Source organism: Parvularcula sp. IMCC14364 (assembly GCF_030758415.1).
GTDB lineage: Bacteria > Pseudomonadota > Alphaproteobacteria > Caulobacterales > Parvularculaceae > Aquisalinus.
Genome location: NZ_CP132334.1, coordinates 1493439 through 1724124, shown reverse-complemented (window position 1 = coordinate 1724124; position 230686 = coordinate 1493439). Strand labels below are relative to the sequence as shown.

General features: G+C 52.8%; 209 protein-coding genes, 3 tRNA genes and 2 pseudogenes (2 of these 214 only partly in view). 106 read left to right on the top strand and 108 right to left on the bottom strand.

Translation table 11 applies throughout. The features are described 5' to 3' along the window. On the top strand, positions 1-607 hold the 3' portion of the coding sequence (locus RAL90_RS08260) for a PepSY domain-containing protein (protein ID WP_306249511.1). The gene continues 104 nt to the left of window position 1, outside the view; 607 of the gene's 711 nt are visible here — the last part of the coding sequence; its start codon lies beyond the left edge, outside the window; the stop codon is at positions 605-607. A 94-nt stretch (positions 608-701) separates the two neighbouring features. After that, positions 702-4193 carry a transcription-repair coupling factor gene (mfd, locus tag RAL90_RS08255; RefSeq protein WP_306249509.1) on the top strand — a complete coding sequence of 1164 codons (3492 nt, stop codon included), beginning with the start codon at positions 702-704 and terminating at the stop codon, positions 4191-4193. Positions 4194-4201: 8 nt separating this feature from the next. Here mfd and RAL90_RS08250 read toward each other — a convergent pair whose 3' ends face one another. Both RAL90_RS08250 and RAL90_RS16340 read right to left on the bottom strand, forming a co-directional pair. After that, positions 4202-5572 carry a hypothetical protein gene (locus RAL90_RS08250; protein WP_306249507.1) on the bottom strand — a complete coding sequence of 457 codons (1371 nt, stop codon included), beginning with the start codon at positions 5570-5572 and terminating at the stop codon, positions 4202-4204. 59 nt (positions 5573-5631) lie between these two features. Further along, positions 5632-7365 (bottom strand): D-alanyl-D-alanine carboxypeptidase family protein, encoded by a 1734-nt coding sequence (locus tag RAL90_RS16340; RefSeq protein WP_372340377.1) that lies wholly within the window; start codon positions 7363-7365, stop codon positions 5632-5634. Between the two features lie 180 nt (positions 7366-7545). Between RAL90_RS16340 and RAL90_RS08235 the strand changes: the two genes are divergently transcribed. After that, a complete protein-coding gene (locus RAL90_RS08235; RefSeq protein ID WP_306249506.1) occupies positions 7546-8286 on the top strand; it encodes a histidine phosphatase family protein in 741 nt (246 codons plus the stop codon). Positions 8287-8369: 83 nt separating this feature from the next. Beyond that, complete coding sequence (locus tag RAL90_RS08230) at positions 8370-9218, top strand: hypothetical protein (RefSeq protein ID WP_306249504.1); 849 nt, start codon at positions 8370-8372, stop codon at positions 9216-9218. 45 nt (positions 9219-9263) lie between these two features. On the opposite strand, the gene RAL90_RS08225 is transcribed toward RAL90_RS08230, so the two are convergent. From RAL90_RS08225 to RAL90_RS08210, 4 genes are read right to left on the bottom strand one after another with little or no spacing between them, the layout of a single operon-like run. Then, positions 9264-10580: a TCR/Tet family MFS transporter gene (locus RAL90_RS08225; protein WP_306249502.1), complete on the bottom strand. Its 1317-nt coding sequence runs from the start codon at positions 10578-10580 to the stop codon at positions 9264-9266. Between the two features lie 15 nt (positions 10581-10595). Next, positions 10596-11867 (bottom strand): HlyC/CorC family transporter, encoded by a 1272-nt coding sequence (locus tag RAL90_RS08220; RefSeq protein WP_306249500.1) that lies wholly within the window; start codon positions 11865-11867, stop codon positions 10596-10598. 18 nt (positions 11868-11885) lie between these two features. Beyond that, positions 11886-13001, bottom strand: a complete 1116-nt coding sequence (aroB, locus tag RAL90_RS08215) for a 3-dehydroquinate synthase (RefSeq protein ID WP_306249497.1) — start codon at positions 12999-13001, stop codon at positions 11886-11888. A gap of 6 nt (positions 13002-13007) precedes the next feature. After that, the gene (locus RAL90_RS08210) at positions 13008-13565 is read right to left on the bottom strand and encodes a shikimate kinase (RefSeq protein ID WP_306249495.1); all 558 of its coding nucleotides are present in this window, start codon (positions 13563-13565) and stop codon (positions 13008-13010) included. Between the two features lie 130 nt (positions 13566-13695). Between RAL90_RS08210 and RAL90_RS08205 the strand changes: the two genes are divergently transcribed. The 3 genes from RAL90_RS08205 to RAL90_RS08195 are packed head-to-tail and all read left to right on the top strand — an operon-like array spanning position 13696 to position 16472. Then, positions 13696-13821 (top strand): hypothetical protein, encoded by a 126-nt coding sequence (locus RAL90_RS08205; protein ID WP_306249493.1) that lies wholly within the window; start codon positions 13696-13698, stop codon positions 13819-13821. Further along, the gene (locus tag RAL90_RS08200; protein ID WP_306254035.1) at positions 13808-15517 is read left to right on the top strand and encodes a hypothetical protein; all 1710 of its coding nucleotides are present in this window, start codon (positions 13808-13810) and stop codon (positions 15515-15517) included. The genes RAL90_RS08205 and RAL90_RS08200 overlap by 14 nt, the downstream gene beginning before the upstream one ends. Next, entirely contained in the window at positions 15510-16472 is a 963-nt protein-coding gene (locus RAL90_RS08195; RefSeq protein ID WP_306254033.1) for a site-specific tyrosine recombinase XerD, read from the top strand. Before RAL90_RS08200 ends, RAL90_RS08195 begins: the two co-directional genes overlap by 8 nt. A gap of 5 nt (positions 16473-16477) precedes the next feature. On the opposite strand, the gene RAL90_RS08190 is transcribed toward RAL90_RS08195, so the two are convergent. The 3 genes and pseudogenes from RAL90_RS08190 to RAL90_RS08180 form a co-directional block, all read right to left on the bottom strand. After that, positions 16478-16711: a hypothetical protein gene (locus RAL90_RS08190; RefSeq protein WP_306254032.1), complete on the bottom strand. Its 234-nt coding sequence runs from the start codon at positions 16709-16711 to the stop codon at positions 16478-16480. 27 nt (positions 16712-16738) lie between these two features. Beyond that, positions 16739-17119 (bottom strand): annotated as a pseudogene (locus RAL90_RS08185) (calcium-binding protein); the annotation flags it as partial. Beyond that, the gene (locus tag RAL90_RS08180; protein ID WP_306254030.1) at positions 17116-17604 is read right to left on the bottom strand and encodes a calcium-binding protein; all 489 of its coding nucleotides are present in this window, start codon (positions 17602-17604) and stop codon (positions 17116-17118) included. The pseudogene RAL90_RS08185 and the gene RAL90_RS08180, both read right to left, overlap by 4 nt. Positions 17605-17805: 201 nt before the next feature. Between RAL90_RS08180 and RAL90_RS08175 the strand changes: the two genes are divergently transcribed. The 8 genes from RAL90_RS08175 to gmk all read left to right on the top strand — a co-directional run bounded on the left by RAL90_RS08175 (position 17806) and on the right by gmk (position 25036). Beyond that, a complete protein-coding gene (locus tag RAL90_RS08175) occupies positions 17806-18777 on the top strand; it encodes an acetyl-CoA carboxylase carboxyltransferase subunit alpha (RefSeq protein ID WP_306254029.1) in 972 nt (323 codons plus the stop codon). A 112-nt stretch (positions 18778-18889) separates the two neighbouring features. Beyond that, positions 18890-19816, top strand: a complete 927-nt coding sequence (fabD, locus tag RAL90_RS08170) for an ACP S-malonyltransferase (protein ID WP_306254028.1) — start codon at positions 18890-18892, stop codon at positions 19814-19816. 26 nt (positions 19817-19842) lie between these two features. Continuing rightward, positions 19843-20580 (top strand): 3-oxoacyl-[acyl-carrier-protein] reductase, encoded by a 738-nt coding sequence (fabG, locus tag RAL90_RS08165; protein ID WP_306254027.1) that lies wholly within the window; start codon positions 19843-19845, stop codon positions 20578-20580. Positions 20581-20730: 150 nt separating this feature from the next. Continuing rightward, a complete protein-coding gene (locus RAL90_RS08160) occupies positions 20731-20967 on the top strand; it encodes an acyl carrier protein (protein WP_306254026.1) in 237 nt (78 codons plus the stop codon). Positions 20968-21128: 161 nt separating this feature from the next. Beyond that, positions 21129-22427 carry a beta-ketoacyl-ACP synthase II gene (fabF, locus tag RAL90_RS08155; protein ID WP_306254025.1) on the top strand — a complete coding sequence of 433 codons (1299 nt, stop codon included), beginning with the start codon at positions 21129-21131 and terminating at the stop codon, positions 22425-22427. Between the two features lie 19 nt (positions 22428-22446). Further along, the gene (mltG, locus tag RAL90_RS08150) at positions 22447-23475 is read left to right on the top strand and encodes an endolytic transglycosylase MltG (protein WP_306254024.1); all 1029 of its coding nucleotides are present in this window, start codon (positions 22447-22449) and stop codon (positions 23473-23475) included. Beyond that, positions 23476-24390 (top strand): YicC/YloC family endoribonuclease, encoded by a 915-nt coding sequence (locus tag RAL90_RS08145; protein WP_306254023.1) that lies wholly within the window; start codon positions 23476-23478, stop codon positions 24388-24390. It abuts the gene before it with no gap. Then, the gene (gene gmk, locus RAL90_RS08140) at positions 24380-25036 is read left to right on the top strand and encodes a guanylate kinase (protein WP_306254022.1); all 657 of its coding nucleotides are present in this window, start codon (positions 24380-24382) and stop codon (positions 25034-25036) included. The genes RAL90_RS08145 and gmk overlap by 11 nt, the downstream gene beginning before the upstream one ends. On the opposite strand, the gene rsmA is transcribed toward gmk, so the two are convergent. The 6 genes from rsmA to RAL90_RS08110 form a co-directional block, all read right to left on the bottom strand. Further along, entirely contained in the window at positions 25023-25874 is an 852-nt protein-coding gene (gene rsmA, locus RAL90_RS08135; RefSeq protein ID WP_306254021.1) for a 16S rRNA (adenine(1518)-N(6)/adenine(1519)-N(6))-dimethyltransferase RsmA, read from the bottom strand. The genes gmk and rsmA overlap by 14 nt on opposite strands. 2 nt (positions 25875-25876) lie before the next feature. Next, a complete protein-coding gene (gene pdxA, locus RAL90_RS08130) occupies positions 25877-26965 on the bottom strand; it encodes a 4-hydroxythreonine-4-phosphate dehydrogenase PdxA (RefSeq protein ID WP_306254020.1) in 1089 nt (362 codons plus the stop codon). An 11-nt stretch (positions 26966-26976) separates the two neighbouring features. Beyond that, on the bottom strand, positions 26977-28269 hold the full coding sequence (locus RAL90_RS08125; RefSeq protein WP_306254018.1) for a peptidylprolyl isomerase: 1293 nt from the start codon (positions 28267-28269) through the stop codon (positions 26977-26979). A 144-nt stretch (positions 28270-28413) separates the two neighbouring features. After that, positions 28414-30858, bottom strand: coding sequence for an LPS-assembly protein LptD (locus RAL90_RS08120; protein ID WP_306254017.1), 2445 nt, complete (start codon positions 30856-30858; stop codon positions 28414-28416). A gap of 4 nt (positions 30859-30862) precedes the next feature. Further along, positions 30863-31960 (bottom strand): LPS export ABC transporter permease LptG, encoded by a 1098-nt coding sequence (gene lptG / locus RAL90_RS08115; protein WP_306254016.1) that lies wholly within the window; start codon positions 31958-31960, stop codon positions 30863-30865. After that, positions 31957-33090: an LptF/LptG family permease gene (locus tag RAL90_RS08110; RefSeq protein WP_306254015.1), complete on the bottom strand. Its 1134-nt coding sequence runs from the start codon at positions 33088-33090 to the stop codon at positions 31957-31959. Before RAL90_RS08110 ends, lptG begins: the two co-directional genes overlap by 4 nt. A gap of 161 nt (positions 33091-33251) precedes the next feature. On the opposite strand from RAL90_RS08110, the gene RAL90_RS08105 reads away from it, so the two are divergent. The 3 genes from RAL90_RS08105 to RAL90_RS08095 are packed head-to-tail and all read left to right on the top strand — an operon-like array spanning position 33252 to position 35538. Continuing rightward, complete coding sequence (locus tag RAL90_RS08105) at positions 33252-34742, top strand: leucyl aminopeptidase (protein ID WP_306254014.1); 1491 nt, start codon at positions 33252-33254, stop codon at positions 34740-34742. A gap of 14 nt (positions 34743-34756) precedes the next feature. Next, positions 34757-35206, top strand: coding sequence for a DNA polymerase III subunit chi (locus tag RAL90_RS08100; protein ID WP_306254013.1), 450 nt, complete (start codon positions 34757-34759; stop codon positions 35204-35206). Continuing rightward, on the top strand, positions 35206-35538 hold the full coding sequence (locus RAL90_RS08095; protein ID WP_306254012.1) for a TraR/DksA C4-type zinc finger protein: 333 nt from the start codon (positions 35206-35208) through the stop codon (positions 35536-35538). Before RAL90_RS08100 ends, RAL90_RS08095 begins: the two co-directional genes overlap by 1 nt. Here the strand turns inward: RAL90_RS08095 and RAL90_RS08090 are convergent. From RAL90_RS08090 to RAL90_RS08060, 7 genes are all read right to left on the bottom strand, one after another. After that, positions 35515-35727 carry an acyl-CoA thioesterase domain-containing protein gene (locus RAL90_RS08090; protein ID WP_372340457.1) on the bottom strand — a complete coding sequence of 71 codons (213 nt, stop codon included), beginning with the start codon at positions 35725-35727 and terminating at the stop codon, positions 35515-35517. The two genes, RAL90_RS08095 and RAL90_RS08090, sit on opposite strands and share 24 nt — an antisense overlap. 36 nt (positions 35728-35763) lie before the next feature. After that, a complete protein-coding gene (locus RAL90_RS08085; RefSeq protein WP_306254010.1) occupies positions 35764-35985 on the bottom strand; it encodes a hypothetical protein in 222 nt (73 codons plus the stop codon). Continuing rightward, positions 35982-36446 carry a PaaI family thioesterase gene (locus RAL90_RS08080; RefSeq protein ID WP_306254009.1) on the bottom strand — a complete coding sequence of 155 codons (465 nt, stop codon included), beginning with the start codon at positions 36444-36446 and terminating at the stop codon, positions 35982-35984. Before RAL90_RS08080 ends, RAL90_RS08085 begins: the two co-directional genes overlap by 4 nt. Beyond that, complete coding sequence (locus tag RAL90_RS08075; protein WP_306254008.1) at positions 36443-36745, bottom strand: chorismate mutase; 303 nt, start codon at positions 36743-36745, stop codon at positions 36443-36445. Before RAL90_RS08075 ends, RAL90_RS08080 begins: the two co-directional genes overlap by 4 nt. Next, positions 36726-37994 (bottom strand): bifunctional alpha/beta hydrolase/OsmC family protein, encoded by a 1269-nt coding sequence (locus RAL90_RS08070; RefSeq protein ID WP_306254007.1) that lies wholly within the window; start codon positions 37992-37994, stop codon positions 36726-36728. Before RAL90_RS08070 ends, RAL90_RS08075 begins: the two co-directional genes overlap by 20 nt. Before the next feature lie 290 nt (positions 37995-38284). Next, on the bottom strand, positions 38285-38707 hold the full coding sequence (locus RAL90_RS08065) for a DUF1801 domain-containing protein (RefSeq protein WP_306254006.1): 423 nt from the start codon (positions 38705-38707) through the stop codon (positions 38285-38287). Between the two features lie 12 nt (positions 38708-38719). Beyond that, on the bottom strand, positions 38720-39322 hold the full coding sequence (locus tag RAL90_RS08060; protein ID WP_306254005.1) for a superoxide dismutase family protein: 603 nt from the start codon (positions 39320-39322) through the stop codon (positions 38720-38722). Positions 39323-39547: 225 nt separating this feature from the next. Between RAL90_RS08060 and gyrA the strand changes: the two genes are divergently transcribed. The 6 genes from gyrA to tgt all read left to right on the top strand — a co-directional run bounded on the left by gyrA (position 39548) and on the right by tgt (position 46468). Further along, complete coding sequence (gyrA, locus tag RAL90_RS08055) at positions 39548-42229, top strand: DNA gyrase subunit A (RefSeq protein WP_372340456.1); 2682 nt, start codon at positions 39548-39550, stop codon at positions 42227-42229. Continuing rightward, entirely contained in the window at positions 42222-42722 is a 501-nt protein-coding gene (coaD, locus tag RAL90_RS08050; RefSeq protein ID WP_372340455.1) for a pantetheine-phosphate adenylyltransferase, read from the top strand. Before gyrA ends, coaD begins: the two co-directional genes overlap by 8 nt. A 92-nt stretch (positions 42723-42814) precedes the next feature. Beyond that, positions 42815-43711, top strand: a complete 897-nt coding sequence (locus RAL90_RS08045) for a peptidylprolyl isomerase (RefSeq protein WP_306254002.1) — start codon at positions 42815-42817, stop codon at positions 43709-43711. Then, complete coding sequence (locus RAL90_RS08040) at positions 43708-44157, top strand: peptidylprolyl isomerase (RefSeq protein WP_306254001.1); 450 nt, start codon at positions 43708-43710, stop codon at positions 44155-44157. The genes RAL90_RS08045 and RAL90_RS08040 overlap by 4 nt, the downstream gene beginning before the upstream one ends. A 129-nt stretch (positions 44158-44286) precedes the next feature. Continuing rightward, complete coding sequence (gene queA / locus RAL90_RS08035; protein ID WP_306254000.1) at positions 44287-45351, top strand: tRNA preQ1(34) S-adenosylmethionine ribosyltransferase-isomerase QueA; 1065 nt, start codon at positions 44287-44289, stop codon at positions 45349-45351. Then, positions 45341-46468, top strand: a complete 1128-nt coding sequence (gene tgt, locus RAL90_RS08030) for a tRNA guanosine(34) transglycosylase Tgt (RefSeq protein WP_306253999.1) — start codon at positions 45341-45343, stop codon at positions 46466-46468. Before queA ends, tgt begins: the two co-directional genes overlap by 11 nt. A 10-nt stretch (positions 46469-46478) precedes the next feature. On the opposite strand, the gene RAL90_RS08025 is transcribed toward tgt, so the two are convergent. Beyond that, complete coding sequence (locus tag RAL90_RS08025) at positions 46479-48422, bottom strand: PAS domain-containing sensor histidine kinase (protein WP_306253998.1); 1944 nt, start codon at positions 48420-48422, stop codon at positions 46479-46481. Positions 48423-48576: 154 nt separating this feature from the next. Between RAL90_RS08025 and RAL90_RS08020 the strand changes: the two genes are divergently transcribed. The 7 genes from RAL90_RS08020 (at position 48577) to der (ending at position 55108) form a co-directional block, all read left to right on the top strand. Then, positions 48577-48957, top strand: coding sequence for a response regulator (locus RAL90_RS08020; protein ID WP_306253997.1), 381 nt, complete (start codon positions 48577-48579; stop codon positions 48955-48957). 94 nt (positions 48958-49051) lie between these two features. Beyond that, complete coding sequence (locus RAL90_RS08015; protein ID WP_306253996.1) at positions 49052-50143, top strand: DUF2855 family protein; 1092 nt, start codon at positions 49052-49054, stop codon at positions 50141-50143. A 7-nt stretch (positions 50144-50150) separates the two neighbouring features. Continuing rightward, entirely contained in the window at positions 50151-50786 is a 636-nt protein-coding gene (locus RAL90_RS08010) for a glutathione S-transferase family protein (protein ID WP_306253995.1), read from the top strand. After that, positions 50783-51316: an adenine phosphoribosyltransferase gene (locus RAL90_RS08005; protein WP_306253994.1), complete on the top strand. Its 534-nt coding sequence runs from the start codon at positions 50783-50785 to the stop codon at positions 51314-51316. The genes RAL90_RS08010 and RAL90_RS08005 overlap by 4 nt, the downstream gene beginning before the upstream one ends. Positions 51317-51388: 72 nt before the next feature. Further along, entirely contained in the window at positions 51389-52183 is a 795-nt protein-coding gene (locus tag RAL90_RS08000; protein WP_306253993.1) for a tetratricopeptide repeat protein, read from the top strand. Positions 52184-52203: 20 nt separating this feature from the next. After that, positions 52204-53670 (top strand): PQQ-binding-like beta-propeller repeat protein, encoded by a 1467-nt coding sequence (locus RAL90_RS07995; protein WP_306253992.1) that lies wholly within the window; start codon positions 52204-52206, stop codon positions 53668-53670. Positions 53671-53737: 67 nt separating this feature from the next. Beyond that, on the top strand, positions 53738-55108 hold the full coding sequence (der, locus tag RAL90_RS07990) for a ribosome biogenesis GTPase Der (RefSeq protein WP_306253991.1): 1371 nt from the start codon (positions 53738-53740) through the stop codon (positions 55106-55108). Here der and RAL90_RS07985 read toward each other — a convergent pair. The 8 genes from RAL90_RS07985 to RAL90_RS07950 form a co-directional block, all read right to left on the bottom strand. Further along, positions 55090-56352, bottom strand: coding sequence for an RNA polymerase sigma factor (locus RAL90_RS07985; protein WP_306253990.1), 1263 nt, complete (start codon positions 56350-56352; stop codon positions 55090-55092). The two genes, der and RAL90_RS07985, sit on opposite strands and share 19 nt — an antisense overlap. 5 nt (positions 56353-56357) lie before the next feature. Then, positions 56358-56711, bottom strand: a complete 354-nt coding sequence (locus tag RAL90_RS07980) for a YciI family protein (protein ID WP_306253989.1) — start codon at positions 56709-56711, stop codon at positions 56358-56360. A 3-nt stretch (positions 56712-56714) separates the two neighbouring features. Further along, the gene (locus RAL90_RS07975) at positions 56715-57083 is read right to left on the bottom strand and encodes a YciI family protein (RefSeq protein WP_306253988.1); all 369 of its coding nucleotides are present in this window, start codon (positions 57081-57083) and stop codon (positions 56715-56717) included. A 99-nt stretch (positions 57084-57182) separates the two neighbouring features. Beyond that, complete coding sequence (gene lipB, locus RAL90_RS07970) at positions 57183-57896, bottom strand: lipoyl(octanoyl) transferase LipB (protein ID WP_306253987.1); 714 nt, start codon at positions 57894-57896, stop codon at positions 57183-57185. Positions 57897-57953: 57 nt separating this feature from the next. Continuing rightward, positions 57954-59480 (bottom strand): hypothetical protein, encoded by a 1527-nt coding sequence (locus RAL90_RS07965; RefSeq protein ID WP_306253986.1) that lies wholly within the window; start codon positions 59478-59480, stop codon positions 57954-57956. A 16-nt stretch (positions 59481-59496) separates the two neighbouring features. Beyond that, on the bottom strand, positions 59497-61590 hold the full coding sequence (locus tag RAL90_RS07960) for a hypothetical protein (protein WP_306253985.1): 2094 nt from the start codon (positions 61588-61590) through the stop codon (positions 59497-59499). 763 nt (positions 61591-62353) lie between these two features. Further along, a tRNA-Leu gene (locus tag RAL90_RS07955) sits at positions 62354-62440 on the bottom strand. Between the two features lie 91 nt (positions 62441-62531). Further along, entirely contained in the window at positions 62532-63305 is a 774-nt protein-coding gene (locus RAL90_RS07950) for an enoyl-CoA hydratase (protein ID WP_306253984.1), read from the bottom strand. A 129-nt stretch (positions 63306-63434) separates the two neighbouring features. Here RAL90_RS07950 and RAL90_RS07945 point away from each other — a divergent pair, with 129 nt between their 5' ends. After that, positions 63435-64097 (top strand): glutathione S-transferase family protein, encoded by a 663-nt coding sequence (locus RAL90_RS07945; RefSeq protein ID WP_306253983.1) that lies wholly within the window; start codon positions 63435-63437, stop codon positions 64095-64097. Positions 64098-64101: 4 nt separating this feature from the next. On the opposite strand, the gene RAL90_RS07940 is transcribed toward RAL90_RS07945, so the two are convergent. Further along, entirely contained in the window at positions 64102-64548 is a 447-nt protein-coding gene (locus tag RAL90_RS07940) for a Fur family transcriptional regulator (protein WP_306253982.1), read from the bottom strand. A gap of 96 nt (positions 64549-64644) precedes the next feature. Next, positions 64645-65604, bottom strand: a complete 960-nt coding sequence (locus RAL90_RS07935; RefSeq protein WP_306253981.1) for a LysR family transcriptional regulator — start codon at positions 65602-65604, stop codon at positions 64645-64647. A gap of 42 nt (positions 65605-65646) precedes the next feature. Between RAL90_RS07935 and RAL90_RS07930 the strand changes: the two genes are divergently transcribed. The 3 genes from RAL90_RS07930 (at position 65647) to RAL90_RS07920 (ending at position 70091) form a co-directional block, all read left to right on the top strand. Continuing rightward, the gene (locus RAL90_RS07930) at positions 65647-66015 is read left to right on the top strand and encodes a hypothetical protein (protein WP_306253980.1); all 369 of its coding nucleotides are present in this window, start codon (positions 65647-65649) and stop codon (positions 66013-66015) included. Positions 66016-66113: 98 nt separating this feature from the next. Then, positions 66114-66776 carry a DsbA family protein gene (locus tag RAL90_RS07925; RefSeq protein WP_306253979.1) on the top strand — a complete coding sequence of 221 codons (663 nt, stop codon included), beginning with the start codon at positions 66114-66116 and terminating at the stop codon, positions 66774-66776. 69 nt (positions 66777-66845) lie between these two features. After that, the gene (locus tag RAL90_RS07920) at positions 66846-70091 is read left to right on the top strand and encodes a nitrous oxide reductase family maturation protein NosD (RefSeq protein WP_306253978.1); all 3246 of its coding nucleotides are present in this window, start codon (positions 66846-66848) and stop codon (positions 70089-70091) included. Positions 70092-70099: 8 nt separating this feature from the next. On the opposite strand, the gene RAL90_RS07915 is transcribed toward RAL90_RS07920, so the two are convergent. Both RAL90_RS07915 and RAL90_RS07910 read right to left on the bottom strand, forming a co-directional pair. After that, a complete protein-coding gene (locus tag RAL90_RS07915) occupies positions 70100-70684 on the bottom strand; it encodes a TetR/AcrR family transcriptional regulator (protein ID WP_306253977.1) in 585 nt (194 codons plus the stop codon). Then, entirely contained in the window at positions 70685-71854 is a 1170-nt protein-coding gene (locus tag RAL90_RS07910) for an acyl-CoA dehydrogenase family protein (protein WP_306253976.1), read from the bottom strand. It lies immediately after the preceding gene. Positions 71855-72017: 163 nt separating this feature from the next. Between RAL90_RS07910 and RAL90_RS07905 the strand changes: the two genes are divergently transcribed. Together RAL90_RS07905 and RAL90_RS07900 are read left to right on the top strand one after the other, a co-directional pair. Further along, positions 72018-73604, top strand: a complete 1587-nt coding sequence (locus RAL90_RS07905) for an acyl-CoA carboxylase subunit beta (RefSeq protein WP_306253975.1) — start codon at positions 72018-72020, stop codon at positions 73602-73604. A gap of 12 nt (positions 73605-73616) precedes the next feature. Then, positions 73617-75590, top strand: coding sequence for a biotin carboxylase N-terminal domain-containing protein (locus RAL90_RS07900; RefSeq protein WP_306253974.1), 1974 nt, complete (start codon positions 73617-73619; stop codon positions 75588-75590). A gap of 46 nt (positions 75591-75636) precedes the next feature. Here the strand turns inward: RAL90_RS07900 and bla are convergent, their stop codons facing one another. The 4 genes from bla to RAL90_RS07880 all read right to left on the bottom strand — a co-directional run bounded on the left by bla (position 75637) and on the right by RAL90_RS07880 (position 79021). Continuing rightward, on the bottom strand, positions 75637-76554 hold the full coding sequence (bla, locus tag RAL90_RS07895) for a subclass B3 metallo-beta-lactamase (RefSeq protein ID WP_306253973.1): 918 nt from the start codon (positions 76552-76554) through the stop codon (positions 75637-75639). A 95-nt stretch (positions 76555-76649) separates the two neighbouring features. Beyond that, positions 76650-76726: transfer RNA gene (locus RAL90_RS07890), tRNA-Ile, on the bottom strand. A 177-nt stretch (positions 76727-76903) separates the two neighbouring features. After that, positions 76904-77809 carry a DUF2853 family protein gene (locus RAL90_RS07885; protein WP_306253972.1) on the bottom strand — a complete coding sequence of 302 codons (906 nt, stop codon included), beginning with the start codon at positions 77807-77809 and terminating at the stop codon, positions 76904-76906. 21 nt (positions 77810-77830) lie between these two features. Continuing rightward, on the bottom strand, positions 77831-79021 hold the full coding sequence (locus tag RAL90_RS07880) for an OmpA family protein (protein ID WP_306253971.1): 1191 nt from the start codon (positions 79019-79021) through the stop codon (positions 77831-77833). 322 nt (positions 79022-79343) lie between these two features. Here RAL90_RS07880 and RAL90_RS07875 point away from each other — a divergent pair, with 322 nt between their 5' ends. The 4 genes from RAL90_RS07875 to RAL90_RS07860 all read left to right on the top strand — a co-directional run bounded on the left by RAL90_RS07875 (position 79344) and on the right by RAL90_RS07860 (position 85529). Continuing rightward, positions 79344-80555, top strand: a complete 1212-nt coding sequence (locus RAL90_RS07875) for an acetyl-CoA C-acetyltransferase (protein WP_306253970.1) — start codon at positions 79344-79346, stop codon at positions 80553-80555. Between the two features lie 27 nt (positions 80556-80582). After that, entirely contained in the window at positions 80583-82778 is a 2196-nt protein-coding gene (locus RAL90_RS07870) for a 3-hydroxyacyl-CoA dehydrogenase NAD-binding domain-containing protein (RefSeq protein ID WP_306253969.1), read from the top strand. A 325-nt stretch (positions 82779-83103) separates the two neighbouring features. Continuing rightward, on the top strand, positions 83104-84906 hold the full coding sequence (locus tag RAL90_RS07865) for a DUF885 family protein (RefSeq protein WP_372340454.1): 1803 nt from the start codon (positions 83104-83106) through the stop codon (positions 84904-84906). Positions 84907-84908: 2 nt separating this feature from the next. Further along, on the top strand, positions 84909-85529 hold the full coding sequence (locus RAL90_RS07860) for a class I SAM-dependent methyltransferase (protein ID WP_306253967.1): 621 nt from the start codon (positions 84909-84911) through the stop codon (positions 85527-85529). On the opposite strand, the gene RAL90_RS07855 is transcribed toward RAL90_RS07860, so the two are convergent. The 4 genes from RAL90_RS07855 to RAL90_RS07840 all read right to left on the bottom strand — a co-directional run bounded on the left by RAL90_RS07855 (position 85530) and on the right by RAL90_RS07840 (position 87895). After that, the gene (locus RAL90_RS07855) at positions 85530-85649 is read right to left on the bottom strand and encodes a hypothetical protein (RefSeq protein WP_306253966.1); all 120 of its coding nucleotides are present in this window, start codon (positions 85647-85649) and stop codon (positions 85530-85532) included. Positions 85650-85666: 17 nt separating this feature from the next. Then, the gene (locus tag RAL90_RS07850; protein ID WP_306253965.1) at positions 85667-85996 is read right to left on the bottom strand and encodes a dienelactone hydrolase family protein; all 330 of its coding nucleotides are present in this window, start codon (positions 85994-85996) and stop codon (positions 85667-85669) included. Between the two features lie 22 nt (positions 85997-86018). Continuing rightward, positions 86019-87002: a nitronate monooxygenase family protein gene (locus tag RAL90_RS07845; protein WP_306253964.1), complete on the bottom strand. Its 984-nt coding sequence runs from the start codon at positions 87000-87002 to the stop codon at positions 86019-86021. 77 nt (positions 87003-87079) lie between these two features. Continuing rightward, positions 87080-87895: an A24 family peptidase gene (locus tag RAL90_RS07840; protein ID WP_306253963.1), complete on the bottom strand. Its 816-nt coding sequence runs from the start codon at positions 87893-87895 to the stop codon at positions 87080-87082. 276 nt (positions 87896-88171) lie between these two features. On the opposite strand from RAL90_RS07840, the gene RAL90_RS07835 reads away from it, so the two are divergent. The 16 genes from RAL90_RS07835 to RAL90_RS07760 all read left to right on the top strand — a co-directional run bounded on the left by RAL90_RS07835 (position 88172) and on the right by RAL90_RS07760 (position 106842). Then, positions 88172-90985, top strand: coding sequence for a hypothetical protein (locus RAL90_RS07835; RefSeq protein ID WP_306253962.1), 2814 nt, complete (start codon positions 88172-88174; stop codon positions 90983-90985). An 89-nt stretch (positions 90986-91074) separates the two neighbouring features. Beyond that, the gene (locus RAL90_RS07830; protein WP_306253961.1) at positions 91075-93726 is read left to right on the top strand and encodes a TonB-dependent receptor domain-containing protein; all 2652 of its coding nucleotides are present in this window, start codon (positions 91075-91077) and stop codon (positions 93724-93726) included. A 177-nt stretch (positions 93727-93903) separates the two neighbouring features. Next, positions 93904-94803: a type II secretion system protein N gene (locus RAL90_RS07825; RefSeq protein WP_306253960.1), complete on the top strand. Its 900-nt coding sequence runs from the start codon at positions 93904-93906 to the stop codon at positions 94801-94803. Next, on the top strand, positions 94803-96845 hold the full coding sequence (locus RAL90_RS07820; protein ID WP_306253959.1) for a secretin N-terminal domain-containing protein: 2043 nt from the start codon (positions 94803-94805) through the stop codon (positions 96843-96845). The genes RAL90_RS07825 and RAL90_RS07820 overlap by 1 nt, the downstream gene beginning before the upstream one ends. Before the next feature lie 16 nt (positions 96846-96861). Continuing rightward, on the top strand, positions 96862-98415 hold the full coding sequence (gene gspE, locus RAL90_RS07815; RefSeq protein ID WP_306253958.1) for a type II secretion system ATPase GspE: 1554 nt from the start codon (positions 96862-96864) through the stop codon (positions 98413-98415). Further along, complete coding sequence (gene gspF, locus RAL90_RS07810) at positions 98412-99620, top strand: type II secretion system inner membrane protein GspF (protein ID WP_306253957.1); 1209 nt, start codon at positions 98412-98414, stop codon at positions 99618-99620. The genes gspE and gspF overlap by 4 nt, the downstream gene beginning before the upstream one ends. Before the next feature lie 20 nt (positions 99621-99640). Then, positions 99641-100093 carry a type II secretion system major pseudopilin GspG gene (gspG, locus tag RAL90_RS07805; RefSeq protein WP_372340453.1) on the top strand — a complete coding sequence of 151 codons (453 nt, stop codon included), beginning with the start codon at positions 99641-99643 and terminating at the stop codon, positions 100091-100093. Further along, entirely contained in the window at positions 100053-100679 is a 627-nt protein-coding gene (locus RAL90_RS07800) for a prepilin-type N-terminal cleavage/methylation domain-containing protein (protein ID WP_306253955.1), read from the top strand. Before gspG ends, RAL90_RS07800 begins: the two co-directional genes overlap by 41 nt. After that, on the top strand, positions 100672-101055 hold the full coding sequence (gene gspI / locus RAL90_RS07795) for a type II secretion system minor pseudopilin GspI (protein ID WP_306253954.1): 384 nt from the start codon (positions 100672-100674) through the stop codon (positions 101053-101055). The genes RAL90_RS07800 and gspI overlap by 8 nt, the downstream gene beginning before the upstream one ends. After that, entirely contained in the window at positions 101052-101693 is a 642-nt protein-coding gene (gene gspJ / locus RAL90_RS07790; RefSeq protein ID WP_306253953.1) for a type II secretion system minor pseudopilin GspJ, read from the top strand. The genes gspI and gspJ overlap by 4 nt, the downstream gene beginning before the upstream one ends. Beyond that, a complete protein-coding gene (gene gspK, locus RAL90_RS07785; RefSeq protein WP_306253952.1) occupies positions 101693-102706 on the top strand; it encodes a type II secretion system minor pseudopilin GspK in 1014 nt (337 codons plus the stop codon). The genes gspJ and gspK overlap by 1 nt, the downstream gene beginning before the upstream one ends. Beyond that, positions 102706-103905 (top strand): type II secretion system protein GspL, encoded by a 1200-nt coding sequence (gene gspL / locus RAL90_RS07780; protein WP_306253951.1) that lies wholly within the window; start codon positions 102706-102708, stop codon positions 103903-103905. The genes gspK and gspL overlap by 1 nt, the downstream gene beginning before the upstream one ends. Next, the gene (locus tag RAL90_RS07775; RefSeq protein WP_306253950.1) at positions 103902-104372 is read left to right on the top strand and encodes a type II secretion system protein M; all 471 of its coding nucleotides are present in this window, start codon (positions 103902-103904) and stop codon (positions 104370-104372) included. Before gspL ends, RAL90_RS07775 begins: the two co-directional genes overlap by 4 nt. A 5-nt stretch (positions 104373-104377) precedes the next feature. After that, on the top strand, positions 104378-105130 hold the full coding sequence (gene gspN, locus RAL90_RS07770; RefSeq protein ID WP_306253949.1) for a type II secretion system protein N: 753 nt from the start codon (positions 104378-104380) through the stop codon (positions 105128-105130). A 17-nt stretch (positions 105131-105147) separates the two neighbouring features. Continuing rightward, positions 105148-105675 (top strand): hypothetical protein, encoded by a 528-nt coding sequence (locus RAL90_RS07765; protein ID WP_306253948.1) that lies wholly within the window; start codon positions 105148-105150, stop codon positions 105673-105675. Between the two features lie 168 nt (positions 105676-105843). After that, complete coding sequence (locus RAL90_RS07760) at positions 105844-106842, top strand: cation diffusion facilitator family transporter (RefSeq protein ID WP_306253947.1); 999 nt, start codon at positions 105844-105846, stop codon at positions 106840-106842. A gap of 18 nt (positions 106843-106860) precedes the next feature. Here RAL90_RS07760 and RAL90_RS07755 read toward each other — a convergent pair whose 3' ends face one another. Both RAL90_RS07755 and uvrA read right to left on the bottom strand, forming a co-directional pair. After that, positions 106861-108189, bottom strand: a complete 1329-nt coding sequence (locus tag RAL90_RS07755) for a putative O-glycosylation ligase, exosortase A system-associated (RefSeq protein ID WP_306253946.1) — start codon at positions 108187-108189, stop codon at positions 106861-106863. A gap of 79 nt (positions 108190-108268) precedes the next feature. Beyond that, entirely contained in the window at positions 108269-111187 is a 2919-nt protein-coding gene (gene uvrA, locus RAL90_RS07750; protein ID WP_306253945.1) for an excinuclease ABC subunit UvrA, read from the bottom strand. 186 nt (positions 111188-111373) lie between these two features. On the opposite strand from uvrA, the gene ssb reads away from it, so the two are divergent. From ssb to RAL90_RS07720, 6 genes are all read left to right on the top strand, one after another. Next, positions 111374-111856: a single-stranded DNA-binding protein gene (gene ssb / locus RAL90_RS07745; RefSeq protein WP_306253944.1), complete on the top strand. Its 483-nt coding sequence runs from the start codon at positions 111374-111376 to the stop codon at positions 111854-111856. 123 nt (positions 111857-111979) lie between these two features. Then, entirely contained in the window at positions 111980-112378 is a 399-nt protein-coding gene (locus tag RAL90_RS07740) for a VOC family protein (protein WP_372340452.1), read from the top strand. Positions 112379-112380: 2 nt separating this feature from the next. Beyond that, positions 112381-112833 carry a DUF6265 family protein gene (locus tag RAL90_RS07735; RefSeq protein WP_306253942.1) on the top strand — a complete coding sequence of 151 codons (453 nt, stop codon included), beginning with the start codon at positions 112381-112383 and terminating at the stop codon, positions 112831-112833. Positions 112834-112928: 95 nt separating this feature from the next. Continuing rightward, positions 112929-113717, top strand: coding sequence for an SDR family NAD(P)-dependent oxidoreductase (locus RAL90_RS07730; protein WP_372340451.1), 789 nt, complete (start codon positions 112929-112931; stop codon positions 113715-113717). Next, complete coding sequence (locus RAL90_RS07725) at positions 113710-115803, top strand: hydantoinase/oxoprolinase family protein (RefSeq protein WP_306253940.1); 2094 nt, start codon at positions 113710-113712, stop codon at positions 115801-115803. Before RAL90_RS07730 ends, RAL90_RS07725 begins: the two co-directional genes overlap by 8 nt. Next, complete coding sequence (locus RAL90_RS07720) at positions 115793-117481, top strand: hydantoinase B/oxoprolinase family protein (RefSeq protein WP_306253939.1); 1689 nt, start codon at positions 115793-115795, stop codon at positions 117479-117481. Before RAL90_RS07725 ends, RAL90_RS07720 begins: the two co-directional genes overlap by 11 nt. Here the strand turns inward: RAL90_RS07720 and RAL90_RS07715 are convergent. The 13 genes from RAL90_RS07715 to RAL90_RS07660 form a co-directional block, all read right to left on the bottom strand. Next, positions 117434-118435: a YeiH family protein gene (locus RAL90_RS07715; RefSeq protein WP_306253938.1), complete on the bottom strand. Its 1002-nt coding sequence runs from the start codon at positions 118433-118435 to the stop codon at positions 117434-117436. The two genes, RAL90_RS07720 and RAL90_RS07715, sit on opposite strands and share 48 nt — an antisense overlap. Beyond that, a complete protein-coding gene (gene glp / locus RAL90_RS07710; protein ID WP_306253937.1) occupies positions 118435-119637 on the bottom strand; it encodes a gephyrin-like molybdotransferase Glp in 1203 nt (400 codons plus the stop codon). The genes RAL90_RS07715 and glp overlap by 1 nt, the downstream gene beginning before the upstream one ends. Next, complete coding sequence (moaC, locus tag RAL90_RS07705; protein ID WP_306253936.1) at positions 119634-120125, bottom strand: cyclic pyranopterin monophosphate synthase MoaC; 492 nt, start codon at positions 120123-120125, stop codon at positions 119634-119636. Before moaC ends, glp begins: the two co-directional genes overlap by 4 nt. Positions 120126-120129: 4 nt before the next feature. After that, positions 120130-120660, bottom strand: a complete 531-nt coding sequence (gene moaB, locus RAL90_RS07700; protein WP_306253935.1) for a molybdenum cofactor biosynthesis protein B — start codon at positions 120658-120660, stop codon at positions 120130-120132. Then, positions 120647-121108, bottom strand: a complete 462-nt coding sequence (locus RAL90_RS07695) for a molybdenum cofactor biosynthesis protein MoaE (RefSeq protein ID WP_306253934.1) — start codon at positions 121106-121108, stop codon at positions 120647-120649. The genes moaB and RAL90_RS07695 overlap by 14 nt, the downstream gene beginning before the upstream one ends. Before the next feature lie 2 nt (positions 121109-121110). After that, the gene (moaD, locus tag RAL90_RS16335) at positions 121111-121356 is read right to left on the bottom strand and encodes a molybdopterin converting factor subunit 1 (protein ID WP_372340416.1); all 246 of its coding nucleotides are present in this window, start codon (positions 121354-121356) and stop codon (positions 121111-121113) included. Between the two features lie 4 nt (positions 121357-121360). Beyond that, positions 121361-122401 carry a GTP 3',8-cyclase MoaA gene (gene moaA / locus RAL90_RS07690; RefSeq protein ID WP_306253933.1) on the bottom strand — a complete coding sequence of 347 codons (1041 nt, stop codon included), beginning with the start codon at positions 122399-122401 and terminating at the stop codon, positions 121361-121363. 154 nt (positions 122402-122555) lie between these two features. Continuing rightward, positions 122556-123263: a histidine phosphatase family protein gene (locus RAL90_RS07685; protein ID WP_306253932.1), complete on the bottom strand. Its 708-nt coding sequence runs from the start codon at positions 123261-123263 to the stop codon at positions 122556-122558. Positions 123264-123282: 19 nt separating this feature from the next. Beyond that, positions 123283-124098 (bottom strand): TIGR03084 family metal-binding protein, encoded by an 816-nt coding sequence (locus tag RAL90_RS07680; RefSeq protein WP_306253931.1) that lies wholly within the window; start codon positions 124096-124098, stop codon positions 123283-123285. 3 nt (positions 124099-124101) lie between these two features. Continuing rightward, positions 124102-126123, bottom strand: a complete 2022-nt coding sequence (locus RAL90_RS07675; protein ID WP_306253930.1) for an acetyl-CoA carboxylase biotin carboxylase subunit — start codon at positions 126121-126123, stop codon at positions 124102-124104. Further along, on the bottom strand, positions 126120-126938 hold the full coding sequence (locus tag RAL90_RS07670; protein WP_306253929.1) for an enoyl-CoA hydratase/isomerase family protein: 819 nt from the start codon (positions 126936-126938) through the stop codon (positions 126120-126122). Before RAL90_RS07670 ends, RAL90_RS07675 begins: the two co-directional genes overlap by 4 nt. 10 nt (positions 126939-126948) lie before the next feature. Then, a complete protein-coding gene (locus RAL90_RS07665) occupies positions 126949-128571 on the bottom strand; it encodes an acyl-CoA carboxylase subunit beta (RefSeq protein ID WP_306253928.1) in 1623 nt (540 codons plus the stop codon). Further along, positions 128572-130380, bottom strand: coding sequence for an acyclic terpene utilization AtuA family protein (locus tag RAL90_RS07660; protein WP_306253927.1), 1809 nt, complete (start codon positions 130378-130380; stop codon positions 128572-128574). Between the two features lie 124 nt (positions 130381-130504). Here RAL90_RS07660 and RAL90_RS07655 point away from each other — a divergent pair, with 124 nt between their 5' ends. From RAL90_RS07655 to RAL90_RS07645, 3 genes are read left to right on the top strand one after another with little or no spacing between them, the layout of a single operon-like run. Beyond that, positions 130505-131272 (top strand): TetR/AcrR family transcriptional regulator, encoded by a 768-nt coding sequence (locus tag RAL90_RS07655; RefSeq protein ID WP_306253926.1) that lies wholly within the window; start codon positions 130505-130507, stop codon positions 131270-131272. Positions 131273-131318: 46 nt separating this feature from the next. After that, on the top strand, positions 131319-132236 hold the full coding sequence (locus RAL90_RS07650) for an SDR family NAD(P)-dependent oxidoreductase (protein WP_306253925.1): 918 nt from the start codon (positions 131319-131321) through the stop codon (positions 132234-132236). Between the two features lie 23 nt (positions 132237-132259). Beyond that, positions 132260-133417 (top strand): acyl-CoA dehydrogenase family protein, encoded by a 1158-nt coding sequence (locus RAL90_RS07645; RefSeq protein WP_306253924.1) that lies wholly within the window; start codon positions 132260-132262, stop codon positions 133415-133417. Between the two features lie 23 nt (positions 133418-133440). On the opposite strand, the gene RAL90_RS07640 is transcribed toward RAL90_RS07645, so the two are convergent. The 6 genes from RAL90_RS07640 to aroQ form a co-directional block, all read right to left on the bottom strand. Beyond that, entirely contained in the window at positions 133441-134232 is a 792-nt protein-coding gene (locus tag RAL90_RS07640) for an acyl-CoA thioesterase II (protein ID WP_306253923.1), read from the bottom strand. Between the two features lie 4 nt (positions 134233-134236). Then, the gene (locus RAL90_RS07635) at positions 134237-134839 is read right to left on the bottom strand and encodes a 2-hydroxychromene-2-carboxylate isomerase (protein ID WP_306253922.1); all 603 of its coding nucleotides are present in this window, start codon (positions 134837-134839) and stop codon (positions 134237-134239) included. A gap of 11 nt (positions 134840-134850) precedes the next feature. Then, on the bottom strand, positions 134851-135585 hold the full coding sequence (locus RAL90_RS07630; protein ID WP_306253921.1) for an SDR family oxidoreductase: 735 nt from the start codon (positions 135583-135585) through the stop codon (positions 134851-134853). 75 nt (positions 135586-135660) lie between these two features. Beyond that, complete coding sequence (gene accC / locus RAL90_RS07625) at positions 135661-137007, bottom strand: acetyl-CoA carboxylase biotin carboxylase subunit (RefSeq protein WP_306253920.1); 1347 nt, start codon at positions 137005-137007, stop codon at positions 135661-135663. Between the two features lie 43 nt (positions 137008-137050). After that, positions 137051-137530, bottom strand: coding sequence for an acetyl-CoA carboxylase biotin carboxyl carrier protein (accB, locus tag RAL90_RS07620; protein WP_306253919.1), 480 nt, complete (start codon positions 137528-137530; stop codon positions 137051-137053). An 11-nt stretch (positions 137531-137541) separates the two neighbouring features. Further along, positions 137542-138000, bottom strand: coding sequence for a type II 3-dehydroquinate dehydratase (aroQ, locus tag RAL90_RS07615; protein ID WP_306253918.1), 459 nt, complete (start codon positions 137998-138000; stop codon positions 137542-137544). A gap of 114 nt (positions 138001-138114) precedes the next feature. Here aroQ and thiS point away from each other — a divergent pair, with 114 nt between their 5' ends. Together thiS and RAL90_RS07605 are read left to right on the top strand one after the other, a co-directional pair. Beyond that, on the top strand, positions 138115-138324 hold the full coding sequence (thiS, locus tag RAL90_RS07610; protein ID WP_306253917.1) for a sulfur carrier protein ThiS: 210 nt from the start codon (positions 138115-138117) through the stop codon (positions 138322-138324). Positions 138325-138327: 3 nt separating this feature from the next. Then, a complete protein-coding gene (locus RAL90_RS07605) occupies positions 138328-139098 on the top strand; it encodes a thiazole synthase (RefSeq protein WP_306253916.1) in 771 nt (256 codons plus the stop codon). Between the two features lie 101 nt (positions 139099-139199). On the opposite strand, the gene RAL90_RS07600 is transcribed toward RAL90_RS07605, so the two are convergent. The 5 genes from RAL90_RS07600 to RAL90_RS07580 form a co-directional block, all read right to left on the bottom strand. After that, entirely contained in the window at positions 139200-142346 is a 3147-nt protein-coding gene (locus RAL90_RS07600; RefSeq protein WP_306253915.1) for a TonB-dependent receptor domain-containing protein, read from the bottom strand. Between the two features lie 201 nt (positions 142347-142547). Continuing rightward, positions 142548-142973, bottom strand: a complete 426-nt coding sequence (locus RAL90_RS07595) for a VOC family protein (RefSeq protein WP_306253914.1) — start codon at positions 142971-142973, stop codon at positions 142548-142550. Beyond that, the gene (locus RAL90_RS07590) at positions 142973-143758 is read right to left on the bottom strand and encodes a DsbA family protein (RefSeq protein ID WP_306253913.1); all 786 of its coding nucleotides are present in this window, start codon (positions 143756-143758) and stop codon (positions 142973-142975) included. The genes RAL90_RS07595 and RAL90_RS07590 overlap by 1 nt, the downstream gene beginning before the upstream one ends. Positions 143759-143858: 100 nt before the next feature. Next, a complete protein-coding gene (locus RAL90_RS07585) occupies positions 143859-145241 on the bottom strand; it encodes a M48 family metalloprotease (protein ID WP_306253912.1) in 1383 nt (460 codons plus the stop codon). Positions 145242-145369: 128 nt separating this feature from the next. Further along, positions 145370-148060: an Rne/Rng family ribonuclease gene (locus tag RAL90_RS07580; RefSeq protein WP_306253911.1), complete on the bottom strand. Its 2691-nt coding sequence runs from the start codon at positions 148058-148060 to the stop codon at positions 145370-145372. 526 nt (positions 148061-148586) lie between these two features. Here RAL90_RS07580 and RAL90_RS07575 point away from each other — a divergent pair. The 3 genes from RAL90_RS07575 to prfB all read left to right on the top strand — a co-directional run bounded on the left by RAL90_RS07575 (position 148587) and on the right by prfB (position 154093). Beyond that, a complete protein-coding gene (locus RAL90_RS07575; RefSeq protein WP_306253910.1) occupies positions 148587-149966 on the top strand; it encodes an N-acetylmuramoyl-L-alanine amidase in 1380 nt (459 codons plus the stop codon). A gap of 172 nt (positions 149967-150138) precedes the next feature. Next, positions 150139-152946 carry a penicillin-binding protein 1A gene (locus RAL90_RS07570; protein ID WP_306253909.1) on the top strand — a complete coding sequence of 936 codons (2808 nt, stop codon included), beginning with the start codon at positions 150139-150141 and terminating at the stop codon, positions 152944-152946. A 36-nt stretch (positions 152947-152982) separates the two neighbouring features. Beyond that, a protein-coding gene (prfB, locus tag RAL90_RS07565; protein WP_306253908.1) for a peptide chain release factor 2 occupies positions 152983-154093 on the top strand; the annotation gives its coding sequence in 2 pieces (ribosomal slippage) (positions 152983-153051 and positions 153053-154093; 1110 coding nt in all). A gap of 69 nt (positions 154094-154162) precedes the next feature. Here prfB and RAL90_RS07560 read toward each other — a convergent pair. The 4 genes from RAL90_RS07560 to bcp form a co-directional block, all read right to left on the bottom strand. Beyond that, complete coding sequence (locus RAL90_RS07560; RefSeq protein ID WP_306253907.1) at positions 154163-154945, bottom strand: polymer-forming cytoskeletal protein; 783 nt, start codon at positions 154943-154945, stop codon at positions 154163-154165. Continuing rightward, positions 154929-156260 carry a M23 family metallopeptidase gene (locus RAL90_RS07555; RefSeq protein ID WP_306253906.1) on the bottom strand — a complete coding sequence of 444 codons (1332 nt, stop codon included), beginning with the start codon at positions 156258-156260 and terminating at the stop codon, positions 154929-154931. Before RAL90_RS07555 ends, RAL90_RS07560 begins: the two co-directional genes overlap by 17 nt. A 187-nt stretch (positions 156261-156447) precedes the next feature. Further along, the gene (locus tag RAL90_RS07550; protein WP_306253905.1) at positions 156448-157260 is read right to left on the bottom strand and encodes a ferritin-like domain-containing protein; all 813 of its coding nucleotides are present in this window, start codon (positions 157258-157260) and stop codon (positions 156448-156450) included. A 2-nt stretch (positions 157261-157262) separates the two neighbouring features. Further along, positions 157263-157730 (bottom strand): thioredoxin-dependent thiol peroxidase, encoded by a 468-nt coding sequence (bcp, locus tag RAL90_RS07545; RefSeq protein WP_306253904.1) that lies wholly within the window; start codon positions 157728-157730, stop codon positions 157263-157265. A gap of 164 nt (positions 157731-157894) precedes the next feature. Between bcp and RAL90_RS07540 the strand changes: the two genes are divergently transcribed. Beyond that, positions 157895-161389, top strand: coding sequence for an AsmA-like C-terminal domain-containing protein (locus tag RAL90_RS07540; RefSeq protein ID WP_306253903.1), 3495 nt, complete (start codon positions 157895-157897; stop codon positions 161387-161389). Positions 161390-161404: 15 nt separating this feature from the next. Here the strand turns inward: RAL90_RS07540 and tyrS are convergent, their stop codons facing one another. After that, on the bottom strand, positions 161405-162685 hold the full coding sequence (gene tyrS / locus RAL90_RS07535) for a tyrosine--tRNA ligase (protein ID WP_372340450.1): 1281 nt from the start codon (positions 162683-162685) through the stop codon (positions 161405-161407). 229 nt (positions 162686-162914) lie between these two features. Here tyrS and RAL90_RS07530 point away from each other — a divergent pair, with 229 nt between their 5' ends. Both RAL90_RS07530 and RAL90_RS07525 read left to right on the top strand, forming a co-directional pair. Then, positions 162915-164066, top strand: coding sequence for an anhydro-N-acetylmuramic acid kinase (locus tag RAL90_RS07530; protein ID WP_306253901.1), 1152 nt, complete (start codon positions 162915-162917; stop codon positions 164064-164066). Between the two features lie 142 nt (positions 164067-164208). Then, positions 164209-164559 (top strand): DUF3088 family protein, encoded by a 351-nt coding sequence (locus tag RAL90_RS07525; protein WP_306253899.1) that lies wholly within the window; start codon positions 164209-164211, stop codon positions 164557-164559. Between the two features lie 20 nt (positions 164560-164579). Here RAL90_RS07525 and RAL90_RS07520 read toward each other — a convergent pair whose 3' ends face one another. Next, on the bottom strand, positions 164580-165167 hold the full coding sequence (locus RAL90_RS07520) for a DUF6151 family protein (RefSeq protein ID WP_306253898.1): 588 nt from the start codon (positions 165165-165167) through the stop codon (positions 164580-164582). A gap of 454 nt (positions 165168-165621) precedes the next feature. Here RAL90_RS07520 and RAL90_RS07515 point away from each other — a divergent pair, with 454 nt between their 5' ends. Further along, a complete protein-coding gene (locus tag RAL90_RS07515; RefSeq protein ID WP_306253896.1) occupies positions 165622-165879 on the top strand; it encodes a hypothetical protein in 258 nt (85 codons plus the stop codon). 471 nt (positions 165880-166350) lie between these two features. Next, positions 166351-167913 carry a terminase large subunit domain-containing protein gene (locus RAL90_RS07510; RefSeq protein WP_306253895.1) on the top strand — a complete coding sequence of 521 codons (1563 nt, stop codon included), beginning with the start codon at positions 166351-166353 and terminating at the stop codon, positions 167911-167913. 4 nt (positions 167914-167917) lie between these two features. On the opposite strand, the gene RAL90_RS07505 is transcribed toward RAL90_RS07510, so the two are convergent. Next, on the bottom strand, positions 167918-168508 hold the full coding sequence (locus tag RAL90_RS07505) for a type VI secretion system-associated protein TagO (RefSeq protein ID WP_306253894.1): 591 nt from the start codon (positions 168506-168508) through the stop codon (positions 167918-167920). Between the two features lie 67 nt (positions 168509-168575). Here RAL90_RS07505 and RAL90_RS16330 point away from each other — a divergent pair, with 67 nt between their 5' ends. The 5 genes from RAL90_RS16330 to RAL90_RS07485 all read left to right on the top strand — a co-directional run bounded on the left by RAL90_RS16330 (position 168576) and on the right by RAL90_RS07485 (position 172389). Next, positions 168576-168881, top strand: coding sequence for an HNH endonuclease (locus tag RAL90_RS16330; protein WP_372340415.1), 306 nt, complete (start codon positions 168576-168578; stop codon positions 168879-168881). A 79-nt stretch (positions 168882-168960) separates the two neighbouring features. Beyond that, complete coding sequence (locus tag RAL90_RS07500) at positions 168961-170220, top strand: phage major capsid protein (protein WP_306253893.1); 1260 nt, start codon at positions 168961-168963, stop codon at positions 170218-170220. Between the two features lie 11 nt (positions 170221-170231). Continuing rightward, positions 170232-170741 (top strand): HK97 family phage prohead protease, encoded by a 510-nt coding sequence (locus tag RAL90_RS07495; RefSeq protein ID WP_306253892.1) that lies wholly within the window; start codon positions 170232-170234, stop codon positions 170739-170741. After that, positions 170738-171331, top strand: a complete 594-nt coding sequence (locus RAL90_RS07490) for a hypothetical protein (protein ID WP_306253891.1) — start codon at positions 170738-170740, stop codon at positions 171329-171331. The genes RAL90_RS07495 and RAL90_RS07490 overlap by 4 nt, the downstream gene beginning before the upstream one ends. Next, entirely contained in the window at positions 171322-172389 is a 1068-nt protein-coding gene (locus tag RAL90_RS07485; protein WP_306253890.1) for a phage portal protein, read from the top strand. The genes RAL90_RS07490 and RAL90_RS07485 overlap by 10 nt, the downstream gene beginning before the upstream one ends. Positions 172390-172772: 383 nt before the next feature. Here RAL90_RS07485 and RAL90_RS16325 read toward each other — a convergent pair whose 3' ends face one another. Beyond that, positions 172773-172985, bottom strand: a complete 213-nt coding sequence (locus RAL90_RS16325; RefSeq protein WP_372340414.1) for a helix-turn-helix domain-containing protein — start codon at positions 172983-172985, stop codon at positions 172773-172775. A 109-nt stretch (positions 172986-173094) separates the two neighbouring features. Here RAL90_RS16325 and RAL90_RS07480 point away from each other — a divergent pair, with 109 nt between their 5' ends. From RAL90_RS07480 to RAL90_RS07460, 5 genes are all read left to right on the top strand, one after another. After that, positions 173095-173415, top strand: a complete 321-nt coding sequence (locus tag RAL90_RS07480) for a hypothetical protein (RefSeq protein ID WP_306253889.1) — start codon at positions 173095-173097, stop codon at positions 173413-173415. Between the two features lie 11 nt (positions 173416-173426). Then, the gene (locus RAL90_RS07475) at positions 173427-173618 is read left to right on the top strand and encodes a hypothetical protein (protein WP_306253888.1); all 192 of its coding nucleotides are present in this window, start codon (positions 173427-173429) and stop codon (positions 173616-173618) included. Positions 173619-173791: 173 nt separating this feature from the next. Next, positions 173792-174391 (top strand): MerR family transcriptional regulator, encoded by a 600-nt coding sequence (locus RAL90_RS07470; RefSeq protein ID WP_306253887.1) that lies wholly within the window; start codon positions 173792-173794, stop codon positions 174389-174391. Positions 174392-174393: 2 nt separating this feature from the next. Continuing rightward, on the top strand, positions 174394-174603 hold the full coding sequence (locus tag RAL90_RS07465) for a hypothetical protein (RefSeq protein ID WP_306253886.1): 210 nt from the start codon (positions 174394-174396) through the stop codon (positions 174601-174603). Further along, positions 174587-175738 carry a hypothetical protein gene (locus RAL90_RS07460; RefSeq protein ID WP_306253885.1) on the top strand — a complete coding sequence of 384 codons (1152 nt, stop codon included), beginning with the start codon at positions 174587-174589 and terminating at the stop codon, positions 175736-175738. The genes RAL90_RS07465 and RAL90_RS07460 overlap by 17 nt, the downstream gene beginning before the upstream one ends. 46 nt (positions 175739-175784) lie before the next feature. Here RAL90_RS07460 and RAL90_RS07455 read toward each other — a convergent pair. Then, positions 175785-175874 (bottom strand) — tRNA-Ser (locus RAL90_RS07455). Positions 175875-176027: 153 nt separating this feature from the next. On the opposite strand from RAL90_RS07455, the gene RAL90_RS07450 reads away from it, so the two are divergent. From RAL90_RS07450 to RAL90_RS07410, 9 genes are all read left to right on the top strand, one after another. Next, positions 176028-177146 (top strand): septal ring lytic transglycosylase RlpA family protein, encoded by a 1119-nt coding sequence (locus RAL90_RS07450; RefSeq protein ID WP_306253884.1) that lies wholly within the window; start codon positions 176028-176030, stop codon positions 177144-177146. A gap of 44 nt (positions 177147-177190) precedes the next feature. Next, a complete protein-coding gene (locus tag RAL90_RS07445) occupies positions 177191-178390 on the top strand; it encodes a D-alanyl-D-alanine carboxypeptidase family protein (protein WP_306253883.1) in 1200 nt (399 codons plus the stop codon). Positions 178391-178392: 2 nt separating this feature from the next. Beyond that, positions 178393-179037 carry a dTMP kinase gene (gene tmk, locus RAL90_RS07440; protein ID WP_306253882.1) on the top strand — a complete coding sequence of 215 codons (645 nt, stop codon included), beginning with the start codon at positions 178393-178395 and terminating at the stop codon, positions 179035-179037. Then, on the top strand, positions 179030-180073 hold the full coding sequence (locus RAL90_RS07435) for a DNA polymerase III subunit delta' (protein WP_306253881.1): 1044 nt from the start codon (positions 179030-179032) through the stop codon (positions 180071-180073). The genes tmk and RAL90_RS07435 overlap by 8 nt, the downstream gene beginning before the upstream one ends. After that, positions 180073-180867 (top strand): TatD family hydrolase, encoded by a 795-nt coding sequence (locus RAL90_RS07430; RefSeq protein WP_306253880.1) that lies wholly within the window; start codon positions 180073-180075, stop codon positions 180865-180867. Before RAL90_RS07435 ends, RAL90_RS07430 begins: the two co-directional genes overlap by 1 nt. Next, positions 180864-181712, top strand: coding sequence for an MBL fold metallo-hydrolase (locus RAL90_RS07425; RefSeq protein ID WP_306253879.1), 849 nt, complete (start codon positions 180864-180866; stop codon positions 181710-181712). The genes RAL90_RS07430 and RAL90_RS07425 overlap by 4 nt, the downstream gene beginning before the upstream one ends. 56 nt (positions 181713-181768) lie before the next feature. After that, positions 181769-182497, top strand: a complete 729-nt coding sequence (locus RAL90_RS07420) for a triacylglycerol lipase (protein WP_306253878.1) — start codon at positions 181769-181771, stop codon at positions 182495-182497. A gap of 46 nt (positions 182498-182543) precedes the next feature. Beyond that, the gene (locus tag RAL90_RS07415) at positions 182544-182723 is read left to right on the top strand and encodes a hypothetical protein (RefSeq protein ID WP_306253877.1); all 180 of its coding nucleotides are present in this window, start codon (positions 182544-182546) and stop codon (positions 182721-182723) included. 229 nt (positions 182724-182952) lie between these two features. After that, a complete protein-coding gene (locus RAL90_RS07410; protein ID WP_306253876.1) occupies positions 182953-183549 on the top strand; it encodes a hypothetical protein in 597 nt (198 codons plus the stop codon). 1014 nt (positions 183550-184563) lie between these two features. Here the strand turns inward: RAL90_RS07410 and eno are convergent. The 3 genes from eno to rpmF all read right to left on the bottom strand — a co-directional run bounded on the left by eno (position 184564) and on the right by rpmF (position 187036). Continuing rightward, positions 184564-185844: a phosphopyruvate hydratase gene (gene eno, locus RAL90_RS07405; RefSeq protein ID WP_306253875.1), complete on the bottom strand. Its 1281-nt coding sequence runs from the start codon at positions 185842-185844 to the stop codon at positions 184564-184566. Between the two features lie 125 nt (positions 185845-185969). After that, a complete protein-coding gene (locus RAL90_RS07400) occupies positions 185970-186677 on the bottom strand; it encodes a hypothetical protein (protein ID WP_306253874.1) in 708 nt (235 codons plus the stop codon). A gap of 179 nt (positions 186678-186856) precedes the next feature. Beyond that, entirely contained in the window at positions 186857-187036 is a 180-nt protein-coding gene (gene rpmF / locus RAL90_RS07395) for a 50S ribosomal protein L32 (RefSeq protein ID WP_306253873.1), read from the bottom strand. 202 nt (positions 187037-187238) lie between these two features. On the opposite strand from rpmF, the gene RAL90_RS07390 reads away from it, so the two are divergent. Next, on the top strand, positions 187239-187712 hold the full coding sequence (locus RAL90_RS07390; RefSeq protein ID WP_306253872.1) for a hypothetical protein: 474 nt from the start codon (positions 187239-187241) through the stop codon (positions 187710-187712). A gap of 10 nt (positions 187713-187722) precedes the next feature. Here the strand turns inward: RAL90_RS07390 and RAL90_RS07385 are convergent, their stop codons facing one another. From RAL90_RS07385 to tpiA, 4 genes are all read right to left on the bottom strand, one after another. After that, complete coding sequence (locus RAL90_RS07385; RefSeq protein WP_306253871.1) at positions 187723-189354, bottom strand: CTP synthase; 1632 nt, start codon at positions 189352-189354, stop codon at positions 187723-187725. Between the two features lie 63 nt (positions 189355-189417). Then, entirely contained in the window at positions 189418-189894 is a 477-nt protein-coding gene (secG, locus tag RAL90_RS07380; protein WP_306253870.1) for a preprotein translocase subunit SecG, read from the bottom strand. Positions 189895-189976: 82 nt separating this feature from the next. Continuing rightward, complete coding sequence (locus RAL90_RS07375; protein WP_306253869.1) at positions 189977-190918, bottom strand: alpha/beta fold hydrolase; 942 nt, start codon at positions 190916-190918, stop codon at positions 189977-189979. 29 nt (positions 190919-190947) lie between these two features. After that, positions 190948-191658, bottom strand: coding sequence for a triose-phosphate isomerase (gene tpiA, locus RAL90_RS07370; protein WP_306253868.1), 711 nt, complete (start codon positions 191656-191658; stop codon positions 190948-190950). Between the two features lie 137 nt (positions 191659-191795). Between tpiA and RAL90_RS07365 the strand changes: the two genes are divergently transcribed. Both RAL90_RS07365 and trpE read left to right on the top strand, forming a co-directional pair. Continuing rightward, positions 191796-193688, top strand: coding sequence for a SurA N-terminal domain-containing protein (locus RAL90_RS07365; protein ID WP_306253867.1), 1893 nt, complete (start codon positions 191796-191798; stop codon positions 193686-193688). Further along, a complete protein-coding gene (gene trpE / locus RAL90_RS07360; protein WP_306253866.1) occupies positions 193688-195211 on the top strand; it encodes an anthranilate synthase component I in 1524 nt (507 codons plus the stop codon). The genes RAL90_RS07365 and trpE overlap by 1 nt, the downstream gene beginning before the upstream one ends. A gap of 18 nt (positions 195212-195229) precedes the next feature. On the opposite strand, the gene RAL90_RS07355 is transcribed toward trpE, so the two are convergent. Then, positions 195230-196225 (bottom strand): divergent polysaccharide deacetylase family protein, encoded by a 996-nt coding sequence (locus tag RAL90_RS07355; RefSeq protein WP_306253865.1) that lies wholly within the window; start codon positions 196223-196225, stop codon positions 195230-195232. Positions 196226-196272: 47 nt separating this feature from the next. On the opposite strand from RAL90_RS07355, the gene RAL90_RS07350 reads away from it, so the two are divergent. The 4 genes from RAL90_RS07350 (at position 196273) to lexA (ending at position 199508) form a co-directional block, all read left to right on the top strand. Next, the gene (locus tag RAL90_RS07350) at positions 196273-196848 is read left to right on the top strand and encodes an aminodeoxychorismate/anthranilate synthase component II (RefSeq protein ID WP_306253864.1); all 576 of its coding nucleotides are present in this window, start codon (positions 196273-196275) and stop codon (positions 196846-196848) included. Next, the gene (trpD, locus tag RAL90_RS07345) at positions 196848-197873 is read left to right on the top strand and encodes an anthranilate phosphoribosyltransferase (protein ID WP_306253863.1); all 1026 of its coding nucleotides are present in this window, start codon (positions 196848-196850) and stop codon (positions 197871-197873) included. The genes RAL90_RS07350 and trpD overlap by 1 nt, the downstream gene beginning before the upstream one ends. Further along, positions 197870-198652 carry an indole-3-glycerol phosphate synthase TrpC gene (gene trpC / locus RAL90_RS07340; protein ID WP_306253862.1) on the top strand — a complete coding sequence of 261 codons (783 nt, stop codon included), beginning with the start codon at positions 197870-197872 and terminating at the stop codon, positions 198650-198652. The genes trpD and trpC overlap by 4 nt, the downstream gene beginning before the upstream one ends. 133 nt (positions 198653-198785) lie before the next feature. Then, a complete protein-coding gene (lexA, locus tag RAL90_RS07335; protein WP_306253861.1) occupies positions 198786-199508 on the top strand; it encodes a transcriptional repressor LexA in 723 nt (240 codons plus the stop codon). A 19-nt stretch (positions 199509-199527) separates the two neighbouring features. On the opposite strand, the gene RAL90_RS07330 is transcribed toward lexA, so the two are convergent. Further along, complete coding sequence (locus RAL90_RS07330; protein WP_306253860.1) at positions 199528-199845, bottom strand: hypothetical protein; 318 nt, start codon at positions 199843-199845, stop codon at positions 199528-199530. Positions 199846-199976: 131 nt separating this feature from the next. Between RAL90_RS07330 and RAL90_RS07325 the strand changes: the two are divergent. Both RAL90_RS07325 and RAL90_RS07320 read left to right on the top strand, forming a co-directional pair. Beyond that, positions 199977-201115, top strand: a pseudogene (locus tag RAL90_RS07325) (IS3 family transposase). Positions 201116-201143: 28 nt separating this feature from the next. Continuing rightward, positions 201144-202243 (top strand): IS3 family transposase gene (locus tag RAL90_RS07320; protein ID WP_306249654.1). Its coding sequence is split into 2 segments (ribosomal slippage): positions 201144-201405 and positions 201405-202243, totalling 1101 coding nucleotides; the frame shifts between segments, so codons are not numbered across the junction. On the opposite strand, the gene RAL90_RS07315 is transcribed toward RAL90_RS07320, so the two are convergent. Beyond that, the gene (locus RAL90_RS07315) at positions 202156-204033 is read right to left on the bottom strand and encodes a ComEC/Rec2 family competence protein (protein WP_306253859.1); all 1878 of its coding nucleotides are present in this window, start codon (positions 204031-204033) and stop codon (positions 202156-202158) included. The two genes, RAL90_RS07320 and RAL90_RS07315, sit on opposite strands and share 88 nt — an antisense overlap. Positions 204034-204212: 179 nt before the next feature. On the opposite strand from RAL90_RS07315, the gene gltX reads away from it, so the two are divergent. After that, complete coding sequence (gene gltX / locus RAL90_RS07310; RefSeq protein WP_306253858.1) at positions 204213-205616, top strand: glutamate--tRNA ligase; 1404 nt, start codon at positions 204213-204215, stop codon at positions 205614-205616. Between the two features lie 127 nt (positions 205617-205743). Then, the gene (gene gltA, locus RAL90_RS07305; protein WP_372340449.1) at positions 205744-207048 is read left to right on the top strand and encodes a citrate synthase; all 1305 of its coding nucleotides are present in this window, start codon (positions 205744-205746) and stop codon (positions 207046-207048) included. Position 207049: 1 nt separating this feature from the next. Here the strand turns inward: gltA and RAL90_RS07300 are convergent, their stop codons facing one another. The 20 genes from RAL90_RS07300 to proS form a co-directional block, all read right to left on the bottom strand. After that, complete coding sequence (locus RAL90_RS07300; RefSeq protein ID WP_306253856.1) at positions 207050-208213, bottom strand: lipid-A-disaccharide synthase; 1164 nt, start codon at positions 208211-208213, stop codon at positions 207050-207052. Between the two features lie 11 nt (positions 208214-208224). Beyond that, complete coding sequence (locus RAL90_RS07295) at positions 208225-209091, bottom strand: LpxI family protein (protein WP_306253855.1); 867 nt, start codon at positions 209089-209091, stop codon at positions 208225-208227. Positions 209092-209094: 3 nt separating this feature from the next. Next, positions 209095-209889 carry an acyl-ACP--UDP-N-acetylglucosamine O-acyltransferase gene (gene lpxA / locus RAL90_RS07290; protein ID WP_306253854.1) on the bottom strand — a complete coding sequence of 265 codons (795 nt, stop codon included), beginning with the start codon at positions 209887-209889 and terminating at the stop codon, positions 209095-209097. A gap of 2 nt (positions 209890-209891) precedes the next feature. Further along, a complete protein-coding gene (gene fabZ, locus RAL90_RS07285) occupies positions 209892-210368 on the bottom strand; it encodes a 3-hydroxyacyl-ACP dehydratase FabZ (RefSeq protein ID WP_372340448.1) in 477 nt (158 codons plus the stop codon). A 16-nt stretch (positions 210369-210384) separates the two neighbouring features. After that, on the bottom strand, positions 210385-211410 hold the full coding sequence (lpxD, locus tag RAL90_RS07280) for a UDP-3-O-(3-hydroxymyristoyl)glucosamine N-acyltransferase (RefSeq protein WP_306253852.1): 1026 nt from the start codon (positions 211408-211410) through the stop codon (positions 210385-210387). A 111-nt stretch (positions 211411-211521) separates the two neighbouring features. Beyond that, positions 211522-212073 (bottom strand): OmpH family outer membrane protein, encoded by a 552-nt coding sequence (locus tag RAL90_RS07275; RefSeq protein WP_306253851.1) that lies wholly within the window; start codon positions 212071-212073, stop codon positions 211522-211524. Positions 212074-212210: 137 nt separating this feature from the next. Continuing rightward, on the bottom strand, positions 212211-214751 hold the full coding sequence (gene bamA, locus RAL90_RS07270; protein WP_306253850.1) for an outer membrane protein assembly factor BamA: 2541 nt from the start codon (positions 214749-214751) through the stop codon (positions 212211-212213). 64 nt (positions 214752-214815) lie between these two features. Beyond that, a complete protein-coding gene (locus RAL90_RS07265; RefSeq protein WP_306253849.1) occupies positions 214816-216087 on the bottom strand; it encodes an RIP metalloprotease in 1272 nt (423 codons plus the stop codon). A 45-nt stretch (positions 216088-216132) separates the two neighbouring features. Next, a complete protein-coding gene (gene dxr / locus RAL90_RS07260; protein ID WP_306253848.1) occupies positions 216133-217371 on the bottom strand; it encodes a 1-deoxy-D-xylulose-5-phosphate reductoisomerase in 1239 nt (412 codons plus the stop codon). Between the two features lie 12 nt (positions 217372-217383). Continuing rightward, a complete protein-coding gene (locus RAL90_RS07255; protein WP_306253847.1) occupies positions 217384-218220 on the bottom strand; it encodes a phosphatidate cytidylyltransferase in 837 nt (278 codons plus the stop codon). Between the two features lie 8 nt (positions 218221-218228). Continuing rightward, a complete protein-coding gene (locus RAL90_RS07250; RefSeq protein WP_372340447.1) occupies positions 218229-218969 on the bottom strand; it encodes an isoprenyl transferase in 741 nt (246 codons plus the stop codon). Between the two features lie 165 nt (positions 218970-219134). After that, positions 219135-219695, bottom strand: a complete 561-nt coding sequence (gene frr, locus RAL90_RS07245) for a ribosome recycling factor (RefSeq protein ID WP_306253845.1) — start codon at positions 219693-219695, stop codon at positions 219135-219137. 24 nt (positions 219696-219719) lie between these two features. Beyond that, positions 219720-220475, bottom strand: a complete 756-nt coding sequence (pyrH, locus tag RAL90_RS07240) for a UMP kinase (protein WP_306253844.1) — start codon at positions 220473-220475, stop codon at positions 219720-219722. Between the two features lie 214 nt (positions 220476-220689). After that, positions 220690-221619 (bottom strand): translation elongation factor Ts, encoded by a 930-nt coding sequence (gene tsf / locus RAL90_RS07235; RefSeq protein ID WP_306253843.1) that lies wholly within the window; start codon positions 221617-221619, stop codon positions 220690-220692. A 135-nt stretch (positions 221620-221754) separates the two neighbouring features. Beyond that, on the bottom strand, positions 221755-222609 hold the full coding sequence (gene rpsB, locus RAL90_RS07230; protein ID WP_372340413.1) for a 30S ribosomal protein S2: 855 nt from the start codon (positions 222607-222609) through the stop codon (positions 221755-221757). A gap of 143 nt (positions 222610-222752) precedes the next feature. Beyond that, on the bottom strand, positions 222753-226202 hold the full coding sequence (gene dnaE / locus RAL90_RS07225; RefSeq protein WP_306253842.1) for a DNA polymerase III subunit alpha: 3450 nt from the start codon (positions 226200-226202) through the stop codon (positions 222753-222755). 276 nt (positions 226203-226478) lie between these two features. Beyond that, positions 226479-227330, bottom strand: coding sequence for a formyltetrahydrofolate deformylase (gene purU, locus RAL90_RS07220; RefSeq protein WP_306253841.1), 852 nt, complete (start codon positions 227328-227330; stop codon positions 226479-226481). A 42-nt stretch (positions 227331-227372) separates the two neighbouring features. Continuing rightward, entirely contained in the window at positions 227373-228116 is a 744-nt protein-coding gene (locus RAL90_RS07215; protein WP_306253840.1) for an ABC transporter ATP-binding protein, read from the bottom strand. Further along, positions 228116-229450, bottom strand: a complete 1335-nt coding sequence (locus RAL90_RS07210; RefSeq protein ID WP_306253839.1) for a lipoprotein-releasing ABC transporter permease subunit — start codon at positions 229448-229450, stop codon at positions 228116-228118. The genes RAL90_RS07215 and RAL90_RS07210 overlap by 1 nt, the downstream gene beginning before the upstream one ends. A gap of 159 nt (positions 229451-229609) precedes the next feature. Beyond that, on the bottom strand, positions 229610-230686 hold the 3' portion of the coding sequence (proS, locus tag RAL90_RS07205; RefSeq protein WP_306253838.1) for a proline--tRNA ligase. 267 nt of this gene lie beyond the right edge of the window; only the last 1077 of its 1344 coding nucleotides appear in the window; its start codon lies beyond the right edge, outside the window; it ends in the stop codon at positions 229610-229612.

Genomic DNA, 230686 nt, shown 5'->3' with positions numbered 1-230686 from the left:
GACCTGGTTTCCGATTGAAAATGTCAGGGGGGAACATTTGCGCGCCAGTGCGCCAACGCCCGAGATTGTATGGTCTCACTATAATGTTGCCCTTGCAGATGTGGTCACACTGGCGGCTAAACCAGTTGAGCAGGCAACGGCAACGGTGCTGAATGGCAAACCGGTCTGGCGTGTCGAGACAGATAGCGGGACAGTGCTGATTGACGCTATTGCGGGTGAGGTTATTTCCCCACTGAATGAGTCAACTGCACGCAGCATTGCGTTTTCGTCTTATGCAGGGGCAGGGCAGATTATCTCTGCGGAATTTCTACAGGTGCCGCCGCAGGAATATGGTCGCGCTGGTCCGGTCTGGCAAATCAGTTTCAGCGCACCGGACAAGGCGACGTTCTACGTCGATCCGCAGACGGGTGAGGTAAAGGCTGTGAGAACCATGCTTTGGCGTACATTCGATTTCATGTGGGGACTGCACATTATGGACTGGTCCAGCCGCGAGAATTTCAATTCCTGGTGGATCAGGATGACGGCATCGCTCGCGGTGGTGTTCTTCCTCGCGGGATTGGGGCTCGCGTTGTTGCGCATAACCAACATGCTGGCGCGACGAAACTGACCCCCTGCTCTTGAAAGAGCACGACACACAGGCTACGTGACGCGGCCCGCGTGAGTTCAGACAGGACCTCGCGCTTTTTGTGCGTGGAACAGTCATGACAGAAATCTCGCTGACATCGCGAATATCCTCAAAACAGGCCTGGCTGGATGATGGCAGTCTGACTGTCTATGGCGCGCCGGAAGGCGCTGATGCGCTGGCCATTGTGGAAGCTGCGCGCGCGCGTCAGAACCTCGTAGTGCATATTGCGCGTGACGCCGCGCGGGCGGCAGCAACAGCTTCAGCAATTTCCGTTTTTGCCAGCGATATACCGGTGATGACTTTTCCGGCCTGGGACTGCCTGCCGTATGATCGCGTGTCCCCATCCAGTGATGTCTCAGCGCAGCGCATGGCTGTTCTCTCGGCGCTGCTGACGCGCAAGACAGAAGCACCAATGATTGTTGTCACATCTGTCAACGCCGTCACGATGAGCACACCACCGGCGGAGATCATCACCAAGGCCGCATTCTCTGCCCGGCCAGGTGGTAGCGTTGATGGGGATGATCTTGTGACGCATTTGCTGGCGAACGGCTATGCCCGTACAAGCACGGTGCGTGAGCCGGGTGAATTTGCCGTGCGTGGCGGGCTGGTTGATATATTTCCGCCAGGAACAGCTGAGCCGCTGCGCCTCGACTTTTTCGGGGATACACTGGAAAGCATCAGGGCGTTTGATGCCGAAACACAGCGCACGACAGCCCAGCGGCAGGCTATCAACCTGACGGCTGCATCAGAAATTCTGTTAACTGACGACAGTATCCGCCAGTTCAGGCAGAAATTCAGAATGTCTTTTGGGGTGGTGACCGATAACCCGCTTTATGAGGCTGTTGCTGCCGGGCGAAAGCATGCGGGCATGGAGCACTGGCTGTCGTTCTTTTACGAAACGCCGGGCAGCTTCTTCGACTTTGCGCCTGATGGGTTGTTTTTCCTCGATCATCTGGCCGCAGAAGCTGCTGATGAGCGCTATGCGCAGGTCACGGATTATCACGCAGCACGCCTTGAAGACAGCGCGGACAAAAAGTCATCCTTCACCACAGAGCCCTATTACCCTGTCGCCCCGGAGACCATGTATCTGTCACGCAGCAGACTGGAAGAAAAGCTGTCGGCCCATCCTTTTCGTCAGTTAACGCCCTTTGCGCCGCCAGAACAGACGCGGGCCTTTGATTTTGGTGCGCGGCAGGGGCGTAGTTTCGCTGCGGAAAGAAGTGCCGGTAACGTCAACGTCTTCGATGCGCTCAATCAGCATATCAAGATGCTTCAAGGGGCTGGCAAGAAAGTGATTGTGGCAGGCTGGAGCGAAGGCTCCGCTGACAGAATGGGCACAGTCATGCGCGATCACGCCGTCAGCGTTACCAGCAATGTCATGAACTGGCGTCAGGCGCAGGAACAGGCGACTGATACAGCTGTGCTGGTCGCCCTTGGTGTGGAACACGGTTTCGAAACAGAAAAACTGGCAGTTATTGCAGAGCAGGATATTCTTGGCGACCGTCTTGTCAGGCGGCGTACGAAAAAGCGCGCTGATAACTTTCTGACCGAAGCAGCTTCTCTCTCCATCGGCGATCTGGTCGTACATGTGGACCATGGCATTGCACGGTATGAAGGTCTTCATACTGTCGATGTTGGTGGTGCGCCCCATGACTGCCTCAATCTTGTTTATGCCGGTGGTGACAAGTTGTACCTGCCTGTTGAAAACATTGAATTGCTGTCCCGGTTCGGGTCCGATGACCCCAATGCGCAACTGGACAGATTGGGCGGGGCAGGCTGGCAGAATCGCAAAGCCCGCCTGAAAGACCGCATCAAGATGATGGCCGCCGAACTCATCAAGATTGCGGCGAAAAGGGAAACAAAAAAAGCCGAAAGTCTGGATCCGCCAGCAGGTGCATATGATGAATTTTGCGCACGTTTTCCGTATGCTGAAACAGAAGATCAGGAGAACGCCATACAGGACGTTCTGGATGATCTGGCCATGGGCAGGCCGATGGATCGACTTATTTGTGGTGATGTCGGTTTCGGCAAGACAGAAGTTGCGCTGCGTGCAGCGTTCATTACAGCCATGAATGGTCAGCAAGTTGCCATTATCGCGCCGACGACACTGCTCGTGCGGCAGCATTTCAGGAACTTCATGGAGCGCTTTGCCGGTTTTCCGTTACAGGTCAAACAACTCTCCCGCATGGTCTCCACCAAGGAAGCGGGAGAGACCCGCAAGGGCATTACCGATGGAACAGTCGATATCGTGATCGGCACGCACGCGCTGCTTTCCAAGAACACGAAGTTTGATAGTCTCGGTCTAGTCATTGTTGATGAGGAGCAACATTTCGGGGTGAAGCACAAGGAACGGTTGAAAGAATTCAGGGCCGATACGCATGTGCTGACACTGACGGCGACACCTATTCCGCGTACGCTTCAATTATCCATGAGTGGTATTCGAGACCTGTCGCTTATAGCGACACCGCCGGTGGATCGACTGGCGGTCAGAACCAGTATTGGGCCTTTTGATTCCGTTGTGGCGCGCGAAACTTTATTGCGTGAGCATTACAGGGGCGGACAGAGCTTTTTTGTTGCACCGCGTATAGCCGACCTGAACTTCATCGCCGAGTTTTTGACAGAGCAAGTGCCGGAAGTGAAATTCAAGGTTGCTCATGGTCAGATGGCAGCGAGTGAACTGGAAGACATCATGAACGCATTTTATGATGGCAAGTTTGATGTACTTGTGGCGACAACAATCATTGAATCCGGCATTGATGTGCCAAGTGCAAATACACTGATTGTGCACAGAGCCGATATGTTCGGACTGGCGCAGCTTTATCAGATAAGGGGTCGGGTAGGGCGCTCCAAAGCAAGAGCCTACGCGTATCTCACGACATCCGCGCGAAAGAAAATGACAGCCGGGGCCGAACGCCGGTTGAAAGTGTTGCAGTCCCTGGACACGCTTGGGGCGGGCTTTACCCTGGCCTCGCACGATCTTGATATTCGCGGCGCTGGTAATCTTCTTGGTGAGGAGCAGTCTGGTAATATCAAGGAAGTTGGTGTCGAACTGTATCAGCACATGCTCGAAGAAGCGGTCGCTTCATTCCGCGAGGGTGGCGCCCTCGAGGAAACCTGGTCACCGCAGATCAACATCGGCGCAGCTGTCCTCATTCCTGATACTTATATTGAGGATCTCGATCTGAGAATGTCCCTGTACAGACGCCTTTCCAATCTGACAGAGCAGGATGAGCTTGATGCGTTCGGTGCAGAACTTATTGACCGCTTTGGCGCATTGCCTGCAGAGGTGGAGCATCTGCTGGAGATTGTTGCGATCAAGTCTCTGTGTCGTCAGGCAGGTGTTGCCAAGATTGACGCAGGTCCTAAAGGTGCTGTGGTCAGCTTCCGCAACAATGAATTTGCAAACCCGGCCGGTCTGGTCGAATTTATTGCGGCTTCACCTTATGATGTGAAATTACGCCCTGATCAAACCCTCGTCTTCAAACAGGCCTGGCCAGGAGAGAAGCAGCGCCTCAAGGGATGTCGTAAAATCCTGATGTTGCTTCTTGATATTGCCAGGAATGACTGATCCCGTTGCTAGTTGACGACAGTTAGCGTGACCGGTCCCTGTTCAGGGGCAGGGCGTTGGGATTTTTCAAGAGTATTCAGTGCACGGGCAATCATATCCTCAGGTGTTTCGCTTTCACCATAACTGACGGTGCTGGAATCGACATAGAGGTCTTCATAGGCTTGTCCGGCAAAGCTGCTCTGAAATCTTATCTCATGAAGCAAATTCACGATCTTCTGTCTCGTCTGTCTTGCGTCAACCAGAGAAGTGGCAGGTTGGGACAACAGGATCAGGTCATCGCTGATGACTGTAATGAGATCAGTATCGTTTATTACCATATCCATATAGGAGACGGCCTGTTTGCAGGTTTGCCGCGCAGGCTGTCTATCGCCTGCTGACCGGAGGCGAAAAGCTGAGAGGCAAAGGCTGCGTGTCGTGTTCCGACTGTTGGCGCATTGGCGTGCGAGATGGTTTTCGAAAAAGTCCGTTTCACAGATCAGCTGTTTTGGCCGCGTTTCACTCTGCACAGATTGCCGCAGGAACTGGCGCATACTTTTGGTCAACCTGTTACGTCGCGCGAAAGCCTGCACTTCAGGTAAAGCTGACTTCTCAATGTCACTTTCTGGCAGAACCGTATCAGCGCCCTGTTTGAGATAGTGATATGCTGGCTGACCGGAGCCATGCAGGTTGATGCCGGAGAAGACGATAATGGGCAAAGTACGGGTACGGTCATTGCGCCTCAGCAACTTGATCAATGATGCGTACACCTTTCCCTTGCCGCCAGGCACGATGACGAGTGCATCAAAAGCGCAGGTCTCAAGATAGCGCGTGGTCTGGGGCACAGACATGGCCGCGGTAACCTCGAAACTCTCCTGCTCCAGAGAAGAAAAAACACGCAAGAGCACGGCTGAAGCAGGACCGGTTACCAACACGCGTACCGGCTTCGCCTCTGTATGCAGGGGGCTGTTCGCGCTCGAATATCTGTTGAGACTGGCGAGAGTTTTCAGTCTGTTGCCGCATTCATCAGCAAGGGAGAGGTTCTCAAGCAGCCGTTTTATCCGTGGAAGTAGTAACTCGGGTTTGTTTCCCGAGGCGCATAAAGTCCCGTGCTGCTTCAGTGCCTGCCTCAGTTCACTCCTCGTCTCCGGGGAGATGATGATCATCACAGCGCTTTTCGGGTGCTGCTCTTTCAACGACTGGAGTGCAGCAGTGCTTTCCTGCGCAAGGCTTGCAAGATGTCTGCCGTCAAGCAGCAGAATATCTGCATCTGTTTCAGCAGACAAATCTTTGGCAGTTAGGACTTTATAGAGGTTATCAGTTAACAGCTCGGCATATGTTTCATCACGCACAGCACCTGGAAGTGCTTCATACCTGACTACTGCCCTGAACGTGCTTTTCACGGTCCCCGTCCTGCTCACCCGGTGCGAGAAATGCTATACCCGCAGGAAGCTTGCCTGATCTAGTCAGACGGGACAACAGAATTATTATCGTAGTAAATGTTATCTCCCGTTTTGCTGCTATCGGATTCGGCAGCAGCGGAGACGTTAACGTTTATGCCCTCAAGACAGACGTCCTGTTCCTCGGCGATGGACCAGATGCCGGCCATGGCGCGCTCTTCATAGCAAGGCAGAGCAGCCAGGAATTCCTGCGGTTTGTTGATCGGACCTGCCTCACGATAGAGAAGTGCCGTGCGCTTGCCGACATAACGCCAGTGCCACGGTTCATATGTATCGTCTCCCGGCAGGTATTTGTTGCCGGGCGGGTAGGACAGGATGAAACCGTGCCGCCAGGCATTTTCCTCAAAGCACTGATAGGCGCGATCGGTCTGACGCATGAGGCGTCGGTTAACATCTATGTCCACCGCCAACCCAAGTTGGTGTTCTGACATGCCGGGCTTTGTGACAGTGCCCAGATGGCCAATGCGCCCGTAAAGATCTTTCTGGGTGGCAAAAGATCGATAGCCCGAGCGCAGCGACAAGGTTTCATCGTCCGATGTCTGGCAGGCTGTCATCAGGGCAGAAAGGGCAGCGGGAAGACCAATTTCGCCGTCTTCATCAAGTTCAGGTGCCAGTCTCACAGACATTTCTGCCAGGTCGGCATTCTTGCTCAAAGGTACATCGAAGCCGACAGCTTTGACAAGATCGTCAGGCTGGTAGTCTGTCGAAAGGGGAAAAGCGGCCGACACAGGGCGGTTTATGTCCATCCGGCGATCGCGCAACTTGTTAGTGACATATCTTCTTGCGCCAAAAGCGTCCTTGAACAGACGCTGGATATGCGTATTCAAGGCTTCGGCTTCCGTGAACCGGCCCTGTTTCTTGTAAACATCAGCCAGCAGACGGATATACAGGCTCAGGTCAGGATTATTCGAGCCACGTGCGCGTTCCTGCGCGTGAAAGGCAGAAAGGTATAATTCTTCCGCTTCGTTGTGGCGTTGGATGTCCTGATAGATTGGCCCCAACAACAGGGCAGTGTGCAACGTGTCTTTATGGGCCGGGCCGAGCAGGGTGATGCGGGTTCTGTAGGCAGCCGAAAGCAACCCTGCTGCGGCATAGTTGCCACCATCCTGCGCTGCGTAATAGCCACCCAGTTTGGCAAGGTTTGTTGCGGCCTGCAGCTTATCTGCTTCCGTGCCCTCGGTAATATCAGTTTCGTGCAGAGGGGGCAGGGCTTCCGCAAAGCTGTCCATGGCGCCTTGCACAAGCAGGACATAGGAAGCCTCCATCGAGCCGGGAAAACGCGGTGTGCGCCGAGCTGCTTCATCGCCTGCGATGTCAAGAAACTCTGCGTAGATACCCGCTGCTTCCACCGGTTGACCGAGGTTGAGTTCAAGGTCAGCAACATGCTTCTTGATAGAGCGCCGCTCCTCAAGGCTGAGTCTCGTGGCCAGTCTGGATGCAAGAACATCACGGTATAATTCTACCGCACGGTCAGGCTTGCCTTTCAGGCGATGGGCTTCGGCAAGGCTCAGTTTCACCTCGGCCAGATCATCGGCTGCAGCTCCTTGCTCAAGGCGCAAGGCAATCAGCTGTTCGCCATGGCCAATGGACCTGCCATAGGCATTCTCGCTGACAAGGATATCAAATCTGCTTTGCGCAGAGTCCGGGTCCACCGTCACCATCACCCAGAAGGCGGTAACGTAGGCCAGCACGGCAGCCACGAAAATAAAGGACAGTAATTTGGGCGGTTTGATCATTCGTAAGGTCCAGCTCCCCACCGGCGCTTTGAAAACACTAAATCATACTCAATTTACGCGCCAGCCAAAGGGTTATTCCTGCCCCTTTTTACCTCTTATGGCTGATTTAACGGATTCAGGCGCAGTGTTGCTGGAAATCAACGGTTGAGGCTGCGTGCGAAAACGATCATAGCAACGCCCATGTCAGGAATGATGGGCAGGCGCCGCCTTTATCTGATGCGCCACGGACACGTTGATTACTTCGCTGAAGATGTGACTGACTTTCGTCAGGTTCCACTGACCGAAACCGGTCGGCATCAGGCTGAAGCTGCCGGTAAGGCTCTGGCCGGAGTCAGGTTTGATGCGGTTTATCATTCCGGCCTTCCCAGAACGATGCAGACAGCAGAAATCGTCATGTCATGTAATGAAGCATCCGACGGTCTGACCCATATTAGCTCGCCCGGCATGGAAGAGTTGCGCGGCGGTGTCTACGTGACTGACAGCCGTGAAGAACTTGCTGCCAGGCTTGCTTTTTCATTCGAAATGGCGAGTGAGGAAGGCGCAGAATTTCTGCCTGGCGGAGAGAAATTTTCTGAGGCATATCAACGCATAACGGCAGCTTTTGAAGATATGATCTTAAGTCAAGAGTGGCGAACGGCGCTCCTTGTGGCTCATGAAGGCGTTAATCGCCTGCTGCTGAGTTACATCAGCAAGGCTGGCCTTGGCGGTATCGCTGCTTTTGAGCAGGATCTTGCCTGCATTAACGTCCTGGATGCAGATATTGTTCCGGATGAAAACGACACGCCCCGGATTCAACGCATCATCCTCAAGGCTATCAATGTGACGCCTTACGACGATGTGAAGCAGGCCCTGTACAAGACCAGCCTTGAGCATCTTTTCGACATAGATTTCAAAGGACGGCGTCTGGCACCGGAAATGTGATCCTTACCCGCGACTTCCTTATTGGCAGATGCGCTAGCTGTGCTAGCCTTACGCCCTCGGGAGAGTGATGGTGGAGTGATCTTATGGCGTATGGTGACAAGCGTGGCATGAAAGATCCCGGCGAATACGGCGTCGGTGATTATTTTCTCATGGGCAGTTCGGGGGCAATCGGGATCATGGCTGCAACGCTGGCTGACCTCAATCAGCGCGGTGAAGCCTCGGCCCTTTTTCAGATCAGTATTTTCACAACCAGGCTGACCGGCATTGAATTCATGCCCTTTTACGTCATCCTCCTGGCGCTGATGTCCCTCGGGGCGCTCTCGATATTCTTCTTTCAGCCGTTGAGTATGCGCGAGGCCTTTCTGCAGGGTTTTGGCGTGTTGGCCGGACTCATGACGATCCTGCCAGCCAATTACGTTAATGCAGCACCGCCGGAAATGCCGGAAGCAACGACAACTGAGCAGCAGGTCGAAGCAAAGATAATATCCGGCTTGGGTCAGCAGGAGACTGCGTTCCCTGAATCTGTTGCGCCTACAAACGTGGCCTTGCAGCAGTCTTCTGAAGCGATCGGCTACAGTCTTGTTATCCGGGTCGAGTTTCCCGAAGGACTGCGTGAAGACCTGAGTCAGATGATACGTCGTGGTGCCTTGCGCGGTCGTCTCTACAATGAACAGACCAAAACATCCTATGACCTGTTCCGCAATGGCGGTGCGGATGCTTCTTTCGCCGGGAATGTCCTGACAATCCGGACCACAATTCCGGGGCTCGATGCGCAGGCTAAGCTATGGACCAGGATCGAGGCCCGCGGATACGCGATTGCCCTTGAATCGTTTGAGGCATCAAAAGGAGGCAATGGGGCCTGGAGCATTTCTATGACCCCCAGCGATACGCCGATATTCCTTCAGCGCCTGACCAACCCCTACTGGTTCTAGGCTTTACGGGAATTAGCATCAACCAAACGGCTTGCTGTCTGACAGCTATTCTCTGGGTTCGGCAGATGGACCGTCAGCATCCAGACTTGCCACAGCTGCGCTGTCAGCGGCTGCGGCTTGCGTTTTCCTGTTACGCAGTTCCGCTTTGCTCAATGTCAGCCAGAACGGTACAAGCGCGCTCAGGAGAATGAGGCCGGAGATAAGGAAGGGCGCTCCGGGGAAGTAAACGGGTGCATCATCTGCGGTGTAGCGATCAAAAATCCAGGTCATGGAAAGGGGGCTGACAAGCATCGTGATGCTCATCACGCTTGCGATTGCCCCCTGTAACTCGCCTTGCGCATTTTCCGGTGTGGTGCGGGACATCAATCCTTGCATACCGGGCATCATGAAACCGCCGGCAGCACCGATCGTGATCCAGACATAAACCCAGCCACCTGTGGGGGTGAGAAAGGCATACCCCATGAACGAAATGGTCATGGCGATAAGACCGATATGCACAGCCGTTCTCTCGCCGATGACGGGGATGAGCTTGCGCGTCAGATAGCCCTGAACAAAGGCTGCGGTGATGCCCACATAGACAAGTGAAAAGCCGATATCTTTCGGGCTCCAGCCAAACTTGACGGTAGAGAAATAGGACCAGATGGCGGGCAGGGAGTTATGCGCGACCTGCATAAGAAAGTAGCTCAGCAGAACGCCCAGAACGATCGGATATGTACGCAGCTGAAGCAGACTGCCAAGAGGATTCGCGCGTTTCAGCTCAAACTTGCGGCGTTTTTCCGGCGCCAGCGACTCAGGCAGGACAAATATACCGTACACAAAATTGGCGAAGGCAATCGCGGCGGCAGCAAAGAACGGCAAGCGTGTATCTATTTCTCCAAGAACCCCGCCGAGCAACGGGCCGAGAATGAACCCTATGCCGAAGGCCGCACCCAGCAACCCGAAATTCCCGGCGCGTTTTTCCGGCGGGCTGACATCGGCGATAAATGCGTAGGAGGTAGCGTAGGTCGCAGCAAAGGCACCGGACATAACCCTGCCAAGGAACAACCAGGCATAAGTTGGCGCAAGGGCCATCAGGGTGAAATCAACGGCATAGCCGAGCAGGGAAAAAAGGATGACTGGCCGGCGACCATAGCGATCACTGATGCCACCCAGAATGGGGGACATGACGAATTGCGCACCGGCATAGGCAAACAGAAGATAGCCGCCGAGCAGGGCAACCTCATTCTCTGCACGTCCTGTCAGTTCGATCAACAGTTGTGGCAATACCGGGATGATGATGCCAAGACCAATGACATCAAGCAGGATGACGAGGAACAGGAAGCCAAGCGCGTGCTTCGTCAGTTTCGGCTGTGGCAACTTCATTCTTGGCCCCTGCGGTCAGTTTTCAAGCGGCGTGATTTTCAATACCGTAATCTGGTTGCGGCGCCTTTTCAGAATCTGAAAGCGGAAACCGTAAAAGGAAAAAACCTGCCCCACTTCGGGTATAGTCTGACCTTCATGGATAACAAGCCCTGCAATGGTCACGGCAGCTTCATCCGGCAATCGCCAGTCCAATGCCCGGTTGATGTCACGAATGGTTACATCGCCATCTGCGATAACCGTGCCGTCTGGTTGCGGGCGCACGCCTTGGATGGGCTCATCATACTCATCTTCTATTTCACCAACAATTTCCTCGAGAATATCCTCAAGGGTGACCAGACCCATCAGCGCCCCATATTCATCCACGATGAGACCAAAATGCTGCTGGTTGATCTTGAACGCGGTCAGCTGTTCCAGAAGGGTGGTCGTCTCCGGAACAAAATAAGGCTCCATGGAGAGGGTCTTGATGTCTATTTTGGACATATCATTCTGCACTTCCCAGAGCGCGCGCAAGACATCCTTGGCATGAAGTACACCTACAATATTATCCGGATCATTTTGCCATAAGGGTATGCGAGTATAGTTACTGGCCATCAGGGCAGAGACAATCTCTGATGGGGGCAGGTCTATATCCAGCATCTCGATTGACTTGCGGTGGATCATCACTTCCTCGATCCGGATATCATCCAGTTCAAGGGCGCCGCGAATGATGTCCCGCGCATCCTTGTCCACACGACCTTCTTCCAGATGCAGGTCCAGGGTGCCTTTTATTTCATCGGCTGGAGACAGAACATGCATCTGTTCAGACACATCAAATCCGAAAAGGCGCAGGACAAATCTGACAAAGACCTGCACCAGACTGACGACCGGCCCAAAGATTTTGACAATGAAGCTCATCGGCCAGGAGACAAACATCGCCACAGAATCGGGGCGTGAAATGGCAGCCGTCTTCGGCGTGATTTCAGCAAAAACCAGGACGAGGATGGTCATGACAATCGTTGCATAAACCACGCCTTCCCCGTTCGGGAAAAGCGCACTGAATACAGCTGTCGTCAAAGCGGTGGCAAAAATGTTCACCAGATTGTTGCCCAGCAGGATGGCGCCAATCAATCCCTCCATGTCATCAATCAGCGTGTTGACGCGCATGGCAGATTTTTTACCCTGATCTGCAAGACCGCGCATTCTTGCCTTTGACGTGGCCGTTAGGGCTGTTTCCGATCCTGAGAAAAAAGCAGAGACAAACAGCAGCGTAAATATGATCAGTACAGTGCCATATATATCAGTAGTCATTTCATTTCCTGACGGGTGTTAGGGGTCCAGTTTGGCGGAGAGAAAATTCCTGATCTCTGCTGGGGGCACATCGTTGGCAATGAATGCCTCTCCGATTCCCTTTGCGAGAATAAAGGTGAGTTGCCCCGAGGTCACTTTCTTGTCCTGAAAAATGTGATCCAGAAGCGCTTCAGCGGATGTATCCAGCCCGTCAATGTCTTTGGTATTCACGGGCAATCCGGTTGCGGCAAGATGCGCGCGAACCTTTGTAGCGTCTTCGTGTGCGCAGAAGCCTTTGGTTGCTGAATACTCGAAGGCCATAACCATTCCCAGCGCGACAGCTTCGCCATGCAGCAGCCTCTCGGAAAAGCCGGTTTCTGCCTCAAATGCGTGGCCAAAAGTATGCCCGAGATTCAGAAGCGCCCGGAGGCCATGCTCTTTTTCGTCCAGTTCAACAATTTTTGCCTTGGCTTTCACGGAATGCGTCACGGCCGCTGCCCTGAGACTGGCATCACCATTGAGCAGGTCAGCGCCATTTTCCTCAAGCCAGGCAAAAAATTCGGCATCGCCGAGCAAGCCATATTTTGCCACTTCGGCATATCCGGCCCGCAATTCCCGTTCCGGCAAAGATTGCAGCACATCTATATCCGCCAGCACCTGCACGGGTTGATGAAAGGCACCGATGAGATTTTTGCCGTGGCTGGCATTGATTGCTGTCTTGCCGCCGACGGAGCTGTCTACCTGTGCCAGCAGGGTCGTCGGGATTTGCAGAAATCGGCACCCGCGCCTCAGGATGGCGGCGGCAAACCCGGTGAGGTCTCCGATCACCCCGCCGCCCAGCGCGATAATCAGGTCGCTGCGCTCAACTTTGAGTGCGATCAACTGATTGCACAGCGTTTCAAGCTGCTCGAAACTTTTCGTTTTCTCGCCCGGGGGCAGCGTAATCGCCTCGACTGCAATCCCCGCTTCAGCAAGTGCACCCGACAGGGGCGACAGGTAAAGGCCGCCGACGGTTTCATCAGTCACAACCACAACCCTGTCCCGGTTCAGATGTGGCTGCAGAAACTCTCCGGCACGCGCAATCAGGCCCGTGCCCACATAAATATCGTAACTTTTCTCGCCGAGGCCGACGCGGATTTTTTCAGGGGTGCCCATGGTATTCTAGTGAACGAAGTTGTTCAGAGATTGAAGTATTTTTTCCGCTGTCCGCATATGTGGCCCTTCTTTGCAGGCGATATGAATATCAGCCTGCTCATAGAAAGGTGTCCGTTCCTCAAGTAGTCTCGTCAGCACTTCTGCAGGATTTTTGTCTTTCAACAGCGGGCGGGTGTCGCGCCTCGATGTGCGCTCAATCAGTACTTTCAGGTCAGCCTGCAACCAGACTGAAATCGCCTTTTTCTGTATCAGACTCCGGATCATTTCATCCGCAAAGGCACCGCCGCCGGTCGCCAGAACATGCGGGGCCTGGTCGAGCAGGCGGCTCATCACCCGGCGCTCTCCCTTGCGGAACTCTTTTTCACCATAGCGCTCGAAGAACTCCGCGACTGGCATGCCGGCTGCCAGCTCTATCTCTGCATCAGCGTCAAAGAAGGGCATCTTCAAAAGAGAGGCGAGGCGTCGCCCGACGGTTGTCTTGCCAACACCCATGATACCAACAAGGACAATCGTCTTGTCGTTCAGGGCTGCATCAGGGTGCAATTTGTCAGATGTTCTTGCCATCAAGCTGCTTTGGGTCGCGAAAACGTATATTTCGCCAGCTGCCGTGTTTGCGCAAGGGTTAAACGCTTGCCGCTTTTATGCCGCAGTGAAATGTCATATACGATGCCAAACACTTTTTGAGGGTATCGGTTTGCGTTTTTTTCTCTTTCTGTTTGTCTTGTTCGTACTGACAGTTATTGTTCTCTACGTTCTGGGGAGCGGACAGGAGCCTGAAACCCGTTTGATCGAACAGGAGATTGATCTTGAGTCACAGTAACAAGGTCTTGGTTACAGCGTTGATAAGTCTGTTCTGGTGGCAGACAGCTGTTGCCCAATATACCGGACCAGTCGCGGTTGAAACGACCTCCTTTGGTGAAGATACTTTCTCTATCGGACTTCTGACCCCGCAAGATGGCGCGTTGCCACGTGATCTGTGGCAGGGCGCGAATGCAGAAGATGTCGGCTTTCTGCTGGATAATATTCCAACCGGTTTTTCTGACCCTGTTGCAGCACAGATATTCCGCCGGGCCCTGTTATCGTCAGGCGATGGGCCGGCAAATGCTGATACGGCGCTGACCGCCAAAAAGCTGATGACCCTCGCACGAGCAGGATATTTTGAACAGGCTGCTTCGCTGGCAGAGCTGGCAGGGGGGCTCGACAGTCGGCCAGCTCTCGCGGAAAGCGTTGCCTATGCTGATATGATGCGTGGTGATGTTACAGCGGCATGTCGCCGCGGGGCGGGCTTGCAGTCCGGGCGCAATAGCGCGTTTTGGCTGAAGCTGCGCTTTTTCTGTTACACGGTCTCCGGCGAAAGTGCGGCAGCTGACCTGACTTACAATTTGTTGCGCGATCAGAATGTTCTGACACCAACGGATGAAACCCTGTTTACGGCCCTTGCCACAGGCGTGGCCCCGTCAGGCCAACTGGCGATCGAAACCGGTTTTCAATATGCAGCAGTTCGGCAACTGAAGTTGCCTTTCAATGTGGCTGATCTTGAGGGGGCCGAAGGGGCGGTCCTTGTTGCGCTCGCAACTGAGAAAGAAGCGCCGCAGAATGTTAGGGTCTTCGCAGCTGAGCGCGCTGCACATCTTGGGCTAATGACAGGGCAGGACCTGGCGGATATTTTCACAGATTTTCAGTTCCCGGTTGAGCGACTGGCGTCAGTCCGCAGCCTTCTGCAGGAACAACCTGACAATGTACTGGTGGATGCGCTGGTATATCAGTCCGTGCTGCAAATGAATGCCATTGAGTTTACAGATGACAAGGCTGGGCTTATCGCTGCATCTCTTGCAACAGCAGCCACGACCGAAAGAGCTCTTGCGCTCTCTGTGCTTTACGCACCAATGATCAGCCAGCTCAACACGACCTCTGCCTATGCGGATTACGCCAGGTATTTTGCTTTGGCGGGACTTCTCGCCAGAGATCAGAATCTGGCTGAACGCTGGCTTATCTCCATGATTACTGATCCCGGATTTGCCAATGGCACCGAGCATGGCGTTATCCTGCTGCAACTCATGTCGATCCGCAACGAAAGTCGCGCCCGGACAATCGGCAGTTATGCCGGACTGACCATCACGCGCCCTGAGACAACCGGTCGGCGCCTTGAGCTGACCTCCGGCAACAAATCGCAATCCCTGCTGCCGGAACTTGTCGGTGTCAGCGTCCCCAATAGCGGTGTCGTGTCCAAAGGCCAGGCAGCACTTGTCGCATTATTGGCGAGCCATATCTCCGCCACCGGTGACATGAACAGCATTCGGGAAGTGTTACAGACAAAAAACCTGTCACTTGCTGGCCTTGATGATGTTTACGCGGAAGGAGAATTTTACAAAAGGGTGCAGGAAATCGTCGAAAAATATCGGGCCTCTCCGATACGCGCCAATAATTCAACCAGTGGATCAGGTGCGGGTCCAGCACAGGCAGTCAATCCCGGCACTGACATTGTGCCACGGGTCAAGCCAGATATTGATGGATAAGGCTGACACCGAAATTCGCACACAAAATCTGGCGGACAAGGAATCATTCCTTGAAATGATGGCTGTAGAGAGAGGTGTCTCTCACAGGACGATCCGGAATTATGGCAGGGACATAGACCGTTTTGCGGCGTATCTGGGCAAACAGCCCAAAAACCTCAGGCAAACATCCCACGAAGATATTTCCGGCTATATCAGGTTGCTGAGCGACAATGAATGCGCACCAGCAACTCAGGCATTATGCGTTTCCGCGCTGAAGCAGTTTTATTCATATCTGTACGGGGAAAAAATTATTTCCCATAATCCTGCGCAGCATATCGAGCGACCGAAAGCAAGGCGCAACCTGCCAAAGGTTCTCGCAGTTCAGGAAGTTGATAATCTGCTGGAGGCGGCGGCCAGCCCGGAGGGGGCGTTAACAAAAAAGAACAAAGCCAAGGCGCATCGCCTGATATGTCTTCTGGAAATTCTGTATGCATCCGGTTTGCGGGTGTCGGAACTGGTGAGTCTGCCCAAGACGGCTGTTCATGAAAATCGCGACTATCTCAGTGTTATCGGGAAGGGTAACAAAGAGCGTATTATTCCGCTCTCAGAGAAAGCCAAGGAGGTGACGCTTGCCTATGTGCAGCAAAGCTGGCCGGTCCTGGTGCCGGAATATGCCCGTTGTCAGAAATGGCTCTTCCCCTCCGCCGGGAAGGCTGGCCATCTGACATCGGCACGGTTTGCTCAACTCTTGAAACAGTTGGCGGTCAGGGCGGAAATTGATCCAGACAGGGTGTCGCCGCATGTATTGCGTCACGCCTTTGCAACGCACCTGCTGGAAGGCGGGGCTGATCTCAGAATGGTGCAGCAAATGCTGGGACATGCCAGCATTACAACCACTGAAATCTACACACATTTGCAGCAGGAACGACTTAAAGAACTGATCACTACACATCATCCACTTACGGATGAATCCTGACCACGTCAGACAATCAGGATATCATCAATAAGCAGGTCAATTTCCCGCAGGCGTTGAATCACCAGAACGTCGTCACCAAAATCAAGAATGGTATCCCGTCCGGCGACAGACCCAAAAGTCGCTAGGACATCTGCTATCGTCAGGTCCGTATTGTTCCACAAATCACTATTGAGTTGTAGGCTGTCTGTATCGTTTTCGAAACGACTGACCGTGTCCTGGCCGGATCCTGCGGCAAACACGAACGTATCGGCACCATTTCCGCCATTCAGAAAATCATCGCCAAGGCCGCCGTTCAGAACATCGTCGCCCGCATGACCAAACAGGCTGTCATTCCCGTCTTCGCCGAAAAGCGTGTCATTGCCGCGCTGCCCGCGCAGCGCATCATCACCGGCACCGCCATTGAGTATATCATCCCCGCGACCGCCGCGTAGATCATCAATGCCATCCTCTCCGGAGAGGAGATCATTATCATTACCGCCGAAGAGCCGGTCATCGCCTGATCCGCCAATAACAATGTCGTTTCCGTCATTACCGCTGACAACGTCATTATCATCACCGCCATCAACGATATCATCACCGGCGCCGCCAATGACCCGGTCTGCGCCGGCCTTGCCGAACAGCTCGTCATTGTCATTCCCGCCATTCAGCAGATCATCGCCGCTCTCGCCGATGAGCCTGTCCTGGCCATTCCCGCCGCTCGACGATCATCACCGAGGCCGCCATTCAGCGTGTCATCACCATCCTGACCAGCAAGCCGGTCATTACCGCTTTCTCCGGAAAGAAAATCTGCGCCCAGCCCGCCATTCAATATGTCGTCGCCATCGCCGCCCAGCAGCTGGTCATTCCCATCACCGCCCGTCAGGCGATCATTGTCCGCGCCGCCATTGAGCAGGTCCTGACCGGTGCCACCATTTAGAATGTCCTCTCCGCTGCCGCCAAACAGCGAATCATCGCCGTCCTGTCCGAACAGACGGTCATTGCCGTTTGATCCAAGCAGGCGATCATTGCCGCCTTCGCCACGAATGATGTCATCACCGTCGGCACCGTTCAGAATATCGTCAAAATCCGTCCCGACGAGCGTTTCATCCTCGCTGGTACCGAAGATGAATATGCCTTGTGTATCGTCCGCCATAGCACTCCTCCATGTCGAAACAATGACATTGTAAGCACAGGCGATAATGATGGGTTAACAGGCCCGGTGATGGTTAATGGCGCGTTCCCGCGCCTGCTTGCACTTCCCGCTCTCTAGCCAGTTTTTGACAGCGGTTGGCTCACCCTTTATTTACCTGTAGGCGAAATGCTACAAAGCATTGTTATTTGAGAGGCTGTCTGCGTGCGAACATATCTTGATTTCGAAAAACCCATTGCGGAGCTTGAAGGGCGGATCAACGATCTGCGCCAGATGGATACCGCAGAAGATGTGAATGTTTCTGAAGAAATCAAGCGTCTTGAGGGACGTGCAGAGAAGCTGGTTTCTGACACCTACGCAAAACTGACCCGGTGGCAGAAAACCTCTGTTGCCCGTCATGCGGCACGTCCGCATTTTCGGGAATATGTCGCGGACCTGTTCGAGGACTTTACCCCTCTTTCGGGTGACCGGGCCTATGGCGAGGATCTGGCGATACTGGGTGGTCCGGCCCGGTTCCGGGGCAGGTCTGTGATGGTCCTCGGCCATGAAAAAGGTCATGATACGGATAGCCGCCTGAAGCATAATTTTGGCATGGCGCGCCCTGAGGGATATCGCAAGTCTATCAGGCTCATGGAAATGGCGGAGAGGTTCAACCTGCCGGTCATCACACTTGTTGATACACCAGGTGCCTATCCCGGCCTTGGCGCAGAGGAGCGCGGGCAGGCGGAAGCGATTGCGACCTGTACGGAAAAGTGCCTCGGGCTCGGTGCGCCTGTTATTTCGGTTATCGTCGGGGAGGGCGGTTCCGGCGGGGCGGTTGCGCTTGCAGGGGCAAACCGCGTGCTGATGTTTGAACATGCAGTTTATTCCGTGATTTCGCCAGAAGGCTGTGCCTCTATCCTCTGGAAAGATGCAGCCTCAAAGGGCGATAACAAAGCACCGGATGCGGCGGAAGCCATGCGTATCTCAGCACAGGATCTGCTTGAACTTAAAGTGATTGACGAGATTATTTCAGAACCGCTTGGCGGCGCGCATCGTGATCCCAAGACAGCGATTGAGCGCTTGGGCGATGCGGTCGAGCATAATATCCATGATCTCGAGAACATGAGCCCGGATGAATTGCGCCGACAGCGACGCGAGAAATTCCTCACCATAGGCCGAAACGGCCTAGCTTGATCTTTCCTGAACAGGATGCTGGCGTGAAGCTGCCAGCGTCAAGCTCTGGTGCATCCTCTTGCCTGATTGTCCGGCCAGCGATACAGCCATAGCGAAGAATGGAGGATGCGTGATGAGCACAGCATTGGTGTTCCCGGGGCAGGGAAGTCAGACAGTCGGCATGGGCAGGGACCTTGCGGAACAGTTCCCCGTCGCCAGAGCCGTTTTCGAAGAAGTCGATGCGGCGCTCTCCCAGAAACTCAGCGAAATCATGTGGTCCGGCCCTGAATCGGCATTGACCATGACCGCCAACACGCAGCCCGCGCTGATGGCGCATTCCATGGCTGCGTTCCGTGTTCTTCAGGCTGAAGCCGGCTTGTCACTGGAACAGGTTTCCTGTCTCGCGGGGCACTCTCTGGGCGAGTATTCCGCTTTGTGCGCTGCCGGGGCGATGGACCTTGCCACAACTGCACGTCTTTTGCGCATACGCGGTGATGCCATGCAGGCCGCTGTGCCTGCCGGACAGGGAGGCATGGCAGCCGTGCTCGGCCTGAGTATTGAAGAGGTCGAGCAGGCACTGACCAGTCTGAATGACTGTCAGGTCGCAAATGATAACTGTCCCGGTCAGGTGGTGATATCGGGCACCGCACAGGCGATTGAAGTAGCGTCACTGAGCCTTAAAGAGGCAGGCGCCAAACGTGTTGTCCCACTAGCAGTGTCTGCGCCCTTTCATTCCAGCCTGATGGCGCCTGCGGCTGAAAAAATGGCTACTGCCTTGGCTGACGCAAAGATCGGGGAACCGCAGGTTCCTGTTGTCGCGAATGTCACTGCGCAACCCGTGAAGGCCCCTGACGATATCCGAAAGTTACTTGTTGAACAGGTCACTGGCAGGGTGCGCTGGGTGGACTCAGTACGGTTCATGCGTGAAAATGGCACGTCCCGTTTTGTAGAAACAGGCTCAGGTAAAGTGTTGAGCGGTCTCATAAAAAAAATTGATCGCGAAGCGACGACACTATCAGTCTCGTCTCCGGATGACGTTTCTGCTTTCACAAGCCCATAATCAATCAACAACAGGGATAACGGCACATGTTCGACCTTACTGAAAAGACTGCACTGGTAACGGGCGCTTCCGGTGGTATCGGCGCCGCTGTTGCGAAGGCCTTGCACGCTCAGGGCGCCAGCGTCGCCCTTTCGGGCACGAATCTCGACAAGCTGACTGCACTGGCGTCAGAACTTGGCGAGCGGGCCTATGTCACGCCGTGTAACCTTTCTGATCTTGAGGCAGTAGATAAACTGCCCGCTCAGGCCGTTGAGGCAATGGGATCCCTTGATATCCTGGTGTCAAACGCCGGTGTTACGCGCGATCAGCTTTTCATGCGCATGAAGGAAGAGGATTGGGACACCGTGCTGAAAGTCAACCTCTCGGCATATTATCGTCTGGCAAAAGCAGCGCTGCGTAGCATGACAAAAAAACGCTTCGGCAGGATCATTGGAATCACGTCCGTGGTGGGGGTGACAGGAAACCCCGGCCAGGCCAATTATGCCGCTTCCAAGGCCGGTATGATCGGCATGTCCAAGTCACTCGCACAGGAAATAGCAACACGAGGTGTTACGGTGAATTGCGTTGCGCCCGGTTTCATAGGCACTGCCATGACAGAGGCGCTCACAGACCAGCAAAAAGAGATGATTGCACTAAAAATTCCTGCCGGCGCCATGGGAACGCCCGATGATATCGCGAGTGCTGTCGTCTATCTTGCTTCAGCTGAAGCTGGCTATATGACTGGCCAGACGCTGCATATCAACGGCGGGATGGCAATGATTTAACTGGCTCAAGACCTGATTAACTGGACAGTTGCGTTCGCTTGAAATTTGCCTTATCGCCCCCTACATGGACGGTTTCCGGATTGGGTAAGAATCAAAAAAGCCTATAACCAGGGAAAACGCCCAAAAGAGTTTACGAAAAGGAGCATGTGAATGTCTGATATCGCCGAGCGCGTAAAAAAGCTAACCGTTGAACACCTTGATGTCGATGCCGCCAAGGTAGTGCCAGAAGCCAGTTTTATTGATGACCTCGGTGCAGACAGCCTCGACATCGTCGAGCTTGTCATGGCTTTCGAAGAAGAATTTGATCTCGAAATCCCTGATGATGCAGCTGAGTCCATTCAAACTGTTCAGAACGCAATCACGTTCATTGAGCAGCACAAAGGCTAGTCGCCTGCCGAGCCTCCAGGGCTGGGGTTCAAGGCTAATCTAAAACAGACAAGCCACCGGTTTAGCCACAAGCTTCCGGTGGCTTTACTTTACAGTTGATCTTTTATTCTTCCTGCCAACCTGTGCTAGAACGATGGCAGATCAGATGAGGAGAGTTGCAGATGGCAAGACGCGCAGTCATTACAGGTCTTGGGCTCGTCACCCCTTTGGGCGCTGGTGTCAAAGGTAGGGGCATTGAAGGGGTCTGGCAGCGCCTCTTGAACGGCGACTCTGGCGCCAATCCGATTGAAAAATTTGATGTCAGTGATCTGCCCTGCAAAATTGCAGCGGAAGTTCCGCACAGTGACGGGCGTGCCGGTGGTGCAGCCGCAGGCGCATTAGCCTTCAATGCAGATGAGTGGGTTTCGCCCAAAGAGCAGCGTCGCCTGGATAATTTTATCGTCTACGGTCTCGCTGCTTCTGACATGGCTATCGAAGATGCGGGCATCACGGATCTGAGCGAAGCAGAAAAAGAGCGCGCAGGTGTCATGATTGGTTCCGGCATTGGCGGCCTGGAATCAATCGAGAAGACCACCATTGAGCTATATGAAAAAGGTCCGCGCAAAGTCTCGCCTTTCTTTATCCCGAGCGCCCTCATCAATCTCGTATCCGGCAATGTGTCGATCAAATATGGCCTTAAAGGGCCAAACCATTCCGCTGTGACAGCTTGCGCAACAGGCGTTCACGCTATTGGCGATGCAGCACGTCTCATCATGTATGGCGATGCGGACATCATGCTGGCGGGCGGTGCCGAAGCATCAGTCTGCCGTCTTGGTATATCCGGTTTTGCGGCCTGCAAGGCCCTGACGACAGGCTTCAACGAGACACCAGAAAAAGCCTCCCGGCCTTATGACAGCGATCGGGACGGTTTTCTGATGGGGGAGGGATCGGGCGTCGTGGTCATAGAAGAGTATGAGCGTGCAGTGGCCCGAGGTGCAAAAATTTATGGCGAGATTGTTGGCTACGGTATGTCTGGCGACGCTTACCACATTACGGCACCGGCTGAAGATGGTGATGGTGGTTACAGAGCAATGAGCGCAGCACTTAAGGCTGCGGGGATGACGCCAGACCAGATCGATTACATCAACGCGCATGGCACCTCGACACCAAAGGGTGACGAGATAGAACTGCGTGCTGTGGAGAGATTATTTGCCGGGGCCACGGACAACCTGGTCATGTCTTCGACCAAGTCATCGACCGGTCATTTGTTGGGCGCGGCAGGTGCCATTGAAGCGATCTTTTCCATCCTTGCCATGCGTGACAATGTCGCCCCGCCAACAATCAATCTCGACAATCCGTCTGTAGAGACAAAAATAAATCTGGCGGCAAACCGGAAAGTCGAAAAAAATATTTCTGCGGTGCTGTCAAATTCGTTCGGTTTTGGCGGGACGAATGCATCCATCATCATTCGTGAAGTCTGAACACGGGGAGCACAAGGTCATGGGGACTAGAGCGGGTATAAGAAATGCGCAGCATGGTGGGGTCATCAAGTCACTGCTCTTTTTTTTCCTGTTTTTGATTTTCATTGGCGGCGTTGTGGCTGCTGGTGCGGCCTATAAAATCCATGAAAAAATCACCCAGCCCGGACCGCTGGCAGAAGAAAAAATAATCTGGGTCAAGTCCGGTATGGGTGTGAACCGCATTGCGGACCTTTTGGTGAGTGAACAGGCGATAGAGTCGGATATTGCCTTCAAGATTGCTGTCAGGCTTCGGAAGGTCCAGTCCAGTCTTCAGGCCGGGGAATATCTGATCCCGGCTGGCGCCAGTATCGAAGAGATCATCGTTATTTTATCGGAAGGCAGCCCGTATTTGCGCCGCATTACCTTTCCCGAGGGCATTACCACGCAACAGGCTCTGCGCGTCCTGGAAAGCAACGATAAATTGAGCGGAGAGCTAACCCTGTCGCCCTATGAGGGAGCTTTATTGCCCGAGACATATGCTTTCGTCAGGGGGGATGAGCGTGATGAGATTGTCAGGCGGATGCAGACTGCACAACAGGATCTGCTTGATACCCTGTGGCAGGAAAGAGCTGCAGATCTCCCAATAGAGACTAAAGAGCAGGCTGTTATTCTCGCCTCGATTGTCGAGAAAGAGACCGGTGTTGACGGTGAACGTGGCAAAGTTGCCTCCGTATTTGTCAATCGTTTGCGCAGAGGCATGCGCCTGGAGTCTGACCCCACTGTCATCTATGGCATTACGGCTGGCGAGCCTCTGGGGCGCGGTTTGAGAGTGAGCGAACTACGCGGCGAGACGCCTTACAACACCTATGTCATTCGGGGCCTGCCGCCGACTCCAATCGCCAATCCGGGCGAAGATGCAATAGCAGCAGTCCTCAATCCAACAGACACAGATTACATATTTTTTGTGGCAGACGGGACTGGCGGCCACGCGTTTTCAAAAACGCTGGCTGAGCACAATGCCAATGTGCGCAAGTGGCGACAAATCGAGCGTGAAAGAAACAGCAACTAAATGTCTGTGATTGAACGACCCAACATACAGAGCATGACCGGCTTTTCCCGGACGATGGGAGAAGTTGAGGTTTATGAAAAATCTTTCTCGTTTGTCTGGGAACTCAGAAGCCTCAATAACAAGGGTCTGGATATCAGGTGTCGCCTGCCATCATGGTTGGAAAATCTGGAACACAATGTTCGATCAGAGATTAAGGCAAGCCTCTCAAGAGGTTCGATCACAGCCAATCTCTCTCTCAAGTCGGATGCCAGCGAGCAGCAGTTGGTCGTTGATCCCGATGGCCTGGAGCAGGCGCTGAAAGCAGCAGCATTGGTACAGGAAAAAATTCCCGGTTCGGCACCTGCCACCGTTGACGGTATCCTTGCCATGCGCGGTGTTCTGTCCGTGAAAGAATTCGAACTGCCGGAGAAAGAACGCGATGATCTGACGCGCAGTCTCTTGCAATCGTTTGGTGAGGCCCTGAATGCATTGACACAAGCCCGGTTCTCGGAAGGACGGGCAATTCAGGATGTGCTTGAAAGACAGCTTGAAGAGATTGCCGGGCTTCTTAAAAAAGCTGATGCTTGCGCTGATGCTGCGATCAAAACCCTGCAGACCAGATTAAATGAACAGGTCACGTCATTGCTGGGTGAGGCAATACCAAATGAGCGCATTGCGCAGGAAGTAACCCTGCTGGCCGTAAAAGCTGACATCAGGGAAGAACTCGACAGGTTAGAGGCGCACATCCAGTCCGCGCGTTCCTTGTTGCAGGACGACACCGCTGTAGGGCGCCGATTGGACTTCCTGATTCAGGAGTTTAACCGTGAAGCGAACACTTTGTGCTCAAAAGCCCATGATCTTGATCTTAAAAATATCGGTTTGAGCATGAAAGCCACAATCGACCAGATGCGTGAACAGGTACAGAATGTCGAATGACACGCCCTTTGTGACGGTAGATAAGATCAGGCGACGTGGGCTTTTGTTCGTCGTATCAAGCCCGTCTGGTGCCGGTAAGACGACACTTTGTAATCGCCTTCTGAAAACCGACCCCGACCTTACTCTCTCTGTATCTGCGACAACCAGACCCATGCGACCAAGTGAGAAAGATGGCCAGGATTACCATTTTGTTTCTGAGCAGACTTTTTTCGATATGCAGCAGCAAGGTCAGTTTCTCGAGTCCGCCAAGGTGTTCGGCAACTATTATGGTACGCCTCGCGCACCGGTTGAAGAGGCTTTGGCAAAAGGTCAGGATATTCTGTTTGATATTGACTGGCAGGGCGCGCAGCAGCTTGGTGAGACAGTCCCAACCGACCTCGTCAAGGTTTTCATTTTGCCGCCGTCACGTGATGAGCTTGAGCGGAGACTGAAAAGCCGTGCTCAGGATACAGATGATGTGGTGGCCATGCGAATGGCCAAGGCGGAAAGTGAAATATCGCACTGGGCAGAATATGACTATGCTGTTGTCAATTACGACATTGATGAAGCAGAGCAGCTTATGCGCTGCATTCTGGTAGCTGAACGATTGAAGCGTACGCGCCAGACCGGCCTGAGCGATGCAGTAAACAAGATCATTGCGCCGTGAAATATTCACTTAGCCGCGTTAGCTGCTGATAGTCCGTCACGGAAACCTGTTCAGCTCTCTGGGTCGGGCCAATATGCGCCGTCTCCAATGCCAGTTCTGTGTTATCTCCGAAGATAGCCTTGAGTGATGTGCGGAGCATTTTTCTCCTCTGCGAGAAGGCCGCAGCCGTAATCCGCTCAAGCACAGAAAGGTCGCATTCAAGCTCTTCCAGGGGGAAAAAAACCAGTACCGTTGAGTCTACTTTCGGCGGTGGCGTAAATGCCCGCGCCGGCAAGTCAAAACCTTTGGTTACGTCACAGACTGTTTGGCTGATAATTGAAAGCCGGCCATATGTCTTGTTCCCTGGAGCGGCGATAATCCTGTCTGCCACCTCCTTCTGGAACATCAACGCCATGCCGCGCCACCATCGCGGTGATGCTTTCAGCCACTTGATGAGCAGTTCTGTTGAAATGTTGTACGGCAGATTCGAAACGAGCCATGCCAGAGACTGGCCTGCGCCCATGCTGGTCAAACTCCGTTCGTCAATGCCAAGAGCATCTGCTTCCGTGATCGACAGATTTTCACCGTAATGTTGCTGGAGATCAGTCAGTGCTTCAATGCAGCGCCTGTCGCGTTCTACCACAGTCAGGCAGGCGCCAGCTTCCAGGAGCGCGCGCGTTAAGCCACCGGGGCCCGGACCAATCTCTATCGCGGTATCCCCGGGTTGAAGCGGCAACTGGCGTACAATTTTCCGTGTAATGTTCAAATCGAGCAGGAAATGCTGCCCCAGTGATTTCTTTGCGTTGAGCCCATAAGTATCTATCACGTCCCGTAACGGGGGAAGGGCAGGCGCGCTCATACTCAATTTTTCCCTGAGCGGGCGTTGTCAAATGCAGTTCGATTGTAATGGGTATAATAGGCGAGCTTGATGGCCTCGATGAGGCTTTGTGGGTTTGCGAGGCCTTTGCCGGCAATGTTGAGACCTGTTCCATGATCAGGTGACGTTCTGACGATGGGTAAGCCAAGGGTCACATTAACGGCGCCAAAAAAGTCTATCGTCTTGATCGGGATGAGTCCCTGGTCGTGATACATGGTAATTGCGGCATGATATTGCGCTCTTGCCTGTTCGTGAAACATTGTGTCTGCGGGCAGGGGCCCTGCCGCTTTCACGCCTGCTGCTTTCAGGGCTGTAATGGCTGGCAGAATAATTTCCTGTTCCTGTGAGCCGATGGTCCCGCCTTCTCCGGCATGTGGATTGACACCGGCAATGGCAAGGACGGGGTCTGCTACGGCAAAATCGCGCACCAACGACTCGGCAACAACTCTGCACACAGAAACGATTTTTTCTGTTGATAAGGCTGCGGCAACTTCTTCCAGAGGAATATGTATCGTTACGGGGGCTACCTTCAAACTTTGCCCGGCGAGCATCATGACCGGGCCGCGCGCCAGACCTGTTGGAATTTCAGTGTTTTCTGTCAGTGCACCCAGAAATTCCGTATGCCCGGCAAAGCCAAACCCTGACCTCGTGAGCATCTCTTTTTGTATCGGGTTCGTGACAATACCGGCAATGTCGCCCTTCAGGGCTAATTTTACGGCCTCCTCAATCGAGGCGATTACGCTACCGGCAGTCTCAGCTGACGGTACGCCGGGCGCAAAATCAGCAGGTTTACCTGTAACACCCTGTAGGGGCAGGACGGGTAAGCCTGTCGGGAATGCACTGATTGCCTCATGCGGTGCTGAAACCGTCACAACCGGGACATCAATCCCGAGTGCGCGCCGTGCCAGGGACACCCGTGCCGGGTCATCTACCAGAAAGAAGGGGATCCCTGACTCTGGTGCAAGGTCACGATAGAAACGATATGCCTTGAGCGTTATCTCCGTTCCGATCCCCGCAGGCTCTCCCATTGTGACCGCAACGGGCAGCGTGTTTTTGACGGACGGATTTGGCAACGATCAGAAACTTATGAATTGTCGTCTGTGGGTTCTGTCTGGCTGGTCAGGCGCATATCGACAGCTGAGTCACGCTTCAGGTCACGCAGATATCGGCGCGAAATCAACTCCAGCTGATCTGCAAAAAGCTTGTCCTCAATCGCTTCACGTGGCGGCAGGCCCAAGCCTTCGTCTTTCGCACATAACAGCAAGGCATGGTATCCGTTGGCTGTTGTGATAACGTCACTAACCTCACCTCTTTCAAGAGCGCCGACTGGCGCACGGAAAGGAAGTTCCATCGCATCTTCGGGCACATTGGATAGAAGTGTCACGCCAATATCAGACCCCAGGTCGATGCTGAGTTCGCCAGTACCGGCACAGACATTCGTCTGGTTCAGTTTAGCAAAGGCTTCGCGTGCGGTCTGTTCGCCAACATATAATGGCGCTCCCGCATAAGCGACTTCGTAGGTTTTCGTGCCGGCAACCTTTGGCTCGCGTTTGGAGCGCACCGCCATAATGTGCATCATACCATCATGCGGTGTTGGAATAGAAACACTGCCTTCATTGAGTTTTTCGACAACGGTTGCCAGCTCAGGCTCCATTTCTGCTAGGCTGGTCCAGCCTCGGTCACCACCATTTGCGGCTGATGTGCAATATGAGAACTGCCTCGCCAAGGCGTCAAAGGGCACGCCGTTGCGCATCTGCTCAATCATCTGCATGCCGGCATTGTAGATTTCCTGAGAACTGTCGTTGTCTTCAATTGGCAGGCAAATCTCTGAAATAAGATATTGTTCCTTACTCGTGTCTGCCATCAGGCGGTCCATGACTTCGTCAACTTCCTCGTCACTCACGCGCACTCTGTCGCGGTAGCGGGCAGCAACAAGACGCTGCCAGACAAGGCGAGAGCGCAACTGATCGCGCAGCGTAGAAGGGGCAATTTGTTGAGAGAGCAGCTGTTGCTCCAACTGAGGGATTGTGGCGCCAACCGAAGCGGCGATCCGCCCGAATTCTTCTTCAACCTGTTCAGGGCTGATCTGAAATTCCAGACGACCAGCTTCCTGCAGCTTCACTTTCTCATCCACAAGGTCTTGCAAGGCACGTTTTTGCAGTTGCGGATATGCCGACTCCGGTATCCGACCACCGGATGTGAGCAGCATGAGGCGCATGCGCTGCGACACGTCAAATGTCGAGATCATCTCATCATTGACAGTGGCAGCGACGGCCTCCGTGGCCTGTACTTCCTGTGCCTGCGCGGAGGTCGCACAGATTAAAGCCAACAGACCTGTAGCGGCAGAAGACAGAATGGACTTTGGAGCAAACACCATATTTGAGCGTACCTTGTCATTTCAGATTGTTCTGGAAAATACCGCATTAAGCATGATGTGCAAGCAGATGCAGCGTGAAAAAGCCGTAAATCTCAAATTGGCACGGTTGAGCAAAATGGGGAGTTTTCCAGCTAACCAACTGAATTAATTACCAAAACCTGTTAGTTCGAGATTGATTGTCAATGAGTCGCCAAATTCCAACCCACCTGCATTGGTATTATCGATGCGATAAGCGAGTAGCAGCCTGCTACATTCGTCGCGATATCCGAGAGAAATAACCTGCTGGGTCACGTTCCCTCTTGATATATTATTGCGTTGGCGCGCGCCAACCGTCCAGTTGTCGGTGAGATTGTAAGATACTCCGCTGACGAGAAACTCGTTATTTTTCTCTGTTTCGTCAACTTCAATTGTTTCAACTTTGACATAAGAGAGATTGGTTGCAAAGCGGCCAAATCGGCCAGTGAAATTGCTCTCGGCGCGCCGCAGACTGGCATCGTCCTTGTCGAACCTGAATCTGTTATCAAAGTTGAACAGACCACGCTTACTTAAACGGAACGAGCCGACAATATCCGATTCGGTCGCGCCGAGGCCTGGCGTCAGCCCATAGGCTTCATATATGGTTGTTTCCTGATCCCTGAACTGTTGGCCAATCGCGCCCTTCATCGAGAGACCATTGTCGAACACAGCGGAGGCGTTCAGGCCAATATTGGCTCTGTTACCATTCTCCCAAAGGTCGTACCCAGATGACTTGTTCCAATCGAAGAGGCTTGTTGTATCGAACTGGAAGAACTGGGAGTCCTCATTGACGATTTCAGGCAGCAGAAATCGGTCACCATCTATATCGAAGCGTTCACTGTTGAAGTCTTCATCGGTCGCCGTAATCAGTTGAATTTTTGGTTCGATGATAATGGTCGAATTCTCGTTGCGTCGAACCAGAGGATAAGACCATTCAAGTCCAGCCGTTGGCAGAAGTCTGCTTTTGGATGTAGACTCTTCCTGCCCCTGACCGGGGAATGTTTCAAGACAAGCTTCAAAATCAGTTTGCCCGGTTGCAGTATTTCTTGAATCGAAATCGTTACAGAGCTCGCTGCCTCTATCCAATCGGCTGTAACTATAGGCGTCGCCACGCAACTCCGCATACAGTTTGAAACGATGACCGCCACTGGAGGTGAATATCCTGTCCCACTGAGTCGCCATGGTTATACGCTGGCTTGAGACACCATCATTGCGCGCCAAGGCGACAAAGCTGGCATTGAAATTCGTCTGCCCACCAATTAACGGAGTGCCAAAAATATTTGCATTATACTGGATGCGGGGGAGGGCATGACCCACATTATCATTGTCTTCTGTTATCCGTAAGGACTCGAAACCGAGGAACTCGGCTGAGAAGAGTGTATTCTCCGTGCGCCGTTTCAGATAGACATTGTTGGTGAGTCGATCAGGGCGAAACACCCCACGCGCGCTGCGCAAATCGCCACGCGGCAGAACATCATATGTGAGAATGTAAAACTTGTCGGAGACATAATTCGCGTCAAATCCAGCACGCCATTCCCCAGGTAACCTGTACTCTGCTTCACCAAAGAAATGGAATCGCGTGCCCGGGACCGAACGACCATCTGGGTTCTGATCGCCAATTGAGTTCGCGCGTTCGAGTATTTCCTTTTCACGTGTGTCGATTATGCCGCCTTGCAGGACAGCTTCGCCACGCGCTGCCTTGGCACGGTATTCGCCTATATAAAGTACGCCCTGGCGCTCCATAACCTTGGTTGAAACGGTCGCGTCCTGGGAGTCGGAGATGGCAATATAATACGGCGTTTCAAGGTAAAAACCCTGTTGTGTTGTTGTGCCAAAATCCGGTGTCAGAAAGCCGGACTGTCTTTCCACGGAAGGTTCGGGAATTTGCATATAGGGCAGATAAAGTGCCGGGACACCAAGCACTTCGAGCCGTGCGTCCCTGAAACGAATGACTTCATCTTCCTTATCCTGCGTAACCCTGAGAGCCTTGACCTGCCATGTCGGTCGTTTTTCATTACCGCTTTCGGAACAGACCTCGCAGGAAGTATAAACAGCGCGGGAGAGTTCATTTTTCTCGTCACCGGTCTTGATGACCGTGTTGCCAGCCAGCTTGGAGTTGTTTTCCAGCATGGCGGAAAAATTGGTCGCTATCCCATCTGCTAGGTCACCGGTCAGTTCTACTTCATCGGCAAAATATGTGAGCCCATCCGTGTCCGTGATGGAAACATTACCAGCGGCGATAACAATGTCTGTGGCAGGATTGTAGATAACCTTGTCAGAAGTCAGGAATTGCTCCCCAAAATAGGCCTTTACATTCCCTTCTGCGATGATCGGACTTTCGGTACTCGATCGATTTACGACATCAGCCTCGAATAGAACAATCTCGTCGCGATTGGGGGCCAGTTGGGCATAGGCAATAGCTGACGCCGCCGTAACTGTCGCTGCGGCTACAGCAACAAGTTTACGCGGGAGCGGCTTCAAAAAGGCACAACGCAAGACCATACCTGTCAGGTAGAGTGACTCGCGCAAAACCTGGTGCGTAAATGAATGTGATTTTCGAAAAATCTGAGCCACCGGCCTATCCGTCTTCCGTGTAAAGGAGCATCGTAAGGGACAACAACACAGCGATGGCCGCTGGTGCCCAGGCCGCAAGCCAGACCGGGGCGACCTGTGCTTCGGCAGTTGCATTGGATAGCTCCGAGGTAATGAAAAGCAGAAAGCCTGCGGCGATCCCGGACAGGATAAGCGGCAGGGTTCCACCGCTTCGCAGAGGCCGCATGGAGAAGAGGGCTGCAATAAGTACCATTGCTACCAGCTTCACGGGTAGTGAAATGAGGTCATGATATCGGAGTTGATAGGCAACAACAGGCAGTCCTGCGTCTTCGATGACCTGCATGAAGTCCCTGAGTGTCCAGATTGACAGGCTGTCGGGCTTTGCAATGTCTTCTCGCAAATCTTCCAGATTGAAGGCCGAGGGTATTTTCTCGGACGCGACGAGAACAGGTGTGGTGTCACCTGGTCGACTGCGATAGGCGTCTGTCAGGACGAATTCCTTGTTTTCGAGCAATACTTTTTCAGCATCCCATCGCTCGATGAAAACCCCTTGCAGATCTCGCCTCCAGATAGAGACATCTGAAAGAGTGCGATTGGCGAGGTCATAACTCCCGGCGTGAAGAATAAGCGCAAGGTCATCGCTACGCTGCCTGACCCAGATATCCCCTTCCACGGTTGTCAGCAGTTGTGTGCTCTTGCCGCGGATGCTGTTTTTCTCAGCATCAGCTTGTGCTGACATTCTGGAAGCCAGAGGGTCCAGAAGCGTCAATACGATCACTCCAAGGCAGAAAGACAAAACGGCTACCGGGCTGATGATGGCCCATACCGACATACCGGCGGAGCGCATCACCGCAATCTCTGAGCGCCTGTTGAGCTGATAAAATGCCCACATGGCCCCAAACAGAAAAATGAATGGCGTCAGGGTCAGGGCCAGTTTCGGCGCTCTCAGGAGGGTAAGTTTCAGGGCGAAATCAAAACCGGCAGCCTCAATTTTTTCGACTTCCCGAAGGCTTTCGATTAGATCGATAAGCAGGATAAGCCCGGAAAGGATAAGGAACAGACCGACGATGCCGATCACCGCCTGCGTCGTAAGATAACGGTACATGGTCAGCGGCAGGGTCATGTCCCCCCCATCGCATGGACGCTGTTTTTATGGTGCCTCAGTCCCAGGCGTGGTTTGCCGATCAAAAGCCCCAGACAGGCACCAATGCCCAGAAATGGCGACAGATATTGCAGAATGTTGAGGCTTGCAGTGGCTGCTGCTGCATTTTGCAGGGCAAAACCTGTTACCCGGAAGAACAGGACCGCAGCAATAGCGATCAGAATACGGCGCCCATAGCCGAAGCGGTTGAAACCGCCTTTGAGGAGGGCGACCATGGCAATGAGAGCGAATAACAGATTATAAAACGGTGTGGCCAGTCTCGCATGACCTTCAGCGACAAGCACACCAGCCTGTTCCCGGTCATAGGCTTTGCTCATGTCCGGTGTGAGAAGCTCTGAGATGTATCGCTCCGTCTCCTCAAGATACGCTAGCTCAGCCGGCTTCTGGTACGGTCGCAGATCGACGGCTGTCTCATCAAATTTTACAATGTTCACGCCATTTACGTCAGCGGCTTCTCGCTGGATTGTGCCGCGTGCCAGATGAAGGCGCGGGCCTGTCTCGGTGTCACGATAGAGACCACTTTCGGCCATATAGGTGACAGGCTCATCGGCTTTGCGCCGGTCATGGATCAGAATGCCAAGATACTGGTTACCGGGCCTGACTTCTTCAGCATAAATCATCAGGCCGGAACTCACAGTCGTAAAGACACCGCTTTGCACCAGAGAATGTGCAATGTCGGTGCGTACCTCATAAACTGTTTGCTTCAGTTGCCGATAGCTTTTGGGCATCAGATCCAGATTCAGATAAAAGGTCAGGACAGTGCCTGCCAGCGCCAGCAAAAGGAGCGGTCTTGCGACCCTGAGTGTGCTTGCGCCGGTTGCCGACATGACTGGCAATTCGCTGTCTGTTTTGAGTCTGTTCAATGTGTAGATCGTTGCTGCAAATACGGTAAACGGCGTAATCACCGAGAGCAGATTGGGGATGATCAATATTGAGACGCGGGCAAAAGCGACGAAGCTGCCCCCATCTTCCACCATGATTTCTGATTTCTGTAATATCTGTGTCAGCCATACGATAGCTGTTACGCAGGCGGTCATGATGACGAGCGGCTTCAGACTCTGCGCGAAAATATATCTGTCCAGCTGGTTCACACAAACCTCTATACTTATCTGACGCAGAATGTCATGTCCCACACCCAGACTAGACCGCTGTTTGGCCTAACACAATCGGCGTTGTGCGCAAACAAATCGAACTGGCGTCTGAATGAAATTCAGGTAATTGCCTGACAAAATACGACAATGGAGAGAGCCTCATGATCACATTCTCAAAATCCTCACTGCCCAAGTCCGGCGCTGTTATCGTGCCGGTATATGCAAACGAGGATCGCAGCTCAGCTTTTACCGAACTGAATGACCAGACGGGCGGCGCTTTGATGCGCGCCGAAAAAGCCGCAGATTTTTCCGGCAAAGCTGGTCAGCAGGTCGAAGTGACCGGGCCGGATGGGATCAGCAATAGCGCCATTTTGTTGATCGGAGCCGGGAACAGAAAAGACATGACTTTGCTTGAAGCCCAAAACCTGGGGGGCAAGGCTGTGGCGCGGTATTTCCGCAGCGCTGAAAAGAGCCTGGTTTTTGCCCTTGACGGGTTCGACAACGATGCTGTGGATGCGAGCGACCTTCACGCTGCTGTGGCGTATGGAGCCCGCCTGCGTGCCTATTCTTTTGATGCCTACAGGACGACAGCAGAGAAATCAGAGCTGCCCAGCCTAACCAAAGTCACCGTCAGTTCTCCCGAGGCCACGGATGCCAAGAAAGCATATGCCGGACTTGATAAGGTTGCAGATGGCGTTTTCTGTGCGCGTGATCTGGTGTCGGAACCAGCAAATATCCTGCACCCGGAAACGTATGCAGCACGCTGTCAGGACCTGGAGTCTCTGGGACTTGAAGTGAGTGTGCTTGGCGAGAAGGAAATGAAAAAGCTTGGCATGGGCTCTCTGCTTGGCGTGGGTCAGGGCTCTGTTCGCGAAAGCAAGCTCGTTGTGATGAAATGGATGGGCGGCAAGAAAGGCCAGAAGCCGGTCTGCTTCGTCGGCAAGGGCGTTACCTTTGACACTGGTGGTATTTCTCTCAAGCCGCCTGTCGGCATGTGGGACATGAAATGGGACATGGGTGGTTCTGCTGCAGTCACTGGTGCGATGGTGGCGCTGGCAGGCAGGAAAGCGAAGGCCAATGTCATCGGCATTATCGGACTGGTAGAGAACATGCCGGATGGCAATGCCCAGCGTCCGGGTGATGTTGTCACGTCAATGTCCGGCCAGACAATCGAGGTGCTGAATACTGATGCCGAAGGTCGTCTGGTGCTGGCTGATGCGCTCACATATACACAGGAAAAGTTCAAGCCAGCGGCTATAGTTGATCTGGCGACCCTGACAGGAGCCATCATCATTTCTCTGGCACATGAATATGGTGGATGTTTCTCGCCCGATGATGAGCTTGTTACGGCACTGACTGATGCTGGCACTGCCACAGGGGAAGAGTTATGGCGGATGCCGCTTGGCAAAGCCCATGATGACATGATCAAGTCCGACATTGCGGATATGAAGAATATCGGCGGCCGGGAAGGTGGTTCCTCCAGTGCGGCGGCATTCCTCAAGCGGTTTGTCAGTGATGACATACCCTGGGCACATCTGGATATTGCCGGTATGGCTTGGCAGACCAAGGACAAGCCGACCTGCCCTAAAGGAGGTGCTGGTTATGGTGTGCGCCTGCTGGATGAATTCATCCGGGCCAATTACGAAAGCTGAGGCCTGCAAGGCTCATGGCGGAAGTGCTTTTTTACCATCTTGAACAGGCGAAGCTGGAAACGGTTTTGCCTGATCTGTTGGCAAAAACACTGGAAAGAGGCTGGCGGGCAACGGTCCGTGTTGGGGCTGATGACAAGCTGGAGCATCTCGAAAATCTCCTGTGGACGTATGCTGACGAGAGTTTTCTCCCGCATGGCTCTGCCGGGGACAGTACGGATCATCCGGTCTGGCTGACAACTGAAACTGACCTGGATGCGAACCGGGACCTTCTGTTTCTGGTCGAAGGCGCCGAGGTGGAACTGGCTGAAATCGAGCATTTGACACGGTGCATATCCATTTTTGATGGTGCTGATGAAAATGCCCTGAACAAGGCACGACAGTTTTGGAAAGACCTGAAAGGCAGCGAACATCAGCCAACATACTGGCGACAGTCAGTACAGGGCAGATGGGAAAAGCAGGGGTGATGCCCTCTGATCCCGAAAAATTCCGCGGCCTGCTGGAAGAGCGAAAGCGCGACCTGCTTGATCTATCGCGCCGCGCTTCAGATGCGCGCAAGCCTGTTGAACTTGACCAGCAGTCTGTTGGTCGCCTGTCGCGGCAGGATGCCTTGCAGCAGCAGGCCATGGCGAAGGCTCAGGAGAAATTGCGCCAACGTGACCTTGCCCGCATAGAGCGTGCCCTGAACCGCCTTGAGGGTGGCGATTATGGTCTGTGTCAGGAATGTGAGGAAGAAATAGCCGAGCAGAGACTATTGATTGATCCAGCTACAGAATTATGCCTTGCCTGCCGTGACTGATACTTCCTCCGGGCGCTTGATGCGGATGCCTGTTTCCGCTGTTGCCACGGGATTGTCTCTGTTTTCCTGCCAGCAGGTCGCCGCAAGAAATCCGAAACGACGCCCGAGCCGGTGAATGGAAACGCTGCCATGAACATTTGTCGGCGTTGTTGAGCGCAAAAAATTTGTGTGAACGCTGGTAACATTGATGTCGACATCCTCCGGCAGGCGGGCATATGTTTCATACTAGGATGCCGTTTCCAGAAATGTTGAAACCACACCGCCATGAATGGCGCGAATAACCGGATTACCGATATGCGCTTCATCGAACCCGAGATGATAAATCAGCGTGTCATCCTCCAGTGTTACAGACAGGTTGAGCCAGCCAGCCATTTCAGATGCGGCAATGCGGCTCTCCAGTCTGGTGATTACATTGTGCGGGAGTGTGGGGATCATACTGCGACTCATAATCGTGACCTGGATTTGCTGCGGGTGCCGACCATGAACGTGCCCGCAGCCATCGCCACTAGCTCGCCAGTTTTTGCGATCATGGCGCGCCCTGTACTATAGGCAACGTCATCACGAATACCCTCGCAGATGCCGCTGCAGATCAGTGGCGTATTCGGTGAAACCTTGGTGAAATAATCAGTTTTCAGATTGATCGTTGCGATGGGGACAAACCGGTCAAGCGAGGTCCAGACAGCATTGCCGAGAATTGTGTCCAGCATTATGGCCATGATGCCGCTGTGAACATGGTCACCGTCGCTATATTGCGGTGGAATCGTGAGACGGAAACTGATCTCTCCTTCAGAGATGCGCGTTGCTTTCAATCCGAGTTTGGTGAAAAGCGGATGCTCGCTCTCGATAAAAGCCTTCGCGGCCTGCTGAACAGGTGAAAGCGGTGAGGGGATATCGGGATGTTCTGTCACTTGTGCCGGTCACGCAGTTTTTCTTCTTCATACTGAATGCCCCAGCCTATCAACTGGCGCCAGAGAGCTTCCGCCAGGGAAGGGGGCAGGCCGCCCGCCTCCGCCCGGCTACGCACTTTGTCAATGACCTGCTGGATGCGCCAGGGCACTGTTGCTTCTGCCGGGCTTGTCTTCAATTGCCATGCACGGTCCACATAGTCCCAGCGCTCCGCCATCAGATCAATCAGCGCAGCGTCAATGCGATCTATTTCAACACGCACTTCGTCCATATTGTCGCAATCAGCTGCTGCCTTGGTCATCTGTCTCTCCTGCCTCGGTGACATCACGGGTGAGCACTTTTGCGCCCGTTTCGAGCGTCTTGTGTACGGGGCATTTATCCGCGATTTCAAGCAATCTTGCGCGGGTTTTATCATCAAAATCCCCCTCAAGCGCGATTTCCCGCTCGAAATGATCCAGTTTTGCCGCCGGCGCGTCCTTGTCTCCCGCTGCACTTTCGCTGTCCCGACCATGGGTCTTGAAGTGGCGCACCCTGATGGCGACACGATCAAGGGGGATTTTCTTGTGGTCAGCATACATGCGCAGGGTCATGTTTGTGCAGGCGCCCAGTGCGGTCGAAAGAAACTCGTAAGGCGAGGGGCCAGAGCCAAGCCCACCCATATCCAGCGGCTCATCTGCCAGCAGTTTATGGGGGCCGACACGCACCGTGTTCTGAAATTTACCAAGGCCGGTTTCGCTCAATTCCACGATACCGGTTTCTGTTTCTTCCTCCTCGGTACTTTCATCATCATCTATATAGTGACTGGCCCAGCCACCAATCACTGTGGCCGCATAAGTGGCATCTTTCCTGTTTGAGAGGAGATGGTCTGCCGTATCGAGGGATACAAAACTTTTCGGGTGCCTGGCACTGGTGAAAATGCCCGTGGCGTTCTCTATGCCGACAATTGTATCAGTGGGCGAGTGCATGACCAGCAGGGCATAGTGCTGCTGGCGACTGATATCGGCGAGGGAATGCTTTTCCAGGTCATCCAGGAACTGCCGCCGGATCGTGAAGGGGCGCTCCCCAAGCCTGATGGCAGCTTCTCCCTGCTTGCGTATGACATCAAGCTGCTCGGCGAACTGATGGGTCACATGCGCCGGGCTTTCTGGGCTGCCGATCGTCACCACTGCTTTAGCCTCCGGCACATCCGCTGCCATGCTGAGGATGGCGCGGCCACCAAGGGAATGGCCGATCAAAATCGCCGGTGCTTTATATGTGTCGCGCAGGAACGAAACCGCACTGGCCAGGTCGGCAAGATTTGTCGAGAAATTCGTCGAGGCAAAATCGCCACCTGAGTCACCCAGCCCGGTGAAGTCAAATCTCATGACCGCAATGCCCTGACGGGTCAGCGCTTCTGATATCTTGCGCGCACCAATGAGATCCTTGGAACATGTAAAACAGTGGGCAAACAGCGCATAGGCGCGGATATGCCCGGTCGGCAAATCCAGCCGCGCCGCAAGATCAGCACCAGATGCGCCGGGGAAACTCAGTTTGATGGGTCTAACGCTCATTGGTCGCACTCCTGTTATTGAAGTGCCTGACATGACACTTCTGGCAGCTCACAAAAAGACACCATGATGTGACAGCCACATTTGTTGGGCTTTTGATCTGCCTCACCCTCTCTAGAGTTGGTCTGCGAAGGACAATAGGCCATGACAGAGGGGGGCACATAAGTTTTTTGGGAAGTCTTTTGGGACCGCCTCAAAACCGTCGTGCCTTTGGTCATTTTGCTCAGGGAAACGGCTGTCAGTTTCTCATGTTGCGAATATACCTGGGGCAGGTCAGGCGCAGGCTTTGATGGTTAGTGATAATTGTCCACAATATACTGGTAAGCGTTGGTGCACATTTCTTCCAGTACGGACATATCGACCTTGTCGAGGTCCGTGATATAGAGGCAGCTCTTGCCCAGCTTATGCTTGCCGAGGCGCTCCAGTTGCGGGCCGAAATCCTGATAGCCGGGCATCAGGTAGAAAACCATGTTGGCTTTGCGCGGGCTGAAGCCGATCGCAAGGAAATCGCCCTCGCGACCGCTTTCATATTTGTAGTGATATTCATCGAAGCCTATGAGGCTTGGCCCCCACATTCTGGGCTCGTGACCGGTGACACGTTTGAGCATCTCAAGAGCACGAAAGCCGTCGCGCCTGCGTTTTTCCGGTTCGACGGCTTCAAGAAAGGCCGTAACATCTGCGTCGGTGGCGACGGTCTTGTTGTCTGACTTTCCCATGAGAAGCTCCCGTCAGTTGAATGCGGCGCAGGCGATGCGTGGTCCGGCCCCGCCAATGGGCTGACTTTGATGGTCATCAGCATTTTCATGCACAACCATGGCAAAACCGTTTGTGTCCAGAAGAACGGCGCCGAAGCCGACGGTTTCGGCAACATCTTCGCTGTTGTTGAGACGCACATAGGAATTGAAGAAGGCTGCTGTCGCGCGGCCATCTGCCCCGGCATATATGTTCGGCATATCAGCGCGTTCATAGCCGTCCGGGTTTAACAGGCCATGGGCATTACCGTCCGGGTTGATATGTCCGCCGGACGCCTTGAAGCCCTCCGAGCCGTCACCGCAGTCACCAATCTGGTGGAGATGGATGCCATGCCACCCTTGGGGAAGGTTTTTCAGGTCCACCCTGATCAGCACGCCGTTGGTACTGTCACTCATGGTGACGTTGCCGAGAAATTCACCATCAGGGGAAATGAACTTCGCACTCGCTGTTGCGCCTGCTGCGGGGGCCAGTGTTTCAAGAAGTGGGTCTGCTTCGCCGCGATATGTCTGTTGCTCAGGGGCACAGGCAACAACAGTCATGACCAGAGCCGCCGCCGTCACCATTCTTTTTTGCAGCATGTTTTTCATCATAACCTTCCGGGCAAATCTGCCAGATACGCACGTAATGTAAAAGTCTGTCGCATTGCTTGCGGCACCACCAACTAAAATGCTAAAATAATTGAGAAAAAACGCAATGATTCTAACGGACTTAATGTGAACGATAAAAACGACGATTCATCGCCGGAAAATCCTGGCGGACTCCCGCCCGGTGAAGATATCCAGCAGATTTCCATAGAAGACGAGATGCGCAAGTCCTATCTGGACTATGCCATGAGCGTCATCGTCTCGCGCGCCATTCCTGATGCGCGCGACGGCCTCAAGCCCGTGCACCGGCGTGTTCTCTGGTCCATGCAAACGAACGGACAGGTTTGGAACAAGCCATATTCCAAATCCGCCCGGATTGTTGGTGATGTGATTGGTAAATATCACCCTCATGGAGATCAGGCTGTCTATGATGCGCTTGTGCGTATGGCGCAGGACTTCTCCATGAGCCTGCCGCTTCTCGACGGTCAGGGGAATTTCGGCTCCATAGACAACGATCCGCCAGCCGCCATGCGGTACACAGAAGTGCGGATGGCCAAGCCCGCTGACTCGCTTCTCGCCGATATTGAGAAGGACACGGTCGATTACCAGGTCAATTATGATGGCAAGGAAAAAGAGCCGGTCGTACTGCCCGCCCGTTTTCCGAACCTGCTGGTCAACGGTGCCGGCGGGATCGCCGTGGGCATGGCGACCAATATCCCGCCGCATAATCTGGGGGAAATCATTGATGCGACGGTTGCCCTGATTGATAATCCTGATTTGCCTGATGCAGACCTTCTGGAGATTGTGCCTGGGCCTGATTTTCCGACGGGTGCGCAGATTCTTGGTCAGTCAGGTTCGCGTTCAGCGCTACTGACCGGGCGCGGCTCCATTATCATGCGAGCGCGCACCAGTATCGAGGAAATCCGCAAAGACCGGATGGCGATTATTGCGCATGACGTGCCGTATCAGGTGAACAAGGCGCAGATGATCGAGAAAATTTCTGCGCTCGTCCGTGAGAAGAAGATCGAAGGAATCGCTGATCTGCGCGATGAGTCCGATCGTACCGGTATCCGGGTTGTGATCGAACTGCGACGCGATGCCGTGCCGGATGTGGTGCTGAATAACCTTCACAAGCAGTCTCAGTTGCAGACCAGCTTCGGCGCGAACATTCTCGCCCTGAATGGGGGGCGCCCGGAGCAGATGAACCTGCGCTCCGTGCTGACATCATTTATCGGCTTCCGCGAAGAAGTTGTGACCCGTCGCACGAAGTTTGAACTGCGCAAGGCCCGTGACCGGGCCCATGTTCTGGTTGGCCTGGCGATCGCCGTGGCTAATATTGACGAAGTTGTCGCGCTTATTCGCCGGGCACCGGACCCCTCAACGGCTCGCGAGGAGTTAATGTCACGCAACTGGCCGGCCAAGGATTTTGCACCACTGGTGGCTCTTGTGGCCGATCCGCGCCACTCCCTGCAGGAGGATGGCACACTGAAACTGTCCGAGGAGCAGGCGCGGGCCATTCTCGATTTGCGTCTGCAACGTCTGACAGCGCTGGGCCGCGATGAGATTGGTGATGAGCTGAAGGGCCTGGCTGAGAAAATCAAGGACTATCTGGACATCCTGCGCAAGCGTTCTCGCGTCATGCAGATCATTCTCGATGAACTGGCGGAGGTGCGTGAGCAGTTTGCTGTGCCACGCCGTACCGAGATTATTGATGCCGGTTTCGAGATGGAGGATGAAGACCTGATCGCCCGTGAAGAAATGGTCGTGACGGTTACGCATGGGGGGTATGTCAAACGGACACCGCTCTCGACTTATCGTGCACAACGGCGCGGCGGGAAGGGACGGGCAGGCATGAAAATGAAGGACGAGGATTTCGTCTCTCAGCTTTTTGTCGGCAGTACCCACACGCCGCTGCTGTTCTTCACGTCATCAGGCATGGTGTACAAGATGAAGCTCTGGCGGTTGCCGGAAGGGGCGCCGTCAGCGCGTGGCAAGGCATTCGTCAATCTGCTGCCGCTGCAACAGGGTGAGCGTGTCACGACGATCCTGCCGCTGCCGGAAGATGAACGAGACTGGGCGCAGATGGACATTATGTTTGCCACGGGCTCTGGTGGTGTTCGGCGCAACAAGCTCTCTGATTTCACCCAGATCAACCGCAACGGCAAGATCGCCATGAAGCTGGATGAGGGCGACCAGATTGTCGGTGTGCAGCTGGCACGGGAGACAGACAATGTGCTGCTGACGACATCCAGCGGCAACTGCATCCGCTTCCCGGTTGACGCTGTACGTGTGTTTACCGGGCGTACATCAACGGGTGTGCGTGGCATCCGACTGGATGAAACATCTGCCCTCGGGGACGACAGGGTTATTTCAATGGCCATTCTGGATGGTGTTGAAATTACATCTGATGAAGCCAAAGCCTATCTCAAATATGCAACAGCCATGCGCCGGGCGATTGCCGGTGAGGCGAGCCATCCGGAAGAAGATGACGGTGATAGCGGCTCTCAGGAGGCGACGGATACAGTCCTTTCTGACGAGCGTATCGCCGCGTTGCAGGTGCGCGAGCAGTTTATTTTGACCGTCACTGAAAATGGTTTCGGTAAACGCTCCTCTTCTTACGAGTACCGGACTTCAGGTCGTGGCGGGAAGGGCATTATTGCGATTGCCACGAATGAGCGAAACGGTCGCGTGACGGCCTCTTTCCCGGTACAAGAAGCCGACGAGATCATGCTCGTCACCGATGGTGGGCAGCTTATCCGCACAAATGTAGAAGATATCCGTATCGCTGGGCGCAGCACGCAGGGTGTAACCATTCTGAAGACCAGAGACGATGAGAAAGTTGTCTCTGTCGAGCATGTGCCGGAAATCAGTGAGGAAGAGGGGGGCGAGGATGATGGTTAGCAGGACGGGTCTTTACCCTGGCACTTTTGACCCTCTTACAAATGGACACCTGGACATCATCAGTCGCGCACTCAAGCTGGTTGATACACTCTATATCGGCGTGGCGATAAACCGCGACAAGGGACCACTTTTTTCTCTCGAACAGCGGGTGGAAATGGTCGAGGCCGAAACAAAAGCTCTGAGTGATGGGAGCAATTCAGTCATCAAGGTCGTGCCCTTTGATACACTGCTCATGTCATTTGCAGAGGAACTGAAGGCCGACATTATCATTCGCGGGCTTCGGGCTGTTGCCGATTTTGAGTATGAATTTCAAATGGTTGGTATGAATTCTTTCCTCAATGATGAGATCGAGACGGTCTTCCTCATGGCTGACCCGCACCATCAGGCAATCGCATCCAAGCTGGTGAAGGAAATTGCCAGACTGAAAGGGGATATTACCAGTTTTGTGCCGGCAGACGTTGCCAGCAGGCTAAACGAAAAATTTGGTAATTAAGAGCTTCAAAGCAGCATCCACTCTAGCCGCTTGCGATAAGTTGGGTTAATTATGCCCATTGTTCTGGCGGGCATCGGAGGAGATTGACCCTAATGCGTTTCAAGAAAAAAATACTGGCTGCTGTTGCCGCACTTCCATTTCTGGCCCTTGCAGCACCCCTTGCTTCTGCCGCGACACCTGAGGAGATTGTTCAGGCCGCGCCTGAAAATGCCTGGCGCTATGTCGACCCGGATGACCTTTTGTTCATGGATCTGCCAAGCGGACGGATCATTATTGAGTTGCGCGAGGATTTTGCCCCGCTGCATGTGGAGCGTATCAAGACTCTGACACGCCAGGGTTTTTATGATGGGCTGTTGTTCCATCGCGTGATTGAAGGGTTCATGGCCCAAGGCGGCGATCCCACTGGCACAGGGACAGGCTCGTCTGATCTCCCCAACCTTCAAGCAGAGTTCATGCGTGACGCAACAGAAGCTGCAGCGACCGGCTTTTCTGCGATTGGTAGAGATGCCCGCTCACCACGGCTTGGGTTTATCGGGCCTATTCCAGTGGCAGCCCAGCCTGAAACCATGAAAGACTTTCTGGTTGAAGATAATATTGCGCTTTGGGGGATGCATTGTCGCGGCGTGATGTCCATGGCGCGTGCTGGCGACCCCAACAGCGCTAACAGTCAGTTCTTCCTGATGTTTGGCGATTCTCGAGGTTCGCTGGATCAGAAATATACCGTCTGGGGGCGCATTGTTGACGGATTTGAAAATGCTCGCCGTATCAACAGAGGCGAGCCGCCAGAGAGACCAACACCAATTGTACGTATGCGACTTGGTAGCGATGTGCCGGTTGAAGATCGTGACTATGTGGAAGTCCTGCGTACAGACGGTCAAGAATTCCGTAACTATCTTTCTGCTGGTGCCGAGATCACACAGGATGGGTATGTGAAAGATGTCTGTAACATTAGAATACCAACCAAAATCAATGGAGAAATAGAGCTTTGACCGAGAATAATCTGATACTTGAGACTGATGCAGGTAATATTGTCATAGAGACGTATCCGGATAAAGCGCCAAAGCATGTGGCGCAAATCACGCGTCTTGCGGAAGACGGTTTCTATGATGGCTTGAGTTTCCACCGGGTTATTGACGGTTTCATGGCGCAGGGCGGTTGTCCTAATGGCACCGGCATGGGCGGTGCAGACGAGAATATTCCGGCGGAGTTCAATGATGTGAGCCATGCGGAAGGTATCTGCTCCATGGCGCGCGCTCAGGACCCTGACTCTGCTTCCAGTCAGTTCTTTATCTGCCTAGATGATGCGTCTTTCCTTGATGGCCAATACACTGTCTGGGGTAAGGTGATTGAAGGCATTGAAAATGTACATGCCATCAATAAGGGCGAGCCGCCGGCGACCCCCACGAAGATCGTCAAGTTCCGCAAGGCTGCCTGAGCTGTTCTCTGAACAGGTCTCAGTCTAAAACTCGTGGGTTGTGGAGCGTTTCGGTTTTGACCGATGCGCACCCATTATGGTTCGGCTTCGCGTAGCGATGTTTCAGTTATTTAAGTGAGCCTGCCCAGAATGCGCGTGGATGACTTTGATTTCGATCTTCCAGAAGAGCTGATTGCACTGCGGCCTGCATCACCACGTTCTGCTTCGCGGTTGTTGCATGTTAGTGCCATGCTGGCTGATCTTCAGTTTGCAGATATAGTCGGCATCCTGAAGCCCGGTGACTTGCTGGTGCGCAACAACACCAAGGTCATCCCCGCCGCTCTTCAGGGCATACGCCTCGCTCGTGACGCAGCCGGGCAAGATATACAGGTCGAGATAAATCTTCATAAACTTGTGTCAGTTGACGATGATGCGTGTATCAACTGGCGCGCCTTTGCGCGTCCGGCAAAGCGCCTGAAGCAGGGTGACCGTCTAGTCTTCTCGCCATCGCTGGAGGCTACAGTCAGTAGCCGGACTGGTGCTGAAATAGAGCTGAGTTTCCGTATGAGCGCCGAGGTTTTTGACAGGGCGCTCCGGGACGCCGGACACATGCCCTTACCGCCTTATATCGGTCGCAAGCGGCAGGTCGATGAGCGGGACGAAGAAGACTATCAGACGGTATTTGCCAGTGAGCAGGGGTCAGTTGCTGCGCCCACAGCCGGGCTGCATTTCACGGAAGAAATATTTGCGCAACTTGCGGCCAGGAAGGTGCGCCTTGCCGACGTGACCTTGCATGTTGGGGCTGGGACTTTTTTGCCGGTGACAGCCGAAGATACAGAAGATCACAAGATGCATGCTGAATGGGGGGAAGTATCTGCTGAAACAGCCAGTCTTATCAATGAAACACGTGCGGCCGGAAACAGGGTTGTCAGTGTTGGTACAACATCATTGAGGTTGCTCGAAAGCGCCGCCACGGATGAGGGCGTTCAACCTTTCAGTGATGAAACAGATATATTCATCACACCCGGTTTCAGGTTTCGAGCAGTTGACGGCTTGCTGACAAATTTTCATCTGCCACGATCAACACTGTTTATGCTCGTTTCGGCTTTTTCCGGGCAGGCGCGGATGAAAGCAGCATATGAACACGCCATAGAAAACGCCTACCGTTTTTACTCTTATGGCGATGCCTGCTATCTGGAGCGTCATGACAACTGATAAGACGGATATTTTTTCATTCAGCGTACAGCACACAGACGGGCAGGCGCGCACTGGTGCCATAAAGACGCCGCGTGGTGAAATCCGCACGCCTGCCTTCATGCCGGTGGGTACAGCTGCGACCGTCAAGGCGATGCACCCCGAGCATGTGGCTGCAACTGGCGCTGATGTCATACTGGGCAACACTTACCACCTGATGCTGCGGCCAACGGCAGAGCGAATCCACAGGTTGGGAGGCTTGCATGAATTCATGCAATGGAAAGGGCCAATCCTCACGGATTCTGGGGGCTTTCAGGTCATGTCGCTGGCCTCGTTAAGAAAGATGACGGAGGAGGGGGTCACTTTCAGGTCCCATATTGATGGGTCTGCTCACGCTCTGTCGCCAGAGCGCAGTATAGAAATACAGTGTCTGCTTGGAGCTGATATCCAGATGCAGCTTGACGAATGTCCACCTTATCCGATTACAGAGGATGCGGCGGAAGCGTCCATGGAACTGTCCCTGCGCTGGGCGAAACGCTCGCAGGCGGCGTTTGCCGAAATGGCCCGGCCCGGACAGGCTTTGTTCGGTATTGTTCAGGGTTCTACATTCGAACATCTGCGTCGCCGCTCCCTGGAGGGGCTGATTGACCTTGATTTTCCTGGCTTCTCAATCGGCGGGTTGGCTGTTGGGGAGGGGCAGGAAGAAATGTTCCGGGTGCTGGATTTTACAACGCCGCACTTGCCAGGAGACAAGCCGCGCTACTTGATGGGGGTTGGCAAGCCTTCTGATCTGGTCGGTGCTGTGGCAAGGGGGGTGGATATGTTTGACTGCGTTTTGCCAACGCGATCCGGTCGTCATGGTCAGGCCTGGACGCCGGATGGCCCGCTCAATATCAAAAACGCCCGGTTTGCTGAGGACAATACACCGCTGGACCCGGATAGTGAGTGTCCTGCCTCGTCACAATATACCAAAGCCTATCTCAATCATCTGTTCAAAGCTGGGGAATATCTTGGGCCGATGCTACTTACCTGGCATAACCTGCATTATTATCAGCAACTCATGTCCGGGATGCGTGAGGCAATTGCGCGGGGGCAGTTTGAAAAATTTCAGCAGGATTTCATGGCGCGTCAGGGATAAACTTTGCGATCTATTCTGCTACTGGCAGCAGAAGACAGAATTCAGCGCCTTGATTGTCAGTATCATGCAAGGCGAGCGTGCCGCCCCATCTCTCAGCCAGGCCTTTTGATACCGGGAGCCCCAGCCCAGTGCCCATGCCGCCGGATTTAGGAGTAAAAAGCGGATCGAAAATTTTATCTGTCAGATTGTCCGGAATACCGGGGCCATAATCACGTACACAGATCTCTACATATTCACCCGGCTCAATACCTGCAAGTTCTGTTGAGGATGTTGTGACCGTGTGCGTTGCAGCACTGATTTTCACGTCGCCCCTGTCGCCTGTTGCTTCCATGGCGTTTCTGACGAGGTTGAGAAGTATCTGCACCAGTCCTGTTGTGTCGGCAACGGCTTTCACTCCGATTAGATCGCGGTTCAATTGCCAGTCGATATTACCGGAGCTGGACCGCAGGATCGCTCGGGCTTCTTCCAGAGCGATCAGGATTTCTATACTCTGAGTGCTGGCAGGAGAGTTCCGTACAAATTGCAGCGCCTTGCGGGTGATGTCTGTTGCCCTAGTGATGGCCTTCAGGGCTTGCGTCATGTGTTGCTCGGCGGTCTTGCTGTCCCCTTTGCTGGCGGCATTTTTGGCAAGCGTGCCGAAGCTGACCGCTGGCTGAAGCAGGTTGGACAATTCGTGGGCCATGCCGCCCGCAAAATAATTAAGGGATTCTGATTTCTGTGCTTCCTGCAATGCTGCTTCCAGCTTCTCACGCGTATATTGCGCCTCTATGCGCTCTGTGATGTCCTGCAGAAACCCCAGCACGGCTTTTACATTTCCGTTTTCATACTCAACCGTACAATCACTCTGTACAAAGATAACCCTGCCGTCAGTAGGGCGCTTGCCATGAAACGTATAGGAAAATGATTTTTCATGGCTGTTTATTGCCCGGCGTCCTTCCGCTTCAAATCTTTCTGCTTCTCCAGGCAATAGGGCAGGACGCAGCCTTTCAGTACCAAGCAGGTGCAGGTTGCGTTCTTTTATCCCGAAAATCTCATAGACGGTTTCAGACCAGAACAGGCTCCTGTTCACATAGTCATTATAAAAATGCCCGACGCGCCCCAGTTCCTGAGCTCTTGACGAGAGGCTCTGTTCATATCTCAGGCTTTGCTCAAGATGTTTCTGATCTGTTATGTCAGCCACAACACCGAAAAAACGCTGCACCTTTCCATCCGGCCCTTTTTCCGGATGGATTTCCACATTAAAGATACGCTTCTCACCTGTATCCACCCGGGGCAACTCTATTTCATATTTTATGTCCTTCCCGGTACTGAGCAGGTGTTCTCTTCTGGCAAGGCTTGTTTCGAGTGTCTGGCTATCAAATAACAGTTTTGCAGCAGCATCATAGGTCTTGGGCCCGGTAGCGCTATCAACGCCCAGAATGTCCCAGAGCATCTCTGAGCCAGTGACTGAATGATCGGACAGGTCATGAAAGAAGTGCCCGACGCGCGCGATGCGTTGTGCTCTTGCCAATGCCTCACGTTCATCTTTCAGACGTTGCTCAAGATGTCGTTGGCGTGTGACATCGGAAAAGATCAGGAAGAAGGATGTGACACTCTCAGCTTCGTCCAACTCGGGATGGAACTCCAGACGAAAGATGGCTGGTTCACCGGTACGGGCATTATGCGCATGAAGTTCATGGGATTGTGAAGAGCCGTTGCGAATGCAGGCGCTACGCATACGAATGATCTCTTCGTAGTATGGTCCAAGCAGCTTTTTCTCACGTCGACTTTCATACGTGACCGGTTTTTTCTGTGGTGGCAGGCCAAGCATTTCCCATAGCATGTCCGATGCCGTCCAGCATCCTTCGCGCACGTCATTCACCGCATGTGCCACCCGGGCCAGCCTCTGGGATTTCTCAAAGGCGCCTGGCTGATCCAGTGCTGAAGACAGGGAAGAGACCGGGGTGGCTTTCATATTTTTGATTACCATAAAGCCAATATTACAGTTATTGCGCACAGAAAAAAACATCTCATTGGGCGTAGAACTGCTTGGCGAGCTGGTCTTGCCGTCGCCTTGCTGCGCGGCGGGTTTGTGATAACCATCTGCCTGCGCTAAACGAGAAGCATATATGGCGACAATTCTGATTATAGATGATGACCAGCATGTCAGGGATGGCTTGCAGGCTGTGCTCGTGAGCGAGGGGCATATCGTTATGCAGGCGGACAGTGCCCGCGCTGGTCAGGCGCATCTTGAGCAGTACGATGGCCAGACCGATCTGATATTGCTGGATGTCTGGCTTGGGGAGGAAAACGGGCTGACGCTGCTGGGCGAAATACGGACAGATGGTTTTGAGGGGCCGGTCATTGTTATGTCTGGTGGTGGCCCGGGTCGGACACTTGAGCAGGCAATGGCAATCGCTGATGTGCGCGGCGCCAATCAGGTATTGATCAAGCCATTTACCAACGACGAAATCCTCGACGCTGTGCAGAGTGTGCTGAAAACGGATTGAGCAGCAAGGCTATTCATGGTCACCTGTTGATGCTGAGTCAGACGCTTGACCATGGGTTCGGCTGTCGCCAACCTGAGTGAAAAAGGAGATGGAGATGACCAGTATTACCCAGTTGCAGGTACAGAAATCCGACATCAACAAGACCCGCTGGGCTGATGCGAGTCTGCCGCCGCTTGAAGATGGTGATGTTCAACTCAAAGTCGACCACTTTGCCTTTACCGCCAACAATATCACTTATGGTGCTATCGGGGATCAATTCGGGTACTGGAAATTCTATCCGGTGCAGGAAGACGACTGGGGCATTATTCCTGTCTGGGGCTTTGCAGATGTGACAGAGAGCAGGCACCCCGAATTTGCCAAGGGTGAGCGCGTTTATGGCTATTTGCCCATGGGCACGGATTTCATCGTGAAACCAGGCAGTGTTCAGGAAAACCAGTTCCGGGATGCATCTGCGCACCGTAAGGATTTGCCCGCCATATATAATGTGATGATACGATTGAAAGCAGATCCGTTCTATAACCCTGATCTTGAAGAATACCGGGCACTCTGGTTCCCGCTTGCTGGTACATCATTTGGCCTTGCCGACTGGTTGAAAGAAACAGACTATCAGGGTGCGGAGACTATTCTGCTGGTGAGTGCCTCCAGTAAAACTTCCCTCGGCCTTGCTTATCTTCTTGGGCGTACAAACCTGCAAAGCAAGACAATCGCAGGCCTGACTTCGGCCAGCAACAAGGCGTCGGTGCAGGATACGGGATATTATGACAAGGTATTCTCCTATGATGAAGTAGGCGCGATGGATGCCGCGTCACCGACAGTTATTGTGGATTTCTCTGGTAACGGCGCAACCCTTTCAGAGCTTCACCGGCATCTCGCGGATAATATGCGGCATACAGTTATTGTAGGGGCGTCCCATTGGGATGAAGAGCGCAAAGGAGAGGGCTACATTCATGACCGCTCCCAGCTTTTCTTCATGCCAGCCTATGCGGCAGAACGGGCCAAGGCCACAGGCGGAAAATTTGTGACAGATCTTTACACGGCCAGTCAGGCAGTTGCCGAGGATGCGAGCAAATGGATGAAAATTGTCCCTGCTGCGTCAAAGCCGGAAATTGACAAGCTGTACACTGATGTCAAGGATGGTAACCTTGCCGCCAACGAAGGCGGTATCATGTCTTTTGCAAAACTCTGAGGGCAGTATGGCGATCAAATTCTACGATTATGCTCCGGCACCAAGTCCGCGCAAAGCCCGGATTGTGCTGGCGGAGAAGGGTATTGAACATGAGACTGTGCCCATTGACATGCGCAAAGGGGAACAGCTCTCGCCCGAATTTCGCAAGGTGAACCCGAATTGCACAATTCCGGCGCTCGTTCTCGAAGATGGCACGGCGTTGTTTGATAATCTTGGTATCGCCAGTTGGGCAGAAGCCGTCAAACCTGAACCAAGCCTGACAGGCAAGACAGCGACTGAAAAAGGTCTGGTGATGAGCTGGGTAGCGAAATGCGACATGCATGGCGGGATCGCCTTCATGGAGGCGTACCGTAACTCCCATCCGAAAATGGCCGGGCGTGCCATACCGGGTAAAGACAATTATGAGCAGATACCAGAACTGGCCGAGCGCGGCTTCGCCCGTCTTGCAGCCTTTCTGGACGACTTGAATGCGCATCTGGAAGGGCGTGAGTGGATTGCCGTTGAGCAGTTCTCACTGGCCGATATCTGGGCCTTCACCATTCTGGATGTGACCCCATGGATCAAGGCCGCGCCCGGTGAGCAGCACCCCAATATCCTGCGCTGGCAAGCCGCCATCAATGAAAGACCGAGCGCGAAATTATGAGTTTTGACCTGAAAACAGCTATTCGCACCATTCCGGACTTCCCCAAGGAAGGCATCATGTTCCGGGATGTGACCACGCTTATGGGCAACCCGGAAGCGTTTGTAGAATCTGTAAAGCAGTTATCCGCCCCTTTTCGGGATAGTGGTATCGACAAGGTGGCCGGGATTGAAGCAAGGGGGTTTATCTTCGGTTCAGTGGTTGCCGCCCAACTTGGCGCCGGCTTCATTCCGTTGCGCAAAAAAGGCAAGCTGCCTGCCGCAACTGTCAGTGAAACCTATGAACTGGAATATGGTTCTGATGAGCTCGAGATGCATGTTGATGCCTTGGAGCCGGGTGAAAAGGTTCTAATTATTGACGACTTGATTGCTACCGGTGGCACCGCAGAGGCGTCAATTCATCTGCTCACTAAAGCCGGAGCTGAAATTGTTGCCGCGGCGTTCGTTGTGGATCTGCCGGATTTGAACGGTATTGAGCGTATTCATGCACTGGGAATTGAGACCCACTGTCTCGTTGCCTATGACGGGCATTAGTACGAAGCGCATTGCGAACCCTGTCAAAGATCGTTAGGTAAGCGCCTGAAATAATTTGAGGATGTGTAAGACGTGGCTCTTGACGATGGTTCACAGGAAATCCGCGATGTTGATCGACAGATCAAGGAAGACCAGCAGGTTGAAGACCTGAAACGTAGTCTGCCCTGGTTTATCGGGGTGGCTCTGGTTGTGGTGCTTATCGTGGCGGGCAGACAGTTCTGGGAAGTGCGTCAGACAAATATGGCCGAGGCCACGGCTGTGGAATTCAACCAGGCGGTCACACTGATCGAAACAGATCAGGCGGCAGCGCTGATCGCGTTTGATGACATTATTGATAACGGGCCTGACGGATATGCCGCTATGGCTGCTTTGCGTGCGGGGGCGTTGGCAGAGCGTATGGGAGACAAGGATGCGGCCTTGCGTTATTTTCTGAAAATTGCAGAAAATGACGCGCAACCCAAAAGACTGCGCGATCTGGCGCGGGTGCGGGCAGGCTATCTGGCGCTGGATCAGGGACGGGACCGCACGATGGGGGTTCTGAACGGGCTGGAAGCAGAAGAGACTGCTTTTGGCATGCACGCCAAGGAAATTGCCGGGCTTGCGGCGTTGACGCTCGGGGATTACCAGACTGCTCTGACATATTTCGAGACGATTCAGGCGACGGCTGACCTTGCGCCGCGCATCGCGGGACGGGCAGAAGAATTTGCCGCCCTTGCGCATCTGGGGGCCGAGGGGAAGTCTCTTGAGCTTGTCACACAAACACAGCCTGACGGCCTATTGGACTTGATGGATGATGTGCTGGCGGCACCAGCCGGCCAGCCAACTAACGAAAACGAAACGCAAGAAGACGGGACAAGCGGAAATTAACCCTGTATAGTTCGCGTTCGATGTCAAAAACCGATGATTTTCATCGTCAACAGATCAAAAATAAAGTTGAGAGTGATACCATGAACCTGGCCCGGAATAGATCGCTGACCTGGATGATGATGGCAAGCCTGCTGGCAACGACCGCCGCCTGCAGCACCAGTCCACTCAATGTATTTTCCCGTGACAAAAGCGAGGAAGTTGAAGAGACTCCGGTAGCTGATGATGGCCGGGTGCCGGTTCTGGCTCTGGAGAACAGGCTCGAACCTGATCTTGAATTGGCTGCTGCGATCACGCTGCCACCACCTTATATCAACGCGTCATGGCCACAGCCGGGCGGCGATGCAGATCACACGATGCATCATCTCGACGCAGAGCTGACGCTTGATCGCCAGTGGTCAAAGAAAGTGACGAACAGCTCCGGTCGGCGCGCGCCTTTGCTGGCACCGCCAGTAGTTGCTGATAACCGCATCTTCGTGATCGATTCCAAGGCCCATGTATCTGCCTTCGAGACAGCAAGTGGCCGTGAAGTATGGTCAGCAGAACTAACGCCTGACCTGAGCGCACCAAACCGCAAATGGTATGAGGTAATGCAGCGGGAAAACCCGGCAGAGATCGGCTTTGGTGGCGGTGTCGCCTATGATTCCGGCCGAATTTTTGCGACTTCCGGTTTCGGTTTTGTCGCTGCCCTGGATGCTGAAACAGGGAACACCTTGTGGACTTATGAAACCGAAACGCCAGTTCGGACTGCCCCGACAGCAACGAACGGCCTCGTTTATGTTGTGACCAATTCCAATGAAATGCTGGCCCTGAATCAGGAAACGGGTGAAGTTGAATGGGATTATCAGTCTTTCGAGGAGACCGCACGTTTTCTCGCTGCGACAAGTCCTGCAGCCAATGCAGAAATTGTGATTGCGCCTTTTTCTTCTGGTGAGATTGCCGCCCTGCGGGCTGACAATGGTCAGGAGTTGTGGCGTGAAACTGTCTCACGCTCCAGCCGCATGACTGCGCTGTCCAATCTTAGTGATATTGCTGGTAGCCCTGTTATTGATCGTGGGACAGTGTTTGCAGTCAGCCATGCCGGGCAGATGAGCGCGATTGACCTGCGCTCGGGCCGGACAATCTGGGAAGCGCCCATCGCCGGGTTGCAGACACCGTGGGTTGCCGGTGATTTCATTTTTGTTCTCTCGGTCGAGAACGAACTCGTTTCCATGTCCCGCGAGGACGGGCGTGTTGCCTGGGTTCAGGAATTGCCGCGCTATAAAAATGAAAAGCGCAAGAGAGACCGTATTACCTGGACAGGCCCGATCATTGCTGGCGGGCAACTGGTGCTGACCTCTTCATCAGGGGAGGTGCTCTTACTGGATCCGAAAAGCGGGAACACATTAAGCCGCAGCAAGCTTGGCAATGGCTCAAAAATCTCGCCAGTGCTGGCAAATCAGCAGCTTTTCATCCTCACAGAGAATGGCAAGCTGACAGCATATCAATAAGCGCCCTTGACCTGACCTGCTTTCAGGCCCAGAACGCGGCCCCTTTAACGTGAAAGCAGGTCACCCTGTGCCTTTCAAGATAGCAATCATCGGCAGGCCCAATGTTGGCAAGTCCACCCTGTTCAACAGGCTGGCGGGCAAGAAGCTTGCGCTCGTTGATGACCAGCCGGGTGTTACCCGCGACCGTCGCGAGGCTGACGGAAAGCTGGCCGATCTCAAGTTCAAGATCATCGACACGGCGGGTCTCGAAGAGGCCCCCATCGATGCGCTGGAAACGCGCATGATGGCGCAGACGCGCGTTGCGATTGAGGAAGCAGATGTCTGCCTGTTCATGATTGATGCCCGTATCGGGATTACGCCCGAAGACGAGAAATTCGCGGCCATGGTGCGCGAAAGCAACAAGCCGATTGTATTGCTTGCCAATAAGGCTGAAGGCGGTGCGGGTACAGACGGTATTTATGAATCTTATGGTCTCGGCATTGGCGAGCCTGTGCCTATATCAGCAGAGCATAATGAAGGCATGGGCGATCTGTATGCAGCGCTTCAGGCTCTGGCAGACGCTTTGGGCGGCGCAGGCGCGGACGATGAGGCCTATGAATGGGATGATCCACTCAAGCCATTGCGCGTGGCGATCGTCGGGCGCCCTAATGCAGGCAAGTCCACGCTTATCAATCAGTTGATTGGGCAGGACAGGCTGTTGACCGGGCCGGAAGCAGGGATAACCCGCGACTCTATCAGTGTGGACTGGACATGGCAGGCGCAGGAGCGGGCATGGCCCGTGAAACTGTTTGATACAGCCGGTATGCGCAAGCGTGCCAAGGTACAGGAGAAACTTGAGAAACTATCCGTGTCTGACGGTATCCGTGCGGTGAAGTTTGCAGAAGTTGTGGTCGTTCTGTTTGATGCAGCCACGCCGCTGGAAAAGCAGGATCTGCAAATTGCTGACCTTGCGATCAGGGAAGGGCGGGCGCTCGTCATGGCTGCGAACAAGTGGGACAAGATCGAAGATCGCGACAAGGCAGCCAAGGATTTGCGCGAGATGGTCGGGCGACTGCTGCCACAGGCACCCGGTGTGCCGATCATTTTTCTGTCTGCCCTCACAGGACGCGCCATTGAAAAGCTGATGCCCGCAGTCACCAGTGTTTATGTTGACTGGAATGCCAAGGTCAAAACCAGTGACTTGAATGTATGGCTGCAGGATGCCGTTCAACGCCATCCACCGCCGGCGGTCAGTGGGCGTCGTATTCGTATCAAGTATATTGCCCAGACCAGGACACGCCCGCCAACATTTATTGCTCAATGCCAGCGTGCTGATGAATTGCCTGAAAGTTATCGTCGGTATCTGGTGAACGGTATTCGAGAGGCATTTGACCTGCCGGCGGTGCCGGTACGGTTGTATCTCAACAAGCAGAAAAACCCTTACGTTAAGGGTGATTGATCCTCACCAGTACAGATCTGGTCGCGCTGTTCGCCGAGCCACACTTTGACAGCATCGTCCGTCGCAAGAGAGATCGCCATGTCATAATCTGCGACGGCCTGTCTGTACTGGCCGCGCGTTTTTGCAATATGGGCGCGCGTCGCCCAATAAGGCTGGTAGGTCTCACATTTGCGCTCAATCTCTGCCAGAAGACGCGCGGCATCTGCGGGCCGCCCTGATAGTGCCACAGCGCTGGCTTGCGCTACCTTTGCGCCTGTTGAGGGCGCAATCTCGATCAGACGGGCATAAAGCTGAATGATGGCGGGCCAATTTGTGCTGTCATTCACCATACCGACAATACGGGCAGATTGTATTGCAGCTTCAATCTGAAAGCGCCCGGGCCTGTTCTGGCGCGAAGCAGCTAGCAGATGTTCTTCTGCTGCCGAGATGGCTGCATTATCCCAGAGTGTCTTGTCCTGATCTGCGAGCGGAACATATTTGCCATTCTTGTCCCGCCGGGTCTTGCTGCGCGCTTTTGCGTATAGCATGAGCGCCAGTAAACCCCTGGCTTCAGGCTCCTCTGGCAGTAATTGTGTGACGAGTTGTGCCAGCCAGATAGCTTCATCGGCCAGTCCCTCTGGTGATGTAGCGGCATGGAATTGTTCATCCCAGCCCGTACTGAACGCGACATAGATGGCATCAAGCACAGCCATGATCCGCGAGGGTAATTGCGCGCGGTCTGGTATGGCGAATGGAATATGAGCGGCCTTGATCTTCCGTTTTGCCCTGACCAGCCTTTGCCCCATGGCTGCGGGAGCAATCAGAAATGCTCTGGCGATATGCTTGGCCTCCAGTCCCATAACGGTCTGCAACATCAAGGCCGTGTGCATTGACGGATCGATCGCGGGGTGGGCGCAGACAAATAGAAGTTTCAACCGTTCATCCGGAAAGAGATCTTCCGAGACATCCCGCAGGCGATGTGCTTCTTCTGTCATCATGGTCAGGTCAGGCATTGCCTTTTCACGCACAGTATCGTGCCGTGCCCTGTCTATGAGTGCGCGTCGCGCCGCGGTGAGTAGCCATGCTTCGGGCGTTGCAGGCACGCCGGACTTGGGCCAGTGTTCCAGCGCTGACTGAAAGGCAGTAGCCAGAACATCTTCTGCAAGGGCGACGTCATGCGTGCGCGCTGCAAGAATGGCCACAAGCCTGCTGTAGGAGGAGCGGGCGGTTTCAGCCGCCAGGGTATAGCTTTCTTCCGCCCGCATGTGGCTCAGTCGCCTATGTTCCAGATGGGGCGTACTTCGACGGTGCCTGTCTGGGCGCAAGGGCATTTGGCGGCCCAGTCGAGGGCGGCATCAAGGTCTGGTACATCAATGAGGTAAAACCCGCCAAGATGTTCCTTAGTTTCAACAAAGGGGCCATCCTGTACGTTCATGTGACCGTTCTGGTTACGAATGATTGCGCCTGTTGCGCTGGGCTCAAGCGGTTCACCGGCAACGAAGGCACCAGCTTCTTTCATGGAATTTGTGTAGGCATGATATGCCCCGAATACTTCACCCATTTGAGCTTCGCTCAGGTTCAAGAATGCATTTTCATCTTCATACAGAGCTAACATATATTGCATGGCTTATTCCTCCTCTTCCAGAATCGCAACCTTACGCAGTTCTACAAGACCCGTTGAGGCAGCGGGGCATTTTGCAGCCCATTTCTGTGCTTCTTCCACTGATGGCACATCTATGATGAAGTAGCCGCCGAGCTGTTCCTTGCTATCAGCAAACGGGCCATCCTGCACCTCGCGCTTGCCGTTGCGCACCCGCACGCATGTTGCGGTATCAGGTGTCTCCAGCGCATTTCCGTCTACCGTTACGCCGGCTTCTCGCATCTCGGTCGAATATTTGAACCAGGGGCCCATATAGGCCTCAAAGGCGCCAGCCTCGGTTGATTTCCGGGCAGCCATATCCTCTTCGGATTCAGCCGCAACAATCATGTAAAGCATGTGATCTCTCCTGTTTCTGTTGGTTATATCACGAAGCGAGGTTGCCCGCGCTCATTGTCATGACGATCCGGGGAAGCCAGGTTCGACAGGGACAGGAAATTATCTGAAATCGGGCAGGTCAACGGGGGTGAGGGGGCCAAAAACCGGCTGAAAAGCCTCCACGAGAGCATCATCAGCTTCAGCCATGGTCACGGGCCTGCCAAGGTCCACCAGGCTTGTCACGCCCAGCCCATCGGCAGAGATACCGCAAGGCGTGATGCCGCTGAAATGAGACAGCTCAGGCTCTACATTCAGTGCAATTCCGTGGAACGTCACCCAGCGTTTGATGCGCACGCCAATGGCCGCAATCTTGTCTTCGCGCATCGGCCCGCCCGGCCTCGTCCGGTTAACCCACACACCGACCCGGCCATCCCGTATCTCACCGGTAATGTTGAAGCTGTCGAGGGTAGATATGATCCAGTGTTCCAGGTCTTGCACAAAGCGCCGGACATCCTTTGTGCGGCGCGCAAGATCAAGCATGACATAAACAACGCGCTGACCGGGACCATGATAGGTGTATTCTCCACCGCGTCGTGTTTTGTAGACAGGAAACCTGTCCGGCATCAGAAGATCTTCGGCCTTGGCACTTGTGCCGCCTGTATAAAGTGGTGGGTGCTCCAGAAACCAGACCAGTTCCTGCGCCTCACCGTGATGAATCGCTTTGGCCCGTGCTTCCATGAACGCGACCGCCGCTTCGTATTCAACGGGCTGTTTGGATACCGCGAATGCGATCTCGCTATTCAGCCAGTTTCTGTTTTCGTGGTCAGCAGGCATGGGCCCCGTCACTTCAAATGAATTGCACTCAATAAATATGATTCCGGTCTGGGCGGTCTAGGCGTCGGGCCCATGCTTCATCTCTTTGTACCAGCCCAGGACTTTGGTGTAATCCGGATCATTCTTGAGTTTTGCACTTGGCGTGACCAGACCTGATTCACACAATGATACAGCCACCAGCTTGATGAAATTATCAACATCGAAATACGCGGTGTGGATGAGTTCTTTCCATGAAAGCGTGTCGCTGATCTGGTCTGTTATAGGGTTATCGGAGGAGGCGATGTTGGAACCAATGAGCGCCCTGATTTTGCGAATGGCATCGATAGCGTATTGCTCAGTATAGTCTTCGATTTCTGAGGCCAACTCACCGGGAAGAACATAATCGTGTGTATATTCCGGGTTTGGTTTTGAGCTGATGACAGTCAACTCTTCTCCGTAAGCATCACCACCGACAGAAATGGCTCTAACTCGCGCTGAAAGTCCGCCATTAATCAATGCGATCAATGGCATGAGGACTATGGTGAAGATTCCGGATAAAACAAAATAACTGGCAATGATCAGCAGTATCATGGCTAGTGGATATACAAATGCATTTTCCATTGCGTTCGCGCCTACAGGCAGCAATGTCCAGAGCGGCTCCGTGATTCGAAATATTGCATCGTCTATCGCGATGATCGTTGTGTCAATAAATTTACAGGCCTGTATTTCGCCGCATAGCTCCTGTACGGAGTAAACATCGATACTAGCCTGATCGTTATATTGCTGTGCAGCGGTCAGGTTGAGGAAAAAGTAGTGTGCAGACCATATGAGAATGAGTGCATATGCTATATATGTTGAAATCGTTCGAGCGATCGGTAGCGCTTTAACAATACTTATTCGAACATTTTGAATATTTTTCAGACCCTCGATAGCTTCATCACTGTGGTGTCGGAATGATGACCATTTCTTCTGGTATTGTTCGGCAAAATTTTTCTTGTGATGACCGTTCTGGCGTTTTCGTGCCCTTGCAGTAAAAGAAATGGCAAAGAATGCAACGGATGCAAGGAGCAGGAAAGCAGCAAAAATAAGCCCTGCGCTTGCCCCCATAAAAGTGCCGTACATGAACCAACTGATAAAAGGTATGGAAATCAGGCCAAGGATTTGTATCACGGCAATGGCTATGCCGATTTGCCCGAACAGATTGAACCTTTTAAGGATAAAACTCGTTCGCTCGTTATCAATAAAGGGCGTGCCCACGGTCACCCATGACTTCATATTCGGCAGGCTGAGTTTCTTGGCGTAGGCTGAGAACAGCGCATGGGTCAATACCGATCCACCGTGACTGTGCCCGATGACCGAATAGGGCTCGCCTTCCTTTTCGAGCGCCAGCATCTCACGACGAAGATCATTGCCAGCATCCCGGCGTTTCAATTCGCTGTTTGGCCCAATACCCCAGTGAAACGGCTTGAACGTCAGACGGCCATCCGGGGCCTCAACGTATTCGCTCAGATTCTCCTGAAAGGCTGAGCCCTGCTGCCACCACTGCTCTCCGGCGTCGCTTTCATCGCCCGCATTGGTTCCGTGAACTGTTATGATTGTGGTCATTGTCTAGTATCCCCAATTAGACAGTGTACTTAAACGCCATTGCTTCTTTGTCGGATTTGAATTTTTCAGATGGTGTCAGGTCGAACTTCTCGATCATCTGTGCGGCGAGGTATTTGATGAACAGCGAGGAGTGGAAATAGGCGTTGTGGATCAGCTCTGATTTTTCGAACTTCATGGCAGTTTCCAGGGGATCATTGCCGATAGATTGATCAGAGCCCGCCTTTGCAAACAGTACCCTCATTCGTTCTAGGGCTGCAGTTGCGTCTTTAGCTGAGTTTTCTTGTAACTCATATTCCACTTTGTCCGGGAGTGGTGCTATAGTGTCGTTATGTTTGAGCGTGCCTGCTCCTACGTTTACCGGGCGCTCACCGTTCCGGTCATTCCCGAATACGAGCCGGCGAATTGCGCTTTTTACAATACCGTTGGACATCGGCACGATCAGGGCCGTGATAGCAAGAGAGCTCACAATTGCCAAAAAGAGAGAGACGGCAATCTCTCTTGGCAGGTCCCGATTCATAATCATGCGGTCTTCAACAAAAAGTATCCGCCTTCCAACTTTTTCCTTAAATTGTGCGTATGATCTCAATATGACACGTTGCCAGCTTGGGGGCTCCAGAAAGAACAAAAGACAGGAGGGGTGGACCCCGTTGGATGCAGGCTCGCCACATCCCGAAAAAAGATAACTGTCTATAAAGTTTTCATCTGACAATACGGCCGAGTTTGCTTCCAGAAAGCCCACTTGGATATTTGATCTAGTTATGTTTCCGGTCGGTTTGGCTAATTCAAATTCTTGTCCCTTAATAACGATAAGCGCTGGTACATACCTATCCTGAAAGATTGAATAGAAAAAAGTATCGATTGAAAAGCCGAAAGCAGCACCAGGGCCGGGGCGCAGGGCCGCAGTTGCAGCTTCTGAGACAAAAGCCGACCCGTCGTCACTACGCATCATAAATGAATACGGAAAGATATCGGTAGGCTCCTCTGCTGTGACAATTTGCTCGATGCCGCCAACGAAAGCTTCGATAAATGGGGCAATATCCTGATCTTGGACGAGAACCCCGCCAACGCCTGCGATCAGGCTATTGATCATGTCGCCACGAATAGGGGGTAATGGATCTGAAAGTAATTCGGTGACTTGGGAGTTCTCCCATAGTAATTCAGCAGGAAGATACACCATTTGGTCGCGGGTCAAAAGGCGAGGTGACCAGGGGCGTTTAAACTCGGTTGCCAGTGGAGAGCGTTCCAGAACAAGCCCCCCCGGAAAACCACCTGGCACAAACATTTGCCGTTGTGAATTATCAGTGAAGCGAGCAACTTGTGGTACTTGGGAAGCGGCATCCAGAAACAATAATATTATGGCCACAAAAGACAAAATTGATGCAAATACCTGTGTAATCGATACCTTTGGTGTTTTGGTTAAAAGTGCGCTCTTCAGCCCGTTTATGGCTTCATCATATTTGCTTTGGATAATGATTGTGGACTCATACAATTTCTGCGACCCGGCACTTCGAAACCGGAAGTTGCGTATGGACCTAATTATCTCGCGAATAACAAAAAACGAGATGATCACCCCCCCTGAAATTGTGGTAAACTCTTTTCCTACAGCCGCCGCGTAAAGGCGTAGGACATTGTCCATGGTTTCATCCGGATAACGTGTGCCAAAGTACCAGGAGGAGTGTGCTAGTGCACCATCCAGTATCAGAAGTAGTGCACTGATCAGTATGACTCTGTCGATGACGCCAAATCTCGCAATCGGGTTCCAGCTCCTAGCAAACCTGATCAATGGTGTGCCAATGACTGCCGCGCCGCGAACACCTAAGCCGCCAAGGCGATGGGCAAACGCCCAATAGATGACACTTCCGCCATGACTGTGCCCTATAACAAGTGGCTCAGACTCGTTTGCCTGTACCTTATTTGCGAGATGACGCCCCGCTTTTTCTCGTTCTTTTTCCGAATTCGTCCCAGACCAATGGAAAGGATCCACTTCCAATGGCTCCTCAACGTACTTCTGAAGTTCATTGAAAAACGGTGAGCCGCGCTGCCACCATTTGTCCCCTTCATCCGCTTCATCACCAGCGAATGTGCCATGAACTGTTATCAGTTTGACCATGCCCCTTAAGCCCCCACCTGTCGGGGGAACTGTATCACATCACCGAAGGGCCGCAATATCAGGATATATTATTCATCAACACAAATATCGAAGATATCTTATATCCTTTTCCATGATGGGTTCAGCTCACCTATCTTCAGAACATCGAGAGATCAAAACCCTTCTGGAGAGCACCAAAGACCAAAGTACTCGCAAACACTTTCCTGATTTCCGCTGTCATCGTTTCACTGCTTGCCGCCGCTCCTACTTACGCAGCTTTTATGCTGGCCTTATTCAACAAAGCCCCCAGATGACTCAGGATTCGCAGTAATCTCCTCGGCCACCTACACAGCCAACAACCCATTAAGCCTCTCACAGAGTCTCATAGAGCCTCCTATCCTTGCCAAAGTAATCTGTGGCAGCATCTATCGACATCTGAGAGGACTTATCTCAATTAGTGCGATGTGATTTGTAGTAGCAAAATATGTCTGAGAGCGTCGACTCTCCTTTTGCATCCACGATCTCAAATATCGTAGGTGCGATTATCACTCAACCGCTTTGATCCTTAGATGCTCATTATGAAGCTTTTTAAGGCTATGCTTAAACTCGTGATTACCCACGACTTTGCGTAAGTCCTATGGGACAACCTTGCGGTACAGTTGAGTTTGCGGATTCTAGTTTCTGACCATCACTAAGACTGGCATAATTACCTCGGTTTTGTACACGGATTTGTACCCCGTGCTAAGCTAAACGTAGTAATATCAAGGGCTTAAGTGATTTATAATGGTGCGGTCGAGAAGACTCGAACTTCCACGGGAGTTACCCCACAGCGACCTCAACGCTGCGCGTCTACCAATTCCGCCACGACCGCATTTTCAGTGGCTTGCTGCATCTTGTCGATGCGAGCGCGTTGCCTAGCAAAAGGCGTGGATTATGGGAAGCATTTTTTCAGCAACAGCCTGTCATCCAAACTTTGAGAAATCCGGCTTTCTTTTTTCGAGGAAAGCCATCACGGCTTCCTTCATTTCATCAGACTCTGCGCATTGGGCGAGAACCGTCATTTCGTATTCGATGCGCGCCATCAGGGCGGACGTATCGCCGCGCATCATCTGTTTGGTCAGGCGTACTGATTCCGGCGGTTTTGACGCAATGTTGAGACACGCGGCCATGGCGGTTTCTTCCAGGTCGGCCAGCGGAACGACCCTGTTCACCAGACCCATTTCACACGCCCGCTCGGCGCTGATCCAGTCACCCGTCAAGAGGATTTCTGCGGCGGCCTGCCAGCCGAGGAACTGCGGCATCAGCATGGTTGTGCCAGCTTCCGGCACGATGCCGAGGTTGACAAAGGGGGCGAGAAAGCGCGCCTCTTCGGCAGCATAGACAAGGTCAACGCTGGACAGCAGCGTGATGCCGATGCCAACGGCCGGCCCATTGACCGCAGCCACAACCGGCTTTTGGGCCAATGCTGCCAGCTTCATCAATGTCATGGAAGGGTTTTCCTGATTCTTGTCAGCATCCTTGATGGCCAGAAATGAAGACATGTCGTTGCCGGCGGTGAACATGTCGCCTTCGCCCTCCAGCAGCAGCACACGGACAGATTTTGTTTCCTCGGCCCGGCGGAATGCATCACACAGGGCAACATACATCTCCGGCAGGAGGGAGTTCTTTTTTTCCGGATGGTTTATTCTTACGCGCAGAATGCCGCGATCTTCGTGCACCACAATCTTGTCGGTCATGGGTTTCCTCGTTTTTCTCTGTTGTCTGAAATTGGCGCAGATTGCCGGGCGATTGCAAGGCCGGGGCACAGTTGCGCGCAGTGTTGCCAGCGGGCTATCAGTGGGTGATGAACCGGTCTGGAGAATAAGATGGCAGAAGACTTTACCCTCATCATTGGCAGCAAGAATCTATCCTCATGGTCCTTGCGGCCATGGCTGGTGATGAAAGCCTTTGATATTCCCTTCCGTGAGGTGCTGATTCGTCTGGATCAGCCGGAAAGTCGCGCTGCCCTGAAAGCGCATTCTCCGTCCGGGTTAGTGCCCTGCCTGCGCAAAGGGGACCTCACCATTTGGGATTCTCTGGCGATTTCGGAATATCTGGCAGAACTTTATCCTGAAAAACAGCTCTGGCCCGAGAACAGTGCGGCACGAGCAATGGCCAGGTCCATGTGTGCAGAAATGCATTCCGGTTTTTCCAATATCAGAGATACCTGGCCCATGGAGTTTACCCGGGAAGGGGCCAATGTCTGGGGTGGCCCGGGTGTTCGCAAGGATATTGGCAGGTTGCAGTTCCTGTGGAGCGAAGCATTGGAGCATTATGGTTCGGGCGAGGACGGATCTTTTCTGTTTGGCGACTTTTCGATCGCCGATGCCATGTTCGCCCCAGTTGTCTCGCGCTTGCGAACCTATGGACCGGTACGTGTCTCGACGCGCATCGCAGCATGGCTGGATACTCTCTGGACACATCCTGCCATGCAGGAATGGGGCGAGGGTGCCCGGCGCGAAGTTGATGCTGGCTGGTATAAAGGCTGAGCTTTTAGCCCGTTGCCAAGGCAGGTTCGGCACAGCGGGCGCAGACGCCTTTGATTTCCAGCCTGGCGGCTGACATCCTGAAGCCTTTCTCGATAACGACTGCCCGCACATTGGACTCTACAGAGGGAACGGCCTGCCCGACATTGGTTTCGATTTCCTGCACCTGCGAGCATTTGTCACAGACCAGAAATGTCTCCACTTCATGCGGCTGATCGTGATTACAGCGCACAAAAGCGTTGAGGGCATCCAGTTTGTGAACAAGACCTTTCTGCTCCAGGCCTTCCAACGCCCGGTAGATGGTCATCGGTGCTCTCACACCGCTGCTTTTAAGAACGTCCAGCAAATCATAGGCTTTCTGAGGTCTGTCTGTGAGTTTCATCGCCTCATAGACCATTGCCTCATTCTTAGTGAGATTTTTAGGTGTCTCATCATCGTGGTCGTCGTGTGCCATCGTCATCCCCATCATGTTATATCAATAACCATGTTGGTGCGCCAGCCAACAACGCCATAAAAGTGTGACTTTGCCATCACACCCCACAGAAGGTTGTCAGGCCGTCTGGCGAAGCGGTTCTTTTTCCATGGCAACGCGGAGTTCCTTGAAAAGTGTCTCGCGCACCCATTTATGGCGCTGGTCATGGGTCCAGTTCGGATGCCAGCCGGCGAAAGTTGTCAGATTGGGGGCCGGCGTTGGCGGCGGGAATGTATAAACATCATCTGCAAAGGTGCTGATGAATCCCTCCGGTGCGGTCAGGATACAATCGGATTCCATGACCAGAAAACGTGCTGAAAAGAAACTGTAGGTACGATATTTTATACGGCGGGACAGCCCTTGCTTTGCAAGTTCCTGATCCATCACTCCGGTGTCCTTGCCACCCGGATTGACCAGAATATGGTCAAGTCCGATATATTGCTTCAGTGACATTTTCCTGCCTGCGAGAGGATGGTCCTTGCGAATGGCGCATATATACCGTTCATCAAAAATCGGTTTCTGCACAAACTGGTCAAGGTCAAGCCCAGGTGGCACGTCAACAAAAGCAACATCTGGCATGAAGACCAGATCTATCTGTCCTGAAACCAGATCATTTGCTGCAGCAAAGGTCAGATCAGAGATATCAAGTTCAATGCCCGGTGCAAGCGGGCTAATCTTGCGCGCCCAGATGCTCGATATTACATAGTTTCGATATTCCTTGCAGGCAATTCGGACACGTCCTTTATGTGTACTCGGGTCGAACGTATCGGTAATGCGCAGAATATCACGCATTCGCTCGACAGCATGGGCAACAGCTGGCTGTAGCTTGTCAGCTTTGGGGGTCGGCAGCATGGTGCGGCCTGCCTTCACCAGAAGCGGGTCATTAAAGACATCGCGCAACCGGCTCAGCGTTCTGCTCATCGCCGGTTGTGACAGATCAAGCCTTGCTGCTGCTTCCGTCACATTCCGTTCTGTCAGCAACCAGTGCAGAGCCAGCAGCAGGTTCAGGTCGAGACTTTCCAGTGTTCTTTCAGTCATGCGAAATCATCATAAGTATCATTTATCAGATGCATTTGAATTATGACATATACGAACCCAAATGACAACCAGCCGGATAGAAATATCCGGTTCTGTAAACCCAACCTTGAGAGACCTGACATGCTGAAATCTTCCCTTGCTGCTATCGCCGTATCTTCTATCGCCGTTCTTTCTGCTGCGCCTGCTTTTGCCGGTACACAGGACGACGTTCGCGCCTGTCGCGCTGCACTGACTGAAGAAGGTCGTTTGAATATGGATAACTACCGCCTTGGTTTCGAGAACAAAAAAGGCACCCGTGTACGCACACTGACGCTTGAAGCAATTTCCTCTGACGATAGTCAGAATTACGAAGTGAAGTGCACAATCGAGCGCTCTGGCGTAACAAATCTTGAACTGACTGAACTGAACTAATCTGACGGTTCCGTGACACATTAGAAAATCTCTAGACAGCGATAGGATATTTCTATCGCTGTTTTACTTCTGACGCTGCTTCGCCTAGAGACATTCAGATGAGCGACGCAAAACCCCGCCTTGTGATTGATATGGTGGCAGACCCCGTCTGTCCCTGGTGCTATGTGGGCAAGCGGTCTCTTGACCGTGTGCTGATGGCCATGTCGTTCTCACATGAAGTCGTCGTGCGATACCGACCGTATCAGCTCGCGCCGGACACTCCGGAGGAGGGCGTGGACCGCAAAGCCTATATCGAAAAAAAATTTCCCGATAGCGCGCACAGGTCGGCTCTGGCAGATGCGTTGCGCGATGCGGCGACAGGTGCTGGTCTCGATTTGAATATTGCTGGGCCTACTAAACTGATAAATTCGCTGAACGCGCTTCGCGTTTTGCGCTGGTCGCATCTTGATGGCGTGCAAATTGAGTTTGTGGAAGCACTTTTCTCGGCCTATTGGCAACAAGGACGCGACATCAGCCAGACTGACGAGTTGAGCCGTATTGCCGCTGCTTCCGGCATGGACGGTGCTGATGTGCGTGCGCGCCTTGAAACCGATGAAGATTGTAATGACGTACGAGATGAAGTGGCGGCGTTCAGAAGCGGGGGGGTAGACGGCGTGCCGACATTCATCATCAATGAAAGTCTCGGTTTCGCTGGTGCTCTGCCACCAGACCAGCTTCTTGAGAATATCAGAAGCATTGCAACGGAAACTGGCCAAGCCTGACACGCTTTGCAATCTGCTTAATCGGCGCGTAACTTGCATCTGTTACATTCTGTGACTTGGAGACAGGTAATGCGTCGCGTAGCAGCAGTTCTGACAACCCTCATCGTATTCAGTGCGCTTTTGCTGTCGCCTTCAGCCGTAGCTCAATATGGGCCTGTCGTCAGTCGAACCGAGGGACCATATTATTCTCTGCGTAACGCAATCGCAGATGCGGGGCCGGGCGGGACAATCCGGATCAAGAATGGCCGCTATGCAGCCAGTGACCTGGAAATTCCCTACGATCTGACGATCATCGGAGAGGGGGAAGTCATCCTGACTTCAGTTCGCCCGGTCGCGAAGGGCTTGCTTGTTCCGTTGCGCGGTGTGTCGCTGGAAGTACGCGGTCTGATATTTGAAAATGCCACCTCACCGGACAAAAACGGCGCTGGTATCCGGGTTGAAGGCAATGAACTGATCGTGCGTGACAGCATTTTCCGGAATAATGAGAATGGCATACTTGCGACAGGCAGTGACGGCTCCGAGGTGACCATTTCGGGATCGCAGTTCATCAGCAATGGCTATGGTGATGGATACAGTCATGGGATCTATATTTCTTCTGCAACGCGTCTGGAAGTAACCGGCAGCCGTTTTGAGGGCAGCCGGATTGGCCATCATATCAAAAGCGTGGCCACACAGCAGACGATCGTACGTAATACGTTCTTCGATGATCGTGATGGTCAGCCCAGTTATATGATTGATGCTACAGCCGGTGGTATGCTGGTTGTAGACGGTAACGTCATGCACCGCCGCGCCTCCGCTGAGCAGGAATCCCTGATCAATTACGACACCAGCCGTGGTGGCCAGCGTGGAAATGTCATTATTCAGAATAACCAGGTTACAAATGAAAAACCCAATGCACGGTTATTGCGGAATACAGAAAAGGCGGCAGTCTTTCTCAGTCAGAACAGTTTTGACAACATCAATGGCGGCACGTTGGAGCTGCCAGTTTCAACGCCCGAACTTTATCAGGCTGCACCTGAAGGTGGGCTGCCCGTTGTCGAGCAGAAGACGATACGTGAACAGGCTAATCTTGATACGCTGACGCCAACGCAGAGGCGCGCTGTGGAGAGGATGCTTGAAGGTGGCCAGAAGCTCAGGGTGATAGAGCCCTCAGACCAGTTGGCACAGGAGCAGGTTCGCCGGGACGCTCAAGAGCGCGACGGGGTTGCCCGGCGGGAGCGTGAGGCGTCAACCGTAATAGATACACCTCCCGCGCGTACCGCGCAGCCGGATATAAATGGCGCAGTTGTACGCGGCATACTGATGGCGCCCGCATTTCAGCCGACAAGTCAGCAGGGCGATCTGGTCGCGGTGCGGTTGACGCGACTTCGTGATGCCAGAGCCACTTCCGGTATCATCACGTTCGGCCAGGCATTCAGGCGCGGTCAGTTAATGCCGTCGGACCCTCTGACAATGCGTGTGGGCGGGCGCAGATGGGTCATGCAAAAAGACATCAAGGCGCTCCACAGTGACGGCTCTGTGCGTCATGCGGTGATCACGCTTTTTGTACCACCAAATCAGCAGCAGCCTCTGATACAGGGCGTGCTGAGCAAAAGTGCATCCGTGCCGGCAGAGCCTGCGCTGGTGCCTGATCTCAACGGGTATAATCTGACTGTTGCGATCACTGGTGAGACAGCAGATGGCGCTGACTTTTCTGAGGAAGTAGCCCTTGCTGATATGATCCGCAGTGAGATTGAAGCAGGGACATTCTGGTTGCAGGGAGAGCTGGCGACGGAAGTTTCTGTTTACAGAGAAATCGGGCCGCTACTGGCTCTGCGGGCTGATGTTCGTTTCCTTGCTGATCGCACCGTGCGCACGAGACTGGTTTTTGAAAACCACAAAACCTTTACCGATGGCAATCGGGATCTGACTTACAATGTAAGCGTGCGAGACGGCGATGCGCGAGTCATGCAGCGTGATAATATCGAGCAGTATCGCGGGTCAAACTGGTCTGAAATTATCTGGAAAGGACGTCGACCAGCCTATGGTGTGCAACTGGACCCGGCTCATCTGATTTCTGCCAATACCATTGCGCCATTTGATCTGACCTTCGGTGTCAATGCAGCAGCCATTGCTGCTAATGCGGAAAAGCTGCGCAAAGAGACCGGCATTTTCTCAGCCGGCCTGATGATGAAATATATGCCAACAACCGGCAACCGGCAGGATATCGGCGTGTTGCCGGAATGGGATGTACAATGGTTGAAAACGCAAAACCGGCAGGCCTATGATATCATGATTGCGATGGCTGAACGGGCCGGGTCTGTGCCATGGCATTATATGGATGACAAAACGGGTCAGCCTGTGCGGGTTGATGAGCGCCCGAAATTCTGGGCGGAAGAGCGCGGTACTGATTACAGGCGTGAAACTGATCGTATTCCGGAAGCATATTTCTCCGGGAGTGATGGTGGCTGGACACCCGACAGTGCGCACAAGCCCCTTCTGTCCTACACGGCCTATCTGGTGACAGGGGATGCGTATTATAAAAGATCACTGGCGCATGAAGCAGCTTTTGCCATCTCGCAGATATGGCCTGATCTGCGCGAAGAGGCGGCAATCGTTACTGAGGCAATTCAAGTGCGCTCACGAGCGTGGGCTTTGCGCGACGTTGGGGCGGCTGCCTGGATTTTACCGGATGCGCACCCGTTGAAAGTCTATTTTGAAAAATCCCTGAGTGACAGTATCGGACATCTGTTCCGCCGTTACACTCTTGAAGGACGGATGGATGCAGCAGGTGAGACAGAAGGCTGGTTTGCGGAAGAGGTGAACGGAGAGCCTGCGCGGGTCTCGCCATGGCAGAATGATTACATGATGATGGTGCTCTCGCTGGAAGCAATGCGCGGCTCGCCGGTTGCGGGCGAAGTCATTGCCTGGGCTGCCAATTATCATACCGGGCGTTTTCTGGCTGATGGCGCAGATCCGGCGCTGGGGGCCGTCTACACCCACGCCCTGAAGGATGAACAAACGGAAGAACCCGTTGGCAGTTGGTCAGAGATGATCAGCCGCACTCAAAACTACGAAGGCGCCTCTGAGAGTTATCCAAATGATGCGGGTGGCTATGTATCATCAGCCTATGCTTCCCTTGCCAGCATATATGCTGTCACTGGCTCACAGGATGCAGTGAGGGCAATGCAGGCGCTTGCTGCAGTTCATCAGGGGACGACTCTTTTTGACCCTGCCAACAAATATAGTGTTTACAATACAGCCAATTACCTTCTTGCCCTTCGGGAGCCGGATGGAACTGTCAGAAGCATCTCAGATGTGCTGGAATCTGACTGAGAAATTATTCAGACCAGTATAAGTGAGGTCAATGTCTGCGCCAGGTGCGCGCGTTCAAGATCGCTTGCGCCCTGCCATTCAAGTGTCCAGTTCAGTGTGCCAAGAATAATCAGATGCAGGCTTTTGAGATCCGTGCCTGTGTGTATCGCTCCCTTGGCCTGAACAGTTTTCAGAATATCGAGCCAGTCGCTGTCAAAGGCCCGGCGCACTTCCACTGTTTGCTGGCGGATTTCTTCCGGAACCATGCTGAAGCACCGAATTGAAGCGCGTGTGTATGAAGAGTGCTCTGACAGTGCCTTCAGGTGGGCCATAACGGCCGCCCGCATGATCCTGGCTCCGTCGAGGTTTTTTGTGTCGTTGAGAGCATTCTGCACGGCGTGCGAAACCTGCCTGACACCTTCATTCAGCACTTCGACCGTAATCTGATCTTTCGAAGGAAAATGATAATATATTGACCCCGCTTTCAGGCCCGCAGTCTCTGCGATATTGCGCAGTGTTGTGGCCTTGTAGCCATTTTGGGCGAGCAGGAGGGCGGCGGCATCAAGAATACGCCGCCGCATATCAGTTTGCGGGAAAGAGGAAGCGTCTGGCATCTACATTCGTTTCGCGACTTCTTCCAGCATGACTTCCGTTGCCCCGCCGCCAATAGACTGTACCCTGACATCACGGAACATGCGATTGATCGGTGTTTCTTCGATATAGCCGGAGCCACCGTGGAACTGCACGCAGTCATAGAGAACTTCATTGACCAGCTCGCCGCACAGTGCTTTCAGCATGGACACATCTTTGACAGCATCTTGACCATTAGCGACTTTCCAGGCTGCGTGGTAGACAAGCTGACGACCCGCTTCGACCTTCGCCTGCTGCATGGCCAAGCGCTGGCGAATTGTCTGCTTGTCCCAGAGAACGCCGCCGAAAGCCTGGCGTTGCTTCACCCATTCAAGTGTAATGTCGATAGCGGCCTGTGCCTCGCCCATGGCCATGGCACCGATGACAATGCGTTCGTTCTGCAGATTCTGCATGGCTGCATAAAAGCCGCGACCGGGCTCGCCGATGACGTTTTCATCAGGCACGAAGCAATCCTCAAAAACGAGCTCCGCCGTATCTGAACAGCGCCAGCCTTGCTTGTTCAGCTTTTGCGCGACCGAGAAACCGTCAAACTCTTTTTCGATGATTAACATGGTAGCCGCCCGCGTTGGTTTTTCGTCGGCATCGCCGGTTTTGACCAGCGCGCAGACAAAATCGCCATAGACCCCGTTGGTAATGAAAATTTTGGAGCCATTGACGACCCAGCCGCCATCTACCTTTTTGGCTTTGGTGCCGATGCCCTTGAGGTCAGAGCCGGCGCGTGGCTCTGTCAGGCCAATGGCGCCAATGCGGTTGCCGGCGATGACATCCGGCAGGAAGCGTTCTTTCTGCTCCTGTGAACCGGCATTGAGAATGTGCACGGAGGACATGTCCGTGTGTACAAGCGGGGTGATTGCGAAACCGCCAAAGGTGGATTTTCCAAGCTCTTCCGCATATACAGCTGTTGCGATTGTATCCAGCTCAGAACCACCGAATTCTTCCGGGTAGTGAATGCCGAGAAAACCATTGTCCCCCATTTTTTTCAAAGTCTCACGGGGCACCTTGCCTTCCTGTTCCCATTTCTCACCATGGGGCTTGACTTCTTCATTGATGAAGCGCGCCAGCTGGTCCCGGAGCATTTCATGTTCAAGACGAAAGTAGGGGGAAGTTGTCACGTCTGATGAAGCGTCGGGCATGGGATGTTCTCCTTGAGGTTCAAGCTTGTGCAAATCTGCCTAACAAATGTTAGGCAGATTTGCAAGCATTGATCCTTACGGCGGGATACGTCAAAGCCATGACAGGAGAGTGCAACCCGCAAAACCGCATAAAGCGGTAGATCGCACGAGAGAGGAAACGCGAATGCCTGTATTGCAGACATCAGCTGTCCCGAATAACGAAGACTTTCAGAACCGTTTGGCCGGTTTCAGAAAGGCCCTTGAAAAGTTGCGCGAAAATCATGCGCAGGTGGCACAGGGCGGCGGCGAAAAAATGCGCGAGCGACATATAAGTCGGGGTAAAATTCCGGTGCGTGATCGCATAGATATGCTGCTTGATCCGGATGCACCGTTCCTGGAACTGTCCTCGCTTGCGGCCTGGGGCATGTATGACAATCGTGTGCCGGGGGCTGGTATTGTGACGGGCATTGGTATCGTATCAGGCGTGCCCTGCATGATTATTGCTCATGATGCCACGGTCTCCGGCGGCACTTATTTTGCCGAGACGGTGAAAAAACACTTCCGCGCGCAGGAGATTGCGGACGAACAGCGCCTGCCGGTCATCTATCTGGTAGACAGTGGCGGCGGCAATTTGCCTCAGCAGGACCTTATATTTCCGGATAAGGAGCATTTCGGCGGCTCATTCTATATGCAGAGCCGGATGTCAGCCAAGGGTATTCCGCAGCTCGCAGCCGTATTTGGCCCGTGCACCGCGGGCGGTGCCTATATTCCGGCTCTTTCTGATGAAGTAATCATGACCAAGGGACATGGTCATATTTTTCTTGGCGGCCCGCCATTGGTGAAAGCTGCGACCAAAGAAGAGATTGATGCAGACAGTCTCGGCGGCGCTGAACTCCATACTTATGAAACAGGGGTGTCAGATCATATCGCCCATTCAGAGGCAGAAGCACTTGGCAAGATGCGTGACATTGTTGCCAATCTGAACAGCCCGCGAAAACTGGCGACGGGTGAAGACGTTCTGCCACCACGTTACGACCCGGCTGAAATTGGCGGGATTATTGGTAATGACCTCAAGCGCCCCTATGATATTAGGGAAATTATTGCACGTATTGTTGACGACAGCGCATTTCAGCCATTCAAGCCTGACTTCGGGACGACACTGGTTTGTGGTTTTGCGAAAATACACGGCCACCCTGTTGGCATTATCGCCAATAATGGGGTGCTTTTTGCTGAATCAGCCATCAAAGGCGCACACTTCATCGAGCTTTGCGACCAACGCCAGATACCCCTGTTCTTTATGCAGAATATAACTGGTTTCATGGTTGGCCTTGAATCTGAGCGTGATGGCATTTCCAAACACTCTGCCAAGCTGGTCTATGCGGTCTCAAATGCCCGTGTGCCGAAAATCACTCTTCTTTGTGGCGGCTCATACGGGGCAGGGAACTATGGCATGTGCGGGCGTGCTTTCCGGCCAGATTTCCTTTTTACCTGGCCCACATCCCGGATCGCCATCATGGGCGGTGAGACGGCTGCCAGTGTCCTGACGGACCTGCAACGGGCGAAAAAAGCCGATGAAGAGAAGATAAAGGCACTGGAAAAGAAAACGATCGATCAGTTTGCTGAGCAGGAAGACCCGTATTACGCCACGGCACGTCTCTGGGATGATGGCATCATAGAGCCGGAGCAGACGCGCGATGTGCTTGGCATTTGCCTTGGCATAACAACTGATTTTGAAAAAGACACCGGCCCGCGTCCGGTTTACCGGATGTAGGGGAGACAGACCATGTTCAAATCCATCCTGGTTGCCAACCGTGGCGAGATTGCCTGTCGTATCATGCGCACGGCAAAGCGTATGGGCCTTCGCACCATTGCAGTTTATTCTGACGCGGACAAAAATGCCCTGCATGTGCGTGAAGCAGATGAGGCTGTACATATCGGCCCGCCGCCACCTTCTGAGAGTTATCTTCAGATAGACCGCATTATCGACGCGGCCCTCAAGAGCGGGGCGGAAGCCATTCATCCTGGTTACGGTTTCCTGTCAGAGAACACGAAATTCGCAGAAGAGCTGGCAAAAACTGGGATCACGTTTGTCGGCCCTGATGCATCCTGCATTGCTGCCATGGGGGACAAGATTGAATCCAAGCGACTGGCCGAGGAAGCGGGCGTGCCGGGTGTACCGGGCTATGCCGGTAACGACCAGTCGAATGAAACGCTTATTCAGGCCGCTGAGCGCATCGGTTTTCCCGTCATGGTGAAGGCATCTGCGGGCGGTGGCGGCAAGGGCATGCGCCGCGTATTTGAGCGCAAGGAACTGGAAGAGGCGATTGACCTTGCCCGGCGTGAAGGCAAGTCCTCCTTTGGTGATGACCGATTGCTAGTCGAAAAACTCATCACGCGCCCCCGGCATCTTGAGATTCAGATCGCAGGCGACAAGCATGGCAATGTCATTCATCTGCTGGAGCGTGATTGCTCTGTACAGCGCAATAATCAGAAAGTGCTGGAAGAGGCGCCCGCGCCAAATCTGTCAGATGCTGTCCGGCAGAAACTGTTTGACCGGGCTGTACAACTGGCCAAGGCAATAAATTATAACAGCCTGGGCACTGTCGAGTTTATCATGGATGCCGGTGACGACGAACCAGCATTTCTGGAAATGAATACGCGATTGCAGGTAGAACATCCGGTAACAGAATATATCACCGGCCTTGATCTGGTAGAATTGCAGATCCGCATTGCCGCAGGTGAACCTCTGCCATTGGTGCAGGGCGATGTTCAGGCCAAAGGTCATGCCATTGAAGCGCGGGTGACGGCGGAAAAACCGGCTCAGAACTTTCTGCCGGATATTGGTCACATCCATCATATCAAATGGCCGCGAGATATCCGGATTGACACCGGCGTGCAGGCAGGATCAGAAATTTCCCAGTTTTACGATTCTATGATCGCCAAGGTCATTGCTGAGGGTGACAACAGACAGCAGGCATGTGACCGACTGATCAGTGCCTTGCGCTCGACCGCGATTATGGGTGTAGAGAGCAATGTCGCCTTTCTGGCGGACTGTGCGGCGGCACCTGACTTCTATAATGGCGAGGCCACCACGTCCTTTCTGGGAGAAGTGTTCCCGCAGGGGTGGCAGGCTGATGAAAGTGAACGCGAAGAGGCACGCATATTTGCGGCCGTCATCTGGCAGTCATTGCAGGCGCAGAAAGTGCCTTTTCATGGCTTCCGGGCGTTACGCGGCGCAGGCTTGCCTGCACGCAGCTTCCTGACGGTCGAGAAAGAGGGCACTGATCCGGTTGATCTGGTTCTTGCAGCAACAGCGGATGGGTATTGCGTGACCGAAGAGGTGACTGACACTGATGTTCGTGTCATCGAGGTCTCAAGGAACGAAGCTGTCCTGATGCGTAACGGATACCGCCAAAAGCTCGTCTATGCGGTGACGGCTGAACATTTTTATCTCGGCCTGAACGGGCTTGTGCGCACTTACCGTATCATGCCGACGGTCGAATATGCCCGGGCACTGGCGTTGGGGGGGGCTGGCAGCGGAGAAGTGATCAGCGACATGCCTGGCTCAATCGCTGAGGTTAAAGTCAGTGAAGGCGATATGGTGGAAGCCGGCGCCCCATTGGTAGTGATGGAAAGCATGAAACTGCTTATCACCTTGAATGCGTCTGTCGCGGGCAAGGTGATCGCTGTAAATGTGACGCAGGGCGATCTCATCAATGCTGGTGATGTGCTCGTGGTCGTTGAGAGCGAGGAGTAAGCACTCCTTGCCGCCGACTTCAATGAAGTCTGATGCCGAAACTGCGTTAATCAGCGTCCGCTGATGTCATGCTGGATGTCTGCTTGGCCAGCGCCGCATCAAACCATTCTTCCATCCGTGCAATGAACGTCGAAAATTCTTCTTTATCCACAAAAGCCAACTGATCACCATCCTGCTGTTTTTCCCTTTTTGCCTTCATGGAGAAGAAATCAGGGTGGTTGGCCAGAAATACATCCGGCTGCCAGTCGCGGGTCTTCTCGAAGGTCTGGCGATAGTCTTGCACGATGCTTTCATATTGCGGCGGGCCGACCAATCGGTTCAGGGCCACCGTCGCGGAGCAAAAAATCAGTGCATCGAATTCCTGTTCCTCTTCCTGGACTGTCAATGTCCATGAGGTGCATCCGCGCGTATGTCCTGGCGTCAGATGCGCCGTCAGGGAAACGCCACCAAGAGTGACGATTTCTCCATCGCGGATCACTCTATCCACCTGAACAGGCGGTGCATTCAACCAGGGCACGTCTTCGTAACCGAGATAGGTCCCGCTTTCGAGGGAAGGGCGGTCGCCTGCGCTCGCGATAAGTTGCGCACCGCTCATTTCTTTCATGGCCGCAAGCCCACCTGAATGGTCAAAATGGGCGTGGGTATTGAGGAGAATCTTGATGTCAGCGGGATCATAGCCAAGTGTGCGAATATTTTCTGCTATCAGCGGCGCATTCTGTGGCATGCCACCATCAATGACGATATGCCTCTCCGCTGTCGGGATAAAAAAGATGGCAAGCCCCTTCACACCGACAAAATGGATGTCGCCGATGATGCGGAAGGGCTCGGCAGACTGAAACCAGGTCGGCTGCAATGACCGAAAATCAGGATTTTGCGCAATCAGGTCCTCATTTTGTGCCATGCTCGCAGTAGCAGAAACAAGAAAGAGAATCAGGCTGAGAAAGCAGAGATAAAATCGGGACATGATGTGTTCCTTCGGCAAGGTAAGACCCTGCAGTTGAGTAGTGTCAACCATGGTGCAATAAAATCGGAAAAGCACGAATTTTATCTGTCCAAAAATGGTGGGCCCGGAGGGACTCGAACCCCCGACCTAGCGGTTATGAGCCGCCAGCTCTAACCAACTGAGCTACAGGCCCGCACAGTGGAGAAGGTTCACTACCAGCATTTTTGATGGCATTGAAGTGAAAAATGAGGCTGATGGATGTCGGCGATCCCGAGCCGCCATTCGCACAAAGTGATCAGAGACAGGGAAATGCTTATCGTCGCCGTGGTTGTGAGGGGCCATATATGACACCTCAGCCTGTCGTTCTCCCCTAAATGCTGTCGAGCTTGCCTGCATTTTTTGCCAGCAGATAATAGAACGTCACGCGCTGCTTGTTACGATCTGCTTTCATGCTCTGGCAAACTTCTTCCACGGCGCGCTGTGCTGTCTCCGCGTCCATACCGAGTTTCTTGGCACAGAAGCCATTGGCAACCTGGTCACGCTCAGCCTTGTCTGAGCAGGCTACAAGAGAGGCATCCCGGCTTTGCAGCGCGATGCCAAGATGATTGACGATTCGGCGGATAATATCTTCTTCCGCATCAGGATCATACCGGTGCACATCAGCAATATACTTGCTGGCGCGGTCAACTGCGCCTGCATTTTCAGCGCTGCTGGCTTTCGTTGCACCTGCCGCCGCACCCGTTGATCCTATCAATGTATCAATCTGTGACCCCTGATAGGAAGAGGGTGTTTCGCCCTTGGCGTATCGGCTGGCAAAGTCAGTGTCGCCACCATCTGCCAGAATGGCGGCCTGTGCCTGCCATTTGTCCCGCTCGATACGACCCGGGAACTGTAGCTTGCTGTCAATCCAGGCAACTTCTGCTGGTGTCCAGTCGCGGATCTGGCGGAAATAATAGACACCCGTGTCGTTGAGCAGTCCTTCCAGCTTTGGGCCGATCCCGCTGATTTTCTTCAAATCATCAGCAGGCCCGTCTGAGGCCGTATCGTAAAGTCTCGGCCTTGTTTCCTGCATGGTTGGCACGTCTGCAAGGGCGACCGGCTCTGCAGCGATTTCCTGTTCAGGCAGAGCAGCTGCGGCCACAATCGTTTGTGGCTCTGACTGAACCTCGGTAACGGTCTCGCGCTCCCGGCGATACCAGATCCACCATCCAATCAGCAGGCCCAGCAAAAAGGCCAGCAACAACAAAATCCATTGATGTAAAATCAGCCAAACCATCTGATGACTCCTGCTCTAATCTCAGTTCTGTTGATCCCGGAGGATCGTGAATTCGATGCGTCTGTTTTGCGCCCGCCCGGCAGCGGTCTCGTTCGGGGCGACCGGTCGACTCTCGCCATAGCCCTGCGCTTCAATCCGCGACACTGGCACGCCATTATCGGCCATGTAGTTCCTGACAGCCTGCGCCCGTGAATCGCTCAGTTGCGCGTTGCCTGACGTTGAGCCTGTGGAATCAGTATGGCCGGCAATTTCGATCCGGAAGTTCTGACACCTTGCCAGCGTTTCCGCGACAGCGTCGAGCAACGGTCTGCTTTCCGGCAGGATCACGGCGCTGCCGGACTGGAACTGAACGGTGTTGTCGCGCATCATGTCATTCAGCGTCGCCTGACAAAGGTCAGCCGCATCATCTGTGGCGGCCAGTGGCTCACTCACCATTTCAGCTGGGGCTGGTTCAGGGATTGGCTCAAGTACCGGTTCGGGCGCAACAACCAGCGTGATTTCAGCATTGCTGTTGAACGCGTCGCCTGTCCGGTTCAGATCAGTTTCGGCCCGTGCCTTGAGGTCGCTGTCAGCAGCCATTCCGTTCAGGGTGAAGTCAGCGCCGGAAGCGCGCACATAGCCGCTCCGCAATTTTGACAGCCCGTCAAGATGTGCAAGGGCTGCCTGCGCCCAGTTACCCTCGGGTGCACCGCGGGCAATGACCAGTTCATCGGTTACACCGCCAGGAAACAGTTCCTGCGCCCTGGCCACAAGTTGCGTGCGTATCTCCTCGCTGGGGACGAAACCGCGCAACACAACCCCACCATTTCCATTGGCGTCTGCGACAAAAGTGAACGGCGTTGCTACAGGCAGCATCGGCTGCTCGGCTTGCGGAACAGCAACATCCGAGAAATTGCGCACATTACCGGTCTCAACAACTGTGATGCCACCCGCGCTGACGCCGCCAGCCCAGGTGGAGTGGCGCACAATATCTGCTGCACGATCAATTTCTTCGGCTGAAACCGCTGTACCACTCAGGATAGCCTTCTGGCCTTCCATGGTAACCGTCACCCAGTCTAGGCCAGCTTCGGCAAGGTCAGCCTCGGCGGCTTCCAGAAGGCGCGCTTCTGCTATTTCAGGTGTTGTTTGCGGAAAAAGGCCAAAATAAAAGCCAAAGCAGCCCAGAACTATAAGGCCGATGATTCCAATCAGAAATTTATGGATGGCGCGCATCGCATTCCCCTTAACGTCCTTGCGGCTAGAGTAGCGTGTCGCAAAGACATATCTGATATCCCACTTCACACGACTTTATTGGAAAAAGCCTTGAAATAGAATGGCTTTTTCAAAAAACATCCTTTGCCTGATTCTGGCATCAGCACGACCCGCGAGGGTTGCGGGGCCCTTGTTTGGTGCCGCGGCAGCAAATCCGCGCACATAACTGCGCTTGTGCGTTGAAAGTGACCCGCATCACGCTTACTTTCCGCGCCATATCCGGCAGTCAGGTGCTGTGCGCCCGGTTGTCATCCACAACAAGCCTCTCGAAAGGAAGCGACCCATGGCAGAAGCCTATATTTATGATGCCGTCAGAACACCGCGCGGCAAAGGTAAGTCCGACGGAACCCTGCACGAAATCACGCCTGTGCACCTCGCCACCCAAGTGCTGGAAGCTGTGCGCGACCGCAACAACCTCGATACGGAAAATGTTGACGATGTTGTCTTTGGCTGTGTCAGTCCCGTGGGTGAGCAGGGTGCCGATATTGCCCGGGTTGCTGTTCTTCAGGCTGGTTATGCCCAGTCAACAGCGGGTGTGCAGATCAACCGCTTCTGCGCTTCAGGTCTTGAAGCTACCAATATGGCGGCTGCAAAAGTCATGTCCGGTGAAGCTGACATGGCCATCGGTGGCGGCATTGAAAGCATGTCCCGTGTGCCGATGGGCTCCGATGGCGGGGCGATGGTTTCTGACCCGGCTGTTGCCATCAAAAACTATTTCGTTCCGCAAGGCATCTCCGCCGATGTGATTGCGACAAAATATGGTTTCTCACGCGATGATGTTGATGCGTACGCGGTCGAGAGCCAGAAGCGGGCAGCGAAGTCATGGGAAGAAAACCGCTTCGAGAAATCAATCGTCCCCGTAAAAGACGTGATGGGCGAAGTAATCCTCAAGCATGACGAGACTGTACGTCCGGATACAGACATGCAGTCCCTTGGCGCATTGAACCCGTCTTTCGCCATGATGGGTGAGGGGATGCCAGGTTTCGATACCATTGCCATCCAGCGCTACCCTGAACTTGAGAAAGTCAATCACGTGCACCATGCAGGCAACTCCTCCGGCATCGTGGATGGCTCAGCTGCGATCCTGATCGGTACCAAGGAAATGGGTGAGAAACTGGGTCTGACACCGCGCGCCAAAATTCGCGCCATGGCGTCAACCGGCTCCGAGCCAACCATCATGCTGACCGGCCCTGAATTCGTGACCCAGAAACTCCTGAAGCGCGCTGGCATGGACAAGAAGGATATCGACCTTTGGGAGCTGAACGAAGCATTCGCTTCGGTCGTTCTGCGCTATATGCAGGCAATGGACATCGACCATGATGAGATCAATGTTTGCGGCGGCGCCATTGCCATGGGCCACCCGCTTGGCGCGACTGGCGCGATGATTCTCGGCACGGTGCTGGATGAGCTTGAGCGGTCCGGTAAGGAAACTGCCCTGGCGACACTTTGTGTCGGCGGTGGCATGGGTACAGCCACAGTCATCGAGCGCGTCTAACTTATAACGAACACGGAAAATATCATTATGTCATACGAAACACTCTCCATTGAGGTTGATGGTGACGGCATCGCGCTGTTGACGATTGACCTGCCAGACCAGTCGATGAATGTCTGGAACCAGCAGTTGACGGAAGAATTCAAGAAAGCCGTTGATGAAATACTCGCCGATGACAAGATCGTTGGTACGGTCATCACGTCCGGCAAGGACTCAGGGTTCCTTGCAGGCGCTGACCTGAGAATGCTGGGCAGCCAGACACAAGGCAGCCCGAGCACGGCAGAAATCTTCGAAGGTGCCATCGGCATGAACAACATGTTCCGCAAGATGGAAACGGGTGGGTACACCGCGAAAGAGCTTGCCAAAGGGGCAACCACAAAGCCATTTGCTGTTGCCATCAACGGCCTTGCACTAGGTGGCGGACTTGAAGTCTGTCTTGCCAGCCATTATCGGGTTGCGTCTGATTCACCAAAAGTACAGCTTGGCTTGCCCGAAGCCTTGGTCGGCCTCTTGCCTGGTGCCGGTGGCACACAGCGCACACCGCGTCTCATTGGTATGCAGAATGCCATGATGCTCTGCACATCCGGCAAACCAATGAAGGCCGACGAAGCTCTGTCAAAGGGATTGATTCACGAGATCGCGCCACATGACCAGATTGTTGCCAAGGCAAAGGAATGGGTCAAGGCGAACCCGAAAGTACGCCAGCCATGGGATGAGAAGAAATTCAAATTCCCGGGCGGGCAGGGCGCAATGGATCCGCGTGTGGTTCCCGTCCTTGCCGGATCAGCAGCCATGTCTCAGGTGCAGACCTGGCACAACATGCCGCAGATCGACAAGATTCTTTCCTGCATTTATGAAGGGTCAATCGTACCGATTGATACAGCCCTCCGTATTGAGAGCAAATATTTCACAACGCTGATTCAGTCTGCCCAGACGCAGAACATGATCCGCTCCCTGTTCATTAACAAGCAGGCCGCAGAAAAAGGCGCGAAACGTCCAAAGAATGTGGATAAGACCACCATCAACAAGGTTGCCGTGCTCGGTGCCGGCATGATGGGAGCCGGCATTGCCTATGTTACTGCCAAGGCAGGCATGGAAGTTGTGCTGCTCGATCGTGAAGCGGCCTATGCGGAGAAGGGCAAGGACTATTCCCGCAAGCTGAACGAAAAAGGTGTCTCCCGGGGCAAACTTTCCAAGGAGAAATCCGAAGAAATGCTCGCCCGTATCAAAACCACCGAGAACTATGATGACATCGCGGATGTTGATCTCGTAATCGAGGCGGTTTTCGAGGAACCAGGCATCAAGGCTGATGTTATCAAAAAGACGGAAGCTGTTATCGGCAAGGACAAGATCTTTGCTTCCAACACCTCAACCTTGCCGATTACAGGTCTCGCTAAAAACTCAGAGCGTCCTGACCAGTTTATCGGCATTCACTTCTTCTCGCCTGTAGACAAAATGCCTCTGGTGGAAATCATTCCGGGTGAAGAGAGTAATGATCTTTCTCTTGCGACGGCGCTTGATTATGTGAAGAAGATCAAAAAGACGCCAATCGTGGTCAAAGACACGCGCGGCTTCTACACGAACCGTGTTGTTCCGCCATATTGTAACGAAGCAATGTTGTTGGTGACGGAAGGCGTGAACCCTGCCTTGATCGACAACTGCGCCCGTATTCTGGGAATGCCGGTTGGTCCACTCGCGCTGGTTGATGAAACTTCTCAGGAACTGGGTCTGCGTATTTCCAAGGCAACCCGTGCCGAGCTTGGTGAAGAAGCTGTGCCCCGCACAGCCGTTGATGATCTGCTGGAGCTGTTCGTAGAGAAACTTGGCCGTAAGGGACGCAAGTCTGGCGGCGGCTTCTACGAGTATCCGGAAGGTGGCAAGAAGCATCTCTGGCAAGGCCTGCAGGAGCATTATCCGCTGGCGGAGAATCAGCCAACCCAGGAAGAAGTCATAGAGCGTCTGCTTTATTCTCAACTGGTGCCAGCTGCTCAGTGTTTCCATGATGGCGTTGTCTTCGATCCGGAGTCAGCAGACCTCGGCGCCATTTTTGGTTGGGGTTTTGCGCCCTGGACTGGCGGTCCGATGAGCCATATCGACACAATCGGCATGGAAGAATTCGTCCGTACAGCCGAGCGTCTGGCCCAGCAACATGGCTCCCGCTTTGCCCCGCCACCAAGCTTCCGCGACATGGCAGACAAGGGCGAAAAGCTGTATAAAGCTGCCTAGTTACGCTTGGAATATTCCTGATACAGGAACGATCAGCAGGATTGAGACAGGTATCTCTTTCCTGCTTTTTTGTGGCTCAATGCATCAGTTGCGTGAACCGGGCGAGTTGCCGTTTCACGCAGCGCCGGCGAAATAAATGTGGGGGCGATGCCAGACCTGGAGGGCATCCAAGCGCAGAGTTCATGGGCCATCGGGGCCCGTTGGATTGTTAACTCGACAGCAATGGTCATCCTGCGGCATTCTGCATCACATAAACAACAATAGCATGAGAGGGAATGCCGTGAAAACGCTGAACAGATTGAAACTGGCGGGTAGCGCACTGGTTATGACACTGGCGCTTGCCGCCTGTGAGACAACACCGGCATCAACGAATGCCGCGCCGACTATCACGGCCGAGAGCAGGGCCGCTGAATCAGAGCGGCTGTTTGTCTGGTTTGAGGATGTGTTTGAAGAAGGCGTATCGCGCTCGCCCCTTTATCAAACGCAACTGGGCCGCAAAACCGATAACGACAAATGGGATCAGGCAACGGATGAACAGGCGGCTGCTGATTTGGCATGGCAACTGGCGAAGCTGGAAGAATTGCGGACCAGTTTCGACCTTGACCAACTCGATGTTGCGGGGAAGCTGAACTATCGGCTGTATGAATTTGGCGTGCAGCAGGCGGAGCGCAGTTTTGCTTTCCGCGAGAACGGTTATGTCTTCACCCAGCGCGGCGGCGCACATGCCAATATTCCTCCGTTCCTCATCAATTTCCACCGTGTCGAGAGTATTGAAGACGCTGAAGCCTATATCACCCGGCTGGAGACCTTTGATACCTATCTCGATCAGAACCGTGAAGAGTTTGAAGAACGCGCTGGCAAAGGCGTACTCCCGCCGAAATGGGCTTTCCCACAAATGTTGCGAACGGCACGTAATGTCATTTCAGGTGCGCCGTTTGATGGAGGGGACCCCTCTGCGCTGATGGCAGACTTTAGCGCAAAAATTGACAAGTTAGATATAGATGAGGCCGCAAAGTCAAACCTGAACGCACGGGCAGCGCGCGCCCTGAGTACAGAAGTAAAACCAGCCTATGAGCGGCTCATCGAGACATTCAGGCAGCTTGAAAAACAGGCAACGAATGATGATGGCGTCTGGAAACTGCCGGATGGGGAGGGCTATTACAACGCCCGCATTGCCGCGAGCACGACGACTGATCTGACAGCAGACGAAATTCATGCAATAGGCTTGCGTGAGCTGGAGCGCCTGCATGGCGATATGCGCTCTATCATGGCGCAGGTTGGTTTTGACGGCACGCTGCAGGAGTTTTTCGCGTTTTTACGCACTGACCCGCAATTTTACTATCCGAATACGGATGAGGGGCGCCAGCAATATCTGGACCGGGCAACCGACGTCATTGATGATATGAAGGCCCGGCTTGATACATTGTTTATTACCAAGCCCAAAGCAGACCTTATCGTCAAACGGGTAGAGCCATTCCGGGAGCAGGCGGCGGGTATCGCCTTTTATAACCGACCGGCAGAAGATGGCTCACGGCCCGGCATTTATTATGTGAACCTGTATGACATGGCGACTATGCCCATCTTCCAGCTTGAAGCGATCGCCTATCATGAAGGCGCGCCCGGTCACCATATGCAGATTGCTATCGGGCAGGAACTCGACGGTGTGCCGCGCTTCCGGCGCTTTGGTGGATATGGTGCCTATATTGAAGGGTGGGGATTGTACTCCGAGGAGTTGCCAAAAGAGATCGGTCTCTATCAGGACCCATATCAGGATTTCGGGCGACTGGGTCTGGAGGCCTGGCGGGCAGTAAGGCTGATTGTGGATACCGGGCTGCATTACAAAAAGTGGACGCGCGAAGAGGCCATCGACTTCATGGTCAATAATGCACCGCTCTCAGAGGAACAGGCGCGCAAGGAGACAGAGCGCTATGTCGTTACGCCGGGGCAGGCAACGTCTTATATGATCGGCAAGCTGAAAATCATGGAATTGCGCGCGAGGGCTACGCAGGAACTGGGCGAAGATTTTGATCTGCGGGAGTTTCATGAAGTGATCCTTGCCAATGGTGCCGTACCGCTGACCATTCTCGATGAACTGGTCACGGCATGGATCGCGGAAAAGAAAGGCTGAGCATGGGCATTTACAGCGACCATATTGAACCCCGGCTGGTCAGTCTGGCCTGCTCTTCACCGGCAATAGCCAAACAGCGGTCAAAGGTGGTGCCCTTGGCGGAAGGGGTCGTGCTCGAAGTCGGGTTCGGGTCCGGGCACAATCTGCCGTTTTATGATGAGGGCAAGGTGTCAAAACTCTTTGCACTGGAGCCGGAGCAGAAAATCAGGAAACTGGCGGTAAAACGCGTGGCTGAATCGGGTCTTGATATTGAATATCTAGATCTGCCGGGAGAAGAAATTCCGTTGCCGGATAAATCCGTTGATACAGTGCTGGTGACCTTCACCATGTGCACAATCCCTGATCTGCCGCGGGCTGTAGAGGGGATGGCACGTGTTCTCAAGCCCGGCGGGCGGATGTACTTTGCCGAGCATGGATTGGCGCCAGATGCCGGGGTCGTCAAATGGCAGAACCGCCTTAATGGCGTCTGGGGCTGCCTTGGCGGCGGCTGTAATCTCAACCGTAACATTCCCGCCGTTATCACCGGGAATGGTTTTCAGATGGATCATCTGGAGGCGGATTATACCAAAGGCACCCCCCGGTTTGCGGGTTATATCTATTCAGGCAGCGCAAAAGCCGCCTGATCAGCCAAGCACTTCGGTCAGAAAATACCGGAAGGCAGACCACGAGCGTTCATCCGCATCGGCGCTGTAAACCGTGCCGAATTCCGGGTCATTCGCCTGCTTGTTGGTGAAAGCGTGCATGGTGTTGCCATAAGCGTTTAATTGCCAGTCTGCTTCTGCGCCGTGCCCAGAGCCGCCTGTAACCGATCCTGCAGCATGGCCCTGTCTTCCACGAACGGGGTCATGAGCGCATTACATTCTTCCGTAGACGTGCCTCGAATGCCTTTGCCATAGACATCCACGGCGATCCCCACATAGCCAAGCTCGGCAATTTTGCGCGCGACAGTCTCTTCATGCTCGGCACGTCCCGCCCAGGCATGACAGATCAGAACACCGGGCGCCGTGTTGTTGTCGTCATTACGCGCGACGAAAGCTTCGAGTGTGTCGCCATTATGGGTATATTCAATCAGTTCCGTTACTATGGCCATTGCTCTCTCTCTCCATTAATCCTTAGCCCAGCAGTTTCTCTCTGGCAGCTTTATACTGCGCTATCAGTTCAGCCACATAGTCGCCAGCGCTCTGAACTTCATGAACAGCCCCGATGCCCTGACCCGACCCCCAGATGTCTTTCCAGGCCTTGGCAGTGGTTTCCTGTTCGGTATTGAAATTCATCTTTGTCGGGTCGGCAACCGGCAGATTATCGGGGTCCATGCCGGCCGCCTTAATCGAACCCTTATGGTAATTACCATGCACCCCGGAAAAGTAATTCGTGTAGACAATATCTTCCATGTTGCCATCGACGATACCGTTCTTGTAACCTTCATGGGCATTGGCTTCATGGGTGGCAATAAAAGCCGAGCCGATATAACCGGCATCCGCCCCCATGGCCTCAGCGGCTAGCACAGATTCGCCGCGCGCGATACAGCCAGAAAGCAGAACAGGCCCGTCAAACCACTCTCGAATTTCCTGCATGATGGCAAATGGTGACATGGTGCCGGCATGGCCGCCAGCCCCCGCGGCCACCGGGATCAACCCGTCTGCCCCTTTCTCAATCGCTTTTTTGGCAAACTTGATATCGATCACATCGTGAAAGACGAGCCCGCCATAGGAGTGCACGGCTTCATTGACCTCTTCCCGGGCCCCCAGCGAGGTGATCACGATGGGCACCTTGTGTTTCACACAGGCATCCAGATCATGCATCAAACGGTCATTGGAACGGTGCACGATCTGGTTCACTGCGAAGGGGGCAGCGGGCTGTTCGGGCTTGGCCGCATCGTGTGCCGCGAGGGCTGATTTTATTTCCGTCAGCCATTCATCCAGCGCTTCTTTCGGCCTTGCATTCAGGGCCGGAAAGGAGCCGATGATACCGGCCTTGCACTGGGCGATCACCAGCTTCGGATTAGAGACAATAAACAGAGGAGAACCCACAACCGGAATGGAAAGTCGTTTTTTGATTTCAGCGAACTTTTCGCGTGCCGGATTGCGGTGAGGCATGGGGGTCTCCATTCTGTTTTACTGTTCTCGAGACTAGATAAAGAAGCGCGTAGGGTGGGGGCAAGCGCCTGCCGCAGCTAAACCTGCCAGAAGGCGAAGCCAAAAGCCTGCAGCAACATCACTGCACCCGCCGCCAGCGCCAGCGGTGGACCAAACGGCAATCCTGTTGTCAGGGTGAGGTTTCCGCCCCGCACTCTGACGAGGCCAAGCAGCATGAGGCCAGCCAGCGACGCGAGCAGAACGACAAAGGGGAGTGCCAGCCAGCCCAGCCAGCCGCCAATTCCTGCCAGCAGTTTGGCATCCCCCAGACCGAGGCCATCTTCACCCCGCAGCCGGTAATAAAGTTCCCCAATCAGCCAGAATGTCAGGAACCCTGCAATAGTGCCAATCAGGGCATCCTGCCAGGGCACGAGCAGGGAGATGCTGTTTGCCATCAGGCCGAGCAGCATAAATGGCAGTGTCAGGGCATCGGGCAGGAGAGAAGTCTGCTGGTCAATAAAGGCCAACGGGATCAGAAAACAGAAAAAAATAAACATCGCCAGCGCAGGCAGCGTGTATCCATATGCCGTAACCGCCGTGAGGGCGCTTATGCCGGCAAGCAGTTCGACAGCGGGATACCGCCAGGCGATGGCCTCCTTGCAAGTGTGACACTTGCCAGCCGAGAGAATAAACCCGAGCAACGGTATCAGGTGGATGATCCTGATCTGTTGCAGACAGGCAGGGCAGTGGGAGCGTGGCGTAGAGAGCGTATAGGCGCCGCTCGTCTCCTCTCGTGCAACCAGACCCCAAATCACCGGCCCGCGATGAATCACCACGTTCAGAAAGCTGCCAACAGTCAAACCGAGGGCAAGAATCAGAAAATCGGCTGATACTGAGAGAATTTCAGGCGTCACAGGCGCAATTTCCAAAAACTTTCACAAATCCCAGGCGCACCTATAGAGGCAAGCGGCTATTGCTCCAAGTACAGGTTACAAAAAGACTTTAGCACTTACAGAGATCATCGGGGCGCACATTGTGCGTACGCATAAGGGCCACACTCTGCCGATGACACAAAAACTGTAAATATCTGTCACAAAAGTATTGCAAACAGGGGCTATTGCCATGCTCAACCGCCGGGAAACCGTGGGTTTTTGTTTTTTCGTCAACTCTTGCCTTGGGGGCAAATCAAAATGAAGCTTCTCTCTCAATTCCGTTCTGGTCTTCTCGTCACGTCTGCTTGCGCGGTACTCGCAGCCTGTTCAGGCAGCGGCGATAATTCAAACCAGGGCAACATAGGCCCAGTCACAGTCGGTGGCGGGAACGATGGCGGCGCGCAGAATGCGGTCAATCTCATTCCGGATGGCTTCACTTGCCCGTCCGGTACATCTGCAGGCACAGCAACAAGTGGTGGCATTGATATCACAGCATGTGTTGTCCCTTCCGGCACAATCTCAGCTGACCTTACTTTGCCTGGTAAATCTGGCGCGACCCCAGTTGGTTACGCGTTGCAAGGCAGTGTATTCGTTGGTGATAACACAATCACAAACCCAGGTGGCGCAACAGCTGTCCTGACGATTGAGCCAGGTGCGGTAATCGTTGGTCAGTCTGGTGAGGATGCGCTCTTCGTCAGCCCGGGATCACAGTTGATTGCTGATGGTACGCTGAGCGACCCGATTATCTTTACTTCACTGCAGGATATTGCTTTCGGTAACGGTACCACAGCTCAAGAGCGTGCCAGCGACGGCATATCTGGTGAAAATGGCAGCACTACACAGCGCGGCCAGTTTGGCGGTCTTGCCCTTAACGGTCTGGCGCCTATCAACGATTGTGACGTGACATCAGTTGATCCAGTTGCAAACCCGGCTGGCTGTAACAAGACTGGTGAAGGCGGCTCAGGTCTCTTCGGTGGTGGTAACCCGAACGATAACTCAGGTATCCTGAATTTCGTTCGTGTACAGTTTGGTGGCTTCCGTTTCTCTTCCGGTAACGAGTTGAACGGTATCGCCTTCCAGGGTGTCGGCGACGCCACAGACGTTGATTTCATCCAGGTTCACAACAACGTCGATGATGGTGTTGAGTTCTTCGGCGGTACAGTTGATGCAAACCACGTGATCATCACGGGTGCCGGTGACGACTCTATCGACTGGACAGATGGCTGGACAGGTAGCCTGCAGTACGGTCTTGTTGTTCAGGACGATACTGACGGCGACAACGGTATCGAAGGTGACAACCGCGGTAACGATACAGACATTCTGCCACGTTCAAATCCAAACCTCTCTAACCTGACGTTCTTTGCGGGCGCGACAGGCGATAATGGTTTTGAGCTTCGTGCGGGTACAGCGGGTAACATCGCGAACGCCATTCTGATTGGCTGGACTGATAACTCAATCAACTTCAATCAGCAGTCATCTACAAACGCAACGCCGACAATCAGTTCTGTATTTGCTGGTGGCGGCGCGCCATTCACAGGCATCACGCCAACAAACAGCACTAATGCGGCGAACAACTCCATGAACGGCGTTATCCCTGGTGCTGCTGAGCAAGCTGTAACGGCAACAGATCCAACAACACTGGATGCAAGCTTTGATGCGGCTGTTTATGTTGGTGCTTTCGATCCTGACAACGAGACAAACAGCCAGAACTGGACAACAGGTTGGTCTCTCGACAACATCATCCCGGCTGGTGACGACGGCGGTTGTCCGTCTGGGACGGCGACGCAAGGCACAGGTGCTTCTATCGGTCGCTCCGAAGACTTCATCTGTATCCTGCCAAACCTGATCACTTCAGATCTGCGTCTGACAAGTGGCAATATTTATAGCTTCATCGGTACTGTCTTCGTTGGTGAAGATGCTGGCGCTGATGCTGCAAACCCTGACACAGGTGCTTCTTCAGCTGTTCTTTCCATCGACCCAGGTGTCACAATCTACGGTCGTTCTGGTGAGGACGCAGTCGTTGTATCCCGTGGTTCTCAAATACAGGCTCTTGGTACTGACGGAAGCCCGATCATCTTCACATCCGAGCAGGATGTTCTTGGTGAGGCTACGGCACGCGGTCAGTTCGGTGGCCTCGTGATCAACGGTCGCGCCCCAATCAATGATTGTGACGTAACAACTGTTGATCCTGTGGCAAACCCAGAGCTTTGCGAGAAAACAGGTGAGGGCGGCTCAGGCCTCTTCGGCGGTAACTCTCCAACAGATAACTCCGGTGTTCTGAACTTTGTTCAGGTGCGCAACGGTGGCTTCCGCTTCTCTTCCGGTAACGAGCTGAACGGTATCGCCTTCCAGGGTGTTGGTTCAGCCACGGAAGTTGACTTCATTCAGGTTGATAACAACGTCGATGATGGCGTTGAGTTCTTCGGTGGTACAGTCAACGCGAAGCACATTGTTCTTACGGGCAATGGCGACGACTCCCTTGACTGGACAGATGGCTGGACAGGTAATGTGCAGTACGTGATCATCCAGCATGCCTCTGATGATGGTGACAATGGCTTTGAAGGTGACAACCGCAGTAATGACACAGACATTCTGCCACGTTCGAACCCGACGATTGCCAACGTCACATTCCTCGGTGACCCGAACACTGACTTCGGCGCGCAGCTTCGTGCTGGTACAGACGGTGAAGTCTACAACATGGTTATCGCAGGTTCAGGTGCAGGTGCGATTGACTTCACGCAGGCATCATCTGACACCTCTGTCTTCACAGAGTTCTTCAGTTCCTTCATCGCTTCCAACAACGCTGGCGGTGTGACAACAAACGGTACTGTTTCAAGCCCGGTCTTCGCTGCTGCAAATGGCAACGTAGATGGCGTGACAAACAACATCGACAGCACGCTCACAGCGGCTCCTGGTTGTACATCAACAGTTGTTCCTGGTGCGAGTGAGAACGCAGTAACAGCTAGCCTGCCAGCCGGAAGCGACTTCTTCGACAGCGTGACTTACATTGGCGCTGTAGAGAATGCGGCTGACGACTGGTACGTTAACTGGACCCTTGGTCTCTGTAACTAATTGAACTCTTAACCGGCGGGCAATGTCCGCCGGTTATACCAATCCGAGTACGAGGTAATTTAACGCCCAGGGGGCAACAGAGGTTAACCATGAAGAAGTTTAATACATTAGCGCCATCAGCACTGCTCGCTACCGCGATGCTTGTTGCTTCAGGCGCAGCGGTCGCTCAGGATGATGTCATCATCGTTCGCGGCCAGAATATTCCTGACGAGAAAAAAGCAACATCAGAAATCTCCAGCGTTTTGGACGGTGAAGATTTTATCCGGACTGGGGATTCGGATATCGCTGATGCTTTGCGTCGTGTAACTGGTCTTTCCATTGAAGGCGGCAAGTTCGTGATCGTGCGCGGTCTGAACTCGCGTTATTCCAGTGCTACACTTAACGGATCGAAACTGCCAAGCCCTGAACCGCTCAAGCGGACAGCGCCACTGGATTTGTTCCCGACTTCCGTTCTGGATGGTTCACTGGTTCAAAAAACATTCTCTCCACAATATTCTGGTGAATTTGGTGGTGGTGTTGTTGAACTGCGCTCAAAATCAATCCCGAATGAAGACTTCCTTGAAGTAGGTGTGTCTTTCAGCGCAAATACAGAAACAACCTTTGCCTCTGGTCTGTTCCACGATGGTGGCGACGCAGACTTCCTGGGGTATGATGATGGTCTGCGCGATTTGCCTTCTGAGGTCCGGACATTCCTGGCCCAGAATCCTGGCGAGCGTGATCTGTCTATTCCTGCACGTCAGAGCTTTGATCAGTTTGATACTTTGCTGATCAGTGAAGATTCCGCACCATTGAATGGCAGCGGTAATATTGCTTTTGGTAAGGTCTTTGACACTGACGGGAACTACGAGCTCGGTACTGTTTTCTATCTTGGTTATGGCAACGAGTGGACAACCCGTAACGGCACACGCGTCCGTCCTGAAACCTTCAACCAGACCGGTGGTTTCCTGGATCTTACGGAAGATGTAACGGAGTACGTTTCTACCGCTCAGGACATCACTGTTTCCGCTCTTAGCTCAACAGGGCTTGAGTGGGGCCTGAATAACGAACTGAATTTCACTGGTCTCGTCGTTCGCAAAACGACCAAAGAATCCCAGATCAGTTCTGGTGTTCGTGACCAGGGTCAGGACCGCTTCCTGGAAGAGAATACAAGTTTCACAGAACGTGAAATTCTTCAATTCCAGACAAACGGCTCACATGTTCTGTTTTCTGAGAGTGTCTTTAATGACGGATCAGGAATCGAGTTCGACTGGCGTGCCGCATATGGTGAAGGTCGTCGTGAGGCTCCTTATGAGCGTCAGACCAGCTTTGAGATTGTTGGCCAGAATACCGATTTCACCTTCTCCAATAACGACTCTGACAACTTCATCAACTTCGGTACAATCGATGACACATCTCTGAGCTTCGGTGCAGATTTTCTCATCCCGTTCGATCTTGATGGTCGTGCATTCGACGTTATCTTCGGTGCAGCTTATGATCTGACAGAGCGTGATGCACAGCGTCGTGACTTCACATTCGTCGGCAGCTTCCCTCAGGAAGTGCTCAGCAGTCGTGCTGACCTGATCTTCTCAGATGAAATTCTTGGCACAACAGGCCCTGTCGTTCGCTTGCAGTCTACTGCTCAGCAGCCTGACAATTTTGAAGGTCTGCTCCAGGTTACTGCCGCTTATGCGGGGGCGGACATTGAATTGGGTGAATATCTTCGTGCAGCCATTGGTGGTCGCTACGAGGAATCCAAGCAAAAAACTGAAACTTTTGCGACGATCGACCCAACTGGCACACGTACTTTGAACCCGCTTCTGGAGACAGATTACTTCCTGCCAGCGGTGACATTGACCTGGATACCGCCATTCACTGAAACGACTGATCTGTTTGGCAATGCGGATATTCAGCTTCGCGTCGGTTACTCTGAGACAATTACACGTCCTCAGTTCCGCGAATTGACGACTGTACGTTTTGATGATCCTGAGACAGACATCCCTTATCTTGGTAACCAGTTCCTCGTGAACACTGAGATCAAGAACTACGATGCCCGTCTTGAGATGTACTTTGCGCGCGGTGAGTTCGCTACTCTCGGGTTCTTCTTCAAAGAGTTCGAGAAGCCGATTGAAGACTTCTTCAGTACGCAAGGCGATGTCAGTGTTCAGTCCTTCTTCAACGCACCGTCTGCAGAATTGTGGGGTGTTGAATTTGAACTGGAGAAAAACTTTGACCTGGCCGAGCTTTTCGACACGCCGTGGGCTGTCGGGAAGGACCTGGTTTTCAAAACCAACTACACATACTCAGACTCTGAAGTTGACAACACAGGCACAGTTATTCGCTCTGTAGCGTCACCGAACGGGATTGTTGCCAGTGAAGACCCTGCGAATGCCTTTATCTCAGATGGCAGCCGCCTGGTTGGTCAATCAGATCACCTCTTCAACCTCCAGTTGGGCGTTGAGAACAATGACACTGGTTCAAAAGCCACAGTTCTGGCGAACTACTCAAGTGATCGGATCCTCTACCGCGGTGAGGGTAGCCTTCCTGAAATCACTGAGGAGCCTCCGATCACGATTGATCTTGTGATCAATCAGGATCTCGCGCTTTTTGGTTCTGACTACAATCTCGGTGTGAAGGTTCAGAATATCTTCAACGATGATTACAACGCCGTTCGCGAAACGCTTAACTCTACTGTTAGCGATGTGGACTTTGAACAGTATGAACTTGGTCGTACGTTCTCCGTCAGCCTGAAACGCGAATTCTAGGCGTAACAGGCCTCAGAAATTGAGAAAAGGCGGCTTTTGCCGCCTTTTTTCGTGCCAAATATTAGGTGGTAAGGCACTGTTTTTGCTGTAGATTACCTAAATTGGCAGATGGCCGCAAAACAGTTAGGCGTCATTGGTGCGTTTGATGTGTGAGACAGTAAGCAAAGCAGGTCGGGCTTGAGTACGTTGAGTTTGAAATATCCAGCCTTTTTGCGCATGAAACCCGGTCGTTCGTCAGACGGGCGCAAGAGCAAAATTGTCAGCATTGTTGAGGTGTGTGCGTTGGCGTTGCTGTCCCTGCTCGCTGCCCGCTTTGTGCTGGCGGTAATAACGCCGGCAGATGACGGCGGTAACCCGGATGCTGTCGCCGTGCTGGCGACATCCAGCTCAGCGACATCAGAAGATTACAGTGTATTGGCGCGCTACAACCCGTTCAGCGCTTCCACGACAACAGTCTCGGCGCGCGACCCTGACTATATTGATGCCGTTGAAACCACGCTCAATATTTCTATCTCTGGTGCCATGATTCTCGAGGGAGGTCGCGGTAGTGCAATTATCAGGGTTGGTTCAGCGGCGGCAAAGACCTACCTCGTTGGTGACGAAATTGAACCCGGCGTCACGCTTGAGCGACTTGAGTCCCGGCGGGCCATTATTTCACGCAATGGTGTCCTGGAATCTGTTACACTGGACAAAGCAAACAACGCTTCTGGTGCGCAGCAGGCAGGTGCACCTGGTCGCGTAACAGGGGCGACGGCCCCGGCTGGGCGTAACAACAGTGCCAGCATGTCGTTGGAGCGTCTGGCAGAGATTTTCGTGCTTCGTCCCGTGCGCGGCGCCAATGGCATCGCAACAGGGCAATATGTCGTAACCGCGGGCGCAGACCAGAGCGCCTTCAATCGTACGGGCCTCAGTGAAGGGGACGTTATCAGCAGGATCAACGGGCAGACAGCCCCGCAAAACCCGGAGCGACTGTTCGAGATGCTGGATGAGATGAAAAATCAGGACCGTATTGTCCTCACCATCAATCGGGGTGGCGAAGAAATTGAACTGCCCGTCATCCTCTCGGAGTTACAGTAATGGTGAAGTTACCTAAAATCCTGTTGGCAATGTGTGCTGCTGTCAGCCTGCACATGCTTCATGCTGCGCCTGCCGGTGCCCAGAGTAATGGCGGGTCTATCCTGAACAACTATGAGGGGGCGGACATTCGCGATTTCATCAGGACAGTCTCTGTTCTGACTGGGTACAAGTTTGTCATTGATCCGCGTCTCGCCAACAACAAGGTGACGATTATTGCGCCGCCGGAGGCGACCCTGTCATCGGATGAAATCTGGGAGCTGTTTCTGGCAACCATGCAGGTGAATAACTACGCCGTCCTGCCGATCAGTGATGGTGAGTACAAGATCGTTCCCAATGATACAGCGACCCGTCAGGCGAATGTCGGCGCCGCGTCAGCTGCTGGCGGTGAATATGTGACCCGCATTGTCCGGCTCAATCTGGTTGATGCGCGCACCGCAGCCACTAATTTGCGTGGCCTGATTGGTGAACGGGGCATTGTCACGCCGGTGCTCGAAAGCAACTCGATCATCATCGTGGACACAGCGTCCAATGTCAGCCGATTGCTTGGCGTGATTGACAGTATTGATCAGGATACCTCGGTCGTCCGGACCATTCAGTTACAAAATGCGATTGCCGGTGAGGTAGCCGCTGTGTTGCGTGACCTTGGTGCCAGAAGTGCCGGAGAGTCTGCCGTTGGCAGCAGTGGCATCAGCGTCGTTGCGGTCGATGCCAGCAATACGATCATTCTGCGGGGCAATCCACGCGAGATCGGCAAATTGCTGCCTGTGATTCAGGACCTCGATCTTGCGGGCACCTCCAAAGTGGATCTGTCAGTGATCCGGCTCTCGCACGCGGATGGCGAGGAGATTGTGCCGCTCCTGACTGAAATGATTGAAAAAAGTTACGGTGAGGATTCTGCAAACCGTAAACCCTCTATCGTTTTTCACGCCCAGACAAACTCACTCGTCGTGAATGCTGACACCGATACGCAGCGCATCATCGCTTCGGTTGTGCGACAGCTGGATATCCGTCGCCCGCAGGTGTTGATAGAAGCAATCGTCGTGAATATCTCGGATAATGTTGCCCGGGATCTGGGCCTGCAATATGTCATTGCAGGGGAAAAAATTCCGTTTACCTCGCAAAATTTCAGTAATACACAACCAAATGTGCTGGCCGGTGTCGGGGCCGCTTTCTTCGCTGATGAGCGCATTGGCGATGAAGAAGTGACTGTAATCGACCCGAGTGGAACCCGCACCACGACCACTAATGAAGGGCAGTTGATACCGGGCACCGAACGCCTGCTGGAAGCGGCTATCGGCTCTTTCCTTGGTCTGGATGGGTTTTCCATCGGTACGGGCGGCAAGTCTGCTGACGGGACAATTTTCGGGGCCATCTTGACGGCCATTGAAGCTGACACAGATTCAAATATTCTCTCCACGCCGTTTACAGTAACCCTCGATAATCAGCCTGCGCGCTTGCAGGTTGGTCAGGAAATTCCGATCACGACGGGAGAGCAGACAGGGACCGACTTCAGCAATACATTCCGCACGGTTGAGCGACAGGAAGTTGGGATCATTCTGGAAGTAACACCTCAGATCAGTGACGGGGACACAATTCGCCTGGAGATTACACAGGAAGTGTCCAGCATCAATGGCGCGCTGACCAGCGTTAATCAGGAATTCGTGACCAACAAGGCCAGCGTATCCACAACCGCTAATGCGGATAACGGGTCCATTCTGGTTCTGGGCGGGCTGATAGATGACAATCGTCAGATCACTGAAAATAAAGTGCCGTTTCTGGGAGATATTCCAATTGCAGGCAATCTGTTCAAAAGCAGCGCGCGCTCCACAACCAAAAGCACCCTGATGATCTTCATCAAGCCAACGATCCTGCGTGATGAAGCGACAGCACGCCGTGTAACTGCCAGAAAGTATGATTATGTCCGGGAGCAACAGCTTCTGAAAAGCCGAAATGAAAAACCCTCCATAGACCGACTTGTGGAAGAGTATTTGAGTGTCGATCCCGATATTCTTCCTGCCCCGGTCTATGAGGAGCAGTACTGACCAGGTGGACAGTACAATGTCAGACACAGTCACCAAGGGCGAACCGAAAGACGCAACGGCAGATGAGCTGCCGCTGCCTAAGTTCAGCTATTCTTTTGCGCGCGACAAAGGGCTGATCGTTCTGGCCAGGCGCGAGCCGGGCTTCGTTGTCGGGCAAAAAAAGCCATCCGAAAATGTACAGGAAAATATCTGGGCACGGATTGAGGCCAGGCGGTTCCTGGGGCGGCCGGTCACTCTGGAAGACTTGCCGGATGATATATTCGAGCGACGTCTCTCCGAGATTTATTCCGTTGAAGGCATTTCAACAGATGAGCTTGGGGCAACAGGTGACGAAGATCTCTCAAGTCTGGCTGAGGGGTTGCCAAAAACAGCCGATCTTCTCGACAGCGAAGATGACGCCCCGGTCATTCGTCTCATCAATGCGCTCATTGCTGAAGCGGTCAAGACGAAGGCGTCTGATATTCACATTGAGCCGTATGAAAAAGAAGTCTCGGTTCGGTTGCGCATTGATGGCGTTCTACGCGAGGTTTTGAATCTGCCAGCGCGGATGACTCCGGTTCTGACATCCCGGGTCAAGGTGATGGCAAGGCTGGATATCGCCGAAAAGCGTGTGCCACAGGATGGCAGGATCTCTATTTCTCTGGGGCGGCGGGCCGTTGATGTACGGATTTCGACGTTGCCTTCCCGCTTTGGCGAGCGTGTTGTCATGCGCCTTCTTGACAAGGAGCAGGCACGGCTTGACCTGGACACACTGGGGATGTCTTCGGCTTTGCTGGGGCGGTTCAAGTCGCTGTTGCAACGCCCGAACGGCATTATTCTTGTCACCGGGCCAACGGGCTCTGGTAAAACCACCACGCTTTATGGTGCTCTTTCCCTGCTGAATGATCCCTCACGGAATATCCTGACAGTGGAAGACCCGGTGGAATATGCTTTGGACGGTGTTGGCCAGACGCAGGTTAACACCAAAGTCGGCATGACTTTCGCAGCGGGCCTTCGGGCCATCCTTCGGCAAGATCCTGATATTGTGATGGTGGGCGAAATCCGTGATGTGGAAACAGCTCAGATTGCAGTACAGGCAAGTCTCACGGGACATCTGGTGCTGTCCACTGTTCACACAAATTCTGCCGTTGGGGCTATGACCCGGTTGCGGGATATGGGCGTGGAGGCATTCCTGCTCTCATCCACACTGGCGGGTGTGATGGCGCAACGCCTGCTGCGTCAGCTCTGTCCTGCCTGCAAGGTTCCGTATGAGGCGGAAGCTGCACAGTTGCACCTGCTCGGGGCCTCGCCTGAGGAGGCTGTGACACTCTACAAACCCGCAGGCTGTGGCCGCTGTAATCATACCGGTTATGAAGGCCGCGTCGGCGTGTACGAATTGGTTATTGCTGACGAGGCGCTAAAGAAGATGATCCATGAAGATGCCAGCGAGCAGGAGCTGGCAAATCATGCATTCCGCAATGCACAGACATTGCTTCAGAATGGCTTTGCCCATGCGCGCAATGGCATCACCTCTGTTGAGGAAGTATTGCGCGTTCTGCAGAAAGATCAGGCAGAGGAGAGCCTCTCATGACCGCGTTTCAGTATCAGGCGCTGGATACGACGGGAAAAACCCGAAAGGGCATTCTCTCTGCTGACAGTGTGCGTCTTGCCCGCCGTGAGTTACTTGATCGCGGCCTGACACCGTTGAGTCTCGAAAATGTCGGCATGGATGTCGACGGGCAAAAGCGCAAGAAACCTTCCTTTTCAAAGCATGATGTTGTCCTGGTGACGCGCCAGATCGCTATTCTGGTAAATTCTGCAACCCCGGTTGAAGAAGCGCTCAATGCTGTGGCCGCTCAGATGAACAAGCCCGGGGTGCGCGGCACATTGCTGACGATCCGTTCACGTGTGATAGAAGGCTGGCGATTATCAGATGCCCTGGCCGAACATCCACTGATATTTTCTGACCTTTATCGCGGCATCATTGCAGCAGGCGAGACTTCCGGTGATCTCGGAACAGTGATGGTTCGTCTGGCGGACATGCTGGAAAAGAACCGGGCGACCCTCATGAAAGCGATGACTTCGCTGATCTATCCCGCTGCTCTTGCCGTGATAGCCACTCTGGTCATCTCCGGCATGATGATTTTTATCGTGCCAAAGATTGTCGAGCAGTTTGATACTATGGGAGCGCAACTGCCGCTCGTGACTCGGCTTGTCATCGGCGTCTCCGGCTTCCTGCAGAACTGGGGTATCTGGTTGCTGATAGTGACCGTGCTTGCGGTCATGGGTTTCTGGCGTGCGTTGAGCATACCGGCCATGCGGCTCAGGGTAGATACTTTCCTGCTGCGCTTGCCGGTTTTCGGGCGGCTGGCAAAGGGCATGGATGCTGCCCGTTTTGCCCGAACCCTTTCGACGCTGTTTGCGTCGGGTGTGCCTCTCCTTGACTGTCTGCAGGCATCCCGGCGTACGGTGATGAACACCCGCCTGCGCGAACAGCTGGCAGATACACTCACATCTGTGCGCGAGGGTGCATCGCTCGCCGGCGGGTTACAGAAGGCGGCCGCATTCCCACCCATGCTGGGCTATATGGTTGCAGCTGGTGAGCGGGCAGGCGAGTTACCTCTCATGCTCGACAAGACAGCCGCCCAGATGGAGAGTGAGTTTGATACGGCGACCACCGTCGCGCTGCGCTTGATCGAGCCGGTAATTGTTGTAGGCATGGGGCTTATTATCATGACTGTAATGCTGGCGATCCTCGTGCCGGTGTTACAGATCAACACGCTGACAGTCGGGTAGAAGTGAAGGTTACGACCATGATGAACATGCAGAAAAAACGCAGAGAACTCCGGCGAAACCGCCAGCGCGGTCTGACGCTTGTGGAGATGATGGTGGTGCTGGTCATTCTGGGCCTGCTGACTACCATTGTCGTTATCAACGTCCTGCCGGCAGCCGACCAGGCTGATATCCAGAAGGCCCGCGCGGACATCTCCAGTCTGGAGGTCGCTCTCGATCAATATCGGCTGGATATGAAAACATACCCGACAACGGCACAGGGCCTGCAAGCCCTGGTGACGGTGCCGGACGGGGTAAACAGAGCGGCCTCATATCGTCCCGGCGGCTATATCCGCAAGCTGCCGCTCGATCCATGGGGTAATCCGTATGTTTATCAGACACCCGGTGAGAACGGTCAGATCGATATCTATTCCTTCGGGGCTGATGGTCGCGAAGGTGGCGAAGGCAACGATGCCGATATTGGCAACTGGCAATAGGCGCCCCCAATCCGGTCTGACGCTGGTCGAAATTCTGGTGGCACTGGCGATTATCGGCTTGCTGGCAGGGGTTGTCGTGCTCACGATACCACCGGGTAAAAGCACTGCAGAACGCATGGCATACGAGCTGGGACGACAGATGAAAGCGGCCCAAGAATTGTCAGTCACTGGTGGCAGACCGGTCGCACTGGAAATATCTGTCAGCACCTACCAGTTCCAGCTTTTCGATGGGCAGGGTTGGCAGGCTCTTGAGCTGGCAGGCGCGTCCAACCCCGAGAATTCCCAGACGGACGAGCTCATCTTTGAGGTTTCACGCACCACGCTGTTGCGCCCCGGCACAGCGGGGGTCAGCAGCAGCCAGTCTCCAGGTCAGTCGCTTGGTCAGTCGCTTGGTCAGTCGCTTGGTCAGTCTCTGGGCCAGTCAGGCAGTAAGCGGGAAGACACGCGCCCCATAACGCCGGATATTATCTGGCAGCCAACAGGAGAGGTTATGCCTGTTGAGATAACACTCGCAGATGCAAGGAGTCTTTGGTATGTTCGTCAGTCATCTGATGGAAAAGTAACGGTAGGGCTTGCTGATGAGTAGCCGTTCTATCGCTGGAAATCAGAAAGGGTTTACCCTGACTGAAGTGCTGATTGCGATGTTTATTCTGTCAACGGCAATCGTTGCCCTGCTGGCGCTGATTGCTCAATCCGTGCGCACAACTGCGGATATCGAACAGCGTGTTCTGGCAGGCATTGTTGCCGAGAACGTCATGACAGAAACACTGGCCCCATTCAGTTTGCCGCAGACGCTGGCGAGCGAAGGAGAAGCTGAATTGGCCGGTCAGGTATGGATATGGGAAAGGGAGCTGGCAGAAACTGTTGCAGACGGCATGTTCCGGGTGACAGTCACCGTACGCCCTGGGGACAGCAATCAGGTAATCAGTTCCGTCACGGCATTCAGGGAGGGCGGGTTGTGAACAAGCGCCATGCCCAGAAAGGCCTCACCCTTGTGGAAATGCTGGTCGCCCTTTCTGTCTTCAGTGTAATTGCGACCAGTTGTCTTGTGATCATGCGACTGGGCCTTGACAGCGACGGGCAGTTAACACGGGCAACGCAGACGGCAGCGGAATTTCAGGTTGCCAGATCGCTCATCAAGGCAGATATGGCGCAACTTTCCGGTCGGCTCACGCGCAATGATCTCGGCCAGCGAACACCTGCGGCGATGCGTGGCGGTAACTTCCAGTTTGGTGATCCTCTGATCAATGATGAGGGCGAGGTACTGCTTGTCGCACTTGTCAGTAACGGTCGATTCAATCCGAACCATATCTATCCTCAATCTTCCCTTCAGTATATTGAGTACCTGCTCGTAGAGGACAAAATCATACGTCGCGTCTGGCCTTTTCTGGACCGCCTTGACGAGACGCCTTTCACCGAACAGGTGCTCTTTAACAGCGTAACGGATGTTTCAATCAGCTTTCTGGATGGTCCACGCTGGCGAGATCAGTGGCAAAGCCGGGTTGGTGCCATTGCGCCGCGTGCTGTCGAGTTGAATTTTGAGCATCCGGTGTTCGGGCCGGTACGCCAGTTGTTTTTCATCAGGGGAGCATCTGCGTAATGCGTCACCGTCCTTGCATAAGGCGACGGGCTGGTCGCAAGGCGCAACGCGGCGTTGCCTTGCTGGTCGTTCTGCTCTTGATGGCGACACTGGCGGCCATTGCCATTGCCATGACCCGCACGGTACAGGTCACGACCGCGCGCGCATTCACAGCTGAAGCACTGACACAGGCCAGATGGTATATTGAAGGAGCTGAAACCTTCGGGCTGTTATTGCTGGAAGCGCAGTGGCAACAACAGCCTGCACGCGACACCTTGCAGGATATCTGGGCAAAGGAGCCAGCCACATTTCCGCTGGAAACCGGTTTGATGACGGCGTCGATGAAGGATGAAACTGTCTGCTTCAACCTGAATAGTCTTGTCAGTTCCAGCGAACAGGAACGGCGAGCAGACCCGGCAGCGATCACAGAATACCAGCTTCTCCTCACGGCCCTTGAGATACCTGGATCCTTGCAACGTGCCTTGACGGATTCACTGGTGGACTGGCTCGATACGGACGGGTTGCCGAATTCGGAAGGTGCCGAAGATGCAGCCTATGCCTCGCTTGAGGTGCCATACCGCGCAGGGAATACTTTGCTGGCAGATATCAGCGAGTTGAGGTCAATTTACTGGTATTCCGGAGAAGTTTATGCGCGCCTTGCTCCTTTTGTCTGTGCACACCCTACAACGCAACGATCACCCTTGAACATCAATATGGTTACGGAAGATAATGCGCTGGTGCTTTATGCCATGATGGGCGGTGCAGTTTCATTGAATGAAACCATCAGGCTTCTGGAGGCAAGGCCGGAAGGCGGGTTTGAAACCGTTGACCAGTTCTGGGCCTTATTGCCGGAAGCCGCATCTGGCACGATTGATGAAAGCGTGCAAAGCCGTCCCAATCTCTGGAGCCGCTACATAACCCTGAAGGCTGATGTTAACCATCACGACGCAACACTGGCCATGACAAGTCTGATTGAGGTAAGCAGGGATGGATCGGCAACAGCGATCAGGCGCAAGTTCGGGTTAATGAATTGATGCAGATGCAACTTATCTTTGCGGGAGATACGCCGGACGATCCGTTGCGTTGGGCAGTTGCCAGAGAAGGCAGCGTTATCAGAAGCGATGTGTCCGCTTCGTTGGCAGATTATGCCGCAACCGCTCATAATCCGGACCTTGAAACTATGCTTATCCTTAAGGGTGAGCCTTTCGTGGCCCGTCAGATTTCGTCACCGGCAAAATCCCGTCAGCAATTCCTTCAGTCCGCCCGGTTTCTGCTCGAAGATGATCTGGGGAGTGGTGTTGAGGACCTGCATGTCTGCGCGGTCGAGGCGCGTGGCGCCGATGAACGAACTGTCATCGCGGTAGAAAAAAATCTGCTGCAGGACTGGATTTCTGCTGCCGCGGGCCTTGGCATCCGTGCGGACAGCGTAACCGCAGACTTTCTTTGTCTGTCACTGGAGGAAACAGCCGCCGTTATCCTCACCGATAATGGCAGACTACTGTATAACTTCAAGGGCGAGGGGTTTGCCGTAGAAGAAGCATTCGCGAGGGATCTTGTGCCTGGGCTTCTTGACGTAAAAAGCGTCCCCAAAGTGATATTACTGTCACGCTCTTCTGATCCAGTTCTCAATGCAGCAGATATCGAGCTTGAGCACTTTCAGATCAAAGATGAAACAACGCTGACTGATTTTTATACGGCCAACATTCATAAAGCCGGACCTGTGAACATTCTACAGGGGGAGTTTGAACCCGGCATAGACTGGTTAGAACATTTGCGCCCATGGCGACTGGCTGGCGCCATGATTGCAGCATGTCTTGTCCTGTTTTTTGCTACGCTGCTGGGGGAAGCAGTCAGATTTAATGCTGCCGCGGATAGTATTACAGCGCAGGCCGAAGATAAATTCAGGGTTGCCTATCCCGATCTGCCGATCCGGAACCTGCGAAATCAGGCACAACAGTTGGCCGGCGCGATTGACGGCTCGCAGTCCCGGTTTCTCCTATTGTCAGCCCGCTTGACTGCTTCGCTGGAAGAGCTTGGCGGGGCGGAACTCTCTTTACTGACATATCAGCAAGACGGCACACTGATCGCCGATTTACAGTTTTCAACGATTGACGATCTTGATCGCCTCAAGGAGGCCCTGACCCAGTATGGCTTGCAAGTCGATGAGGGACGCAGTCTGACCCCAGCAGGAAACGGCTATTCCGGACGTCTGACGATCAGGGGAGCGGCATGATGACCTGGTGGAAAGGGCTAAGTGAGCGGGAAAGACTGCTGATATCGGTCATGCTGGTGTTGCTGGCTGTCTTTGCCTTTACCATGCTGATCGTGCGCCCCCTGATGAATTACAATACGACGGCAAGCCGCAACCTGACCGCAGCACAAAATCTCTCGCAAATGGTAGATCGTGCGGCGTCGGCGTCGGCCATGCAGGCCACAACTGAGCTTTCAGCAGACAACTTACGCAGCATCATCACCCGCACGGCTCAGCAATCCGGCTTACGTTGGATCAATATCCGCACAAATCAGGAAGATCAGACGTTGACCATATCCTTTGCTGCGGCACCTGCCGGAGACTTTTTTGTCTGGTTGGAGGAATTGCAGGCGCAACATCGTATCGTTGTGCAGAATGCCCGGTTAAATGATACGCGCAGCAATGACGGAACGATTGATGCCAGTATAACTTTTGTGCAGAGCGGCTGACAGTCATGAAAAAGCGGACTCTGTACGGTCTTGCAGGTCTATTCCTTTTTGTCCTGCATGTTATTTCTTCCCTGCCATTGATCCTGGTACTGAAATGGTCTGGCCTTGATGACAGAGGATTGTCATGGAGCAGCGTTGAGGGGACACTCTGGTATGGCGAAATAAATGATGCCCAGTATCAGAACTATCCGATTGGTGATATTAAGCAGCAGACGGGCTTCCTGCCACTTCTCACTGGCCGCGTGTCTACCAGATTCACCATAGATGGTTTTTCTCTGGCAGCAGGGGGGCAGATAAGTGTTACCGCCACGCGCCAAATACGCATTGAAGATACAATCCTGATGCTGGATCTTGGGCAGTATGGCATCAGGGATGCTTTCGATGCGCCGATGAGCGGTGCCTTGCGCGTAGATGTTGATACGCTGTCGTTTCGTGGTCAGTCATGTGAATACGGACAGTTTACGCTCTGGACAGACAGTCTGCGCGCCACAGCGCGCCGCTATGGCGGGCAGGGGTTCCCCCTTGAAGGCAACGGGTTTTGCGAAGACGGCACACTGTTTCTCCCCGTTGCGGGACAGGGACCGTCAGAACAGGTCAATCTCGATATACAACTGGAAAGCAATCTGGATTATCTCGCGCAGGTCACAGTTCGCTCTACGACGCCTGATCTTGTTTCAGCGCTCAGATTATATGGTTTTGACTCGCAGGGTGATCGCTTGGTAATGCTTCAGCGTGGCAATCTTCTGATTGATCCATGATCTTTGAAGGATACGGCATGTTCAGAAAATTATCGTGTCTGTTTGCAGGCGCTGCTGTTGTCATGACCGGCTGCGCATCAGTCAGTGAAAGTATCTCCAATCGGATGCCCGCGCGTGAGGTTGCCAAGGCCCCCACACAGCCCCGCAACGTGAATGCAACCGAAGCGCCGGATGTGCAGGCGTTGTCCAAAGCATCCCTGCCTGCGGGCAAATGCGGCATGTTATTATGGACCCTCAATGAAAGAGAACCTGTGCTGGTCTTTCAGGCCGTCGAAGGTGAGGGGGCAGAAATGATGATTGAAGGTGCTGATACGCGCCTCAGTCTGACTAGCCAGTCTGGCGAGAGCCGTTATGGTATAACATCCAGTCAGCAGTACACGTCGATTGACCCGGACACCGATCTTGTATCCGTCAATGTTGACGCATCATTCGGCCTTGGTTTCGAGGGGGGCGTCTATGTGGAAAACGGCTTGATAACGCTGACAAATCGTCAGGGATGGGAACGCCTTCTTCCGGTTGCCGGACTGACCGGATGTCGTGCCTGAACACACGTTACAAGATATATCATGTTTGTATTACAATCGTGCAAAAAGAGATATTATAACTTAACATAATGTTTTTGTTACAGAATTTTTCATTTCTCTTGCTCGCATAACCCAAATTGTTCTATGTACTCCTCAAGTTGCCCAACCTGAGAGAGAGCACTTTTACCCATGAGTTCGTCTCACCATCACCATCATCATGGTTCCTGTGCGGATGAATCTGCTGACAGGCAGAGGCTGCTTTTTGCTTTCGTCATTATTTTCGTTTTCATGATCGTCGAGTTTTTCGGGGGATTGCTGTCTGGCTCACTGGCGCTTATGGCCGATGCAGGACACATGGCGACCGATGCCGGGGCATTGTTCCTTGCGCTGATGGCCAAATGGCTGACTGCCAAAAGCACAGACGCTGACCGCTTTCCGTACGGACTCAAACGTGCGCAGGTTCTCGCAGGCTTTTTGAATGGCGTCGGGCTGATTGTGCTCGTGGCCTGGCTATTCTGGGAGTCTGCGCATCGGATGTTCAATCCGCAGGAAATTTCTGCGGGCCTCATGCTGACCGTCGCCGTGCTGGGTCTTGGGGCTAACATCGCTGCATTTTACATACTCCACCGGGGCAACATGGAGGACCTGAATATGCGGGGGGCCATGCTGCATGTCCTTGCTGATATTTTTGGTTCTGCTGCAGCGATCATTTCAGCGCTTGTGATTATGGCCACAGGCTGGGTGACCATTGATGTATTGCTGACTGTCATTGTGTCAGCCCTGATCCTGCGCTCAGCATTCCCGCTGCTGAATGATGCCGCGCGCGTTCTTCTGCAGGGAGCTCCCAGGGATTTTGACTCAGAGGAAATGATTGGCCGACTGAAAGCGAAAGTGCCCGCAATTTCCAATATCCATGAATTACAAATCTGGATGCTGACCCCGCAGGATCCAAGACTGGTGATGCATATTCAGGTTGATGGCCCGTCACGGGCGCAGGCTGTGCTGCATTCGGTCAAGGAGATACTGGCCACGGAATATAACATTCACCACTCGACCATTCAGGTGGAATGTCCCGACTGTCCTGACGAAAACATCTTTCACAATGACCCTGACCGCAACAGCAGTGAAAGCGAAGAGACAGAACCGGCGGCTGGCCATTATCACAAGGCACAGGAAGCCTCGGCCTGATCCCCCTCTTTGTACTGCTTAGACGCGGTGTTGATACCCTTTGGCGAGGGGCCGCAGAACATAGGCACGCTCTGGCGCGACCTGCACTGCAAAGCGTCCGGCCTTTGCCGGTGCCACGACTTTCCCGCCCACAGTGGCAAGAGAGCCGATCAGCGCCATGATGATCAAATAGCCCTCCCACATCTCCAGTGACACGGAGGCGGCCGCAACGCCGAAAATAGCCAGGGACGCCACGGCATTGAGGGCAAAGTCAGCCCGCCACTTCCCGGTCTCCGCATGACGGTATTTTCGGCTTGCCAGAAAGGCCATCAGCACCGCTGTGCCCAGCAGCAGAAGATAGATTGCAAGCCCGACAAAGCCTGTACCGCCCATGATCTCAAAATAGATACTATGTGCAGCTCTGGCGTCGCGATATGGCTCCACCTGATTGGCGATGGCCTGTTGATAGGAGTTGCGCAAGCCCGCACCGGTCAGGGGATGCGCCTGTGCCAGCTCGTAGTTGATCACCCACGCATCCACACGTTGCAGGAAAGACGCGTCCTCATCGGCATTCTGGATCGTTGCCATACGATCCTTCCAGACATCCGGCAGCAGATTGAGCCCTACAGGCACGATAATCGCGAGCGCTGCCGCTCCGATAATCATGTTGCGCCACGAGCGGATCAGGATCATGCCGGCAAAGACACCAAGTGCCACAAATGCGCCGCGTGAATGCGTGCCCAGAATGGCGATGATGGAGAGCAGAAGCACCACCTGGATCCCGCGCTTGAGGTGCAGGCTGGCAGCCTGACCCTGCAGATACAGGAACAGGGGCAGGGTGACGGCCAGCGCGATCCCCATATGATTGTTGTCGTACAGAACAGTGTCTTCAAGGCCGAAATAAATCCGCTGCCCGAATGTGAGCAGCGTATAAACACCGCCCTTGGCGCCATAAAATCCCATGACAATGGCAAACAGCCAGAGCAGGGCATGAAACCGCAGCCGCGTCGTCACCATGATCATGCACAGCATGATAAAGATAATGATCTTGATAAAGCGGCTGTAAAACTCCCCGGAGAAACCGGGATCGAGTGACTGTGTCTGGGCAATCCACAGCCAGAAACCAAAAACAGCCAGCAGGATCATTAACGGATTGAGCCGGACCCGCTCATATTCCTGATGCAGGAAGAAGGCGATGAAGGTGACCCCGGCAATGAGAGTGTTGAGGGGCAGGCTCGCAGCCGCATAGGCTGCCTGTTGCGGGGTTGCCAGCGTGAACCAGGCCCATAACAGGATGCCCACAAAGGGGTATCTCAGGGTGATCCCGAGGCTGCTCAGGATAAACAGTATGAGTAACAGATCACGCATCAGACAGGCCGTTTACACTTAATGCAGCATGTTATCCGAATTTGGTAAACAGGTTCCTGTTATCCGTGTATCCTTCAGGTCAGGCGGCTTTGCGCTTCTTACGGGGCGCTTTTTTCGCCGCTTTCTTGCGCGCCGTCTGGCCCGTTGCGGGCTTGGCCAGCACTTCTTTCAGAAACTGTCCGGTATAGCTGCGCCTGGCGGCTGCCACGTCTTCCGGCGTACCGGCAGCGACAATTTCACCGCCACCATCACCGCCCTCGGGGCCGAGATCGATAATCCAGTCCGCCTGTTTGATCACTTCCAGATTGTGCTCGATGATGACAACCGTATTGCCCTGGTTAACCAGCTCCTGAATGACCTCCATCAGTCGGCGCACATCTTCAAAATGCAGACCCGTGGTAGGTTCATCCAGAATATACAGGGTGCGGCCTGTCGCCCGCTTTGACAGCTCCTTGGAGAGTTTGACCCGCTGTGCTTCCCCGCCGGAAAGTGTCGTCGCCTGTTGTCCGATCTTGATGTAGGAAAGCCCCACCTGATTGAGTGTATCCATCTTGTCGCGGATTGCCGGCACGGCAGAAAAGAACTTCGCGCCTTCTTCCACCGTCATATCCAGAACGTCCGCGATGGACTTGCCCTTGAATTCCACTTCAAGCGTCTCGCGATTATAGCGTTTGCCCTTGCACACGTCGCAGGTGACATAAACATCGGGCAGGAAGTGCATTTCGATCTTGATAACGCCGTCACCCTGACAGGCTTCACAGCGCCCGCCCTTCACATTGAACGAAAACCGGCCGGGTTTGTATCCGCGCGCCTTTGCTTCCGGCAGACCCGCAAACCATTCCCGGATCGGGGTGAAGGCGCCTGTATAGGTGGCAGGGTTTGAGCGCGGTGTGCGGCCAATGGGTGACTGGTCAATGTCAATCACCTTGTCGAGATGCTCCAGACCCTGAATATCGTCATGCTTGCCCGGCACCTGTTTGGATTTCATCAGTTTGCGGGAGGCCGCCTTGAAAAGAGTTTCAATCGTCAGTGTTGACTTGCCGCCGCCGGAAACGCCGGTCACGCAGGTCAAAACCCCGAGTGGAAATTCGGCTGTGACATTCTGAAGATTATTGGAAGAAGCCCCACTGATTTTGACCATCCGCGTCTGGTCCACCGGGCGGCGCTCATCGGGCACCGGCACCCCGCGCCGACCTGCGAGATAGTCTCCGGTCAGACTGTCCTTGTTCGCCATGATCTGCTTTGGCGTTCCGTCCGCGACAATTCTGCCGCCATGCACGCCTGCGCCGGGGCCAATATCAATCACATGGTCAGCGGTCCGGATGGCGTCTTCATCATGCTCTACCACAATGACGGAATTGCCCATGTCACGTAAGTTTGTCAGCGTCTCCAGCAGGCGCTGGTTATCGCGCTGGTGCAGGCCGATGGACGGCTCATCCAGCACATACAGAACACCTGTCAGGCCGGAGCCAATTTGGGAAGCCAGTCTGATGCGCTGGCTTTCGCCTCCTGATAACGTGCCGGAAGCACGAGACAGCGAAAGATAATCCAGCCCGACATTGTTCAGAAAATGCAGACGGTCCCGAATTTCCTTCAGGATGCGCGCAGCAATCGATTTTTCCTTGCGGGTGAGCGTCTTCTCGACATCTGTAAACCATGCACTTGCGTCCTTGATGGACTTCCGGGTGGCATCGGACACGTGTAACCCGTCAATCTTCACGGCCAGCGCTTCTGGCTTCAGGCGATATCCATCGCATACGTCGCAATGGGCGATGGACTGAAACTTCTCCATTTCCTCCCGCACCCATTGAGAGTCAGTCTCGCGCCAGCGCCGTTCCAGATTGGGAATCACCCCCTCAAACGGTTTAACGGTTTCATACCGGCGCAGGCCATCATCATACACAAACTGGATATCTTCGCCTTTGGTCCCCCAGAGAACCTTGTCCTGCTGTTTTTTCGTCAGCTCACGCCATGTATTTTCAACGGTAAACCCGTAATGCTCCCCCAGCGCCGCAAGCGTTTGCGTATAATACGGGCTTTGTGTCTTCGACCAGGCCGCAATCGCGCCCTCACGTAAGGTTTTGTTCTTGTCGGGTACCACCAGATCCTCATCAAAGAACATCTGCGTGCCCAACCCGTCACAGGTTGGGCAGGCACCGAACGGATTATTGAAAGAGAAAAGGCGTGGTTCGATCTCGTCGATGGTAAAGCCAGAGACAGGGCAGGCGAACTTCGCGGAAAAGATCGTCCGCTCAGCGTTGCCGTCATCATCTTTTTTATCAGCACTTTCAGCCACGGCGATGCCGTCGGCAAGCTCAAGGGCTGTTTCAAAACTCTCCGCCAAACGGCTTTCGATGCCGTCCTTGATGACAATCCGGTCAACGACCACATCAATTTCGTGCTTCAGCTTCTTGTTCAGGGCCGGAACATCCGCGATGTCGTAAAATGTGCCATCCACCTTCACGCGCTGGAAGCCCTTTTTCATCAGGTCAGCGAACTCTTTTTTATACTCGCCCTTCCGTCCACGAATGATTGGGGCCAGCAGGTAAAAGCGGCTCTTCTCCGGCTCCCCCATCAGTCGGTCAACCATTTCTGAAACGGTCTGTGACGTAATCGGCAGGCCTGTTGCCGGGGAATAGGGCACGCCGATCCGGGCCCAGAGCAGGCGCATATAGTCATAGATTTCCGTCACTGTCCCGACGGTTGAGCGCGGATTGCGCGACGTGGTTTTCTGCTCAATGGAAATTGCCGGTGACAGACCTTCAATCTGGTCCACATCCGGTTTCTGCATCAGTTCCAGAAACTGCCGTGCATAGGCCGACAGGCTTTCCACATAGCGCCGCTGTCCTTCGGCATAGATGGTGTCAAAGGCCAGAGAGGACTTCCCCGAGCCCGAGAGGCCGGTAATCACGACCAGCTTGTCGCGCGGAATATCAACCGTAATATCCTTGAGGTTATGTTCACGTGCGCCGGCAATGTGGATTGTCTTCAGGGGCATGGAAATTCTTTCGCTTGGTAAACACGTTAGATAAAGCAGCGAGTCGCGCTTGACAAAAAGAACAAAATATGAACATACTGGAATGTGTGATATAGAGCGAAGCTGTGGAAAACTTGTCGTCCGGGCAGGCGCAAGCCGCATTAAGGTATGGCTCTTTATTTGGGTATCCGGAACTGGAGGTATGAGATGGCAGGAAGTGTAAACAAGGTAATTCTGGTGGGCAATCTGGGGGCAGACCCGGAAGTGCGACAGTTTCAGAATGGCGGCTCCGTCTGCTCCCTTTCTCTGGCAACATCCGAGAACTGGAAAGACAAGAACACGGGCGAGCGCCGGGAGAAAACGGAATGGCACCGGGTTTCTATCTTCTCCGAGGGGCTTGTGCGCGTGGCGTCCCAGTATTTGAAGAAAGGTTCCAAGGTTTATCTTGAGGGCCAGCTGGAAACGCGCAAGTGGCAGGACCAGAACGGGCAGGACCGCTACACGACGGAGGTTGTGTTGCGTGGCTATAATTCGAACCTCACCATGCTTGATGGCCGGGGCGAAGGCGGTGGTGCCAGCATGGGCGGCGGCTATGGCCAGCAGATTTCCGGTGGTCAGGGCGGCATGAATGAGGGCCCGCCACAAGGCGGTGGCCAGAGCTTTGAATTGGATGATGAAATCCCGTTCTAAAGATCTGTAACGGCACCGCAAAAGTCAGAGACTGTCATGCTGAAAAATATTTCGATTTATATGTTTCTGGTTTTGCTTTCCGGCTGTCTGGTGGCGGAACAAAATAACAGCGAGGAGGCCGTCATGACATCCCGTAATGACCTTGGCATCGACTATATTGAGTTTCCGGCGACAGATATGGCAGCGACCAAGGCCTTCTATGCGGCCGCATTTGGTTGGCAGTTTACAGATTACGGCCCTGACTATGCGTCATTCGACAAAGCCAGCGCCGGCATGGATGGTGGCTTTACCACCGAAACAGAGGTTCGCCCCACGGGCACTCTCGCTGTTCTATATGCAGCAGATCTTGAGGCTGCTCTGGAGAAAGTGAAGGCTGCCGGGGGTGAAATTGTGCAGGATATTTTTTCTTTTCCCGGTGGGCGCCGCTTTCACTTTCGCGACCCCAGCGGAAATGAGCTGGCTGTCTGGACAATGGCCGCTGAAACAATGACCAATGAAGCAATGGCCACTGAAGGAGAATAGCCATGCTCTTTTCGGGCCTTGCAACCACAATATTCGCTGCAACTACATTGCTGACAACATCAGCACCGGCAGATGATTTTTCCTGGGTCGAAGGCTGTTGGCAGGCTGATCAGGGCCAGACGAAGGAGATTTGGTCAGAAGAGTTCGGCGGCGTGCGTTTCGGCTACGCGGTTACCTTGAATGAACAGGGCAAGGCCGGTTTTTACGAACAGATGGTCATCCATGAAACTGACAAGGGGTGGGCGTTCACGGCCCTGACCCGCGGCAATGGTCTTCCAGTATCTTTTCCGCTTGTGGGGACAGCATCTCAGGAAGCAACATTTGAAAACCCTGATCACGATTTCCCGCAAAAAATTCGCTACTACCGCGTCGAAGAAAAATTATTCGCCGATGTGACCGACTTGAGTGGCGATAATGGCTTTACCGCGAAACTGCAGCCTTGCAGCGCGGAATAAAAAAAAATCGCGCACTTGTTCGCCGCAACATAACATCATCTGATGCCTTGCGCGTTGCCCTTGAATACGGGCTATAACACCTCTTGAAACAGGAGATGTGGGTGCTCGATTTTTCAGGAAAAACAGTTCTCGTAACCGGCGCTGCCACAGGCATCGGGGCCGCATGTGCCGACGCATTTGCCCGTCAGGGTGCGAGCATCGCACTGGCAGATATTGACGAGAAAAAAAATATTGCAACGGCAGAGAAAATTTCTGCCGACCATGGCGTTAATACGCTCCCTGTCACCTGTGACGTTGCCAGTGAAGAAGCCTGCCAAGAACTGGTTGAGGCTGCGGAAAAAAAATTCGGCACGATTGATGTGCTCATAAATAATGCTGGCACCATCCGCACGGGCAATGTGCTTGATCTTGATGTTAAAGACTTTGATGCAATCCTGAACGTCAATCTGCGTGCATGTTTCGTCCTGACCCAGCTGGTTGCCCGGCAAATGACGGCAAAAAAAATCCGCGGATCGATTATCAACATGTCATCGCTGAATTCCGTCCTGGCGATTCCGGATCAGGTTGCATACGTCACCTCCAAAGGCGGCCTGCAGCAACTCACCAAGGCTTCCGCGCTGGGACTTGCGGAACATGGTATCCGTGTTAACGCGATTGGCCCCGGCTCCATCATGACGGACATTTTCAAAGTGGTCATGAACGATGAAGCTGCCAAGAAAAAAATTCTGGCACGCACACCGCTTGGCCGCGTAGGGGAGGTCGAGGAAATTGCGTCGGTAGCGCTCTTTCTGGCCAGCGACATGGCATCCTATATAACCGGGCAGACTATTTTCCCCGATGGGGGGCGATCAGCCCTGAACTATACCGTGCCCGTCCATGAATAAGCCCCGCCTTGCCGTAGATATTGGCGGGACATTTACCGATGTCGTGCTGGAGATGGCTGACGGAAGTCGGCGCACTACAAAGACGCTCACGACACATCACGCCCCCGCACAAGGCGTTCTGTCAGCCATTCAGGAAGTGATGCGCGCCTCTGAGATTTCGCCAGAAAATCTGGGCATGATCGTTCATGGCACAACTCTGGCGACAAACGCCCTGATCGAGAGGCGGGGGGCAAAGACCGCACTGCTCACCACACAAGGCCATCGAGACTCTCTGGAAATGGCGTATGAGAACCGCTTTGAACAATATGATATCAACATAGATCGCCCTCAGCCATTGGTGCCAAGGTGGTTGCGCCTGCCTGTGCGAGAAAGAATGGACAAGGATGGAAATATTCTCGTCCCGCTCGACGAAAAAAGCGTGACAGACCTTTTGCCCACTCTCGACAGCGAGGAAGTGCAGAGCGTCGCAATCGGTTTTCTTCATGCCTATGCGAACAGAACGCATGAAGAGCAGGTTGCTGATCTGCTTGCGCATCATCGCCCGCATCTGTCACTGACTCTCGCCAGTGAAGTTGCCCCTGAAATCCGTGAATATGAGAGATTATCCACAGCCGTCGCAAACGCCTATGTGCGGCCGCTGCTGGCGGACTATCTCCACGACCTTTCATCACAAATAACAGCATACGGCTTTACGTGCCCGTTTTATCTTATTTCCTCCGGTGCCGGATTACTCACGGTTGAGATTGCAGCAAGATTTCCCATACGTCTTGTGGAATCTGGTCCAGCTGGCGGCGCCATATTGGCCAGCAGTATCGCGAGAGAATGTGAAGCCCGTTCTGTCATCTCTTATGATATGGGGGGCACAACAGCAAAGCTCTGTCTGATTGATGCATATGAGCCTAAAACTTCCCGTACGTTTGAAGTGGACCGATCCTACAGGTTCAAAAAAGGATCAGGCTTGCCAGTGCGTATACCGGTGATCGAAATGGTTGAAATTGGGGCAGGGGGAGGCTCCATTGCCAGCGTCGACAAGTTGAACCGTATTCAGGCCGGCCCCGAAAGTGCTGGCTCTGAGCCTGGCCCCGCCGCCTATAATAAGGGAGGGTCCAGTGCAACAACAACAGACGCTGATCTGGTGCTTGGAAAGATAGTACCGGATCGATTTGCAGACGGAAAAATACGTCTGAATGAGCAGGCAGCTCTGGATGCACTGTCGCGCGATATAGCAGAAAAACTTGACCTACAGGTCATGCAGGCAGCTTTCGGATTCAGCGAGGTCGTGGACGAGAATATGTCCAATGCAGCGCGTGCCCATGCCGTTGAGCAAGGTGCCGATATTACTGGCCGAACGATGATGGCTTTTGGGGGTGCCGCCCCCTTACATGCGGCAAGGCTGGCAGAGAAACTTGGTATAGAGGAAATCATTGTGCCAGCAGATGCTGGCGTTGGTTCCGCAATAGGTTTTCTTCTCGCCCCTGTTTCCTACGAAGTTGTCCGTAGTCGGTATATGCTGCTTGACGCGTTGAACGCGAAAGATGTTGAACAACTCGTGCAGGATATGCGCCGCGAGGCGCGCGAAATTGTCGCGCCTGCATTGGGCTCTGAAAAGGTGGAGGAAAACTGTACTGCCTTTATGCGATATGCAGGTCAAGGACACGAAATCGCGATACCGTTCTCACCGGTTAATGATGTTGAAGCCCTTGGCGGGAATTTACGCAGCGCATTCTCTAGCCAGTACAAGCATCTGTTTGGTCGAACGATACCTGACATGCCAGTTGAGATTTTGACATGGTCTTTGGCAATGACTGGCCCGAAACCAAATCAGGAAATGCCACCAGCTCTGTTCTCCACACATAAAGTCACAACGCAGATTTCCCGGCAGGTATTTGATCCATACAAGGAAAAAATGATCTCTTACTCGCTTCATGAACGGACCGACCTGCCACCTGGCAGTATTCTGTCTGGGCCGGCGCTTATTCTGGAGTCACAAACAACGATTGTTGTTACATCAACTTTTGACGCGCGTATTCTGCAAAATGGTCATGTGCTCCTGTACAAAAAGGTGACAGATACGCATGAAGTTTGATGACCTCAAAATACAGCTCGCATGGGACCGGTTAATTGCAATCGTTGAAGAGCAGGCCCAGACCCTGATCCGCACCGCGTTTTCAACCACCGTGCGGGAGGCTGGTGATCTTTCCGCTGGCGTGTTCGACACAAGAGGGCGAATGCTGGCGCAGGCGGTGACAGGGACGCCAGGTCATGTGAATGCCATGGCTGCGTCGGTTGGTTCATTCCTGCGAAAATTTCCTGCGGATACATTATCAGAGGGAGATGTTCTGCTCACAAATGATCCATGGGACGGGACTGGTCATCTCAATGACTTTACTGTTGTGACGCCTGTTTTTCGAAAAGGGCATTGCATCGCTCTATTCGCTGCAACTTCGCATATCGCAGATGTTGGGGGCCTTGGTTTTGGCCCTGATGCGCGCCAGGTTTATGAAGAAGGTTTGTTGATACCGATCGACCACCTCTTCAGTAAAGGCAGATTGAACCATACTTTGCTCACAATTATTCGGGCGAATGTGCGTGACCCAGTCGCAGCAGAGGGAGACCTGTATTCACTATCGGCTTGCAACGATACGGGAGCCAAGCGTCTCAACCAGATGCTGGATGAACTGGCCATTGATGATATTGATCTGATTGGGAATGTCATTATTGAGAATTCTGCTGCTGCAATGCGTGCAGAAATCGTTCAAATACCAAATGGCGTCTATGAGAACGCAATGACCATTGATGGTTATGATGAACCAGTATGTTTATGTGTAAAAGTCAGTGTAGATTATGATAAAATTGAAGTGGACTTTTCCGGCTCGTCAGGAATGCAATCTCACGGCATAAATGTGCCGTTGACCTATACGCAGGCTTACGCCTCTTTTGGAGTGCGGTGCGTGATCGGCGGCGATATTCCCAATAATGCAGGGTCATTAAATCCTGTGCAGGTCAGCGCACCGGAAGGGTCAATTCTGAATGCGCAACGCCCGGCAGCGGTATCGGCCCGCCATACGGTCGGGCAGATGCTGCCGGATGTTGTGCTGGGGGCGCTGGCCAAAGTTATTCCTGACCGGACTCCGGCCGAGGGTGCGTCCTGTCTCTATCTGCCTGTCTTGATGGGGGGAGAGGGTATTTGTGATGGCGCGACTGGCCCGTCTTTTGTGATCAATCCGTTTTATACTGGGGGAACGGGTGCCCGTCCCGGTAAGGACGGTCTGTCATGTACCGCTTTTCCGTCTGGCGTGAAAAACACACCTGTTGAGATCAACGAAGTTTCAGCCCCTGTCATAATGTGGCGAAAAGAATATCTGACAGACAGCGGCGGCGGCGGTGAGCACCGTGGTGGGCTTGGTCAGATTATGGAATTTGAACATGCGCATCAGCAGCCAATGGTGATTTCCAAGATGTTTGACCGTATTGATCATCCGGCAAACGGGCTGGATGGAGGTTTGTCAGGGGGTAAGGGCGGCGCTGGTCTGTCGGATGGTACTAAACTGAGAGGCATGGGCCGCGATGAGGTGCCTGTAAACCAGCGTGTTATTATCAAGACCCCGGGCGGCGGTGGTAAAGGTGATACGACCTTGAGAGATAGAGCCCTTGTGCGAACGGATATCAAGGCCGGATTTGTTTCAGCCGAAGCGGCAAAAAAAGTCTACGGTCTATCAACTGATGAAATTGATCGCGATGGTCGCAGCAACCACGAGGAATAGGGTCTCCGCAATTACAACACCGATATGTGCAGGACCAAGATCGGCAATGGTTTTCAGTGACGTTTTCATCCCCAGTGCGGCTATGGCTGCAATCAAGAGCCACTGTGATGCCCAGTCCATGATGCTTCGAATGGTTTCTGGCAAAAGACCAATACTGTTCACAATAAGGATAATCGCAAAAACCACGGCAAACCAAGGGAACACAGTAAGCGACTTGTCTGCGTTCTCTCCGCGCATCATCAGGGCAATAGTCAGTATGACAAAAGGCAGGCAACAGACGCGAAGCAATTTTACATAAGTGGCAATATGTCCCGCTTCGTCGGAGACGGCATATCCTGCCCCGACGACCTGAGCGACATCGTGTATTGTTGCGCCGATCAGGAAACCTGTCTGCTGATCATCAAAGCCAAAATTAGCAAAAAGAACAGGATAGGCGACCATGGCGATTGTTGACAAAGTCGTGACAGCGATAACAGTAAAAAGCGTATCACGCCTTACAGTGTCGTTTCTCGGCAATACGGATGAAATAGCGAGCGCAGCTGAAGCACCACAGATTGCAACGGCACCACCGGTAAGAATGCCAAAACTTCGGGATTTAGATGTAAAGGCTGAAATTATAATGCCGCTTGAAATTGTCAAAATAATCAGTCCCGGAATAATCAGCACTGGTGCTGCGCCCAGGCTAGCAATCTCTTCGAAAGTAACTTTCGCCCCTAAAAGAGCAACGCCGGTTTTCAACAGTCGTTGGGAGGTAAATTCAATGCCGGGCGTAAACCGCTGTCTTTCTGAGAGAAAATGAAATGCCATCCCGATCAGCAACGCAAACAGCATCGCCGGTGCGCCGTAATGGTCTGAAACAAACCGAGCAGCAGCGGCAATAAGCAAGGCTACGAGTAATCCCGGCACGATGACGGTTGCTTTGTTGCGCAACGCTGAAATATCCAGTGTTGGCATCAGGATGATCTCGTCAGTGTCATAAATTCAGTCAAAGCTCCAGCTTGCAGTTTCTCTGAGTTTGGCTTGCGCCTAATAAGGGCGTTGCAGGAGAGAAAGGGCTTCAAAAGAGAGCTGTCCTGACCCTCTGCTGGATGTAGGAGGATGTTTCCTGACCTGTCCGTTTCGGTAACTGCACGCAGATAGTTTTCCCGTCTACCATTAGCAGGCAGATCAGTCGCGAGTTTGCCAATATGCCATTTTCGCTCTGGCACGGTTTGTCCGGCCAAAGCGCGGATCAGCGGTTGAAGAAACAGGCATGCCGTAACTATGGCAGAGGCAGGATTGCCAGGAAGGCCGAGAACGTTTGTCCTATCCAACGCTCCATACCAAGTCGGTTTGCCCGGTTTCACGGCGACTTTGGAGAAATTTATATTACCCCCGAGCTGGGTAAAAGTTGACCTCACATGATCATAGTCACCAACGGATGCGCCGCCAACTGGTACGATCACATCATGATGACGACCTTGCTCATAAAGTATTGCGATATCGTCCTCAGTGTCCCGGGCGCAGCCAAGGTAAGTGCCAATGCCGCCCCAATGATCGATCAGTGCAGTGAGTGCATAATGGTTAGAGTTTACAATCTTTCCTGGTTCCAGATCACTACCGGGGTCAATCAACTCATCACCAGTTGAAAATAGCGCAATACGTGGTTTTTTATAAACGCATATGTGAGGTATATTTGCCGCCGCGAAAACAGAGCCATGCAGGTGATGAAGCGTTGTGCCGGGCTCGGCGAGGATATCTCCCTTTTGCATATCAATACCAGCCGCACGGATATGTCGCTGTTGATGCTGTTTTTCCCGAATGATTATGTCAGCACCCTGGCGCTCCACATCCTCTTGAATAACGACATGGTCTGCGCCAGCTGGAATCATGGCACCGGTAAAAATCCGTACTGCTTCACTTTTTTTCAAACAGCCAGCATAGGACTTTCCAGCGGGGGCTTCTCCGATGACTTTCAGTGCGTTCCCTTGCTGGGCATCTTCAAAGCGAATAGCATAACCATCCATTGCAGATGCAGGGAAGGGCGGCTGAGTCGTTAATGCGTGTACAGTTTCTGCGCAGACCCGTCCGGATAAACGGCCAAGCGAAACATACTCCGTATCAAGTCCTCTTGCGTTATCTAGCAGAAAATCTAGCGCTTCTTCTACGCTGATCATGATGCTTCGGCAGCACGATGGTAATCACCAGATTTACCACCGGATTTCTCTTGTAGCTCAATCTTCTCAATCAGAATGGCTTTATCAAGGGATTTTGCCATGTCATAGATTGTCAGACACGCGACTGAAACCGCTGTCAGTGCTTCCATTTCAACGCCGGTCTTGCCGCTTGTTTTAACTTCAGCAGTCACAACGAAACTGTTTAGGTGATCATCTGAGATGACGGTCACTGACACACCGCTCAAGGGCAATGGGTGGCATAAGGGAATAAGGTCGCTAGTCCGTTTTGCTCCAATGATCCCGGCGAGTTCTGCAACAAGTCTGATATCGCCTTTGCTACTGTTTCCGTTCTTGATCATGTCATAAATATCGGGTGTAAAACTGACATACCCACGCGCAACGGCGCGCCGAATGCTCTCTTGCTTCCTGGACACATCCACCATCTGTGGGCGTCCGTTTTCATCGAAATGGGTCAATTTGTCAGTCATCTTTTCACTTTTCCCGAAGGCGTGGCATCAGTTCCACCAGATTGCAGGGTTTGTGTCGTGAATCCAGTTGCATGGCGATGACTTTATCCCAACCGTCACGGACGGCTCCGTTTGATCCAGGCAGAGCAAAAATAAACGTGCCTTGGGCAACTCCTGCTGTTGCCCGTGATTGCAGCGTCGAGAGTCCGACTGACTGAAAGCTGACCTGATGGAATATCACGGAAAATCCCTCGATTTTCTTCTCAAACAAAGGCTCGATTGCTTCAGGGGTGACATCCCGGCCCGTCAAGCCGGTCCCCCCGGTGGATATCACCGCATCAATCTCAGGGTCGTTAATCCATGTTTGGACTGTTTCTCTTACCTCTAGAACAGTATCACGAACGATCTTGCGGCCCGCCAACTGATGCCCGGCTGTTTGAATACGCTCTGCAAGAATATCTCCAGATGTATCGTCGGCTTCTGTGCGTGTGTCCGAAACAGTCAGGACAGAGATCCGGACAGGTTTGAAAGTCAGTGTGTTGTCAATACCCGGCATTGTCACGCCACCTTTTTTTGTCCTGATAATCCTGTGCACGAGGTTCAATCCATTCTGCTCCGGTTTCTGTAATCTGTTTTTTCCAGAACAGGGCATCAGCTTTTAGGTAATCCATGATGAAATCTACAGCCTCAAATGCGTCTCGCCGATGTGTCGCCGTGGTCGCAACCAGTACAATATCTTCACCAGAATGAATGGTGCCGATACGGTGTAAAACGAGATAACGCAGTAACCGCCACCTGTTGCAAGCCTGCATGATAATTTCTCTGATACTTTTTTCGGTCAGTACAGGGTGGTGCTCGATAAAAAGAGCATTTACTTCTTGCTTCTGTTCTTTTCCCCTGACGGTGCCGATAAAGCTTGTTGTTGCGCCCCGGCCGTCTGCTTCAGACAGGAACAGGCTTAACTCCGTGGCTGCATTGAAATTTTGTTTAAGTAAGGAGAACATCTTTATCCGCCGCTCACCGGAGGAATGAAGGCGATAGAATCAGTCTCAGTAACAGTATGTTCCCAGGTAACGATCTCCTCGTTTACGATCACGCGCACAGACTGGTCCAGAAGACAGGTGCCGTTATACCTTGTACTGGCCAGCCAAGTGCGCAAAGTAGATGCATCGCTGATGTTATCGGGTAGAGAAACCTGTTCGACCTCGATGTTAAGTTGCTCCCTCAAGCGTCCAAAATATCTGACCTCCATAGGGTTAGCCCCCTGTAACTGACATATGTCGATTGACGGAAGGCGCTTGCCCCCGGCGTGTGATGTTGAAATCGTGACCTTTGGGTTTGCGCATCAGGGCTTCATCTATTTTTTGGGTCAGTTTTGTATTTGTTACATCGTTTCGAAGTGGCGCGCGCAGGTCAACCATACCTTCGTTTCCAAGGCATGTGTATAATTGACCTGTGCATGTAATACGCACACGGTTGCAACTTTCACAAAAATTATGGGAGAGGGGCGATATGAAACCTAAACGACCACCTGTTTCTTCAACAAGCATATACCGGGATGGCCCGGAAGTCTTATACGAAATTGGTGACAAGGTCATTTCTCTGCTGAGGGTCTCTTTAACTGCAGACAGAGGTATATATTGGTCTACTCTGTCTGTTTCTATCTCACCCATCGGCATAGCTTCGATTAAAGATATGTCCATTCCCAAGCTGTGTGCCCATCTGATCATACGGGATAATTCGGAAAGGTTATGGTTTTGGAGAGCAACAGTATTGATTTTAATTTTTATACCAACGGAAAGAGCTGCATCTATGCCGCGCAGCACGGCTGGAAGTTTGTCCCGGCGGGTGATATTTGTGAATTTATCCTGATCCAACGTATCAAGAGAAACATTGATACGTTGCACACCACAATCTGAAAGCTCCTGCGCATAGCGTTCCAGTTGTGTCCCATTTGTTGTCAGCGTCAGTTCTTGCAGAGAGCCTTTTGCCAGATGTAAGGAGAGTGCCTGAAATAAGGACAGGATATCTTTGCGTGTGAGTGGCTCACCGCCAGAGATGCGCAAATGCTGAACACCACGGTCGATAAAGACCATGCATAACCTTTCCAGCTCCTCAAAGTTGAGGAGTTCGTTTCGAGGCAGGAAAGTCATTTTCTCAGACATGCAATAAGTGCAACGCAAGTCGCATCTGTCCGTAACCGAGAGGCGCAGGTAGTTTACCTGGCGCCCGTATTCGTCAATGAGTGGTGAATTTTTGTTCAATTCTTTCAACATCTTGGGTGCGTTTATACGCATTTTTTGAGCTCTATAGCCAGTCACTTGTTGCGACGTTAGAGATAGTCCGAGGGTTCTCACCCTTACAAGGATGAAGCGGATATGCCGAGACTACGCGATTTACATGGTCGAGTGCAAAGACAGCAGAGCAATGCCTCAATAGGCTGACCTGACGTTATCTATATGTGACCAGGTTTTCGCTATTCTGTCTGCCCAGTATATCAAGAAATGAGTGGTCATTAAAGTATGAAAGGGAAACCCGCGAAGAATTATAAAAAAGTTGTGTTACGGAACAGTTTATAACTGGTTCATAAAAGCTGTAAGCGTGTTCGCCCGTGAGTCCGAGCACTTGCGATACGATGGTTGCGATGGTGCCACCTGATGTGAAGATACCGATGGTTTTGCCAGAACCCTCATGCTTCATCACATCACGCATGGCATCTTTTACTTCTGCTGAATAATCCGCCCAGCTTTGGGTGCGCGGTTCGTTGCAATCTGGTGATACCCAGTGCGTAAAGACTGCCTCTACAACCTTCTGATAGTCTTTGCTGGTGAAGCTGCCTTCAACAAGTTTTTGTGCGAGGTCAGGGTCGCGCGCAGCGATCCTGTCTTTGAAATACTCAACATGCTCATCATTTTTTACTTCATTGAAACGAGCATCAATATGATGTGGGACCTCATAGCCCTGTTGTTCGATTGTAAGTTCTGCCGTGCGGTGCTGCCGGGACAGGTTACCGCTATAGGCGGCATCAAGCCGGATGTCGCATTGGCGAAAATATTGCCCCACGATTTCAGCCTGGCGTTCACCGAGTTGTGAAAGTTTGTCGTAGTTCTCTGCCCCGAATGAAGCCTGCCCATGTCGTATGAGGTAAATAGTTGCCATGAATCAATGTTAGAGAAGATCAGGATGAAAGGCGATAGCGTTGACCTTTGGATGGCGGAGTTTCTGCAGCGCCAGCGAAACACTGAGCGACAGCCATCCATCTTTCCGCCGTATCCCCGATCGTCTCAATATTTGTGTCCAGCACGCTTCTGGTTTGGGTTACGATCTGACAAAACGCGGTTGCGGTGCCCCGGACCAGATTATCTTCCTGAGGTTCATTCCATACCCAAATCTCGCCAGATGGCGCTATGAGTTCTACGAAGGGCTTGGGTTTGGGCGGCTCCTCTCCGCGATTGCGAAATGTCCAGCCATAGGTGGTGACGCCGAGATGGGCGATATTGCGGATACGGTCGGTGTCTTGCCGTTCAGCGCCCAGTATGTCGAATACCTCCTGACCGTGTGCCCAGGTTTCCATTTGCCGGGCGATAATTTTGGATTCAGTGCTCATGTCAGGCCCGGCCCAGGCAACCCTGTGAGCGGGGTTAGCCTTTGCATAATCCTCAGCAAGCTGTGGATAGAAGGCACGCCACTCATCATATAATGCGTGCCCACGGATACCCCGGGAGTTTGCATCAAACCAGGCTCGCTGTAATTGCGGATGGCCTGCGCCTTTACCCATCTGTTCCATGATGAAAGTAAAGAAAGCCGTCCAGTTCTCACGGCCTTTCAGCGTTTCAGCAGCCGCAATGTTCCAGAGATGCAGATGCCCGATGACGTCTTCTATGGTCCAATCCTTGAACTGGGTCACACGTTGAAAATCTGAATCATCAGCTTGCTCAAGTATTGCTGCGAGTGCATCGCACTCCTGTTTGAAGTCCAGTGCTGCCTGCATCATGTTCTATGAGCTTTCTGTAACCGTAATTTCCATCAGTAGACTGTCAGCGGCAACCTGCACACCGGCTTCAAAATGTATGTCAGCCACCTCACCATCCACCTCTGCGAGTAGCTCGTGTTGCATTTTCATAGCTTCAACGACAGCCAGTCTGTCACCTTTTTTCACTTTGTCTCCCTGAGACACAAATACTTCCAACAACATTCCGTGCATGGGAGCCGTGACTGAGCCTGCACCTGCTGTGTCCGACGCTGAAGTGAAGACACCAAACGCATTAGTCAGAAAATGATCACACCCCTCAATGGAGATATAAATTGATTGTCCTGACGGGTCGGTTTTGCTGATCTGGTAGTAAGCAGTTATCTTCTCACCATTGATATCAAAATACACCTTACAGTCGTCTTTTTCAGTGAGGAGCATGTTAAAAGTCTGATCGTCGGTTAGAATATGATAAGTGTTGTCGCCAGCTGGTGTAATATTGAGGGTAATTCCATTCTCACCCTGTGCAAATCTGAACGGTGTCGATATTTTTGTGGCGCTGGACCAGTTTGATAGCTCGTGCGGCGTGGCGATGGCACGGTGCATGGCTTTCGCGTGTGCTGAAGTATACAGAAGGACTGCAGCTATTGCTGCATCACGTTCAGTAAGCGATTGCCCTGCGAGGTCTTCTTTCGAGAAGCTGTCGCCTATAAAAGCTGTTGTTGCTGCCCCATTCACGAAAGCCGGGCGTTCTAGTGCTTCTATGAGGAATGCCTTGTTCGTTGTGGCGCCAAACATGACGGTGCATTTCAAGGCATCGATAAGTTTGCGCCTTGCTTCCTCGCGATTGTCACCATAGGCGATAATCTTTGCAAGCATCGGATCGTAAAAAGGCGAAACCTCACCGCCAGTTGAAATACCCGAGTCGATACGAATGCCAGCGCCAGAGGCGGGTTGCCACAGGTCTATGGGACCAGTGGCAGGCAGGAAATCCTGACTGGTATCTTCTGCATAGAGACGTGCTTCTATGGCATGACCTGATAGAGCAACATCTTTTTGAACAAGGCCCAATTCGTCGCCCTGCGCGACACGTATCTGTAAAGCTACGAGATCAAGGCCGGTAACCATTTCTGTTACCGGATGCTCAACTTGAAGGCGTGTATTCATTTCTAGGAAATAGAATTCACCAGAGGCATCAAGTAGAAATTCAACGGTTCCCGCGCCAACATATGCAATATCTTTTGCGGCTTTGACAGCTGCGTTACCCATAGCCTGGCGCAGTTCCGGCGTCATAACAGGGCAGGGTGCTTCCTCCAGAACTTTCTGGTGTCTGCGCTGCACGGAACAATCGCGTTCGCCCAGATGTATTGTATTGCCATACTTATCGGCAAAAACCTGTATCTCCACATGCCGCGGCTGGCTTATGGCTTTTTCAAGGATCAGTTCACCAGAACCGAACGCATTTTCAGCTTCACTACGGGCTGCCGTGATGGCCGTCGCCAGGGCAGATTCCGCCTCGACCAGGCGCATACCGCGCCCGCCGCCGCCAGCAGCAGCTTTTACCATAATCGGGAAGCCGATCTTGGCGGCTTCATCAATCAGTCTGCCATCAGATTGTTCCTCTCCCTGATACCCAGGTACACATGGTACGCCTGCATCAATCATTCGGCGCTTCGCTTTGGCTTTGTCACCCATCAATTCAATGGCTTTCGGCGTGGGGCCGATAAAGATCAGACCTGCGTCCGTGCAGGCTGTAGCGAAATCTGCATTTTCTGAAAGAAAGCCATAGCCGGGGTGAATTGCCTCAGCTTTTTTTGTTGTGGCAGCCTCGAGCACTTTGTCCATATCAAGATAGGATGCGGCGACCGGGGCGGGGCCCAGACAATAACTGTCATCGGCCATCATCACATGCGGCGCTTGCGCATCGGCTTCAGAGTAAACGGCAATGGTTCGCAAGCCAAGCAATTTTGCTGTATGGATAATACGGCAGGCGATTTCACCGCGATTAGCGATAAGGATACTGCTGAATGGTGTTTTCTGTGTACTCATTGATCTTCCTCCGATCTCGCCCAGGAGGGTGTTTTCTTTTGTACGAATGACATGATACCTTCACGCCCTTCATCGCTGAGCATACAGTCTGCAAATCGCTCTGCTGCCAGGTTCATCATCTCGTTCGTATCAAGATGAGGTGCTGCGAGGACAAGCTCTTTAGTCGCGGCATTAGCCCCCGGCGCGCAGCGTATGACATTCGCCTTGATGTCTTCCTCAATAATATCCAGCTGTCCCGCTGTGTCTGCCACAAAGTCTGCCAGGCCATATCGCTCTGCTTCGGAACCGGTAAATCGTGCACCTGTCAACATCAGGCGCCGTGCTGTGGTCAGGCCTGTGCGCTGAACGACGTAAGGCGCGATTTGGGCAGGAGCGATGCCAAGCTGTGTTTCTGTCAACGAAAACTTTGCGTCTTTTGTTACTGCCACAATGTCTGCACAGCACAGCATACCGAGCCCTCCAGCAATGGCCGCGCCTTCCACCAGTGCAATCACAACCTGTGGCATGGTGTTGACCAGTTGAAACATTTCTCCGCCCCCACGGTTCAGTTTCACTGCATCTTCGTGTGTGAACTCGCCGGAAAGCGCAGAGCCGAAACTTTTCAAATCACCGCCGGCGCAAAATATCCCCCCCTTGCCCCGCAGCGTGATGCCCCGCACAGACCGATCATCACGGATCATGTGCAAAACTGTCATCAGCTCTTCGGATAGTTCACTGCTCAAGGCATTACGGTTCTCGGGTGTGTTAAACCAGATAGTCAGCCAGCCCTTGTTGAGGTCGAGCAGCAGCTTTTCGGTATCAGGTAATGTGGTCATGATATTTGTCTTACATCCTCGCGATGCCAAAGCTGTTTGGCTTTACATCTCTGTGACGCCCCTCACGAACTGTTCCAAGAAGAAAGCCAAGCGTGCGACGCGTGTCTCTCGGGTCGATCATACCGTCATCACAACAATGACCTGATGTGTAGAAAGCGCCAGACTGACGGTCAAAATGATGTGTCAGCATGGCAGCTTGCATGGCTGATTTCTTCTGGTCTATTTCTATTCCTGTACGAGCGGCTTGTCCTTCCGCCACAATTTGCATGACTGTAGCTGCCTGTTCTCCTCCCATGACGCCTGCAGAGGCATTGGGCCATGTGAAGAGGAAGTCAGGGTCATAACCTCTTCCGCACATGCCGTAGTTTCCTGCGCCATAACTGGCGCCGATCATCATTGTCAATCTTGGTACAGACAGGTTTGTGACGGCTTGAATCATCTTCGACCCATGTTTGATCATTCCGGCACGTTCATACTCCTTGCCCACCATATAACCTGTTGTATTTTGCAAAAAGATCACAGGTGTATCTGACTGATCACATAATTGCATAAACTGTGCAGCCTTCGTCGCGCCGTCCGGGTCGATGGGGCCGTTATTGGCGAGAATACCGCATTGGTGTCCATATATTTCCGAGTGCACACAGACTGTTGAAACACCGTATAATGGTTTGAAGTCCGTAAAATCTGAACCGTCAACAATTCGTGCGATGACTTCACGGGCGTCATAAGGTTTTCGGTAATCTACCGGTACGATGCCGCATATTTCGTCAATATCATATACCGGTTCTCGAAATGCGCCCTGTTCTGGCATCGCGCAGCGGTCGTTCCAGCCAAGGCGGTTGATGACCTCACGCATCATCAAGACTGCTTCACCATCATTTTCGGCAAGGTACTCTGCCAGTCCGGATACGCTGGCATGCATTTCTGCGCCACCAAGCTCTGCCTCTGTGGCAATTTCGCCAGTCGCCGCTTTCAGCAATGGCGGGCCGGCAAGGAAAGCCTTGCCGCCTTCTTTGACAGCAACAACATAATCCGAGAGGCCAGGCATATATGCGCCGCCAGCTGTCGATGATCCGTGTAGAATGGCCAGTACCGGAATACCTGCTTTGGATAAACGTGCTAGATTGGCAAAAAGTGAGCCGCCTTCGAAAAAGCCTTCAACGGTGTAATTCATCAGGTCACCGCCGGCACTTTCAACAAGATGTACGAATGGCAGATTCTGTTCCAAAGCAATCTGTTGCAATCGGCGCAATCTGTAACCGCCAGCAACCGTGAGTGACCCGGCTTTTATGCCGCTATCATCCACAACAACAGCACAGCGCGTGCCATTAACGAAGCCAACACCTGCAATGATGGTGCTGCCGGGAACAGATCTTTCTTCCTTGTCCGTATCCTGAAGGTAGCCGGCAATATTTCCAACTTCCAGAAATGGCATCCCCGGATCCAGTAACCTGGCTAGGCGTTCTCTCGGCAGGATCTGTCCACGTTTATCGAACTTCTCTTTTTTTGAGGCAGACAGGGCAGGGGCTCTGGCATTAAGTTCCCGCAGTTTATCTACCAACTCTAGCATATCCTTACGGTTAGTGGCGAATGCCTCCGAGTTGACGTTCACTTTGGATTTGAAAACAGGCATCTAAAGGGTCTCCGCCATATGTGCAGGGATGGGAACAGGGTGAGCCAGAAGGATTTGTGCGTATCCCTTGCCTTGTGGGTCATTCCTGAGGGATGCAACACCACCACCACCGAGCACATTATCAATCAGAAAGTTGATGGAATTTGAGCCAGGCAAAAGGAACCGTAACACTGCATCTTCTTTGTTCTGAGTTTCGATAAAATGCGCCAGTCTCTTGGCAACACTGCTTTCGGACAGAGCCTGCCAGATATATGGTAAATATACGGGCTCACGTGCGATAATACCAATATTGGCTTTGTTGCCTTTATCACCTGACCGGCCCCAGGCCAGTTTGATCAGGGGCACATCAACCATATCATCAATTGCATCAGGCGGAGAAGGCAAGGAAGGGCGTTTGATTTCGATAGGACGAACAGCAGCTTTTGCATCAGATTGATGCTGCTTAATATCACCATCAATATCTATACTGATGGTAATATCTTCCTTGGCAGAAAGATAGGAGAACAACCTGACAACAGGGGAGGGTTTTGGTCTGCCACCGGAGAAACTCGAAAGTCCCGGCGGAGTTGCAAGGCCCAGACCCGCGAGTTCCTTTAGCAACAAACCAGCGCCCATCATATCCGGATGTTTGGCCGCTATTTTGACCACTACTTCCCGTGCCTCATCGGGGTTTCCATAGGCACCAAACTGACTTTCAGCGCCAATGATTTCCACGCTGGTTTCGGTAAAGTCGCCAGCGTTAAACTTGCGGAAAACCTTTCTGGTTCGTGCAAAAGCAGCCTCTGCAAAAGCCTGTGCTTTTCTGTGCGCCTCAAAGCCATAAAATGACATGGTCACACCAGTCCGAAAGCCATCAGCATACGTGGCACAGGTTTTGTAGGTAGAAGGCGCAGGGCGTCCCCTGGCAGCGCTTACCTGTACCCTGTTTTCGCTTGCTTGAGTGATTTGAACTTCCGAGAAGTCGCAGGTGACATCCGGCAGGATATAGGCTTGCGGGTCGCCAATTTCATACAGCATCTGCTCTGAGACTGTGCCGACATTGACGATACCACTGGTTCCTTCGGGCTTTATAACGTCAAAGCTGCCATCTTGCCTGATATGCGCGATTGGATAACCGATATCGGCGATGTCACCGGCCAGCTCCCAATCTGTAAAATTTCCGCCGGTCGCCTGTGGCCCGCATTCAAGAATATGACCAGCCAGGCTGCCACTGGCGAGGCGATCCCAGTCATCTGTTTGCCAGCCAAATTCATGAATGCAGATGCCCAAAGTAACGGCACTATCAACGCACCGCCCTGTAATGACGATGTCCGCACCACCAGAAAGGGCCTCAGCAATCGGGAATGCACCAATATAGGCATTTATACTGGCAATTTTGTCTGATGGCGGAAAGTTTTCGCCTGTGAACATTTCCGAAGGAGCAGAAGCCGCAATTTCGTTGCGGTTATCAAAAAGATTATCACCCGTTATGACCGCAACTTTCAGATCCAGTCCGAGTTTTTTGACAATCTCACGCGCCGCTGCGCCACAAGCCTCGGGGTTTACACCACCTGCGTTCGCCACAAGTTTTACGCCCTTATCTGCTGCTAGTGCCAGGTGAGAATGTAGAACACCGCTGATGAAGTCAGTCGCGTAACCAGCCTCAGGGCTTTTAGCTTTGGCCCGCGCCATGATCGACATCGTGATCTCGGCCAGATAATCGTAAACGATATAGTCTATATCACCACTGCCAAGCAGTTGCGGCGTTGCCATTGAGCTGTCTCCCCAATAGCCGCTGGCACCGCCAATTCTGACCGTTTTGCCGTTCACTTTCTTAGTCTCCTCCAGGAGGCTGGCCAATACTGCTCTCGGGTTGATTTGAATGGCCGGATAAAGTATCACTCAGAAATAATGAGTATCACTCATTCGATAAATGTCAATCTTCTGAAATCATATGGCGAAAACAGGCATAAAAAAAACAACCCGAAAGTCCGTTGCCGGACCAGTATCGCTTCCAACTGAACTGGATGCTGGACGGTCTCGTCAAGAGAGCCGCACAGATGCGATCATTGCAGCTGCCTATTGCTTGTTTCAGGAAAAGGGATATGCCCGTACCACAACGGCTGAAATCGCTCGTCTGTCAAATGTCTCCGAAGGCACGATCTTCAATCACTTCAGTAACAAGGATGCTTTGGCTTCTGCGGTGATTGAAAAATTTTACCAGCGTCTTACCGATGAAGCTCGCGAAGGTACGGGCCGGTTGAACAGCACACGGGAGAGACTGACATTTCTGGCAACTCATCATTTGATCAACATACTGGAGAGCCAGCGAATTCTTCAGATGGCATTGCTTTTTGATTTTACGCTGGAGATGAAGGCGGACAATCCACTTTACAGAATGAACAGGAAATATGTTTCTGTTTTCGATCAGGTGATTCGCGACGCCATGTGGCGAGGTGATCTGCCAGATAGTTCATCCACCTGGATTATGCGCGACACATTTTACGGCGCCTTGGAATATGCAATGCGAACGATGTTGTTGCGGGGCCAGCAAACTGCGCTGGAGACTTTCTCAACCGGCCTTGTTGACCTTATGCTGGGGCAGGGAAAAGCGAATGGTCGTGTTATGCCGACAGGTTCGGAGCTGATACAGCTTGCGGAGAGTCTTGAAAAAACAGTGGATCGTTTTGAGGCGATGTCTGCTGCCAAGCAGACTGAATAAAGACATCGCCGGGATGGAACAGAACCAGAATTGAAAGGAAATTGCTATGAGTAAGGTAGAATTCAATGATCGCGTGGCCATTGTCACTGGCGCGGGTGTCGGCCTTGGTCGCAGTCATGCGCTGGAACTCGCACGTCGCGGTGTCAAAGTTGTTGTGAATGATCTCGGCGGTTCTGTTGATGGGACCGGCGGGACAGGAACCGTCGCGGAAAGCGTTGTTGCTGAAATCGAAGCTGCTGGTGGCGAAGCAATGGCCAACGGCGCCAATGTTACCAAGCCTGACGAAGTAGAAGCCATGGTTGCCGCAACCCTTGAGCGCTGGGGGCATGTGGATATTCTGGTCAACAATGCCGGCATTCTGCGCGACAAATCTTTTTCCAAGATGGAACTGGATGATTTCCGTACGGTTGTTGACGTTCACCTGATTGGTTCCGCTATTTGCTCCAAGGCAGTCTGGAACCACATGAAGGAGCGTAATTACGGCCGTATTGTCATGACAACGTCAGCTTCAGGTATGTATGGCAATTTTGGCCAGTCAAATTATGGCGCAGCAAAAGCAGGCGTTGTTGGCCTGATGAACGTTCTCAGCATCGAGGGCGCTAAAAACAACATTCATGTCAACACGTTGGCGCCAACGGCTCTGACGCGCATGACGGAGGGGTTGATCCCTGAAGATGCAGCAAAACTGATGACTGTTGAAAGCGTTACGCCCGCACTGGTTTATCTCGCCAATGACAATGCACCCACTAAAATGATCATGTGTGCAGGGTCCGGAGGTTATGCTGTGACCCAGATCAAGGAAACACAGGGCATCTATCTCCCGCCTGAACAACAAAATGCAGATTTTATTGCGGAGAATATTGATAAAATCACTGCTGGCGATGACGCGCGTGATATGGATAACGCAGGGTCCCAGACGATGCATTTTGTCGGTATGGCCATGCAGCATCTTTCCAGCAAATAGCACCACACAGAGAGGATCAACTTATGTCAGCATTGCAAGTGGCGACGCCTTCCTGGAAGACAGACGATATTGTTCTGTTTGAAGAAGAAGTAGCTAAGTTCTGTAAACGCGAACTGACCCCGCATGTGGAAAAGTGGCGGGACCAAGGGGTTGTTGACCGTGCCATCTGGAACAAAGCGGGCGAGAACGGTCTTCTGTGCATTTCCATGCCCGAGGAATATGGCGGCGCTGGCGGTACATTTGCGCATGAACAGATATTCATTGAGCAGATGGTTTTAACCGGTGTTGAGGGGTTTGGCGCTTCTTTACATAACTGCATTGTAGCGCCTTACATTGAACATTATGGCACCGAAGAACAAAAGCAGCGCTGGTTGCCGAAAATGGCAACAGGTGAGCTGGTTGCAGCGATAGCCATGACAGAGCCCGGCACAGGGTCTGACCTGCAATCGGTTAAGACGACAGCCATCAAAGAAGGTAATCAGTACAAGATTAACGGCCAAAAAACATTCATCACGAACGGGCAAACAGCAAATCTTATCATTGTGGTTGCTAAAACGGACCCCGGGGAAGGGGCCAAGGGCGTGTCTTTGATGGTGGTTGAGACTGATGAAGTCGATGGGTTTGAGCGCGGTCGCAACCTCAAGAAACTGGGGAACAAGGCTCAGGATACATCCGAGCTTTTTTTTAGTGACGTGAAAATTCCTACCGCAAACCTCTTGGGGACAGACGAAGGACAAGGCTTCTTCCAGCTTATGCAGCAACTGCCACAGGAGCGGCACCAGATTGCCGTGCAGGGCATGGCCGCTATTGAGCGGGCTCTTGAGTTGACGATCGATTATGTGAAGGAACGCGAAGCTTTTGGTAGACCGGTTTTCTCTTTTCAAAACACACAATTCAAACTGGCTGAATATAAGGCCAAGGCAACCATGGCGCGCGTTTTTGTTGATCACTGCACAGAGCAGCTGATTGCGGGCAAGCTCGATGCTGTGACAGCATCCATGTCCAAAATGCTGTTATCTGATCTTGAAAATGAAGTTATTGACGAATGTCTACAGCTTTTTGGCGGCTACGGATATATGGATGAATACCCTATCAGCCGAATGTACGCTGACAGCCGGGTTCAGCGAATATATGGTGGTACGAACGAAATTATGAAATTACTGATTGCCCGCTCCATTTAACATTGACGGGCACCACTGATCGTTCATGCGAAAATAGCAATGGACTGTTTGGCGGAAAAAACTGGCTGGCCGGTTTTGTTCCAGCCAGTCATATCCTGGCTGGAATATCCACCGAGAGTATGGTTGGCACATGCATGAATCAGCCACCAGCCATCTTCTGTGACAGGTTGATCAGTTAAAAAGTTGACAAGCCAGGTCATGGTGCTGATGGGGGCGAAAGATTTGAAGGCAGACAATTCTGCAGGGGGCAGGGCATCGGCTATTGCCATAAGGGACAAGGTATCTTCGGGCGTATTTCTGTCCTTGAACCGAACCCATACATGATTGTCGGCATCGTCACCCCCGAAAGCGTGAGTACCCAGTGCCAAGCGTTGTTCGAAATGATTGACGGCAAAGCCAGGGCCACCGCCGCCCTCAAACAGCAGCGGTAACCCATCAGGCTCAGGCACATCTGGCATGGGCAAGTCATTGCGCATTTGTGTGCTTTCCCGACTGCCCCCAAAGCAAAATATCGCACTGGTTGCCAACCCTTTTTCGCCATGCAGGTCAGTTTGCAGATAGGTGACATTCTTTCCTTGTCTGAGCACGCGGGATGAAAGTGTTACATCACCGGCTGCCGGGCCAATAAATGTAAGTTGTGCTGATCTCAACGCTGGTAAGGAGGAGACTGAATTCAAAGCAGCCTTAAGGCATAGTGCTGCGGTTAGGCCACCGAATGTGCTGCGTCCCTGTTGCCAGTCCTCAGATATAAAAGTACTGTACTGATTACCTGATTTATCAAGTCTCAAAAGGTCAGAGAAAGGGGTGAGTTGCATCGCTCTACTCAGCCAACAGGTAATCTTCAACCTGATGAAGGCGATCCTTGCCGAACCACATTTCATCACCGATGAAGAACGTCGGGATGCCAAAGATGCCGCGGGAAACGGCCGCTTCTGTCTTATCAATAAGTTTCTGCTTTATCTCTGCTGTGCCGGACCCGGATATGATGCGCGCTGCGTCCAGTCCGCCTGATGCCAGGACTTCTGCAATAACATCCGGGTCATCCATCTTCATGGACTGTTCCCACATGGCAGCCATGACAATGTCAATATAGTTGTCAAGGTACCCGTCTTCCTCTGCCACAACCGCACCTCGCATGACGTGTAGTGTATTAACCGGAAAGTGGGCGTTCATCTGAAATTCTGTCAGCTGATGACTCTGGATGAAGCGCTGCATTTCAAGCTGTTCGTAGTTGAACTTACCTTTAATGTTGGCCATGGCAACGAAGGGGGACTGATTATTGGTTGCCTTGAAGACACCTCCAAGGAGAACTGGCTTCATAGAAAGTTGCGCCTTTGTACGCACCAGAATTTCCGGCAGCACCTTATATGACAGATATGCGTTTGGGCTGCCGAAGTCGAAATAGAATTCAATTTCTGCCATGAGTCTCTCTCCTACCATTTCTCGGCCCAAGGCCGTAAATCCAGTTCATGTGTCCAGGCTGTACGAGGCTGCTTGTGAAGTTGCCAGTATTGTTCTGCAATATGTTCCGGGTTCAGTATTTTGTCATCATCTCGCAACTGGTCCACATTCGGGATATTCTCTCGTATAAAAGTGCTGTCGATCATGCCGTCGATCACCGTATGCGCAACATGAATATTATGTGGCCCCAACTCTCTGGCCATCGACTGGGCAAGCGCACGCAGCGCAAATTTTGCGCCTGCAAAGGCGGCGTATCCTGGACCGCCGCGCATACTGGCTGTTGCGCCAGTGAAGATGATTGTACCAGATTTACGCGGGAGCATATGACGTGCTGCTTCACGTCCCATCAGGAAGCCGGCAAAAGCGGCCATTTCCCAGACCTTTCGGTAGACCCGTGTTGTTGTCGAAGTAATACCAAAGTTCACATTCGCGCCAATGTTGAAGATTGCCACTTCCAAAGGGGCAATATCGCTCTCGATTTTCTCTATCAGTGACACCATCTGATCTTCCTCACGGGCATCAACACCAAATGGGTGCGCAGTGCCGCCGTCCTGACGGATAGTCGCGGCAAGGCTTTCCAGTTGCTGAAGATGTCTTGCGCGGCGGGTGATACATGCAACATAGCCACCCGCTGCAAAACGACGTGCAGCGGCACCACCTGTTGCATCACCTGCACCGATTACCAGACAGCTTTTGGTCGCAGCCATTTATGCGTCTCCTCACGGAAACACTTTCAAAAATGAGCTTGGCCTGTCAACCGTTCAGAACAGTAAGCAGCGTGCTCAAGCCTTGTTCCCAGACAGCCATTTCTCGAGCCAGTGAATATTATAGTCACCACGCTGAAATTGTTCATTCTCTATCAGGCGCTGAAAAAGCGGGATAGTCGTATTGATGCCTGTAATGACTGTTTCGTCCAGAGCCCGCTTGAGTCTGGCCAGCACCAATTCACGGGAGTCACCAAAAACAATCAGCTTTCCGATCATTGAGTCGTAATATGGTGGGATTGTATAGCCATCATATACGGCGGAATCGAATCGAACGCCGGGTCCACCCGGTGCATGAAAATTGGTGATTTTCCCAGGGGAGGGCGCAAAGGTTTGCGGATCTTCTGCATTGATCCGGCATTCAATCGAATGTCCTTTGAATTTGATATCGCTTTGTTTGTAAGCAAGGGGCTCGCCGGCGGCTATTTTTATCTGCTCACGGACGAGATCAACGTCAGTTATCTGCTCGGTCACAGGGTGCTCAACCTGCAGGCGCGTGTTCATCTCGATGAAATAGAATTCACCATCTTCATACAGGTATTCGATTGTACCCACACCAAGATAGCCAAGTTTTTCAATCGCGGCGCGTGTCGTCTCACCGATCTTTTCCCGCTGCTCAGGGGTGAGCGCAGGTGATTGTGCTTCTTCCAGCACTTTTTGATGACGCCGTTGCAAAGAGCAGTCTCGCTCGCCGAGATGAATGACATTGCCGTGTGCATCTGCGGCGATCTGGATTTCTATATGGCGTGGCTGGCCAAGATATTTTTCCAGATAGACCGCATCATCACCGAATGCTGCTTTTGCCTCTGCCTGCGCCGTAAAAATTGCCTTCTCGAGATCGTCTTCGCTCTCGGCCAGCTTCATGCCACGGCCACCACCACCAGAGGCTGCTTTGATCAGAACCGGAAAGCCGATCTCTTTGGCAACACGCATGGCCTCACCAAGGTCCGAGATACCGCCATCAGAGCCTGGCACAAGTGGGATGCCTGCGGCACCCATGGTTTCTTTAGCGGCAATCTTGTCACCCATGACGCGAATATGATCTGCGGAAGGTCCGATGAATGTAAGATCATGCGCGGCGATAATTTCCGCAAAACGAGCATTTTCAGAGAGGAATCCATAGCCTGGATGAATCGCATCTGCGCCCGTGATTTCGGCAGCGGCGATAATGGAGGCGACATTCAGGTAGCTGTCTTTGGCGGGGGGCGGGCCGATGCAGACACTCTCATCGGCGAGGGAAACATGCATTGCGCTGGCATCCGCCGTGGAGTGTACGGCGACTGTCGCGATGCCAAGCTCCTTACAGGCGCGATGGACCCGCAGGGCGATTTCTCCGCGGTTGGCAATAAGGACTTTCTTGAACATCTTGTTGACCTTTGTGAGGTTGACGGGCCGCAGGGGAAAGCGATCAACCGATAACCAGAAGCGCTTCGCCAAATTCAACAGGCTCAGCGTCTTTAGCCAGTATTTCCTTCACAGTACCTGATTTAGGAGCCTTGATTTCGTTCATTGTTTTCATGGCTTCAACAATCATCAGGGTTTGGCCTTCGCGCACGGAATCACCAACCTTCACGAAAACGTCTGCGCCAGGCGCTGGAGACATGTAGGCTGTACCAACCATGGGCGACTTTACAGCCCCAGGGTGGTCCGCTGCTCTGGCAGCATCTGATGGTGCAGGTGTTTCAGGTGCAGGTGCTGATTGCTGCACAGGAGCTGGCGCAAGCGGCGCGCTGATAGCTTGAGGTACGCCGCCGCGCGCAACGCGCAGAGATATTTCGTCCTTTTCAATCTCGATTTCAGTCAGGCCGGTTTCGGTCAGGACATCTGCAAGTGCCCTGATCCATTCAAGCTCTTTTTGCATGGAATCGCCCGCGTTTTTCTGTGCCATAGGGTCCTGTCTTATTGATTTTTAAGGCTCTTTTCAATGAGCCGCGCAGCGGCGTCAAGGGCCATGACGTATCCGTCTGTCCCAAATCCACAGATTAAGCCTGTCACCACTGGGCTGACCATGGACTTATGGCGAAACGCTTCGCGCGCATGGATGTTTGAAATATGCAGCTCAATCTTGGGTATAGCGCATGCCTTCAGGGCGTCATGAAGGGCAACTGACGTGTGCGAATAGCCTGCGGCATTCAGGATAAGCGCCTGCGCACCGCCGTTCGCCTCATGCACCCAGTCGATCAATTCACCTTCTGTATTGGTCTGGCGGAAATCGATCATCAGGTTTTTCGCGCTGGCTCTTGCAATGCACCGTTCCTCAATCTGTGAGAGAGTGTCATGGCCGTAAACAGCGGGTTCGCGCACCCCCAGAAGGTTAAGGTTCGGCCCATTCAAGATGAACACTTTTGGCGTTGTCATATTAACCCTTTGACGGTGGCTGCGGAAATCCGAACCATAAGACTTGTATCCTAACAGAGGATTGCTAGGTCATGGTATGAAAATTCAGGGGATAATACCCGGAAGGATTGTACATTGTCAGAAATCCACATTTCCGTGAATGGTACGCTAAGCAGTCTGAAGGCAGGTCTGACGTTGAGTGATCTTCTTGCGCAGCTGGAATTGAAGCCAACTAAAATCGCCGTAGAAAGAAATCGTGAGATTGTACCCAAGTCAGCTTTTCAATCGACCACACTGCATGAAGGAGATCAGCTTGAAATTGTCCAGTTTGTTGGGGGAGGGTGAGGCATGAGCGATACGTTTGAAATTGCCGGCAGAACATTTTCATCGCGGCTGATTATCGGCACCGGAAAATACAAGGATTATGCGGAGAACGCAGCGGCGGCTGAGGCCGCGGGTGCCGAGATCGTCACCGTCGCTGTGCGGCGGGTTAACCTGACGGATAAAGACAAGCCAATGCTTGTCGATTATGTGGACCCGGAGAAGTATACCTATCTGCCTAATACGGCGGGCTGTTTTACCGCCGAAGATGCCATCCGGACATTGCGTCTTGCGCGTGAGGCAGGGGGGTGGAAGCTGGTCAAGCTTGAAGTGCTTTCAGACAAGAAAACGCTGTATCCTGATATGCAGGAAACACTGCGCGCTGCGGAACTCCTGATCAAAGACGGTTTTGAGGTCATGGTGTATTGTACGGATGATCCGGTGTATGCGCGCCGCCTGGAAGATGCCGGATGCTGTGCCATCATGCCACTTGGAGCGCCGATAGGTTCAGGCCTTGGCATACAAAACCCGGTCAATATCAGGCTCATCGTCGAGCAAGCCAAGGTGCCTGTGCTGGTAGATGCGGGTGTTGGCACAGCTTCTGACGCTGCGATAGCTATGGAACTTGGTTGTGATGGCGTGCTGATGAACACCGCAATCGCAGAAGCCAGAGACCCGGTGAAAATGGCAAGTGCCATGCGCCATGCTGTCATAGCGGGGAGAGAGGCATACCTTGCTGGCAGAATGCCAAGAAAAATGTACGCAGACCCATCCTCCCCATTGGCAGGACTGATCTAGTAAACCTTGACCCTACCGGGGTTGGCCTCAGTCGCCTTGAAAAATGCTAAAAAAAAGCGGCCCCAGAAGGGGCCGCTTTCTCGTTTAACTTGAAACCAAGATTAGAATGCTTTGGTGACGTTGAAGAAGTAAGTACGTCCACCAATATCATAACCAACACCACGGAATGGTACGTTGGCGAGCGGTGGCTGCTCATCTTCGACATTATTGATACCAGCACGCAATGCAAAGCCATCACCGCGGTAGGCAGCTGTCAAGTCATGGACAAAGTAAGGCTCAGCCGTATCGTAGAACTCACAAGCTGTTTCGCCTGCTTGCAAGCAAGGGCTGAAGAAACTTGTATCTTCGTCGATAGGATCAACATTACTCTCGTATGTGCTGTCCACATAGCGTGTTCTCCACAGGAAATTCCAGTTATCGTAACCGAGAATACCTGTCACATTACCACGCCAGCGTGGGTTACCATGCTCGCCAAGATCATCGTCCAAGGTAGCTGCGCCAGGTGTACCCAGCAGCTCTTCCTGCTCAAGAACACGTGTCACGTTACCAATGAGTGTAAAGTCAAATGGCTGCTTGAATTTCGGCAGAGAGAACTCTTCCTGAAGTTGCAGGGCCATATCGACACCACGAGTTGACCGTGAATCCTGGTTAATCAGCAGGTTATCAACCTGTGTGATAAAGCCAGTATTCGCATCACGCGTGAACAGTGAACATGTATCAGTATCAAGTCCACCAACAGCATCGTAGCAGTCATTGATGATAAAGTTTTCACCAAGCTCTACAACCTCATCTTCAATCAAAATATCAAAATAAGTTGCAGAGAAACTGAAGGCATCAAGTGGGCCAATATTATTCTTATCGATAACAAAACCAGCTGTAGATGCTGTAGATGTCTCTGGTGAAAGATTTTGGCTTGCGCCTTCTGTTACCAGAGTACCGACACCAAGGAATACGAGGTTATTGGTTCCCGCGCCCTGTACACCAAAGTTGGTTGGATCAACTCCGACAAATCCGTTTGGTCCACCACCTTCACGACACTGACGCAATAGCTCAGGGTCACGAGGGTCGAGGTCTGGATTATAGATACGATCAACTGGAGTGTTTGGATCGTTATCACTATCGACAGCTTCGAAGGCAATACCAGGGGTCAGACACGGGTCGCCAGCGCCACGAAGAGATGAGAAGTCAGCCACGTTAGAGCCAAACTGCTCGCCAACGTCCGGTGCGCGGAAGGAAGTGCCGTAAGTACCACGGAATGTCAGCCAGTCTGTTGGAGCATAAATGGCATTAACCTTATATGTCATTTGAGCACCGAAGTTTTCTTCTTCAGTCCAGCGACCTGACAGGTTAATGGTCAACTCTTCCGCCAAACGCTTGTCGGCGATAAGTGGAATTTCGACTTCACCAAAGATTTCGATCAGTGAGCGTCGACCGTTAGCACCCAAGTCAATAAAGTCATTGACAAGTTCGTTACCAGAAGCAGCACGATCTACCTGGGTTTCGATTTCATCTTCACGGAATTCAAAACCGATAACTGCCGCAAGATTACCCGCTGGAAGCTTGGCAAGATTACCTGTTGTGAAGCCGTTAATCAGTGTTTGCTGCAGAACAGTCCGAGAGAACCGGGTTGGGAAGAAGTAACGGTTCAGCTGTTCGTCTTCAAAACGGCCATTCGCGATGAAGAATGGGTCGAAGAAGTCGGCCACAAAGCACGGGAAGCTTGGGAAGCCGCCTGAGAAATCATCATCAAGAACAAGAGGGTCACAGGTAAGAGCACCGGAATTTGGATCCTCAGTTGTACCTTCGAGTGTGCGAATGACCCTATCACCAGCAAGCAAACCGGTAATCAGGTCAGTACCTTCTGAGCGGCTGTAGCTGATGTAACCATCATAAGTCCAGTCGTTCAGATCACCAATCTTGTTGAAGAACTGATTATCGCCTTTAAGCCCGAATGTAACCCGGCTTTGGTCAACGTCTGTCTCTGTTGTTACCTGTGAGGTAAAGAACAGATTTACAGCAGCAATATCTTCAGGAAGCACATCATTGAATGGGTTCAATGGATAAGCGCCAGGAATGGGGATACTGTCTTGTCCGGAACCAACGTCAGTTGTTTCACGGAAGGCGTAAGAACCCTCGAAATATGCAGATGCATTACCAAGAGCATACAGGTCATATTCACCAGTCAGATAAGCAGTCGTCCTGCGGAAATCAGGTGAAATACTATCGTCCTGATTCTCAGGGTGGATCAGGAGGTCTGTACTGCTTGGGAAAAGTGTCTGCGCGTTAATTACTGCACGGCGGTAGCCCGGCGGAAGACCTGGTTCGTTAGCGTTCTCGTCAAAGATTAGAAAACCGAATGGTGACTGAAGTACGCCTGCGCCGATTGTGCCGTTGCCGCAACGCTCGTCGTAGATTGTGCCGCTAGCACCACGCATGAACGTACGAGAACAAGTATCGAATGCTTCATAGAAATCACCAAACTGTTCGCGAGTAACGTTCTGAATTTGGGAGTATTCGATAGCAGCCGACAAGAATGCACGGTCGTTGCTAACACCAAAAGTACCTGTGTACACTTGTTGTTGACCTGCCTCACCACCACCAAGTTCTGGATACGTGTAGAAAGCATCGAATTCAACGCCATCGAACTCTGAGCGAAGGATATAGTTTGCAACACCAGCAACAGCATCTGAAGAGTAGATTGAGGACGCGCCATCGAGAAGTATCTCAACACGTTCAATCAAGCTGCCCGGAATGAGGTTTACATCTTGTCCTGAAGGAGCGCCACGCACACCTGAAGGAGCGAGACGTCGACCGTTTACAAGAACCAGAGTACGATTTGCATTCAAACCGCGAAGGTTAAGGTTGGCAGCGCCAGGTCCGGAGATGTTGTCCTGAACGGCAAGACCGGCTGAAGAGGACAGGCCGAGGTCGATTTGCTGGCCTTGTGCCACGTTAGACTGTTGAACCAAATCAGCAGCATCAATCAAACCAATGTCGCGAGCCAATTCGCCGTCGATAACCTGAATAGGAGATGCTGAAGAAAAGCCATCACGCTTAATGCGAGAACCTGTAACAACAACCGTGTCCTGGTCATCATCATCAGCTTCATCTTCGTCATCTGAATCGATAACGGCAACGCCGTCTGAGCTTACGCCCTGTGCATAGGCTGCTGGTGCAAATGCCACCGCTGATGCCCCGATCAGCAGAGTGGAGCCCAGGAGCCACTTTTTAAGGTCTAGAGTACCCATTTTATCCTCTTAAGTTGCGTTGTTACGAATTAAACCCGTGGTATAACCCATCGCGACGGTAAGGTTTCTGAAAATTTACACAAGGGGAGAAGAGGGTTAATCATTACATTCGGGAAAAGTGTTACCCTTTTGACACATCCATGTTGCCGCTAGGGTTTGCGTTAACCAACAGGGGGGAGGCGACACGGCTGGCTGACGGTTTCAGGTCCGGAAAATCTGCTCCGGATCATCAAAATACTTGAATTCCAGTGCATTCCCGCACGGGTCAGCAACGAAAAAGGTGCCTTGTTCTCCCGTTTGTCCCTCAAAGCGAATCTGCGGCCTGACCAGCCAGTTGGTCTCACTCTTTTCGATTCGCTCTTTGAGAGCCTGCCAGTGAGGCCTGTCCAGAACGAGACCAAAGTGCCTGACAGGCACGTTTTCACCATCTACAAGGTTGGTTGATTCGTTTTGCGCTGAATTAGAGAGGTGCGCGACAACCTGATGACCAAAAAAGTCGAAATCTATCCACTTGTCGGAGCGTCGCCCTGTTCTGCAACCGATCACGGTCGTATAGAATGCCTCGGCGGCTTCCAGGTCATCTACGGGAAAAGCGAGATGGAATGGAACGAGAGGCGCGTTTTGCATCAGCTGGCGTTACGCGCTTCTTCGATTGCTTCTTCCAGCTCCTGAGCATCCCAGTAAGGGATGATGCGGGTGTACGCGCCATCAGTGGAAGCCACGATAAAAGAGGGCGTGCCGGTGAGGCCAATGTCTATGGCAATTTCAAGCGTGCGTTCGAGAACCTCATCCAGAGCTGCTGAGTCACGGCTTGAATGAAGAGACCCAAGATTTAGGCCGGCCTTTTTTGCAATATCGTCGATCCGTTTTTCATCCAGCAAGCCAGAAGCATCCATCAGGGCAAAATGCAAATCGCTGTAACGGCCCTGTTCCCGAGCGGCGAGGGCAATCTTGGCGGCATATTCCGACTCTTCACGCAATATCGGCAGCTCACGGAAGACGAACTGAACATCATCTTCCGTTTCAATCATCTTGGCGACGTAATCCGCGGCGCTTTTGCAATATCCACAATGGTAGTCAAAGAGTTCTATCACGGCGACCTTTGCAGCATCGCCCTGGGCGCCCATGATATATCCATCTTCGCTGCCAAGCAGTGCAGGAAGGTGTCCTGAGAGGTTTTCCTGAATGCGCGCCTCTTCGAACAGCGCTTCCTGTTCAGCATAACGGTCCAGAGCCTGAGCAATGATTTCAGGATTTTCGAGAATGTAGGTGCGAATGGTCTCTTCCAGGGCAGCCCGGTCCTGATCTTTCCCGGAAAATTGCGCCTGTGAGCCAGATATTACAGAAGTGCCGAGGGCAGCTGCTGCCACAAGAACGGCTGAGAGGGCGGTGAATGTTTTGAATTTACTCATGATATAACCCTGCGTGCTTAGACCTGTGCAAGATGTAGGCAAAATTTGTGGTGAGAAAAAGTCGCTATTGCATATACACGTTAATGTGAAAAGGCGACAATCATCCGCGTCGGCCACCGGGGTCAGGGTTGCGCCGCTGGAATCTGGCCGCGTCTTCGGCTGTTGCCCGGATAATGTCATTTGCCTGGCGCCATTCGGGCGTTTGCTCATTGAGCATTTTTCTGGCGCGTGTCGCAAAGCGATGCGCCTCATGCGGGACGCCAGCATTGAAATACGCTTCTGCCGTGGCAAACGCGGCAAGGTCATCCCGGCCGACAGCACTGTAAGCACGAGCAAGTTCCGTCCAGCCAAAGATGTTGTCAGGTTCCATGTTCAGGGCAAGTTTCAGAATATCAATGGCCTCGGACAGCGGCCCTTCCTGCTCCAGAGCGACGAGGGCGCGGGCATGATTGACCTTCAGCAACGCATATTGAGGGGCCAGTTCCGAGGACCGCTTATGTGGCGCAACTGACTGGGCAATTTTGCCGTGCTCAAAAAGCATTTGCCCTTTGAGTTCAAAAAAGAATGGATTGTCAGGTTGTTCGGCTATGAGGCTGTCGATTTCGCGAAGGCCTGCCGCGAGGTTGGAGCTGCGATAATATGCGACCGCGCGGGCATAACGGGCGGGGGCGGATGTGTTCGCCAACGGATACTGGCGCAACGTTGTCTGCGAGTTCTGCAGGAAGCCATGGATCTTCGCCTGAACCATTTTCAACCGGAGTATTTCTTCCTCAGTATCGACGTTTTCAAGGTTCTCTGACTCCTGAACACGGGCTTCAAGGGCTGTCATTCGGCTATTGGCCAGAGGGTGGGTCTGATAATAAGGGTTGGCTTGGTTGAATGTAATGATTTGTTGATTTCGCAGCTTGCGGAAGAAGTCGACCAACCCCTGACTGGAGCTGCCTACCTCGTCAAGATAAGTGATTGCCGCCTGGTCTGCGCGGGATTCCTGTCCGCGGCTGTAGCTGAGAAAATTTGCCTGCCCAACCTGCTGGCCAAGGCCGATGATACCAATGCCCGCATCAGGTGCCCCGGCGATAATTGCCGCTGTACCAAGGACAAGACTCAACATCATGGGGCGGCTGGCAGCTTTTATGGCCTCATCTGATCTTTGGAGATGTCCACCTGCCATATGGCCAGTTTCGTGCGCGATCACTCCTTCAATCTCGTTTGGCATTTCAGCGGCCGTGATCAGGCCGGTGAAAATATACATGTTCAATCCATTCGCGACGAATGCATTGAGACTCGGGTCACCGATAAGGTGAATGCCAACACTCTCAGCTGGCAGTCCTGCTGCGGCAAAAAGAGGTCGTGAATAATCCTCCAGAAACTGCTCAATCTCTGCATCCCGCAGGAATGACTGGGCAAAAGCACCAGTGGAACTGAGCACAAAAAAGATTGGCAAAATGAATACAAAACGAAGGGATTTTTTTTGCCTTAACACGGTCTTCTCCGGTCTAATTGTTGTCTGCGCTAATGTGCTGGTCCTATGCGGTATATAAAAGTGTAAATAACGACAGGTTCAAGCGTTGAAAGCGAAGAGTCATGCGCTTTCAACGCTGAGCTTCTGATTCAGGAGCGACCAAGAGCTTTCGACCACCAGCCGGTTTTCTTGGGCTTGTCCGGATCCGTGTCTTTTTCTTCAGAGGGCGGTGCCTCCTGAATCTCAGCTGGTTGGACTTCTATAGGGTCATTTGCAGCTTCAGGAATGGCTTCAACCTCGGGAGTTGAAGCAGCTGAGGACTTGTCTTCAGTTTTTTTCTGCCTGGCCGAGGTGGACTTCCTGCGAGGTTTTTTGGGTGGCTCAACAACATCTGAATTCTCAGATGCTTGGTCCACAGCATCTGGGACAGTTTCCGCGTCATCACTCACGGGCGATTTGTTTTGCGCAGACTGCTCTTCACTATCGGATTCAGAAGGTTCTTCAGTGTCATTTTTCTGATTGTCATCAGATTGAGCTTCTGAACTTTCCTCACCCTGCTTGCGTCTGTTGCGTTTTCCGCCACGTCGACCGCGCCGACGCCGCTTGCGGCCACCTTCCTCGTCGTCGCCTGAGGTTGTGTTGTCTTCTCCGGGGTCTTCCGTTGGTTCTTCGGAAGCAGATTTAGACTCTGTTTCGCTGGAGCCGTTTTCTTCGCCGGCGTTACCCTTGCGGCGACGTCTGCGCCGACGCTTACGCGCTGGCTTATCTTCCTCATCTCCAGAAGCCTCTGGTGAGTCATCACTGGTATCGGGGATTTCTGGTATCTCTGCCAGGTCAGCCGTTACGACGGCGACCGGACGATCCATCTCCCGCGCCGGGCCACGCTTTTCAATGTCAAACTGATCGCCGGCTTTTTGTGGATCTGCGACGATTTCAACACCGAGCGCATAGGTTTCTTCAATGCGATTCAGCCAGTCCCGTTTCTGGTTCAGGATAAACAGTGCCACATCCGTGGAGGTCGCGGCTGAAATCACCCCAGCCCGTCCGTTGATCGCCTGTTCTTCAATAGAGCGGAGGATGCGCAAGGCAGCCATCTCTTCTGAACGAACGGCACCTGCGCCATTACAGGTGGGGCAGGCAGTCGTAGTGCCATCCACAATACCGGAGCGTCGGCGTTGGCGGGACAATTCGAGCAACCCGAAATTGGAAATACGTCCGAACTGGATACGGGCACGATCCGGTTTCATGGCATCTTTCAGACGTTTCTCAACGCTGCGATTGTTCCGGTTCTCTTCCATATCGATAAAATCAACGACGAGCAGACCGGCAAGGTCACGCAGGCGACACTGTCTGGCAACTTCAGAGGCGGCTTCGAGATTTGTCCGCAAGGCTGTTGCTTCAATATTGCGCTCTTTGGTTGCCTTACCTGAGTTTACGTCGATCGATATCAGCGCTTCGGTTTGCTGAATGACAAGATATCCACCAGACTTGAGCTTCACCACAGGCTGATACATTTCATCAAGCTGCGGTTCGACCTTATAATTGACGAAGAGGGGGACCCTTTCCTTGTAGGGCTGAACATTTTTGGCATGAGATGGCATGAGCATCTTCATGAAGTCCTTGGCCTCACGATAGCCTGCATCGCCTTCAACGATGACCTGACTGATCTCTTTATCATAAAGGTCGCGAATGGCGCGTTTGATGAGGCTGGCTTCTTCATATACCAGACAAGGGGCGATAGACTTCATGGTCAGATCGCGAATGGTCTCCCACAGGCGCAAAAGGTAATCAAAATCGCGCTTGATTTCTGACTTTGTCCGCTTTGCTCCAGCGGTACGAATGATGAGCCCCATACCTTGCGGGATGCTCAAATCATTCATTGCATTGCGGAGGCGCTTTCGATCGGCGCCATTGGAGATCTTGCGCGAAATGCCGCCGCCGCGGGCAGTATTGGGCATCAGAACGCCATATCTGCCAGCCAGTGAAAGATAGGTCGTGACTGCAGCACCCTTGTTGCCGCGCTCTTCTTTTACGACCTGAATCAACAGGATCTGACGGCGCTTGATAACTTCCTGAATGCGATAATTTTTGAGAAGCTTGACCCGGTCGCGCCGTGCCTGCTGGTATTGCTGTTCAAGACGAGCCCGCTCGCGTGCCTCTGACTTGCCATTACCGGAACGTGGTTTCTTCTCCGCATCGGCGTTGGCTTCGACTTCAGCATCATCATTTTCATCTGATGACTCATCAGTTTCCTGGTCGTTATCCTGCGCCTCAGGGGTGTTCTCATTCAATTCAGCAGAGACTTCCTTGTCAGCAAGGACATCATGCAACAGAGCCGCGTTATCAGCCTCTCCAGACTCATCATCCTGCTCTGTTGAAGCCTCGTCAGAGGTGCTTGCTTCCGGCGTACCTTCTTCATTTGGCGCGTCTTCAGAATCGTCTTCCTGCACAGCATCATCTTCCGAAGGAGTGGCTATAATGCCATCGTCATCGGGTGTATCATCATCGATTTCATCACCGGTGAGGGCCGTTAGCTGTTGCGCCAGATCCGCTTCGCGTTCTTCTGCGTCGCGCAAGGCTTCGCGATCAGAAACAGGTATCTGGTAATAGTCGGAATGTATTTCTGTGAAGGCAAGAAAGCCGTGACGGTTTCCGCCATATTCAACAAAGGCAGCCTGCAGGGATGGTTCTACCCGTGTAATCCGGGCGAGATATATGTTGCCTCTTAGTGGTTTCTTCGAAAGGGATTCAAAATCGAAATCTTCAACTTTGCCTCCGGAAATCATGGCCACCCGGGTTTCTTCCCGGTGGCTTGCATCGATTAGCATTTTCTTTGACATGTAACTGGTCTCCGCGAAGGCTACCCGGATATCCGGAGTCTTCGCTGATGTTGGGGCCAGTCTTCACAAGCGGTGATAGCAATAGTGAGCCAAACCGCGCAACTGCGCTCGTTTCAGGTCCTGCCTGACGAGATGAGTTATTGGTTTGCGCTGGTGAAAACATGGCGTTTTCTTCTTGAATGGTTGGCCGTCAGGTCTGTTTTGACCATACGGTGTAAAATTTTTGTCCCTGTCGCGCGCCTTGGTAAGCGCTGCGCGATCGCGTGGACACTGCGACCGTTCGTCCCGCTGAATCAACTCTGCCGCTGATCCGTTGGAATTTTCTGATATCAATCATGGACTGACTCGTTGTGGCCAAACTGCCTTACATTGGCAAAAACCACAACAATAACTTTCGCATGCCCGGGTTTGCATTTGGTTAATGCTAATTTAATACTCGTTTGGCGATGTTGCGCGCTCGGTTGAGGTTGTTTTCTGTGGAGAAACAGCCTTAGAAAAATATACGCGCAACATGCAATGGAGCGTAATGATCTCAGTTCAGTTTAATATCCGGCTCCGCCATTTTTTTTCAGCATTTCTGCTGGGCGCATTCGTGTGTCTTTCCGGGCAGGCTTTGGCGAGTGATTCGCCACGCGTCGAGAATGTGCGCTTTGGTGTCAGCGATGAGGGGGAAACCCGCATCGTTCTGGATGTAAGCGGTGAAGTCAAATATCGTGTCTTTGCCCGTAATCTTGACGGTAATCGCAAGGCAGTGAGCGTTGAGATTGAGAAATCAGGCTTCAACCTCGGCAATAATGGTAGCGATGCGGGCACTGGAAATGGCATTGGGCATGTTGGCACCTATGCGTATCGCGCCGGAGAAGACGGTCGGTCACGACTGATCTTTGATCTCGTACGCACTGCTGTCCCCACATCTGTTTTCCTGATCAAGCCTAAAGGGGAAAACAGCTATCACAGATTGGTCATTGATGTAGCCGCCGGTACTGAAGAGGATTTCTCTCGTGCTTTGGGACAGGTTTACGGGCCCTTGGCGCCAGCGGATGACCCGGCTGCAGCAAGTCCGGAAGTTCTCGCAGAAACTGACACAGACGGGAATATCGAGACGGCTATAGCGCTCGCCGAAAAAGCCGCGGTCGCAGAGTCGCGTCAGCAGAAGTTGCTTGCCAGAGCGCCAATACCGAGGGTCAAACCAGTATTTGAGCGGCATCTGGTTGTCATTGATGCCGGACATGGCGGCAGGGACCCCGGGGCCGTCGGGCCAACCGGCGTTTATGAGAAGACCGTCAATCTTGCTGCAGCCAGGCAGCTTCGGGAGTTGCTGAAAGCGCGCGGCTACAGCGTCATCCTCACGCGGGAAGGGGATACTTACCCTGAACTTGAGGAACGAATTGAAAAGGCACGCGTGGAAGATGCTGATCTTTTCATTTCGATCCATGCTGATGCTGCGCCATCTCCGGATATTCGCGGTGCGTCCGTCTATACGTTGTCCGACAAGGGATCAGTACGGCTTGCCAATCAGGTCCGTAGTGAGGGCAACTTTGTCCTCTATAACGAGGAAATACACGAGAGTGATCCGGATGTCAGTGCCATGCTGCTGGACATCGCCTCCAGAGACTCACGCAATTCGTCGACAAGATTTGCCAATCTGCTCATCAACGAACTGCAAGGCACCGTACAGATGGTGAACAATACACACCGGGAAGCCAGTTATGTTGTGTTGCTGGCACCTGATGTACCCGCGGTGCTCCTGGAACTTGGTTTCATTTCCAATGCCGAAGACGAACTCAATCTCAATTCACGTGCCTGGCGGCAGAAAACGGTGACAGCGGTGGCGGACGCCATTGATTCCTATTTTCTGGCCAACCGCCCCATCCGACAGGCCATGCGGGCGGGCGGCGCCCGTTGATCACATAGAAGGTGATCACATTGAAAGGGACGCTACGCCAGCACAGCTGACCTGTTTGGTAAAAGCCTCTATCTGGCCATCTTTTTTATCTACTTCCTCCTGAATCACTGGCAATAACGCACCAAAGCTGTAATTCTCCATGGCATTGGAGAGTCAAAATCGCGGAAGAGGCATGTCCGACAAACCGTCAAATCAAGCACCCGGAAAACCACTCAAGGCTTCCGGAAAATATGAACCGGCGCCAAAGGTGCCCGGCGGGAAGCCCAAGGCTGAGTCAGGCGCTAAGCCCGCTGGCAATGAACCCGCTGCGGCAGTCACGGCAAATGCACCACGCACGCAAAAGGCGTCTGGTGCTTCCGATGCCCTCAAGGCCGAGCGCGCTGTTCCTGCGAGCACGCGCTTCAAAGATAGTGGAGACAGGAAGAAATTCCTGGGCTCACTCTCCCCCAAATGGATTCTTGGCCTGAAAATAGTTGGTGGCCTTGCCGCATTCGGTCTTGTGCTGGCGCTGGGAGCACTCATCTATGCGATGATTTACATCAACGGTCTCAAGGCTGACCTGCCAGCCTATGAGCAACTGGCTGAATATGAGCCGCCTGTGACCACGCGGGTTCATGCTGGGGACGGCACACTGGTTGCTGAGTTCGCAAGAGAGCGGCGTTTGTTCGTGCCCATTGATGCCATTCCTGACCACGTCAAGCAGGCTTTTTTATCCGCCGAAGACAAGTCATTTTATGAGCATTCCGGTCTGGATTATCGGGGCATCCTCAGGGCACAGATCAATAATATCCCATCTTATTTGGGGTTCAGTAACGCCCCACTCGAAGGTGGCTCTACAATCACCCAGCAGGTGGCGAAGAACTTCCTGTTGAGCAGTGAGCAGCGGATAGAACGCAAAGTCCGCGAGATGCTTATTGCCCGGCGCATGGAGCAGACTTTTACCAAAGATCACATTCTGGAACTCTATCTGAACGAGATTTATCTCGGAAACCGTTCATACGGTGTCGCGGCGGCGGCATTGAATTATTTTGAAAAGCCTCTTCAGGAATTAAGCATTGCGCAGGCTGCCTATCTCTCGGCGCTGGCAAAAGCCCCCAGTAACTACCACCCGGTTTATAATGTGGATCGCGCGATTGCCCGACGCAACTGGATTGTCAACCGCATGTACGAAGATGGCGCAATTACAGAAGAAGAGGCGACACTCGCTCAGGAAGAGCCATTAGGCGCCGTTGTCGCACCACCACTTGGCGCCAGAACGTCTGATACGGAATATTTTGCTGAGGAGATTCGTCGACAGATTGCTGACCGCTACGGCATTGAAGCCTTGTATGATGGTGGCTTGTCGGTGCGTTCCACGCTCGATCCGAGATTGCAGCAAATTGCACAGGAATCTCTGAGGAACGGGCTGGTTACCTATGATCGAAGGCATGGCTGGCGCGGTCCGGTAACAACTATTCAGTTGCCGACGGATCTTTCTCTACGCGAAGAGCCTGAGACAGTGCGCGAGGGCGAGGAGCCGCCTTTTATCTGGCAGGCCCTCCTGAGCGAGCAAAAAGATGAGCTTGAGAAAGCTGACGGTTATCATCAAGACCTGGAGCCCTGGCAAATCGCTGTTGTCCTTGACAGCCAGCAGGGCAGGGCCAGCATCGGCCTTTTGGATGGCACGCAAGGCGAGATACCGCTGGCCGCAGCCGAATGGGCCAGAGCCTATGTGGCGGTAAATGAAATAGGCCCGGCGGTTACGGATTTGCGCAATGTCATTAAAGCAGGTGATGTTGTTTATGTTGATCAATGGACTGGTGAGGGTAGCAGCGGGTCGTCTGATCTTTATGCCTTGCAGCAGATACCTGCCGTAAATGGCGGTATGCTTGCTATTGATCCGCATACGGGTCGCGTAAAGGCCATGGTCGGCGGTTTTTCTTTCGGACTGTCTGAGTTCAACAGGGCCACACAGGCAAGGCGACAGCCCGGTTCAACTTTCAAACCATTTGTCTATGCTGCTGCCCTGGATAATGGATACACACCGTCTTCACTCGTCCTTGATGCGCCTTTTGTCGCGCCGAGCCTGGGGGATGACTGGTGGAAGCCAGGCAACTATGTGGCAGGCAGTTTCTATGGCGAGAGCACACTGCGCCTTGGCATTGAGAAATCCCGGAATACCATGACTGCACGATTGGCGCAGGATATCGGTATTGGCCTTATTATCGAGTATGCGGAGCGTTTTGGTGTATCAGATACCCTGCAACGCGAGCTTGCAATTTCACTCGGGGCTGGAGAGACCAGCCTGCTTCGTCTGACCACCGCTTATACCATGTTTGTGAATGGCGGGCGGCGGGTTGAGCCGATCTTTATTGATCGGGTTCAGGACCGCTATGGTGAGACAGTTTACAACAGAGATCAGCGCCCCTGTGAGGATTGCAAGCAGGTTAGCTGGGAAGACCAGAATGAACCATTCATTCCCGATACGCGCCAGCAGGTGATTGATCCGCGCACAGCTTATCAAATGGTTTCCATGCTGGAAGGGGTGACCCGCAGCGGCACAGGTGCTTCCGTGGGCAAGGTGGTCGACAAGCCGATTGCCGGTAAAACCGGCACGACGAATGACTATAAGGATGCCTGGTTTGTCGGGTTTTCTCCCGATCTGGCTGTGGGTATTTTTGTTGGCTTTGATATGCCCCAAACCATGGGACAGGGTGAAGGGGGTGGTATTGTTGCTGCTCCGATCTTTGGTGAGTTCATGGAGAAAGCCTTGGCAGAAGAGACCGGCGTTCCCTTCAGGATCCCATCAGGTATTCGTCTTGTTCGTGTTAATGCAAAAACAGGCAAGCCTGCCCGTCCCGGCGAAACTAATGTCATACTCGAGGCTTTCAAGGCAGAGGATGATATAGAAGGCAGCAGCCGCTTCCGTATCAATGGCCAATCTGTGGACGAAGGGAATGCAGACGAAGCCATTGACGATGTTCTCGGCGGCCTATACTGATCCAACCTCTTTTGACAGACAGGAGTTTCTGTAATCATGCGTGCAGAGATTTTAAATGACGCAGAAAAAATCAGGCAGTCGCTGGAACTGCTGAGGAGGCGTCTTTGACTGGGATACTGCCCAGTCCCGCCTCGACGAATTAAATCAGCAGGCAGAAGACCCTACTGTATGGGACGATCCCGAAAGTGCCCAGAAGCTGATGCAACAGCGCACTCAGCTTGAGAACCAGATCAACGCCCTGACTGAAATAGATCTGGAGCTGGAGGACAATCTGGCGCTTGCTGAACTTGCCGAAGAAGAAGACGACAGCGCTTCTCTTGACGAAGCACAGGAACTGATTTCTGCCTTGCAGAAGCGTGCTGAACGCTCAGAACTTGAAGCGCTGCTTTCGGGTGAGGCTGACGGCAATGACTGCTATGTGGAAATTCATGCAGGGGCAGGTGGCACAGAGAGTAACGACTGGGCCGCCATGCTGTTACGCATGTATGTGCGCTGGGCCGGACAGCACGGCCGAAAGGTCGAAATACTCGAAGAGCAGGCTGGCGATGAAGCTGGCATCAAGTCGGCAACGGTTCTTGTCAAAGGCGACAATGCTTATGGTTGGCTTAAGACAGAAAGTGGTGTGCATCGGCTGGTGCGTATTTCGCCTTATGACTCCAATGCCAGAAGACATACCTCGTTCGCTTCTGTCTGGGTTTTCCCGGTCATTGACGATCAGATTGATATTGAAATTAACGAGAGTGAATGTCGCATAGACACTTATCGGGCATCGGGGGCCGGCGGGCAGCACGTCAACACGACAGACAGTGCCGTGCGCATCACGCACTTACCGACCAATATTGTGGTTCAGTGTCAGAATGAGCGCTCTCAACACAAGAACCGGGCAACAGCCTGGAACATGCTGCGCGCGCGTCTTTATGAGGTCGAGCTTCAAAAGCGCGAAGAGGAAGTTGAAGCCAACGCCGCGACAAAAACAGACATTGGCTGGGGGCACCAGATCAGATCGTATGTGCTGCAGCCGTATCAGATGGTGAAAGATTTGCGCACAAGTGTTGAGAGTCCAAGCCCTGATGCGGTGCTGGATGGCGATATTGACCAGTTCCTGGGAGCGGCACTTGCCGCAAAAGTAGGCAACACAGACGATTAAGCTATCTAAACAGCAATAAAAAAGCAGCCTCATAAGGAGGCTGCTTTTCAGTCTCTCACTAGGGAGACTTTATCTGAGATCAGATTTTCCGCCACGGCTCAGAAATGATGAGCCCTGCGATGGTTGCACTTTTTTGGCGACAGTGGCCTGTGCTTCCTCTGCCTCCTGGCGCTGATCGGTTTCAACTGCGGCTGAAGCATTTACATCTACCAGAGCAGGCTTTTGCGATGCAGCTTCGCTGAGAGAATTCTCAAGCTCGGCTGGCATTGGTTCAGTTTCCTGGGCTGGCGCAGCTTCCACTGCGGCCATGGCCGCAACTGGCTTGGTCACGGCAGGCTTGGGTGTTGCTTTTGCGCGCGCCGCTGAACTGTCTGACATCGGGTCATCAGAATGGCGGCAGTTACCGTCGAAGCGGGCACCATTTTCAATAGACAGCGCCGAATGAAGAATATCGCCTTTGACATGTGCTGAAGAAGACAACTCGACATGCCCGGCGCGGATTGCGCCTTCGATTGTGCCGGAAACCTTGACCTTGTCAGCGACTACTTCGCCTTTCACGGCCGCGCCTTCACCAATCACAAGACCTTTCGCTCGGATATCCCCTTCAAGGATACCGTCGAATTGTACTTCGCCTTCAGCTTCAACAACGCCCTTGATAATGACATCTCCGCTGATGAGAGATGGCACACCCGTTGCCCGGGGAACGGCCCGTCTGTTATTGCCGCTCATCCGGGAAGAAGACTTCTGCTGCGCCTTACTGGCCGGCGGTCTTGCCGGTGTGCGATCTGGCGTGTCGCCAATCTCTACCAGCTCTGATGTCACGTCCTGATTTTTCTTAGCTTTCGAAAACATATCTGCCTGCCTCTATGAAACGCATCGGATCAACTTGTCGCCCCTTGTAGAGCACCTCATAATGGATGTGAGGTCCTGTGCTGCGTCCACTGCTGCCCAGGAGTCCTATCGTATCATGAAGGTCTACCTTGTTCCCCGATTTCACCTTGATCCGATTGAGATGAGCATAGCGGGTTACATATCCATTGCCGTGGTCGATTTCGACCGTGTTGCCAAAGCCACTACGGACACCGGCAAAACTGACGCGACCTGGCGCTGTCGCCAGCACGGGGGAATTCCATCCGGCACGCATATCAAGGCCATAATGTCCCTGACGTTTTGAGCGATTAAACGGGTCCCAGCGTACGCCAAAGAAACTTGTTTTTCTGTGCGGTTCTGCGGTCGGCGTAGAAAGCGGCACAGTTGATAAGGCTGCTGTCAGCAGGGACAACTCATCCATGCTGGCCGCAATTCTGTTCGCGGCTTGAAAATAAACGGAAGGTTGGCCGGAAATGTTATCCGGGTGAATATCAGGGCCACCTTGCGCATCTTCAAAGCTGGCGAGGATCAGATTGTCTTCCTGCTTGGGGGCGCGGGCAAAGAGCAACTCATTCTCGACACCCGTGTGTTCAATAATCCGTTCGATTTCCGCGATCTTGTCGCGTACTTCTTCTTCCACGCCAGCCATCAGCACGATCTGGCGTGCACTTAGTTCAGCGGTCTTGCGACGCATGTCGGCAAGCACTTCATTTTCAATATTGACCGAGACTTCGCTGGAAAGGACTTCCCGCAAGGCATCTTCGCGGATTCGCGCTTCTCTGGATTGTCGAGGCGTAGGTTCGCGTCCAACCGGGTCCGCCATAATGCGGTTGCCATTCTTGATTTGCTGCCCGCTGGGGTCACCCACACCAGAAAGCGTCGCAGCCAGAGCCTCCATGCTGTCATCCATGGCGCGTTTATTCTGAACAATGGCCCGCAGGGTTTCGTGGCGATTCTCAAGTTGGGAAATGGCGGCGTCAAATTTCTGAGAGAAAATGACATTGAGCGTATTGATATCATCATACGCTTCTTCGGCTTCGCTGAGCTTCACGCGATACTCAACCTCGAGGTTACGCTTTTCGCGGTCCTTGGCGAGAATGATCTGCTCTTTGAAAACAAAATTGACGGAGGAATAGGCAACCCAGCACAGAGCAACCAGCATGACACTGGCCAGACCGACCTGTGTACGTGTGGAGAGTTTGATAAACCTGACAACACCATCGCTGCGATGGTATATCTGCCGCTCCCGAAAGATACGGCCAAGTTTACGCATGACCTGGCCAGACTTCTGGCTCATTTACTTTACCCTTATCTGCTTAAGCGCATCACCTGACCGGCACATGCAAAAAGCAACCCAAACGCCTGTCCCCACGAAAGCATTGCAACAAATCTTTCCACAAAGCGCAACAGGGATATTTCGGAATGCATCAAGTTTTTTCATGGCTCACAGCGATACGAGGCGGACATTAACCATGAAACTAGGCTTAGTGTATTATATTTGTGTAAAAGTGTCGCTCCAGACCAGCCAGTTGCCGCGCGTCATGGTTGAACGGTTCTTTCAGCGTTCCCTTGAACCTGGATGATACATAATGCCTGAAGCAGGTCGCCGGATCCTGCCCCTGCTGTCGGGCAAGTGTCTTCAGCCACTTTGCGCCAATAGCCACATGCCCGACCTCTTCATCATAGATGGTTTGCAGCAGGGTAGCGCTTTCCAGGTCTCCCACAGAGGTAAGATTCCGGATCATGCCCGGCGTCACATCAAGTCCCCGGGCTTCCAGAACCAGCGGTGCAACAGATAGCCTTGCAAGAATATCATCTGACGTGGCTTCAGCGGCCTCCCAAAGTCCATCATGAGCAGGCAGGGCACCATAATGGCTGTCCAGCTGCACCAGGCGTTCTTGTATCATCATGAAATGGCGGGCTTCGTCATCGCCAACGCTGATCCAGTCTGAAATGAAGTCGGAGCGCTGCTGATCCGGCAGATCGCCACTGAAACGGGCAATCATATCAAAGGCGAGATCTATGGCATTCAGCTCTATATGCGCAATCGCATGTAGCAGCGCCTGACGCCCATGAACTGACCCCAGTCGTCTGCGGGGCATTTTGCCGGGTGATTGCAGTTCTGGTCTGTCCGGGCGTGAAGGTCTGTCAGGCGGATACGTCACATTGGTTGCAGAACAGGAAATATCGCCGCGTTGCCATCCAGCTGCCACGCACCGCGCATAATCCGCCTTGAGAACGGCGTCGCCAGTTTGCAGAACGGCGCAAGATGCCTTGATGATATCGCGCTCAGACAACGCTACAGCTCTTTCACGCGGGCCAGTACTTTGTCCACATGACCGGGCACCCGCACTTTTCTCCAGACTTCCTGAACCGTCCCTTTCTCATCAATGAGGAATGTCGAGCGCTCAATGCCCATATATTTTTTGCCATACATATTTTTTTCAACCCAGGAGCCGTAGGCTTCGATGAATTCTCCCTCTGGGTCGGACGCCAGTAAAACCTCGAGCTTATGTTTCTCGCGAAACTTCCTATGCTTTTCCAGCGTATCTTTTGACACGCCAAGGACTGTCACACCAAGCGCTTCAAACTCTTGCAGGCGCTCCGTAAAGCCGATTGCCTGTTTGGTGCAGCCCGGTGTGTCATCTTTTGGATAAAAATAAAGCACCAGTTTGCGCCCCTTGAAGGAAGTCAGCTTCAGCGTCTCGCCATTATCTGCTTCCAGGCTGAATTTTGGTGCTTTGTCGCCTGCTGCTACTGCGCTCATGTATCGTCTCCTCACAAATCTCCGAAGCCATTCATATATCGCTCCATTACAAACAAGCCACTCAATTCCTTGCACATTTCAGGTGACAGCTGTTGCAGTGCAGCGCTATCAATTGTTAGGTTGAAGAGTAGTCAGGTTCACCGGTCCCATTGATGAAAAAGCAAATGCGTAAAGCCCTGGTATTATGCCTAGAAGGGCTGGCGCTTGGCGTTGCTGTGCTGGCGGGGCTGTTCTTTTTCGCGCACTGGAAAATTTCACACGGTGGTTTGCAGCTTGGATTTCTCAAGCCGCAGCTTTCCAGAACACTGGAGGCCAGACTGGCTGACGGTAGTGATGTTGCCTTTGAGCAGGTCCTGCTGTCGCGCGATGAAGGCGAGGACGGTCCTGTACGCCTGCGCATCTACGGGTTGAAAATTACCAGCACGGACCAGCAACAGTTGCTCGAGTTACCCGAGCTGGCTTTCAAGCTTCAGACATCCGACCTCCTGAAAGGGCAGATCAGCCCGAGATACATTGAAATTCTCAACGCGGATATTACGGTGAGGCGCCGCGCTGACCGTTCTTTCGATTTTGGTGTTGCGAATTCGGATGAAGCGCCGTCGCGCAGCAACGCCCTCGAAAGTCTGCTTCAGGGAAGAACCCTGAAACCCGCAGCAGAGCGGTTATTCGAAGGAGCGGTTTTCCAGAATACACGTTTTGTCTTTCGGGACGAGGTGACAGGCAAGGTCTGGCAGACATCGAATGCTGCAGCGACTGTTCAGAGAACTGATTATGGGTATGAATCCGAGTTGACGGCTACTTTTCAACTTGGGGAAAGCACAAGCACGCTCGCGGTTTCTGCCAGTCTGAATGATCCGCAAGAGGAAATCATCCTGTCGTTGCGTAGCGATGCTGTCCCCGTGTCCGAGCTGCTCAGTCTGGTTATCGGGCCGGAAGAGGGAACTGCCATCAATACCGATTTGAGCGGATCATTGAAGATTTCCATTGATTATTCCGGCCAGCTCAAGGGCTCGGAAATTGATGTGGAGGCTGGCACCGGTACGTTGACTTTTGCCAACACGGCATATGATTTTGACAGGTTTGTTCTGAAGTCTGATTACTCAGATCAGGACAGGACATTTGATATTGAAACACTTCAGTATGAGGGGAGCGGCAACCGCGGCACTTTTAGTGGCTTGTTGAGTTTCGGGCCATGGGCCAATGGGCAATCACTTGCCCCGGATAAAATTACCTATGACCTTGAAGGTACGGATATGCTTCTGAACTTTCCGGGAAGGTTGCAGGAGCCTTTGCCGTTAGCGAAGCTGGATTTCATAGGAGCCTACCAGGTGGCGACGGAAACCCTTCGCTTCGATCAGTTAAATGTTGATTTCTTTGGCAAAAAACTGGCCGGATCGCTTGATATTCTTCTGCCGCAGGCATCCGGCCAGTCGCCCGGCATAAGGTCATCTGCATCTTTTGAGGGTGTGCTGACGATTGAAGAAGTGCTCAAAGGGTGGCCGCTTGTACTTGCGGACGGGGCACGACGCTGGGTCAAATCCAATGTTATTTCCGGCAAGGTATCCGACATAAAATTTGAAATGGACATGCCGCGCGGCGCCATCAAACCTGCCACCAGCATTGGCGAGGACAGCATGTCCCTGTCGTTCACGTTGACAGATGCCTCATCCTATTTTGTGCCGGGGGTCACGCCGATCAGAGGCCTTGATGGCAAGGCTGTTCTGGGGGGCAACAGTATGTTCCTCGATGCAGAAGGCGGACGCATAGGCAATGTTCGTATCATTGACGGCAAGATCGAGATGCCGAATTTTTATCCGAAGGGATCGCGTGGTATTTTTTCAGTGCGATTGGATGGCGCAATACCTGATATTCTGTCTGTCGTGGATGAAGAGCCACTTGGTTTCGTGTCCAAAGGTGGTTTCAGTCCGAATGACTTCTCAGGGCAAGGTGAGTTTGATTTCCGGATAACACGCCCCTTGCTGTCTTTTGTGCCCATCGACGATTATGAGTTTTTTGGCTCGGGACGATTTACGGATTTAAGCCTCGCAAATGCGATCGCCGCTTATGATCTGACGCAAGGCAGGGGAACACTGGATATATCCTGGAATGGCCTTGATGTGAAAGCCGATGCGGAGTTGCAGGGTACGCCTGTCAACTTTGAATATTTCCGTGAGTTTACCCATAGTGAAGATACGAAAATTACTGCAAGTGGACGCCTTGATGCACGCGCTGCAGATGAATTTGGCATATCACTGCGCAGGTTCATGCGCGGGACAGCAGGTTACACTCTGCAGGTTTTTGAAAAAAATAACGCGTATGAAACCATTTCCATAGATTTAGACCTTCTGGATGCTGAGCTTTATCTTGAACCTGTCGACTGGCGTAAATCCAGAGGTGAACCCGGCAAGGCTTCTGTAATGGTTCTGCCGCCTGACAGGGAAACCGGACAGGCCCTTTGGCGAATTGATGACATAAGGGTTACGGCACCTGGATTGCGTTTCGCTGGCGAGATACTGCTCGATCAAGAGGGAAAATTCATCAGGGCAGAGAGTAGTGAATTGTCAATCACAGACAAGGTTGACCTCAAGGCCATTGTCGCACTCGAAAAAGACGTATTGCGGGCTGATTTTTCAGGAAGATACTTGAGTCTGGATAGCTTGATGGCGGATATGCTCAAAGGTGGTGCCGGCGCAAGCAACAGCGATGCTGCAGCGTCAGACACTTGGCCTGTACCGCTGCTGGTGCATACTGATCTGGATACGTTACAGCTGCGTAACAACGTTAATCTCAACAATTTCGAAGCCAGTTTCTCTCATGACGGACAGAAAGTGAATGACGTATATATGTCAGGCAATTTCGCTGCTGGCGGATATGTCGCTGCAACGATGAGCAAGGCCCGGGATTATGAGATCGGTCGCAATCTGCAACTGCAAACAGACAATCTCAGCGCCTTGGCTGAAGGCATATTCGGGTTTTCGTCTATTGAAGGGGGGCGTGCAGATTATACTGCGACGTTCCTCAACAGCGGGCCAGTTGCCGGCACGTTTACGGCCGACAATCTTGTTTTGACTGATACGCCGTTGATTGCGCGGCTGCTCGCCGCTGTCTCGCTGGACGGTCTGGCTGACCTCTTGAGTGGTGAAGGCATTGAAGTGTCACAGGTTGTGGCAGATATGCAATTCGACAAAGGCTCTCTGAACATAGTGGACGCCCGTATCGTCAGCCCTTCGATTGGTGTTTCTGTAAACGGCGGCATAAATCTCACTGATAATGCTCTGGATATCAACGGGGCGCTTGCGCCTGCTTATCAGGTGAATTCGATGCTTGGCAGGTTACCAGGTTTGGGAGAACTTTTCGTGTCCCGTGAGGGAGAGGGCATCGTTGCCTTCTCCTATGCGCTGAACGGTCCGGTGAACGAGCCAACTATTACTGTCAATACGTTGTCGTTACTGACGCCAGGTGTTTTCAGGCGCTTGTTTGAGCCTGTGCGTGCAGGACAAAAAAGCACCGTTGAATTGCTCGATCAGGCTATTTCTGCTTCCGAACTTTCCAGTCAGCTGGAATTTGCGACGACTGCGGAGCAACTTGAAGAGATGGAAAACCAACTTAACGAGGAAGATGGGAATACCCCCCAGGCCCTGCCTGACGGTCAGCCATAAAATCTGGTCAGGTCTTCACACAAGCCTAACCAGAGCGTGTTTTTTCTTTCCGATCGACAGTTTGATAACGCCATCGACTGCATCAGCGCCGGTTAGCTCACGCTCTTCTGTCAGGGCAGTCCCGTTCACTTTAAGCGCACCTGCCTTTATATGTCTGCGGCCTTCACCATTTGACCCGATCAGGCCAGTTTCCCTGAAAGGCGTGTAGATTGCCAACCCTGCGGCCAGAGCGTCTGATGATATTTCATAAGTTGGAAGATTACCGGTAGATGCACCTTCTTCAAACGTGCGCCTTGCTGTTTCTGAGGCTTCTTCAGCCGCAGCGCGTCCGTGCAGCAGGGCTGTGACTTCAGTGGCGAGAATTTTTTTGGCGTCATTGATCTCGGCACCGTCGAGAGATTCTAGCCTCGCAACTTCATCCAGTGGCAGCACTGTGAAGAGGCGCAGCATCCGCCCTACGTCAGCATCTTCCGTATTACGCCAATACTGCCAATAGTCATACGGCGATAACTGGTCAGCATTGAGCCACACGGCGCCGCCTTCTGTCTTGCCCATTTTTTTGCCAGAGGCTGTCGTCAGCAAGGGCGTCGTCAGCCCGAAGACTTCACTTTCATCTAGGTTAATCATTTCTTCTGTTTCTGCAACGGGAAAGTCAGTTCCAGTTAGGTTTTGTGATAATTTTGCTTTGTCGTAAGCGTCCTTCTTTTTTAACGCCATTACGCGCCGGCACAACTCCACGCCGTTGACGATATTGCCCCACTGGTCTGAGCCACCCATCTGCAACACGCAGCCATAGCGCTGATTAAGTTCAAGGTAGTCATAAGCCTGCATGAGTATGTAGTTGAACTCGAGAAAGGTCATGGGGCTTTCGCGTTCAAGGCGTAACTTCACACTGTCAAATGTCAGCATACGGTTTATTGTAAAGTGAATGCCATAGTCTCGCAGAAAATCGACATATTTCAGCTGCGAAAGCCAGTCGTCATTGTTGACCATGATGGCATCGGTCGGTCCGTCACCGAATGACAAAAACGGTGCGAAGCTTTTCCTGATGCCTGCCAGATTGTTGTTGATGTCGTCATCCGTCAGCAGTTTGCGCTGAGCGTCCTTGCCGGTTGGATCACCAACTTTTGTCGTTCCGCCGCCCATCAGGGCAATCGGCCTGTGACCGGTCTGCTGAAACCAGTATAGCATCATGATCTGGATCAGGCTGCCTGCATGGAGACTTGTCGCTGTCGCATCAAAGCCGATATAGGCTGTCAGGGTTTCCGAGGCAGCCCGTTTGTCGAGCGCCTCCATGTTTGTGCACTGGTGAATATAGCCCCGCTCGGACAAAACATTCAGGAAATCTGATTTATAAGCAGCCATGCGGCGCTCCCGGGTAATTGATCAAAGTTTGAAGCGCGCTTCGTATCGGAAAGCGCAGGCAAAATCCAGAAGTGAGTAGGGCAGAATTGGCGGTCACGGCGACTATGGAAAATATGTGACTCGCGCTTAAAGTAACGAACGCAAATTTCAGGCTCTTCATATGCTTCCCAGTGCTCCAAATACGCAATCACAGCCCCTTACCGCTATCGGCCTGATGTCAGGTACCTCACTGGATGGTGTCGATGTGGCGTTGTTGCGCTCGGATGGTGAGGATGTGATTGAGGCTGGTCCAACCCTCAGCGTACCCTATCCGCGGATGACAAAAGTCTGGGTGCAGCGGGCAATCAAGGCAGCCCTTGAGGGGCGCAGTGAAGCTAACGAGATAGCCAATGCCATTGATGAAGTGACTTCGGCGCACATACGCGCAGTACAGAAGTTCATGGAAAAGCATCATCTGGTCCGAAAAGAGATTGATGTGATCGGTTTTCATGGCCAGACCATCCTGCACCGTCCGCCGATTGACCGCTCTGCGCCTGGGCGAACCTGGCAGATTGGGTCCGGGCAGATCATGGCGGAAGAACTGGGCATCAATGTTGTTGATGGCTTTCGCCTGAACGATATGGCGCAAGGTGGTGAGGGGGCGCCATTTGCGCCCGTCTATCATGCGGTGCTTGTGCGTAAGCTTGACAGGAAGCACCCTGTCTGTGTGCTGAATATTGGTGGTGTTGCAAACGTCACCTGGATACCGACAGATGGTGATCCCATGAAGATGGTTGCCTTTGATTGCGGGCCGGGCAATGGGCTTGTTGACCAGTGGGTGGACTTTCAGACCGGCGAGCGGATGGACAAAGACGGCGCGTATGCGGCCGCTGGCGAGGTTCAGGATGAGGTTTTAAGGCTTATGCTGTTAAATCCTTACCTGCGCCGGAAGCCGCCGAAGTCACTCGACAGGTATGACTTCAAGATTGATCACATAAAGGAAATGAGCACGCAGGATGGTGCCGCAACGCTGACTGCTTTTACCGCTGCGTGTATTGAAAGATCGGTCAGCCTTTTGCCTGCAGCACCGGGCGAATGGATTGTCGTTGGCGGCGGCGGGCATAATCCTGTCCTGATGGCGGAAATCCGCGACCGGTTGGCAGCGCCTGTCATGCTTGCAAGTGACGCGGGATGGCGTGGTGATTTTCTCGAGGCCGAGTGTTTTGCCTATCTGGCGGTGCGCTCCTTGCGCAAGTTGCCACTGAGCTATCCCGGCACAACGCGCATAAACCGCCCACTCACTGGCGGTATGCTGCATACAAAGCCTGTCTGACATCAGCCAGAAAGGTGAGGGCAACTTGCCTGCTGGCCTTTTTCGCGGGCAGTTTTTATGGTTTGATGTGGCCATTATCCATGCTGGTACATCAACGCCTAAAAATGCCGCAGGAAGATACATGACGGGGAGAGACGGACTAATGACACAAAAAGATATTCTGTTTCTGCTGGCGCCCGGTTTTGAAGATAATGGCCGACGGGAATATTGCCCGGAATGTGCAGAAATATGGGGATTACTGAGTTATTTTCCTGCTATTTTACTATCCATTGAGATCAGCTATCAGCCGATCGGAAAGCCACGCACCGATATGGTCAAACTGCTCGGGGATGAGAACCAGAATTGTCCAACCCTGTTGCTGGTGCGCAGCCATGTTGAGGGTGAAATGATCGGTGTAAAAATCGCCGGCCCACACTGCTTCATTGATAATGCGCGTGATATTGGCAGATATTTCTCGCACTTATATGGCACCCCTTTACCCCGAGGGGACTGAGTTTTCAGGAGGTGCGATTTTCAGGTTTGACCATTATCCAGAACATGCGCCGTCACAATTGGTTTCCCCGTAGAACTGTCAAAAAAAGCATGGCGCTTGCTATCGCCTTTCATCTTCCAAGATAAAAGCAGGCTGACAAGTTTCAGCCAATCGCCGGGTCCTGCTTTCTTCAACATGGAGACTTCTTGGGGGTCACCGGTGGCCGCTTTAGTAAAAACGTGACCGGTCACAGGGCCAAAAATAATCACATATTCATCATCTGAGAGGTCAAAAAAGCTGTGTATGATCCCGACAAAGGGCAATGCCGGTGTGGGCATGGTGTTGCCAATAGGGGTGTTGCAACACCGCGCATACCATCTGAAGAGACCTTTATCTGTCAACCGTAAACACGCGACCTGATCTTGCCCACTCGAGAAGGACAATCGGGCAGGGGAGAACTGGATGAGATCCGTACCGCCCAGATGGTCCAGGGCCTCACCGCCCAGATGCCTCGCAAAAGCTTGACAGTCCGCACAATGACACACAGCACGATTACTGTTCTTCTGCTTCAGCCCGGTAGCGATGCCGCTAACTTGCCCACACCTGCATTTCAAAGGGATGTCGTTCATTCTTTGGTCCTGTGCAGCTTTTACAAGAGATGTGATCAAGGGAGAAAAATACAATAGCACACGGCAACCAGATTGATCGAGTATCGGATACCATTCAGGTCTTTAAGATTTAGGGGAAATTATTTTGGAGTGGCGGGCAGGGCCAGCTAATATGCCAACAAAAACAATGCACTGATCCTACTTTAGGTGCGGAACATAGTCGAAACGTACCCGGAACTGTAGGAACTAAATCTCGCTATCCCCACTGTCGAAATTGTTTCTACTTCAACCTTTTCCAGGATGTTCTAGCGCCTGAGCACGGTGTCTGCAGAAGGCACCCTCCAGTCATCTGTGAGAACGGCCAGTTCTTCCCGGAAGTACATCTTAGCGACTACTGCGGTGAGTTTCTCGACAAGCGCGAGAAGCTGAGAAGCATCAACCCTGCATTGGAGCAGGTGATGATGGGGAATGCTTTATGAGTAAGGAAACAGATCATCTGATCCACCTCTGCAACAATGCAAGTGTGGCCCTCTCCAACCTTAAATGCGTTGTGTCACCGCTACCAAGGCATATGGCTGACTGCTCGAATGACCTGCGAAATGGCAGAGGCATTTCAGTCGGCAATCTTGAATACAAGGCTTCGATCATCAAGCAGGCGGCAACCGAGGCGCTTCGGTGCGTGGCATCCGCTCATGCTTACGCATCTAAGCTGAAGGAAGAGTCGGAGGTGTGAAAGGAAAACCCCGCTGCTGCAACAGCGGGGCAATCAGGAAATCGTGTGGACGGTAACCAGTGCGCGGCTTGCGTAATGACGGTGGCACACGATGGATAATGATCTACCACGGGGCGCGATCAAAGATCAATGGCAGTCCGAAAGGTTGAAGCCAGATCGCCGGGAGCACGAACGCTCTCGCAAGTAGCAACCGACTGATGCGCAGTTCGATATGACGCATTGGGCCTGAAGCGATGGGATGGCTCCGACAGTCATTTTGTACGCCAAAGGTATCGGGACCACTCTGCTATTTTTAGCAGGGCTGGTCGTCCTATGCCTTTTGCTCAGGGATTCACCAACAGTCATATAGGTTTAGTACTGATAAAATGGATAACGAGACGATGAAGACAAGAGAAATGGTCCCAATGCTCGGAAACTCTGAGGGGCGTGATACCGTACCCGAACTGCTTCTTTCGCGCTGTGGAGGTGAAAATGGCTAAAGGTCGACCAAGAGTGCTGTCAGAGAAGGCTTTGCGAGGTGGTACGAAAGCCAGTAAATGCGTGCGTTTCCTGGAGACGCTGAGAATTCCGGAAGGCCCTAAGGCCGGTGAGCAGATTCGGCTTGCACCGTTCCAAAAGTCATTCGTGGAAGGTTCATTAGACCCGAAAAACAATGTTGGCGTTCTGAGTGTCAGCAGGGGTAATGGCAAAAGTGCATTGACTGCTGGAATTTGCCTTGGCGCTTTGCTGGGTGTCTGGGATAAACAGCCCCGCAGAGATATTATTCTTGCCGCCAAGACTAGAGATCAGGCCAGAATTGCTTGGCAGTTTGCGGAGGGGTTCGCGCAATCCTTGCCTGATGAATACCAAGCCCGCCTGACATTTCGCCGGTCTCCCCGCCTGGAAATTCAATTCGACGATGAGAACGGACCTCACGTTATCAGAGCCATTGCGGCGGACGGAAAGTCTGCTCTTGGTTCTGGTCCAACTCTGGTTTTGATGGACGAAAGGGGCCACTGGCCTACGGACAAAGGAGACGCATTGGAGCAAGCACTGTTGACTGGTCTTGGCAAGCGAGATGGCCGGGCACTGATTATTTCAACCTCTGCTGCTGATGACACGCATCCGTTTTCGCATTGGATCGATCGACCTCCGGCTGGTTGCTATGTACAGGAGCACAGACCACTGCCCAGCCTGCCTGCAGATGATCTGGACAGTTTGTTGATAGCCAATCCAGGTGCAGATTATGGTGTTGGCGCGACAAGTCAGTGGCTTCTGACGCAGGCTGAAAGAGCAATTCAACGGGGTGGTAATACACTGTCTTCCTTCCGGCTTTATCACCGTAATGAACGCGTCTCCGGTGAGGAGCGTGATGTATTGTTGACTGTGGATCAATGGCTGGCCGCTGAGACAAATGAGCTACCTGCCCGTGAGGGTGGTGTCGTTATAGGGCTGGACTTGGGCGGTTCTGCTTCAATGACAGCTGCTGCTTATTTCTGGCCGAAGACAGGGAGGCTAGAAGTTTATGGCTGGTTTCCATCCGATCCGTCGCTTGCCAATCGTGGCTTAAATGATGGCGTAGGGGATCGTTATCTGAAGATGGCCGAACGAGGAGAGCTAGAGACTCTTGGCAACAAGACTGTCCCGGTCGCTGCCTGGCTGTCGGCTGCAATGCGACGTGTTGAGGGTGAGCAGGTCATTGCTTTACTGGCAGACCGTTTCAAGCAGGCAGAGTTTCTGGAAGCACTGCAATCCGCTGGAATTTCAACGCCTGTTATCTGGCGGGGTTTTGGGTTCAAGGATGGGGGTGAGGATATAGAGCGCTTCAGGAGAGCTGTATTTGATGGCAAAGTGTGGACTACTGAGAGTCTTCTGATGCGTTCAGCAATTTCTGAGACCGTTTGTATTAGAGACCCTGCGAATAATATCAAACTCGCAAAGTCACGCAGTTTAGGAAGGATTGATCCGGCATCGGCAGCTGTTCTGGCCGTTGCCGAGGGTGCCAGGCAATTGGCGAAGCCTCTTGCAAGGGCGCCTCGGGTTGTGTGGGCCTAGAGTTTTACCAGCTGCATGCTTCTCGAAGAGGCTTTATAGCATCTTGTACGCCTGAGATGTTAAATTCTCCGTCAACACTGCTCTCGCTGAATGGAGTTGCTCTGACGTACATCGTTGAAGCTCCGAACATCTGCTTGATGAATGGAATTGCACGTGATCCATTCCATAAACCAAGCCATTCATTGTTTGTGCTTTCCACGAAATTTGCAGAGGATGCCGGATTGTCGTCGATTCTATAATCTACCCGAACGTAATCCGATGCGCCTGACGCCATGAACTCTCCGGCAAAGTAAATGGCCAACGCTGTAGTGTTTTCTTGACAGCGAAGAGAGAGTCTTAGCTTCCCTTCCTGCCCAAATCTCCCGACATGATTTTCGTTACTATTCACTTCCATGAACACTGTCTTGGTGTCGTCGAGTTTTGAGGTTTCTTCACGCACCCGCCAATCACTATCTATGGGTTTTGGGGCGCTTGCTGTGACGCGGTAGACTAAATCATAACAGCGGAGACGTTCTGAATCATCGTTCTTTTTCGCGCAACTTGGGCCGTCTTGAGAGATACCCATGAGATACATTGAAGTGATTAATTCAAGCATATTTTCCTCTCAATAAAACAGTGTAGGCTTTGCTTGCATTTGCAGCGGCTGTAACCAACTTTAGATAATGTTTACTCGATCTTCCCGTCATATCACACGCGGCCCACGATGGAAGGCCCTTCGGCAGAAAGTTCTCCGACGGGATGGGTTCGCGTGCGTGCAGTGCGGCGCTGTGAGGCGGCTGGAAGTTGACCATATCATGCGCGTTCGCACTCATCCGGACTTGGCCTGGGAGATGGATAATCTGCAAACGCTATGTGGAAGTTGTCATGCCATCAAAACAAGGCAGGAAAACGGATGGCCTGTAAAATCTAAGGAACGCAAAGAGTGGGATAAATTCATCAAGCAAATAAGCATCGAAAAAAGCGATTAAAAAAGGAAATAATATCGAAAAAACTTGTGAGTGTGTGCGAACGGTCTTATATTGAGTCCAATTTATACTGGAGACACACATGCTAAAGTCAGCACAAATACAGCGCCGCCAAAGTGAATTGCGAGAGGAACTCGCTGCTTTAGCTGCCAATGATAACCTCACAGATGAAAACCGCACAAAGCTCGATATGCTTGACCGGGAATATCAGGACAATGAGAAGCGTTACCGTGCTGCACTGATCTCAGAAGACACCGAGCGCAAGGAAGCTACAGAAGACCTGGAAGGCCGCAGTGAGCAAGAATGGTCAGACCTCTTAAAGAGGTTTGAAGTTCAGCAAGTCGCATTGGCGCTTGATGAGGGTCGGGCATTGAGTGGCCCTACTGCTGAGATTGTTGAGGAATTCCGTTCGAAGGGCGGATATCGAGGCATTCCGTTGCCGATTGAGGCGTTGAATACACGCGCAGGTGAAACGGTTGCGGGCGGTACGCCAGACCCAATTCAGACAATGCCTATTGTTGACCGTATCTTCGCTGCAACAACGGCTGCCAGAATGGGCGCACAGTTTATCAGTATTCCGCAAGGTGAGCGTGAATGGCCGGTAGTTACTTCCAGTGTTTCCGCTGGATGGGCAGACGGTGAAACAGCCAGTGTTGCAGGGCCGACGGCGTTTGCGACTACTGACAAGGCTCTGGCACCAGATCAGAATCTTGGTGTGCAGATGAAGATTACACGCAAAACACTGAAGCAATCAGGTGCTGCACTGGAGCAGGCTGTACGGCGCGATATGCTGTCAGCTATCGAGGTTGAACTTGATAAAGCTGTTTTCCGTGGTGCCGGTTCATCTGGCGAGCCTCTTGGTGTTATTGCTGGTGTTTCGACTTACTCGATCACCGACACGGACGTGTCAGCGGCTGCGACCTGGAGTGTATTCCGTGCAGCAATCACGCGCTTCATGACGGCAAACGCGGTGAACTCACCGACGCAAGTGAAGCTGATGATTCGCCCTGAAGTATGGGATACTCTGGACGGTACAGCCGATGCTGATCTTAACCGCACAGAATGGGAGCGCTTGGTCTCACATATCGGTGCTGCGAACATTGTGACGACTTCAAATGCGCTTGCTGCCCCTACAGGCACACCGGCGGAAAGCCAGGCACTTCTGACAACTCCAACTGGCGGTGTTGCGCCAGTTTATGTGGGTCTCTGGGGTGCGGTTGATGTGATCCGCGATCCGTACAGCGATGCAGCTTCTGGCGGCTTGAGGCTGACGGGCTTGCTGACTGCTGACGTTACGGTTGCACGGCCAGCACAGCTCGAAGTGCTCTCAGGTATCCAGTAAGGTGATTGCAGATGGCTGCTTTGCTACACCGCCACTTTGTGGAAGTGCGGAATGAGGGCGGGCGCAAGCTCGCTGGCATGGCGGCTGTCTATGGCGTTGAAACTGATATTGGTGCTTTCAAGGAACGCATTCGACCGGGTGCTTTTGAGCGCACATTGTCATCTGATGCAGATGTTCTGGCCTTTGCTGACCATGATCCGTCCAAGTTACTGGGCAGGCGCTCTACAGGCACATTGAGACTCTCAGACACAGACGATGGTCTTTTGTTTGAGTTGGACGTTCCGGATACGGCAACAGGGCGTGACGTATTGGCTCTTGCTGATCGTGGAGACCTTGGCGGCATGAGTTTCGGCTTCCTGGTGAGAGATGGCGGGGAGATGCGGGATGGTGATGTGCGTGTTCTCACAGATATTGACCTTCGGGAAATCAGTGTTGTGAGTGCGTGGCCAGCATATTCCGGCACCTCGGTTGAGGCCCGCTCCAAGCAGGTGAAGTCACCCAGTTTTTGGAGGTGGCGATGATCCGCATACTTTCAGAGGAAGAATCAGAACCAGCATCAAGGCCAGCTCTGGATAGTGACTTGTTCACTGCCGTGGGTACTTATGGCCCGGATGGCAATAGTGTCGCAGCTTACCATAGCTTTATCGCCAGCCATGCAGCGCATATTCCGCAGGAGCATTTGTGGCAGAGGATAGAATCCTACATCGCGTTTAGATGGGGTGTGCGGACCGTCGTGTGGATCGTTGAGGGACCGGGCACCTTTGAAACACCGTTGAAGCCGGCAACGGTCTCCACAACTGAAATCTGGCAGAATGAAGCCTGGGCCAGTGTAACGCTGAAGGCTGCGCCACTGGGTTATGTGCTAGAGGATGCGACCTATCGCTTCACAGCGAGCGTTGGCACTGGAGACGTGCCGCCTGCGATAGTCCAGGAGGCAATCCGTAGGCTCGCATTTTATGCAGTTGAGACTTGGCAGCAATCAGGTGGTTGGACCGGCCTGGGAGATGGTCAAACAACCGTACCCAGTTGGCCAGCAAGGTCCATGCAGTATAGCGGGGCTGCTGATCTATTACGCCCTTACAGACGATTGGGGGCATACCAATGCGCTTAAGGTTTTGGAAAAAAGAGCAGCCGATTGAACAGCGCTCAACTGGTTCAGGGTTTACATCTGAGGTCATATCAGCGCGTGAAAGCTGGATCAGTGGTGCTCGTGGTCTTGGCGAGCTAACCGCAACGGTGCAAGCCTGCATATCGCTTTGGGAAAACGGCCTATCTCTGGCTGATGTAACTGGTACTGATCTTATCAGACCGACTGACCTAGCCCTTGCGGGCCGCGCTCTTGCCTTGCGTGGTGAATGCGTGTTTTTGATCCGAAACGATATACTGATTGCTTGCTCTGATTGGGATATCCGAACCAAGGACGGCGAGCCGAATGCCTACCGTGTCAGCATATCTGAGGCAGGTGGTGGCCGCACACTGACGGCTCTTGCCGGTGAAGTGCTGCATTTCCGGATCGGTCGAGACATTGCCGCGCCATGGACAGGCATTTCTCCACTTCGTAGAGCAAACATTACCGCAGGCTTGCTGGATACCGTTGAAACAGCCTTGCGTGACATATACGAGAATGCACCCATTGGCTCGAATATCGTTCCGTTTCCGGAAAGTGCTGGAACTGACATGGAACGCCTGCAGTCAGGCTTCAGGGGGCGAAGAGGGCAGGTTCTCCTAAGAGAATCCGTACAGGTGACGGCTGCAGGTGGACCGGGACCACAAGCAGATTGGAAGCCTTCGAGCCTGACACCGGACATTGAACGGGCGATGCCGATTGAAGCCATGAAGTCAGCACAAGATTCAATCTGTGCTGCTTTTGGTGTTTTGCCAGCGCTGATGAACCCGTCAACGACTGGCCCGATGACACGTGAAGCGCAAAGACATCTTGCGCAGTGGCAGTTGCAGCCTATCGCTCACTGCATGGCCCAGGAATTGTCAAAGAAGCTGGGAACAAACGTGAGGCTCGATGTGATGCGCCCGCTCCAGGCTTTTGATGCCGGGGGCAGGGCAAGATCCCTGACTGCAATAGTCAGCGCCATGATTTCCGCCAAGGAAGGCGGCCTGACTGATTCGGAAATGAATTCGGCTTTGTCATTGGTTGACTGGCAATCAAGTTAAGCCTTCCCGCGGGGTGTCCTGATGGACTTGGCGCGGGCACGGATTACTGGGTGAGTGCCGTGCATTGATCAACCCCCAGACCCCGTGGATGGTACTCTCCCCTATCGCGACGGGGTTAATCCAGTTGCTTCCTGCCGAGATCGGTGATTCTGATCTGTCGGTTTGGACTCTTACTCGAGAATTCCACAAACCCAGCTTTTTCCAAATCTTCTAGAGTCCCCCATCCAATCCCAGCTGGTAGCTGTCCTTTGGCGAAGAAGTCACATCCCACGACCTTAGCTTGGTCCGTTTCGGTTCTGACGTGTTGCAATGCGTCCATGTGCCATTTGTTCATATAAATCTCCTACAATCTTCCACCATAAGGGCTTTGAAGTCTCTGTTCTTTAGTCTGTGGGACATTTTCTTAATCTCACTCCAGGACCGCCGCCATTCTCGGGAATAAATTGAACGCCAGCCGTTTCTAGTGCTTGGTAGATAGTTGCCACTGTAGCCGTCTTTAACACTTCTCCTCGTTCAATTCTGGATATCGTATCCTGAGAAACGCCCGCTAGTTCGGCTAGATCCCTGACGCCCAGACCGAGTGCGGCACGTGCCATTTTTACTTGTGTGCTAGTCAAATTCATAACCGGGTTACGATTTCTCTTGATGTGTTTTTGATAATATGTATCGTAGCACTGTTACGAAAATCTAGCAACGGAGATAGCAATGTCGGATACAGTGAATCAAATCGACGCGAAAGAAAGAGAGGATCAGGTTCAGGCTTGGAAAAGGCTTTCCCAAGCGCGGGCTGATTTTGACAATGCAGCCCAAAATTCGTCCCAGAAGGAAGGGCAGGCATTATTCGATGAACTGAATGATTCGTTAGATCGTTTCATGACGATGCCCGCGAGCCTCGATTGGATTATCAGAGCCAAATTTCGCCTTTATGAGGAGGAAATCCTGGAATCGATGAGTGATTTCAAAAACTACCGGCAGCTGGTTTGGTTTGCTGCAATCAAGGCTGACGTTATGCGGCATGTCAAATGAGGGAGGTAGATATGACTGATACAAAATTTTCCATTGAAGAGCGCTTCAGCCGATTGCAGGCGTTCATATGGGCCATGAGTGCTGGCGATGAATGGTTGGATCGGGATCACCGCGATAATCTTAGCTGGATCAGGGCTGCCGCTTTGGACGAGCAGGAAGTGCTGAAGGACAAGCTCCGAAAAGAACACAAGCTGCTGGTTTAATCCTTTACTGTATCGCGGACAGGTGGCTCGCGCAGAGCCACCTACTCCCTGCTGGTTTAGCAGATTACAGGTGAATGCTGTTGCAACCTTAACGGAAGGTGCATTTTATTTCATTTGACGCTTGAGTTAGTCACGTGACTCATGGTAAGTTGTGCGAATAATGGAGAATTCGCATGGCAAAAGAAAATGAAGCGGCACGTATTTTAGCAAGGCATATGCCCACGCTTGATGAGCAGCATGAGCTTTCTGGTACTCCCTTTGATCCCACAGATTACGCCTTCACTGTCGCTGAAGCCAGTAAGGCGTCCGGACTCTCGGAGGGTAGCATAAGAAATTTTCTTAGGCGTGAAACGTTACCGGTCGGAAAGAAAAACAGGCTGGGTAGAATTATGTTCTCGGCATTAGATACTGTTCGGCTACGAGTTATCGGTGACCTAAACAAACTGCTGTCAGTAGACCCATCATCCGCGGCGCCTGTTGCGGAACATGTTGTTAATCACTGCGCGGCCTGGATGCGTCGAGAGAACAGCCACCTACACTCCGATGAGAATGGTTACCGTAAAGAAACCCGGTTGATTATTCATTTGGACAGGGAGACGGGCACTCCAGTAATGGCACCCTATGCTTGGGGTGAATCACTTTTAGGAATGAAGGTGCCTGACAGAGGCGACGAGCAAGATTGGGCAAGGAAACCCATAGTTATTCTGCCTGTTGAGCAAATTTTCGGGGATGTCCTTGAAGAACTGTTTCAGATACTGGAGGCTGAGCAATAAAGATGAGCGCTCGAAAGGCTAACCATATTCTCCCCTCTAAGCCTGACTTGCAAATACAGAGGGCTATCGCGGCGGCGCGTGCTGAAGGCTTGACCGAATACAAAGTTGGTAAGCGTGGTAAGGAAGTGTACGTCCTAGTCGGTAGTTTAGATTCCGGCGCTGACGACATCCAAGCAAAAATTGAAAGCATGGTGGATGATGGTCAGGCGTGACAAACCACCATATTATAAAATTCGCAAGGGCAGAGCCTATTTCGAATTAGGTAAACAGCGTGCGAGCGAAACAGGCATGAACTCTAGCACGCCGCTAGGTGTACATGGACGCAATTCAGAGGCGTTGGCTTGGAGATTGTATCACGAGTTCCTAGAGCTGGCGGGCAGGGGGGATGTTGTTAAAACATCAGCTTACCCCCAGGCGTCGTTAGGCGCGTTTTTTGAGGCGTATCGCAAGACCCCGACCTGGTCGCGTAAAAAGCCTACCACCCGAACGGAGTGGGAGAACTGCTGGAAGTATCTTGATCCAATTTACGGGCGCAGGATCATCAACCAGATAACACCAGGTGAGTTTGAGTCGTTCGCGTACGACTTGGAAGACCGTAAGGGAATCAACATTCGCTGGCGCGTCGTGAAGATTGCAAAGGCTCTCTTTAATGCTGCGGTCAAGCATCATGTTCTCAGCCAATCGCCAGCCGCAGTTGTGAAAAACACTCAACCAAAAGGCAGGAGCCAATACTGGTTTGCAGCCGAGATTTCACGTCTCGTGATGACAGCAAATGACATCGGCAAGCCTGCAATGTCGCTCGCAATCCGAATCGGATGGGAGACAGCGCTATCGCCCGTAGATGTGCGAAGTCTGAATCTCGATTGTATCGAAAGTGATGCTTTTGGTGCTTGGATCGATACATCTCGGTCAAAAACAGGTAGCGACGTAATTGCCGCAATCAGCGACCGGTTACACAAAGACATACGTTCGTATGTCAATCAGCTAGGGATTGTAATTCCTAGTAACCAACCGTTTCTTCGCACTTCTCGTGATAGCCACGAGTATCTGAAACCCAGATTCCTTAGTGATTTTCGACTAGTACGCGAGGCTGCATTTGGTGAGAATGAGAAGCGTCGATTTCAGGATATCAGGCGATCGGCCAACCTAGAAGCACAGCTTGGTGATGCGAGCCCCGACGAACGCGCGGAAATGCTCGCAAATACTCTCAATAAGGACAGCTTCCTTGAGAAAACTTACACCCCCAAAACCGTGCAGAGGTCCAGGCAGATCAGAAACAAACGACTGGAAGGACGAAATGTTCTCGCGGTTCAAAGTGTGAACACAACTGGCGGAGATGGGAAATGAGTATGAACCAGCCTAATGAAATCAATCACTTAGTAGGCACTGAGTCTGGCGGGCAGGGAGGGATTCGAACCCCCGGGACGCGCAAACGCCCAACGGTTTTCAAGACCGCCGCTTTCGACCACTCAGCCACCTGCCCGATCAGACATCGGTTCCTAGCGCTCACCACAGGCAAAAACAAGCCCTCTTTGCTGCAAGAGTTGCGGGAAATCGGGCGTTCGTTCCTGGTTAACGGTCTGGTAGGGAATATGAATGAAACATGCTGTGATTTTCTGATTCAGAAGGGTTGATCATGGCTGTCTCAAATTCCTTACGGCATAGCTGTCTTGTCGCGTTAGGCCTTGTACTGGTTTCGGCCTGTGCCTCGAACACGGATCTGCCGCCAGCCCCGTCATCCATTACGGGGGGCACCTCGCAGCCAGCGGGCAAAAACCCATATGGTGAAGCCAGCCCGCACCGGAAAGTCGGTAACCCCTACAAGGTGGCTGGCATCTGGTATTACCCCGAAGTGGATGAGGATTATGACGCACAGGGCGTCGCTTCCTGGTACGGGCCGAAGTTTCATGGCCGTAAGACAGCCAATGGCGAGATTTTTGACATGAACCGGCTGACAGCGGCACATCCTACCCTGCCGCTTCCCTCTATCGTGCGTGTGACTAATCTGGAAAACGGGAAGTCGATCAACCTGAGATTGAATGACCGGGGCCCGTTTGCGCATGGGCGGGTGATAGATCTCTCCCGGGCTGCGGCTGAAGAAATCGGCTATCGCCATGATGGACTGGCGCGGGTACGCGTTGAATATCTCGGAGAGGCAAGTTTAGATGATGCCATATTGGCCCTTGGTGAGCCGGAAGCATTTCAAAACGGGCGTCTGGCGCGCGTAACCCATGCCGCGAGCAATCAGGCGAACCCGCAATATGATACCGTCAGGACACGTATTGCCACTGGGCCCGAAATTACCGTCACCAAACCGCTGGCATCTGAGTCAGACCTTGATGCTGCGCTTATCAGGGATGCAAAAGTGGCTGTGGCCCGGGCTGAGGAGATGGTTGTCGAAACGGCGATACCGGCGGAAAACCTCGCTAATGTCAGCACGATCGCCCCACCCAAAGTGACACGGCGCCCAGTTGGTGTGGATAGAGCCAGCGACAGCCTATCAGAACCCGACAGCCCGGTTGCGGGGCGTTACACCGTTCAGGTTGCAGCATTTTCAGCTCGCAGCAATGCTGACAAGGTGATTGCCCTTTTCGAGGATAGCCAGCCGGTCAGATCCCTGCGAACAGAAAAACGTGGGGGCGGCTGGTTATACAAGGTTCGCCTTGGCCCGTTCACGTCACGCGAAGAGGCTGAATCAGCCCTGGAGCGGGCAAAAAGCGAAGGCTTTGCAGACGCACGTATTGTCCGGCTCTGATGAGCGCCGTATAAGAAGGCAAGCAATCTCGTAAAGTCGGCCACATGTTTGCGCGTTCAGCGACAATCTCATTTCTGTCTCTTGTTATTACGGCACTCAGCCTGCCAGCTTTTGCGGCTGAGCGATATTTCAGTACGCAGGCGACACACGCCATCATCATTGATGATACCTCTGGCGTCATCCTTTATGAGAAGAATGCTTTCGAGAGCATACCGCCTGCTTCAATGAGTAAATTGATGACTCTGGCAGTGGTTTTTGATGCCCTCAAGGAAGGGCGCGTCACTCTTGATACGGAATTCTATGTCAGTACTGAAGCCTGGCAGCTTGGTGGCTCCAAAATGTTTGTGCTGGTGGATACAACGATACCGTTACGGGAATTGTTAAAGGGTATCATCGTTGCTTCCGGAAATGATGCCTGTCTTGTTGTCGCACAAAACCTGACGGCGCCACTGGTCGGTCGTATCGAAAATGAAAGCCAGCTTGCTGACCCGGCGGAATTTGTTTCCTTGATGAACCGGAAAGCGCGTGCACTGGGACTGGTGCAGTCCAGTTTCGCCAATCCGACCGGTTTGCCTGATCCAGGTCAGCGCATGAGCATGCGCGACCTGGCGCTGCTGGCACAGCATATTATTCATACCTATCCAGAGTATTATTCCCTGTTCCAGCTGCCGGAGTTTACCTGGTCGAACATTACCCAGCAAAACCGTAACCCGTTGATTGCCGGCTTTGACGGGGCAGAGGGGCTAAAGACAGGTCATACGGAAGAAGCAGGATATGGCGTTGTTGGTGCCGCGAGCGTTAACGGGCAACGGCGCATTGTCGTACTGGCGGGGCTACCTACAATGAACGAGCGTGCGCGCGAAGCGAACCGCATGATGGGGCTTGCGTTTTCCGAGTTTGACACGCGGACATTTTTTGCATCTGGAGATATTGTGGGGGAGGCGGAGGTCTTCATGGGCGAGAAAGCGGCCGTGCCTTTGCGGCTGAGCAACAATGTCGCTTACACAATGCATCGCCGAAAGTTGGCCGGCGCAAGAGCAACTCTTGTCTATACGGGGCCGCTGAAAGCGCCGCTTCAAGCCAATCAGCAGGTTGCATTGTTGCGCATTGATTTGCCGGGAGAGGAAGCGCAGGAATATCCTCTGTTTACTGCTGAGAGAGTTCCGGGCATCGGGTTGTTCGGCAAACTGGCACAGGGCGCGCGGGCATTGCTGACACCGCCCAGTGCGGCTGATATAGAATAGATATGCACGGTTCCTTCATTACCTTTGAGGGCGTTGAAGGCGCTGGAAAGTCCACCCAGATTGTTGTGCTTGCTGACTGGCTTCGTGATGCTGGATACACTGTTATGATGACACGTGAACCTGGCGGCGCACCACAAGCAGAGCAGATCCGGGACCTGCTGGTCAGCGGGGATACGGCTTCATGGACGGATATGGGCGAATGCCTGTTAATGAATGCAGCGCGCACAGAGCACTTGGCACGCACTATTCGTCCGGCACTCAAGGCGGGTAGTATAGTGCTATGCGATCGGTTCATGGATTCAACGCGTGCGTATCAGGGCGGTGCGGGGGGCATCGACATGACAGCCCTGCGCCAGATCGAAAGGGCTGTTGTTGGCAATACCGGCCCTGATCTGACATTCATATTCGATCTGCCGGTTGCAGCGGGGCTGGAACGGGCAAAGACGCGAGGAGGCGATGACCGTTTTGAGAAAAAGGGGCGCGCCTATCACGAGCGGGTAAGATCTGCTTTTCTCCAGATTGCCGCAGAAGAGCCGGATCGCTGCAAGGTCATTCAGGCTGATCAGACGCAGGATAAAGTCACACAGGATATTCTCGCCATTATAAAAGCATGGCTGCCGGTAAAAGGCGGGGGGCATCATGACTGATACGGAACCTGACATCATTCTGCTGCCCGAGCAGCGCCATTCATTTGTTGGCCATTTGAAGCAGGAAAGATTCCTGCGCCGCCTGCTGAACGCAAATGCCCTGAGCAATGGATGGATGATCTGTGGTCCGTCTGGCATCGGTAAGGCAACGCTGGCCTATCGTCTGGCACGGGCTGTGCTTTCCGGAGCTGAGGCATTTCAGGATGATGAGACACTTGCTGTTGATATGTCTTCGAAGATAGTACGGCTCATCAACCAGAAGGCGCACCCTGATCTTTATATTGCCGAGCGCATCTGGGATGAGAAGAAGCAGCGCTATGCCACTGAAATATCAGTAGAAACCATTCGCAACCTCATCTCTGATATGGGGCGCACCAGCGCAAACGGTAAGCGTGTTGCCATTATTGACAGTGCTGATGATCTCAACCGTAACGCAGCAAATGCGCTTTTGAAAGTGCTGGAAGAGCCGCCCAAGGGTGCGCTGGTATTACTGCTGGTCAACGCGCCCGGTCGTTTACTGCCCACGATACGCTCAAGATGCCGGGTTCTTTCATTGCAGACATTACCTGAAGAAACGGTCGCTGACTTCCTTGAAACTGATGCGCAACTGTCCTCTGGTGATGCCCGGCATATTGCTGCGATCAGTGGGGGCAGGCCCGGCTACGCCATACATCTGGCAAAAGGAGAGGGGCTTGAAGCTGCGGCGCTGGCTGATGAATTCTTATCCGTTCTTGTATCCAGCGCAGGATTCAATACCCTTGCTGACAAATTATCACCGAAGTCAGCCGATGATTTGTGGCGCAGCTTCCGCATGATCCTGTTACAGAAGATCAGCCAACAGGCGCGTCAGAATGCCGTTGGTGAAGCAGCAAATGACATTCAGGCCTTTGCTTCTACATCACCCGCCACGCTCGTGCGCATATGGGAAGAGTTGAAACTACTTGTCGAGGCGGGCGAGGCACTGAACACAGAGCGCGGACAGCTTTTGCTGACAATGGGCATCAAGAGCCGCGCAATCCTGAGAGAGGCGGCCTGATGCTGGTTGATAGTCATGTGAATCTGCATGGAGAGAAGTACGAGGATGATCTCGACGAGGTTCTGGCACGTGCACATGAAGCCGGGATAGGGGCCATGCTTGCTATCTCTGACCAGCTGAGTTCGCAACCAGCTATTCAGGCGATCAGCTCTGCGCATGAGCATATCTGGCATTCTGTTGGTGTTCATCCGCATCACGCGAAAGATTATCCCGAGCTTACAGCTGCAGAACTGATAGAGTTGGCAAGGCAATCAGAGGCAGTAGGCATTGGGGAGTGTGGCCTTGATCTTTACTATGAGTACTCGAAACTCTCTGATCAGGAGCCGGTGTTTCAGGCCCATATAGAAGCCGCACAGGAGCTGCAGCTGCCCCTGATTATCCATACGCGCAACGCTGATGATCAGATGCAGGGAATGCTTTCGGAAGCAGATCAGGTGAAGCCTCTACCCTTGCTGATGCATTGCTATACGTCCGGCATGTCCCTGGCACAGAAAGCGCTGGAGCTGGGCGCTTATATTTCCTTTTCAGGGATCCTGACTTTCAGGAAAGCCGATGATGTTCGCGCCATCGCTGACATGGTGCCGCTAGACCGGTTGCTGATCGAAACAGATTGCCCATATCTGGCGCCAGTACCACATCGGGGGCGGCGCTGCGAGCCAGCCCATGTCGTGCATGTGGCTGACAAGCTGGCCGAACTCAAAAATGTGACCCCCGAAGAAATTGCGCGTGTGACGACCGACAATTTTTTCCGTCTCTTCAGCAAAGCTGACCGTAGCAAAGCGCTGGTGACATGAAGCTGCGCGCGATCATTCTCGGCTGTGGCTCGTCCGGCGGTGTGCCGCGTCCGGGAGGGGCTGACGGGAAGGGTAATTGGGGGGCGTGTGATCCTGCCGAGCCCAAAAACAGGCGCAGGCGTTGCTCTTTGCTGGTGCAGCGGGCGCATGAAACGCACGGGTGGGCAGCACCGGAGCTTACGACTGTTCTGGTGGATACTTCTCCAGATCTGCGCGAGCAGTTGCTGATGGCGCAATGTGGTCGTCTGGACGGTGTTCTTTATACGCATGATCATGCAGATCAGTGCCACGGCATAGACGACTTGCGTGTTATTGCCCTGAACATGATGGCGCGCATACCTACCTATGTGGACAAGGCAACAACTGGCCATCTGCTGAACCGCTTTTCCTATTGCTTCGAACAGGCACCGGGCAGTTATTATCCCTCCATCCTTGAGCATCGCGAAATGCCGGTTAACGGGACCACGCAGGAAATTGATGGTCCGACAGGCCCCGTCCCATTCACACCGTTCCTGCAACATCATGGGAATGTTGATTCGCTCGGCTTTATCTTTGGCGGGCAGGGGGGCATCGCCTATTCCAGTGATGTGCATGACCTGCCTGAAGAAAGCTTTGCGTTGCTGACGGGCACCAGAATCTGGATTGTAGATGCACTGCGCTATAAGCCGCATGTCAGTCATGCGCATCTCGACAAAGCCCTGGACTGGATTGCCCGCGTGCGGCCAAAGGGTGCCATTCTGACCAACCTGCATGTGGATATGGACTATCGCAGCCTGGAGAAAACGCTGCCTGCGGGCGTTCTGCCTGCTTTTGATGGCATGACGCTGGAGTGGGAATTAGAATAACAATTCTAATTTATTGCGCTATATTACGTAATCGCCGAAAGTAAGGATTTGCGCCTATGACCGCCACCATCGAAATGCCTGATTATTGCAGGCGTCCGGGGCCGCTTTCCTTCCTGATGGAAGCACGTACACCGTTCCAGTTCTTTTCTTTCATTCACACAGCGCCCGGCCTTTTGACCGCGCCGCGCGGTGATGGCCGTCCGGTCGTACTTTTGCCGGGCTATCTCGCGCCAGAATTATCGATGGAGCCATTGGCCCAGTATCTCAAGTTTCTCGGCTATGATGTCTATCCGTGGGGCCTTGGCACCAATCGGGGCAACGTGGATGAAGATATTGAGCGTCTCGGGTCGCGGGTCGAGGATCTTGAACAGACGTTCGGCCAGCAGGTCACCCTGATTGGCTGGAGCCTTGGCGGCGTTGTCGCGCGCGAAGTAACGCGGCTTTATGCGGACTCGGTCCGTGAAGTCATTACGCTCGGCACACCTATCATTGGTGGCCCGAAATATACATCCGTAGGCGCATTCTACGCGCGGGCACGGGGCATAGATCTCGACAGATTTGAAGAGGAAGTGCACGAGCGTAACTCGATCGGTTTCACGCAGCCTGTAACATCCGTTTATTCAAAAACTGATGGTGTTGTTGGCTGGCGCGCCTCCGTCGATGTCTATAATGCGCAAGCCGATAATATCGAAGTTTCCGGGTCGCATTTTGGCCTCGGCGTGAACCCCAAGGTCTGGACTATCATTGCCAGGAAGTTGGCCGAGACGGCGGAAGAGGCGGCCTGATTGCAAGGCTGGAAAACTCTGGTATCCTCCTGATCAGGAGGTTTGAATGGATAGTCTGCTGCGCTATTTTCTCTATTTTGTACTGATATTCTGTTCTCTGGCAGCCATCATAGGTGTGCTTGAAGCCCTCGGCATATCGCCATTCTCGGTGAGCCTTGTGCCCAATCCCCTTATCGCATTTGGCGGCATCGCAATCTCACTCCTGCTATTACGCACACGGCGCTAAATAAGGCTGGAATTAAGTCCAGTTGCACTGGCCTAGGGACGGTGTGGAGTATGGACTCACTAACCATAATTGTGGTGATGTGGCGAATGCTTTGGCTCTTGAGGCTGGTGTTCCAAGGAGGCAATTGGATTTTCACGTGGCTCCAAATGTGCAAAACTTCAGGGAACGGCAGAAGGGTTTTTTCAGGTCCCGTGTTTGGGGATGTTCATACAGACCGTAGGACAAAAAAATGAGAATGAAAGTTGTGAGCCTTGTCTTGTTATTATCAGCGTGTGCGCCGGAAAGGCCTGCTGCTGTAGATCCGGACTCGGTATTTACAGGCGGGAACTGGGGCGGTAGTGGTCATTGGCAGACTTGCAAGGAAACTACCCGCATAAATGAATATGTCTGCACAGAACAAATATTTGATGGGAGTATTAACAGAGCAGGTATTTACTTTCATTTGCCAGAGAGTAGTGCTGCCAAAGATCCGGACGGTGAAAACAATTTGCCATCAGGGTTTGCGATTTACCATAAAAGCGGAAATCCATATTACATGCTTGGGTTGGTGCAGCCCAGTGGTACGAACAACGTAACGTACATGGTTCTAAGGCCTCGGGAGTGTTACGATGCAATACTTCGGAATGATCCTTCGGAAGCGAAGTTGCTTTCAGCACAGAAATACAGTGACCTCTCGCAAGTTAGTCTTGAGACATACACTTCTATGCAGCGTGAAATAAATTCCGGCGCACTGTCGCAATTGGGACTGACTCTGCAAGCCTATGAAGATTTTCGGATTAGTACGGATCCATTCGACTCTTGCGAGATTCGTTTCCAATACCCCTAAGTGAGGGGATATTTGTGTGCTCAACGAAAACACAAGCCAATATGGCGGATAAGCGAAGCATAATCTTTCAAGATCAGGAATGCTTCGTATAGAGCCTGAAGCCTGAATGGGAACTCGGAAAAACTGAAAACAACCGGGTCCTCACACAGGTATTCAGGCAACAGGCATGGCTAATCTTCTCGGATAGCAAGTGCTATTTATAAATTAATTAAATCAAAATGTTAAGGCAAAGTAGATTTGCGAAAGTCTCAGCTATTTAGAAATGCGACAGGGGACTGGTTTATGGTTCGTATATAGTAGGATCTTTCTTGGCGCTCAGCAAGATAGAACAGTCTCATCGGGGCTGGATTTTGATGGTCTTTCCGGACTAAGCTGGGCCGTTAATGGGCGAGGGATGACCGCTCATACGAGTCTCGCCCTCGACCTAGGCGCAGCGGTGAAAGAGTGCCCCTCGGCCCGGAGCGGAGGGCCGTTCTGAATAGGGCAATTCACTTGAGCTGTTTTCGGAAATTTGCTATATTCCCTTTTAAAGAAATGGAAAATATAGCGGTACTCGTGAAAATAATTTTCTACTTTTGTTTTCTGTTTTGGGTGGTAGCCCATGGTTTCTTTTTTCTCGTGGTGGAAAATACTTGGTTGTACAAAACAGAATTTGCAAATTGGAATTTGTACTTTTTAGATAGGTTTTGGTCGCCTTTTCCGACGGAGAAACATTTTTCAGCATGTTAAGTCCTTTTAGTGGCTATTATGGTTCGTTCAGTGAAGTCTCAAGCATGCAGTCTGTTCTGGTATTTTGGATCCATTATTTTCTGCACTTAATTGGAATAGCTTCAATGTTCTTCGCATGGTTTGCACCCGTTGTATTTTTACGAAAATTTTTCAAACGGGGTTTAGCTTAGAACAACATTCAATGGCATCGAGGCTTTCGTGCGCGGCGAATTGCCAGCACCAAAGAGGCGCACAATTTATATTGTCGCAAATTATTGACCGGCTAAACCTGTTACCGTCCTGGCATTACCCAAGACGTAACATGCTCTTGCCGGCGTAAATACCCGTAGAATCAAGTTCTTCCTCGATGCGCAGCAGCTGGTTGTATTTCGCCAGCCGGTCTGAGCGTGCGAGTGAACCTGTCTTGATCTGCCCGCAGTTCGTTGCAACTGCAAGATCGGCAATCGTCGTGTCTTCGGTTTCGCCTGAGCGATGAGACATCACGGATGTATAGCCAGCACGGTGGGCTGTATCGACGGCGTTCAGGGTTTCCGTCAGTGTGCCAATCTGGTTGACCTTGACGAGGATCGAGTTGCCACAGCCTTTGCTGATGCCTTCAAGAAGCCGTTCTTCATTGGTGACGAAAAGATCATCACCGACGATCTGGCATTTGCCGCCGATCAATTCCGTCAGGCTGTGCCAGCCATCCCAATCATCTTCTGCCATGCCATCTTCAATCGACACGACGGGATACCGGTTCACAAGGTCAGCGAGATAGGCAGCCATCTCATCCGACCCGAGCATTTTGTTCTCGCCAGCAAGATTATACTTGCCGTCTTGATAAAACTCAGTAGCCGCTGCATCCAGAGCGATGAAAATGTCATCACCCGCACTATAGCCAGCTTTATCAATCGCTTTCATGATAAATGCCAGCGCTTCATCTGTAGACCCGATGCCTGGTGCGAACCCACCTTCATCTCCCACATTTGTGTTGTGTCCGGCAGCTGACAGTTCTTTTTTCAGTGTATGAAATATCTCTGCACCTGCGCGCAAAGCGTCAGAAAAACTGCCGACACCCAGCGGCATGATCATGAATTCCTGAATGTCGATGGGATTATCCGCATGGGCACCACCATTGATGATATTCATCATTGGCGCTGGCAAGACGCGTGCAGACGTGCCGCCCACATAGCGATAAAGCGGCAGGGCCATAGCGTCAGCAGCGGCTTTTGCCACAGCGAGCGACACGCCCAACAGCGCATTGGCGCCCAGGCGTGACTTGTTGGCTGTACCGTCGAGGTCGATGATCGTCTCATCAATCAGCACCTGTTCTTCTGCGTCCAGGCCAACAAGTGCTTCCATAATCTCGCCATTGACGGCATCAACCGCCGCGAGAACACCCTTCCCGCCATACCGATGATTGTCGCCGTCACGCAGCTCATGTGCCTCGTGTGCGCCCGTTGATGCACCTGACGGGACACCAGCTCTGCCGCGCGAGCCATCTTCAAGAAGGACGTCCACTTCAACTGTCGGATTGCCGCGGCTGTCGAGAATCTCGCGGCCTGCCACATCTATAATCGCCGTCATATCGCGCTCCATGAAAACAAGAAATCTGACGCCCTTCTAGGCCCTAGCCGAAGCTGTTCGCAAGATGCAAAACGCCGCCCCTGTGGGCGGCGTTGCAACAACTGAAATATGCCGGCATCGTCGATTTAGTCGCGCTCAATTTCCTTGATCGGTTTACGCTGGCCTGATGGCTTGGGCGTGGCCGGTTTTGGCGTTGAGGGCTTAACCGGCGGCGCAGGTTTGGGCGTTTTCGGTGGCAGGGCCGGTTTACCCGTGTTGGGCTTCCCGGTCGGGCGTGATGGTGCTGCAGAAGGCCTTGTGCCACCAGAGCCAGGCAATGGCTTCTGACGCTGTACATTGGGCTTGCCGTCGCTCCGGCGCGTCTCCGTCAGCGGATACTCGCTGGAATTATCCGAAGGGCGGCCATTATCATTGTTGGAATATCCCCCACGCGAGTAGCCGCCATATCCGTATCGGCCATAACCATAGGGATATCCATGCGGTCCGTACTGATAGCCTCTGCCGGGATACCATGCGCCATAGCGGCCATAAAAGCTGCTGCGGCTCGCATAATAAGCAGACTCACTGGCCGCCAGTGCGCTGATATCGGCGAAGCATCTGTCGGCTTCTACAGCGCAATCACGCTGGCACTGGTCTCGTCCTTGAGACAGGGAATAACCACTGCACTGGCTGAAGCAGACATTCGCCCGCGCGTCACAGGCGTCGTAAAGTCTGGAATATCGGTCTTCAGTGGTCACGCAGGCAGAAATCCCTAGAGCCAGTCCCGCCAGCAGAAGCACTTTCAGGCCTGATTTCACAAATGTACTGTTTTGAAGAAGAATCTTGTCAGCCATTATTCATCCTTTTTTCTGACGCCACCCGGCTCGGTTAACTTTAACCGGCAGAAAACCGTTAACAACGAAGATTATTGGGGAAGGTGCCAGCAGGAAATGGCCAAAACAAGGCAAGGCCGAAACCCTCTATCGGTTTCGACCTGAACATTATTCACACAATGAAGTGTCAGCCTGACAGACTAGTCGCGCGGCTCTGTAACCTGCCGACCGTTATACTCACCAGACTTGAGGTCTATGTGATGATTGCGGCGAAGATTGCCTGATTTTTTGTCCTCAATATACGCTGCTGGGGACAGTTTATCGTGCGAACGTCGCATACCACGCTTGGAGCGGGTGATCTTACTCTTAGGGACAGCCATGAGTGCCTCGTCGAATTCTGTTGATAATCATACAACCTGATTTGAACGGCAGCACATACCCATTCAGTGTCTGCTTGGCAAGGAAATAAAATGGTTAGCGGGCAATCCTGCTTGGTTAATCGCAACCTTTATAATTGCAACATTTCGCTTCAACGGGCTTCAACCCGTGGCTGTTACATCTGTCGGTGTAACGGAGTTGTGTATGTCGTTAAGTAAAGCGTTCGCCGCAGGATGCGCGATAGGTTTCAGTCTGTGTGTTTCCTTCTCAGGGCAGGCCATTGCCCAGTCACCAGAACAGTCTGTTAGCCCCTTCTCGCAGGTCGGTACAATCTGGTCACGGCTGGCCCCCGAGCAGAGAAAAATGGTCGACCTGCTGGCAGAAGATTTTTTTCAGAATGAGCTGTCTGATGTGCAGCAAAACCGCATCGTCACGAATCAGGGGCGCAAATATCGAGATGGTGAAGCACCAACCCGAGATCAGATAAGGGCGTCAAGACGTGCGGAGTGGCAGGCAAAGAGTCAGGCTGAAAAGGCACGTGCACGCCTTTCCAGTGGTGGCGCATACAATCTGCTGACAGCAGAGCAGAAGGCCCCTTTCCGGCTTTACGCAATCGATCAGCTGGATCTGAAACCCGCGCTGCATGTTGACCGAACATCAAGAGACAGCGCCGTTTAGGCAGCCGTCGTCAAACCAGCCTGCTCCGCACCAAAGCAGCATTGATGAATGATGCAAAAAGCGGGTGCGGGTCGAACGGGCGCGATTTGAGTTCCGGGTGATACTGAACACCGACAAACCAGGGATGATTTTTGTTCTCCATGATCTCCGGCAGCTTGCTGTCCGGAGACACGCCCGAGAAATTGATGCCCTGCGACGCCAGTTCCTCTGCCAGCGACATATCGACTTCATACCGATGGCGATGGCGTTCGCTGATCTGCGATTCTCCGTAAATTTCGTGGACGAGGCTCCCCTCCTCCAGCTTTGCCGGATAAGCCCCGAGACGCATCGTACCACCAAGATCGCTCTCCTGATGGCGGGTCTCGCGCATACCGTCCTTCTGCCATTCTGTCATCAGACCAACGACAGGGCGGCCACCTTGTTCAAACTCACTAGAGCGGGCATTATCAATGCCTAACAGGTTTCGTGCCGCCTCAATAATGGCCATCTGCATCCCATAGCAGATACCAAAATATGGAATGTCGTGTTCACGTGCGAATTGCGCCGCCCTGATCTTTCCCTCAGTGCCGCGCTCGCCAAATCCACCGGGCACAAGAATGCCATGGACATTTTCCAGCCGGGCCAGCGCGTTTTCCTCTTTTTCGAATACGGCCGAGTCAATCCAGTCAAGGCGTACACGCACATTGTTCGCGATGCCACCATGGATAAGCGCTTCGATCAGCGATTTATAGGCATCTTTCAGAACAGTATATTTGCCGACAATCGCAATAGCGACTTCGCCATCCGGCGAGGTTATGCGCCGCACGATTTCCTGCCAGCTTGTCAGGTCAGGCGGCGGCGCATCGTTGATGCCGAACAATTCCAGCACTTCACGATCGAACCCTTCCCCATGATAGGCCAGCGGTACTTCATAGATAGTGCGGCAATCCATCGCCTGAATAACGGATGTCTGACGAACATTACAGAACAGGGCAATCTTGCGCTTTTCACTTTCCGGCACTGGACGGTCAGCACGCACCAGCAGTATATCCGGCTGAATACCGATGGAGCGCAATTCCTTTACCGAGTGCTGTGTCGGCTTTGTTTTCATCTCTCCGGCTGACGGAATATATGGCATCAGCGTGAGGTGCACGAATAATGCATCGCCGGGGGGCAGCTCATTCTTGAGTTGGCGAATGGCCTCAAAGAACGGAAGGCCTTCAATATCCCCTACTGTGCCGCCTATTTCACACAGCACGAAATCCGCGCCGCCATGATCGTGCAGGACAAATTCCTTTATCGCATCGGTTACATGCGGGATGACCTGAACGGTTGCGCCGAGATAGTCGCCGCGTCGCTCCCGCTCGATAATCTGTGAGTAGAGCTGACCGGTTGTGATGTTGTCCGTTTTGCAGGCAGAAACACCTGTAAAGCGTTCATAATGGCCAAGGTCCAGATCAGTCTCAGCGCCATCATCTGTCACGAACACTTCGCCGTGCTGATAAGGGCTCATGGTCCCCGGGTCCACATTCAGATAAGGGTCGAGCTTCCGTAAACGTACTTTATAGCCTCGAGCCTGTAACAGGGCTCCAAGAGCTGCAGCAGCGACGCCTTTTCCAAGAGAAGAAACCACGCCGCCAGTAATGAAAATATATCGCGCCATGAAAGTCCGTCTTAGGCCGGATTCTGCCAGCAAGGAAGGTGGTTTCTTGGTTCAGGCAAAAAATTATTGTGGATCAGAACTGTCGTCGTCGGATTCACCCTCAGGTGCAGGCGATGATCTATCAGCCCCCTCACTGTCTGTCGCATCAGGTGTCACAGGCAGACTGAGCAGATCATCAGAGACGGCTTCATTGGTCGCATCAGTTTCAACGCCGAAACCTTCCAGAAGGTCACCCGCAGTGATGTTGCCATCGTCAGGTGCGAGAAGCGAATTGTCGTCACCGGTCAGTTCACGCGCAATCTCGGCCTGGTCCACACCTTTTGGCGCATAAATGCCAAGGCCCAGAGAATTGAGCATGAAAATGGCGCCCAGAATGGAGGTCGCGCGCGTCAGCGTGTTGGCTGCTCCGCGACCACTCATCAATCCGCCGCCGCTGCCACCGCCGATACCAAGTGCGCCACCATCGGATTTTTGCAGCAGGACAAGCGCGATCAGCGCGATGACTATAAATACCTGTAAAACAAGGAAAATCGTAAACATTGAAAATCTCTATTAGCGGCTCTGTCGGCCCCAAGAGGACTGCATATAGTCAAACACAACCTGCTTGCCAAGCCTCTGTTCGCTATGCATCGGCAGAGATTGCTTTTTCAAGTTCGGCCAGCTCCTCGCGAATTTCTTTCCGGCAGAAATGATGCAGGGGATGTCCAACACCAGAGACATATCTGAGGGTCGCGCCAGGAACCTTGTTCCTCAACGACATCCCGTGAATGGTGGACAGAACAACCGCATCATGCGTCCCGGCGAGCATCCTTAAAGGAAGCGACAGGGTTTCATATTGCGCCTCCATACGGGCAATCTGCGGATAAAGCCTGATGAGTGTTTCCGCATTTGCTTTGAATGTCCGAGGTCGAAAAACCAGCGGAATTTGCGCTTTTTCGGTGTAATTTTCAGGCATTGTGTTTGGCCAGAAAGCATCTCTGGTAACCTTGCTGGCATTCAAGCGGCTGTAAAAAGGCATGACCGCATATCGGAAAAAATGACCCAGAATTGGCATCACGGCGCAATGGTTATACCAATCTACACCGCCGGGCCATCTGTGGCTGACCGGGGCCAGCAACAAGAGACCCGAGAGCCGTGAGCGATGATTGAACGCCATGGAAAGCGCGATCGCCGTTCCAAGACTTTGGGCAATGACAACAGCTTTCTCTATGCCAAGCTGTTGAAGCAGACCATCGAGCAACTGTGCCTGAAACGCCAGATCGCTCACCTCCTGGCTGTAATCAGAAAAGCCGCATCCCGGACGATCGACAAGTATCAAGCGGTGCGTTTGTGCCAGGTCTCCCAGAGCAAGCTTCATATCCATGAGACTTGAACTGGCCCCATGAATAAGCAGCAAGGGATCTCCCTCAGCCTCGGAATTCAGGTCGAGATAATGCAATCTTATCCCGTCAACGGTCAGGAACTTGCCGGTTGGGTGATAACGGCGCTGTACATCATTGACATAAGCAAAGCCATGTATGAGCAGTCCTGCGAAGATCAGGATCAGAAAAAGCGCAATGATCATATGAGCTTAAGGCCTGCGTGTATTCTGCATCAAACGGCCTGAATGATCCCGTAGAAATCATCTGCTTTCAGGCTTGCGCCGCCAACCAACGCGCCGTTCACATTCTCGATGGCCAGAATTTCTGCTGCATTGGCGGGTTTGACAGAGCCCCCGTATAGAAGCCGCGTGTCAGGCGTCGTTTTTTCCCGGACAAGCGCATGGATTTCACGGATGTCATCAAGGCTTGGCACCAGCCCCGTACCGATCGCCCATACTGGCTCATAGGCAACGACATAATTTGTGTCTTCCGGGAGTGAGCCTGAAAGCTGGGCAGACACAACCGCGGCAGCATTACCCAGTTCCCGTTCTTCTCTGGTTTCACCGACACAAATGATGGGTGTCAGGGCTGCGTCTTGTGCAGCCTCTGCCTTCTGCTTTACCAGTGCGGTGGTTTCGCCATGATCTGCACGGCGTTCAGAATGGCCAACGATGATAAACATTGCCCCCGCCTCCTTGAGCATTTCAGCACTTACATCCCCTGTATGCGCGCCTGACACAGCGGTATGACAATCCTGCGCGCCGCACATGATGGTAGTGCCGTTTGCCTCTTTGGCAAGGTCGCTGATTAACGTGAAGGGAGGACAGATCAGGACGTCAGCGTTGGCTGTGTTGGCCGCCAGAAGCTCTTTCAGCCTGGTCACTTCGCCAAGAGAAGACTTGAGGCCGTTCATTTTCCAGTTTCCGGCTATCAGGTGGCGCATATTGGTCTCCCGTTTCTTTTATTTTTTTTTCGTGAAAGCGTTCTGCTGAAAGCGCCAAGGAAACACAAGTCCCTTGCCAAGATCAGCCACGATGCCGTATCGCTCAAAGCCGAGTTATAGACAATCTGGAGTTTCTCATGCTGACGCAGTTTCGCGGCGCTCTTAAAGGTGTAGTGGCATGGTTTATCATTGCCCTGCTGGTTCTGGCTTTCGGTCTCTTCGGGATTCCGGACCTGCGTAATTTTGCGCAAAGCCCTGCCTTGGAAGTTGGTGATACCAATTTCAGTACCGTTGACATCCAGCGGGAATTTGACCGCCAGTTGGATATCCGCAGACAGTCAGGACAACCGCTGACAAGAGAAGAAGCGATCAATGCTGGTCTGGTGACTGAAGTGCTGGACACCATGAAGGCGCGCGCTGCCGTGAACGAAGAAGCCCGTAACCTCAAACTGACATCAAGTAACGAAATGGTGGCTGAATTTCTTCAGTCCCTCGAAGGGTTGAGAAATCCGGCAACAGGACAGTTCGACCAGGTCGTGCTGCAAAATCTGTTGCAGCGGAATAATGTCTCTATCACCGAGTTCAGGGAAGATGTACGTACTGACTTGATCCGTGGGCAGCTTTTTGATTCGATTGCGTCACCAATGCAGGCGCCTGCAGGATTTGTTGAAGCCAGTCTTCTGCGTATTGCTGAGTCCCGTTCATTAGAATACCTGACACTGAACCCTGAAAACACACCCTTCTCTGCTGACCCTTCCGAGGAAGAGCTGAGAGCCTATTATCAGGCCAACACTGTCAAATATACGGAGCCTGAATATCGGGTTTTTGAACTGGTATTACTGACAAGGGAAAACTTTCAGGGTGACCTGACGGTATCCGAAGAAGATATTCGTAAACTCTTTGAGTTGCGAAAGGCGCGGCTTGATGTGCCGGAGACACGCACCATCGTCCAGATTCCTTATGCTAGCGAAAGCGAAGCGCTTGCCGCGATTGCTCGTCTCCAAACGGGTGCTGATGTCAGTGAACTCGCGCAGGAGCAATCTTTCACACTCGACTCTGTAACTTACACTGACGTTACTGAGGGTGACCTCGCTGATGCGGCCGTCGCGTCGGCTGTATTTGAGGCCGAGCAGAATGATATTATTGGCCCGATCTCGGATTTGTTCGGCAATCATATTGTGGCCAGGGTCATCTCGATCACAGAAGGACAGGAAAGTACATTTGAAGAGCAGCGTGAGGTCCTTGTTTCTGAACTGCTGGGGGAAGAAACAACGCGCTCCTTGCTTGATGCAATAGAGATTATTGAAACAGCAAGAGATGAAGGCGCCGTGCTGGCAGATGCCATGGCTGAGGTTCCAGATGCGTCTGTACAGACTTTCGGTCCTGTAGACCGTAATCTCCTGACGTCGGAAGGAGCTATTTTGAACGATCTGCCTGTCGAAGCGCTGGCGGAGGCTTTTGCCCTTCGTGAAGGGGAAGAGTCCGAAATCCTGCCACTGGATGATGATAACGGATATTTCGCCGTCACCCTTCAGGAAGTCGTCCCCCCTGCCCTGCAATCATTTGAAACCGTTCAGGAAGATGTGCGACGAGGCTGGCGCGCTGAAAAACAGGCTGCATTGATCGACAGTAAACAGAGTGATATCGTGGCGCGTCTTGGCGCTGGCGAAACACTGACGACAATCGCCGATGCAGAAGGTCTTGAGATCAATACGCTAACCGTTGGATTGCAGGATGCCGCAGCGATTTTTCCGCCATCCTTTATAGATGAACTTTTCAGGGCCGACTTGAGCGAAGCTGTTACCGGTGATAGCGCTGATGGACAATCAGCGTATGTTGCCAATGTCGTCGATGCCAGTTTCCCTCCACTGGCCCAGGCGGAATTCCTGTCACAGATTTATCAGGCTAACGCAGGTCAGGTTCTCACGCAGGAACTATCTGAGGCTTATGTCCGGGCGTTGCAGGATGATATCGGCATCAAACAGAATGATACCAGAATAGCACAGGTCTTTAATTCAGGTCAGGAGTAATGACTGGACAGGACGGTTTCAAAACGCCCCTGCCTGCGCAAGACGTTTTTGCGGAGACTTTTGATAGCGGCAAACCACAAGTGGTATGGCGCAAACTCGTCAATGACACCGACACACCCGTTTCTGCCTATCTCAAAATTGCCGGCAACCGGAAGAATGCCTTTCTGCTTGAATCTGTAGAGGGCGGTGAAGCTTTAGGGCGTTACTCTATCATTGGCCTGCAGCCGGACCTTGTCTGGCAGTTTCGTGACGGCGCCGTCAAACGTGTGCGATATGATGCCGATAATCAGGCCGTATCCGAGCAGGAGGATCGCCCGTTCCTGTCAAGCCTGAAAGCATTACTGGCGGAATCGCAAATTGATCTGCCTCCGGAGATCGCGCACCAACTCCCCCCGATGTTTGCAGGTGTGTTTGGCTATTTTGGCTATGATGTTGTCAATCAACTGGAAAAGTTACCAGACAATGCAGACAACAATCTCGATCTTGATGATGCCCTTTTCATCCGCCCCACGATAATTGCCGTTTTTGATGTAGTACTGCGTGAAGTTACACTGATCACACCAGTGCGCCCGTCAGCTGGCCAGAAATCTGATGATGCGTATGCGGATGCCTGTGACAGGCTGGAGACTACCGTCGCTGCGCTGACAAACGGCTCATTGCCCGTGAGCAACCCGAGTCCGGCAGGGGTGAAACCGGTTTTCACCTCCAATCTCACGGAAGCCGAATTCTACGAGATGGTTGAGCGGAGCAAGAGTTACATCCGCGCAGGGGATATTTTTCAGGTTGTATTGAGCCAGCGCTATTCTGCCTCTTTTGAGGCTGATCCGTTCACATTGTATCGGGCGTTAAGGCGTCACAATCCCTCACCCTTCCTGTTTTATCTCAATTTCGATAACTGTACGCTGGTCGGCTCAAGCCCTGAAATTCTCGTGCGCGTACGCGATAACAAAGTACATATAAGGCCCATTGCGGGCACGCACTCCAGAGGTGATCAGCCAGAGGAAGATCAGCGTTACGAAACAGAATTACTCGCTGATCCAAAAGAGCTTGCCGAGCATCTCATGCTGCTTGATCTGGGGCGAAACGATGTTGGACGCGCTGCAAAACTTGGCAGTGTTGAAGTGACGGAGAAGTTCGGCATCGAGCGATATAGTCACGTGATGCATATTGTCTCCCATGTGACTGGAGAACTTGCAGCAGACATGCATGAAGTTGACGCCCTGATGGCAGGATTTCCTGCCGGCACGGTTTCAGGTGCGCCGAAGATACGTGCCATGGAAATTATTGCTGAATTGGAGAAAGATCGTCGTGGTCCTTACGCCGGTTGCATTGGTTACTTTTCAGCCGAAGGCAATCTGGATACCTGCATTGCCTTGCGCACGGCCGTCATAAAAGACGGCACGATGCATGTTCAGGCCGGCGCAGGCATTGTCGCTGATTCAGATCCCGCAGCAGAAAATGAAGAGTGCAGAAACAAAGCGGGTGCCTTGATGAAAGCGGCCCTCACAGCCACGGGTCACTAAACAGGCTCGCCGCTCTGCTTATCTCAGCGCCGTTGCTGAAAGGGTTTCTGGCGGCATTTTATCCTCCAGTAGGTCGGCGACGGTTACCAGTTCAAACCCGCGCATTTCAAGCGACACCAGCCATGGGCGTATTGTCTCTATTGTGGTGTCATAGGGATGGGCAATCGCAATGGCATATCCCCTGTTCTGTGCGATAGCCTCCAGTTCACCCAACCGTTCCCGGACAATACGGGCGCTGAGATTGGTATAGTCCGAGTCAAGAAAGACATCGCGTGACAGGATGGTGAGACCGAGTTCTGCCGCCACAGTCGCTGCAACGGTCCGCCCGCTGGTGACGGAATCAACAAAATAATACCCACGCAAATCAATCTCGGACAGGACAATACGCATCTTTTGCCTGTCCTGTGTAAACAGGCTGCCCATGTGGTTATTAACCCCGGCATATCCCGAAAAGCTGTCCAGGTTTCTGGCGATCTTCTGTCTGATCACTCTGGGAGAATCTTCGACCAGCAAGGCACCCGGTCCAGCATTTGTCACGTTTGAGGCAGGCTGCATTGGCAGGTGCAGGAAGACATCGTGCCCTTTGCGCTTTGCATCCCCTGCAAGTGCCTCAGCATCCTGCGCGTAAGGTAGTATCGAAAAAGTCAGTGGTCCGGGTAACATGCTCAACTGCGTATATGCAGATGCATCAAGGCCAATATCGTCAAAAATGATGACGATTTTTGGTCTCCCTCCGAAATCGCGCATTGCTGGTAATGGACGAAGGCTGTCGGATGCTACAGGTCCTATAGCCTCATTTATCGGGGACGTCTTGCCAGTGCTCGAAATTGGTGTCGGTAGGATATATGCCTGCTCACCCGGCGTTGCCTGTATCTGTCCGCCAAAACCGGAAGAATGCGCCAGTACGGCTCCTGCGATGGTGCCAAGGCATACGGCTACGCCGTAAACTGTTCGTTTGTAAAGTTTCCCGCCTTCACGCACGCGTTTTCTGTAGTATCGAAAAATATCGCGCATCTTGCGTGCCGCCGGATCATCGTTATGAAACTCTCTTGGAGTTTTTCATGATTCTTGTCATCGATAATTACGACAGTTTTACCTACAATCTCGTGCATCTGATTGGCGAGATAGAGCCCGATATTGTTGTATACCGGAACGACTCGATTAGCCCTGATGATGTTTTTTCATCTGGGGCGCAGGCCATTGTCTTGTCACCAGGCCCCTGCACACCTGACAAGGCAGGCATCTGCCTGGAAGTTGCCAGAACGGCTATAGATAAATCCTTCCCCTTACTGGGGGTTTGCCTTGGACATCAGTCGATCGCGCAGGCATGTGGCGGTGAGATTGTGAGAGCACCAAATCTCATGCACGGCAAAACAAGCAGGATGCGCCACACGGAAACCGGGATATTTGAGGAAATCCGCTCTCCTTTTGAGGCAACCCGCTATCACTCTCTCGCTGTAAACAGGCAGAGCCTGCCGGAAGATATTGAAGTCACCGCTGAGTCGGAAGATGACAATGAAATTATGGCGCTCAAAGTGAAGGGAAAACCTGTTTTTGGGTTACAGTTTCACCCGGAGAGCATCGCAACGCAGCATGGCGTTACTCTGGTGCGTAATTTCCTGAATGCGGCAGTATAATGATGAATGAAACCATGACTTTCAGCGATATTGTTCGCAAAAGCGCGAGCGGCGACACACTGCAACAAGACCAGATGGCGCAAGCCATGCAGGAAATGCTCAGCGGCAATGTGAAGCCGGTCCAGATAGCGACTTTTCTCACTGCCCTTAAAATGCGTGGAGAAACGCCAGCTGAACTTGCTGCTGCGGCCTATGCAATGCGGCAGGAAGCAAACCGTTTCAACGGGCCTGAGGGCTGCCTTGACACCTGTGGGACCGGCGGCGACGGGGCACATACGTATAATATCTCAACTGCGGTGGCTTTTGTGCTGGCCGGGTGCGGAGTACCCGTTGCCAAACATGGCAACAAGGCTGTGAGTTCCTCGTCAGGATCATCTGATGTCCTGGCTGAGCTTGGTGTTAACCTGATGGCCCCTATGGACGTTGTAAAGAACTGCCTTGATGAAATTGGCATTACCTTTCTTTTTGCCCAAAGGCATCACCCCGCTGTGCGACACGTCGCGCCTGTACGTCAGGATATGGGTGTACGTACATTGTTTAATCTGCTCGGGCCGCTCACCAACCCGGCAGGCGCAAAACACCAGCTGCTCGGCGTATTCAACAGGAGTCTGACAGCGCCTGTAGCTGAAGTATTGCAACAACTGGGCGGGATTTCAGCCTGGGTTGTGCACGGCTCTGATGGACTGGACGAGCTGACGACAACAGGGCCAAGTTTTGTCTCAGCGCTTGCTGACGGCAATATCAGACATTTTGACGTAACCCCGAACGATGCCGGACTTGATATCAATACAGCCGATGAAATCCGTGGTGGCGATATCAGCCATAACGCAACCGCGTTACATGCCATGCTGGAAGGTGAAAAATCAGCTTACAGAAATATTGTTCTTTTCAATGCTGCCGCCGGCCTCATCGTTGCGGGTCGTGCTGTCAACCTCAAAGACGGTGCCTCACGTGCCGCTGAGGCCATTGATACCGGCAAGGCCGCCAGAAAGCTGCAACTGCTTGTGGAGCGGACAAACGCATGACCATTCTTGATGACATCGTTGCGTATAAGAAACTGGAAGTTGCTGCGAGCAAAAGGGACAAGCCACTATCTGTCCTAGAGCAGGAGATTGCCAGCGCAGAGCCTGTGCGTCCCTTTCTTGAGCGGCTGCGCAACGCTTCACACGACGGCTACGGGCTGATCGCAGAAATAAAAAAAGCCAGCCCGTCCAAGGCTCTTATCAGAGCTGATTTTGATCCCCCTGACCTTGCCCGCGCCTATCAGGCTGGTGGCGCAACCTGCCTTTCTGTTCTCACAGACACGCCGAGCTTTCAGGGCAAGCCTGAATTTCTGCAACAGGCGCGCGACGCCGTATCACTGCCCGTCCTGCGGAAGGATTTCATGATTGATCCGTATCAGATGGCGCAAGCCCGATCCTGGGGGGCTGACTGTATTCTGTTAATCGTTGCCTGCCTCTCAGACCAGCAGCTTGCTGAACTCGAAGAGGCAGCGCTCCATTATGATATGGATGTCCTGATAGAAACACATGACAAACAGGAGCTTGAGCGTGCTCTGCAATGCCGGTCAGAACTGATTGGCGTGAATAACCGTAACCTCAGGACGTTTGAAACCAGTTTGCAGACCAGCGAACGGTTAGCCACCCTGTGCCCGTCCGACAGACTCCTTGTCAGTGAAAGTGGCCTTTCATCACGCGATGATCTGGACAGGATGGCCCGCACCGGTATCCGGACCTTCCTGATTGGCGAAAGCCTCATGCGACAGCACGATGTCAAAGAGGCAACGTGCAAGCTGCTTGCCTGAAGATTCGCATGGCCCCTCCTTCCTGACGCCGGTGCATGTTGACCGACACAGTGAACATCACTAGAACATACATGATTTGTTCTCATGGAGGTTGTGCAGATTCGTTATCTGACCACCCGGAAAAGGATTGAAGATGCTGACTGCGAAACAACGCGAATTACTGGTTTTTATCGACAAGCGGATCCGCGAAACAGGTATTTCTCCCTCTTTTGATGAAATGAAAGAGGCGCTGGACCTTAAATCCAAGTCCGGCATTCACAGGCTCATTACAGCGCTCGAGGAGCGTGGATTTATCCGTCGCCTGCCACATCGCGCCCGTGCTCTAGAGGTACTGAGATTGCCTGATGACCTGGCTTCTGAAGAATCAATCAAGCAGCGTAAAAAAGGCTTTTCGCCTTCAGTTATTGAGGGCACAGGCGGCAACAGGCAAAAACGCGACAATGTTACGGAGCTGCCTGTCAGCAATAATGATAATGTCGTAGAGGTTTCTGTCCTGGGGCGTATCGCAGCGGGTACGCCGATCAGCGCTATTCAGCATGAACAGGACCGTTTTTCTGTCCCCAAAGCCATGCTTGGGTCGGGAGAGCATTACGCGCTTGAAGTTCAGGGTGATTCAATGATCGACGCTGGTATTCACGATGGTGACATTGTGCTTATCAAGCAGTCTGATGATGCTGGCTCTGGCGACATTGTGGTTGCACTGGTTGATGAAGAAGAAGCGACACTGAAACGCTTGCGGAAGAAAGGTGCTTCAATAGCCCTGGAAGCCGCCAACCCAGCTTATGAGACGCGCATATTTGGTCCCAATCGCGTGAAGGTACAGGGCAGGCTGGTTGGCCTCCTTCGGCAATATTAAACTACTGACGTTTCACAGGTTATGGGTTTTGCGCCCATGGCCTGTCACCCCTGAAGTGACGGTTTGATGAAATTACCGGGCCAGACTTGCCAAAGGTAATGCTCACGGCCCCGGAATTTGCCAGATAGTTTTTGTCTATGATGGCTGTGGAGCATTCACCAGGTTCATAACTGAAAATCGCATTTGGTATTACGATCAGGTCTTTACCCTGACAGTCCAGAATGGCTGCATTGTATTGTGTACTGATCCATACCGTGTGCCTGTCCCTCAAGGTTATTGAACAGGTTTTGCCATCGCACCCTCCGTGCGCAGGATTGTTGCGCAAGATCTGAAACATGGTTTGCACACCTGTCAGATCTTCACCCTGCCCGTTGGCACGCCGCCAATTCTGCACTGTGAATTTGTCTTAGCCCCCTATAACTGTGCCACTTAAATCGTATTATTCTATGAGAATGTGGAGGTATTGAGATGGCAAGGAAGAGATTTTCAGACGAGGACATATTGAACCTGTTGCGCCAGATTGAGCTGAGCCTGGCATCAGGAAGCGACGTGCAGACGGCGTGTCGATCAGCAGGTATCAGCGATGCGACATATTACAACTGGCGCAAACGCTATGGCGGCATGGGTAAGTCACAGCTTCAGGAACTGAAAGGGCTGGAGAAAGAGAACGGCCGGCTGAAGAAGATTGTCGCAGAGCTTGAGTTAGACAAACTCATCCTCAAAGAAAGTCTCGATTATTTAAAGCCCAAGGTCTGACGATTGCCAATCTACGTCAGGCCGTCATTCATGTGCGCAAGAAGTTTGGATCGTCTGAACGGCATACATGCAGAACGATTGGCCTTGCCAGATCGACCTATCACTATCGAGCAGTTCCCAAAGATGATGACAGCCTGCGGCTGGCATTAATCAGGTTGGCCAAGCAGTATGGTCGGTACGGCTACCGCAAGATCACTGAGCTGCTGCAGGTTGAAGGCTGGAAAGTCAATCACAAGAAGGTCGAGCGCCTGTGGAGAGAAGAAGGACTGCAACTCCCCAAACGTCACAAGAGACGCAAACGCCTCTATCATAAAGACAGCTCGATTATCAGGCTGCGTCCGAAGTATCCAAACCATGTCTGGGCGATTGACTTCGTACATGACAAGCTCAGCAATGGTACCCAGTACAAGATGCTGACTGTGCTGGATGAATACACCAGAGAGGCTCTCTGCGTGACCGTGAAGCCTCGGATGGGCAATGTAGAGGTGCTGGAGGCGCTGTACCCATTGTTCTTGGCGAGAGGTAAGCCTGACTATATTCGGTCAGATAATGGCCCAGAGTTTAAAGCGGAAGCGTTCCAGAAATGGCTGAGCAAGGTTGGCATCAAGCCGATACGCATTTATCCCGGCAGTCCCTGGGAGAACGGTTATAATGAACGTTTCAATGGGACACTACGCAGAGAAGTTCTGAATGCTGAATGGTTCCATACAATAGATCAAGCAAGAACAGTCATCACCAGGTGGCTCAGACAGTACAATCATATCCGGCCTCATCAGGCACTCAATATGCGTCCACCTGTTGACGTGCTTCCCAAAAACTGGACCATTTATGGCTGGAATTTTCTAATTTAGGGTCCCTTTACGGGACGAGGAGAATTCCATGAAACGAACGAAGTTCACCGACGCACAGATAGCATTTATTTTGAAGCAGGCAGATGAAGGAACGCCAGTAAAGGAGGTTTGCCGAAAGGCAGGCATCTCGGATGCCACCTTCTATAACTGGCGGAAAAAGTATGCTGGGCTGATGCCATCCGAGATGAAGCGGTTAAAACAGCTGGAAGAAGAGAACAACAATCTGAAGAAGCTTGTGGCTGACCTGTCTCTCGACAAAGCCATGCTGCAGGACGTTATCAAGCGAAAGCTCTAAGGCCTGCTCGCCGCCGGGATCTTGTGAATGATCTGATTGCTGTCTGGAAAGTCAGTGAACGGCGTGCCTGCCGTGTCCTGCAGGCGCCGCGATCGACACAACAGTACAAAACCCGGCGAGACGGTCAGGCCGATCTGAAGAAACGTATCAAAGAGATTGCTGAAACCCGGGTCAGATATGGCTATCGGCGCATCCATGTTCTTCTGAAAAGAGAAGGATGGGCGATAAACGCGAAACGCGTTTATCGACTCTATCATGAAATGGGGCTGCAGCTGAGGAACAAGACGCCCAAACGCCGGGTAAAGGCAAAGCTGCGCGATGACAGAAAGGAGGCGACAGCCGTCAATGAAACATGGGCCATGGACTTCGTTCATGATCAACTGGTGACAGGACGTAAGCTGAGAGTATTGACTGTAGTGGATACATTCTCCCGGTTCTCTCCAGTGATTGATGCAAGGTTCAGCTACAAAGGAGAAGATGTCGTCAGAACACTGGAGCAGGCTTGCCGGGTGTTCGGCTATCCAAAGTCTATTAGGGCGGACAACGGTCCTGAGTTTATCTCTCGAGATCTTGATCTGTGGGCATACACAAAAAACGTCACACTGGACTTCTCACGGCCGGGCAAGCCGACGGATAATGCCTTCATTGAAAGTTTCAACGGCAAGTTCCGGGCGGAATGTCTGAACACGCACTGGTTTATGAACCTTGACGATGCGCGGGAAAAACTGGAGAACTGGCGTAGAGACTATAATGAGTTTCGACCCCACAGTGCGATTGGCAATATCTCGCCTGTCGAACTGGTAAATCGAATGGCGGACCAATCACCGCCATGATCATCAAACCGGAAAATCCTCCGGCCAGGTGGTCCAACATCGGGGAGCACTTCAACTGTGCCTGAGACTCTAACAAGAAATGGCCCATAACAATGGGGCTTTACAAATTTCTCCCTGGAAATGCTTAGCGGGACCAGGTCTTCCGCGCCGCCATGGTGTAACCTTATCGCCATATTGCCGCCATCCCGGCTGATAAGCATATCGCTCCGCCACGGCCAGATCATCAAGAAGCAGCCAGCTGCAATAATACCCCCTCCAGCCATTCTGAGCGGCGACTGAAACAGGCATAATATCAGCCCCCCAATGATCATCATGCTGAAAGAGTAAGTGCTGATTTGTGCAACATTTGTCACAGCCCCCGGTATAGCCGAAACAAATGCAGCAACGCCAAGGACTGTCTGAACACCGAAAGCCATAATTCTCCACAGGATCCAGTCCAGTCCCGTTGGAATCAGCAAAATTGCGAAGATTGCTACCGGCATGATAAGCACTGCCATTACCGGCATTGCCAGCAGGTTCCCGGCAAGGCCGTATGCAGCATAGCGATTGAAATGAAATATCCCGAATGGTGCCGTCGCGATACCAGCCAGAATACTGGTTGCAGTCAAACCTGAAAAGTATAATGCTGACTTACCGAACCATCCACGATCGTTGATGCCACCTATTGCACTATTGCTGAGAGAGAACTGTTTACGGTGATACCATTCATAGGCAGAAATCAGCACGGTCACGGCAGCAAAAGACATCTGAAAGCCTGCCTGCCAGAGTGCTTCAGGCCTCAGTATAAGGATAAAAAGTGCTGCCAGAGCGACATTGCGCAGAGAAATGCCGCGCCTGTCCAAGATTATAGCTACGAAAACAACTGCCGCCATAATGAATGCGCGCTGTGTGGACCATGCGCCGCCTGAAATAAAGAGATATAAAAAGGCCCCGGCCAAGGCGACCAGAGCTGCTATTTTCTTGATCGGATATTTCAGCGCCAGATGCTCGTTACAGGCCAGCAGGAAACGTGTCCCTGCGAACAAGGACCCTGCAACGAGGCCAAGATGTAACCCAGAAATTGCCAGCAAATGAGCGAGACCTGCGTCGCGCAATATTTGCTCAGTGTCTTCATCAATACTGTCACGCTTACCCGTCACCAGCGCCACACATACGGCGCGCGCCTCTGGTGTTGCTGAGCTCAGGGCGTTGGATATTCGTGCTGCCAGATAAGTGCGGATACGCTCTATGGACAAAGCAAGAGCAGGCTTTGCCTCATGAGAGGATACAGTTACAGGGGGGGATGTCGCATAGCCGACGCCGCCTATTTTTTCAAAATAAAGCTGTCGTGCATAGTCATATCCGCCCGGCCTGACAGGTTCAGGCGGCGACGACAACATGGCGCGCACACGAATGATATCACCAGCAGTCAGGTCTGGCCTTTGGCCGCGCCAACTGAGGCGCACCCTTGTCGGCATATCCGTGAAAGCCAAACCACTTATTTTGGTTACAGCGACAGTATATCTCGCAGAATCCAACCGGTCTTCCACGAGCAGAAGGCGGCCTTCGACAAGATAAGGCGCCAGCCCGTCAGGCAGAAACTGTGTCGCGAGACTCGCCGTGCGAATTGTCGCTGTACTGAATCCTAGCGCCACAAGGATCAAGACAATCAAGACAGGCCTGATCCAGTGCAAATATTTCGATCGCAGGAAAAGCAGTACCAAGATAGCGGTCAAAACAACTGGCCCAGCTAACAAGGGTGGCTCCTGTTTCAGGCTGAAATATATGGCAATACCGATACCAACCAGCACCGGCGCCCACAGGATCAGAGACCCCCGCTCTGCCTGAATCCAGTTGCGACATCGGGCAACCAGCCTTTCGTCAGCAAAAAGGCGTTCCGCTACAAATGACTTCGGCGTGGCACCACTCCCTCGTTCATGCTATGCGCGCGTCTTCATATAAATCTATCCTACAGGATCACTTGTCCGCAATGAACAGTATTGTCACGCGCTTTGCCCCCTCCCCAACCGGGTACCTGCATATCGGCGGGGCCCGAACAGCGCTCTTCAACTGGCTGTATGCCAGAGGAGAGAAAGCAGCCGGTCAAGGTCAGTTTCTGCTCAGGATCGAAGACACAGACCGGGCTCGCCACAATGAAGCTGCCGTGGCAGCGATTCTCGACGGGCTTAGTTGGCTCGGGATTGATTGGGATGGCGAGCCGATTTCGCAATTCGCCAGAGCCGAACGTCATGCCGAAGTGGCCCGGCAGCTTCTTTCAGCAGGTCATGCCTATCGATGCTGGCTTACCGGTGAAGAACTGGATGCAGCCCGGCAGCATGCCAGAGAAAACAACACCCGTTTCGAGAGCCCGTGGCGGGATCATGAGGGCCAGACGCCTGATGGGCCATATGCTATTCGCCTCAAGGCACCCTCAAGCGGCGATCTCAGACTACCCGACCAGGTACAGGGAGAGGTGAGGTTTTCTGTCGCCGTGCTTGATGACATGGTGCTATTACGCTCAGACGGTACGCCCACATATATGCTGGCTGTGGTCGTAGACGATCACGATATGGCTGTGACGCATATCATTCGCGGCGACGATCATCTGATCAACGGCGCACGCCAGATGCAGCTTTATGACGCCTTGGGCTGGACAACACCCGTTTTCGCCCACATTCCCCTGATCCACGGCTCTGACGGTGCCAAACTGTCAAAACGCCATGGTGCGCTCGGCGTGGAAGCCTACCGTGACCTTGGGTATCTGCCAGAAGGACTGTCGAATTATTTGCTGCGTCTTGGATGGGCGCATGGTGATGATGAAATCATCCCTGTCGACAATGCGAAAAAGTGGTTTGATTTCAGTGGTATCAACAAGTCCCCGGCCCGGCTTGATCTGGACAAGCTGGACTATATTAACGCGCATTATCTGCGCGATCTTGAACCAGACAGGTTCATTGAACTGGCAACGCCATTCCTGCAACAGGCTGGTCTCAGCATTACGCAAGAACAGAATGAACAATTATTACGGGCCGTCCCATTTCTGAAAGAGCGTGCCAGCAACCTGGCAGACACCGCAACGGCCGCCATGTTTATTATGGCAGCAGAACCATTTGACCTCACAGGCAAGGCCGCCAAACCCCTCAAGAAGGAAGGTGCCCTTGATACGCTGAAAGAGGTGCGTGACCTCCTGACGCAGATGAGCGCATGGGACGAAACGCAGCTTGAAGAAGCATTGCAACAACATGCAGAAGCAAAAGATGTCGGATTCGGGCAGATTGGCCCACCGGTCAGGGCAGCTTTGACAGGGGGGAATCCCTCACCATCTCTTGGTCAGGTTTTGTATGTCCTTGGCAGAGACGTGGCCCTCGCCAGACTGGATTATCAGATAAGCTGAATACCGCCTGAGATCGATACGCGTCAGTTTGTGATAATTTTTACAGCTTAGAGACTGGATAATTTCAGCAAGACTTCTAGTATCGCGCGAAATCACTATGCGCTGCAGCGCACAATGGAGAGATATGATGGAAAGCAAGATCAAGCCTGCCGGTAATGTATCGATGAATGTGAGTGGCAAGGACGTTGAGTTTGGTGTCTATAGCGGCACGCATGGCCCGAATGTCGTTGATATATCCAAGTTCTATAAAGATACCGGTCTGTTCACGCTTGATCCCGGCTTCACTTCAACTGCAAGTTGTGAATCGCAAATCACATTCATTGATGGTGATGAAGGTATCCTCCTTTATCGCGGCTATCCGATTGATCAGCTTGCTGAAAACTCCGACTTTATAGAAGTTGCTTATTTGTTGCTGGATGGCGAGTTGCCAAGTGAAAATCAATATCAGCAATTCAAGCACGACATCACTTACCACACCATGGTGCACGAGCAGTTCAAGAATTTCCTGAGCGGTTTCCGCCGGGATGCGCATCCGATGGCGATCATGTGTGGTGCTGTCGGTGCGCTGTCTGCTTTTTACCACGACTCAACTGACATTAACGATCCTGAGCAGCGCCGGATCGCAACACACAGAATGATCGCCAAAATGCCGACGATCGCGGCGATGGCCTACAAATACAGTGTTGGTCAGGCGTTCGTGTCTCCTCGGAATGACCTTGGATACACAGAGAATTTTATGCAGATGTGTTTTCAGGTCTCTGCGGAAGATTATGAAGTCAATCGAGTGCTGGCAGACGCACTCGACAAGATTTTCATTCTGCATATGGACCACGAGCAGAACGCGTCGACGTCTACGGTTCGCCTGGCTGGTTCGTCCAACGCCAATCCGTTCGCCTGCATTGCAGCTGGTATCGCCTGTCTTTGGGGTCCTTCCCATGGTGGTGCGAATGAAGCCGCTCTGAATATGCTGGCAGAAATTGGCTCTGTTGATCGTATCCCGGAATATGTCGCCAAAGCCAAGGACAAGTCTGACCCGTTCCGGTTGATGGGTTTTGGCCACCGTGTTTACAAGAATTATGACCCCCGCGCGAAAGTCATGCAGCAGGCCTGCCATGAAGTGCTGGATGCCCTGCAGATCAAGAATGAACCACTCCTTGATATCGCACTGGAGCTGGAGAAAATTGCCCTTGAAGATGAGTATTTTGTCGAGAAAAAACTCTATCCGAATATTGATTTCTACTCTGGCATTACGCTGCGGGCACTAGGCTTCCCGACCGACATGTTTACTGTGCTGTTTGCGCTCGCCCGTACTGTTGGCTGGATTGCACAATGGTCAGAGATGATAGAAGATCCGAACCAGAGAATTGGACGCCCACGGCAGATATATACTGGTGCACCTCAGCGCGACTTTATCAATCGCAATCAGCGTTAAGTTACTGCCGCTCGTTTAGTAATGACAGGATCACTTCAGCGGCCTTTTCAGCCGCTGGTTCCTTGTCGACATCAAGATCAGAAAGAAGTTGTCCGAAGGCTTTTTTCTGTATGGTCTGTTCGGTGTCATCCGTTAGCAATATCTCAAGCACTGGGGCAATTAATTCAGCGGTACAGTCTTCCTGTAAAAATTCCGGAATTACTTCGCGCCCTGCTGCATTGTTCAGGATCGTCACATAATCAGTGGTCACAACAGATTTAGCCCAGAAAGCCGTTAGCGGGTCCGTCTTGTAAGCGACAATCATTGGTGTTCCGGCGATGGCAAGTTCTGTCGTCACCGTACCAGATGCTGCCAGCGCTGCCGTTGCAGCATTAAAGGCGTCAAAACGCTCCTCTGGCTGAATAAAAGTGATCAGATCCTGATGGTCAGCAAAAGAGTCTTTCACCAGACTGGCAACATTAGGCGCTGGCGGGATAACAATAGAAAGAGCTGAGTTCCTGTCGGCAAGTGCAGTAAATATATCGCCATACACCGGTGCCAAATGCGACACTTCAGACTTCCTGCTGCCGGGTAAAGCGACAAGAATAGACTTGCCTTCGAGGTTATATTTTTCTCTGAAACCGGCACCGTCCATACTCTGAGCATAAACAGTCTGGAAATTTGGATTGCCCACAAATTCAGCGTGAATGCCAGCATCCCTGAACCATGCCGGTTCAAAAGGCAGCAATGTCAGCACCGAGTCAAAATGCTGTTTAACGCGCTCAACCCTGCCCGGTCTTGAGGCCCATATCTGCGGCGCAGCATATTTGACCGTCAATGTATCAGGTGAATACATTTTGGTGTATCTTGCAGCTCTCCAGCTAAACGCCCAGCCGTCAATATAGATACCAATATCGGCCTGAAGGCTGGCTGCAAGCTGCCCTATCTCTCGGGCTCTCTTTACACCTTCAGGAATTGCCTTGAGGAAACCTGTCAGCCCAATGATGGAAAACTCATCGACCGGGAAAGAGCTTGAGAAACCTTCCTGTTCCATCAACATGCCACCACATCCGAAAAATACCGTGTCGTCAGGCAGTGATTTTTTGAGCACTTTATATAGGCTTGCTCCAAGCGCATCGCCAGAAGGCTCAATTGCGGCCAGCAGGACTTTAAGTGGTTTGGTCACTTATAATTGCCTCAGCTTTGAAGGTCGCTTTCGTTAAACCCGTACACGAAAAGCCCTTCCCTGTCAGCAAGTGTAATCAGGGATTGCCGGTCCATAATCAAGGCGGCATCCGCCTCGATGGCTATGCCAGCCAAACCAGCAGCGGCAGCCCCTCTGATCGTCTCTACACCAATCGTTGGCAGGTCAACACGCAGCTCCTGCCCGGGCTTTGGTCTTTTAAGCAGAACGCCCCGTCGCTCCTGTGTCTCGTCAGGCTCATACCCTTTCATGTCTTCGGGTAGATTGGCACACCGACGTAGCATCTGGTCCGTTCCCTCGGCAGCTTCAATAGCCAGCACAAAGCCATTTCTGACAATGGCTCCCTGCCCGATGTCAAATGGCCCGAGAGCGCGTATAACGTCCGCCGCTTTTCGCATATCAGATTTGTCTTTAACTGTCGGCTGAACACTGCCCAGATGCCCTGATGGGGCGAGCAAATCCTCTGCTACTTCTTCAGCACCAATGACCAGAAAGCCTTCTGCTTCAAAGGTGTCAACGAGTACATTCAAAATGGCGCCATCGCCCTTGCGCGCAGCGGATAAGGCTTTGGGGAGCAATGCGGCACCGCGCCAATCAGGTTTCAACACCGAAAAATTTGGCCTTGGTACAAGGCCTGCCATAACAATCGCATCGCAGGATTCCTGCTTGAGTAATCGTATGGTCTTTCCCAATTCGGCAATACCACATTCTTCACCATCGAAACCAGCGAGCGAATCGTCGGCATACCCCTTGAGTCGGATAACGAAGTATGGTTTTCCGGCGGCCTTGCAGGTCTGGGCCAGCTTTAAGGGTAGCTGACCACCCCCGGCAATAATTCCCAATCTGGTCCAGCGTTGCATATGTCAGGCTTTCGGTGTGCACAGAGGGCGAGAACTTTCAGCTTTTATAAAGCTGATTATTCTGGATACTTCTTCGCTGTCACTGAACATTTCTGACACGTCTTCAATGCGCTCCTGTAATGTGCCCTCTTGCGCAAAAAGAAGTCTGTAAGCAGATCGTATCTTGTGAATCACCGCGCGCGGCGTATTGCGACGCTTCATACCAACGATATTCAATCCTTCGAGGCGCGCATGATTTCCGATCACAGACCCATATGGTATAACGTCTGTCGTCACGAGTGCGGCCGCGCCAACAAAAGCATATATGCCTACACGGCAATATTGGTGCACGGCTGACATGCCGCCCATGAAGACAAAATCCTGCACCGAAACATGCCCGCCCAGGGTAGCGTTATTTGCCATGATAACGTTATTGCCCACGATGCAGTCATGGGCGACATGAGTAGAGGCCATGAAAAGACAACCATTACCCACCACAGTCTGGCCACGCCCACTAACGGTGCCGGGGTTCATGGTAACATATTCACGGATATTATTGTCCTGTCCTATGATGAGTTTTGTATCCTCACCCTTGTAGCCAAGATGCTGTGGTGCGCTGCCAAGTGAGGCAAAGGGGGCGATATTAGTCCGCTCACCTATTATCGTATTTCCGTCAATAACAACATGGCTCTTGAGAATGACATCATCCTCCAGAACGGCCTTACTGCCGATATGACAGAAGGGCCCCACCCTTACACCTGTTCCCAGACTGGCCCCGTCCTCAATTATTGCCGTCGGATGGATGACTGTGTCTGCCATGGTCAAATGCCTCCGGGATCTGCCAGCATAGCGGCATAATTTGCTTCGGCGACCACTTTGCCATCAACGATAGCTTTACTCTCATATTTCCAGACGGGTGGTCTTTTCTGTGAGGTTTTGACATGTATTTCCAACTGGTCACCAGGTACAACCGGGCGCCGGAATTTGACTTTATCCAGTCCCATAAAAAGGACCACTTTACCTTTTGTGTCCAGTTTCTCAGCATACGCCGTATAAGCTGCAGCAGTCTGCGCCATTGATTCAATGATCAAGACGCCCGGCATCACGGGTTTACCGGGGAAATGCCCCTGAAAATAAGGTTCGTTTATTGAAACGTTCTTGATACCTGTTGCCCCATTATCTGGTGTAATGTTGATGATTTTGTCGACCATCAGCATCGGGTAGCGATGCGGCAGCAGTTCCATCAAGGCAAGAATGTCGAGAGGGTCCAGATAATCCTTTTGCTCAATATCGCTCATCAATCTTTTCTCTTGTTTATTTTTTACCGGTGCCGGCAAGTTTGCTTACAGCGGCAACTTCCTTGAACCATTGCCGCGCTGGCTTTGCAGGGTATCCCCCCCATTTCTCACCAGCGGGTATGTCTTTCATCAAACCGGCACGACCAACAATGACAACACCATCACCAATAGACAAGTGGTCGGCCAATCCTACCTGTCCACCAATCATCACGTCGTCGCCAAGGCTTGTACTGCCGGATATGCCAGTTTGAGAGGCGATAGCACATCGTGCCCCTATCCGGCAGTTGTGGCCGATCTGTACAAGATTGTCGATCTTGGTTTGCGCACCAATGATAGTGTCATTCAACGCCCCACGATCAACTGTTGTATTTGCACCAATTTCAACTTCATCACCAATGATAACGCGGCCAAGCTGCGGTATTCGACGTTGCTTGCCATCAATCTGCACAAAGCCAAAACCAGCTTCACCTATTCTCGCACCGCTGGAAATGCGTGTATGCGATCCAAGCCGGGCGTGCGTGATAGAAACATTAGCCCCGATGATCGAACCCGGCCCGATACTCACGCCCGGACCAATCACGCTGTTTGCGCAAATCGTGACATCTGCGGCAATGTTTGCCCCTGCCCCGATGATCACACTTGGGTCAATGTTAGCGCTATCATCGATAATCGCATCCTTGCGATCACCATAACCAACTTCCTCAGCGATGCTTTTATGTAGCGCAATAGCAATTGTTGCAAAATCAGCGCGTGGGTTAGGCGTCTCCAGGATTGTTACACCCGGCAAGTCTGTACTCAGGTTAGCTTTAGCTGCAACTTTCGGAGAAATCAGACAAACGGACGGCAGGCTTTTCGGTTTTTCCGACAGGTATTTTGCATCAGTGATGAAAATGACCGCCCCTTCAAGATCATTGTCTGAAAAGTCTGCTACATGGCTCACGTAAGCTTGTGCCCCTGTCGCGACCGCCTTTTTGCCCAATAGTTGCTGCAGTTCAGCAATAGACAGTGGGCTGGCTGATTGGAAAAACCGTGAATCTATCATGATCCTGCTTACCTAGATTGCTTGTCCTTGAAACGGCAAGCTCACGTGACAAAAAAACTCAAGAAAAAGGCCCGTCATAGGACGGGCCTTACTATTCCATTTTGGAAAATATTATTGCTGCTGTGAGGCGGCGGCACGTTGTTGCGCTGCCAACCGCTGCTGGATCAGATCAATGCGCTCGACCTTCACAGTGGTGATTTCTTCATCCAGTTTGCCCAGTACATATTCTGTTATGTCTGTATCCGTTGAGGCATACATGACAGCGGAACGGTCAAGCAAAAGTGTGGCACCTCTGGAGTCAACGATCTCTTTGAGGATAGGACGCATGATTTCACTGATTTCTCCAAGTGCCTTTTGTTCAGCGGCTTGTAGTTCACGCACCTTGATTTCGCGCAACATGGGAATGTTGTTTTGTGCAATAGCCAGTCTTTGTGCCTCGGCAAGATACACAGACTCATCCATGCTGCCTTCTTTTGACTTCAATTCTTCGGCTTCGGCGATAATCATACCGATAGTCTCCTCAAGCTCCTTGTTTGCAGTAGTCTGCAAGGCCTGCATTTGCTCGGTAACAGATTTTCCTGCCTTTGAAGTTGCCAGAAGTCTGGACTGATCAACAATCAGGATGACAGGAGCTGCTTCTTCCTGTGCTACAACAGTACTCATACCGAGACTGCTTGCAAAGCTCCCCGCAACAGCCAAGGCCATAACGCTACATAATTTTGTAAAACTTCTTACACTCATAATACCACCTGTCCCAAAAAGGTTATCTTCCCCTATCTGATTAAAAAACCATGCCAGTTCTAGAATTGACCACCAGCACTGAAACGGAACGCTTCTGTCTGATCATAATCTTCCTGTATCAGCACTTCAGCAAGATCAATACGCACCGGTCCGAATGGTGAACGCCAGTCGATACTAATGCCGGCGGAAACGCGAATAGACATGTCATCCTGGATCGGCTCATCAAAAATTCCGTCACCGTTGAAGTCAACAAAATTCGTCACATCATCGTTAAGGATTTTACTTTCCTCATCAATGATGCCGACCGTGCCAAAATCAGTGAAAAGGGACGTATTGATATCGTATTGATCAGGAATAGGCAGCGGAATACGTGCCTCCAATGAACCAACTGCATAGGTTTTCGCGCCAAGTGCCCTGCCTCGTCCTCCACCAGGAGTACCATCTTGAAATACTCTGCGGGGTCCGACCCCAGCAACCTCGAACCCACGGAAGGAGGCGCCGCCTTTAAAGAATCGATCGGATATGCGGATATTGTCATCACCCCAACCGTCAACGTAACCGACGTCAAATTTCAGTGCGCCCACGAAGTCAAAAGGAAGAGGGCGATAATAAGCACCTTGAACGGTAGTTTTCAGATTCTGTACGTCCCCGCCCAAACCAGAAAAAGCCTGACTAATACCTATGCGCCAACCACGCGAGGGTAGAAAAGGATTGTTTAATTTATTGTAATTCAGACTGTAACCAACAGCTGACGTTAGAAACTCGCCTCGAGATTCACATGTTGAGTCTAACTGATTTACAACAAAATCACAAAAATCAGCTCGAACGACCTGTTGTCCGTTAGCGTCAACAGTGATGTCGTCCGGAGTAGCGCCTGCGATCAGAACAGTTTGTAGTTCTGAAGGGTTATTCAGATCTAAAGTGCCTGCAACTGACTGTATTCCTGGCTGACTAATTTCCAGATTATCATTTCTAAGTGTGTAGCTCAGCCCCAGCCTACCAGAATCTGAAACCGGAAAACTCATATTAACCCCGGCACCCAGACTATCTCTAACAAAACCTGATTCCTCAAAATCTACGCTACTACTAAACAGGTCGAAACCTGCCGCCAGATTTCTACCAAGGAAATAGGGTTCTCTGAATCGCACTGTCGCAGATTGCGTACGTGCGCTAGCTCTCAAATCAAGCTGCAAGAATTGGCCGCGCCCTAGTAGATTGCGCTCAGAGACAGAAAGGTTTGCGATAAAACTATCTTGTGATGATATACCTGCCCCAACTGAGAAGGAGCCAGTGGATTGTTCGGCAACTTGTACATCGAGAACTGTCCGGTCAGGAGCAGATCCAGGTAGTTCACTAATGGCAACATCGCTGAAAAAGCCCAATCCATTAACACGGCGCTGTGAACGGTCAACAAGTACGCGGTTAAAGGCATCGCCCTCTACAAGGTTGATTTCGCGCCGGATAACAGGATCGAGTGTACGTGTATTACCCCCGATATTGATACGTTCGACATAAACCCTAGGCCCCTCATTAACCTCGAAAGTAATATCGACGGTTTTCGCTTCCTCATTTCGTGTCAAACGAGGATTTACGTCTACAAAGGCGTAACCGGAAATACCGGTGGCATAAGTGATAGACTCTACGGCGTTTTCAATAAGTTCGCTATTAAAGGTTGTGCCACTGCGTATGGGTAGACTGCGTTCCAGCAATGACTCGTTCACTTTGGAGAGCGTCGTTTTGACATTTATCTTGCCAAAATCGTATTTCGGTCCTTCCTCGACCTGAAAGCTGATAAAAAAGTCTCCCCGATCAGAGGTTAATTCAGCTGTCGCAGCGACCACTTGAAAATCAGCATAGCCCAATCTGGTATAATGCTGCCGCAACAATTCCCGATCATATTCAAGACGATCCGGATCATAATTGTCATTACTCTCAAAAAACTTGTACCAGCGGCTCTCTGACGTAAGGACAACATCCCGTAAGTCCTTGTCTGAGAAGACCTCATTCCCAGAGAAGTTCACTTTGGCAACACCTGTAGTTGGCCCTTCATCAATTTCAAAAATGATATCAACACGGTTCTGGGGGAGTTGCACTGTCTTAGGCGTAACAGTAGCCGCAAAGCGACCAGAGCGACGATAAACTTCGATTACGCGCTGAACATCCGATTGCACTTTTGCAACTGTGTATACTGCGCGAGGTGCCAATTGAATTTCTTCGTTGAACTTGTCTTCTTTAGTTTGCTTGTTGCCCTCAAAGATCACCCTGTTGACGATCGGGTTTTCTTCAACCTCAACGAGAACAACATTATCGTTGAGGGAAAGGTTAACGTCCTTGAAAAGACCTGTTGCGAAAAGGGTTTTCAGCGCAACGTCGAGAGACTGCTGGTCGACGCGACTACCCGGCTGAATGATGAGATACGAGCGGACAGTATCAGCCTCAATACGCTGGTTACCACGCACCAGCACCTGCTGAACCAGAACGCCGCCTTCCTGGGCAATGGCACTGCCCCCACTCACTAAAGTGCCGGTTGCAAAAGTCGCCATGCCTGAGACAGCAAACAGAAAAGCTGCTGTAAGACTTGATACTTTACGATTTCCCATGGAAGACCCCTGCCCAGTTATACTCATGTCATACCCTTAAGTTTGGCCTTTCAGCCCCGGATGGTTATCCGGTCAGTTTCGATAGGAATTCCTGACTAATGTCATTCCAAGTGACGAATACCATCAAGAACAGCAAAATAACAATCCCGATTCTGAAGCTGAATGCCTGCACCGCCTCACTCAAGGGTTTTCCGGCAATCGCCTCATAGGCGTAAAACACCAGATGCCCGCCATCCAGCACCGGCACAGGCAGCAGATTGAGGAAACCCACGCTGATCGAGATCATTGCTGCCATCTGCACGAAATCCACAAGACTAATAAGCAGTCTGCGCCCAAGACTGACTTCTTCGGGCACAGCCTCGTCAAAGCCGGACATGGTAGATTGACCGGCATATTTGGCAATTTTGACGGGTCCGCCAAGTTGCGAGAAATCTTCTTTACCCAGGATTATACGGCCGAGAAACTTCACCGTCAGGCCAATCATATCGCCAACCCGGGCAATGGATTTTCCCATAGCCTCGAGCGGTCCGTAGCGAACATTCTGAAACTCAGGCGTAGAGCTGACCCCCAGAAAACCTGCGCTGACGGTGTTGCCATAGCGATCAAGCATTTCGCGGCGCTCAGGTGTGGCACGCAACAAAATAACTGAGTTGTTGCGCTCGACTTCAAAATCAAGTTCTTCACCGGTGCCGAGTTTCACGGCCTGGGTAAGGTCAGTCCAGTCGCGCACTCTCTTGCCTTCAACCGACAGCACTTTGTCACCTGGTTCGAAACCGGCTATCGCAGCAGGTGAATCCGGCTCCACAGAGACAATTCTTGCCTCTCGTACCGTTTCACCAAGCGACATGAGCAGAACAAAAAAGATCGCGATCGCCAGAACGAAGTTCGCCATTGGCCCGGCAGCGACGATCGCTGCTCTTTGCCATAACGGCTTGAAATGAAAGCAGACAGCTTTCTCTTCTGCGGTCAGGCGGTGTTCAAGCTCGTCTCTTTCGCTGCCTTTTGGAAACTGGGTCATGCCCGGAGTGTCGTCAGAACTATCCGCGTTATCGGCAGATTTCTCTTCATTAACCTCTGAAGATGGTGCTGAGGCCGGTCCGGCATCGCCAAAAAACTTGACGAACCCCCCCAGAGGCAACGCACTGATGCGCCATTCGGTGCCCTGTCTGTCGGTCCTTCTGAGGAGTACCGGGCCAAACCCGATAGAGAATACGTCCACTTTTACGCCGCACCAACGTGCCACCTGAAAGTGGCCGAGTTCGTGGAAAAATACGATAAACGACAAAAGAACGATGAAAGACGCCAGTGTGACCAGCAAACCGAAGATAATATCCATTTATATAGCTCGTATCACCTGGACAGATTTGAAGTGTTTGAGGGGCTAAGCGGAGAGAGTTGCAACTATATCAGACGCTTTTCGGCGTGCTTCCTTGTCAGTTTCCAGAACATCCTCCAGCGTAATCTCGCCGTCACACTTTGCAAATCCGAATGAAGTCAAAACCTGCTCTGTGACAGCAGTAATGTCCAGAAATTTTAGATGACGTTTCAGAAAGGCCTCGACTGCGATCTCATTTGCAGCATTCAGCGCGGTTGGCGCCAGCCCGTCAAGTTCCAAAGCCTCTCTGGAAAGGCGTAAAGCTGGAAACTTTTCCGCATCAGCCTCCTCAAAGGTCAGGTTAGCAAGATTGCTGAAATCCAGCTTCGGGCTGGGTGAGGCAACGCGGTCCGGCCAGGCCAGAGCGGAGGCGATTGGCGTGCGCATATCCGGCGTCCCCATCTGCGCCAGAACCGAGCCGTCAACATATTCGACCATGGAATGGATGACAGATTGCGGATGAACAATAATCTCAATATCACTTGAAGGCGTCGGGAAAAGCCTAGCAGCTTCAATGAGTTCCAGACCTTTGTTCATCATGGTGGCGCTATCGATTGAAATCTTTGCGCCCATGGACCAGTTGGGATGGGCGACAGCCTGTTCCACACTTACGGCTGCCATCTGCGCGCGTGTCCAAGTGCGGAACGGTCCGCCGGAAGCTGTCAGCAGGATGCGGGTAATGCGCTCCGGTCTATCGAAGTCGTAGACCTGAAAAATGGCGTTATGTTCAGAATCGACGGGTAGAAGGCGACCGCCCCCCTGCTTCATGGCACCTGTAAAGACACTGCCAGCGCAAACCAGGCATTCCTTGTTGGCGAAAGCGATATCAGCACCGCGTCGCGCTGCTGTGAGTGTAGGCTGCAGTCCGGCAGCGCCTACGATGGCTGCCATAACCCAGTCAGCCTCCATCTCGGCCGCTTCGAGCATGGCAGCGTCACCTGCGCCGCACGCAATCTCGGTGCCTTGCAAATGCGCCTTCAACTCATCGTATTTTTTATCGTCAGCGACGACAGCAAAATCTGCTCCATAACGTATTGCCTGCTCGGCCAGAAGGCGCGCGTTGCGATTCGCAGTCAATGCGACAACTTCCATGTTGGCGGCGCCGTTTGACTGCGCAAAGCTGATGAGATCCAGCGTGTTCTCTCCGACCGAGCCCGTAGAGCCAAAGATGCTGATGCGCCGCGGCACCTGATCTTTTGCGTTTGATACATGATCTGTCTTCACAGACTGCAATGGCAGGTTCATCCCGTTTCCTCGTTATCCCGTCGATGTGAAGCTATAGATGAATAGCACCAATGCCAATGCAGCTGTGGCAAAAAGCATTCCGTCCAGCCTGTCGAGGAGACCGCCATGGCCCGGAATGAAACCACCTGAGTCTTTGATCCCGAAATAACGCTTGAGCGCAGACTCGGCAAAATCACCGACAATCGTTGCTATGGAAAGGCTGATACCGATCATGGCCAAAACCCAGATGGACCAGTTCTCGCTGCCCAGCAAGGCAATAAAGCTGCAGCAGGTCATGGCCGTCAGAATGCCCCCAAAGGCACCAGCCCAGGTCTTGCCGGGAGAAATAGCAGGGGCCATCAGCGGACCGCCGATCATTTTACCAAAGACATAGGCCCCGATATCCGTTGCCCATACAGCGACCAGCAACAACAGGGTCAAGCTGCGGCCTGTCTCTGGTCCGTTGCGTATCCAGACAAAGGCGATGCACGGCATGATGAGATAAAAAATACCGATCATCGGCCATTGTGAGGAGCGCCCTTTCAGTCGCTCGGAAATGGCGCTGATAAGCCCGCCAGCCAGGGCCGTTGCATATGCCAGTTGGTATGATCCTCCGGCTGCCAGAAAGATTGATGAAATAGCAGTGAAAGACAGGACATAGAAAGCAGTGGAAAATTCCGTCCGGTCAACAATCCGGGTCCATTCAAAAACCAGAACGATACTCGTAAAGGCAATAAGCGCTGAGAACATCCGGCCCCCGAACCAGACAATCAGTATGGCAACGGGTGCGAGCAGCAGGATCATCACAGTCCGCTTGAATACTTTGCTTGCGGCAAGTGCCTGCCAGGGGGAATTTTCTGCGGGCTTCATGGCGAGACTTAACCAGCGTTGCGGCGTCCAAAGCGTCGCTCACGGGCATGGTAATCATCAACGGCCCGCAGAAATACGTCGCGGCTGAAATCTGGCCAGTATTCATCGAGGAAAATATATTCAGCATAAGCTGCCTGCCAAAGCAGGAAATTGCTGATCCGCCGCTCCCCGCTAGTGCGGATAACAAGGTCAGGATCAGGCGCATCGCCCGTATCCAGAACGCTGGCAATCTTCTGCTCATCAATTTCGTCCGGCGATACAGCGCCTTGCGAAATGTCCTGAGCCAGCGCGCGCATGGCCCGGATGATCTCGTCTCGCCCACCATAGTTAAAGGCGATCTGTAATGTATATCCTGTATTGTCGGCTGTTTCTTTTTCAGCGCGGTTGACCAGTAATCTTATGTCAGCAGGAAGTGTTTTCTTATCTCCAATGATGCGTATCCGAATATTTTCAGATACCAGTTTGGGCAAATCAGATTCGATATATGTACGCATCAGGTTCATGAGGTCACGCACCTCAGACTCTGGCCTGCCCCAGTTCTCGGTCGAAAAGCTGTAAAGCGTCAGGTGCGACAGGCCCAGTTCTTTTGCTGTCTCAATCGCGCGGCGAGCGGCCGCAACACCCTCACGATGCCCGGCCTGACGCGGAAGGCCGCGCTTTTCTGCCCAGCGACCATTACCGTCCATGATAATGGCGACGTGCGACAGCGGCTTGTCTACTGGCGGCTCCTTGCTTTCCTGCTCTTGCAGGTCAGTGATGTTGGAGACTTTCGCCTGCAGATCAAGAATGCTATCCGGCACACGCCGATCCTGACCAGAGAAAATGCCGGATATGCCTTTCACCAGCTTGTTTGAACCCTTGATTGGCACCCGGACTTTTTTCCTTCCAATACGTCATATCACGCCTGAACCAGATCAGACCTGCATGATCTCCTGCTCTTTTGCTTCAAGTGAGGCGTCGACTTCCTTGATGATACTGTCAGTCAATTTCTGTACATCATCTGCCAGACGTTTTTGTTCATCTTCTGAAATTCCTTCGGCTTTTTTAAGGCCTTCCATACCATCCCGTCGGACGTTGCGAATGGCAACACGCGCCTGTTCTGCATATTTGCCGGCAATTTTGGTCAGCTCTATCCGGCGCTCTTCTGTCAGCGCTGGCAGGGGAACCCGGACATTCTGGCCATCGGTAACGGGGTTCACACCCAGACCTGAGTCACGGATCGCTTTTTCAACAGCCCCGACAAGGCTCTGGTCCCATACCTGTACGGACAGCATCCGGGGCTCTGGTACATTTACGGTGCCAACCTGATTCATCGGCATCATGGAGCCATAGGCATTGACATTTACACTGTCGAGAAGGCTGGCTGAGGCGCGCCCGGTGCGCAGGCCGCCAAATTCTGTTTTCAGGGACTCAAAAGCACCTTCCATGCGGCGCTTGAGATCTTTCATATCCGGACCGGCTGTATCGTCTGCCATTTTCTTGTTTTTCCTTGTCGTCTTCTAGTCTTTGATAATCGTGAACGTGCCCTGCCCCGTCAATGCACCGACAACACCGCCTTCTTCGGCCAGCGGAAACACGACGATTGGAATCGCGTTTTCACGGGTCAACGATATTGCGGCCTGATCCATCACGCGCAAGTCATTCTTCAACACATCCATATAGGTAAGGGACTCGTATCTTTCAGCATCGGGGTTGGTTTTCGGGTCAGCAGAATAAACGCCGTCAACCTGCGTGCCCTTCATCAATACATCACAGCCCATTTCAGCGGCGCGCAGAGCCGCTGCTGTATCCGTCGTAAAAAACGGGTTTCCGGAGCCAGCGGCAAAAATGACCACACGGCCCTTTTCCATATGGCGCAGGGCGCGGCGGCGAATATAGGGCTCACAAACGGAGGTCATTTCAATCGCAGACATGACCCGTGTCTGTACACCAATACTTTCCAGCGCATTCTGCATCGCCAGCGCATTCATGACGGTGGCAAGCATACCCATGTAATCGGCACTTGCGCGCTCCATGCCATTCTCGGCCATGGAAAGGCCACGGAAGATGTTCCCGCCGCCGATCACAAGGGATATCTGCACACCAAGCTCCACGCCGGCACCGATTTCCTGGGCAATCCGCTCTACGGTGTCCTGATGGATCCCGAATGACTCAGGCCCCATCAATGCCTCACCGGAGATTTTCAGGAGGACGCGCTTGAAAGCCGGGACTGCAGCGTCTGCAGTCAGGTTTTGTGCAGGGGCAGTCTGGGTCATGAACTCATATCCTGATGATTGGGCGAATGCCTATCGCTTAGCACCGCTTGCTGATTCCGGCCAGCCTTCACGACTGTCAGAGTGTTGCAAAACACACCGGCGCCTGTCTCCATGATGCATGTGGCAACCCGCTGAGCGCGTCAATATCGTGCCACATACAAAAGGAGGGGCCACGACTGTGTCCCCTCCCTTTATTTATGCTGTGAAGCGGTGCTTAATTGCCGCCTGCCATCGCCTGCACTTCAGCGGCGAAGTCATCTTCGGCAACTTCGATGCCTTCACCAAGCTCAAAACGCTCAAAGCCGACAAGCTCGACCTCTGCGCCAGCAGCGCCTTTTGCGTTCTCTACCACTTTGGCAATCCTGGTCTCGCCATCAATAACGAAGATTTGCTCCAGCAGCACTGATTCTTCGTAGAACTTGCGCAAGCGACCTTCGACCATCTTCTCAATAATGTTCTCAGGCTTGCCAGAGGCACGGGCCTGATCTGACAGAACATCTTTTTCACGCTGGACAACGGCGGCGTCGAGTTCTTCTACTTTCAGTGAAAGCGGGCGCGCGGCAGCAACATGCATGGCAATCTGTTTGCCCAGTGCATTGAGCGCGTCCTTGTCACCGGATGATTTGAGCGCAACGATGACGCCGATTTTTCCGGCACCTTCGCAAACCTGCGTGTGGATGTAAGGAACAATAACGCCTTCATCTACAGACAGACCAGCAGCACGGCGCAGGGCCATGTTTTCCCCGATCTGACCAATCATCTCGGAAATATACTCATCGATGGTTTTGTCCGAGCCAGGATAATTTGCCGCCTTGAGTTTTTCCGTATCGCCATCAACGCCCAGAGCGATCTCGGCAATGTTGGCAACCATTTTCTGGAACGTCTCGTTGCGAGCAACAAAATCGGTTTCGGCGTTTACTTCAACAAGCACACCTTTCTCACCGGATGTCGCCACAGCGACAAGTCCGTCAGCCGCCGTGCGGCCAGCTTTTTTTGCAGCCTTCGCGAGACCTTTTTTGCGCAACCAGTCCACTGCGGCTTCAACATCACCGTCAGTTTCCTTGAGCGCGGCCTTGCAGTCCATCATGCCTGCGCCTGTCTTGTCGCGCAGGTCCTTCACCATTGCAGCACTAATTGCAGCCATTTTCTTCTCCTGTCTAAAGTGTCTTGAGGCGCTGGCGCGGCCTCATGTTATGTTCGGAATGCGAGACAGCGGTTAGACTGAGTTTGTGACAACCCGGTGACGACCGCCATCTTGCCTGAAAGACTGATGATGCAATCAGGCGTCTGTTTTCTGCTCTGGCTCAGCTTCTGCGGCCGGTGCGATTGCCGGCTCAGTTGCTTCGACGGGTGCTTCAGCAGCAACCTCTTCCGTCGCAGCTGGTTCGGGCAGAATTTCTGCCGGTGTTTCTTCCATCTCTCCAATATCAATACCGAGAGATGCCTGACTGGCGGAAAGGCCGTCGATAACTGCGTCTGCGACGAGATTACAGTAAAGTGCGATCGCTCGAGCCGCGTCATCATTGCCGGGGATGATGTGATCTACATTGGCTGGGGAACAATTTGTGTCGACAATGGCAACCACCGGGATGCCGAGTTTTTTGGCTTCCTGAATGGCGATTGCTTCTTTCTTCACATCAACAACAAACATCAGATCCGGCACGCCACCCATATCGCGAATACCGCCGAGAGACGCTTCAAGCTTCTCCTGCTCACGGGTCATCTGGAGGCGTTCTTTTTTTGTCAGTCCGGCACCCCCGTCATTAAGGGTTTCTTCCATATACTTGAGGCGCTTGATCGAACCGGAGATCGTTTCCCAGTTCGTCAGCGTACCGCCAAGCCAACGGACGTTCATGTAGTATTGAGCACAGCGCTGCGCGGCTTCTGCGACCGGCGCATGGGCCTGACGTTTTGTGCCGACAAAAAGCACACGGCCACCACCAGCAACAACGTCACGCACTTTCACCAGTGCCTGATGCAGAAGCGGCACTGTCTGTGACAGATCGATAATGTGGATACCGTTACGGTCGCCAAAAATGTAGGATTTCATCTTGGGGTCCCAGCGATGTGTCTGGTGACCAAAGTGAACGCCAGCTTCAAGCAGCTGACGCATTGAGAATTCAGGAAGCGCCATCAAATATCTCCTCGGTTGTGCTTCCACGGAGCCAGACAGCCAAAAGGCCACCGAAGATTGGTCCCGTGTGTTTGATAGCGGCGGGCGTTACGCGGTTTATCTGAACTTATCAATAGCTAAAGCCGAATTTTTTGCTGCCAGAGTTATCGCAACTCAACATCGGCAACCCCGTCGATGGTTTTCAAGGCACCTTTGAGTGCTGCAGTGGTGTTGAAGTCGCCGGGGAGTTTCAGTTCAACCTCATAACCATTATCCGGCAGGAAAAAATGCAGCAGGGCTGTCCCCGTTCCGGTGCCGCCCTTGCTGCCGAGTTCGTAGAGGCGGCGGCGAACAGAATTCAACGCATCTGCACTGGTGACAGATATTCTGAGTTCAGCCTGCGTCGCGGCGGCTGCCTTGTCGAGAAGCTGTATCGTCTCACCGGTCAGCCTGATATCGCCCTCACGCTCCTCCGCCGAGAGGCCCACCATGACAAGTGTGCCGGGCTGAAGCATATCACGGGCAGTTTCCAAAAGTTCCGAAAAGACGGTAATTTCAAACTCACCACTCTGATCGGACAGTTCTACCCAGGCGAAAGGCTTCCCGGACTTGGCCCGGCGAGGGTTGAAAGCACGGATGACACCAGCAAGCTTGATGAAAACACGCCCGCCCTCTGCTTCAACGGTGGCAGCGACATCGCTATAGGGGATCACCTTCAGCTTCTCGAGACTGCTGGCATAATCATCCAGCGGATGCCCGGAAAAATAAAAACCGATCACGGCACGCTCGAAGTCCAGTCGATCAATCGGCAACCACTCCTCAACAGCCTTGAGCGTGGGGCGCTCGAGGGCGGTGCCGCCCCCTAGATCAAACAGTCCCCCCTGATCGCTGGTACGCTCATCCGCTGCCTTTGCGGAATAGCGCACCAGAAAGTCCGCCATTTCCACAATCTGCGCACGGTTTTTGTGGATCGTGTCAAAAGCACCGGCCTTTGCAAGATTCTCAAACCCGCGCTTGCCGATCTGACGGCCGTCAACACGTTCCGCGAAATCATAGATATCTGTAAACGGCCCCCCTGCACGTCGTGTTTCCGCGATATGGGCCATGGCCTGTTCGCCCACATTCTTGATCGCCGCCAGGGCATAAACGACCGCCCCTTCGTGAACGGTGAAATCCGCTTCTGACAAATTGACATCCGGTGCCCTCACCTCAACGTCGCATCGTCTAGCGTCCTTCATGAAAATCGCGAGCTTGTCGGTGTTGGCCTTATCGAGGGACATCGAGGCAGCAAAAAACTCCGCCATGTGATTATGCTTGAGCCAGGCAGTCTGATAGGCGATCAGGGCATAGGCAGCAGCATGTGACTTGTTGAAACCGTAACCGGCAAATTTGGCCACAAGCTCAAAAATGGATTCAGCCTTGGACCTGTCGACATTATTTTTTTCTGCGCCTTCGACGAACCGGATTTTCTGCTTGTCCATCTCCTCTTTTTTCTTCTTGCCCATCGCCCGGCGCAAAAGGTCAGCTTCGCCCAGCGAGTAGCCAGAAAGAATCTGGGCAATCTGCATCACCTGCTCCTGATAGATGATGACCCCATAGGTTTCAGTCAGAATACCGGTCAGTTTCTCATGCAGATAATCAGGCTCTTCACGGCCAAACTTGCGCTCGATATAAGTTGGAATATTTTCCATTGGACCGGGGCGGTACAGTGAGACGAGCGCGATAATGTCCTCGAGTGTATCCGGCTTGAGCCCTTTCAGAGTTGAGCGCATACCCGTGCTTTCCAGCTGGAACACACCGACCGCATTGCCTTCCCCGAGCATTTCGAACGTGCCCCGATCATCAAGCGGGATCGCATCAATATCAACACTGACGCCGTTCTGTTTCATCAGATCGAGGGCACGCTGAATCACGGTCAGGGTTTTGAGCCCGAGGAAATCGAACTTGACGAGACCGGCTGGCTCAACCCACTTCATGTTGAACTGCGTGGCAGGCATGTCAGAGCGCGGATCAAGATATAGTGGCACCAGCTCATCCAGTGGCCGGTCACCGATGACAACACCCGCAGCGTGGGTGGAAGCGTGCCGATAGAGCCCCTCAAGCTTGAGCGACTTTGTCATCAGGTCCGCCACCTGCTCCTCGCTGTCCCGCTCCTGCCGCAGGCGCGGCTCGGTTTCGATAGCCTCAGCCAGGGTGACAGGGTTGGCGGGATTGTTTGGCACCATCTTGCAGAGACGGTCTACCTGTCCGAACGGTAAATTCAGTACACGCCCGACATCACGCAGCACCGCGCGGGCCTGCAATTTACCAAAGGTGATGATCTGGGCAACACGGTCCGTCCCGTATTTGTCCTGCACATAGGAGATGACCTCATCACGCCGGTCCTGACAGAAATCAACGTCGAAATCCGGCATGGAGACACGTTCCGGATTAAGGAAACGCTCAAACAGAAGGCCAAACCGCAACGGGTCCAGATTTGTAATCGTTAGAGCCCAGGCAACCACCGAGCCTGCCCCCGACCCCCTGCCCGGCCCGACAGGGATGTCATGCTGCTTGGCCCATTTAATGAAGTCAGCAACGATCAGAAAGTAGCCGGGAAACCCCATGCGGTTGATAATGCCAAGCTCGATATCCAATCTGTTCCAGTATTCTTCCTCCGGTTCAGCAAGTTCAACCTGTTCCAGCCGCGCGCGCAAACCATCGCGCGCCTGCCGCTCAAGCTCCTTCGCTTCACCGTCAACATCCCCCTCGACAAAGTTCGGCAGGATCGGCGCATGGGTGCGCGGCCGGAAAGCACAGCGCTTTGCGATAACACAGGTGTTTTCAACTGCTTCAGGGAGGTCTTCAAAAAGGGCGATCATTTCGGCGCTGGAGCGGAAATAATTGTCAGGCGTTACCTTGCGCCGGTCGTCCTGCTGGATATAGGCGCCGCCAGAGATGCACAAAAGGGCATCATGTGCCTCATAGTCGTCGCGGGCAGCAAAGAATGGCTCGTTGGTTGCAACCAGCGGCAGACTTGTCGTGTAAGCCAGTGCCAGCAATTCATTTTCGTAGGCAGTCATGTGATGTGCTCTGGCATCCGCGATGCGCTGTATTTCAATATACAGTCTGTCAGGATAGAGCGCCTGTAATCTGCCAAGAAAGTTTCTGGCTTCATCCTTGCGACTGTCTTTGAGTAACCGGTCTATTGGACCGTTGACGCCGCCAGTGAGGCAAATGAGCCCCTCGGCATGCTGTTCCAGCGCGGCCATGGTGGTGTGAATTGTACCTTCGGCTGCGGTTTTGAGAAACGCCTGGCTCGTCAGCTTCATCAGGTTGAGATAGCCACGCTCATTTTGCGCCAGAAGTACCAGCGACGGCAAAGGCTCGTAACGCTCCAGATGGAGATCCAGTTCTTCGGGATCGAGCGCTATCTGCAAGCCTGATATTGACTGAATGCCTGCGTCACTCAGGACTTCTGAGGCTTCCAGTGCCCCGAAAAGATTATTGGTATCCGTAACCGCAACCGCTGGCATCTCGTGCTGAAGGCATAGCTCTTTCAGCTTCTTGATGTGGATCGCCCCTTCAGCGAGCGAATAGGACGAGTGGAGGTGAAGATGAATAAAAGGCTGCATAGAATATTCCTAACCGGAGTCATGCTGACAGGCAGCTCCCTGTTTCCCACACCGCCGGAAAAAAATGCCTGTCATTCAGATCAAAAGACCGCTCCACATGTTCACAGTGGCAATCAGGCCGATCAAAACAGTCAGGCCCAGCGCATCACGGATATTGACTTCATTTGACATTACCTGTCTCCTTGTGTTCAGCTTATGTTCTCAATCATATATTCACTATATGTTCTCATTGCAAGCACATTTTTATCAGGCGTCCAAAATTTCCCGGATACAGGTTCAGGCAAGCACGACTGTCTTGCGGCCGCTGATAAAGACGCGGTGCTCGGCATGCCAGCGAATGGCCCTGGCCAGCACCTGGGATTCCACATCCCGGCCAATACTCACCAGCGCGTCTGGTGTCTGCGCATGGGTGACGCGTTTGACATCCTGCTCGATGATTGGCCCCTCATCCAGGTCTGGCGTGACGTAATGCGCCGTTGCGCCGATCAACTTGACGCCCCGGCCATGCGCCTGATGATAAGGGCGTGCGCCTTTGAAACTGGGCAAAAAAGAGTGGTGGATGTTTATGCAGCGCCCTTCCAGCCGTTGCGCAAAGGCGTTTGACAGGATTTGCATATAGCGCGCCAGCACCACTAGATCAGCGCTTGTTTCGTCAATCAGCCGCTGGAACTGTTCTTCCTGCGTCTGTTTGGTTTCTTTGCTGACGGGCAGATAATGAAATGGCAGGCCGTAGACGTTCGTGATGTCTTCCATGACCCGGTGATTGGAGACAACGCCGACAATATCGACCGGCAGGGCATTGATCTGCCACCGATGCAAGAGGTCAACAAGGCAATGGCCGTGCCTCGATACAGCCAGCAGCACCCGGCATTTTTTTTCTGCTGGATGCAGCCCCCAATCGAATGCGCGCTTTTGTGCGACGGGGCCAAATGCGGCACACAATTCTTCATGAGATGCCTGCGGTGATGTCAGGTGTATCCGGATGAAAAAGCTGCTGGGTTCCGGGTCACCATATTGGGCAGCATCACGGATATCCGCCCCTTTTGAGGAAAGAAATGTCGATACTTCCGCCAGAATGCCGGGCCTGTCCGGTGACCGGATTTTCAGAATATAATCAGTCTCGGCCACGGTGCTCTCCCGTCATCTGACGACAGGAAAAGCCCTGCCTTATTATCCTTGCGGTTCCAGTTCCTTTGCCTTCAGGCGCACCCGAACAAGCTTGCGATCATGAATGGCAATTATCCTATCCATTTTTTGTGCCAACGCGCGGTCATGAGTTGCAATAATGGCAGCCAGCCCCTGCTCGCGTACCAGAAGCAGCAACTGTTCAAAGACCTGCGCCGAGGTTTCCACGTCAAGATTGCCTGTCGGCTCGTCTGCAAGCAGCAGTGATGGCTGATTGGCGAGCGCCCTGGCGATGGCAACGCGCTGCTTTTCACCGCCCGACAGCTGCGCCGGCTGGTGCTCCAGACGCTCGCCGAGCCCCATCCCTGTGAGCAGTTTTCGGGCCCTGTCATCAGCGTCCTTCCGGGATTTGCCCGCAATGATCTGCGGAATGGAGACATTGGTCAGGGCGTTGAATTCCGGCAACAGGTGATGGAACTGATAGACGAAACCAAGCTCATTGCGGCGCATGGCTGTTTTGCGGGTGTCCGTCATGGCGGCTGTCGGGCGTCCCTTGATATAGACTTCGCCGGACGTCGGTGCCTCCAACAGTGCCGCGATATGCAGCAGTGAAGACTTGCCGGAGCCGGATGGCCCGAGCAGCGCGATAATTTCGCCGCGCGCAACAGCCAGACTGGCCTCTTCCAGAACGCATAAGTCGCCGTAAGAACGGGTGATGTTTTTCAAGGCCAAGACCGGCACAGTGTCGGCAGGCTCTATTGTCTGAGGCTGTGCGGGGTTTTGCGGCATTATTCGTACCTCAATGCTTCAACCGGATCGAGCTGCGCGGCACGCCAGGCCGGATACAAGGCTGCCAGGAATGATACACCCAGCGCAAAGATCGCCACAAATGCCACTTCCCCGAGCTGCACCTGCGCCGGCATCTCATCAAAGAGATAAATGTCCGCAGCAAAGATGGGGCTGCCCCGCAGGTTTGAGAGAAATTTTTCGATGGCAGAGATGTTCAGACTGATCAGCACGCCAAGTATGACACCGATGATAGATCCGGCGACCCCGATCAGGGAGCCGGAGATACAGAAAATGCGCATCACCGCCCCTTGCGTTGCGCCAACGGTCCGCATCACGGCGATGTCGCCGCGTTTGTCTTTCACCAGCATGACAAGACCGGAAATGATGTTGAGTGCGGCAATCGCGATAATCAGCGACAGGATAATCCGCATCAGCCCCCGCTCTGTCTGCAAGGCGTTGAAATAGCTCTGATGCACGTCCTGCCAATTATAGGTGAACGTGCCGTCACCGGCGGCAACAGCGATGCTACGCTCAAAGTCTGTGGCCTTGGTCGGGTCACTGACGCGCACTTCAATCTTGTCGACAGATGTGCCCCGCTTGAAAAACACCTGCGCCTGTTCAAGTGGCATGTAGACGAAGTACCCGTCATATTCGGAGTTGCCGATACGATAGACCGCCCCCACCTCATATGTCTTGTTACGGACAGGTGACGTGCCCATGGGGGTTTCCACACCGCCCGCCGTCACGAGTGTAATCGGGTCCCCGGCGCGCACTCCCAGACTGCGGGCGAGCCCTACCCCCAGGGCAATCTTGTTGCCGCCTTTTCGGCCTACGCCGAAGTCGTCGAGTGAGCCTTCAATCAGATGCTCTTCACCAGCGATCAGTTCAATCGCTCTCAGGTCCGCGGGATTGATGCCAAAAACGACCCCGGCCGTCTGCTGTTCACCGGCAATCATCGCGACCGGCGATTGAATGATCGGCACAGAACTCGTGACACCCTGAATTGTGCGTAATTCATCGGCCAGCTGCTGATACGCGTTCAGCGGCTCGGTTGTACCGGATTCCACAAAGACATGACCATTCACGCCCAGCAGTTGGTCCAGCAGCTTTGCGCGAAAGCCCTGCATCACCGACATGACGATAATCAGCACAGCAACGGCCAGGAGGATGCCGACGAAGGCAATGATAGAAATCAGGGAGACACCCGCGCCCTTTCGGGTCGCGCTGATATAGCGGCGGGCAACCATCCACTCGAACACAAAGCTGGGTGAAGAATCAGTTTCCCTGCCCGCTGACTGCGAAGCGGCATTTCCCGTGGTGTCGTCACCAGCCATTTGCGTCTCTTTGTCTGTTGTTTGGTCTTAACCTGTCCGACTTGTGTACCTGCCCGGATTTAGGCCTGGCAGCAAGTGTCAATGGCGTAACACGGCTGTCATCCATCGGTAAGTCCCACCTGTCGCGCGCTCAGTCACGAAGGCAAAATGACGTGAGGCCTATGCAACCTTCAACGCATCCAGGATAGCTGTTGAAACCAGTTCAACGGCTTTATCCAGGGCCAGTTCCTGTTTTTCGCCTGTATTGCGGTTCTTTACTTCGATCACACCGTTTTTCAGGCCACGCGGCCCCACTACCAACTGATACGGCAGGCCGATCAGATCCATGGTGGCGAACTTCTCACCCGCCCGGGCATCCCTGTCATCATAGAGGACTTCGATGCCCGCCTGTTCCAGCTTGCTGTAAATGTCTGCACAAACACGATCTGTTTCAGCGTCACCTGCTTTCAGATTAACCAGACCAACATGGAAGGGCGCAACGGAGACAGGCCAGTTGCAGCCACTCTCATCATGATGCGCTTCAATAATCGCCCCGACCAGACGCGAGACACCGACACCATACGACCCCATTTCAACGAGGCTTTCACGGCCATCCGGCCCCATAACCTTGCAATTCATCGGCTCGGAATATTTGTTGCCGAAATAAAAGATATGGCCCACTTCGATGCCGCGCGCAGACAACTGCTCCTCTGCGGGGATCTGCGCAAACTCTGCCGCATCATGCATTTCATCTGTTGCCGCATAAAGGGAGGTCCGTCCCTCAAAAATGTCTGTCAGGTCGCCGTCAAAGTCTGTATCCGCAGGCGGAATATCCATATCCACCAGCTTCCGGTGACAGAAAACTTCGCTCTCTCCGGTTTCTGCCAGCACAATAAACTCGTGGCTGAGATCACCGCCAATCGGTCCCGTATCGGCCCGCATAGGCACCGCGCGCAGGCCCATGCGGGCAAATGTGCGCAGGTAAGCGGCAAACATCCTGTAATAGGATTTGCGCGCATCTTCCGGTGTGAGATCAAAGGAATAGGTGTCCTTCATCAGGAATTCCCGGCCCCGCATGACCCCGAAACGCGGGCGTATCTCATCCCGGAACTTCCATTGGATATGATAGAGCATTTTCGGCAAGTCCTTGTAGGAGCGCACACCGGCCCGGAAAATTTCCGTAATCAGCTCTTCGTTTGTGGGGCCATAGAGCATTTCGCGCTCCTGCCGGTCGGAGATGCGCAGCATCTCTGCGCC

What these genes read in the sequence shown, in the direction of transcription:
- RAL90_RS07900 (WP_306253974.1), top strand. Translation starts at nt 73,617, where the DNA reads ATGTTCAAATCCATCCTGGTTGCCAACCGTGGCGAGATTGCCTGTCGT.
- RAL90_RS07500 (WP_306253893.1), top strand. Translation starts at nt 168,961, where the DNA reads ATGCTAAAGTCAGCACAAATACAGCGCCGCCAAAGTGAATTGCGAGAG.
- RAL90_RS08100 (WP_306254013.1), top strand. Translation starts at nt 34,757, where the DNA reads ATGGCGGAAGTGCTTTTTTACCATCTTGAACAGGCGAAGCTGGAAACG.
- RAL90_RS07375 (WP_306253869.1), bottom strand. Translation starts at nt 190,918, where the DNA reads ATGATCATTGCGCTTTTTCTGATCCTGATCTTCGCAGGACTGCTCATA.
- RAL90_RS07580 (WP_306253911.1), bottom strand. Translation starts at nt 148,060, where the DNA reads ATGTCAAAGAAAATGCTAATCGATGCAAGCCACCGGGAAGAAACCCGG.
- moaC (WP_306253936.1), bottom strand. Translation starts at nt 120,125, where the DNA reads ATGACTGACAAATTGACCCATTTCGATGAAAACGGACGCCCACAGATG.
- RAL90_RS07450 (WP_306253884.1), top strand. Translation starts at nt 176,028, where the DNA reads ATGGCTGTCTCAAATTCCTTACGGCATAGCTGTCTTGTCGCGTTAGGC.
- RAL90_RS07765 (WP_306253948.1), top strand. Translation starts at nt 105,148, where the DNA reads ATGTTCAGAAAATTATCGTGTCTGTTTGCAGGCGCTGCTGTTGTCATG.
- RAL90_RS08065 (WP_306254006.1), bottom strand. Translation starts at nt 38,707, where the DNA reads ATGGGAAAGTCAGACAACAAGACCGTCGCCACCGACGCAGATGTTACG.
- RAL90_RS07820 (WP_306253959.1), top strand. Translation starts at nt 94,803, where the DNA reads ATGGTGAAGTTACCTAAAATCCTGTTGGCAATGTGTGCTGCTGTCAGC.
- dnaE (WP_306253842.1), bottom strand. Translation starts at nt 226,202, where the DNA reads ATGCAGCCTTTTATTCATCTTCACCTCCACTCGTCCTATTCGCTCGCT.
- RAL90_RS07910 (WP_306253976.1), bottom strand. Translation starts at nt 71,854, where the DNA reads ATGCCCGACGCTTCATCAGACGTGACAACTTCCCCCTACTTTCGTCTT.
- RAL90_RS07510 (WP_306253895.1), top strand. Translation starts at nt 166,351, where the DNA reads ATGGCTAAAGGTCGACCAAGAGTGCTGTCAGAGAAGGCTTTGCGAGGT.
- RAL90_RS07600 (WP_306253915.1), bottom strand. Translation starts at nt 142,346, where the DNA reads ATGGGTACTCTAGACCTTAAAAAGTGGCTCCTGGGCTCCACTCTGCTG.
- lptG (WP_306254016.1), bottom strand. Translation starts at nt 31,960, where the DNA reads ATGACCCTGCCGCTGACCATGTACCGTTATCTTACGACGCAGGCGGTG.
- RAL90_RS07735 (WP_306253942.1), top strand. Translation starts at nt 112,381, where the DNA reads ATGCTCTTTTCGGGCCTTGCAACCACAATATTCGCTGCAACTACATTG.
- RAL90_RS08105 (WP_306254014.1), top strand. Translation starts at nt 33,252, where the DNA reads ATGATCACATTCTCAAAATCCTCACTGCCCAAGTCCGGCGCTGTTATC.
- RAL90_RS07480 (WP_306253889.1), top strand. Translation starts at nt 173,095, where the DNA reads ATGTCGGATACAGTGAATCAAATCGACGCGAAAGAAAGAGAGGATCAG.
- dxr (WP_306253848.1), bottom strand. Translation starts at nt 217,371, where the DNA reads ATGAACCTGCCATTGCAGTCTGTGAAGACAGATCATGTATCAAACGCA.
- queA (WP_306254000.1), top strand. Translation starts at nt 44,287, where the DNA reads ATGCGCGTGGATGACTTTGATTTCGATCTTCCAGAAGAGCTGATTGCA.
- RAL90_RS08160 (WP_306254026.1), top strand. Translation starts at nt 20,731, where the DNA reads ATGTCTGATATCGCCGAGCGCGTAAAAAAGCTAACCGTTGAACACCTT.
- gspL (WP_306253951.1), top strand. Translation starts at nt 102,706, where the DNA reads ATGCAGATGCAACTTATCTTTGCGGGAGATACGCCGGACGATCCGTTG.
- gspN (WP_306253949.1), top strand. Translation starts at nt 104,378, where the DNA reads ATGAAAAAGCGGACTCTGTACGGTCTTGCAGGTCTATTCCTTTTTGTC.
- lexA (WP_306253861.1), top strand. Translation starts at nt 198,786, where the DNA reads ATGCTGACTGCGAAACAACGCGAATTACTGGTTTTTATCGACAAGCGG.
- RAL90_RS07520 (WP_306253898.1), bottom strand. Translation starts at nt 165,167, where the DNA reads ATGAACGACATCCCTTTGAAATGCAGGTGTGGGCAAGTTAGCGGCATC.
- gltA (WP_372340449.1), top strand. Translation starts at nt 205,744, where the DNA reads ATGGAAAGCAAGATCAAGCCTGCCGGTAATGTATCGATGAATGTGAGT.
- RAL90_RS16340 (WP_372340377.1), bottom strand. Translation starts at nt 7,365, where the DNA reads ATGATCAAACCGCCCAAATTACTGTCCTTTATTTTCGTGGCTGCCGTG.
- RAL90_RS08075 (WP_306254008.1), bottom strand. Translation starts at nt 36,745, where the DNA reads ATGACCAAGGCAGCAGCTGATTGCGACAATATGGACGAAGTGCGTGTT.
- RAL90_RS07915 (WP_306253977.1), bottom strand. Translation starts at nt 70,684, where the DNA reads ATGCCAGACGCTTCCTCTTTCCCGCAAACTGATATGCGGCGGCGTATT.
- RAL90_RS07665 (WP_306253928.1), bottom strand. Translation starts at nt 128,571, where the DNA reads ATGCCTGTTTTCAAATCCAAAGTGAACGTCAACTCGGAGGCATTCGCC.
- RAL90_RS07650 (WP_306253925.1), top strand. Translation starts at nt 131,319, where the DNA reads ATGAGTAAGGTAGAATTCAATGATCGCGTGGCCATTGTCACTGGCGCG.
- gmk (WP_306254022.1), top strand. Translation starts at nt 24,380, where the DNA reads ATGTCGAATGACACGCCCTTTGTGACGGTAGATAAGATCAGGCGACGT.
- trpD (WP_306253863.1), top strand. Translation starts at nt 196,848, where the DNA reads ATGATGAATGAAACCATGACTTTCAGCGATATTGTTCGCAAAAGCGCG.
- RAL90_RS07880 (WP_306253971.1), bottom strand. Translation starts at nt 79,021, where the DNA reads ATGCGCGCCATCCATAAATTTCTGATTGGAATCATCGGCCTTATAGTT.
- gspG (WP_372340453.1), top strand. Translation starts at nt 99,641, where the DNA reads ATGAACATGCAGAAAAAACGCAGAGAACTCCGGCGAAACCGCCAGCGC.
- RAL90_RS07555 (WP_306253906.1), bottom strand. Translation starts at nt 156,260, where the DNA reads ATGAGCCAGAAGTCTGGCCAGGTCATGCGTAAACTTGGCCGTATCTTT.
- RAL90_RS07540 (WP_306253903.1), top strand. Translation starts at nt 157,895, where the DNA reads ATGCGTAAAGCCCTGGTATTATGCCTAGAAGGGCTGGCGCTTGGCGTT.
- RAL90_RS08005 (WP_306253994.1), top strand. Translation starts at nt 50,783, where the DNA reads ATGAGTTTTGACCTGAAAACAGCTATTCGCACCATTCCGGACTTCCCC.
- mfd (WP_306249509.1), top strand. Translation starts at nt 702, where the DNA reads ATGACAGAAATCTCGCTGACATCGCGAATATCCTCAAAACAGGCCTGG.
- RAL90_RS07905 (WP_306253975.1), top strand. Translation starts at nt 72,018, where the DNA reads ATGCCTGTATTGCAGACATCAGCTGTCCCGAATAACGAAGACTTTCAG.
- bcp (WP_306253904.1), bottom strand. Translation starts at nt 157,730, where the DNA reads ATGAGCGCAGTAGCAGCAGGCGACAAAGCACCAAAATTCAGCCTGGAA.
- RAL90_RS08045 (WP_306254002.1), top strand. Translation starts at nt 42,815, where the DNA reads ATGCGTTTCAAGAAAAAAATACTGGCTGCTGTTGCCGCACTTCCATTT.
- RAL90_RS07255 (WP_306253847.1), bottom strand. Translation starts at nt 218,220, where the DNA reads ATGAAGCCCGCAGAAAATTCCCCCTGGCAGGCACTTGCCGCAAGCAAA.
- RAL90_RS07530 (WP_306253901.1), top strand. Translation starts at nt 162,915, where the DNA reads ATGCTTCCCAGTGCTCCAAATACGCAATCACAGCCCCTTACCGCTATC.
- rsmA (WP_306254021.1), bottom strand. Translation starts at nt 25,874, where the DNA reads ATGAGCGCGCCTGCCCTTCCCCCGTTACGGGACGTGATAGATACTTAT.
- RAL90_RS07210 (WP_306253839.1), bottom strand. Translation starts at nt 229,450, where the DNA reads ATGGCTGGTGACGACACCACGGGAAATGCCGCTTCGCAGTCAGCGGGC.
- RAL90_RS08060 (WP_306254005.1), bottom strand. Translation starts at nt 39,322, where the DNA reads ATGCTGCAAAAAAGAATGGTGACGGCGGCGGCTCTGGTCATGACTGTT.
- RAL90_RS07720 (WP_306253939.1), top strand. Translation starts at nt 115,793, where the DNA reads ATGAAGTTTGATGACCTCAAAATACAGCTCGCATGGGACCGGTTAATT.
- moaD (WP_372340416.1), bottom strand. Translation starts at nt 121,356, where the DNA reads ATGGAGGTCAGATATTTTGGACGCTTGAGGGAGCAACTTAACATCGAG.
- RAL90_RS07645 (WP_306253924.1), top strand. Translation starts at nt 132,260, where the DNA reads ATGTCAGCATTGCAAGTGGCGACGCCTTCCTGGAAGACAGACGATATT.
- RAL90_RS08015 (WP_306253996.1), top strand. Translation starts at nt 49,052, where the DNA reads ATGACCAGTATTACCCAGTTGCAGGTACAGAAATCCGACATCAACAAG.
- RAL90_RS07470 (WP_306253887.1), top strand. Translation starts at nt 173,792, where the DNA reads ATGGCAAAAGAAAATGAAGCGGCACGTATTTTAGCAAGGCATATGCCC.
- RAL90_RS07845 (WP_306253964.1), bottom strand. Translation starts at nt 87,002, where the DNA reads ATGCCTCACCGCAATCCGGCACGCGAAAAGTTCGCTGAAATCAAAAAA.
- RAL90_RS08085 (WP_306254010.1), bottom strand. Translation starts at nt 35,985, where the DNA reads ATGAGTCGCAGTATGATCCCCACACTCCCGCACAATGTAATCACCAGA.
- RAL90_RS07980 (WP_306253989.1), bottom strand. Translation starts at nt 56,711, where the DNA reads ATGCAATATATGTTAGCTCTGTATGAAGATGAAAATGCATTCTTGAAC.
- RAL90_RS07730 (WP_372340451.1), top strand. Translation starts at nt 112,929, where the DNA reads ATGTGGGTGCTCGATTTTTCAGGAAAAACAGTTCTCGTAACCGGCGCT.
- RAL90_RS07515 (WP_306253896.1), top strand. Translation starts at nt 165,622, where the DNA reads ATGAGTAAGGAAACAGATCATCTGATCCACCTCTGCAACAATGCAAGT.
- RAL90_RS07655 (WP_306253926.1), top strand. Translation starts at nt 130,505, where the DNA reads ATGGCGAAAACAGGCATAAAAAAAACAACCCGAAAGTCCGTTGCCGGA.
- RAL90_RS07950 (WP_306253984.1), bottom strand. Translation starts at nt 63,305, where the DNA reads ATGACCGACAAGATTGTGGTGCACGAAGATCGCGGCATTCTGCGCGTA.
- uvrA (WP_306253945.1), bottom strand. Translation starts at nt 111,187, where the DNA reads ATGCCCCTGAAGACAATCCACATTGCCGGCGCACGTGAACATAACCTC.
- RAL90_RS07835 (WP_306253962.1), top strand. Translation starts at nt 88,172, where the DNA reads ATGAAGCTTCTCTCTCAATTCCGTTCTGGTCTTCTCGTCACGTCTGCT.
- RAL90_RS07775 (WP_306253950.1), top strand. Translation starts at nt 103,902, where the DNA reads ATGATGACCTGGTGGAAAGGGCTAAGTGAGCGGGAAAGACTGCTGATA.
- rpmF (WP_306253873.1), bottom strand. Translation starts at nt 187,036, where the DNA reads ATGGCTGTCCCTAAGAGTAAGATCACCCGCTCCAAGCGTGGTATGCGA.
- RAL90_RS08230 (WP_306249504.1), top strand. Translation starts at nt 8,370, where the DNA reads ATGGCGTATGGTGACAAGCGTGGCATGAAAGATCCCGGCGAATACGGC.
- RAL90_RS07445 (WP_306253883.1), top strand. Translation starts at nt 177,191, where the DNA reads ATGTTTGCGCGTTCAGCGACAATCTCATTTCTGTCTCTTGTTATTACG.
- RAL90_RS08125 (WP_306254018.1), bottom strand. Translation starts at nt 28,269, where the DNA reads ATGGTGTTTGCTCCAAAGTCCATTCTGTCTTCTGCCGCTACAGGTCTG.
- RAL90_RS07605 (WP_306253916.1), top strand. Translation starts at nt 138,328, where the DNA reads ATGAGCGATACGTTTGAAATTGCCGGCAGAACATTTTCATCGCGGCTG.
- RAL90_RS07595 (WP_306253914.1), bottom strand. Translation starts at nt 142,973, where the DNA reads ATGCAAAACGCGCCTCTCGTTCCATTCCATCTCGCTTTTCCCGTAGAT.
- RAL90_RS07975 (WP_306253988.1), bottom strand. Translation starts at nt 57,083, where the DNA reads ATGCTTTACATGATTGTTGCGGCTGAATCCGAAGAGGATATGGCTGCC.
- fabD (WP_306254028.1), top strand. Translation starts at nt 18,890, where the DNA reads ATGAGCACAGCATTGGTGTTCCCGGGGCAGGGAAGTCAGACAGTCGGC.
- trpC (WP_306253862.1), top strand. Translation starts at nt 197,870, where the DNA reads ATGACCATTCTTGATGACATCGTTGCGTATAAGAAACTGGAAGTTGCT.
- RAL90_RS07925 (WP_306253979.1), top strand. Translation starts at nt 66,114, where the DNA reads ATGAGCGACGCAAAACCCCGCCTTGTGATTGATATGGTGGCAGACCCC.
- RAL90_RS07630 (WP_306253921.1), bottom strand. Translation starts at nt 135,585, where the DNA reads ATGGCTGCGACCAAAAGCTGTCTGGTAATCGGTGCAGGTGATGCAACA.
- RAL90_RS07390 (WP_306253872.1), top strand. Translation starts at nt 187,239, where the DNA reads ATGTCGTTAAGTAAAGCGTTCGCCGCAGGATGCGCGATAGGTTTCAGT.
- RAL90_RS08010 (WP_306253995.1), top strand. Translation starts at nt 50,151, where the DNA reads ATGGCGATCAAATTCTACGATTATGCTCCGGCACCAAGTCCGCGCAAA.
- RAL90_RS07995 (WP_306253992.1), top strand. Translation starts at nt 52,204, where the DNA reads ATGTCAAAAACCGATGATTTTCATCGTCAACAGATCAAAAATAAAGTT.
- RAL90_RS07430 (WP_306253880.1), top strand. Translation starts at nt 180,073, where the DNA reads ATGCTGGTTGATAGTCATGTGAATCTGCATGGAGAGAAGTACGAGGAT.
- RAL90_RS07760 (WP_306253947.1), top strand. Translation starts at nt 105,844, where the DNA reads ATGAGTTCGTCTCACCATCACCATCATCATGGTTCCTGTGCGGATGAA.
- RAL90_RS08180 (WP_306254030.1), bottom strand. Translation starts at nt 17,604, where the DNA reads ATGGCGGACGATACACAAGGCATATTCATCTTCGGTACCAGCGAGGAT.
- bla (WP_306253973.1), bottom strand. Translation starts at nt 76,554, where the DNA reads ATGTCCCGATTTTATCTCTGCTTTCTCAGCCTGATTCTCTTTCTTGTT.
- RAL90_RS08145 (WP_306254023.1), top strand. Translation starts at nt 23,476, where the DNA reads ATGTCTGTGATTGAACGACCCAACATACAGAGCATGACCGGCTTTTCC.
- RAL90_RS07685 (WP_306253932.1), bottom strand. Translation starts at nt 123,263, where the DNA reads ATGGCAACTATTTACCTCATACGACATGGGCAGGCTTCATTCGGGGCA.
- RAL90_RS07675 (WP_306253930.1), bottom strand. Translation starts at nt 126,123, where the DNA reads ATGAGTACACAGAAAACACCATTCAGCAGTATCCTTATCGCTAATCGC.
- coaD (WP_372340455.1), top strand. Translation starts at nt 42,222, where the DNA reads ATGGTTAGCAGGACGGGTCTTTACCCTGGCACTTTTGACCCTCTTACA.
- glp (WP_306253937.1), bottom strand. Translation starts at nt 119,637, where the DNA reads ATGATCAGCGTAGAAGAAGCGCTAGATTTTCTGCTAGATAACGCAAGA.
- gspK (WP_306253952.1), top strand. Translation starts at nt 101,693, where the DNA reads ATGCGTCACCGTCCTTGCATAAGGCGACGGGCTGGTCGCAAGGCGCAA.
- RAL90_RS07640 (WP_306253923.1), bottom strand. Translation starts at nt 134,232, where the DNA reads ATGCAACTCACCCCTTTCTCTGACCTTTTGAGACTTGATAAATCAGGT.
- RAL90_RS08025 (WP_306253998.1), bottom strand. Translation starts at nt 48,422, where the DNA reads ATGAAAGCCACCCCGGTCTCTTCCCTGTCTTCAGCACTGGATCAGCCA.
- RAL90_RS07865 (WP_372340454.1), top strand. Translation starts at nt 83,104, where the DNA reads ATGACACTGGCGCTTGCCGCCTGTGAGACAACACCGGCATCAACGAAT.
- aroQ (WP_306253918.1), bottom strand. Translation starts at nt 138,000, where the DNA reads ATGACAACGCCAAAAGTGTTCATCTTGAATGGGCCGAACCTTAACCTT.
- RAL90_RS08020 (WP_306253997.1), top strand. Translation starts at nt 48,577, where the DNA reads ATGGCGACAATTCTGATTATAGATGATGACCAGCATGTCAGGGATGGC.
- rpsB (WP_372340413.1), bottom strand. Translation starts at nt 222,609, where the DNA reads ATGGCGCTTCCTGAATTCTCAATGCGTCAGCTGCTTGAAGCTGGCGTT.
- RAL90_RS07435 (WP_306253881.1), top strand. Translation starts at nt 179,030, where the DNA reads ATGACTGATACGGAACCTGACATCATTCTGCTGCCCGAGCAGCGCCAT.
- tgt (WP_306253999.1), top strand. Translation starts at nt 45,341, where the DNA reads ATGACAACTGATAAGACGGATATTTTTTCATTCAGCGTACAGCACACA.
- RAL90_RS07420 (WP_306253878.1), top strand. Translation starts at nt 181,769, where the DNA reads ATGACCGCCACCATCGAAATGCCTGATTATTGCAGGCGTCCGGGGCCG.
- RAL90_RS08070 (WP_306254007.1), bottom strand. Translation starts at nt 37,994, where the DNA reads ATGAGCGTTAGACCCATCAAACTGAGTTTCCCCGGCGCATCTGGTGCT.
- RAL90_RS07930 (WP_306253980.1), top strand. Translation starts at nt 65,647, where the DNA reads ATGACATATACGAACCCAAATGACAACCAGCCGGATAGAAATATCCGG.
- RAL90_RS07295 (WP_306253855.1), bottom strand. Translation starts at nt 209,091, where the DNA reads ATGCAACGCTGGACCAGATTGGGAATTATTGCCGGGGGTGGTCAGCTA.
- RAL90_RS07275 (WP_306253851.1), bottom strand. Translation starts at nt 212,073, where the DNA reads ATGAGTACTGTTGTAGCACAGGAAGAAGCAGCTCCTGTCATCCTGATT.
- RAL90_RS07855 (WP_306253966.1), bottom strand. Translation starts at nt 85,649, where the DNA reads ATGCACGCTTTCACCAACAAGCAGGCGAATGACCCGGAATTCGGCACG.
- moaA (WP_306253933.1), bottom strand. Translation starts at nt 122,401, where the DNA reads ATGCGTATAAACGCACCCAAGATGTTGAAAGAATTGAACAAAAATTCA.
- RAL90_RS07875 (WP_306253970.1), top strand. Translation starts at nt 79,344, where the DNA reads ATGGCAGAAGCCTATATTTATGATGCCGTCAGAACACCGCGCGGCAAA.
- gyrA (WP_372340456.1), top strand. Translation starts at nt 39,548, where the DNA reads ATGCGCAAGTCCTATCTGGACTATGCCATGAGCGTCATCGTCTCGCGC.
- tyrS (WP_372340450.1), bottom strand. Translation starts at nt 162,685, where the DNA reads ATGGAGGCGCTCGACAAACGGGCTGCCTCGGAAACCCTGACAGCCTAT.
- RAL90_RS07355 (WP_306253865.1), bottom strand. Translation starts at nt 196,225, where the DNA reads ATGCGCGATATTTTTCGATACTACAGAAAACGCGTGCGTGAAGGCGGG.
- RAL90_RS07940 (WP_306253982.1), bottom strand. Translation starts at nt 64,548, where the DNA reads ATGGCACACGACGACCACGATGATGAGACACCTAAAAATCTCACTAAG.
- pyrH (WP_306253844.1), bottom strand. Translation starts at nt 220,475, where the DNA reads ATGACCCAGACTGCCCCTGCACAAAACCTGACTGCAGACGCTGCAGTC.
- RAL90_RS07425 (WP_306253879.1), top strand. Translation starts at nt 180,864, where the DNA reads ATGAAGCTGCGCGCGATCATTCTCGGCTGTGGCTCGTCCGGCGGTGTG.
- lpxA (WP_306253854.1), bottom strand. Translation starts at nt 209,889, where the DNA reads ATGGCAGACACAGTCATCCATCCGACGGCAATAATTGAGGACGGGGCC.
- RAL90_RS07885 (WP_306253972.1), bottom strand. Translation starts at nt 77,809, where the DNA reads ATGGTTTGGCTGATTTTACATCAATGGATTTTGTTGTTGCTGGCCTTT.
- accB (WP_306253919.1), bottom strand. Translation starts at nt 137,530, where the DNA reads ATGGCACAGAAAAACGCGGGCGATTCCATGCAAAAAGAGCTTGAATGG.
- moaB (WP_306253935.1), bottom strand. Translation starts at nt 120,660, where the DNA reads ATGCCGGGTATTGACAACACACTGACTTTCAAACCTGTCCGGATCTCT.
- RAL90_RS07460 (WP_306253885.1), top strand. Translation starts at nt 174,587, where the DNA reads ATGATGGTCAGGCGTGACAAACCACCATATTATAAAATTCGCAAGGGC.
- secG (WP_306253870.1), bottom strand. Translation starts at nt 189,894, where the DNA reads ATGTTTACGATTTTCCTTGTTTTACAGGTATTTATAGTCATCGCGCTG.
- gltX (WP_306253858.1), top strand. Translation starts at nt 204,213, where the DNA reads ATGAACAGTATTGTCACGCGCTTTGCCCCCTCCCCAACCGGGTACCTG.
- RAL90_RS07850 (WP_306253965.1), bottom strand. Translation starts at nt 85,996, where the DNA reads ATGGCCATAGTAACGGAACTGATTGAATATACCCATAATGGCGACACA.
- RAL90_RS07935 (WP_306253981.1), bottom strand. Translation starts at nt 65,604, where the DNA reads ATGACTGAAAGAACACTGGAAAGTCTCGACCTGAACCTGCTGCTGGCT.
- RAL90_RS07475 (WP_306253888.1), top strand. Translation starts at nt 173,427, where the DNA reads ATGACTGATACAAAATTTTCCATTGAAGAGCGCTTCAGCCGATTGCAG.
- fabZ (WP_372340448.1), bottom strand. Translation starts at nt 210,368, where the DNA reads ATGAGCGATATTGAGCAAAAGGATTATCTGGACCCTCTCGACATTCTT.
- gspF (WP_306253957.1), top strand. Translation starts at nt 98,412, where the DNA reads ATGACCGCGTTTCAGTATCAGGCGCTGGATACGACGGGAAAAACCCGA.
- accC (WP_306253920.1), bottom strand. Translation starts at nt 137,007, where the DNA reads ATGTTCAAGAAAGTCCTTATTGCCAACCGCGGAGAAATCGCCCTGCGG.
- RAL90_RS07505 (WP_306253894.1), bottom strand. Translation starts at nt 168,508, where the DNA reads ATGCTTGAATTAATCACTTCAATGTATCTCATGGGTATCTCTCAAGAC.
- RAL90_RS07365 (WP_306253867.1), top strand. Translation starts at nt 191,796, where the DNA reads ATGCTGACGCAGTTTCGCGGCGCTCTTAAAGGTGTAGTGGCATGGTTT.
- RAL90_RS07740 (WP_372340452.1), top strand. Translation starts at nt 111,980, where the DNA reads ATGACATCCCGTAATGACCTTGGCATCGACTATATTGAGTTTCCGGCG.
- RAL90_RS07670 (WP_306253929.1), bottom strand. Translation starts at nt 126,938, where the DNA reads ATGACCACATTACCTGATACCGAAAAGCTGCTGCTCGACCTCAACAAG.
- RAL90_RS16325 (WP_372340414.1), bottom strand. Translation starts at nt 172,985, where the DNA reads ATGGCACGTGCCGCACTCGGTCTGGGCGTCAGGGATCTAGCCGAACTA.
- tsf (WP_306253843.1), bottom strand. Translation starts at nt 221,619, where the DNA reads ATGGCTGCAATTAGTGCTGCAATGGTGAAGGACCTGCGCGACAAGACA.
- RAL90_RS07715 (WP_306253938.1), bottom strand. Translation starts at nt 118,435, where the DNA reads ATGCCAACACTGGATATTTCAGCGTTGCGCAACAAAGCAACCGTCATC.
- RAL90_RS08220 (WP_306249500.1), bottom strand. Translation starts at nt 11,867, where the DNA reads ATGACTACTGATATATATGGCACTGTACTGATCATATTTACGCTGCTG.
- RAL90_RS07330 (WP_306253860.1), bottom strand. Translation starts at nt 199,845, where the DNA reads ATGTTTCAGATCTTGCGCAACAATCCTGCGCACGGAGGGTGCGATGGC.
- RAL90_RS07965 (WP_306253986.1), bottom strand. Translation starts at nt 59,480, where the DNA reads ATGACCACAATCATAACAGTTCACGGAACCAATGCGGGCGATGAAAGC.
- mltG (WP_306254024.1), top strand. Translation starts at nt 22,447, where the DNA reads ATGGGGACTAGAGCGGGTATAAGAAATGCGCAGCATGGTGGGGTCATC.
- fabG (WP_306254027.1), top strand. Translation starts at nt 19,843, where the DNA reads ATGTTCGACCTTACTGAAAAGACTGCACTGGTAACGGGCGCTTCCGGT.
- RAL90_RS16330 (WP_372340415.1), top strand. Translation starts at nt 168,576, where the DNA reads ATGTTTACTCGATCTTCCCGTCATATCACACGCGGCCCACGATGGAAG.
- RAL90_RS07265 (WP_306253849.1), bottom strand. Translation starts at nt 216,087, where the DNA reads ATGGATATTATCTTCGGTTTGCTGGTCACACTGGCGTCTTTCATCGTT.
- lpxD (WP_306253852.1), bottom strand. Translation starts at nt 211,410, where the DNA reads ATGATAGATTCACGGTTTTTCCAATCAGCCAGCCCACTGTCTATTGCT.
- RAL90_RS07525 (WP_306253899.1), top strand. Translation starts at nt 164,209, where the DNA reads ATGACACAAAAAGATATTCTGTTTCTGCTGGCGCCCGGTTTTGAAGAT.
- tpiA (WP_306253868.1), bottom strand. Translation starts at nt 191,658, where the DNA reads ATGCGCCACCTGATAGCCGGAAACTGGAAAATGAACGGCCTCAAGTCT.
- RAL90_RS07350 (WP_306253864.1), top strand. Translation starts at nt 196,273, where the DNA reads ATGATTCTTGTCATCGATAATTACGACAGTTTTACCTACAATCTCGTG.
- gspI (WP_306253954.1), top strand. Translation starts at nt 100,672, where the DNA reads ATGAGTAGCCGTTCTATCGCTGGAAATCAGAAAGGGTTTACCCTGACT.
- RAL90_RS07960 (WP_306253985.1), bottom strand. Translation starts at nt 61,590, where the DNA reads ATGGTCAAACTGATAACAGTTCATGGCACATTCGCTGGTGATGAAGCG.
- RAL90_RS07590 (WP_306253913.1), bottom strand. Translation starts at nt 143,758, where the DNA reads ATGAGTAAATTCAAAACATTCACCGCCCTCTCAGCCGTTCTTGTGGCA.
- RAL90_RS08225 (WP_306249502.1), bottom strand. Translation starts at nt 10,580, where the DNA reads ATGAAGTTGCCACAGCCGAAACTGACGAAGCACGCGCTTGGCTTCCTG.
- RAL90_RS07635 (WP_306253922.1), bottom strand. Translation starts at nt 134,839, where the DNA reads ATGGCAGAAATTGAATTCTATTTCGACTTCGGCAGCCCAAACGCATAT.
- RAL90_RS07560 (WP_306253907.1), bottom strand. Translation starts at nt 154,945, where the DNA reads ATGTTTTCGAAAGCTAAGAAAAATCAGGACGTGACATCAGAGCTGGTA.
- RAL90_RS07920 (WP_306253978.1), top strand. Translation starts at nt 66,846, where the DNA reads ATGCGTCGCGTAGCAGCAGTTCTGACAACCCTCATCGTATTCAGTGCG.
- lipB (WP_306253987.1), bottom strand. Translation starts at nt 57,896, where the DNA reads ATGCCTGCTGACCACGAAAACAGAAACTGGCTGAATAGCGAGATCGCA.
- RAL90_RS07680 (WP_306253931.1), bottom strand. Translation starts at nt 124,098, where the DNA reads ATGATGCAGGCAGCACTGGACTTCAAACAGGAGTGCGATGCACTCGCA.
- RAL90_RS07215 (WP_306253840.1), bottom strand. Translation starts at nt 228,116, where the DNA reads ATGCCGCAAAACCCCGCACAGCCTCAGACAATAGAGCCTGCCGACACT.
- eno (WP_306253875.1), bottom strand. Translation starts at nt 185,844, where the DNA reads ATGACGGCGATTATAGATGTGGCAGGCCGCGAGATTCTCGACAGCCGC.
- RAL90_RS08095 (WP_306254012.1), top strand. Translation starts at nt 35,206, where the DNA reads ATGCCCTCTGATCCCGAAAAATTCCGCGGCCTGCTGGAAGAGCGAAAG.
- tmk (WP_306253882.1), top strand. Translation starts at nt 178,393, where the DNA reads ATGCACGGTTCCTTCATTACCTTTGAGGGCGTTGAAGGCGCTGGAAAG.
- RAL90_RS07490 (WP_306253891.1), top strand. Translation starts at nt 170,738, where the DNA reads ATGATCCGCATACTTTCAGAGGAAGAATCAGAACCAGCATCAAGGCCA.
- RAL90_RS07860 (WP_306253967.1), top strand. Translation starts at nt 84,909, where the DNA reads ATGGGCATTTACAGCGACCATATTGAACCCCGGCTGGTCAGTCTGGCC.
- RAL90_RS07575 (WP_306253910.1), top strand. Translation starts at nt 148,587, where the DNA reads ATGATCTCAGTTCAGTTTAATATCCGGCTCCGCCATTTTTTTTCAGCA.
- RAL90_RS07495 (WP_306253892.1), top strand. Translation starts at nt 170,232, where the DNA reads ATGGCTGCTTTGCTACACCGCCACTTTGTGGAAGTGCGGAATGAGGGC.
- RAL90_RS07485 (WP_306253890.1), top strand. Translation starts at nt 171,322, where the DNA reads ATGCGCTTAAGGTTTTGGAAAAAAGAGCAGCCGATTGAACAGCGCTCA.
- RAL90_RS07830 (WP_306253961.1), top strand. Translation starts at nt 91,075, where the DNA reads ATGAAGAAGTTTAATACATTAGCGCCATCAGCACTGCTCGCTACCGCG.
- frr (WP_306253845.1), bottom strand. Translation starts at nt 219,695, where the DNA reads ATGGCAGACGATACAGCCGGTCCGGATATGAAAGATCTCAAGCGCCGC.
- RAL90_RS08235 (WP_306249506.1), top strand. Translation starts at nt 7,546, where the DNA reads ATGTCAGGAATGATGGGCAGGCGCCGCCTTTATCTGATGCGCCACGGA.
- RAL90_RS07415 (WP_306253877.1), top strand. Translation starts at nt 182,544, where the DNA reads ATGGATAGTCTGCTGCGCTATTTTCTCTATTTTGTACTGATATTCTGT.
- bamA (WP_306253850.1), bottom strand. Translation starts at nt 214,751, where the DNA reads ATGGGAAATCGTAAAGTATCAAGTCTTACAGCAGCTTTTCTGTTTGCT.
- trpE (WP_306253866.1), top strand. Translation starts at nt 193,688, where the DNA reads ATGACTGGACAGGACGGTTTCAAAACGCCCCTGCCTGCGCAAGACGTT.
- RAL90_RS07400 (WP_306253874.1), bottom strand. Translation starts at nt 186,677, where the DNA reads ATGGCTGACAAGATTCTTCTTCAAAACAGTACATTTGTGAAATCAGGC.
- aroB (WP_306249497.1), bottom strand. Translation starts at nt 13,001, where the DNA reads ATGGGCACCCCTGAAAAAATCCGCGTCGGCCTCGGCGAGAAAAGTTAC.
- RAL90_RS07870 (WP_306253969.1), top strand. Translation starts at nt 80,583, where the DNA reads ATGTCATACGAAACACTCTCCATTGAGGTTGATGGTGACGGCATCGCG.
- RAL90_RS07755 (WP_306253946.1), bottom strand. Translation starts at nt 108,189, where the DNA reads ATGCGTGATCTGTTACTCATACTGTTTATCCTGAGCAGCCTCGGGATC.
- RAL90_RS07410 (WP_306253876.1), top strand. Translation starts at nt 182,953, where the DNA reads ATGAGAATGAAAGTTGTGAGCCTTGTCTTGTTATTATCAGCGTGTGCG.
- RAL90_RS07725 (WP_306253940.1), top strand. Translation starts at nt 113,710, where the DNA reads ATGAATAAGCCCCGCCTTGCCGTAGATATTGGCGGGACATTTACCGAT.
- gspE (WP_306253958.1), top strand. Translation starts at nt 96,862, where the DNA reads ATGTCAGACACAGTCACCAAGGGCGAACCGAAAGACGCAACGGCAGAT.
- ssb (WP_306253944.1), top strand. Translation starts at nt 111,374, where the DNA reads ATGGCAGGAAGTGTAAACAAGGTAATTCTGGTGGGCAATCTGGGGGCA.
- fabF (WP_306254025.1), top strand. Translation starts at nt 21,129, where the DNA reads ATGGCAAGACGCGCAGTCATTACAGGTCTTGGGCTCGTCACCCCTTTG.
- RAL90_RS08195 (WP_306254033.1), top strand. Translation starts at nt 15,510, where the DNA reads ATGGATAAGGCTGACACCGAAATTCGCACACAAAATCTGGCGGACAAG.
- RAL90_RS08210 (WP_306249495.1), bottom strand. Translation starts at nt 13,565, where the DNA reads ATGGCAAGAACATCTGACAAATTGCACCCTGATGCAGCCCTGAACGAC.
- RAL90_RS07385 (WP_306253871.1), bottom strand. Translation starts at nt 189,354, where the DNA reads ATGGCGCGATATATTTTCATTACTGGCGGCGTGGTTTCTTCTCTTGGA.
- RAL90_RS07695 (WP_306253934.1), bottom strand. Translation starts at nt 121,108, where the DNA reads ATGTTCTCCTTACTTAAACAAAATTTCAATGCAGCCACGGAGTTAAGC.
- RAL90_RS07945 (WP_306253983.1), top strand. Translation starts at nt 63,435, where the DNA reads ATGGCAGAAGACTTTACCCTCATCATTGGCAGCAAGAATCTATCCTCA.
- RAL90_RS07570 (WP_306253909.1), top strand. Translation starts at nt 150,139, where the DNA reads ATGTCCGACAAACCGTCAAATCAAGCACCCGGAAAACCACTCAAGGCT.
- RAL90_RS07985 (WP_306253990.1), bottom strand. Translation starts at nt 56,352, where the DNA reads ATGCGGGCGGAAGAAAGCTATACCCTGGCGGCTGAAACCGCCCGCTCC.
- RAL90_RS07465 (WP_306253886.1), top strand. Translation starts at nt 174,394, where the DNA reads ATGAGCGCTCGAAAGGCTAACCATATTCTCCCCTCTAAGCCTGACTTG.